The sequence below is a fragment of the Bradyrhizobium sp. CCBAU 53415 genome, assembly GCF_028128735.1.
Classification (GTDB): domain Bacteria; phylum Pseudomonadota; class Alphaproteobacteria; order Rhizobiales; family Xanthobacteraceae; genus Bradyrhizobium.
The window spans coordinates 395,862-562,846 of the sequence record NZ_LBJF01000024.1 but is presented as its reverse complement, the minus strand read 5'-3'; the positions used below and the strand labels follow the sequence as shown (position 1 = coordinate 562,846).

164 protein-coding genes, 2 tRNA genes and 2 pseudogenes (1 of these 168 only partly in view) are annotated in these 166,985 nt (G+C 65.2%); 108 read left to right on the top strand and 60 right to left on the bottom strand.

From position 1 onward, the window contains the following. Window positions 1-35: 35 nt before the first annotated feature. Both XH87_RS20950 and XH87_RS20945 read right to left on the bottom strand, forming a co-directional pair. Window positions 36-1,649: a DHA2 family efflux MFS transporter permease subunit gene (locus tag XH87_RS20950; RefSeq protein ID WP_271588696.1), complete on the bottom strand. Its 1,614-nt coding sequence runs from the start codon at window positions 1,647-1,649 to the stop codon at window positions 36-38. After that, complete coding sequence (locus tag XH87_RS20945; RefSeq protein WP_271588695.1) at window positions 1,597-2,844, bottom strand: HlyD family secretion protein; 1,248 nt, start codon at window positions 2,842-2,844, stop codon at window positions 1,597-1,599. Before XH87_RS20945 ends, XH87_RS20950 begins: the two co-directional genes overlap by 53 nt. A 91-nt stretch (window positions 2,845-2,935) precedes the next feature. On the opposite strand from XH87_RS20945, the gene XH87_RS20940 reads away from it, so the two are divergent. From XH87_RS20940 to XH87_RS20910, 7 genes are all read left to right on the top strand, one after another. Further along, on the top strand, window positions 2,936-3,595 hold the full coding sequence (locus tag XH87_RS20940; protein ID WP_271588694.1) for a TetR/AcrR family transcriptional regulator: 660 nt from the start codon (window positions 2,936-2,938) through the stop codon (window positions 3,593-3,595). Between the two features lie 44 nt (window positions 3,596-3,639). Then, entirely contained in the window at window positions 3,640-4,089 is a 450-nt protein-coding gene (locus XH87_RS20935) for a MarR family winged helix-turn-helix transcriptional regulator (RefSeq protein WP_158669277.1), read from the top strand. Continuing rightward, window positions 4,086-4,856, top strand: coding sequence for an enoyl-CoA hydratase (locus XH87_RS20930; protein ID WP_271588693.1), 771 nt, complete (start codon window positions 4,086-4,088; stop codon window positions 4,854-4,856). The genes XH87_RS20935 and XH87_RS20930 overlap by 4 nt, the downstream gene beginning before the upstream one ends. 122 nt (window positions 4,857-4,978) lie before the next feature. Beyond that, window positions 4,979-7,060 carry a methyl-accepting chemotaxis protein gene (locus XH87_RS20925; protein ID WP_271588692.1) on the top strand — a complete coding sequence of 694 codons (2,082 nt, stop codon included), beginning with the start codon at window positions 4,979-4,981 and terminating at the stop codon, window positions 7,058-7,060. Between the two features lie 127 nt (window positions 7,061-7,187). Then, a complete protein-coding gene (locus XH87_RS20920; protein WP_271588691.1) occupies window positions 7,188-8,129 on the top strand; it encodes a dihydrodipicolinate synthase family protein in 942 nt (313 codons plus the stop codon). Between the two features lie 283 nt (window positions 8,130-8,412). Further along, window positions 8,413-9,813, top strand: coding sequence for a selenium-binding protein SBP56-related protein (locus tag XH87_RS20915; RefSeq protein WP_271588690.1), 1,401 nt, complete (start codon window positions 8,413-8,415; stop codon window positions 9,811-9,813). 83 nt (window positions 9,814-9,896) lie between these two features. Then, complete coding sequence (locus tag XH87_RS20910; RefSeq protein WP_271588711.1) at window positions 9,897-10,490, top strand: hypothetical protein; 594 nt, start codon at window positions 9,897-9,899, stop codon at window positions 10,488-10,490. A gap of 3 nt (window positions 10,491-10,493) precedes the next feature. Here the strand turns inward: XH87_RS20910 and XH87_RS20905 are convergent, their stop codons facing one another. The 3 genes from XH87_RS20905 to XH87_RS20895 are packed head-to-tail and all read right to left on the bottom strand — an operon-like array spanning window position 10,494 to window position 13,072. After that, on the bottom strand, window positions 10,494-11,192 hold the full coding sequence (locus tag XH87_RS20905) for a DUF1045 domain-containing protein (protein WP_271588689.1): 699 nt from the start codon (window positions 11,190-11,192) through the stop codon (window positions 10,494-10,496). A gap of 18 nt (window positions 11,193-11,210) precedes the next feature. Next, entirely contained in the window at window positions 11,211-12,404 is a 1,194-nt protein-coding gene (locus XH87_RS20900) for an alpha-D-ribose 1-methylphosphonate 5-triphosphate diphosphatase (protein WP_271588688.1), read from the bottom strand. Further along, window positions 12,401-13,072 carry a transferase hexapeptide repeat family protein gene (locus tag XH87_RS20895; RefSeq protein ID WP_199763323.1) on the bottom strand — a complete coding sequence of 224 codons (672 nt, stop codon included), beginning with the start codon at window positions 13,070-13,072 and terminating at the stop codon, window positions 12,401-12,403. Before XH87_RS20895 ends, XH87_RS20900 begins: the two co-directional genes overlap by 4 nt. Window positions 13,073-13,245: 173 nt before the next feature. Between XH87_RS20895 and phnC the strand changes: the two genes are divergently transcribed. The 4 genes from phnC (at window position 13,246) to phnE (XH87_RS20875) (ending at window position 16,844) form a co-directional block, all read left to right on the top strand. After that, a complete protein-coding gene (gene phnC, locus XH87_RS20890) occupies window positions 13,246-14,055 on the top strand; it encodes a phosphonate ABC transporter ATP-binding protein (protein WP_271588687.1) in 810 nt (269 codons plus the stop codon). A gap of 56 nt (window positions 14,056-14,111) precedes the next feature. After that, the gene (gene phnD / locus XH87_RS20885) at window positions 14,112-15,041 is read left to right on the top strand and encodes a phosphonate ABC transporter substrate-binding protein (protein WP_271588686.1); all 930 of its coding nucleotides are present in this window, start codon (window positions 14,112-14,114) and stop codon (window positions 15,039-15,041) included. 73 nt (window positions 15,042-15,114) lie between these two features. Then, entirely contained in the window at window positions 15,115-15,999 is an 885-nt protein-coding gene (phnE, locus tag XH87_RS20880) for a phosphonate ABC transporter, permease protein PhnE (protein WP_271588685.1), read from the top strand. Then, complete coding sequence (gene phnE, locus XH87_RS20875; RefSeq protein ID WP_158671729.1) at window positions 15,996-16,844, top strand: phosphonate ABC transporter, permease protein PhnE; 849 nt, start codon at window positions 15,996-15,998, stop codon at window positions 16,842-16,844. The genes phnE (XH87_RS20880) and phnE (XH87_RS20875) overlap by 4 nt, the downstream gene beginning before the upstream one ends. A 159-nt stretch (window positions 16,845-17,003) precedes the next feature. Here the strand turns inward: phnE (XH87_RS20875) and phnF are convergent, their stop codons facing one another. Further along, window positions 17,004-17,735, bottom strand: coding sequence for a phosphonate metabolism transcriptional regulator PhnF (gene phnF / locus XH87_RS20870; protein ID WP_271588684.1), 732 nt, complete (start codon window positions 17,733-17,735; stop codon window positions 17,004-17,006). 157 nt (window positions 17,736-17,892) lie between these two features. On the opposite strand from phnF, the gene phnG reads away from it, so the two are divergent. The 9 genes from phnG to XH87_RS20825 are packed head-to-tail and all read left to right on the top strand — an operon-like array spanning window position 17,893 to window position 24,816. Further along, window positions 17,893-18,306 carry a phosphonate C-P lyase system protein PhnG gene (gene phnG, locus XH87_RS20865; protein ID WP_333909188.1) on the top strand — a complete coding sequence of 138 codons (414 nt, stop codon included), beginning with the start codon at window positions 17,893-17,895 and terminating at the stop codon, window positions 18,304-18,306. A gap of 4 nt (window positions 18,307-18,310) precedes the next feature. Continuing rightward, window positions 18,311-18,919, top strand: a complete 609-nt coding sequence (gene phnH, locus XH87_RS20860) for a phosphonate C-P lyase system protein PhnH (protein ID WP_271588683.1) — start codon at window positions 18,311-18,313, stop codon at window positions 18,917-18,919. A 4-nt stretch (window positions 18,920-18,923) separates the two neighbouring features. Continuing rightward, window positions 18,924-20,027 carry a carbon-phosphorus lyase complex subunit PhnI gene (locus XH87_RS20855; protein WP_271588682.1) on the top strand — a complete coding sequence of 368 codons (1,104 nt, stop codon included), beginning with the start codon at window positions 18,924-18,926 and terminating at the stop codon, window positions 20,025-20,027. Beyond that, a complete protein-coding gene (locus XH87_RS20850; RefSeq protein ID WP_158671725.1) occupies window positions 20,024-20,920 on the top strand; it encodes an alpha-D-ribose 1-methylphosphonate 5-phosphate C-P-lyase PhnJ in 897 nt (298 codons plus the stop codon). The genes XH87_RS20855 and XH87_RS20850 overlap by 4 nt, the downstream gene beginning before the upstream one ends. Next, window positions 20,913-21,710 carry a phosphonate C-P lyase system protein PhnK gene (gene phnK / locus XH87_RS20845; RefSeq protein ID WP_271588681.1) on the top strand — a complete coding sequence of 266 codons (798 nt, stop codon included), beginning with the start codon at window positions 20,913-20,915 and terminating at the stop codon, window positions 21,708-21,710. Before XH87_RS20850 ends, phnK begins: the two co-directional genes overlap by 8 nt. 8 nt (window positions 21,711-21,718) lie before the next feature. After that, on the top strand, window positions 21,719-22,417 hold the full coding sequence (gene phnL, locus XH87_RS20840; protein ID WP_035706539.1) for a phosphonate C-P lyase system protein PhnL: 699 nt from the start codon (window positions 21,719-21,721) through the stop codon (window positions 22,415-22,417). Between the two features lie 11 nt (window positions 22,418-22,428). After that, window positions 22,429-23,586, top strand: coding sequence for an alpha-D-ribose 1-methylphosphonate 5-triphosphate diphosphatase (locus XH87_RS20835; protein WP_271588680.1), 1,158 nt, complete (start codon window positions 22,429-22,431; stop codon window positions 23,584-23,586). Continuing rightward, on the top strand, window positions 23,583-24,194 hold the full coding sequence (phnN, locus tag XH87_RS20830) for a phosphonate metabolism protein/1,5-bisphosphokinase (PRPP-forming) PhnN (protein WP_271588679.1): 612 nt from the start codon (window positions 23,583-23,585) through the stop codon (window positions 24,192-24,194). Before XH87_RS20835 ends, phnN begins: the two co-directional genes overlap by 4 nt. Window positions 24,195-24,204: 10 nt before the next feature. Continuing rightward, window positions 24,205-24,816, top strand: a complete 612-nt coding sequence (locus XH87_RS20825) for a pyridoxamine 5'-phosphate oxidase family protein (RefSeq protein WP_271588678.1) — start codon at window positions 24,205-24,207, stop codon at window positions 24,814-24,816. 120 nt (window positions 24,817-24,936) lie between these two features. Here XH87_RS20825 and XH87_RS20820 read toward each other — a convergent pair whose 3' ends face one another. The 4 genes from XH87_RS20820 to XH87_RS20805 all read right to left on the bottom strand — a co-directional run bounded on the left by XH87_RS20820 (window position 24,937) and on the right by XH87_RS20805 (window position 28,836). Further along, window positions 24,937-25,668: an SDR family NAD(P)-dependent oxidoreductase gene (locus XH87_RS20820; RefSeq protein WP_271588677.1), complete on the bottom strand. Its 732-nt coding sequence runs from the start codon at window positions 25,666-25,668 to the stop codon at window positions 24,937-24,939. A 151-nt stretch (window positions 25,669-25,819) separates the two neighbouring features. Next, on the bottom strand, window positions 25,820-26,602 hold the full coding sequence (locus XH87_RS20815; protein WP_271588676.1) for an alpha/beta fold hydrolase: 783 nt from the start codon (window positions 26,600-26,602) through the stop codon (window positions 25,820-25,822). A gap of 4 nt (window positions 26,603-26,606) precedes the next feature. After that, window positions 26,607-27,902, bottom strand: a complete 1,296-nt coding sequence (locus tag XH87_RS20810; protein ID WP_271588675.1) for an O-acetylhomoserine aminocarboxypropyltransferase — start codon at window positions 27,900-27,902, stop codon at window positions 26,607-26,609. A gap of 151 nt (window positions 27,903-28,053) precedes the next feature. After that, window positions 28,054-28,836, bottom strand: coding sequence for an IclR family transcriptional regulator (locus XH87_RS20805; protein WP_245334136.1), 783 nt, complete (start codon window positions 28,834-28,836; stop codon window positions 28,054-28,056). Window positions 28,837-28,994: 158 nt separating this feature from the next. Between XH87_RS20805 and XH87_RS20800 the strand changes: the two genes are divergently transcribed. From XH87_RS20800 to XH87_RS20775, 6 genes are read left to right on the top strand one after another with little or no spacing between them, the layout of a single operon-like run. Then, window positions 28,995-29,960, top strand: coding sequence for a Bug family tripartite tricarboxylate transporter substrate binding protein (locus XH87_RS20800; protein ID WP_271588674.1), 966 nt, complete (start codon window positions 28,995-28,997; stop codon window positions 29,958-29,960). Window positions 29,961-29,963: 3 nt separating this feature from the next. Then, window positions 29,964-30,581, top strand: coding sequence for a flavin reductase family protein (locus XH87_RS20795; protein WP_271588673.1), 618 nt, complete (start codon window positions 29,964-29,966; stop codon window positions 30,579-30,581). A 54-nt stretch (window positions 30,582-30,635) separates the two neighbouring features. Then, window positions 30,636-31,496 carry a fumarylacetoacetate hydrolase family protein gene (locus XH87_RS20790; protein ID WP_271588672.1) on the top strand — a complete coding sequence of 287 codons (861 nt, stop codon included), beginning with the start codon at window positions 30,636-30,638 and terminating at the stop codon, window positions 31,494-31,496. Between the two features lie 3 nt (window positions 31,497-31,499). Continuing rightward, complete coding sequence (gene hpaH / locus XH87_RS20785; RefSeq protein ID WP_271588671.1) at window positions 31,500-32,303, top strand: 2-oxo-hept-4-ene-1,7-dioate hydratase; 804 nt, start codon at window positions 31,500-31,502, stop codon at window positions 32,301-32,303. 25 nt (window positions 32,304-32,328) lie between these two features. Continuing rightward, window positions 32,329-32,715, top strand: coding sequence for a RidA family protein (locus tag XH87_RS20780; protein ID WP_035706477.1), 387 nt, complete (start codon window positions 32,329-32,331; stop codon window positions 32,713-32,715). Window positions 32,716-32,727: 12 nt separating this feature from the next. Beyond that, entirely contained in the window at window positions 32,728-33,603 is an 876-nt protein-coding gene (locus XH87_RS20775; protein WP_271588670.1) for an amidohydrolase family protein, read from the top strand. Between the two features lie 64 nt (window positions 33,604-33,667). Here XH87_RS20775 and XH87_RS20770 read toward each other — a convergent pair whose 3' ends face one another. Then, window positions 33,668-34,672 (bottom strand): LLM class flavin-dependent oxidoreductase, encoded by a 1,005-nt coding sequence (locus tag XH87_RS20770; RefSeq protein WP_271588669.1) that lies wholly within the window; start codon window positions 34,670-34,672, stop codon window positions 33,668-33,670. Between the two features lie 272 nt (window positions 34,673-34,944). On the opposite strand from XH87_RS20770, the gene XH87_RS20765 reads away from it, so the two are divergent. The 3 genes from XH87_RS20765 to XH87_RS20755 all read left to right on the top strand — a co-directional run bounded on the left by XH87_RS20765 (window position 34,945) and on the right by XH87_RS20755 (window position 36,695). Then, complete coding sequence (locus tag XH87_RS20765) at window positions 34,945-35,448, top strand: twin-arginine translocation pathway signal (protein ID WP_035706487.1); 504 nt, start codon at window positions 34,945-34,947, stop codon at window positions 35,446-35,448. Between the two features lie 12 nt (window positions 35,449-35,460). After that, the gene (locus XH87_RS20760; RefSeq protein ID WP_271588668.1) at window positions 35,461-36,090 is read left to right on the top strand and encodes a ferric reductase-like transmembrane domain-containing protein; all 630 of its coding nucleotides are present in this window, start codon (window positions 35,461-35,463) and stop codon (window positions 36,088-36,090) included. Between the two features lie 128 nt (window positions 36,091-36,218). Then, the gene (locus XH87_RS20755) at window positions 36,219-36,695 is read left to right on the top strand and encodes a cyclic nucleotide-binding domain-containing protein (protein WP_271588667.1); all 477 of its coding nucleotides are present in this window, start codon (window positions 36,219-36,221) and stop codon (window positions 36,693-36,695) included. 1,096 nt (window positions 36,696-37,791) lie between these two features. On the opposite strand, the gene XH87_RS20750 is transcribed toward XH87_RS20755, so the two are convergent. Both XH87_RS20750 and XH87_RS20745 read right to left on the bottom strand, forming a co-directional pair. After that, complete coding sequence (locus tag XH87_RS20750; RefSeq protein WP_271588666.1) at window positions 37,792-38,142, bottom strand: RidA family protein; 351 nt, start codon at window positions 38,140-38,142, stop codon at window positions 37,792-37,794. A 93-nt stretch (window positions 38,143-38,235) separates the two neighbouring features. Then, window positions 38,236-38,310 (bottom strand) — tRNA-Thr (locus XH87_RS20745). Between the two features lie 317 nt (window positions 38,311-38,627). On the opposite strand from XH87_RS20745, the gene XH87_RS20740 reads away from it, so the two are divergent. From XH87_RS20740 to XH87_RS20680, 13 genes are all read left to right on the top strand, one after another. Continuing rightward, the gene (locus XH87_RS20740; RefSeq protein ID WP_271588665.1) at window positions 38,628-38,816 is read left to right on the top strand and encodes a hypothetical protein; all 189 of its coding nucleotides are present in this window, start codon (window positions 38,628-38,630) and stop codon (window positions 38,814-38,816) included. A gap of 38 nt (window positions 38,817-38,854) precedes the next feature. Beyond that, entirely contained in the window at window positions 38,855-40,561 is a 1,707-nt protein-coding gene (locus XH87_RS20735; RefSeq protein WP_271588709.1) for an FAD-dependent oxidoreductase, read from the top strand. 217 nt (window positions 40,562-40,778) lie between these two features. Beyond that, on the top strand, window positions 40,779-41,087 hold the full coding sequence (locus XH87_RS20730; protein ID WP_035706504.1) for an EthD family reductase: 309 nt from the start codon (window positions 40,779-40,781) through the stop codon (window positions 41,085-41,087). Window positions 41,088-41,277: 190 nt separating this feature from the next. Next, a complete protein-coding gene (locus XH87_RS20725) occupies window positions 41,278-41,787 on the top strand; it encodes a hypothetical protein (RefSeq protein ID WP_035706507.1) in 510 nt (169 codons plus the stop codon). Window positions 41,788-41,912: 125 nt separating this feature from the next. After that, on the top strand, window positions 41,913-42,737 hold the full coding sequence (locus XH87_RS20720; RefSeq protein ID WP_035706543.1) for an alpha/beta fold hydrolase: 825 nt from the start codon (window positions 41,913-41,915) through the stop codon (window positions 42,735-42,737). 57 nt (window positions 42,738-42,794) lie between these two features. After that, window positions 42,795-43,454 (top strand): NAD-dependent epimerase/dehydratase family protein, encoded by a 660-nt coding sequence (locus XH87_RS20715; RefSeq protein ID WP_271588664.1) that lies wholly within the window; start codon window positions 42,795-42,797, stop codon window positions 43,452-43,454. An 82-nt stretch (window positions 43,455-43,536) separates the two neighbouring features. Continuing rightward, window positions 43,537-43,980: a DUF2948 family protein gene (locus XH87_RS20710; RefSeq protein ID WP_158668841.1), complete on the top strand. Its 444-nt coding sequence runs from the start codon at window positions 43,537-43,539 to the stop codon at window positions 43,978-43,980. Window positions 43,981-44,133: 153 nt separating this feature from the next. After that, on the top strand, window positions 44,134-45,429 hold the full coding sequence (gene hisD, locus XH87_RS20705) for a histidinol dehydrogenase (RefSeq protein WP_158668840.1): 1,296 nt from the start codon (window positions 44,134-44,136) through the stop codon (window positions 45,427-45,429). Then, window positions 45,426-45,923, top strand: a complete 498-nt coding sequence (locus tag XH87_RS20700; protein WP_035706518.1) for a UPF0262 family protein — start codon at window positions 45,426-45,428, stop codon at window positions 45,921-45,923. Before hisD ends, XH87_RS20700 begins: the two co-directional genes overlap by 4 nt. Before the next feature lie 72 nt (window positions 45,924-45,995). After that, a complete protein-coding gene (locus XH87_RS20695) occupies window positions 45,996-46,463 on the top strand; it encodes an arsenate-mycothiol transferase ArsC (RefSeq protein WP_158668839.1) in 468 nt (155 codons plus the stop codon). 323 nt (window positions 46,464-46,786) lie between these two features. Continuing rightward, window positions 46,787-47,416 (top strand): Maf-like protein, encoded by a 630-nt coding sequence (locus XH87_RS20690; RefSeq protein ID WP_035706521.1) that lies wholly within the window; start codon window positions 46,787-46,789, stop codon window positions 47,414-47,416. Window positions 47,417-47,570: 154 nt separating this feature from the next. Further along, window positions 47,571-47,753: a DNA gyrase inhibitor YacG gene (yacG, locus tag XH87_RS20685; RefSeq protein ID WP_035706524.1), complete on the top strand. Its 183-nt coding sequence runs from the start codon at window positions 47,571-47,573 to the stop codon at window positions 47,751-47,753. A gap of 185 nt (window positions 47,754-47,938) precedes the next feature. Further along, window positions 47,939-48,014: transfer RNA gene (locus XH87_RS20680), tRNA-Phe, on the top strand. A 143-nt stretch (window positions 48,015-48,157) separates the two neighbouring features. Here the strand turns inward: XH87_RS20680 and XH87_RS20675 are convergent. Beyond that, window positions 48,158-48,577, bottom strand: a complete 420-nt coding sequence (locus XH87_RS20675) for a CBS domain-containing protein (RefSeq protein WP_035706527.1) — start codon at window positions 48,575-48,577, stop codon at window positions 48,158-48,160. Between the two features lie 110 nt (window positions 48,578-48,687). Beyond that, on the bottom strand, window positions 48,688-49,158 hold the full coding sequence (locus XH87_RS20670; protein WP_271588663.1) for an aminoacyl-tRNA deacylase: 471 nt from the start codon (window positions 49,156-49,158) through the stop codon (window positions 48,688-48,690). Window positions 49,159-49,217: 59 nt separating this feature from the next. Here XH87_RS20670 and XH87_RS36625 point away from each other — a divergent pair, with 59 nt between their 5' ends. Next, window positions 49,218-50,177, top strand: coding sequence for a DUF1326 domain-containing protein (locus XH87_RS36625; RefSeq protein WP_333909186.1), 960 nt, complete (start codon window positions 49,218-49,220; stop codon window positions 50,175-50,177). Window positions 50,178-50,220: 43 nt separating this feature from the next. Here XH87_RS36625 and XH87_RS36620 read toward each other — a convergent pair whose 3' ends face one another. After that, complete coding sequence (locus XH87_RS36620; RefSeq protein WP_333909185.1) at window positions 50,221-50,373, bottom strand: hypothetical protein; 153 nt, start codon at window positions 50,371-50,373, stop codon at window positions 50,221-50,223. Between XH87_RS36620 and XH87_RS36615 the strand changes: the two are divergent. Continuing rightward, a pseudogene (locus tag XH87_RS36615) lies at window positions 50,324-51,033 on the top strand (DUF2182 domain-containing protein). The gene XH87_RS36620 and the pseudogene XH87_RS36615 overlap by 50 nt on opposite strands. A gap of 43 nt (window positions 51,034-51,076) precedes the next feature. Here XH87_RS36615 and XH87_RS20655 read toward each other — a convergent pair. The 3 genes from XH87_RS20655 to XH87_RS20645 are packed head-to-tail and all read right to left on the bottom strand — an operon-like array spanning window position 51,077 to window position 54,404. Beyond that, the gene (locus tag XH87_RS20655) at window positions 51,077-52,294 is read right to left on the bottom strand and encodes an SAM-dependent methyltransferase (protein WP_271588661.1); all 1,218 of its coding nucleotides are present in this window, start codon (window positions 52,292-52,294) and stop codon (window positions 51,077-51,079) included. 3 nt (window positions 52,295-52,297) lie between these two features. Continuing rightward, window positions 52,298-53,086: a DUF1365 domain-containing protein gene (locus tag XH87_RS20650; protein ID WP_271588660.1), complete on the bottom strand. Its 789-nt coding sequence runs from the start codon at window positions 53,084-53,086 to the stop codon at window positions 52,298-52,300. A 4-nt stretch (window positions 53,087-53,090) separates the two neighbouring features. Beyond that, window positions 53,091-54,404, bottom strand: coding sequence for an NAD(P)/FAD-dependent oxidoreductase (locus XH87_RS20645; RefSeq protein ID WP_271588708.1), 1,314 nt, complete (start codon window positions 54,402-54,404; stop codon window positions 53,091-53,093). Between the two features lie 174 nt (window positions 54,405-54,578). On the opposite strand from XH87_RS20645, the gene XH87_RS20640 reads away from it, so the two are divergent. Next, on the top strand, window positions 54,579-55,382 hold the full coding sequence (locus XH87_RS20640) for a DUF1295 domain-containing protein (protein ID WP_271588659.1): 804 nt from the start codon (window positions 54,579-54,581) through the stop codon (window positions 55,380-55,382). A 129-nt stretch (window positions 55,383-55,511) separates the two neighbouring features. Beyond that, a complete protein-coding gene (locus XH87_RS20635) occupies window positions 55,512-55,919 on the top strand; it encodes a DUF2177 family protein (protein WP_271588658.1) in 408 nt (135 codons plus the stop codon). Between the two features lie 19 nt (window positions 55,920-55,938). Here XH87_RS20635 and XH87_RS20630 read toward each other — a convergent pair whose 3' ends face one another. From XH87_RS20630 to XH87_RS20615, 4 genes are all read right to left on the bottom strand, one after another. Continuing rightward, window positions 55,939-56,241 carry a hypothetical protein gene (locus XH87_RS20630; protein ID WP_271588657.1) on the bottom strand — a complete coding sequence of 101 codons (303 nt, stop codon included), beginning with the start codon at window positions 56,239-56,241 and terminating at the stop codon, window positions 55,939-55,941. Between the two features lie 15 nt (window positions 56,242-56,256). After that, entirely contained in the window at window positions 56,257-56,835 is a 579-nt protein-coding gene (locus tag XH87_RS20625) for an RNA polymerase sigma factor (RefSeq protein ID WP_271588656.1), read from the bottom strand. A gap of 77 nt (window positions 56,836-56,912) precedes the next feature. Next, window positions 56,913-57,554, bottom strand: coding sequence for a ChrR family anti-sigma-E factor (locus XH87_RS20620; RefSeq protein ID WP_271588655.1), 642 nt, complete (start codon window positions 57,552-57,554; stop codon window positions 56,913-56,915). Continuing rightward, window positions 57,551-58,096, bottom strand: a complete 546-nt coding sequence (locus tag XH87_RS20615) for a sigma-70 family RNA polymerase sigma factor (protein ID WP_035706568.1) — start codon at window positions 58,094-58,096, stop codon at window positions 57,551-57,553. The genes XH87_RS20620 and XH87_RS20615 overlap by 4 nt, the downstream gene beginning before the upstream one ends. Window positions 58,097-58,391: 295 nt before the next feature. Here XH87_RS20615 and XH87_RS20610 point away from each other — a divergent pair, with 295 nt between their 5' ends. From XH87_RS20610 to XH87_RS20595, 4 genes are all read left to right on the top strand, one after another. Further along, window positions 58,392-58,640, top strand: a complete 249-nt coding sequence (locus XH87_RS20610) for a hypothetical protein (protein WP_271588654.1) — start codon at window positions 58,392-58,394, stop codon at window positions 58,638-58,640. Window positions 58,641-58,800: 160 nt separating this feature from the next. Next, a complete protein-coding gene (locus XH87_RS20605) occupies window positions 58,801-59,460 on the top strand; it encodes an FABP family protein (RefSeq protein WP_158668834.1) in 660 nt (219 codons plus the stop codon). 19 nt (window positions 59,461-59,479) lie between these two features. Next, on the top strand, window positions 59,480-60,187 hold the full coding sequence (locus tag XH87_RS20600; RefSeq protein WP_271588653.1) for a RibD family protein: 708 nt from the start codon (window positions 59,480-59,482) through the stop codon (window positions 60,185-60,187). A gap of 9 nt (window positions 60,188-60,196) precedes the next feature. Beyond that, on the top strand, window positions 60,197-61,468 hold the full coding sequence (locus tag XH87_RS20595; protein ID WP_271588652.1) for a flavin monoamine oxidase family protein: 1,272 nt from the start codon (window positions 60,197-60,199) through the stop codon (window positions 61,466-61,468). A gap of 41 nt (window positions 61,469-61,509) precedes the next feature. On the opposite strand, the gene XH87_RS20590 is transcribed toward XH87_RS20595, so the two are convergent. From XH87_RS20590 to XH87_RS20580, 3 genes are all read right to left on the bottom strand, one after another. After that, entirely contained in the window at window positions 61,510-61,830 is a 321-nt protein-coding gene (locus XH87_RS20590) for a hypothetical protein (RefSeq protein ID WP_199762963.1), read from the bottom strand. 164 nt (window positions 61,831-61,994) lie between these two features. Then, window positions 61,995-62,564: a cysteine hydrolase family protein gene (locus XH87_RS20585; RefSeq protein ID WP_271588651.1), complete on the bottom strand. Its 570-nt coding sequence runs from the start codon at window positions 62,562-62,564 to the stop codon at window positions 61,995-61,997. A 325-nt stretch (window positions 62,565-62,889) separates the two neighbouring features. Further along, window positions 62,890-63,237 (bottom strand): DUF3088 domain-containing protein, encoded by a 348-nt coding sequence (locus XH87_RS20580; protein ID WP_271588650.1) that lies wholly within the window; start codon window positions 63,235-63,237, stop codon window positions 62,890-62,892. Between the two features lie 110 nt (window positions 63,238-63,347). Between XH87_RS20580 and XH87_RS20575 the strand changes: the two genes are divergently transcribed. Together XH87_RS20575 and XH87_RS20570 are read left to right on the top strand one after the other, a co-directional pair. Further along, entirely contained in the window at window positions 63,348-65,174 is a 1,827-nt protein-coding gene (locus XH87_RS20575; protein ID WP_271588649.1) for an AMP-dependent synthetase/ligase, read from the top strand. A gap of 76 nt (window positions 65,175-65,250) precedes the next feature. Continuing rightward, window positions 65,251-66,828 carry an oleate hydratase gene (locus XH87_RS20570; RefSeq protein ID WP_271588707.1) on the top strand — a complete coding sequence of 526 codons (1,578 nt, stop codon included), beginning with the start codon at window positions 65,251-65,253 and terminating at the stop codon, window positions 66,826-66,828. A gap of 9 nt (window positions 66,829-66,837) precedes the next feature. Here XH87_RS20570 and XH87_RS20565 read toward each other — a convergent pair whose 3' ends face one another. From XH87_RS20565 to XH87_RS20550, 4 genes are all read right to left on the bottom strand, one after another. Next, window positions 66,838-67,413 carry a hypothetical protein gene (locus XH87_RS20565; protein WP_158668828.1) on the bottom strand — a complete coding sequence of 192 codons (576 nt, stop codon included), beginning with the start codon at window positions 67,411-67,413 and terminating at the stop codon, window positions 66,838-66,840. 200 nt (window positions 67,414-67,613) lie between these two features. Then, window positions 67,614-68,927 (bottom strand): tetratricopeptide repeat protein, encoded by a 1,314-nt coding sequence (locus XH87_RS20560; protein WP_271588648.1) that lies wholly within the window; start codon window positions 68,925-68,927, stop codon window positions 67,614-67,616. A gap of 15 nt (window positions 68,928-68,942) precedes the next feature. Next, window positions 68,943-69,953 (bottom strand): aldo/keto reductase, encoded by a 1,011-nt coding sequence (locus XH87_RS20555; protein WP_271588647.1) that lies wholly within the window; start codon window positions 69,951-69,953, stop codon window positions 68,943-68,945. A gap of 152 nt (window positions 69,954-70,105) precedes the next feature. Beyond that, window positions 70,106-70,531, bottom strand: coding sequence for a PaaI family thioesterase (locus XH87_RS20550; protein ID WP_271588646.1), 426 nt, complete (start codon window positions 70,529-70,531; stop codon window positions 70,106-70,108). A 71-nt stretch (window positions 70,532-70,602) separates the two neighbouring features. Here XH87_RS20550 and XH87_RS20545 point away from each other — a divergent pair, with 71 nt between their 5' ends. After that, window positions 70,603-71,226: an NUDIX hydrolase gene (locus XH87_RS20545; protein WP_035706605.1), complete on the top strand. Its 624-nt coding sequence runs from the start codon at window positions 70,603-70,605 to the stop codon at window positions 71,224-71,226. 71 nt (window positions 71,227-71,297) lie between these two features. Next, entirely contained in the window at window positions 71,298-72,509 is a 1,212-nt protein-coding gene (locus XH87_RS20540; RefSeq protein ID WP_271588645.1) for a hypothetical protein, read from the top strand. A 190-nt stretch (window positions 72,510-72,699) separates the two neighbouring features. On the opposite strand, the gene XH87_RS20535 is transcribed toward XH87_RS20540, so the two are convergent. Continuing rightward, window positions 72,700-73,005: a hypothetical protein gene (locus XH87_RS20535; RefSeq protein WP_035706610.1), complete on the bottom strand. Its 306-nt coding sequence runs from the start codon at window positions 73,003-73,005 to the stop codon at window positions 72,700-72,702. Window positions 73,006-73,197: 192 nt separating this feature from the next. On the opposite strand from XH87_RS20535, the gene XH87_RS20530 reads away from it, so the two are divergent. The 5 genes from XH87_RS20530 (at window position 73,198) to XH87_RS20510 (ending at window position 78,360) form a co-directional block, all read left to right on the top strand. Continuing rightward, the gene (locus XH87_RS20530; protein WP_035706629.1) at window positions 73,198-73,677 is read left to right on the top strand and encodes a hypothetical protein; all 480 of its coding nucleotides are present in this window, start codon (window positions 73,198-73,200) and stop codon (window positions 73,675-73,677) included. Window positions 73,678-73,945: 268 nt separating this feature from the next. Continuing rightward, entirely contained in the window at window positions 73,946-74,893 is a 948-nt protein-coding gene (locus XH87_RS20525) for a TAXI family TRAP transporter solute-binding subunit (protein ID WP_158671817.1), read from the top strand. Between the two features lie 157 nt (window positions 74,894-75,050). Next, window positions 75,051-77,162 (top strand): TRAP transporter permease, encoded by a 2,112-nt coding sequence (locus tag XH87_RS20520; protein WP_271588644.1) that lies wholly within the window; start codon window positions 75,051-75,053, stop codon window positions 77,160-77,162. Continuing rightward, window positions 77,123-77,542 carry a DUF1850 domain-containing protein gene (locus XH87_RS20515; protein WP_271588643.1) on the top strand — a complete coding sequence of 140 codons (420 nt, stop codon included), beginning with the start codon at window positions 77,123-77,125 and terminating at the stop codon, window positions 77,540-77,542. The genes XH87_RS20520 and XH87_RS20515 overlap by 40 nt, the downstream gene beginning before the upstream one ends. A gap of 11 nt (window positions 77,543-77,553) precedes the next feature. Further along, a complete protein-coding gene (locus XH87_RS20510) occupies window positions 77,554-78,360 on the top strand; it encodes an SDR family NAD(P)-dependent oxidoreductase (RefSeq protein ID WP_271588642.1) in 807 nt (268 codons plus the stop codon). 84 nt (window positions 78,361-78,444) lie between these two features. On the opposite strand, the gene XH87_RS20505 is transcribed toward XH87_RS20510, so the two are convergent. Beyond that, the gene (locus XH87_RS20505; RefSeq protein ID WP_271588641.1) at window positions 78,445-79,215 is read right to left on the bottom strand and encodes a hypothetical protein; all 771 of its coding nucleotides are present in this window, start codon (window positions 79,213-79,215) and stop codon (window positions 78,445-78,447) included. Window positions 79,216-79,322: 107 nt separating this feature from the next. Beyond that, complete coding sequence (locus XH87_RS20500; protein ID WP_271588640.1) at window positions 79,323-80,900, bottom strand: cation:proton antiporter; 1,578 nt, start codon at window positions 80,898-80,900, stop codon at window positions 79,323-79,325. 83 nt (window positions 80,901-80,983) lie between these two features. Between XH87_RS20500 and XH87_RS20495 the strand changes: the two genes are divergently transcribed. The 4 genes from XH87_RS20495 to XH87_RS20480 all read left to right on the top strand — a co-directional run bounded on the left by XH87_RS20495 (window position 80,984) and on the right by XH87_RS20480 (window position 85,393). Then, window positions 80,984-81,748, top strand: a complete 765-nt coding sequence (locus XH87_RS20495) for a tetratricopeptide repeat protein (RefSeq protein WP_035706655.1) — start codon at window positions 80,984-80,986, stop codon at window positions 81,746-81,748. A 291-nt stretch (window positions 81,749-82,039) separates the two neighbouring features. After that, window positions 82,040-83,962, top strand: a complete 1,923-nt coding sequence (locus XH87_RS20490; protein ID WP_271588639.1) for a propionyl-CoA synthetase — start codon at window positions 82,040-82,042, stop codon at window positions 83,960-83,962. Window positions 83,963-84,184: 222 nt separating this feature from the next. Beyond that, window positions 84,185-84,454 (top strand): hypothetical protein, encoded by a 270-nt coding sequence (locus XH87_RS20485; protein ID WP_271588638.1) that lies wholly within the window; start codon window positions 84,185-84,187, stop codon window positions 84,452-84,454. 192 nt (window positions 84,455-84,646) lie between these two features. Then, window positions 84,647-85,393 carry an OmpW/AlkL family protein gene (locus XH87_RS20480; RefSeq protein WP_271588637.1) on the top strand — a complete coding sequence of 249 codons (747 nt, stop codon included), beginning with the start codon at window positions 84,647-84,649 and terminating at the stop codon, window positions 85,391-85,393. A gap of 271 nt (window positions 85,394-85,664) precedes the next feature. On the opposite strand, the gene XH87_RS20475 is transcribed toward XH87_RS20480, so the two are convergent. Then, entirely contained in the window at window positions 85,665-86,360 is a 696-nt protein-coding gene (locus XH87_RS20475) for a DUF1013 domain-containing protein (RefSeq protein ID WP_035706675.1), read from the bottom strand. A 265-nt stretch (window positions 86,361-86,625) separates the two neighbouring features. Here XH87_RS20475 and ispH point away from each other — a divergent pair, with 265 nt between their 5' ends. Genes ispH through rnhA form a run of 3 tightly spaced genes read left to right on the top strand, consistent with a single transcriptional unit; the run spans window position 86,626 to window position 89,045 of the window. Then, window positions 86,626-87,594 (top strand): 4-hydroxy-3-methylbut-2-enyl diphosphate reductase, encoded by a 969-nt coding sequence (gene ispH, locus XH87_RS20470; RefSeq protein ID WP_271588636.1) that lies wholly within the window; start codon window positions 86,626-86,628, stop codon window positions 87,592-87,594. Between the two features lie 6 nt (window positions 87,595-87,600). After that, entirely contained in the window at window positions 87,601-88,584 is a 984-nt protein-coding gene (locus tag XH87_RS20465; RefSeq protein WP_271588635.1) for a homoserine kinase, read from the top strand. After that, entirely contained in the window at window positions 88,581-89,045 is a 465-nt protein-coding gene (gene rnhA / locus XH87_RS20460) for a ribonuclease HI (protein WP_100232231.1), read from the top strand. Before XH87_RS20465 ends, rnhA begins: the two co-directional genes overlap by 4 nt. A gap of 119 nt (window positions 89,046-89,164) precedes the next feature. Here the strand turns inward: rnhA and XH87_RS20455 are convergent, their stop codons facing one another. The 6 genes from XH87_RS20455 to XH87_RS20430 form a co-directional block, all read right to left on the bottom strand. Continuing rightward, window positions 89,165-89,650 carry a peroxiredoxin gene (locus tag XH87_RS20455; RefSeq protein WP_035706686.1) on the bottom strand — a complete coding sequence of 162 codons (486 nt, stop codon included), beginning with the start codon at window positions 89,648-89,650 and terminating at the stop codon, window positions 89,165-89,167. 108 nt (window positions 89,651-89,758) lie between these two features. After that, a complete protein-coding gene (locus XH87_RS20450; RefSeq protein ID WP_271588634.1) occupies window positions 89,759-90,331 on the bottom strand; it encodes a DUF924 family protein in 573 nt (190 codons plus the stop codon). Window positions 90,332-90,346: 15 nt separating this feature from the next. Beyond that, window positions 90,347-92,032, bottom strand: coding sequence for a long-chain fatty acid--CoA ligase (locus tag XH87_RS20445; RefSeq protein ID WP_271588633.1), 1,686 nt, complete (start codon window positions 92,030-92,032; stop codon window positions 90,347-90,349). A gap of 191 nt (window positions 92,033-92,223) precedes the next feature. Then, window positions 92,224-93,768, bottom strand: a complete 1,545-nt coding sequence (locus XH87_RS20440) for a serine hydrolase (RefSeq protein WP_271588632.1) — start codon at window positions 93,766-93,768, stop codon at window positions 92,224-92,226. Between the two features lie 188 nt (window positions 93,769-93,956). Beyond that, window positions 93,957-95,753, bottom strand: a complete 1,797-nt coding sequence (locus XH87_RS20435) for a glucan ABC transporter ATP-binding protein/ permease (RefSeq protein WP_271588631.1) — start codon at window positions 95,751-95,753, stop codon at window positions 93,957-93,959. 85 nt (window positions 95,754-95,838) lie between these two features. After that, window positions 95,839-96,888: an ABC transporter substrate-binding protein gene (locus XH87_RS20430; RefSeq protein WP_271588630.1), complete on the bottom strand. Its 1,050-nt coding sequence runs from the start codon at window positions 96,886-96,888 to the stop codon at window positions 95,839-95,841. Window positions 96,889-97,117: 229 nt separating this feature from the next. On the opposite strand from XH87_RS20430, the gene XH87_RS20425 reads away from it, so the two are divergent. From XH87_RS20425 to XH87_RS20395, 7 genes are all read left to right on the top strand, one after another. Next, a complete protein-coding gene (locus XH87_RS20425) occupies window positions 97,118-97,486 on the top strand; it encodes a hypothetical protein (protein WP_271524064.1) in 369 nt (122 codons plus the stop codon). A 117-nt stretch (window positions 97,487-97,603) separates the two neighbouring features. After that, on the top strand, window positions 97,604-98,008 hold the full coding sequence (hisE, locus tag XH87_RS20420) for a phosphoribosyl-ATP diphosphatase (RefSeq protein WP_035706709.1): 405 nt from the start codon (window positions 97,604-97,606) through the stop codon (window positions 98,006-98,008). A 145-nt stretch (window positions 98,009-98,153) separates the two neighbouring features. Continuing rightward, window positions 98,154-98,756 carry a YqaA family protein gene (locus tag XH87_RS20415; RefSeq protein WP_199763213.1) on the top strand — a complete coding sequence of 201 codons (603 nt, stop codon included), beginning with the start codon at window positions 98,154-98,156 and terminating at the stop codon, window positions 98,754-98,756. A 101-nt stretch (window positions 98,757-98,857) separates the two neighbouring features. Further along, window positions 98,858-99,406 carry a hypothetical protein gene (locus XH87_RS20410; protein WP_271588629.1) on the top strand — a complete coding sequence of 183 codons (549 nt, stop codon included), beginning with the start codon at window positions 98,858-98,860 and terminating at the stop codon, window positions 99,404-99,406. A gap of 36 nt (window positions 99,407-99,442) precedes the next feature. After that, complete coding sequence (locus XH87_RS20405) at window positions 99,443-100,843, top strand: aspartate ammonia-lyase (RefSeq protein ID WP_035706714.1); 1,401 nt, start codon at window positions 99,443-99,445, stop codon at window positions 100,841-100,843. 292 nt (window positions 100,844-101,135) lie between these two features. Next, complete coding sequence (locus XH87_RS20400; RefSeq protein ID WP_271588628.1) at window positions 101,136-102,107, top strand: NAD(P)H-dependent flavin oxidoreductase; 972 nt, start codon at window positions 101,136-101,138, stop codon at window positions 102,105-102,107. A 141-nt stretch (window positions 102,108-102,248) separates the two neighbouring features. Next, a complete protein-coding gene (locus tag XH87_RS20395) occupies window positions 102,249-103,022 on the top strand; it encodes a thioesterase family protein (protein WP_035706719.1) in 774 nt (257 codons plus the stop codon). Window positions 103,023-103,387: 365 nt separating this feature from the next. Here XH87_RS20395 and XH87_RS20390 read toward each other — a convergent pair whose 3' ends face one another. Then, the gene (locus XH87_RS20390) at window positions 103,388-104,950 is read right to left on the bottom strand and encodes an AMP-binding protein (RefSeq protein WP_271588627.1); all 1,563 of its coding nucleotides are present in this window, start codon (window positions 104,948-104,950) and stop codon (window positions 103,388-103,390) included. Window positions 104,951-105,057: 107 nt separating this feature from the next. On the opposite strand from XH87_RS20390, the gene XH87_RS20385 reads away from it, so the two are divergent. From XH87_RS20385 to XH87_RS20370, 4 genes are all read left to right on the top strand, one after another. Continuing rightward, window positions 105,058-106,023 carry an NAD(P)H-dependent flavin oxidoreductase gene (locus XH87_RS20385; protein WP_271588626.1) on the top strand — a complete coding sequence of 322 codons (966 nt, stop codon included), beginning with the start codon at window positions 105,058-105,060 and terminating at the stop codon, window positions 106,021-106,023. A gap of 148 nt (window positions 106,024-106,171) precedes the next feature. After that, entirely contained in the window at window positions 106,172-106,420 is a 249-nt protein-coding gene (locus XH87_RS20380) for a hypothetical protein (protein WP_035706727.1), read from the top strand. A gap of 132 nt (window positions 106,421-106,552) precedes the next feature. Further along, window positions 106,553-107,266: a hypothetical protein gene (locus XH87_RS20375; protein WP_035706730.1), complete on the top strand. Its 714-nt coding sequence runs from the start codon at window positions 106,553-106,555 to the stop codon at window positions 107,264-107,266. Window positions 107,267-107,357: 91 nt separating this feature from the next. Beyond that, complete coding sequence (locus XH87_RS20370; protein WP_271588625.1) at window positions 107,358-108,038, top strand: hypothetical protein; 681 nt, start codon at window positions 107,358-107,360, stop codon at window positions 108,036-108,038. 187 nt (window positions 108,039-108,225) lie between these two features. On the opposite strand, the gene XH87_RS20365 is transcribed toward XH87_RS20370, so the two are convergent. Then, window positions 108,226-109,797 (bottom strand): winged helix-turn-helix domain-containing tetratricopeptide repeat protein, encoded by a 1,572-nt coding sequence (locus XH87_RS20365; protein ID WP_035706735.1) that lies wholly within the window; start codon window positions 109,795-109,797, stop codon window positions 108,226-108,228. A gap of 291 nt (window positions 109,798-110,088) precedes the next feature. Here XH87_RS20365 and pcaB point away from each other — a divergent pair, with 291 nt between their 5' ends. The 3 genes from pcaB to XH87_RS20350 all read left to right on the top strand — a co-directional run bounded on the left by pcaB (window position 110,089) and on the right by XH87_RS20350 (window position 113,623). Continuing rightward, the gene (gene pcaB / locus XH87_RS20360; protein ID WP_271588624.1) at window positions 110,089-111,450 is read left to right on the top strand and encodes a 3-carboxy-cis,cis-muconate cycloisomerase; all 1,362 of its coding nucleotides are present in this window, start codon (window positions 110,089-110,091) and stop codon (window positions 111,448-111,450) included. A gap of 113 nt (window positions 111,451-111,563) precedes the next feature. After that, entirely contained in the window at window positions 111,564-112,820 is a 1,257-nt protein-coding gene (locus tag XH87_RS20355) for an aminopeptidase (RefSeq protein ID WP_271588623.1), read from the top strand. Window positions 112,821-113,167: 347 nt separating this feature from the next. After that, window positions 113,168-113,623: a cupin domain-containing protein gene (locus XH87_RS20350; protein ID WP_271588622.1), complete on the top strand. Its 456-nt coding sequence runs from the start codon at window positions 113,168-113,170 to the stop codon at window positions 113,621-113,623. Between the two features lie 107 nt (window positions 113,624-113,730). On the opposite strand, the gene XH87_RS20345 is transcribed toward XH87_RS20350, so the two are convergent. From XH87_RS20345 to XH87_RS20330, 4 genes are all read right to left on the bottom strand, one after another. Continuing rightward, window positions 113,731-114,252, bottom strand: a complete 522-nt coding sequence (locus XH87_RS20345; protein WP_199763287.1) for a hypothetical protein — start codon at window positions 114,250-114,252, stop codon at window positions 113,731-113,733. A 249-nt stretch (window positions 114,253-114,501) separates the two neighbouring features. Then, on the bottom strand, window positions 114,502-115,317 hold the full coding sequence (locus XH87_RS20340) for an MBL fold metallo-hydrolase (protein WP_271588621.1): 816 nt from the start codon (window positions 115,315-115,317) through the stop codon (window positions 114,502-114,504). A gap of 93 nt (window positions 115,318-115,410) precedes the next feature. After that, entirely contained in the window at window positions 115,411-116,949 is a 1,539-nt protein-coding gene (locus tag XH87_RS20335; protein WP_271588620.1) for a permease, read from the bottom strand. Then, on the bottom strand, window positions 116,946-117,695 hold the full coding sequence (locus XH87_RS20330) for an ABC transporter ATP-binding protein (RefSeq protein WP_271588619.1): 750 nt from the start codon (window positions 117,693-117,695) through the stop codon (window positions 116,946-116,948). Before XH87_RS20330 ends, XH87_RS20335 begins: the two co-directional genes overlap by 4 nt. Window positions 117,696-117,957: 262 nt before the next feature. Between XH87_RS20330 and XH87_RS20325 the strand changes: the two genes are divergently transcribed. From XH87_RS20325 to XH87_RS20300, 6 genes are all read left to right on the top strand, one after another. Further along, entirely contained in the window at window positions 117,958-118,833 is an 876-nt protein-coding gene (locus tag XH87_RS20325) for a branched-chain amino acid ABC transporter permease (RefSeq protein WP_035706754.1), read from the top strand. A gap of 5 nt (window positions 118,834-118,838) precedes the next feature. Continuing rightward, window positions 118,839-119,990 carry a branched-chain amino acid ABC transporter permease gene (locus XH87_RS20320; protein ID WP_271588618.1) on the top strand — a complete coding sequence of 384 codons (1,152 nt, stop codon included), beginning with the start codon at window positions 118,839-118,841 and terminating at the stop codon, window positions 119,988-119,990. Next, on the top strand, window positions 119,987-120,745 hold the full coding sequence (locus XH87_RS20315; protein ID WP_271588617.1) for an ABC transporter ATP-binding protein: 759 nt from the start codon (window positions 119,987-119,989) through the stop codon (window positions 120,743-120,745). The genes XH87_RS20320 and XH87_RS20315 overlap by 4 nt, the downstream gene beginning before the upstream one ends. A gap of 3 nt (window positions 120,746-120,748) precedes the next feature. Then, window positions 120,749-121,537, top strand: a complete 789-nt coding sequence (locus XH87_RS20310; protein WP_035706763.1) for an ABC transporter ATP-binding protein — start codon at window positions 120,749-120,751, stop codon at window positions 121,535-121,537. A 77-nt stretch (window positions 121,538-121,614) separates the two neighbouring features. Then, window positions 121,615-123,453: an AMP-dependent synthetase/ligase gene (locus XH87_RS20305; RefSeq protein ID WP_271588616.1), complete on the top strand. Its 1,839-nt coding sequence runs from the start codon at window positions 121,615-121,617 to the stop codon at window positions 123,451-123,453. Between the two features lie 81 nt (window positions 123,454-123,534). Next, complete coding sequence (locus XH87_RS20300; protein ID WP_271588615.1) at window positions 123,535-124,734, top strand: ABC transporter substrate-binding protein; 1,200 nt, start codon at window positions 123,535-123,537, stop codon at window positions 124,732-124,734. A gap of 173 nt (window positions 124,735-124,907) precedes the next feature. Here the strand turns inward: XH87_RS20300 and XH87_RS20295 are convergent, their stop codons facing one another. Both XH87_RS20295 and XH87_RS20290 read right to left on the bottom strand, forming a co-directional pair. Continuing rightward, on the bottom strand, window positions 124,908-126,023 hold the full coding sequence (locus tag XH87_RS20295) for a lysozyme inhibitor LprI family protein (RefSeq protein WP_271588614.1): 1,116 nt from the start codon (window positions 126,021-126,023) through the stop codon (window positions 124,908-124,910). Between the two features lie 97 nt (window positions 126,024-126,120). After that, window positions 126,121-126,852 (bottom strand): transglutaminase-like cysteine peptidase, encoded by a 732-nt coding sequence (locus tag XH87_RS20290; RefSeq protein WP_271588613.1) that lies wholly within the window; start codon window positions 126,850-126,852, stop codon window positions 126,121-126,123. Window positions 126,853-127,472: 620 nt separating this feature from the next. On the opposite strand from XH87_RS20290, the pseudogene XH87_RS36830 reads away from it, so the two are divergent. The 3 genes and pseudogenes from XH87_RS36830 to XH87_RS20280 all read left to right on the top strand — a co-directional run. Then, a pseudogene (locus XH87_RS36830) lies at window positions 127,473-129,114 on the top strand (FecR family protein); the annotation flags it as partial. Continuing rightward, window positions 129,102-131,741, top strand: a complete 2,640-nt coding sequence (locus XH87_RS36825) for a VCBS domain-containing protein (RefSeq protein WP_442868288.1) — start codon at window positions 129,102-129,104, stop codon at window positions 131,739-131,741. The pseudogene XH87_RS36830 and the gene XH87_RS36825, both read left to right, overlap by 13 nt. 78 nt (window positions 131,742-131,819) lie before the next feature. Next, window positions 131,820-134,057: a CHASE2 domain-containing protein gene (locus XH87_RS20280; protein WP_271588611.1), complete on the top strand. Its 2,238-nt coding sequence runs from the start codon at window positions 131,820-131,822 to the stop codon at window positions 134,055-134,057. Between the two features lie 218 nt (window positions 134,058-134,275). Here the strand turns inward: XH87_RS20280 and XH87_RS20275 are convergent, their stop codons facing one another. Continuing rightward, complete coding sequence (locus XH87_RS20275) at window positions 134,276-135,871, bottom strand: ABC transporter substrate-binding protein (protein ID WP_271588610.1); 1,596 nt, start codon at window positions 135,869-135,871, stop codon at window positions 134,276-134,278. 199 nt (window positions 135,872-136,070) lie between these two features. Between XH87_RS20275 and XH87_RS20270 the strand changes: the two genes are divergently transcribed. From XH87_RS20270 to XH87_RS20215, 12 genes are all read left to right on the top strand, one after another. Further along, window positions 136,071-137,732: an ABC transporter substrate-binding protein gene (locus XH87_RS20270; protein ID WP_271588609.1), complete on the top strand. Its 1,662-nt coding sequence runs from the start codon at window positions 136,071-136,073 to the stop codon at window positions 137,730-137,732. A gap of 253 nt (window positions 137,733-137,985) precedes the next feature. Continuing rightward, window positions 137,986-138,939: an ABC transporter permease gene (locus XH87_RS20265; protein ID WP_239627528.1), complete on the top strand. Its 954-nt coding sequence runs from the start codon at window positions 137,986-137,988 to the stop codon at window positions 138,937-138,939. Between the two features lie 3 nt (window positions 138,940-138,942). Continuing rightward, complete coding sequence (locus XH87_RS20260) at window positions 138,943-139,845, top strand: ABC transporter permease (protein WP_035706803.1); 903 nt, start codon at window positions 138,943-138,945, stop codon at window positions 139,843-139,845. Window positions 139,846-139,848: 3 nt separating this feature from the next. After that, window positions 139,849-140,910: an ABC transporter ATP-binding protein gene (locus tag XH87_RS20255; RefSeq protein WP_199762903.1), complete on the top strand. Its 1,062-nt coding sequence runs from the start codon at window positions 139,849-139,851 to the stop codon at window positions 140,908-140,910. Beyond that, window positions 140,907-141,104 carry a hypothetical protein gene (locus XH87_RS20250; RefSeq protein WP_158668370.1) on the top strand — a complete coding sequence of 66 codons (198 nt, stop codon included), beginning with the start codon at window positions 140,907-140,909 and terminating at the stop codon, window positions 141,102-141,104. Before XH87_RS20255 ends, XH87_RS20250 begins: the two co-directional genes overlap by 4 nt. Continuing rightward, entirely contained in the window at window positions 141,101-142,516 is a 1,416-nt protein-coding gene (locus XH87_RS20245) for an amidase (RefSeq protein WP_271588608.1), read from the top strand. Before XH87_RS20250 ends, XH87_RS20245 begins: the two co-directional genes overlap by 4 nt. After that, window positions 142,513-143,490, top strand: coding sequence for an ABC transporter ATP-binding protein (locus XH87_RS20240; RefSeq protein WP_158671196.1), 978 nt, complete (start codon window positions 142,513-142,515; stop codon window positions 143,488-143,490). The genes XH87_RS20245 and XH87_RS20240 overlap by 4 nt, the downstream gene beginning before the upstream one ends. A 105-nt stretch (window positions 143,491-143,595) precedes the next feature. Continuing rightward, window positions 143,596-143,865, top strand: coding sequence for a GlsB/YeaQ/YmgE family stress response membrane protein (locus tag XH87_RS20235; RefSeq protein WP_035706818.1), 270 nt, complete (start codon window positions 143,596-143,598; stop codon window positions 143,863-143,865). Window positions 143,866-144,250: 385 nt separating this feature from the next. After that, window positions 144,251-145,999: a type I secretion system permease/ATPase gene (locus tag XH87_RS20230; protein WP_271588607.1), complete on the top strand. Its 1,749-nt coding sequence runs from the start codon at window positions 144,251-144,253 to the stop codon at window positions 145,997-145,999. After that, complete coding sequence (locus XH87_RS20225) at window positions 145,996-147,330, top strand: HlyD family type I secretion periplasmic adaptor subunit (RefSeq protein WP_271588606.1); 1,335 nt, start codon at window positions 145,996-145,998, stop codon at window positions 147,328-147,330. The genes XH87_RS20230 and XH87_RS20225 overlap by 4 nt, the downstream gene beginning before the upstream one ends. Before the next feature lie 83 nt (window positions 147,331-147,413). After that, entirely contained in the window at window positions 147,414-148,883 is a 1,470-nt protein-coding gene (locus XH87_RS20220; RefSeq protein ID WP_158671192.1) for an AMP nucleosidase, read from the top strand. Between the two features lie 79 nt (window positions 148,884-148,962). Continuing rightward, complete coding sequence (locus XH87_RS20215) at window positions 148,963-149,238, top strand: DUF1488 family protein (RefSeq protein ID WP_271588605.1); 276 nt, start codon at window positions 148,963-148,965, stop codon at window positions 149,236-149,238. Between the two features lie 118 nt (window positions 149,239-149,356). Here the strand turns inward: XH87_RS20215 and XH87_RS20210 are convergent, their stop codons facing one another. Beyond that, window positions 149,357-149,839 carry a CinA family protein gene (locus tag XH87_RS20210; protein ID WP_271588604.1) on the bottom strand — a complete coding sequence of 161 codons (483 nt, stop codon included), beginning with the start codon at window positions 149,837-149,839 and terminating at the stop codon, window positions 149,357-149,359. Window positions 149,840-149,982: 143 nt separating this feature from the next. On the opposite strand from XH87_RS20210, the gene XH87_RS20205 reads away from it, so the two are divergent. The 3 genes from XH87_RS20205 to XH87_RS20195 all read left to right on the top strand — a co-directional run bounded on the left by XH87_RS20205 (window position 149,983) and on the right by XH87_RS20195 (window position 152,672). After that, entirely contained in the window at window positions 149,983-151,041 is a 1,059-nt protein-coding gene (locus XH87_RS20205) for an amidohydrolase family protein (RefSeq protein ID WP_271588603.1), read from the top strand. A 25-nt stretch (window positions 151,042-151,066) separates the two neighbouring features. Next, window positions 151,067-152,179 (top strand): amidohydrolase family protein, encoded by a 1,113-nt coding sequence (locus XH87_RS20200; RefSeq protein ID WP_271588602.1) that lies wholly within the window; start codon window positions 151,067-151,069, stop codon window positions 152,177-152,179. Window positions 152,180-152,258: 79 nt separating this feature from the next. Next, window positions 152,259-152,672 (top strand): Rieske (2Fe-2S) protein, encoded by a 414-nt coding sequence (locus XH87_RS20195; RefSeq protein WP_271588601.1) that lies wholly within the window; start codon window positions 152,259-152,261, stop codon window positions 152,670-152,672. A gap of 147 nt (window positions 152,673-152,819) precedes the next feature. On the opposite strand, the gene XH87_RS20190 is transcribed toward XH87_RS20195, so the two are convergent. Continuing rightward, complete coding sequence (locus tag XH87_RS20190; protein ID WP_158671188.1) at window positions 152,820-153,719, bottom strand: transcriptional regulator GcvA; 900 nt, start codon at window positions 153,717-153,719, stop codon at window positions 152,820-152,822. A gap of 110 nt (window positions 153,720-153,829) precedes the next feature. On the opposite strand from XH87_RS20190, the gene XH87_RS20185 reads away from it, so the two are divergent. Next, the gene (locus tag XH87_RS20185; protein ID WP_271588600.1) at window positions 153,830-154,033 is read left to right on the top strand and encodes a DUF1127 domain-containing protein; all 204 of its coding nucleotides are present in this window, start codon (window positions 153,830-153,832) and stop codon (window positions 154,031-154,033) included. A gap of 68 nt (window positions 154,034-154,101) precedes the next feature. Beyond that, on the top strand, window positions 154,102-154,725 hold the full coding sequence (locus tag XH87_RS20180; RefSeq protein ID WP_271588599.1) for a GNAT family N-acetyltransferase: 624 nt from the start codon (window positions 154,102-154,104) through the stop codon (window positions 154,723-154,725). A gap of 186 nt (window positions 154,726-154,911) precedes the next feature. Here the strand turns inward: XH87_RS20180 and XH87_RS20175 are convergent, their stop codons facing one another. Further along, on the bottom strand, window positions 154,912-155,742 hold the full coding sequence (locus XH87_RS20175; RefSeq protein ID WP_271588598.1) for an enoyl-CoA hydratase: 831 nt from the start codon (window positions 155,740-155,742) through the stop codon (window positions 154,912-154,914). 117 nt (window positions 155,743-155,859) lie between these two features. Continuing rightward, the gene (locus tag XH87_RS20170; protein ID WP_271588597.1) at window positions 155,860-156,561 is read right to left on the bottom strand and encodes an SDR family oxidoreductase; all 702 of its coding nucleotides are present in this window, start codon (window positions 156,559-156,561) and stop codon (window positions 155,860-155,862) included. A gap of 231 nt (window positions 156,562-156,792) precedes the next feature. Here XH87_RS20170 and XH87_RS20165 point away from each other — a divergent pair, with 231 nt between their 5' ends. Together XH87_RS20165 and XH87_RS20160 are read left to right on the top strand one after the other, a co-directional pair. Continuing rightward, window positions 156,793-158,577, top strand: a complete 1,785-nt coding sequence (locus XH87_RS20165; RefSeq protein ID WP_271588596.1) for an acyl-CoA dehydrogenase family protein — start codon at window positions 156,793-156,795, stop codon at window positions 158,575-158,577. 43 nt (window positions 158,578-158,620) lie between these two features. Next, window positions 158,621-159,709, top strand: a complete 1,089-nt coding sequence (locus XH87_RS20160) for a Zn-dependent alcohol dehydrogenase (RefSeq protein ID WP_271588595.1) — start codon at window positions 158,621-158,623, stop codon at window positions 159,707-159,709. A gap of 119 nt (window positions 159,710-159,828) precedes the next feature. Here the strand turns inward: XH87_RS20160 and XH87_RS20155 are convergent, their stop codons facing one another. The 7 genes from XH87_RS20155 to XH87_RS20125 all read right to left on the bottom strand — a co-directional run. Beyond that, entirely contained in the window at window positions 159,829-161,301 is a 1,473-nt protein-coding gene (locus XH87_RS20155) for an amidase (RefSeq protein ID WP_271588594.1), read from the bottom strand. A 228-nt stretch (window positions 161,302-161,529) separates the two neighbouring features. Continuing rightward, complete coding sequence (mbfA, locus tag XH87_RS20150) at window positions 161,530-162,501, bottom strand: iron exporter MbfA (RefSeq protein ID WP_158671181.1); 972 nt, start codon at window positions 162,499-162,501, stop codon at window positions 161,530-161,532. A 65-nt stretch (window positions 162,502-162,566) separates the two neighbouring features. Continuing rightward, entirely contained in the window at window positions 162,567-163,715 is a 1,149-nt protein-coding gene (locus tag XH87_RS20145; protein ID WP_271588593.1) for an alpha/beta hydrolase, read from the bottom strand. Between the two features lie 235 nt (window positions 163,716-163,950). Beyond that, window positions 163,951-164,820, bottom strand: coding sequence for an MBL fold metallo-hydrolase (locus XH87_RS20140; protein WP_271588592.1), 870 nt, complete (start codon window positions 164,818-164,820; stop codon window positions 163,951-163,953). 16 nt (window positions 164,821-164,836) lie between these two features. After that, window positions 164,837-165,448: a glutathione S-transferase family protein gene (locus tag XH87_RS20135; protein WP_158671593.1), complete on the bottom strand. Its 612-nt coding sequence runs from the start codon at window positions 165,446-165,448 to the stop codon at window positions 164,837-164,839. A 137-nt stretch (window positions 165,449-165,585) separates the two neighbouring features. Beyond that, window positions 165,586-166,428, bottom strand: coding sequence for a fumarylacetoacetate hydrolase family protein (locus tag XH87_RS20130; RefSeq protein ID WP_271588591.1), 843 nt, complete (start codon window positions 166,426-166,428; stop codon window positions 165,586-165,588). 85 nt (window positions 166,429-166,513) lie between these two features. Continuing rightward, window positions 166,514-166,985: the 3' portion of an MBL fold metallo-hydrolase gene (locus XH87_RS20125; protein ID WP_271588590.1), read on the bottom strand. It continues 377 nt past the right edge of the window; only the last 472 of its 849 coding nucleotides appear in the window; the start codon falls outside the window, past its right edge; it ends in the stop codon at window positions 166,514-166,516.

The window sequence follows — 166,985 nt, the reverse complement described above, 5'->3', positions numbered from 1 at the left end:
AGCGCGATGACGATTCATCCAAATCTCATCGCGCTTTAATGCGCGGGCCCGCCGGCTGCCTTCACGCGCCGCGTCAGCAGCACTGCGATCGCGGCCAGGACCAGCACGGCGCCGATCACCGCAAAGGTGTCGGAATAGCCCATCACCAGGGCCTGGCGTTTTACGGTCTTGCCGAGCGCGATGATGGCTTGCTCGCGTGCGGCGTTGGGACCGGGGACACCGTGGGCCATGAAATAGTCCGTCATCTGGGCGATGCGGCTGCGGACCTCCTCGCGGCCGAGCGTGACTGAATGCCCGATGATGTTGGAATGGAACTGCTCGCGTTTCGTGATGATCGTCGCGAGCGTGGCCGTTCCGATCGCGCCGCCGAGATTGCGGAACATGTTGCTGATGCCGGAGGCCGCGGCAGCATCCTGCGGCGCGATGCCGCCTGACAGCACCGAGGTCAGCGGCGTCAGCACCATGGCCTGGCCGACTGCGCGCACGATGTTCGGAATCCAGAGCTGGTCACCGGCGTAGTCCGGCGACATCGCCGTGTTCATGAAGCAGCTATAGGCGAAGATCAGAAGGCCGGTGATGGCGATGTAGCGCGTGTCGAAGCGCTGCATCAGCCTGGGAATCAGCGGGATCAGCACGAGTTGCGGCAGGCCGGTCCAGGCCAGCACGTTGCCGATCTGCTCGGAGTTGTAGCCCTGCGCCTGGCCGAGATAGGCGGGCAGGATGTAGACCGAACCGAACAGCGCAAAGCCGACCATGGTCATCGCGACGGTGCCGAAGCCGAAATTGCGCTGCGTCAGCAGGCGCAGCCGGATCAGCGGCTTTTCGATTCTGAGCTCGATCGCGATGAACAGCGTCAGGCTGACGGCCGCGACGATCGCCAGCTTGACGATGAAAGGGGAGGAGAACCAGTCGTCCTTGTTGCCTTCCTCGAGCACGGCCTGCAGCGCCGAGAGGCCGATCGCCATCGTGACGATGCCGGCCCAGTCGCCTTCCTTCAGGAGACCAAGCTGCATCTTCTGCCGCTCCAGCGTCAAATAGAGCGCGGCGACCATCACGGCGGTCGGGATCACGTTGACGAAGAAGATGGTGCGCCAGCCATAGGTCTCGGTGAGATAACCGCCGATGGTCGGGCCGATTGCCGGTGCAAAGGTGACTGACAGCGCGAAGATGGCGAGCCCGATCGGCTGCTGCGGTTTCGGCAGCTTGGTCAGGACCAGCGTGAAGGCCATCGGGATCAGCACGCCGCCGGCAAAGCCTTGCAGGCCGCGCATCGCGATCATCGACGGGAGATCATGGGTGAAGGCGCAGGCGACCGAGAACGCCGCGAACAGCGTTGCGCTCGCCAGCATGTAGCGGCGGAACGTGAACACGCGACTCAAATAATCGGTCAGCGGGATCACGATGATTTCGCCGATGAGATACGACGTCGAGATCCAGGAGCCGTTGTCGGCGCCGGTGCCGATGCCGCCCTCGATATTGGCCAGCGAGGCATTGGTGATCTGGATGTTCAGGATCGCCATGAACGAGCCGATCATGGCGGCGAGCACGGCGATCCAGGTTGCGAGGCTCGCGCGGTCGGGATCGCTCGCGGAGCGATCAGGCGTCGCGGCCGGTGTTGCTTGCGTCGAGATTGAGAGGCTGTTTGACATGGCATGACCCTCCGGAGACGAGCTTGGCTTTGGGCGTCACGGCCGCATTCGCGGCCGGCGCGGTCGAACGTGTTGCAATGGTGGGGATCACGGACATGCCGGGCCGCAGCGCGATCGCAGGCCCATACTTGTCGTCGAGCACAATCTTGACCGGGATGCGCTGCACCACCTTGGTGAAATTGCCCGTGGCGTTGTCGGGCGGCAGCAGCGCGAATTCCTGGCCGCTGGCCGGCGACATGGAATCGACGTGACCATGCAGGACCTGGCCCGGGAACATGTCGACCTCGATATCGACGGCCTGTCCCGCCTGCACATGGGTGAGCTGCGTTTCCTTGAAATTGGCAACGACATAGGCGGCATCAGTCGGCACGATCGACATCAACTGCGTACCCGCCTGCACGAACTGGCCGACGCGCAAGGACCGATTGCCGACGACGCCGTCGATCGGCGAGACGATCTTGGTGTAGCCGAGATTGAGCTCCGCCTGCTGCTGGATCGCGGCTGCGCGGGCGGCGGCGGCCTTGGCTTGCGCGATCTCGGCCTTGAGGAGATCGACCTGCTTCTGCGCGGAGATGAGGTTGGCGTTGTCGCGCGCGATCGCGGCGTCCGCGCCGGCGTCGCGCGCCTGAGCCTGCTGCGCGTTCTGCACGCTGCCATACCCGGTCCTGGCGAGATCCGTGTAGCGCTTGTTTTCCTGCTGCGCGAAGGTCTTTGCGGCCGTGTCGACATCGATGGTCGCCCTGGCGGCAGTGATCACCGCTTGCTGAACCTCGAGCTGTGCCTCCTTGCTGACGACCGCCGCGTTCGCTGCCTGGACGTCGGCGCGAGCCTGGTCGAGCGCGACCTTGAAGTCGCGGTCGTCGATCCGGGCCAGCATCTGGCCGGCTTTCACATGCTCGTTATCAGCGACCAGAACTTGGTTGAGATAGCCGCTGACCTTCGGCGCGATGGTGGTGTTGTCGGCCTTCACATAGGCGTCGTCGGTGGAGACGAGGTACTGGCCGACGGTCCAGTAATCGTGGCCGTACCAGCTGGCGCCGGCGAGCGCGACGGCCGCGGCCGCCATCAGCAACAGCTTGCGAAGGTTGGGTTTTTTGCGGCTGACATGGGCCAGCTCGGCGGGCAGGACGCCCTCCGGGGCGGTTGCTGTCACAGCAGCCTGGGCGGCAGCGGATGGGGTGGTGTGGACGGTCATGGCCGGCTCCCCTGAATTAGGAAACTTGATAATTTCCAAAATGAGACTAGCTTTGGAATCGTCAATGGAATGACAGTCGTCATTTAAAGGCATGGCTCAGGCAAGATCGGACAGCGAAGTTCGTCCGCGCGGGCGGCCACCGGTCCGCAGCGACGACGAGACCAGGCGGATCGTCTTCGACGCCGCACGGCACGCCTTTGCCCGCGACGGCTATGAGGCGACCAGCACCGAAGAGTTGGCGCGCCGCGCCGGCATCTCGACCAGGACGCTCTATCGGCTGTTTCCGGGCAAGGCTGCGCTGTTCGCGGCGATGTGCGCCGACCGGCTGGAGCGATTGCTCTCCGCCGTCGACCTGCAAGGAAGCGATGAGGTCGATATCGAAACGGGCCTCCGCGCCGCGCTGCTCGCCTGCGCCGATCTCGCGCTCGATCCGGAGGTCGTGGCGTTGCAGCGCATGGTGCTGCAGGAATCGGCCGCGTTTCCCGATCTCGCCGCGAACTTCTACAAGAACGGCATATCACGCACCGTGACGGCACTCGCCCGCTGGTTGCGCGTCCAGGTCAGGTGCAAGCGCATCGTGATCGAGGATGCCGAGGAAGCCGCCGGCATGCTGATCGGCATGGTCGCATCGGCGCCGCAGCGCGCGGCGATTTATGGCGGCCTGCCTCTGCCGTCACGCAGGCAGATTGAGCGCCGGGTGCAGACCTGTGCGGCCTTGTTCCTCGACGGCTGTCGCGCGGCGCCGGCCTAGCGGCGCCCTTTGACAATCCGGATCCGTCCGGCTATATACTTCGCATGCGAAATAATGAGGCCGCAACCAAGCATCACCGGCTGATCTATCTGCTGAGCGTCGCGCACCGCCGCCTGCAGCGCTGGATGGCGGCGCAGCCGCAGAGCACGGTGACGCCGGCGCAGGCGGGGCTGCTGTTCATCCTCGGCAGGCAGGACGGCGTCCTGATGGGCGAGGCGGGTGCGGCGCTCGATATGGGGCCGGCCGGCATTTCCGGCCTCGTCGATCGCACGGAGGCTGCGAAGCTGATCGAGCGGCGGGCCGATCGCGAGGACGGACGCGCCTGGCGCATCTGGCTGACGCCGAAGGGACGGAGCGCGCTGACGCAGGTGAAAGCCGGTGCGGCCGAGGTCAACGCGGCGCTGACGGACGGATTCACGATTGCGGAGATCGACGTCGTCGCGCGCTGGCTGACGAGCATTCAGAGCAAGTTTCCAAGAGGAGCAGACCAATGACCGAGCACGTCCGGATCGAGAGCAATGGCGGAATTCTCACGCTGACATTGGCCCGCCCCGACAAGAAGAACGCGCTGACGGATGCGATGTACGGCAGGCTCGCCGATGCGATCGAATCCGCCGGGTTCGATCCGTCCACCCGCGTGATCCTGATCCGCGGCGAGGGCGACATGTTCACCGCCGGCAACGATGTCGGCGAATTCGCCGCGGTCGCAGCCGGCAAGTCCGAAGGCAGCCGCAACGTCGTGCGCTTCATCCAGTCGCTCGCGCGCTGCACCCGGCCGCTGGTCGCGGCCGTGCAGGGCCGCGCCGTCGGCGTCGGCACCACGATGCTGCTGCATTGCGATCTCGTCGTGCTCGCCGACGACGCGCAACTGTCGACGCCCTTCGTCAGCCTCGCGCTGGTGCCGGAGGCTGCCTCCAGCCTCTTGATGCCGGCGCGCATCGGCTACGCGCGCGCCTATGAGATGTTCGCGCTGGGCGAGACCGTGCCTGCCAAGTCGGCGCTGGAATGGGGCCTTGCCAACCGTATGGTGCCGCTCGACAAGCTCGATGCCGAGGCGCTCGCCCTCGCGCAGCGTCTCGCCCGCCAGCCGGCCGGTGCCCTGATCGCGACCAAGCGGCTGATGCGCAATGGCGAGGCGCTGGTCGCGCAGATGCAGGCCGAAGGCGAGCAGTTCGCGCAGCGTCTGCGCACCGCCGAGGCGCGCGAGGCGTTTACGGCGTTCGCCGAGCGCCGCCCGCCGGATTTCACGAAAGTGGCCTGAAAAGGCCGCGGCCTGCCAGGAGGCGCAGCGGTCACAACCGCAGGTATTTGATTAAAGTCTTAACCAAACCTTGGCAGGTCACCATGCAAGATGACCGCTCGCGACGAGCAGGTCTTTTGGTCATGTCAGTTTTTAAGAAATCGGTAAGTACGCTCCTCCTGGTTCTGATGACACTGCTGGCGGCCGGCGCGCTCACCAGCACGGCAATCCAGATGGTCGGCGCCTTTGGCCGCTACAGCGACAGTCTGGAGACCGAACGGCTCGCGAACGCCGACAAGGCGATCTTCCATGGCGTGCTGGCCCTGCGCAACAATCGCGGCGATGCCCAGAGCGCGCTGCTCGGCGAGGACGATGCGCGCGCCAAGCTCGGCGACGCCGAGAAGGCGGAGCAGGCCGGCTTCGACGCCATCGTCGCCGCGCTCTCCACCGTCGAATTCGCCCGGCGCGACGAGCTCGCAAATGCGTTGAAGCAGCGCTGGAGCGAGGCCGCGCCGAAGTTCCAGCTGTTCCACGACGAGGCGAAGCTGCCGCGTGCGGAGCGCAGGGTGGAGCGTACCGCACCCTGGTACGATGCCGTCACCAAGGTCATCGAGACCGCGAATCTCGCGTCCACCGCGGTGTCGAACCGCGCCTGGATGAACGATCCCTTCATCGCCCGCATGATCCAGGCCCGCCGCCTCGCCTGGCAGGTGCGTGATCGCTACGGTATCCAGTGCTCGACGCTGCGGCCGAACGTCAACGCCAGCAAGCCGCTCGACGAGACCCAGAAGCAGACCGTGGCTGGCTGGAACGGCATCGTCGCGGCCGGCTGGACCGGCCTGGAGGAGCTGCTGGCTGCGCCCGACGTGACGGCGGACCTGGTCAACACGGCGAAGGAGGCGCGGACCAGGACCGACGGCGTTCTCAAGCGGATCGGCGAGCTCACCAGGAATTTCGACGGCAGCGGACGTCCGGCGATGCCCGCTTCGGAATGGAACGCGCTGTGCCAGTCGCCGTTCGCGTCCATCGTCGCGGTCGCGAACAAGGCTCTCGACCAGTCGATCGCGCGGGCGGCGATGGTTCAGGCGAAGGCCCTCACCAACCTCATCGTGCAGTCACTGGCGTTCCTGCTCGCTTTGGCCGTGACCCTGGCCGGCGTGTTCGTGGTGCGCAACCGCCTCATGCGTCCGGTGCGCGCCATCCTCGACGCCATCGCGCGCATCAGCGCGCGCGACTATGCGACGCCGGTTCCGCAATCCCGGCATCCCGACGAGTTCGGCACCATGGCCGCTGCGCTCGAAAGCTTGCGCGAGAGCGCGGCGACCGCGGAACGGCTGGGCCAGGAACGCGAATCGCAACAGGCGCTTCAGCTCGCTCGCTCCGGCACCGTCGATGCCGCCTGCCGCGGTTTCGACGATACGGTGCAGGCGGTCATCCAGAGTGTCGTTGCCTCGACGCGGGAGCTCGACGCCACCGCGACCGGCGTGCGCTCGCTGGTCTCGGAATCGAGCAGCCAGACTGCCGCGGTCTCCTCCGCCGCAGAGCAGGCCACCAACAATCTCGAAACCATCGCGGCCGCGACGGAAGAGCTCTCCGCATCCGTCGGCGAGATCTCCGCGCAGGTGCAGTCGAGCGCCCGCGAGGCCCGCGAGGCCGTGATGCAGGCCGAGCAGACCAACGCGACGGTCGAGATCCTCGACCAGACTGCGAGCCGCATCGGCGAGGTCGTGAAGATGATCAATGCGATCGCCGGCCAGACCAACCTTCTGGCGCTGAACGCCACCATTGAAGCTGCGCGCGCGGGCGAGGCCGGCCGCGGCTTCGCCGTGGTCGCGGGCGAGGTCAAGAGCCTCGCTTCCCAGACAGCGACAGCGACGGAAGAGATCTCGCGCCAGGTCGAGGAAATCCAGGGCGCCACCGGCCAGGCGGTTGCCGCGATCCGCTCGATCGGCGGCGCAATCAGTGGCATCGACGAGAAGATGACGGCGATTGCCGCCGCGGTCGAGCAGCAGCGCGCGGCGACCACCGAGATCTCGCGCAACTTCCAGCAGGCAGCCCAAGGCACCCGCGAGGTCACCGACACCATCGGCAGCGTCGCGAGGCTGAACCAGGAGACCGGCAACGCCGGCACGGTGCTGTCGGAGTCCGTCAAGAAGATGTCCGCCGACGCCGATCGTCTCCGCGTCGCGGTCGAGGGCTTCCTGGGAGCGGTGAAGACCGCATAGCTTCGCCTCATTCCTCCATCCTGACGTCGTGCGTTCGGCATTGCCGCCCGCGTGCGCGGCGGGTACATCTGTGGCGCCGCATCACATATGCGGCGACGGACGCAAGACATCAGGGATGGAGAGTTCGATGCCAGTCACGCCACAACACAAGGCCCAGCGCCCCTATCGCGGTGTGTTCCCGGTCGTGCCCACCATCTTCGACGAGCGCGGCGAGCTCGACCTCGAGGGCCAGCGCCGCTGCATCGATTTCATGATCGACGCCGGCTCGAATGGCCTCTGCATCCTCGCCAATTTCTCCGAGCAATTCGTGCTCACCGACGCCGAGCGCGAGACGGTGATGCATGTGGCGCTGGATCATGTGGCCGGCCGGGTTCCCGTGATCGTCACCACCACGCATTTCAGCTCGGCCGTGTGCGCGGCACGCAGCAAGCAGGCCGAGGCGGCCGGCGCCGCCATGGTGATGGTGATGCCGCCCTATCACGGCGCGACCTTCCGGGTCCCGGAGAAGGGCATCGTCGAATTCTTTCGCGTGCTCTCCGGCGCGATCGACATTCCCGTCATGATCCAGGATGCACCGGTGGCCGGCACGCCGCTCTCGGTCGAGTTGCTGGCGCGGCTGTCGCGCGAATTTTCCAACATCCGCTATTTCAAGATCGAGGTTCCCTTCGCCGCCGCGAAGCTGCGAAGCCTGATCGAGGCGGGCGGCAGCGACATCGAAGGCCCCTGGGACGGCGAGGAGGCGATCACGCTGCTGGCCGATCTCGACGCCGGCGCCACCGGCGCCATGACCGGCGGCGGCTATCCCGACGGCATCCGCCAGATCATCGATCCCTATTTCGCGGGCAAGCGCGAGGAGGCGAAGGCCGCCTACGAACGCTGGCTGCCGCTGATCAACTACGAGAACCGGCAATGCGGCTTGATCGCATGCAAGGTCATGATGCAGGCCGGCGGCGTGATCAAGTCGGAGGCCGTGCGGCATCCGCTCCAGCCGCTGCATCCGGCAACGCGAGCCGGCTTGCTCGAACTCGCAAAGGAGCGCGACGCGCTGGCGCTGCGGTGGGGTAAGTAGGTCTCCCCATCGTTGCGAGCAGCGCTCGCGACGACACAGTCCAGACCGGTTCCGCGGAGAAGGTCCGGACGGCATCGTTTCGCACGCAATGATGGGGCCGCCCATTTCGGTTGGAAGTGTCGAATTGGCGCAATTCCGCCAGTTTCCCCGGGCCCGGCGATCAAGTATCGTACGCTGACCAACCAGACTCTGCGGAGCAGTCAAGACATCGCGCAAGACCTCTTCACTATGCCGTTATCCCGAGTCAGGTTGGCGCAAACCGACAGAACAGGGAGGCAGTGCCATGACGATGAGGCCGGATCCCACCTTTCACGCATCGCCCAAGCTTGCGATGGAAGCACCTGCGGAGAACTTCGCCTACACATTGCTGCTCAGTCCGGACTTCTCAAAGCCGGATGCTCTCGCGGTCATCGACGTCAAGCCGGGATCGCCGACCTATGGCCGGATCGTCCACACCGTGACGATGCCGAACAAGGGCGATGAGTTTCATCATTTCGGCTGGAATGCGTGCTCCTCCGCCTTGTCGCCGCTCGCCGGACACGCCTTCATCGAGCGGCGCTATCTGATCATCCCAGGGCTCCGCTCGTCGCGCATCTACATCATCGATACCAAGCCCGATCCGACCAAAGCCAAGATCCACAAGATCATCGAACCGGAGGAAGTCTTCAAGAAGACCGGCTACTCGCGGCCGCACACGATCCATTGCGGGCCGGACGGCATCTACGTGAGCACGCTGGGTGGCGGCGGCAAGGACGGCACCAACGGACCTCCCGGCGTTTTCATCATGGATTGCGAGACCTTCGAGGTCCTGGGGCGATGGGAGATCGATCGCGGCCCGCAGACGCTGCATTATGATTTCTGGTGGAATCTGCCGCGAGACTACATGGTGACGAGCGAATGGGCATTGCCGCCACAGTTCGAGAACGGGATCGTCCCGGAGGATCTGCTTGCGAACAAATATGGCCATCGTCTCCACTTCTGGGATCTTCGCGCACGTCGCAACGTCCAGACCATCGACCTCGGCGCCAATCATCAAATGGCGCTGGAGGTACGACCGGCGCACGATCCGGTTCGCGAATACGGCTTCGTGGGTGTCGTGGTCGACACCACGAACCTCGAAGCATCGATCTGGACCTGGTGGCGAGAAGGCGGGAAATTCCATGCGGAGAAGACGGCGACGATCCCACCCGAGCCCGCGCCAAAGGAGAAGCTGCCGCCGCTGCTGCAGGGATTTGGCGCCGTGCCGCCGCTGGTGACCGACATCGACCTGTCGATGGATGACCGGTTCCTCTATGTCTCGTGCTGGGGCACGGGTGAAATGCGCCAGTACGACGTCAGTGATCCGCGCAAGCCGAAGCTCGCGGGCTCGGTCCACATCGGAGGTATCGCGCGCCGCACGCCGCATCCAAATGGCAAAGCCTTTGCGGCGGGTCCGCAGATGGTCGAGATCAGCCGCGACGGCAGGCGCGTGTACTGGACCAATTCGCTCTACTCCACCTGGGACGACCAGTTCTATCCCGATGGGGTTCCGGGCGTGGAGGTCATGGCCAATGTCGGTCGCGACGGCGGCATCGAGCTCGACAAGGACTATTTCGTGAGCTTCCCCGACGGATATCGTGCGCACCAGATCAGGCTCGAGGGCGGCGATTGTTCGACGGACTCGTTTTGCTACCCGTCGGTCTAGATTGGGAACACGCGAGCCCGGCACTCGGCTGGCTGTGGCTCGCCCTTGTTGCGAGCGGTCTCTACCACGGCGTCAATCCCGGGATGGGATGGCCGCTCGCCGTTTCGGCCGGGCTTATGGACAAGAGCCCGCGCGCGCTTCTCCGCGCCTTGTGGGCCCTGTCGGCCGGGCATCTCCTCGCGACGCTTCTCGTGCTGCTGCCCTTCGCGTTCCTGCTCGTGCTGGCGGAGTGGCAGCGTCCGATCCAGCTGGTCGCGAGCCTTCTCGTCATCGGTTTCGGCGTCTATCGGTTGATCGCTCGGCGCCATCCCCGCGCACTGGCACGAATCCCGCCAACGCAATTGGCGCTGTGGTCATTTGCCGTCGCCATTGCTCACGGCGCCGCCTTGATGCTCGTGCCGATCTATCTCGGGCTCTGCCAGGCGTTCGAGCTCGATGCCGGCCATGAGGCGGCGGGCGAGTTGATGAAGGCGAGTGTCGGAATGGCGGTGCTGGTGTCCCTGGTGCACGTTGCCGCCATGGTCGGCGCCGGCGGATGTCTGGCGTGGCTGGTCTACCGCTATCTGGGATTGAGGTTCGTTTCGCGAAGCTGGTTCAATCTGGATGCAGTCTGGGCGACCAGTCTTGTTCTGGTCGGCGCGGTGGCGTTCGCCTTCAATCTTGCGAGCTGGCGCTGAGGTCTACCGTGCCAAAGTCCATTCGCCGACGATGCGGAAGCGCGCCCTGGTCTCGTCCTGCCTGAACAGGGCGAGGCGGTCGATGACCAGCGTGTCGAGACCACGCGCCGCAAATCGTCCCCGCAGCATCTCCAGGATCGGCCCGCGCCGCTCCGCGTCCAGCCGTCCCGTCAGTGTCATGTGGAAACGGAATTCCTCCATCACATAGGGGTAGCCCCAGCGGTCAAGATAGTCGCGCTGCCGCTCATCGAGCTTTTCCGGTTTCCGCCGCGCGCGGTCTTGCGCCGTGAGGGAGGCGCGGAAGGAATCGAATTCACGAACGCAATCGGCGGCAAATTGCTGAAGCGCATCGACCGGCTCGGCCGGAATGACGGCAATGAAGCCGCCGATGGTGTCGACGACAGGGCGGATCACTGGAATTGTCCGCGGTTGGCCGGCGAATGTCGCGCAGGCCGCCACGAGCCCGGCTTCGGTTCTGCCTGATGCCAGCGCCATCGGCGCTTTCAACGTGGCGTGAAAGCCGTATTTGCGGGGATCAGCCGTGATGTCGCGCCAGTTCGGAGCAATTTGCAGCGCCTCGCGCGGGAACGGCACCTCGTCGCCCGTGTAGGCGTCATAGCCGAGCAGCTCGGCGCCGAAGCGGGAGAGGGCGCTGTCGGCGCCGGCGGCAAAATAGATCGCGTAGCGGGGAAAACCTGTCATTGGCTCAGCATAGCCGGTTTATGCCGCGACGACAGCCTCGCGCGGCGCCGCCACGGCGGCGAGCAGCCGTGTCGCATCGGTGAGATGCACGAGCTTGCCGCCTGAGATCACCCCGATCAGCCGCGGCCGCAGCTTCACGCTGTCGTCGACGAGGAGAATGTCGGCGCGGCGTCCCTCCGCGAGCATGCCGCGATCGGCAAGACCGGTCGCGCGCGCCGGGCCGGAGGAGACCAAATCCCAGGCCTGTGCCAGCGGCACCACGCCATCGGCGGCGAGGCGGAACGCGGCGAGCAGCTGGGCGGGATAATAGTAGTCCGACGCCAGCACCGAGCAGAGCCCCTTGGCGATCATGTCGGATGCCCTGGTCCAGCCGGTGTGGCTGCCGCCGCGCACGACGTTCGGCGCGCCATAGACGATGGCATCGCCGTGGCTCGCTGCCGCTTGCGCCGTCGCCTCGTTGACCGGAAACTCCGCGATGTCAGCGCCGAGCTCGCGAAACGCCTGGCGCATCGACGGCGTTGCGTCATCGTGCGAGAGCATCCGTACCTCGGCCGCGCGGGCAGAAGCGGCCAGGCGCGACACCGAAGCGGGCACCTCGTCGGCGCGCGAGATCACGCGCTCGACCAGCCGGTCGAATTCGTCGCTCGAAAGGCCGGTGCGCTCCACCATGCGGTTGCGCTTGCGCGGCTTGGCCATGTCGGCCACTGTGCCGTCCATGTGGTCGTTGAAGGCGAACAGGTCGACGCGGCCCTCGGCGAGCCACTGGGCGATCTCGGCCTCGGCGTCGAGATTGTAGGTCTCGTGGCGCAGATGGAAGCGGGTGTCGGCGGCGAATTGCGGGCGCTGCCGCTCGATCGCCTCCATCAGGCCACGCGCATTGTCGGCGCTGCGCAGGCCCGGCTCCCACGAGCAGGTCGTGGCGTGAAACACCGTCGTGATGCCGTTGCTGATCGCCTGGCGATCGCTGTCGGCGAGCGCGACGTCGATCGGAAAATCGACGCCGGCGCGCGGCATCATCTGCCGTTCGAAGGCATCGCCGTGCAGATCGACGATGCCGGGCAAGACCAGCAGGTCGCGCGCATCGATCGCCAGCCGCGCACGGCCGCGGGAAGCATCGACCTGCGCAATGTCCGTTCCGGACACCAGAAGCGAGGTTTCGACCAGCTCGGCGCCGATCAGGGCCCGGCCGCCTTCTAGGAATATGTCCGTCACGCGACCGCGCTTCGTTTGCTGGCAGGAGAATTGGTGAGAGAGCTCGCCCGTGCTTCGTATGTCGAAAGGAAATCTTCAATCCCGAGCTTGCGGAAATCGGGCAGCGCCTCGCGCAATTTGTCGTGATCCCAGTCCCACCATGCGAGCTTCGCGAGCCGGCCGGCGATCTCCTCCGAGAACCGCCGCCGCACGATACGGGCCGGATTGCCGGCGACGATGGTGTAGGCGGGCACGTCCTTGGTGACGATGGCGCCGGCGGCAATCACCGCGCCGGTGCCGATGTTGCGGCCCGGCAGCACGATCGCGCCATGGCCGATCCAGACGTCGTGGCCGATATGGACGTGATGCTGGCGCCGCCAGTCGAAGAACTCGGCATCATCGCTCTCACCCTCGAAATAGGCGCTGGAGCGGTAGGTGAAGTGCGCCTGTGTCGCGCGGTGCATCGGATGGTTGCCGGGATTGATGCGCGTCATCGCCGCGATCGAGCAGAATTTTCCGATGGTGGTGTAGGTGATCTGCGAATCGTTGACGACATAGGAGTAATCGCCCATCGCCACTTCATGCAGGATCGTGCGCGCGCCGACCTCGGTGTAGGCGCCGAGCCGGGTCTCGTGCAGTCTGGCCGAGGGGTCGATGGTCGGCTGAACCGAAAGAACTTTGGCGGCCATGATGCATCCGGGGTGTGAGGGCGGGCATTCCTCTTCGAGTGGCTTGATGACGATGTCATGACGCCGAGATGACAGGGGATGAGGCGTGCAGGATCGCCGCACCGCAACGGCGCCGTCACACAAGTGTTAAGCATGGACGTTAGCGGTTGGCTCCAGCTACTCTGGAGCCCTGCATGCTGGTGGTGGATGGTCTGACGTGTCGCTTCGGCGCAAAAGCCGCGGTGGACGACGCTTCGTTTCAAGTTTCCCCCGGCGGCTTCGTCGGTGTGATCGGGCGATCCGGCGCCGGCAAGTCGACATTGCTGCGGAGCATCAACCGCCTGGTGACGCCGACCGGGGGGCGCATCCTGTTCGACGGCGTCGACGTTACCGCGTTGCGCGGCAAGGATCTCCGCCAATGGCGCGCGCGCTCGGCGATGATCTTCCAGCAGTTCAACCTGGTCGGCCGGCTCGACGTGCTCACCAACGTCCTGATGGGGCGCCTTGCGACGATGCCTGCCTGGCGTTCGCTGACGCAGGCCTGGCCCGAGCAGGACAAGGCTCTGGCGATGTCGGCGCTCGAGCAGTTCGACATCGCTACGCTCGCCGCCCAGCGCGCCGACCAGCTCTCCGGCGGTCAGCAGCAGCGCGTGGCGATCGCCCGCGCATTGGTGCAACAGCCCGACATCATTTTGGCCGACGAGCCGATCGCCTCGCTCGATCCGCGCAATACCAAGGTCGTGATGGATGCGCTTCTGCGCATCAACAAGCATTTCGGCATCACCGTGCTCTGCAACCTGCATTCGCTCGATCTCGCCCGCAGCTATTGCGACCGCCTGATCGGCATGGCCGCGGGCCGCGTGGTCTTCCACGGTGCGCCGTCCGCGCTGACCGATCACGTCGCGCGCGAGCTCTACGATCTCGAAGCCGCCGATGTCATGGGGGCCGTGCCTGTTCCGGCGCCCGAGGGCGTCCCGGCACTCGGAACGGCCGCTGCGGCGTGAGGCCGCGCGCGTCTTTGATTGCGTACGAACCGACTTCAACCAGGAAGGGGCTATTCATGATCACCCGTAGACTGATTCTCGCCGGCGCCGCCGCGCTGACCCTCGCCGGGCCGGCTTCCGCCGAAGACTGGAAGGCGAAATATCCGGAGATCACCTTCGCGGTGATTCCGGCGGAGAATGGCAGCGGCGTCACGGAGCGCTTCGGGCCGTTCGTCAACTATCTGTCGAAAGAGCTCGGCGTGAAGGTGACGTTGCGGGTCGCCAACGACTACGCCGCCGTGATCGAGGGCCAGCGCGCCGGCAACATCCACATCGGCTATTACGGACCGGCCTCGTTTTCCCGCGCGCGTCTCACCGGCGTGAAGACCGACGCCTTCGTCATCGACGTCAACTCCGACGGCTCGAAGGGCTATTATTCGGTGTTCTACGTGCTGGCGAAATCGCCGTACCAGAAGCTCGAGGACCTCAAGGGCAAGAATCTCGGCCTGGTCGATCCGAACTCGACCTCGGGCAACAACATGCCGCGCTTCAAGATGAACCAGATGGGCATCGATCCCGACGCCTATTTCTCCAAGGTCGTCTTCACCGGCAGCCACGAAAACGCCGTCCTCGCGCTGGCCCAGGGCACCGTCGACGTCGCTGCCAACTGGTGGAACGCCGACGACGATTCCAACCTGACCCGCATGCTCAACAAGGGCATGGTCAAGGCCGCCGACGGCACCGTGATGAAGAAGGAGGATTTCCGCATCATCGTGAAGTCCGACCTCATCATCAACTCGCCCTATGCCTATCTCAGCAACCTGCCCGACGACATGAAGGCCGCGATCAAGAAGGCCTTCCTCGATGCGGCGCAGAAGGACCCCGAGGCGTTCAAGAAGCTCTCCGACGGCAAGAACAAGCCGTGGGCGCCGATCACGAACGAAGACTACAACAAGACGATCGAGCTGATTAAGTTCGTCGATCATCTCCGCAAGAAGGCGTCCTGACCGAATCGGGACGACGCCACTGGAGCGGGGTCGATGGACCCGGCTCTTTTCTTGATGGGGATGAGTGGCTTCGATGACAATTGCGGTTTCGATCCTTCCCGACCAGCAACTGGCTGCGCTGAATGCGGCTTACCGCAAGGCGGTCGCGCGCAAGCGGTTGCGGCTGCTGCTTGGCGCTGCGCTGTTCATCGCCGCGCTGCTCGTCGCCGCGATCGGCGCCGAAGTGAATTTGCGCACCTTCTTCGCCCATTTCGGCAATTTCGTCAGCTACTTCGATCGGATTCTCACGCTCGACACCGGTCAGCGCGTCTGGACCGACATCGGCGAATGGTTCTGGGGCTGGCACAAATGGCTGAAGCTCCTGGGCGAGACGCTGTTGATCAGTTATGTCGGCACGCTAATAGGCGCGGTCTTCGCGGTTGCGCTCAACTTCTTCGCCGCCGAAAACACCGCGCCGTCGCCCTGGCTGCGCTTCGTGGTGCGTCGCCTGCTCGAATTCGCCCGCACCGTGCCGGGCATCGTGTTCGCGTTGATCTTCGTCATTGCCTTCGGCCTGGGGCCGATGGCGGGCGTGCTGGCGATCGCCATCCATTCGACCGGCGCGCTCGGCAAGTTGTTCTCCGAAATCGTCGAGAATGCGGACATGAGGCCGGTCGAAGGCGTGCGCTCGACCGGGGCAAGCTGGCTGTCCTGCATGCGTTTTGCCGTGCTGCCGCAGGTGATCGCCGGCTATGCCAGCTATGGGCTGCTGCGCTTCGAGATCAATGTGCGAGAAGCCTCGGTGATGGGCTTTGTCGGGGCCGGCGGCATCGGGATGGAGCTGATTGTTGCGATCCGCAAGTTCTACTATTCGGACGTCAGCGCGATCCTCCTGACCATCATCGTCACGGTCTTCCTCATCGACATCGGCACCGGTTGGCTGCGCGGCCGCCTGTTCGGCAGGGAGGCGCGGACATGAGCCGCCATCCAGAGGTCGATACGGCACAGCTTCGCGCCCGCCATCCGGATGTCTTCAGCCGGCCGGCGTCAGCGCGTCTCGCGACGCCGGCGATGATCGCCGCCGCGCTCGCGCTTCTGGCGTTCGGGCTGGTCGACCTCGACTTTTCACCGTCGCGTCTCGCTGCCGGCGTCAGCCAGCTCGGCTGGATCACGATGATGATGATCCCGCCCGATCCCGGCTCATCGCTGCCGCTGTATCTCAAGGCGCTCGGCGAGACGCTGTCGATCGCGCTGCTCGGTACCACGCTCGCCGCACTGTTCGCGCTGCCCGTGAGCCTGCTTGCGGCGCGCAACATCGTGCCGTCGGGTTTCTTCCGCTTCCCGGTCCGGCGTTTCCTCGATTCGATACGCGGCGTCGACACGCTGATCTGGGCGCTGGTTTGGATCAATGTCGTGGGTCTCGGGCCGTTTGCCGGGGTGCTGGCGATCGCGGTGTCGGATTTCGGCGCGTTCGGCAAATTGTTCTCGGAGGCGATCGAAGGCGCCGACCAGAAGGAGGTCGAGGGCATCCGCGCTTCCGGCGGCAGTGCCCTGCACGAGATCCGCTTCGGCCTGATGCCGCAGGTGCTGCCCGTCATCGCCGGCCAGGTGCTGTACTACATCGAATCCAACACCCGCTCGGCCACCATCATCGGCATCGTCGGCGCCGGCGGCATCGGCCTGCAACTGGCCGAGCAGATCCGCGTGCTGGAATGGCAGAAGGTGTCGTTTTTGATCCTGATGATTCTGGTCGCAGTCGCCGCGATCGATTTCATCTCCGGCAAGCTGCGATTCGCGATCATTGGGCGAAGGGCGGTGGCCTGATCGCCGCCACCAGCTCCTCTTCCCTTCTCCCCTTGCGGGAGAAGGTGGCCTTGGGCCGCCGTTCTTGGGAACGCCAAAGCGACGCTTCGGCTACGGCGCCGGATGAGGGGTATCTGCCCGCGAACTCGACTGCCAGTTTCACGCGCGGAGACATACCCCTCACCCGTTCTCCACCAGAAACTCCACTCGCTCCGCCGCGAAGCGCGAATGCTTCGTCAGCAGCGGCTTGCACTCGAGATCGTGGTCGGTGGCATCGACCACCAGGATCGGGCGTCCGAGCGCGAGATCGAGCCGGGCGGCATCGGTCGCATCGACGATGCCGGCGGTGATTCGGGTCGCACCGCGGCGATAGTCGCGCACGCCGTAATGTTCGAGCAGTTTTGTCATCGAGCGTGTCGCCGCGAACACGGCCCCCGCCTCCGGAAACAGGTCTGCCGACAGCCACGTCGTGGACACGCAGATCGGCGTGCGGTCGGCGAGGCGGATGGCCTCGATCCGCACCAGCGGCGCGCCGGTCTTCAATCCCAGCTCCCGCGCAAGCTCGCGCGTCGCGACGTCATTGGTCGCCTCGATCAGCCGCCCATGCGGTTCGCGGCCGCCCGCACCGACGATCTCGGAAAAGCGCGTGCGCGAGCGAAGCGGATAGGCCAGCTTCGGCGCCTCGACATAGGTTCCGCTGCCGCGCTCGGCCCGCACCAGGCCGCGCTCGGCGAGGGCGGCCAGCGCGCGCCGCACGGTGTGGCGGTTGACGCGATAGGTTTCGGCGATCTCCATCTCGCCCGGCAGCTTGTCGCCGGCCGCAAAGCGGCCGTCGGCGATGCCGCGTTCGATGCCGTCGGCCACGAGGCGCCATAGCGCGACGCCCGAGGAGGCTGTGTCCTGCATGCTCATGTCGCGGGAAACCTACTCCAGAAATCACATCATTGTCACGAAACAGTCATGGCGCTTCCGTATGAAGTTGTCTATTATCATAGACAACTTCGACGCGGCAAGTTCGGTGGACCAGGTGACGCAGCACAACACCCAGCAAGCCCAGCGCAAGGCCGCGATGGCCGTGCTGGCGCACGCGGAGGCGGGCGAGATCGCCGCTCGCCTCCGCAACTTTTCCCTCCCGGCCCATCAGGATCTGCGCATGCCCGAAAGCGGCCTCGTCATGCTGCGCGGCCGGGTCGGCGGCGACGGCGCGCCGTTCAATCTCGGTGAAGCCACGGTCTCGCGCGCCGCGGTGCGGCTTGCGAGCGGTGAGGTCGGGTTCGGCTACACGCTCGGCCGGAACGGTGAGAAGGCGCGGCTGATCGCGCTGTGCGATGCTCTGGTGCAGTCCCGTGATCATGGCGGGCTCGTCGAGCGCAGCGTCATCGCGCCGTTGCGCGAGCAGATGATGGTCGAGCGCAGGCAGGCGGCGGCCGAGACCGCTGCGACGAAAGTTGATTTCTACACCATGGTGCGCGGTGAGGGGTGAGATCATGACCACGATTTCGGAACTGCCGCCGGGTTTCGCCGACAAGGTGCTGTCGGCGCAATCGACCTTTCGCTCGGTCATGGACGCGATGGCGCGGCCGGGCTCGGTCCGGCGCATCGTGCCGATGGCGGGGGCGCCGGGGCCGATGATGCGCGGCACGGCCGCAATCGCACTGACGCTGTTCGACCACGACACGCCGCTCTGGCTCGATGCGTGGATGGCGGAGAGCCCCGACGTGGTGAAGTGGCTGAAATTCCATACCGGCGCGCCGGTGGTGCAGGATTGCTCGATCGCGAGCTTCGCGCTGGTCAGCAGCGGCGCGGCGCTTCCGCCGCTCGACCGTTTTGCGCTCGGGACGAGCGAATACCCGGACCGTTCGACCACGGTGATCATTCAGCTCGAGAGCCTGGTCTCGGGGCGCAGCTTCGAGCTGCGCGGACCCGGCATCGACGGTGTCGCGACGCTGCAGGCGTCGATCGAGCCCTTCGATCTGTTGGAGCGCCTCCGGCTCAACGAGGTGCTGTTTCCGCGCGGCATCGATGTGGTGTTGGTCGCCGATGACGCCGTGGTTGCGATCCCGCGCACCACGCGCGCCGTGAGCAAAGGAAGCTGAAAGCATGTATGTCGCAGTCAAAGGCGGTGAACGCGCCATCGAGAACGCCCATCGCCTGCTGGCCAATGCGCGGCGCGGCGACCAAAGCGTTCCGGAGGTCACGCTCGACCAGATCTCGGAGCAGCTCGGCCTCGCCGTCGACCGCGTCATGGGCGAAGGCTCGCTCTATGATCGCGAGCTCGCGGCGCTGGCGATCAAGCAGGCGCGCGGCGATCTGATCGAGGCGATCTTCCTGGTTCGCGCCTTCCGCGCCACTCTGCCGCGCTTCGGCGCCAGCGAGCCGGTCGACACCGGTGCGATGCGCGTGCAGCGGCGGGTGTCCTCGACCTTCAAGGACATTCCCGGCGGCCAGATCCTCGGGCCGACCTTCGACTATACCCACCGCCTGCTCGATCCCTCGCTCGCCGAAGGCTTCGTTCCGGACGCGCCGGCGACGGCTGAGGCGGCCACCGCGCCAACGCCGCGCGTGACCGACATTCTCGGCCGTGACGGGCTGATCGAATCCTCGCCGCAGGCCGACGACGGCGCCAGCGTCGGCGATCTCACCCGCGAGCCGCTGAACTTTCCTGCGGATCGCGACCTGCGCTTGCAAAATCTGGCGCGCGGCGATGAAGGCTTCCTGCTGGCGATGGGCTATTCCACCCAGCGCGGCTATGGCCGCAACCATCCCTTCGCCGGCGAGATCCGCTTCGGCGAGGTAGAGGTGGAATTCTTCGCGGAAGACGCCGGCTTCGCCGTGCCGCTGGGCTCGATCGAGCTGACCGAGTGTCAGATGGTCAACCAGTTCAAGGGTTCTGCGACCGAGGCGCCGTGCTTCACCCGCGGCTACGGCCTCGCCTTCGGCCAGAGCGAGCGCAAGACCATGTCGATGGCGCTGGTCGATCGCGCGCTGCGCGCGCGTGAGCTCGGCGAGGAGGCGCTCGCACCGGCGCAGGACGAGGAGTTCGTGATGTCGCATTCGGACAATGTCCAGGCGACCGGCTTCGTCGAGCACCTGAAGCTGCCGCATTATGTCGACTTCCAGTCCGAGCTCGGCCTGCTGCGCAAGCTGCGGCAGGAGTTCGCGGACGCCCAAGCGGGCGATGCCATGAAGGAGGCCGCGGAATGAACGCGCCCGCCTACAACTTCGCCTATCTCGACGAGCAGACCAAGCGGATGATCCGCCGCGCGATCCTGAAAGCGATCGCCATTCCCGGCTATCAGGTGCCGTTCGCCAGCCGCGAAATGCCGATGCCCTATGGCTGGGGCACCGGTGGCGTGCAGGTCACCGCCGCGATCCTCGGTCCCCAGGACGTGCTCAAGGTGATCGACCAGGGCTCCGACGACACCACCAATGCGATCTCGATCCGGAAGTTCTTCGCCAAGACCGCCGGCGTTGCGACCACGACGGCGACGGACGAGGCAACGGTGATCCAGACCCGTCACCGTATCCCGGAGACGGCGCTGAACGAAAACCAGGTGCTGGTCTATCAGGTGCCGATCCCCGAGCCGTTGCGTTTCCTCGAGCCGCGCGAGACCGAGACGCGGCGCATGCACGCGCTCGCCGAGTACGGCCTGATGCACGTGAAGCTCTACGAGGACATCGCCCGCTTCGGCCACATCGCGACCGCCTACGCCTATCCGGTGAAGGTGAACGCGCGCTACGTGATGGATCCGTCCCCGACGCCGAAATTCGACAATCCCAAGATGGACAACTGCCCGGCGCTGCAATTGTTCGGCGCTGGCCGCGAAAAGCGCATCTACGCGATCCCGCCTTATACCCAAGTGGTCTCGCTCGATTTCGAGGACCACCCGTTCGAGCCGTACCGCTTCAACGCGCCCTGCGCGCTGTGCGGCGCGGAAAATTCCTATCTCGACGAGATCGTCACCGACGACAAGGGCGGGCGCATGTTCGTCTGCTCGGACACCGACTATTGCGAGGGCCGGCAGACCGCGGGCCATCACGGCAGCCTCAGTGCTGCGCCCTACAAGGAGAAGGCGCGGGAGGCGTCGAATGGCTGATCACGACATGCTCGACAACGACGAGCCGCTGCTGGTCGCGACATCTCTCAGCAAGTCCTTCGGCCGCATCGCTGCCTGCCGCGACGTCTCCTTCGCGCTCTATCCCGGCGAAGTGCTGGCGATCGTGGGCGAATCCGGCTCGGGCAAGTCGACGCTGCTGCAGACGTTGTCGGGTCAGCTGGCGCCGAGCGCGGGCCATGTGTCCTACCGAATGCGCGACGGCGTTACCCGTGATCTCACGACGCTCGGAGAGGCCGAGCGGCGCTTCCTGTTCCGCACTGATTGGGGTTTCGTGCACCAGGACCCCGCGCAGGGCCTGCGCATGGCGGTCTCGGCCGGCGCCAATGTCGGCGAGCGGCTGATGGCGGTGGGCTGGAATCACTACGGCCGCATCCGCGACACCGCATCGGACTGGCTCACCCGCGTCGAGATCGACGTCGCGCGCATCGACGATGCGCCGCGCACCTATTCCGGCGGTATGCGGCAGCGTCTCCAGATCGCCCGCAACCTCGTCACCGAGCCGCGGCTGGTATTCATGGACGAGCCGACCGGCGGCCTCGACGTGTCGGTGCAGGCGCGCCTGCTCGACCTGCTGCGCAGCCTCGTCGCCGAACTGCATCTCGCCGTCATCATCGTCACCCACGATCTCGCGGTCGCGCGCCTCCTGTCGCATCGCGTGATGGTGATGAAGGGCGGCCGCGTCATCGAGACCGGCCTCACCGACCAGGTGCTCGACGACCCCCGCGAGCCCTATACCCAACTCCTCGTCTCCTCGATTCTCCCGCCATGAGCTTTTCGATGACCGCCATGATCGATGTTGCCGATGCCCAGAAGACCTTTACGATGCACTTGCAAGGCGGCATCGAGCTGCCGGTCGTGCGCGGCGTGACCTTCCACGTCAATCCCGGCGAATGCGTCGTGCTGTCGGGGCCATCAGGTGCCGGCAAATCGTCGATCCTGAAGATGATTTTTGGCAACTATCGCTGCGATAGCGGCCGCATCGGCATCCGCCATCGCGGCACGGTGATCGACCTCGCCACCGCCGAGCCGCGGCAGGTCCTCAATATCCGCCGCTCCACGATCGGCTATGTCAGCCAGTTCCTGCGCGCGGTGCCGCGCGTGGCCACCATTGACGTCGTCGCCGAGCCGCTGATCGTGAACGGCGTGGCCAGATCCGAGGCGCAGCAGCTCGCCGGCGAGCTGCTGCATCGCCTCAACATCCCCGAGCGCCTCTGGCAGCTTCCGCCCGCGACCTTCTCCGGAGGCGAGCAGCAGCGCGTCAATATCGCGCGCGGCTTCATCTCGGACCTGCCGATCCTGCTGCTGGACGAGCCGACCGCCTCGCTCGATGCCGCCAACCGCACCGTCGTGGTCGAGCTGGTCGCCGAGAAGAAGCGCCAGGGCGTCGCCATGGTCGCCATTGTCCATGACGACGAAATCCGTCATCTGATTGCCGACCGCATCGTCGACGTCACCAGCTTTGCTGCCGCGGCCTGAAGGAAATGGAAATGAACGCCGAGCCGAAGGTAACCGTGATCGCCAACGCCAGGATCGTGCTGGCCGACCGGGTGATCGAGCAGGGCTGGCTCGCTCTTGCGGACGGACGCATCGCCGAGATCGGCGAGGGCAGGGCGCCCGCGGGCGCCGAGGATGCCGGCGGCGACCTCGTCATGCCCGGCCTGATCGAGCTCCACACCGACCATCTCGAAGCGCATTACGTGCCGCGGCCAAAAGTGTTCTGGAATCCGGTCGCCGCCGTGATCTCCTATGACGGCCAGCTCGCGACCTCGGGCATCACCACGGTTTTCGATTCACTCCGGGTCTGGCGCGAGGACGGCGCCGAGGAAGTCGATGGCCGCGCCGGCGTGCTCGCCGCCGCGATCACGACCGCGCGTGATGCCAGCCTGCTGCGCGCCGATCACTTCCTGCATCTGCGCTGCGAGATCCCGATGCCGAGCGTGGTCGAGGAGGCCAGGGAGCTGATCGACCGTCCCGACGTCAAGCTGATGTCGCTGATGGATCACACGCCGGGGCAGCGCCAGTTCCGCGACGAGGTCAAGCTGCGTGACTATTATCGCGGCAAGGGCGGCGGCAAGACCGATGCCGAGCTCGACGAGCTGTTCGCAAAGCGCTTCGAGTACCAAAAGCAATATGCGGCGACCAACATGCGCGAGATCGTGGCGCTGGCGCATCGGTACAAGATTCCTCTGGCGAGCCACGACGACACCACCGAGGAGAACGTCGCGGACGCCGTGCGCGATCGCGTTTCGGTGGCGGAGTTCCCGACCACGCTCGAGGCCGCACGCGGCCTGCATCAGGCCGGCATCGACATTCTGATGGGTGCGCCGAATGTGGTGCGCGGCGGCTCGCACTCCGGCAACATCGCCGCGGTCGATCTCGCCCGCGAAGGCCTGCTCGACATCCTGTCGTCGGACTACATCCCCTCCAGCCTGCTGATGGCCGCGCTCCAATTGCCGGAGCACGTGCCCGCGATCAGCCTTCCGGCGGCGGTTCGCACTGTGACGAAAGCCCCCGCCGAGGCGGTCGGCCTCACCGACCGCGGCGAGGTCGCGCCCGGCAAGCGCGCCGACCTCATCCGCGTGCATGTCGCAGGCCACGTTCCCGTCGTTCGCAGCGTCTGGCGCGAAGGATTCCGCGTCGCATGAGCGAGACCGTGACCGTGGTGCAGGACGAGGCGGGTGCGATCGGCCCCGGACGGTTCGTGCTCGTGGTCGGCCCCAGCGGCGCCGGCAAGGACACCTTGCTGCGGCTGGCCCAGGCGGCCTGCGCCGACGACCGCGACATCGTCTTTCCGCGCCGGGTCGTGACGCGGGAGTCCTCCACTGACGAGGACAACGTTGCGGTGAGCCGGGATGAATTCCGCCGCGTGCGTGAGCACGGCGATTTTGCCGTGCACTGGGAGGCGCACGGGCATTCCTATGCGCTGCCGCTCGAGATCAACGACGACATCCGTGCCGGCCGGGCCGTTGTTGCCAACGTCTCGCGCACGGTGATCGGCGCGCTGCGTCGAGCCTATGTCAACGTCGTGGTGGTGGCGATCACTGCGCCGCCGGACGTGCTGGCGCAGCGGCTTGCCGCGCGGGCGCGGCACAGCGACGGCAACATCGCCGAGCGGCTGTCGCGCAGTGTCGACGATGCGTCGGTGCAGGCCGACGTCACCATCCTCAACGCCGGCAGCGCCGACTACCACGGCCGCCAGCTCGTGCGCGTGATCAGGAATGAATGCTGGCAGGATGAGTTGCCGGCACAATGAGGAGGCTGGAATGTCGGTGATCGAAACGGTCGAACAGCTGGAAGCCATCTACGGCGCAACCAATGATGCCTCGACCGTGAAAGTCGCCGACCACGTCACGCCGCTCTATCGCGTCTTCATCGAGAAGGCGCCGTTCGCAGCGCTCGCCACCATCGGGCCCGAGGGCATCGATTGCTCGCCCCGCGGCGATCTGCCCGGCTTCGTCCGCATCCACGATCCCAGGACGCTGATGCTGCCGGACCGCCGCGGCAACAACCGGGTCGATTCCCTGCGCAACATCGTGCGCGATCCCAGGGTGTCCCTGATGTTCCTGATCCCCGGCTCGGGCAACGCGGTCCGCGCCAACGGTCGCGCTCATCTCTCGATCGATCCGGAGCTGCTGGCCTCGTTCAAGGTCGAGGGCAAGGCGCCGCGCAGCGTCATGGTGATGAATGTGGAGGAGATCTACTTCCAGTGCGCCCGCGCCATCGTGCGTTCCGACCTCTGGAATCCCGACAAGCGTATCGATCCCAGGAGTTTGCCGACACCGGGCCAGATCCTCGCGGAAATGAGCGAGAACAAGGTCGGTGGCGCGGAGTACGACCGCATCTGGCCGGAACGGGCGGCCGCGACGATGTGGTGAGTCGCTGCGCCTCGATCGGCAGCTGATCGTCATGTCCGGGCTTGTCCCGGGCATCCACGTTCTTCGCGCTACCGGTAAGGCGTGGATGGCCGGGACAAGCCCGGGCGTGACGGCGTGCGCTCAGTTAAACGCCATGCCCCCGCTCAGCGCCACGGTCTGCCCGGTCATGTAGGCATTGTCGACGAGCAGCATCACGGCTTTCGCCACTTCCTTCGCCGTGCCGAAGCGGCCGAGCGGGATGCGGCTGACGAGCTGGGGCTGGCCGCTCATCATGTCGGTCTCGATCAGCGACGGCGCCACTGCGTTGACGGTGATTCCCTCCTTCACGAGCCGCGCGGCATAGCCTCGCGTGAGGCCTTCCATCCCGGCCTTGGATGCATTGTAGTGCGGGCCGATCGAGCCGGCGCCGCGCGCCGCGCCCGAGGAGATGTTGACGATGCGGCCCCACGTTCTCGCGCGCATCGACGGCAGAACGGCCTGCGTGCACAGGAAGGCGGATTTCAGGTTGACCAGGATGGTGCGGTCGAAATCATCCTCGGTGAGATCGTCGATGCCGCGCGTGATGGCGATGCCGGCATTGTTGACGAGGATGTCGATCGGCCCGAGCCCGGCCGTGACGCGCTCGACCATTCCAGCCACGGCCTCGCGCTGCGAGACGTCGGCGGCGACGACGATGGCGCGGCCGCCTTGCCTGCCGATCTCGCCGGCCAGCTGCTCGGCCTGCCCGATCTGCTGGCGGCAATTGATCGCCACGGCAGCGCCCGCATCGGCCAGCGCGCGACAGACGGCAGCACCGATTCCGCGCGAGCCGCCGGTGACGAGCGCCGTGCGCCCCTTGAGAGTCTCTGACATGAAAGCTCCGATCGATGCAATGGAGGGCCGGATCGTCGTGCGACAGCCGCTGGCATTCAACTCACAAGGTCAACTCCTGGCATGGTCGAGTTCCCCTTCTTGATTGGCGGGGATATCTGACCGCAACGCGCAAGGCGGAAGATTGATCCGCCTAGTTCCTCAGCGCCGCCAGCAGCTCGTCCGGGCGCTCGGCCATGATCATGTGGCCGGCGCCGGGCACCACGACGGTCTTCGCATGCGGGATCGCGGCGGCGAGCGCCTTGCCGGCCTTCGCCGGGGTCATCATGTCGCGCTCGCCGAGGATCAATGTCGTCGGCACCTTCACGCTTGCGGCGGCCGCAAGCGCATTTGTGTAGGCATTGCAGGCCGACAGATCCTTGAACAGCACGCCCGGCTCGCAAACCTTCAGCACGGCCTGCGCGCCGCCATGCATCCACAAGCCCGGCGCGAGGCTGCCGCCGAGCTCGGCCTTGAAGCCGAGACCCCAGATCGAGACCATGTCGTTTGCATCCTGCGAATTGGCTTCGGCCGCCTTCAGGAGATCCGGGCCGACCGTCATGGTCGCGGCGGTGCCGATCAGGCTCAGCGCGGAGACCTTGTCGGGATGCCGCGCCGCCGTCTCCAGCGAGATCAGCGAGCCCATGGAATGGCCGATCAGATGCGCCCTGGTGGCGCCGGCCGCATTCAGCAGCGCCGCCGTCCAATCCGCCATCTCCGCGATGCTGCCGAGGGAAGGCCCGGCGGAGCGGCCGTGGCCGGGCAGGTCGGGTGCAAGCACGGCAAAACCGTGATGGGCGAACCAGCGCGTATGCAGCGCCCAGGTGGAATGATCGAAGCCGGCGCCGTGGATGAACACCACCGTGGGCAGCGACTTGTCGAAGTCGCGGCCGCCGGTTGCGACGAACACATCGGTGCCGTTGACGGAGAGCTTCATGGCGTCAGACCTTTTGCGAGATGCGCAGCGCTTGGGCGAGATCGTCGATGATGTCGCTCGCCGTCTCGATGCCGACCGACAGCCGCACCAGCTCCTCGCCGATCCCGGCCGCCTCGAGCTGCTCGGCGTCCATCTGCTGATGCGTGGTCGAGGCCGGGTGGATCACCAGCGTCTTGGCGTCGCCGACATTGGCGAGATGGCTGATCATGCGTAAGCTTTCGATGAACTTGCGGCCCGCGGGGCGTCCGCCCTTGATGCCGAAGGAGACGATCGAGCCGGCGCCGCGCGGCAAGAGCTGCTTTGCCAGCTGATGGTCAGGATGATTTTCGAGCGCGGGATGCAGCACCCAGTCGACGGCCTTGTTCGACTTCAGCGCCTCCAGCACGAGATGCGTGTTCTGCATGTGGCGGTCCATGCGCACGGGAAGCGTCTCCACGCCTTGCAACAGCTGGAACGCGTTGGTCGGCGACAGGCAGGCGCCGAAATCGCGCAGACCTTCGGTGCGCGCGCGCATGATGAAGGCCGCCGTCCCGAACTGCTCGTCGAAGACGATGCCGTGATAGCCGCCATAGGGCTCGGTCAGCACGCCGAACTTGCCGGAAGAGCGCCAGTCGAAGCGGCCGCCGTCGACGATGGCGCCGCCGATCGCGATGCCGTGGCCGCCGATCCATTTGGTCGCCGAATGCATGACGATGTCGGCGCCCAGCTCGATCGGGCGGCTGAGATAGGGCGTGGCAAAGGTGTTGTCGATCAGCAGCGGGATCCTGGCCTCATGCGCGATCGCCGCGACCTTGGGAGTGTCGAGCACCTCCAGCCCGGGATTGCCGATGGTCTCGCCGATCACGAGCCTGGTGTTCGGCTGGATCGCCGCGCGGAACGCGTCGAGATCGCGCGGCTTGACAAAGGTGGTGGTGATGCCGAAGCGCGGCAGCGTGTGCGCGAGCAGGTTGATGGTGCCGCCATAGAGCGAGCTCGACGCCACGATGTGGTTGCCGGCATTGAGCAGCGTCGCGATGGCGAGATGCAGCGCGGCCATGCCGCTCGCGGTGCAGATCGCGCCGACGCCGCCCTCGAGCGCGGCGAGCCGCTCCTCCAGCACGCCCGTGGTCGGATTGGAGATGCGGGTATAGATGTGGCCGGCGCGCTCCAGGTTGAACAGCGCCGCGGCGTGGTCCGAATCCTGGAACACGTAGGACGTGGTCTGGTAGATCGGCACCGCCCGGGCGCCGGTCACGGGATCCGGATGCTGGCCCGCATGCAGGCTCAGGGTCTCGAAAGCAGGCGGCTTTGGCGCGGGCATGCGTGGCCTCGTTGATCAGTCGGCGATGGCGGCTCTTGTGCCACAAAAACGTCTGCGAAGTCAGCCATTGACAGCGCCGCGTTCGCGGTGGGCTCCCTCGCCCCGCTTGCGGGGAGAGGCGAAGAGGTCCCGTCCGCGTCAGCCTCAACGCTTATCCCCCGATCGCCTGTTCGATCAGCCGCGCCTCGCGCAGCAAAATCTCCGCGACCTCCTGCTCGCGCCTTGGTCCGAGCCTCGTGCGAACGGCGGAGACGGTCATCGCCGCGGCGGGTTGCCCGTCCGGCGTCTTGATCCAGGTCGAGAGCGATTTCGTCCCCTGTACCAGGCCGATCTCCCGCAGGCCATAGCCCAGCCGTCTGGCGGCGGTCACCTCGCCCAGCACCGTCGCCACATCGGTCCGGTAGGCCTCGAACCGCTTCTCGTTGGCTGCGACGATCTTTCGCGCGTCCGGCGCCGGCATCGCGGCGAGGATGGCGACGCCGGCGCTGGAGACGCCGAGCGGCCGGCGCGCGCCGACCTCGATCGACAGCACCTGGATCGGATAGACGCCGATCCTGCGATCGACGCACAGCGTGTCGTTGCCGGTGCGCACCGTCAGGAACAGCGTGTCGCCGATCTCCGCGGAGGCGCGCTGCAGCGACGGATTTGCGGCGACCAGCAGCCGCGAGGGTCGCGGCCGTGCGAGTGCCAGCTCCGGCACTTGGTTGCCGATCGCGTAGCGGAGGGTCCGCTCGTGCCGCTCGACGATGCCTTCCTCGATCAGCACGTGGACGATGCGATGCACGGTCGGGCGGGTGAGGCCGGTCGCCCGCACGACCTCGGCCAATGGCACACCGTGTTCGCGGCCTGCGGCCAGGATGCGCAGCACCGCGAGCGCGCGCCGGATCGCCTGCGCGCCCTGCCGCGGCACCACGGCGCTGCGGGCGGATCTCATCGCGCGTCCCTTGTCCATAATATGGACAAGAACGCCACAAATCCCTCGACAGGGCAAGCGCGCATCTGGAGATTGCGCTCCGATCGGAGTGTCTTTGAGCTGTCTTGCGCGACGTCAGGGCATTCGAAATGAGTCGGAAACGCCGCCGGGAGGTTAACATGAGATTAATCTGGATTGCCATAGCTGCCGTCACCGCGATGCTGGCTGGGCCTGCATCGGGCCAGCAATGGCCGGCGCGCAACGTCAAGCTGATCGTGCCCTATCCCGCCGGCGGCAATGTCGACAGCGCCGCGCGCATCGTCGCCGACAAGCTCCAGGAGAAGCTCGGCCAGCCCTTCATCATCGAGAACAAGGCCGGTGCCGGTGGCATGATCGCGGGCGAAGCCTTCGCGAAATCCGCGCCCGACGGCTACACGCTGTTCGTCGGCGCCAACGGCCCGGTGCTGTTCGCGACCGAGATCAACAAGCGCGACGCCTACAACTGGAAGAAGGACTTCCTGCCGATCTCGACGATCTCGATGACGCCGCTGGTGCTCGAGGTTCATCCGTCGGTGCAGGCCAACACTTTCAAGGAATTCATCGACCTCGCCAAGCGCGAGCCCGGCAAGCTGACCATGGCCTCGCCCGGTCCCGGCACCACCAACCATCTGCTCAGCGAGCTGATGCAGTCGAACCTCGGCCTGCAATGGGTCACCGCGCACTACCGCGGCAATGCGCCGGCCATCAACGATCTGCTCGGCGGCCAGGTTCAGTTCGCGTTCGACCAGCTCACGGTCAGTCTCCAGCACATCAAGGCCGGCCTGTTCCGCGCGCTCGCGGTCACCAGCCCGCACCGCCTGAAGTCGCTGCCCGACGTGCCGACCTTCGCCGAGCTCGGCTACAAGGATTTCGACGGCCAGACTTTCACCGGCCTGTTCGCGCCCGCCGGCACGCCGGCGCCGATCGTGGACAAGCTGCACGAGACGCTGGTTGCGATCCTGAAAGATCCCGCCGTGATCGACAAGTTCGAGAAGCTCGGCGGCGAAGCCACGCCGATGACGCCGGACGAGTTCAAGGCCTATCTCGAGCGCGAGGACGCCAAGTGGATTCCGGTGGTGCGCAAGGCCAACATCGCGGCCAACTGAGCCATGCGGATCGATCCCACCGAGCTCGGCGCCGAGCGCATCTACCGCCTGATGACCGGCATCGTGGTGCCGCGCCCGATCGCGTGGGTCACGAGCCTGTCACGTGGCGGCGTGCTCAACCTCGCTCCGTTCAGCGCCTTCACCTTCGTCTCTCAGAAGCCGCCGATGCTCGCCATCAGCGTCGGCCGCAAGGGCGCCGATTACAAGGACACGGCACACAACATCCTCGATACCGAGGAATACGTGATCCATATCGCCGACGCACCTCTGATGTCCGCGGTGCACGACTCATCCGTCGAGCATCCGCCTGAAATCAGCGAGGTCGAGCATCTCGGGCTGGAGACGCTGCCCTGCGACCTCATCAAGGTGCGACGGCTCGCGGCCGCGCCGGTCGCGATGGAATGCCGCTTTCGGCAATGCCTCGAATTCGGCGAGGCGCGCAGCCGGCTCATCGTCGGCGAGGTCGTGATGTTTCATCTGCGCGACGGCCTCGTGAACGACGGCAAGGTCGAGACCACGGCGCTCGACCCGATCGCCCGCATCGGCGGGCCGCGCTACGCCCGCCTCGGCGAGATCGTGACGCTGAAGACCGTGTTTCAGACTCTCAAATCGACCGACTGAGCGAGTGGCCGCTCGCGCGGGCGAGGCCTCTCAACATCATTGGAGAAAACGACAATGCGACTCCTGAGCTATCTCGTGGACGGAGAGCCGCGCTATGGTGCTGCCGTCGAAGGCGGTGTGGTCGATCTGACCAGGCGGATCGGCCGCGACTTCTCGGATGTGAAGGCGCTGATCGCAGCCAATGCGCTCGCCGATGCCCAGGAAGCGGCGGCCGGGCAGAAGCCCGACTACGCGCTGGAAAAGCTCGTCCTGCTGCCGCCGGTGCTGGCGCCGGAGAAGCTCTGGTGCATCGGCGTCAACTACGCCGAGCGCAATGCCGAATACAAGGACAATTCGGATCTGCCCAAATATCCGAGCCTGTTCGTGCGCAGCATATCGTCGATGACGGGCTCCGGCCAGCCCATCGAGAAGCCTGGCGTATCGGACCAGCTCGACTACGAGGGCGAGCTCGTCATCGTGATCGGGCAAGGCGGCCGCCACATTCCGCGCGAGAAAGCGTGGTCGCATATCTTCGGCATGACGCTGTGCAACGAGGGCACGGTTCGCGACTGGCTGCGCCACGGCAAGTTCAACGTCACGCAAGGCAAGAATTTCGATCGCTCCGGCAGCATCGGTCCGTGGATCGTCACGGCGGACGAGCTCGATCCGCGCGGGCCGCACGACATCGTCACGCGCGTCAACGGCGAGGTGCGGCAGCAGGATACGACCGAGCGGCTGATGTTCCCGTTCGACTTCCTGATCTCCTATCTCTCCACTTTCGCCACGCTGAAGCCCGGCGACATGATCGTGACGGGCACGCCGACCGGGGCGGGCGCGCGCTTCGACCCGCCGCGCTGGCTGAAAGTCGGCGACGTCGTCGAGGTCGAGTCGAGCCGCATCGGCGTGCTGTGCAACTCCGTCGCCGCGGAGCAATAGATCATGCTGGATAGTGCGACGATCGAACGGCTTGCCGCGCGGCTCGACGAGGCCGAGCGCACGAAATCGCTGATTCCGATGTTCACAAAGGAGTATCCGGATATCAGCATCGAGGACGCCTACGCCGTTCAGCGCGCCTGGACGAAACTCCAGCTCGGCCGCGGCCGCGTCATCAGGGGGCACAAGATCGGCCTGACCTCGAAGGCGATGCAGAACGCGGTCGGCATCTCCGAGCCGGATTACGGCGTGCTGTTCGCCGACATGTTCTATGCCGACGCCACGCCTGTTCCGTTCGACCGCTTCCACGCGCCGCGGATCGAGGTCGAACTCGCCTTCGTGCTGAAGGCGCCGGTGCGCGGGCCCGATTGCACCATCTTCGACGTGCTCAACGCCACCGACTACGTCACGCCCGCGCTGGAGATTCTGGAGACGCGCATGCACCGCGTCGATCCGGAGACGGGAAAGACGCGCAAGGTGATGGATACGATCTCCGACAACGCCGCCAACGCCGCGCTGGTGCTCGGCGGCCGGCCGTTCCGTCCGATGGATGCCGATCTGCGCTGGATCGGCGCGCTGCTGTTCCGCAACGGCGAGGTCGAGGAGACCGGGCTTGCCGCCGGCGTGCTCAATCATCCCGCCAACGGCATCGCCTGGCTCGCCAACCGCCTTGCGCCGCACGACGAATATCTCGCCGCCGGCGAGGTGGTGCTGGCGGGATCGTTCACGCGTCCCGTCGACATCCGCCGCGGCGACACCTTTCATGCCGACTATGGCACGTTCGGCTCGGTGTCGTGCCAGTTCGTCTGAACCAACAAGCATCAGGGAGCGCACCATGACACGGCGCAAGAGCATCCACATCGGCGGCTTCAAGCACGTCAATCCGATTCCGAACGCCTGCCGCATCGGCAACCTCGTGATGTCGGGCGTCATCCTCGGCCGCGATCCCGCGACCAACGCGATGCCCGAGAGCCTCGACGCCCAGTGCGCCAACATGTTCGCGCACATGAAGGCGACGGTGGAGGCCGCCGGCGGCACCACCGACGACATCATCAAGATGACGGTGTGGCTGAAGGACCGCGGCAACCGCGGCCCCGTCAATGTCGAATGGCTCAAGATGTTTCCGGACGAGCATTCGCGCCCGGCGCGCCATGCGCTGCCGATGGACAACATGGATGGCGGCGCGCTGGTGCAGTGCGACTTCACCGCCGTGATCGACTGAGGAGCTTTGCGCATGCCGACCTATCTGCCGTTCGATCCCAACCCGCGCCGCCCGATCAAGGCGCCGCCGCCGAAGACCGTCGACAGCCAGTTTCACGTGCTGGGGCCCATCGACAAATATCCGGAGCGCCCCGGCGCCGCCTATCGGATGCCGACCGCGACCTGGGAAGCGGCGCTGCGCATGCACAAGGCGCTCGGCATCGAGCGCGGCATCATCGTGCAGACCACGACCTATGGCGCCGATCATGCCGTCGTGCTCGACGGGCTCAAAGAGATGGGGCCGAACTATCGCGGCTGCGCCAACGCGCTGGTGTTCGCCGAGGCGAGCGACTCTTACCTCGCCAGGCTGCATGATGCCGGCGTGCGCGGCGCGCGCTTCAGCTTCCGCCAGGAGCTCGGCGCCGTGCTGTCGGACGCCGACTTCGCCCGCGCCATCGCCCGCATCCGCGAGCTCGGCTGGTACGCCAAGATCCAGCCCGAGAAGGACGGCATCATGTCGAGCGTCGCCAAATACGAAGATCTCGACGTCCCCGTGCTGATCGATCACATGGCGCGCCCCGATCCCGAGGCCGGCAGGGCCGATCCGAACCTGCGCAAGATGCTGGAGCTGCTCGAGAAGGGCAATTTTTGGGTGATGCTGTCGCTCGGCGAGAAGACCTCCAAGATCGGGGCTCCCTACGACGACGTGATCCCGATCGCGCGCGCCTATATCGAGGCGGCGCCCGACCGCTGCGTCTGGGCCAGCGACTGGCCGCACCCGGTCTCGGTGAAGCAGCCGCCGAACGATGCCGACCTGCTCGAGCTGATGTACCGCTATGCGCCTGACGAGGCGGAGCTGGAGAAGATCCTGGTGCACAATCCGGCCAAGCTGTTCGGCTTTGCGGATTAGAAGGTTCTAAGCCCACCTTCGTTGTTGCGGCAGCCAGGCTTGATCGGATCGTCGCGCACCGCGTTCAGATCGGCTGCTCCGCCAGCCGATCGCGCACCTCGGCGGCGATCTCGAACGATCGCAGCCGCGCGGCGTGGTCGTAGATCTGCCCCGTCGTCATCAATTCGTCCGCGCCGGTCTCGGCGATCAGCGCCTTCAGCTTCGCTTCGACCACGTCGGGCGAGCCGACCGCGGAGCATGACAGCGACTGGCCGACCATGGCCTTCTCCGCCGGCGACCACAGCGCGTCCATGTCGCCAGTCGGCGGCGGCAGCGGCCCCGGCGTGCCGCGGCGCAGATTGATGAACTGCTGCTGCAGCGATGAGAACATGCGCTGCGCCTCGCTTTCGCTGTCGGCCGCGAACACGTTGACGCCGACCATCGCATAGGGCTTGTCGAGCTGCGCCGAGGGCTCGAAGCGCGCGCGATATTCGCGCAGCGCCGGCATCATCATCTGCGGCGCGAAATGCGAGGCGAACGCAAAGGGCAGGCCGAGCATCGCCGCAAGCTGCGCGCCAAAGGTGCTCGATCCCAGGATCCAGAGCGGCACCTTGGTCCCGATGCCGGGCACGGCGCGGATCGCCTGGTTCGGCTGCAAATCGCCGAGCAGCGCCTGCAATTCCAGCACATCATGCGGAAAATTCTCGGAACTGGTGGCGAGATCGCGCCGCAGCGCCCGCGCCGTGAACTGGTCGGTGCCCGGCGCGCGGCCGAGCCCGAGATCGATGCGTCCGGGATAGAGCGACTCCAGCGTGCCGAACTGCTCGGCGATGACCAGCGGCGAATGGTTCGGCAGCATGATCCCGCCGGAGCCGACGCGGATCGTCCTGGTCCCGCCCGCGATGTGGCCGATCACCACCGACGTCGCCGCGCTCGCGATCCCCGTCATGTTGTGATGCTCGGCGAGCCAGAACCGCTTGTAGCCCCAACGTTCGGCATGCTGGGCGAGGTCGAGCGAGTTGCGGAATGCCTGCGACGCGTCGCCGCCCTGGCGGATGGGTGCGAGGTCGAGGATGGAGAAGGGGATCATGTGAGGGTACCCGTGAGGGGCGCAAAGGGCGCGAGGCCTCACATATAGGAGGACAAAGGCGGGAATAGGAGGACAAAGGCGGGAATGCTGCACGGACCTGCCACGCGATTTGGATATCGATGGCGCACGTGTCCTTTGAGCTAATCGAGCGGCCCGCGCCCCGGTTCACAACACTGTTATTGCGACCTATGGCGCCCTTCGTCTGAACTGGGCGTTTTGCGCTTGGTGTTGTAGCTTGCCGGGCAACTGCACGGTTGTCAGGAGGAACTGACATGACCAGGGTCGTACTCAACCGCCGTAGCCTGCTCGCCGCTGGCGGGTCCGTCCTCGCAACCGGCGTTTTGACATCAGGCGTTTCCGGTTTGCTGTTGCCCGCCCGCGCGGCAGGCCTCGCGCCGACCGAAACGATGTCCGGCGGGGCGAACAATTACCGCAAGGGCGCGGCGATCGTGGAGCGGATCGGCAAGGGCGGCTTCTGGATGAGCGGCACGGTGCGCCGCGCCGGCGACGGCGCGCCGCTCGCCGGGCAGCGCATCCAGATCTGGGCGCACACGGTCGAAGGGCAGGAGCACGAACCGCAGAGCCATGGCGCCACGCTCACCGACAAGGACGGCAAGTTCCGGCTCGAGATGCCGCAGATCATTCCGATCTTCGGCCAGCCGCATGGCCATCTCGCCTATGACAGTGGCGAGTTCAAGACCGTCTTCCTGCGGCCGGTGATGCGGAGCGCCAAGGAAACCAGCCTCGAGGCGCACTTCGTGCTGCAGCCGGTCTGAGCCGACCTGCAAATGAAGGGATGGAGATCGGCCCGGGCGATACTGATCTGGGCCGCCCTTGCCCTGGCCATTGGCGTCCCGATCGCCGCCGCTGCGGCAAGCGAGCAACTCGCATGGCGCGGCCCGGTCTATATCCTCGCCGGCTTCGCCGGGATCATCGCGCTCGGTCTCGTGCTGGTGCAGCCCCTGCTGATCGGCGGATATCTGCCGGGCCTGTCGGCCTATCGCGGACGGCGCGCCCATCACTGGATCGGCGGCGCGCTGGCGGTGGCGGTGGTGATCCACGTCGCCGGCCTCTGGTTCACCAGCCCGCCAGACATGATCGATGCCCTGACCTACGCATCGCCGACGCCGTTCTCGCCCTTCGGCGTGACCGCGATGTGGGCGATCTTCATCGTCGCGCTTCTGGCGGCCCTGCGCCGGCGGTTGGGATTGCGGCTGCGAACCTGGCGCATCGTCCATATCCCCCTCGCGATCGTCATCGTCGCAGGCAGCGTAGTGCATTGCCTGCTGATCGAGGGGACGATGGAGACGATCTCGAAGGCGGCGCTTTGCGCAGCTGTCCTCGCGGCGGCTGCGAGGATCATGGTTGACCTCTGGAGACGGCGGACGTCGCGCGGCGAGAGTGTTGCGCGGCAGTAGACCGCGCGCGGAACCGACCGCGCGTCGCAGACCTCCTTGTTCGAACGCACCGAGCCTCATTCATTGGGCGGCGCCAGCGCCGGTGCGCTCTGCTTGCCGCGAAATGCGAGGGGGCGTATCTTTGTGCGATGGCCGCCAGCGCTCCCGATCTGAAAGCGTTCCTGCTCGCCACACCGTTCTTCGGCGGTCTCCCGGGGCCGAGCCTCGACCTCCTGATGTCGATGCTGGGCGAGCGCCGCTTCGATGCCGGAGCAGCCGTGGTGACGGAGGGAGAGCCGGGACGCTCGATGTTCATCGTCAAATCCGGCCGGCTCGCGGTGAACAAACGGACGAGTTCGGGCAGCGTCATCGCCATTTCTCGTCTCGAGCCCGGTGATTTCTTCGGCGAGATGACGCTGATCGAAATGCAGAACCGCTCCGCCACGGTGGTCGCGGAAAGCCCGACCGAACTGTACGAGCTGACAGCCCAGAAGCTCTACGCCTGCTACAAGGCCGATATCCACGCCTATGTGATCGTCCTGCAGAATATCAATCGCGAGCTCTGCCGGCGGCTGCGCCGGGCGGACGAGCGGTTTGCAACGCGGCGGGCAGGTGGCGACGATTGATGATGTGCAGGACGTGTAGAGCCGTTGCGAAACCGGCACCATCATGTTTCGCCACCGAGGAAGGCTCGATAGGTCTTGGAAATCACGACTTATCGTGCGCGTACTTCTCCAAGACGAGCCGGTTATATTCGTCTCGCACGGCTCTTCGCGAAATATGCCCTTTTCGGTCCTTGGCGATTTTCAGAAGGTCGGAATCAGTCGGTGCCCTCGACGCCCGCCTGAATCTCGCAAAGAGCCGGGTCGGAGGCGACGACGTCCTTCCAAACAGCCGGTCAAACCATTCCATGGCGTTCTCCCGGACGGACCGCAGGTTACGACATTATCACCATCAATTTGAGGGTCAAAAGGACAGCGTGACTGCATCTTTGCGAAGAGCACCACCGTAGGCGGATATCGGTCGCAGCGATTTTTGATCCGTCGGGCAAAACACCTCATCCCCCGCAAAACCGTCAACCCCCTGTCGCGAAAATATTCCACTTTACCGAAATTCGGAAATACGGCATTCTCTCTCCATCCCGGCCCCCGGAGAGGGGCGATCGTACGTCGTAACGAAACGTGGGCAGGGGGGCGGTGGACGTGGCGGCGTCGGGCACGCGAAGATGGGACCAGGGCGAGATGAACCTCGTGAGGTCCCGACCGCGTGCGGACGAACGGCGCTCAAGTCCGGTGAAGCCCTCGGGCGGAGCCGGGCCAGCTGCGTACGGCAAAACCGTGTGGTCCTGACCGTCGTTGCTACGGTCAGGCCTTGCGGAGATGTCTTGAGGCCCGACCGGGTCGCGAGGCATCGCCAATTCGCGAGGCGACGGAGGCCAGAGGGAACTCGGCTCCGGGGAGAGCAGGCATAAGCCGTCAAACCATCGCGCAGGGAAGGCCGGTTGTTCGGCCTCACCTGTATGCCGCTGTGCAGCTTCTTGTAGCGCAACCTTCGCACAGTGGACCGCGGGTGCCCGGCCGGCATCCGGCCTTCCCTGCGCCCTCTTCACAGAAGAGGGTCAAGGAAACGAGCAAAACTCGGACGCTTCGCGCCGCGAGAACGCTGCTTCATGTGTGAACACGGGAATGACCAGGTGGTCTCGCCTCGCCGGTGTCGCCTGAATCAGCGGCGGGCGGCGATCGCCGTCAGCTCCAGCCTGACGCCCGGGCCGAGATCCGCGACGCCGATGGCGGCACGCGCCGGCAGATGGTCTGCGGTGAAATAGCGCTTCCACACCTGGTTGAACGCCGCCTTGTCGGCGAGATCGGTCATGAAGATGGTCACCTGCAGGACGCAGGAGAGATCGGAGCCGGCCCCATCGAGCAGGGTCTTCAACTGTCGAAGCACATCGTCGGCCTGGCCTGCCATGTCGAGCCCCGCATCCTCGGGAACGATGCCGCCGAGATAGAGCACGCCGTTATGCTCGACGATCTCGTGGAGCAGTCCTTCATAGGGCAGGGAACGTTTGATCACGATGGCATCCGTGGAAGTTGCGGGCTCGCTGGCCAGGCGCAAGGCTCGTTTCAAAAGGCTTGTTTCAACAAGGCTCGCTTCGATGGGGGAAGCTGGTGCTGCCAGACAGGATTGAACTGTCGACCTCTCCATTACCAATGGAGTGCTCTACCACTGAGCTACGGCAGCATGTGCTGGTGAAGAATCGGCTCGCCCGGAGGGGCCTACCAAGCGGGCCGATATCTGCCACAAGCCCCCCTCCTGTGCAAGCTTGCAGGCTCCGTCGAAACGAGAAAATCGGGCCGATATTGGGGTCAAAACCCGCATTTTGGCTTGAAACGACCGACTTTCAGCCAATTCGTGCTCCGATATCCCCGGCCAACTGGCCAGTTGCTCCGGGCGCCGGATTCGATCCATTTCGCGTTTCGCACGATCGGATCGCGCCGGCCTCTTGAGCTGCCACAGTTCGGTGGCATCCTGCTGCCGGTTGCTGTGATGGATCCAGGATGGCTGACGAGACCGACAAGAGCGCGAGCCAGGCGAGGGCGTCCCGCGACGACCGCCTGAAATCGGCGCTGCGCGAGAACCTGAAGCGGCGGAAGCTGCAAGCCCGCGAACGCGCCGCAACGGCCGGCCCCTCGCAGAACGAAGATGGTTCCCTAGATGAGGGGACCGCCGGCAAGACCGGCAGTTGAAGACTGGCGGCCAGAATTTTTGGAGTCATGCAGTGGCAATGGGGCAGGACGAAACGCAACGAACCGACCGTGACGAGCAGATGTCGCGGTTCACGCGCCCCGAGCAGACCTTTCCGGCGCTGACACCCGCCGAGATCGAACACATCCGGCACTTCGGCGAAATCCGCACCTACGCGGATGGCGAGTTGCTGTTCGAGACCGGCAAGCCCGGGCCCGGCATGTTCGTCGTGCTGGAGGGCCATGTCGCCATCACCCAGCGCGACGGGCTCGGTCACGTCACCCCGGTGATCGACCAGGGGCCGGGCCAGTTTCTGGCCGAGCTCAGCCAGCTCTCCGGCCAGCCGGCGCTGGTCGACGGCCGCGCCGTGGGCGATGTCGAGACGCTGCTGCTGCCCCCGGACCGGCTGCGCGCGCTGCTGGTCGCCGAGGCCGAACTCGGCGAGCGCATCATGCGGGCGCTGATCCTGCGCCGGGTCAATCTGATCCAGGGCGGCGTCGGCGGTCCCGTGCTGATCGGGCCGTCGAACTCCGCCGGCGTGGTGCGGTTGCAGGGCTTTCTCACCCGCAACGGCCAGCCGCATCATCTGCTCGATCCCGACCGCGATCGTGACGCCGCCGAATTGATCGCGCGTTATTCGCCGAAGCCCGACGACTGGCCGCTGGTCGTCGCCGCAAGCGGCGCGGTGTTGCGCAACCCCGATGAGACCGAGCTCGCGCGCGCCATCGGCATGATCGGCGGCGCGAAGGGCGACCGCATCTACGACGTCGCGGTGGTCGGCTGCGGACCGGCGGGGCTTGCCACCGCGGTGTACGCCGCGTCCGAAGGATTGTCCGTCGCTGTGCTCGACATCCGCGCCTTCGGCGGCCAGGCCGGCGCCAGCGCGCGCATCGAGAACTATCTGGGCTTTCCGACCGGCATCTCGGGCCAGGCTTTGACCGCGCGCGCCTTCACCCAGGCGCAGAAATTCGGCGCCGACATCATGATTCCGGTGACCGTGAAGTCGCTCGACTGCACGCGCAAGGACGGTGCATTTTCGGTGACGCTCGAGGGCGGCGATCCCTTGCGCTCGCGTTCGGTCGTGGTCGCCAGCGGCGCGCGCTATCGCCGCCCGCAGATCGAGAACCTCGACAAGTTCGAGGGACGCGGCGTCTGGTACTGGGCCTCGCCGGTCGAGGCGCGGCTCTGCGCCGGCGAGGAGGTGGCCCTGGTCGGCGCCGGCAATTCGGCGGGGCAGGCCGCCGTGTTCCTGTCGGGCCACGCCAGACGCGTGCTGATGATCATCCGCGGCGGCGGCTTGGGCGCCAGCATGTCGCGCTATCTCATCGAGCGCATCGAAGCGACGCCGAACATCGAATTGATGTTCAACACCGAGATCACCGCGCTCGAGGGCGACGAGGCCTCGCTGCTGCGGCGCATCCGCTGGAAGAGCCGGCTGTCGGACGACGAGGATTTCGCCGACATCCGCAATCTCTTCCTGTTCGTCGGCGCCGATCCCGCCACCTCCTGGCTCGACGGCTGCGGCGTGACGCTCGACCGCGGCGGCTTCGTCGTGACGGGTGCGCAGTCCGAGCAGAACCAGGGCAAGCTCGTGGCGCCGCTGGAAACCTCCGTGCCCGGCGTCTACGCCGTCGGCGACGTCCGCTCCGGCTCGGTCAAGCGCGTCGGCGGCGCCATCGGCGAGGGCGCCCAGGTCGTGGCCTCCCTGCACGGCTATCTCGGCGACGCCGCAAAACCGGCGCTTTAGGCAAGGAGAAGACAAGGGAATGGCAAGCCGAAAGTGGCTTGCCATCATGCTGCTTGATGCAGACTATCTCCTCATCCTGAGGAGCGCGCCCGAGCGCGCGTCTCGAAGGATGAAGGCCCGGAACGACGACCCGGGCCTTTCATGGTTCGAGACGCGTGCTTCGCACGCTCCTCACCATGAGGATCCAAACACAACAAATTTTTCACGGGAGGACTAGATGGCTGAAATCGTCGTGCTGTACAAAACACCCAAGGATGCCGCCGCCTTTGACAAGTACTATGCCGAGACGCACATCCCGCTCGCCAAGAAACTTCCCGGCCTGAAGAAATACGCAGTCAGCAAGGGGCCGGTCGCATCTCCCGCAGGTCCTTCCGGAATCCATCTCGTCGCCATCCTCACCTTCGACAGCGTGGCCGACATTCAGGCGGCATTCGCCAGTCCGGAAGGCAAGGCGACCGGCGCCGACGTGCCGAAATTCGCCAGCGGCGGTGCCGACCTCTTGATCTTCGACACCAAGGACGTGTGAAGGATCGATTCAACTTTCGTCGAAACTGCCGTCCTTCGCGACAGCGGCGCAAAAAAATCAGCCATGCGTTTTTCGATTCGCACGATGACGCATGGCCGTGCACTTGCATGCGACGCCAACACGGGTGGCAATCCCATGAGGACCGTAATACTACTCTCATCATCTCAATGCGGAGAGTAGGAGAGATGTCATGGTCCTTGGGTTGAGTCTGCCCGCCTTTACGCTGATCCATGTCATCATCAGCCTGATCGCCATCGTCGCCGGCCTCGTCGTGATGTTCGGCCTGCTCGGCTCGAAGCCGATGCCCGCCCTCACCGCGATCTTCCTGCTGACCACGATCCTCACCAGCGCCACCGGTTTCCTGTTTCCGTTCAAGGAGTTGCTGCCCTCGCACATCATCGGCATCATCTCGCTGGTGCTGCTCGCCATCGCCTGCATCGCGCTGTACGGCATGAAGCTCTCCGGCGTATGGCGTCCGGTCTATATCGTGACCGCGATGATCTCGCTGTATTTCAACGTCTTCGTGCTGGTGATCCAGTCGTTCCTGAAGGTGCCGGCGCTTGCCGCGCTCGCACCGGCCGTGCCCCCGGCGCCGCCGTCCGGGCCTGTGTTCGCCGTGGTGCAGGGCATCGTGCTGGTGTTCTTCGTCGTGCTGACGATCGGCGCCTGGCGCCGCTTCAGGCCGATGGCGTTTGCTTGATCACACGATTCTCATCGCCACAGGTTGGCGCGAGAGCATCGACTTCAGACCATCGCGCAACCATCTCCGCATCGCCGGCTCGCGTTTTGCGAGCCCCGGATTGATTCCCGCTGAAGGAGCTGTTCATGCCCACCATCACCACCAAAGACGGCGTCGAGATCTTCTACAAGGATTGGGGCGCGGGCCAGCCGATCGTGTTCAGCCATGGCTGGCCGCTGTCGTCCGACGACTGGGACGCGCAGATGCTGTACTTCGTCACGCGCGGCTACCGTGTCGTCGCCCATGATCGCCGCGGCCACGGCCGCTCGGCGCAGGTCGCCGACGGCCACGACATGGATCATTATGCCGACGATCTCGCCGCGCTCACCGCGCATCTCGACCTCAAGAACGCCATCCATGTCGGCCATTCCACCGGCGGCGGCGAAGTCGTGCACTACATCGCGCGCCATGGCGAGAGCCGGGTGGCGAAAGCCGCGATCCTCTCGGCGGTGCCGCCGCTGATGGTGCAGACGCCGGCCAATCCCGGCGGGCTGCCGAAGAGCGTGTTCGACGATCTCCAGAAGCAACTCGCCGCCAGCCGCACGCAATTCTATCGCGACCTCCCCGCCGGGCCGTTCTATGGCTACAACCGCCCCGGCGCAAAGCCGTCGGAAGCGGTGATCCAGAACTGGTGGCGCCAGGGCATGATGGGCGGCGCGAAGGCGCATTACGACGGCATCGTCGCATTCTCGCAAACCGATTTCACCGAGGACCTCAAGAAGATCAACGTGCCGGTGCTGGTGATGCACGGCGACGACGACCAGATCGTGCCTTACGCCGATTCCGCGCCGCTGTCGGCCAAGCTTCTGAAGAAGGGCACCCTGAAGACCTACAAGGGGTTTCCGCACGGCATGCCGACCACGCATGCCGAGACCATCAACGCCGACCTCCTGGCGTTTTTCAGGGAGTGAGGCTTCGGGGAGATCGGGCTCGCGGCTAGCGCTGCGAGCCCGTTGGGGGACGTCCCGATGCAGGTCATCATCTTCGGCGCGACCGGCATGGTGGGCCAGGGCGTCTTGCGCGAATGCCTGATCGACCCCGCCATCGATCGTGTGCTCGTGGTCGGCCGCAGCCCGACCGGCGTGGGCAACGCCAGGCTCGTCGAGATCATTCACACCGATTTCACGGATTATTTCGCGATCGAAGCCCAACTCACCGGCTACGATGCCTGCTTTTTCTGCCTCGGCGTCTCCTCGATCGGCATGAGCGAGGAACGCTACCGCCACCTCACCTATGATCTCACGCTCGCGGCCGCGACGACGCTGGCGCGGCTCAATCCGCAGATGGTTTTCATCTATGTCACCGGCGCCGGGACCGATTCGACCGAGCAGGGATCGCGGATGTGGGCGCGGATCAAGGGCAAGACCGAGAACGATCTCTTCAAGCTGCCGTTCAGGGCCGCCTACATGTTCCGGCCCGGCGCGATCCAGCCCCTGCACGGCGCCCGGTCCAAGACCGCCTGGGTGCAGGCCATCTATGCCGTGAGCGGACCGCTGTGGTCGGTGCTGCGCAGGATTTCGCCGCGGCTCGTGACCTCGACCGAGCAGATCGGCCGCGCCATGATCCGCGTCGCCCGGGAGGGATATCCGCGCCAGGTGCTGGAGATCGAGGATATCAATGGCCTCTAACCTGCCGGCCCGTTAATTTGTGCGGAAATTTCGGGGCCCGCGCGCGTTGAGCCCTGTCCGCTCCGAAGGAGAAGCGTCGGCGATGTCGCCCCAGCTCAAACTGATCGCGCTCGATGCCGACGACCTCGCCGTGATCTCGACCCATGTCCAGGACGCCCGGGTCCAGACCTCCGACATCATCTGGCGGCAGGGCGAGAAGCGGCTTGTGGTTGGCATGAGCCGGCTGGACTGGGAGCAGACGCTGGAGGGCGAGGCCGCGCCACGCCGGCTGGTCGCCGCGCTCCGTTTCGACCGTGTGCTCGCCTGCAAGTCGCGCAACATCGACCTCGCCGCGCCCGACAAGGTGCTGGACCTCGTCGGCATTGAATTTCACCCCCAGGACGGCCGCCATGAGGAGCCCGGCGGCAGCGCCCTGCTTTTGTTCGCCCAGGGCGGCGCCATCCGCCTCGACGTCGAGTGCCTGGAATGCGAGCTGACCGATCTCGGGGCCGACGCGCTGGGAATGGGGCCGGGTATCGAGGAATGAGGCGGTATACCAGCGCCCAGCAAACCTGTGTCGTCCAGGCGTCCGCCGGGACGACACCTGGCAAGGGTTGACGGCGGGTGGCCGCCGCGCCATTGAGCAGGGGACCTGGTGCGCCGATCCGCCCCTCCAGACCAGCCAGAAGCCAAGCGAAACATGCCCGTTCGCCTCGACCGCAGCAGCGCCGATTTTGACCAGCGATTCGCCGCCTTCCTCGCCGCCAAGCGCGAGGTGTCGGCCGATGTCGAAGCCGCCGCGCGCGCGATCGTCGACGATGTGGCCAGGCGTGGCGATGCCGCCCTGCTCGAGGCCACGGCGAAGTTCGACCGCTTGAGTCTGGATGCATCGGGCCTGCGCGTCTCCGCCGCCGAGATCGAGGCCGCCGTGAAAGCCTGCGATGCCGCGACGCTGGATGCGCTTGAGCTCGCGCGGGACCGCATCGAGACCTATCACCGCCGTCAGCTTCCCAGGGACGAGCGCTTCACCGACCCGCTCGGCGTCGAGCTCGGCTGGCGCTATACCGCGATCGAATCCGCCGGCCTCTACGTGCCCGGCGGCACCGCCGCCTATCCGTCATCGGTGCTGATGAACGCCGTGCCCGCGAGGGTCGCCGGCGTTTCGCGCCTCGTGATGGTGGTGCCTTCGCCGGACGGCAAGCTCAATCCGCTGGTGCTGGCCGCCGCGCATCTCGGTGGCGTCACCGAGATCTACCGTGTCGGCGGCGCGCAGGCCGTCGCCGCGCTCGCGCACGGCACCGCGACGATCGCGCCGGTGGCAAAGATCGTCGGCCCCGGCAACGCCTATGTCGCCGCCGCGAAGCGGCTGGTGTTCGGCAAGGTCGGTATCGACATGATCGCCGGCCCCTCGGAGGTGCTCGTCATTGCCGACGATACCGGCAACGCCGACTGGATCGCCGCCGACCTGCTGGCGCAGGCCGAGCACGACGCGAGCGCGCAGTCGATCCTGATCACGGACTCGGCACGCCTTGCCGCCGACGTCGAAAAGGCGGTCGAAGCGCAGTTGAAGACGCTGCCGCGCGCCGCGATCGCAGGCAGCTCCTGGGCCGACTTCGGCGCCATCATCATGGTGAGGACTCTTGCCGACGCGATCCCGCTTGCGGACGCCATCGCCGCCGAGCATCTCGAGATCATGACGAGCGATCCCGACGCGCTCGCCGCAAAGATCCGCAACGCCGGCGCGGTGTTCCTCGGACCCCATACGCCCGAGGCGATCGGCGATTACGTCGGCGGCTCCAATCACGTGCTGCCGACGGCGCGTTCGGCGCGATTTTCCTCGGGGCTGTCGGTGCATGACTTCATGAAGCGCACCTCGATCCTGAAATGCGGACCCGATCAATTGCGTGCGCTGGGTCCGGCCGCGATGACGCTCGGCAAGGCGGAGGGGCTGGACGCCCATTCGCGTTCGATTGGATTGCGCCTCAATCTGTCATGACAAAGCCGCCCGAACAGGACGACTCGACCAACCGCATCGTCGGTGTCTCGCTCGACGAGGACTCGATCGGCCGTTCCGGGCCGGACATCGAGCATGAGCGGGCGATCGCGATCTACGATCTGATCGAGCAGAATTTGTTCGCGCCCGAGGGTGCGGAGGGGAAGGGCCCGTTCACGCTGCATATCGGCATCACCGGCAACCGGTTGATGTTCGACATCCGCCGCGAGGATGGCACGCCTGTCGTCGCGCATCTGTTGTCGCTGACGCCGTTCCGGCGGATCGTGAAGGACTATTTCATGATCTGCGACAGCTACTACCAGGCGATCCGCACCGCGACCCCCGACAAGATCGAGGCCATCGACATGGGTCGCCGCGGCATCCATGACGAGGGATCGCGCACGCTTCAAGAGCGGCTGAAGGGCAAGGTGCGGGTCGACTTCGAGACCTCGCGCCGCCTGTTCACGCTCATCACCGTCCTGCACTGGAAGGGTTAGGCGCATGATCCCGAAAAGTGTGCAGCGGTTTTCCGACGAGGCCATGCCCCCTATCAGAAGGGCCTGACCGCGATGGCGGGTCCGCCACGCGCACGCGATCCGCAATCGGTGCTGTTCGCCTGTGCGATGAACAGCGTGCGCTCGCCGATGGCCGAGAGCCTGCTGCTGCACATGTTTCCGCAGGGCCTCTACGTGAAGTCGGCCGGCACCAGGAAGGGCGAGCTCGATCCATTCGCAGTGTCCGTGATGGCCGAGCTCGGCCAGGACATCTCGGCCCACAAGCCGCAGACCTTCGAGGAGCTGGAGGACTGGGAGGGGCTGAATTTCGACCTCATCATCACGCTCTCGCCCGAGGCGCATCACAAGGCGCTGGAGCTGACGCGGACACTCGCGGCCGAGGTCGAATACTGGCCGACGCAGGATCCCACCACCATCGAAGGCAGCCGCGACCAGAAGCTCTCCGCCTATCGCGAGGTCTGCGATCAGCTCTTGATGCGCATCCGCCGGCGCTTCGCCAAGGCGGGCGCGGCATCGGGATGATCTCGTGCCCCGGACGGCTCTTTATCCCTCGCCCCGCTTGCGGGGAGAGAGGGTCGGTGTGAGGGGGAGTCTCGGCAACGACGGTGATAGCGAGAATCGCGGAGAGTCCCCCTCACCCGGAATTCAAGCACGCTTGAATTTCGGCCTCTCCCCGCAAGCGGGGAGAGGCGAAGACCTCCCGTAACACCGACGTCACAGAGCGCAGGCACAGGCATGTCGGAAAGCTCGAATCACCAGACCTCCGGTTCCCGGTTGTGAAATCAGCCCCCTTCCGATAGGTTCCGCGCGCAATTCACCCCCTGCTTCATCCCGCAAATCACCTGATGCTCGGCCGCCCCAAATTCGTACTTGCCTCCGGTTCGCCGCGCCGCCTGTCGCTGCTCAACCAGGCCGGCATCGAGCCGGATGCGCTCCGGCCGGCCGATGTCGACGAGACGCCGAAGCGGGGTGAGCTGCCGCGCGCCTGCGCCAATCGCCTCGCCCGCGCCAAAGCCGATGCGGCGCTGAAATCGGTGCAGCTCGACGACGAGCTGCGCGGCGCCTTCATCCTCTCCGCCGACACCGTGGTGGCGGTCGGTCGCCGCATCCTGCCCAAGGCCAATCTGGTCGATGAAGCCGCGCAATGCCTGCGGCTGCTGTCGGGCCGCAACCATCGCGTCTACACCGCGATCTGCCTCGTCACGCCGCGCGAAGCCTTCCGTCAGCGCCTGGTCGAGACCCGGGTGCGCTTCAAGCGCCTCTCGGAGGACGACATCCAGGCCTATATCGGCTCCGGCGAATGGCGCGGCAAAGCCGGCGGCTATGCCGTGCAAGGCATCGCCGGCTCCTTCGTGGTCAAGATGGTCGGGTCCTACACCAACGTCGTCGGCCTGCCGCTCTATGAGACCACGACCCTGCTCGGCGGCGAGGGTTTTCCGATCCGCTTCGGCTGGCTCAACACCACCGCGGTGTGAGCGCGACGGCTGGCTGACAAGAATCTCGAAAATAACCCCATGCGCAGTAGAATGGCCCGGCCGGATCCGGGCCGCGGCCCATGTACCGTTGCTTCGGGAACCCGTTTGCCGACAGGCGCTTGAACTTCCTCACCCCACTTGAGCTGCGCACCTCATGGACGACCAGGTCAAAAAGCCCGCCGGCCCGCTCAAAACCTGCCCGATCTGCGGCAAGCCGCAATCGGAAGCCACCCGTCCGTTCTGCTCTTCGCGCTGCCGCGACGTCGATCTGAACCGCTGGCTGAAAGGCTCCTACGTCATCCCCGGTCGCGACGACGAAGTCGATGACGTCGAATAATCAAGTAATTCCAATTGGATGGTTGGATGCAGGCTTCATCCCGCGGCAGTCTTGGCAGGGCCGGTCCGCCTTGTGCACAGCCGGGCCCTGGCCGGCGAGCATCCTGGCGAAGCCGGGTGGACAGGCAGCCCGGAGCCCACTATAAACCGCCCGCTCGATGGGCTTTGGCCCCTCTCTTGGAGCACGCCCAGGTAGCTCAGTTGGTAGAGCATGCGACTGAAAATCGCAGTGTCGGTGGTTCGATTCCGCCCCTGGGCACCATCTCGCCTCAGCACCCAGGTTTGACTTGAGCCGACTGCCGCTTGCCCCGAGCGGAGATGGCCGCCGCGTGCGGCGAAGCGAGCGACGGCACGCCCGAGAGGACTCCGCGGGCCGCGGGGGTCTGCGAACGATCCGACATCGCCTCAATGATGGGCCGACACGCCCTTGACGCACTGGGTCAGCAGATCGGCGGTGGCGGATCGACCGACATCGCCCAGGCTGATCATGCCGACCATCCGCTTGCTCCTGTTGATGACAGGCAGCCTGCGGATCTTCAGCATCTCCATGTGATGCACGGCTTTCGCCAGATCGTCATCTTCCCGGCAGCAATGGATGCCTTCGGTCATCACGTCCCGCGCTGTCATGCCCGTCGCGTTGAAGTCCTTGCGCGCGAGCCCTTTGCAGACGATGTCGCGATCAGTCACCATCCCGATCAAATGGTCGTCTTCGCCGATCGGAATGCAGCCGATGTCGCGCCCTTGCATCAACTTCGCGAGTTCGGTGATCGGGGTGTTGGGGCTGACCCAATCGACGCCCTTGTGCATCACGTCCTTGACCTTCATGGAGGATCTCCGTTGCGAACGCAGCCCCCGTGTCGTGACTATACAACGAACCGGGCGCGATCGCACGCGCGCCGGAGGCGTGCCCGGGAACATCTCGCCTTCATGCCGCGTCAGTCGTGCGCACTGAAGCGTCCATGCGGTGCACTGGCCGTCAGGCGCGCGAACTGCGCATGGGTGAGCTGAAGCAGCGTCTCGTGATCGCCGGCTTCGATATAGACCTGAGGCTGGGCGCGGATGCTGTCGTCGACGACGAGATCGAGCCCGTAGCACCGGCCGACCGCCGGAACGGCTCCGTGCGCGCAGTCCGCGAACAGCCGGTTGATCTCGGTCTCGTTGGCCATCACGAGATCCCCGCCGAGCCTCTCCTTCAAGTCCGGCAGGTTGAGATGGTGCGATGCCGGCACGACCGCGAGCATATAGCCGCCGTCATGCCGCAGCACGACGGCCTTGGCGAGGTGATCGCCCGAGACGTGGCAGGCTTGCGCCGTCCGCGCGGACGACATGGTGAGAGCGTGCGGGATCTCGGCGTACTCGATATTCTCCGCAGCCAGATATCGGTGCAATGTGGGGGCAATGGTCATGGCGTAGCCTTTCGGATGGGTGTGCGAGCCATCCACCGTGAGGCTGCCCCCGCCGCACGATGGGCGGCCGCGTGATTGCCGGGCCGCAGCATAGGCCTCGCCCTCGGATGCCGCAATCAGAGCGTTTTCCAGCTAAGTGGAGCACCGGTTCGCGTGAAGAAAACGCGTCAAGACAAGGATCGGGAGCCCGGTTCCTGGCGCCTCTGCACTGGCGCTACGGCAGCGCCATCCATGCACGTCGCCCGCTGCGCGGACTTTTCGGGCAGGGGTGCGATGACGATCGACAAGGCCAATCCCCCCTTTTGGAAAGCGTTCGACGGTTGCTGCGGCGATGGCTGGGCGGCAGTTCGTCGGTGGCTGAATTATGTATATATCTCAATCATATAGGAGATCGCAATTTGATCCCGGCCGGCGCGCAATTTCCACGACGTCGGACATCCCCGAGATGCAGCTGCCGCCGGGCCACTACCCTCGTTCGTTATACGAGCCCGGCTGCGGCTGATATGATCCTGCGACGGCAAACGGCAGCTCGCCACCATACTTGCTTGCGATGCCGGCCCTCTGATCGGATCTCGAGAGGGCCTTTTGAAGGCGTTAAGCTCGATGGCCTTTGTTTTGCGGTCGTGGTGGATTTCCCCGGCGCGCTGCATCAAGGCAACGGCAAGATGCAGCCCATCGGTGCCCCACATCGAATTCAAGTGGTCATGCCCGAGGGCTTCGAGCACAGGGCTGCCGAGGTCGCGTCCGCCAACCTCCGCTCGACCGGTGCCATCCCATTCGAGACTCAGGGCACGCACAGCTCGCTCGCCAATGTCGTGCAGACTCCCGAGGGCGTTGCGGCGCGATGCGGCGCTGCCGCCGGGGCCGCACCTTCGGTGTCGGCTCGTGATCCTCCGGCGGGCGCGATGCGCGCGTCGCGAAGGATGAAGGTCCGGCTCCCGGATTCGTCACGGCGCTTGCGGATGAACCTATGTACGGGCGTGCGATACTGGAACACCTGCTCTACCGCGATCGCTTGATCGTCGCGATCGGGACCGCCGTCGTCGCGGCGCTCGCCTGGACCTATCTCGCGGGCGGCGCCGGCATGGACACCGACATGATGGCCGAGATGCCGGACATGGCCCCGATGCCGTGGACGCTGCGCTCCGCCGCGCTGCTGTTCGCGATGTGGTGGGTGATGATGATCGCGATGATGGTGCCGAGCGCGGGGCCCACCGTCCTCCTTTATACGACGATCAGGCACAAGCATGAGGATGCATCCCGTGCGGCAATCGATGCCTGGATTTTTCTCGCCGGGTACCTCGTGACGTGGGCCGGCTTCAGTCTCGCTGCAGTCCTGGCCCAATGGGGCTCGAACGCCTCGGCCTCTTGTCGATGGCGATGGCAAGCACCAGCGCGGTTCTGGGCGGCGTCATCTTGCTTGCCGCGGGGCTCTACCAGTTCACGCCGCTCAAGCACGACTGCCTGCGTTACTGCGAGAGCCCGCTGCTGTTTCTCAGCCGGCATTGGCGGCCCGGCACGCGCGGGGCATTCCGCATGGGGCTGCGCCACGGCAGCTACTGCGTCGGCTGCTGCTGGTTTCTGATGGTCGTGCTGTTTGTCGGCGGCGTGATGAACCTGGTCTCGATTGTCGGGCTCGTGCTCTATGTCCCCGCCGAGAAGCTGCTGCCGTTCGGCCGGAGATTGAGCTATGCAGCAGGCGGGATCCTCATCCTGTCCGGCGCGATCGTTCTTGCGCGCGCGGTGTCAGGCCCGACACCGCCAGCGCTGCCGAAGCGCGATGAGACTGGGATAATTCGTCATCGCGCTTTGGATGCTTGTTTGAGGATATCCTTTCGGAAAACCGCTGCGCACTTTCTCCGGATCGTGCGTTGATATACTGCGCGCTGCTGGCGGGGGCCGCGGTCCCTGAACCGCGTCAGCTCCGGCGTGCAAAAACCAGCTGCCGGACGTCGATCTTTCCGGCCCTGAATCCTGCCTCGCAGTAGCACAAATAGTATTCCCACAGCCGGCGGAAGGGCTCGTCGAACCCGAGCGAGGTCAGGTCGCTCCAGGCCCGGCCGAAGTTCTCTCGCCAGAGCGCTATCGTCCTTGCGTAGTCCTGCCCGAACACGCGCTCGCGAATGACAGGCACCTCGAAGCGTTCGCCGAGCGAGCGCAGGATGTTTGTCGAGGGGAGCATCCCTCCCGGAAAGATGTATCTCTGGATGAAGTCCACACGCTGCCGATAGCTGTCAAAGAGCTCGTCGCGGACCGTGATGGCCTGGATGCCTGCCAGACCGCCGGGCTTGAGCCGCCGGTTCAACTGGTCGAAGTAGGCTGGCCAGAATTGCTCGCCGACGGCCTCGATCATCTCGATGGAGGCGATGCGATCGAAATGACCTTCCTGGTCGCGATAATCCTGCAACCGGACCTCGACCTTCTCGGCGAGCCCGGCTTCGTGGATTCGTCGACGGGCAAATTCGTGCTGTTCCTTGCTGATGGTGAGTGCCACCACGCTGGCGCCGTAAGTCTTGGCGGCGAACTCGGCGAAGCCGCCCCAACCGCATCCGATCTCGAGCACGCTCTGACCGGGCCGCAATTCGATGACTTTCGCCAGTTGTTCGTATTTGTGCTGTTGGGCGGAGGGCAGGTCGGCTGTCTCGACCGGAAACAGAGCCGACGAGTAGGTCATGCTTGAATCGAGCCACGCAGCGAAGAACTCGTTTCCGAGATCGTAATGCGAATGGATGTTGTGCCTCGACCCCTGTCTCGTGTTACGGCGCAATCGATGAAGCACCCGCCGGCAGAATCGGACCAGCATGTTCCCGGCAAAGGCACTGTCGACCAGCTCTTCGTTGAGACAGAACACGTAGAGAAGCTGGGTGAGATCGGGCGTGCTCCAATCGCCTCGAATGTAAGCCTCGGCCATGCCGATGTCGCCGCCCACGACGAGGCTGCGCGCGAACCTGTAGTTGTTGAGCTCGATGGTGGCCGACGGACCCGGAAGCCGCCCGCGCAACGTGACGGTTCTCTGGTCGGGAAGGCGTACGTGAACCGAGCCGTAACTGAGCTGCGATGCAAGGCGCAGAGCCAGTCGGGCAAGGAATGGGACACCATCGAATTGAACGGCTTGATGCGTGGCTGCGAGGTCCATGGTTCAAATCTCGCGTTGTTTCAAACGGGGCACGTACGGAGCACCCTTCAGCCAAAGCCGCATCGCTTCCCAGTGGATGGCTGCGATCACCTTGAACGTCAGGAAGGGCAGACCGAACATCGCCGCCAATAGCGAGTGGCTGGTCAGAGGGTGGCGGCGTCCGCGGAACGCCGCCGCAAACATCGCGCCCTGCTCGCTCGTCTGCACGATCCTGACCATCACGTCTCGCTCCGGTGGAGAAATGCTGAAGCGGTAGTGCGTCTCCATCGCCATGAAAGGCGAAACGTAAAATTCCTTCGCCTGGCTCTGCCGTATTGTGCAGCCCGGCCGCGCATCCTGCACGGGCAGGATGTAGGAATGCATGTCCCCGAAGGTGTTGCGGACCTCGTAGATCAACAGTGCGAGATCGCCGGACGCGTCGTAACAGAAATAGACCGAAAGCGGGTTGAACACGTAGCCCAGGACTCTGGGATAGCAGAGAAGGAGAATGCGACCGCCCGAGAGCTCGACGCCGCGCTCCGCCGCCAGTCGTCGGGCGTACTGGCTCAGGCGCCCGCCTTTGCCGTCGCCGTGATCGCACTCGTGGAAGCTGAAGGGGGCTGCTCGGTTGATACCGAATAGCCAGGACTGGCGATCCGCTTCGTTCAAACGATCCAGGTCGATCAACAGGCTCATCACGCGATAGGTGAACCGGTGTCGCACGGGCCGCCACCTCGCGTGCATCACTTTTCCCCAGTAGAGCGCGGCCGGCGCTGTCGCATTCTCCGCTTCGGCGGTTTTCGTGCGGGCCATCGTGCTACTCGGCTGCCTGGACCAGGAACGAGTCCGGCTGCCGCCACGGAACCTCGCAGCCAAGCGCGTCGGCAACGGAGATGCCGGCCTGCAAGCCATCCTCGTGAAAGCCGTAGCCGGTCCAGGCACCGCAGAACCAGGTTCGGCGGCGCCCTTGAATTGCGGGGAGCCGACGCTGCGCCGCGAACGCTGCCAGGTCGTATTGCGGATGGGCGAAGCTGAATTTTCCAAACGTCAGATGGGCCGCCGGCTCGAAAGGAGGGTTGAGACTGACGAACAATGGCTTGCGGTCGTCTATGCCCTGCAGCCGATTCATCCAATAGGTCACCGCGACGTCGTTCTGGACGGGCGTTTGTCGCGGCCATTGCAGGAAGTTCCAGGATGCCCATGCCTGGCGGCGCCTGGGCATGAGATTGCGATCGCGGTGCAGATAGACGGTGTTGGGGGCATATCTGATCGCGCCGAGAACGGAGCGCTCCTGGGCGTCGGCATCCGACAGCGCCGCCAAGGCCTGATCGCTGTGACAGGCCATCACGACGGCATCGTAAGTCTCCGCACCACCATGACTGTCGCGGATCGTCACGCCATGCTCCGCTCGATGGATCGACGTCACTGCACAGCCTAGCCGAATGTTGTCCTTGAACATAGCGGTGAGCTTGTCGACATAGCGCCGGCTGCCACCCTCCACGGTCCGCCAGCGCGGCCGGTCCAGGTGCAGGAGCCGGTGGTTGTCGAAGAAGGCGACGAAGTTTTCCGCTGGGAAAGACAGAATGTCGGCCGACGAGGACGACCAGATGGCCGCGCCCATCGGTCCAAGATAATCGGAGAACAGGCGCGGCCCGAACGATTCCTTGCGCAGATACTCGCCGAGCGTCAGGTTTTGCAGCCGGCCGGCGCGCAAGTCAGCCGCGCTCTGCCTGTTGAATCGCAGGACCTCGGTCAGCATGCGAAAATAGGATGGCGATGAGAGGTTGCGCGGTTGTGCAAACAGGCCGCAAACAGTCTGCAGAAAGGTCTCGCCGCCACCCCGCCATTCGAACCGGCCATGATCGGCGGACATGGCGAAGCTCATGCAAGTCTCGACGGTCCTCACGCCCAGCTGCGCGAACAGCGCGGTCAATTGCGGATAATTCGCCTCGTTGAACACGATGAAGCCGACATCGACGTCAACGGCCTCGCCATCATAGTCGACGCGAACGGTATGGCTATGTCCGCCCGGGCGCAGTTCGCGCTCGTACACCGTCACGGCATGGCGTTTCGACAGGAGCCACGCGGCAGCATTGCCGGCAATTCCGGTCCCGATCACGGCCAAACGCATTCTCTGTCGCCCCCACTGGATACCGTCAATACGGTGCTCGATACGGTCGCTGCGCAAGGAAACGTTCGGCGAGATGGCGCGGATCACCTTGCGGACCATCGGCCGACCCGTCGCCGAGCGCGAAACCGGCCCCTGCAGTCGACGTATCGAGGAGAGGGCAATTCTGGTGAGGGCATGGTTTTGGTGCATGTTCAGGCAATAGGCGGTATTGCGCTGGCCCTTTGTCTCCTGATGGGACTGGCCTGGGTCGTTCAGCAGCGTACGGGAAACTCCGGATGGGTTGATGCAATCTGGTCCTACGCGACCGGCCTCGCTGGCGCGGTCGCCGCTCTGTGGCCTCTCGACGCTGGCACGCCGGCACGCCGAGTGCTCGTCGCAGGGCTCGCGTTGCTTTGGTCGGTGCGACTTGGAACGCACATTGCGCGCCGCGCCGCGGCGGGCATCGACGATCCGCGCTACGCGAACTATGCGCGGCAGTGGGGGACGGCGGCCCCTCGCCGGATGTTCCTGTTCCTGCAATCGCAGGCGCTGGTCTCGGTGCCGCTGCCGTTCGCCATCTTCCTCGCAGCCCACGCCCCTGAGCCTGGATTGCGGCTGCAGGACTATGCCGGAGTTGTCATCATTCTGGGGACTGTCGCTGCCGAAGCATTGGCGGACCAGCAATTGCGCCGGTTCAAGCTCTGCCCATCCAACGCCGGGCTCGTCTGCAATGCCGGCCTTTGGCGATGGTCGCGTCATCCGAACTATTTCTTCGAATGGCTGGGGTGGTGGGCTTACCCGGTCATCGCGCTGTCGCCCGGATATGCGTGGGGGTGGGCCAGCCTGGCGGCGCCGGCGATCATGTACTGGATACTCGTGCATGTGACGGGGATACCCCCGCTCGAGGAGCAGATGCTGCAATCGCGCGGCGACCGCTATCGGGAGTATCAGGCACGAACCAATGCATTCTTTCCGTGGCCGCCGAAACACGCGCATTGATGGCCGGTGGCCGTTGACTGGACGCAAGCGGGCGCGAGTGCGTGGATATGATCCGGCGTGGCTCGCCGTTCGTTAATCCGGTGCCGGGTTCGACAAGCCGGCCAGATGCCATCGGACGGGAACGCGGACATGAATCTTCTCTTCACCTATCTTTCGGTGGCTTTGACCTTTGTTGCAATCGATATGGTCTGGCTCAAGATCATGGTTGAAAGGCTGTACCGGCCGGCGCTGGGCGACATGTTGCGCGGCGAGCCCAATCTGGCGGCCGCTGCGGCATTTTACTTGTTGTATCCCATCGGTTTGATCTGGTTCGCGGTGCTGCCCGCGCAGCAAGACGGGAGTGCGCTGCGCGCCTTCACGTCCGGCCTGATGCTCGGCTGCTTCAGCTATGCGACCTATGATCTCACCAATCAGGCGACCCTTCGGAATTGGTCGACCGGGCTGACACTTGCGGACGTTTGCTGGGGATCGTTTCTCGCCGGCGTCAGTGCCTGGATCGGATTTCTCGTCGCTCGAAAGCTGGCACACCAAGCGTGAGCAAGCGTGGCAGGCCGAGCTAGGTATAACTTCGCCCTCCGAGCTGGTCGAACGTGTCTCTGGTTTCCGCGATCTTGTCGGACAAGGACCTGAATGTGCTTTGAGCCTGCAGCTTCGCATCTTCGTCGAGCAGGAGGCAGGCGAGATCGACCAGTTGATCGCTTATGCGCTCGATGGCAGCAAGCAGCCGATCGAGGCTTATTCCAGGATCGTCGGCTCCGACACGTTCGACATCTCTCAGAACCGCTTCGAGCCGTGCGATCGAAGAGACGAGCCGGTTCCCGCGATCGGGTTCCGGAAACGCGATGATCTCTGCAGCCATGCGCGCTCTCCGGCGTCAGGCCGCAGCCGCAAGGCAATCCTTGCGCACCGCCAGGATGGTTCGATGCAGCCAGGTCTTGATGGTGCCGACCGGCACACCGAAGCGTCGTGACAGGCTGGCGCGGCTCTCGCCTTCGATATAAGCGAGAGCCACCAGCCTGCGGCGATCTTCCGGCAAACGAGCCAATGCTCTGCGCGCGATCGGCTCGGCACTGGCGTAGTCGAAATCCTCGATCGATGACGCGCCGGCTCCCGCCGGAACCAAGAGCGCTTCGTTCAATTCGCAAGTTGGCTGCCTTCTGGTCCGCCGATGATCAATAGCGGCATTCCGGACGATCGCGGACATCCAGGCTATCGCCGGGGCGCGTCCGGGATCGAACCGACCAGCCTTGCGCCAGATCTTCAGAAAGGTCTCCTGGAGGATGTCGTCGACGTCGTGAGGTGAGGCTCCAACGGCCAGCGCTATCCTGCGTAGCCGGCCTCGTGTCAGCGTGTGGAGCTCTGCGAAGGCACGTGTCTCGCCTGCGGAAACGCGTGCCAGGAGTTCAGGCAGCCTCTCGCTCGGCACCTGACTCGCCAGGCTTGAACCGGCCATGTCCTGTCTCCCTTGCGTTTGTTTCGAAACGCTCCGGGCGCATGTCTGGATCACTCCGGGAGAAGGATTTGAGAAAATCAAAGTCGCACGAACGGCCCGATCAGTCGGCCGAGAAAACCGTTCATGCGCAGATCGCCGGTCATTGCGACCAGGCAGACGCATGGGCCTTCGTCCCCGACGATGGGACGATGCTCGATCTCGTCATCACCGTAATCGAAATCACCAGGGCCAAAGCGTCCGCCCTCGTGGCTGAAGCTGCCCTCGAGGACGAGGGTCAGTTCGGTGCCGGTGTGCGTGTGTTCAAGCATGCGCGAGCCTGGCGCGGACCGAAGCAGAAAAGCGCGCGCCTTGCCCGAACCGGAAAGCTCAATCGGCCGCATGCTCAGACCCGGCGCGATGCGCCGGCGCTTGCCGATGCGATACTTTTGCAGTGCCGGCGGAAGATCATGATTGGCGTCGGACGTGAGGGGCGGCGCCGCTTGGCCTTCCGGAGAGCTGTCAATTCGCGACATGACGCGGTCGAACGCATCTGGTGCGATCGGCACCGGCTCGACATCCTCCAGCGCTGCTCCCGCAAGCTGCTCGATGGCCCGCACAAAACGGGCGCACCGGGCGCATCCTGCCACATGAACTCCTACGACCAGCTGATGGGCCTCTTCCAGCTTGCCGGCCGCGAAATCGGCCAGAAGATCTTCAGGGGGGTGGTGGCTGATCGTCATGCTTCTTCGTCCAATATGTCTCTCAACCGGTTCATCGCCAGCCTGATCCGCGACTTGACCGTTCCGAGCGGAATACCGAGCAGGCTCGCGATTTCAGGATGCGCCCTCTCCTCGATGAACGACAGCCTCACCACCATGGATTGCTCTGTCGAGAGTTGCTCGATGGCCGACTCGATCCGTGCGGCATCCTGCACCCGCGAAATGATGGCATCTGCCGATTCGGCTGGGTCCGGTGCATCTGGCAGCTCGGAATCGGTATGCAGACGGTTTGCCCGCGCTCTGCGACGGAATAAATCGATCCGCAGGTTGCGCGCGATCGTGAATATCCAGGCCGCCGCGCCCGCCGTCGCAGGATCGAAAAGGCTCGCCTTCCGCCACACGGCGATCATCGCATTTTGGGCGATCTCCTCCGCCTCGTCGGAGCTGCACCCGGCTTTCTGCATCAGTCCCTTGATGCGAGGCGCGAAATGCTCGAATAGCCGCTTGAAAGCGGCCCGGTCACCGTGAGAGGCGACGCGTCCGATCAAATCAGCCCAGTCCACCTTTGCCTTCGGCCCTTTGCTCGCACCAATCGACAGCCGCGCCTCACCCCGCCGGGGCACGCGAGCTTCAGCCCGGATTGGCACATCTATAGCCCGGATAGCAGCGATCATAGCGCCTCGACAAGCGATCTCCGAGGCTGAGAACGAGCGGGAACAGGCCCCGGATCACTGTGCAGTGCCCAATTGTTGGTTCCAACCGGCATGCCTGCACCCGGCCATTCCTGGCACTCCGCTTGCTCAGTCAGGACCCAAGCCAAGGTCTCGGCGAAGAGGCCGTATCAGGTTGAGGCAAGCGATGCAGAAAGTGTCCCGTTCTGGTGCTGCCGGTGAACTCCGGCTCGATGCGTTGATCGCCGATTTGTGGTGGCGCGTTCGACTCCTAAACACCGACATCCTCGAGGAGGAGACGCGGGCCGGGGTGTTCGACGTGCAGCAGCCGACATATCCGCTGCTCGCGCTCAACCTTCGCGCGCGACGCGACAACCTGGTGTCGACGATCGGCGTGCTCGAGCAGCGGGCGAGATCAACGTCGGAAGCGGCTTGAGAGCGGTCTCCGGGCCGGCGGCCGTGCCACGCCGCACGGCGGGGTGCGCAACGAGCATCGTCGCATGGCTCGAATGCCTCCAGCGCTTGTCGGGGCATGAGTTGAATTCCCGCCACGCTGCCTGTGATATTGCTGGTCTCGGCAACCCCGCGAGGCCTCCATGCTCCCGATTCCCGCCGACATCTTCACCGAGCCCGAGGACGTCTCGTCCGACGGCCTCGCCAATCTCGGCCCGCTCCGCGCCCTCGCCGGCACGTGGCAGGCGGACAAGGGCATCGACATCAATCCGAAGGCGGAAGGGCCCGAGCGGCGGACCTTCATCGAGCGCATCCGCATGGACCCGATCGACCCGCAGGCCAATGGGCCGCAGCTGCTGTACGGGCTGCGCTACCACATCCATATCAACACGCCCGAGGAAGACATCACGTTCCACGACCAGGTCGGTTACTGGCTGTGGGAGCCCGCGACCGGGCTGATCATGCAGACGCTGGCGATCCCCCGCGGACAGGTGCTGCTGGCCTCGGGCAAGGGCGGGCCGGATGACAGGACGATCACGGTCACCGCGAAGCGCGGCGACACTGCTTACGGGATCTGCTCGACTGATTTCCTGGAACGAGCCTTCCGCACCGATGCTTACCGCTGCGACATCACCTTCAACGACGACGGCAGCTGGACCTATCTGATCCAGACCGCGTTATTCGTGCGCGGCGCGCCGTTCAATCATCGCGATACCAACACGCTCCAGCTGGTTGCGCCGCCAAGGCTCAATCCGTTGGCGGTGATCGTCAACGGTCGCGCCGGGCGCGGATCCGCGGCCTGAGTGCTACCCGGAGGATTGCATGAAACCGTATGTCATCTGTCTGATGCACTCCAGCCTCGACGGTCGCACGCATCCCAGCCGCTGGCGCCCGAAGGGCGCAGGGACGGATTGGTTCGAGAAGATCCATGACGAGCTCGGCGGCGATGCCTGGGTGATCGGCCGCGTCACCGGTTCGGAGTTCGCCAAGGGCAAGCCCTATCCCGCAACGGACGCAACGTTCCCGCGCGAAAACTGGTTTGCGCGGCGCGATGCGAAAACCTTTGGCGTCGTGCTCGATGCACAGGGCAAGATTGGCTGGGGGCGCGCGGACATCGGCGGCGACCCCATCGTCGTCGTGCTGACCGAGCGCGTACCTGATTCGCATCTCGCCGGCCTGCGCGGCGAAGGCGTGTCCTACATCTTTGCCGGCAAATCCGAGATCGACCTCGCGCTGGCGCTGGACATTCTCGCCCGCGAGCTGGGTGTAAAGCGTCTGCTGGTGGAGGGCGGCGGCATCGCCAACGGCGCGTTCCTGCGCGCCGGTCTCATCGACGAATTCAACCTGATCCTCAGCCCCGCAGTCGACGGCGCAAAAGGCGCACCCTTCGTGTTCGACTCGACAGAGGCGGACAGCGAGCGGCGCGCGTCGATCACCGCGATGACGCTGGAGAGCACGCGCGAGCTCGGCGGCGGCGTCCTGCTGCTGCGATACCTGATCAAGAACGATCCGCAAGCCGCGAGCCGGTAAAGCGCGGCCATGTCCGACACCTCCGAGCACATCGTCATTGTCGGCGCCGGCGCGGCCGGCCTGATGGCGGCGCGCGAGCTGGCGCGTGCCGGCCGGAAGGTGACGATCCTGGAGGCGCGCGAGCGCTGTGGCGGCCGCATTCATCCGCTGCCGGCCTCGGAGTTCGGCTATCCCGCCGATGGCGGCGCCGAATTCGTTCATGGCGAGGCGCCGGTCACGCGCGGCCTGCTGCGCGAGGCCGGGCTGTCGCTTCAGGAGATCGAAGGCGAGCAGTGGAGCTTCGACGGGACGAAGCTCGCGCGTGAGGAGCGCCACGATCCCCATGAAGCGGAGCTTCAAGCCATCCTGCGCGACTTGAAGAATGACCTCACCGTCGCCGACTTCCTGCGCCGGCATTTTGCCGGGAGTGACTATGCGCCGATGCGCCGTTCGATCGAGCGAATGGTCGAGGGGTATGACGCGGCCGATCCTGAGCGCGCGTCCACGCTGGCGTTGCGCGCGGAATGGATGGATGGCGGGCACGCCCCGCAGGCGCGCATCGATGGCGGATACGGCGCGATGATCGACGTGCTGGCCGCCGACTGCCGCAGGCACGGCGCCACCATCCGCCTCGGCAGCGTCGTGTCGGCCATTGCGGAGGAGGGCGGCGCGGTGACCGTTCGCTGCGCCGGCGGCGATGTTCACGCCTGCGATCGCGTGATCCTCACGGTGCCGCTTCCGCTGCTGCGCGAGATCGCGTTGCCGGCGGCGGCGCGCGCGAGGCTTGCTGCTGCCGACGACATCGGCTTCGGCAACGTCATCAAGATCCTGCTGCGCTTCGCGCGGCCATGGTGGCGCGCGCGCAAGGAAAATCTCGCGGACATGACTTTCCTCTTGTCCGACCAGGCGATCCCGGTGTGGTGGACGCGCTATCCTGGCCAGCATCCCGTGCTCACGGGCTGGTTCGGCGGCCCGCGCACGACCGAGCTGGAAAGCCTCGATCCGCAAGGATTGATCGATGCCGGGCTCGACTCGCTCGCCGCCGTCTTCGGCCTGCCGCGCGACGACATCGCGCGCGAATTGGTGGCGGCGGCCGCGACCAACTGGGCGCATGATCGTTTCGCCCGCGGCGCCTATTCGTGGGCGACGCCGCGGACGCGCGAGGCGCAAGCGATCCTCGCACGTGCCGACGGCCGGGTGCTATTTTCCGGGGAAGCTCTCTATCGCGGACGTGACATGGGCACGGTCGAGGCCGCGCTCGCGAGCGGCCTGGAGACGGCGGGGACGATCTTGCGCGAATGACAAAAGAGGCCCGCATCTCTGCGGGCCTCTCGTCTTTTGTCCTACCAGCGTCCGCCGCCGAAGCTGAACGTCACGCCGGGACCGCCGCCGTAATAGCCGTACGGTCCGCCGCCGTAATAGCCGTGGTGCCTGGGGTAGTAGCCGTAGCTCCGGTAGTGCGGACGATAATAGCCGTGGTGATGATGGCGCCAGCGATGGTGATGGCGTTGGCCATGATGATGATGCCGGTGCTGCGCGCTGATGTCGGTCGAATGGCCGGCTGGCGTGTTCGGCTTCGCGCTTGAATTGCCGGCCGCGTTGGCTGCCGATCCGCCGGCAAACGCCGCAGCACCGAGGGCGATCGCGGCAATCAGATACTTCATGTCGTCACTCCAGTTGAATGTCGTGCGACAACACATGGGAGCCGGCTGGGTTCCGGCCAGTGCGGGCGTCGAAACGACGCAGCGTGCGACGTGCGATCTCGCGCAAATGATCGTATGTCGTGAGGTGTATCGTCGCATCGCCGGCGCCCATCGCGCCGCCGCCATCACTTCGCCGCGAATGATGCGATGACCTCGTCCGCAATGACGATTCGCGCGAATTCGCCATTGAGATTCGACAGCGTCATGGCGTGGATCTCCTCGGCGGAATGCGCCTCGCCGTCGGGCCCGACGCGGTCGAACGTCCAGGTCGCATCGCGCACCAGGCGCGCATCGAAGCCGAGATTGCCGGCCATCCGCGTCGTCGTCTCGACGCAATGATTCGTGGTGGCGCCGCAGATGACGAGCGTGGCGATGTTGCCTGCGCGCAGGCGCGTCTCGAGATCGGTGCCGATGAACGCGCTGTTGACGCGCTTGACGATCACCGCCTCGCCGTCCTGCTCGCGCGCCTCGTCCTTGACCGCGTAGCCGGAACGCGATGGCAGAAACGATGAATTCGGCCTGGTGCCTTCGTGGCGGATGTGGAAGATCGGCGCGCGGTTCGTTCTGAAGGCCTTCAGCAGATCGACGATGCGCGCCACCGCATCCGGATTGTTGCGCCGCTTGCCCGCCGCCTCCCATTCGTCGAACGCGCGCTGGACGTCGACGACGATGAGGGCGGGGAGGGAGTGGGGCATCGTAGACGCTTCCGGAGTCTTGTCGGCGCGACTATGGGAGGCGAGCAGGAAAGTGCAATGCCAATCTTCCCTCGTTTCGGGACGGGGACTTGCAGCCCGGATGCGCGGAGCGATATCCGGAAAGACTGTTCCCGCATTTCGCTCCGCTCATGCCGGCTACGCGCCGCTCGTGCCCCGGACGCAGCGCAGCGTCTCTTCGACGGTGCGCTGCAGAGCCGGGGCACCTCTTTCAAGGGGAGCCCTTCGCGGCATGGGTCCCGGCTCGGCGGAGCAGCGCTCCGCGCTGCACCGCGTCCGGGACACGAACGTTGCGCGAGCTATGCTCTCACGGATGCGGATCGGGAAAGCCGTGACGTTCGGAGAGTGCGGCGAGGATCGCGTCCTTGTCGGCAATGAAGGCGCGACCCGCATGGCTGCCGGTCTGGCGCGGCGATGTCGCTCCGTCTGCCAGCACCAGCAGCGGCAGCGACTGATTCTGCTCGCCAACCAGTGCGATGACCGGCTGCCGCGGGCGCGGCCACGGGACGCGCTCGACGTCGAGCTTTGCGGCCAGCTGCGGAAACGAGGCCAGCACGCCCTCGATCAGCGCGCAATGCCAGCAATAGAACAGGCGCCCCGGAAAGGCCGGGTCCTCGAAGCCGGGGCGCAGCAGCAGCAGGCGGTCGCGCGTCATGGGTCGCTCCGAAGCATGGCCGCCTTGCTGAGGATCAAAGCGGCGGGAACTGGCCGGCCTAGTGTCGAGCCACCAAATGATTGGGAATCGATGGGATGCGAGAGAACGCCATGCCGGAGCCGACGAGTCAACCGGATGGGCTTGCCGAGATCAGGACGCTACCGGAGCTCCTGCGCTGGCGCGTCAAGGCGACGCCGGCGGCGGAGGCCTATCGCCATTTCGACGGCGCGGCCGCGCGCTGGGTCAGTCGGTCCTGGCAGGAAATCGATGCGGAATTCGATCGCTGGCGGCGGGCGCTGGCTGCGGAGGGTTTTTCGCCAGGCGAGCGCGTCGCCATCCTGATGCCGAACGGCATTGCGCATGTCGCGATGGACCAGGCGGCGCTGTCGCGCGGCCTCGTTCCGGTACCGATGCATGCCGTCGACAACCCCGATAGCATCGCCTACATCCTCGCCGATTCCGGTGCGCTGCTGCTGTTCGTGGATACGCTGTCGCGCTGGCAGGCGATCACCGCCACGGGCCAGTCGCTCGACCGTCTCAAGCGCGTCGTCTGCGCGGACGCGGCGGGGCCTAATGCCGCCGATGCCCGTATCGTCCCGCTCGACCGTTGGCTCGCAGAATCCCACGGCGCAAGCGCGCCGCTGGCTGACGTCCCGGTCGAGCCGGGCGATCTTGCCGCCATCGTCTACACCTCGGGCACGACCGGCCGGCCCAAGGGCGTGATGCTGTCGCATGACAACGTCGTTGCCAACGTGAAGGCCGTTGCGCGGCGCATCGCCGCCGTGCCCAACGACGTCTTCCTGTCCTTCCTGCCGCTCTCGCACACCTTCGAGCGTACCGGCGGCTACTATTATCCGATCGCGGTGGGCGCCTGCGTCGCCTATGCGCGCTCGGTGTCGCAGCTGGGGGAAGACCTGAAAATGGTACGGCCGACGGTGCTGGTCTCCGTGCCCCGGATCTATGAGCGCATCCACGCTCTGATCATGCAACATCGCGCGGCGGCCGGTGGCGCAGAACGCGCGCTGCTCGATCTTGCGCTTGCCGTCGGGGGCCGGCGCTTCGACGCGCGGCAGGGGCGAGGCTCGCCGGCGCTGTTCGACCGGCTCGCCTGGCCGCTCCTAAAGCGTTTCGTCGCCGACAAGGTGCTGGCCCAGTTCGGCGGACGCCTGCGCGTTGCGGTCTCCGGCGGCGCTCCGATCGCCGAGCCGGTCATCCGCCTGTTTCTCGCGCTCGGGCTCGACATTCTTCAGGGTTACGGCATGACCGAGACCTCGCCGGTCGTTTCCGTCAATACGCCCGACGACAACGATCCGTCCTCCGTCGGCCGCGTTCTCGACGGCATCGAGGTCAAGCTCGGAGAGAACAACGAGTTGCTGGTGCGCGGCCCCAGCGTGATGCTCGGCTACTGGCACAAGCCGGAGGAGACGCGCAGGGTCAAGGAGGCCGACGGTTGGCTGCACACCGGCGATCAGGCCCGCATCGAGAGCGGGCGGATCACCATCACCGGTCGCATCAAGGACATCCTGGTCACTTCAACCGGCGAGAAGATCGCGCCGGTGGATCTGGAGACCGCGATTCTCGCCGATCCCTTGTTCGAGCAGGCCTTGGTGATCGGCGAACAGCGGCCGTTCCTCGCCGCGTTGGTCGTGCTGAATGCAAGAGCCTGGGCCCAGGAGAAGGAAAGGCTCGCGGCGAGCGGCAAGCAAGGCGCCGCGGCGGAACGGGCCGCTCTGCTGGCCAGAATAGCGGCCGCCGTGAAGGCCTATCCGTCCTACGCGACACCGCGCGCGGTATGGTGGACGCTGGAGCCGTGGACTATTGCCAGTGGCCTGCTCACGCCGACGTTGAAGAACAAGCGTCCCGCGCTCGAGCGCCGTTTCGCCGCCGAGATCGAGCAGATCTACGCCAGGAAGCCGGTCGGGATAACGTCGACGTGATTTCGCCTCGCGTCGCCCTTGATCCAGCGCAACTTCGGCCGCTGCCGCCCGATGCAATGTGGCTGCCACATTCGAAATGCAATCGAGGCAGGTCATGAAGGCGTATTTCATCGGCGGTGGCATTGGTTCGCTCGCGGGCGCGGCGTTCCTGGTTCGCGATGCGCAGCTGCCGGGGCGCGACATCGTGATCTACGAAGCGCAGCCGCTGGTCGGCGGCAGCCTCGACGGCGCGCAGCTCGCGAACGGCGCGTATTCGCTGCGCGGCGGGCGCATGCTCACTACCGACCATTACGAATGCATCTGGGATCTGCTCTCGAGCATTCCCTCGCTCGAACGTCCCGGCCTCAGCGTGCGCGACGAGACGGTCGCCTTCAATGAAGAGAACCCGGCGCATTCCCGTGCGCGTCTGGTCGACCGCAACCGCTTCAAGGTCGACGTCTCGCACATGGGCTTCTCCGCGCGCGATCGGCTCGAACTGCTGCGGCTCACCGAGGCCTCGGAGGAGACGCTCGGCAATAGCCGCATAACCGACTGGCTGTCGCCCGGATTTTTCGAGTCCAATTTCTGGTACATGTGGCAGACCACCTTCGCCTTCCAGCCCTGGCACAGCGCGGTCGAGCTGAAGCGCTATCTGCACCGCTTCATGAGCGAATTCCCGCGCATCGAGACGCTCGGCGGCGTCAAGCGCACCGTCTACAATCAGTATGACGCGATCGTGCGGCCGCTCACCGACTGGCTGAAGCGCCAGGGCGTGCAGTTCGTGCGCGACACGCGCGTCATCGACATGGCGTTCGAGGCCGAGGGCGCGCGCTTGCGCGTGCGCCAGCTCACGCTCGACCGCGACAGCCGCACGGCCAACGTCCGGCTCGAGGACGACGATATCGTCTTCTTCCAGAACGGCTCGATGACGGACGCCTCCAGCCTGGGCTCGATGACCGAGCCGCCGCCGCGTCTGACCAAGGCCGATAGTCAGGGCTGGTCGCTATGGGAGACGATCGCGAAAGGGCGTCCCGAATTCGGCAACCCGTCGACCTTCAACAATTCGATTCCCGAATCCTATTGGTTGTCGTTCACCGTCACCTGCCGCGATCCACGGTTCTTCGACCAAATGGAGGCGTTCTCCGGCAACAGGGCCGGCACCGGCGGGCTCGTCACGTTCAAGGATTCCAACTGGCTGATGTCGGTCGTGCTCTATCACCAGCCGCATTTCACGGGGCAGCCGAAGAACGTGCAGGTGTTCTGGGGCTATGCGCTGCATCCCGACCGCGTCGGCAATTTCGTCGGCAAGCCGATGTCCGATTGCGGCGGCGCGGAGATCCTGAAGGAGCTCTGCGGTCACCTGAACTTCGATCCCGTCGTGTTCGAGGATGCGATCTGCATTCCCTGCCGCATGCCCTACATCACCAGCATGTTCATGCCGCGCAATCTGGCCGACCGGCCGCTGCCGGTGCCCGAAAATTCCGTCAATCTCGCCTTCGTCAGCCAGTTCGTCGAAATTCCTGAAGACGTCGTGTTCACCGTCGAATATTCGGTGCGCGCGGCGCAGATGGCGGTCTATCGGCTCATGAAGATCGATCGCCCGGTGCCGCCGGTGACGCGGCACGACAAGTCGCTCGCGGTCATCTTCGCGACGCTGGAGAAGGCGTTCGCGTGATGGATGGAGCTATTTGAACGGGTCCTGGATCGACGGCGCCGACTGGCGGATGCGGCGCACGCTGACCGGCGTGCCGTCGGAGACGAACAGGAGCTCGTATTTCCGGCCCTGATTGTCGGTCGCCGAGCAGGTGACGTCGTTCACCTTCCTGGCGGCGAAATTGCCGGTCTGGCGGCAGACACCGGTGGAGGTCTGCTCGGCCGGCACCGGTAGGCCGTCGACCTTGGGGCGGTCCTTGGAATTGAGCAGCATGCGGTCGATCGGCAGTTCGTAGGAATTGTCGTCGGCGCGCTTGCCGTTCTCGCCGGAGAACGACACGACGTGGCTGTCATCGGACGGATTGTCGACCGCGACCGCGAAATTGACCCGGCCCCTGTCACCATGGGCGTAGGCCACCGTCTTGCACGCGAAGGTGCGCCCGGCGACCTTGAGTGTCTTGCAGTGGCCGGACATCAGCGCCAGGAGGTCGATAAAGGCGTTCTGCGCCGGTGGATTGTTGACCGGGATGGGCTTGGAAGTCTCGGCAAAACAAGGACTTGCTAGCGCCATGATCGAGACGGCGAGGGCTGGGCGGCAGAAGCGCATCGTCAGGCTCCCATGCCGGAGTGCTGGAGCAGAAAAGTTCCGACCAACAACCATCGAACCATCAATTGGTTGCGATCCCGTTTGTTCTGCAAGACCCGACTGGAATACCACCCGCCACCCCAACGACGATTCGTCCAACTCGCGCCCAACCTGTCGCGGCCGGCATTTGCCGCCAGGCCGGTGTTTTTTTCGTGGCAGAGCTAGCCTGTCGCCGCCTGCCAGCGCGTATCGCGCAGCGAGGGCCGGCGGTGCAGGCGGGCGTCCAGCAGGGCGCGGGCGCGGGGGAACTCGCCGCTGCGCATGAGCGCGACGATACAGGTGTCCTCGATCAATTCGCGCTGCGCGTGGCTGCCGCCGATCCGCACGACCTCGCTGAGGACCGGCGCGAGCATTTGCACGCAGGCAGCGTAATCCTCATCGGCGAAAGCCGCGAGCGCCCGGAAGATCGCCGGCACCACGGGGCCGGCCGGGAGCTTGCCGTCGGCGAGCCGGTGCTCGATCGCTGCAAGGCGCGTGGCGAGGGCCTCGCGGTTTTGCGTCGCGGCTGCGAACAGCGCCATGTGAACGTCGGCAAAGGACAGGCTCGATTTCGGAAACAGCTTTTGCGCGGCGGCGTCGGCCTCGAGCCACAGCGCCTTCGGCACGGCATGGCCGTAAGCCGACAGGCGCCAGAGCAGCGAGGCGGCGTCGGTGATGACGTTGAGCGGCGGCGCCTGCGTCGCGTCGGGCTGAAGCACGTCGGCATAGATCGCCAGCGCCCGTGCGGCATCGCCGTGCTCGAGCGCGCCGAGCGCCTGATGCCAGCGGATGTGGCCGTGCAGGATTCCGGCGCGGTCGTAAGTCGGGATCCAGTCGTCGACGAGACGATCGGCCGCGTCGATCGATCCATCCTCGAACATCGCATGCAGCACCGCGTGCGCGGCGTGGGCGTTCGCCCGGCGCAGATTGAAGCCGCGCTCGGTGACGGCGCGGCCGCGCGCGACGTCGCCATTCTCGGTCATCGCCCAGCCGGACATGGTGAGGAACCACCAGTCCTCGCCGTAGTGCGGCGCGACGCGCTGGCAGAGCTCGTGTCGGGCGCGATCGTGGTCGGCCATGCCGGAGAATGCGAACAGGCCGAACGCGCCGAGCGGCAGCGACAGCACGACGGCGTCGCGCGGCCAGCTCTCGATGTGCTTCAGCGTCGATGCGATCGCTTCTAGCAGCCGACCCTCGATCGCGAGCGCCAGCGTCTCGACATGCGAGCGTTCGCGCTCGGTGCCGCGCTTTGCGGCGAGCTCGCGCGCGAGCGCTGCCTTGCCTCGGGCGAGATCGCCCTGCTGGTAGAAGGCGTGCACGCGGGCGCGGGCGATGTGAGCCAGCGCGAAATCCGGGTCGGCCGCAATCGCGCGCTCCAGCGTCTCCGCCGTGCCGGTCCATCCCGCGAGCATGAGGTCAATGCCCTCGCGATAGGCGGATGCCGCCTCGTGCGACGTGGTGGAGAGCGGCAGCCCGTAGCGGTCTTCGAGGGGCATCGTCGTTTCTCGTTCTCACGCCGTCCGCGCGCGGCGGCCCTCGATCGGATAGGCGGGATCGTTGTAGCCCGGCGTCGAGGGATGGCCCGGCGTCACCAGCCGGTCGATCAGCGCCTCGTCCTCCGCGGTGAAGCGATAGTCGAGCGCGCCGATGTAGCCGTCCCATTGCTCCTCGGTGCGGGGGCCGGCGATCACCGACGAGACGAAGGCGGAATTGAGCACCCAGGCGACCGCGAACTGGCCGGCGGTGATGCCCTTCCTCTCTGCGTGCGCCTTGATCTCCTGCGCGAGGCGAAGCGATTCCGGCCGCCACTCGGTCTGCATCATGCGGGTGTCGTTGCGGCCGGCGCGGGTCTCCTTGTCGGGGGCTGCATCGGGCTTGTACTTGCCGGTGAGCACGCCGCGCGCCAAGGGACTATAGGGCACGATGCCGAGGCCGTAATAGGAACAGGCCGGGAAGTGCTCGACCTCCGGCATGCGGTTCATGGCGTTGTAGTAGGGCTGGCTCACTGCGGGTCGGTCGATGCCGAGCCGGTCGCAGATGTTGCAGATCTCGGCGACGCGCCAGGCGCGGTAGTTCGAGACGCCGAAATAGCGCACCTTGCCCGCGCGGATCAGGTCGCCCATCGCGCGCACCGTCTCTTCCAGAGGTGTGGCGTGATCTTCCTTGTGCAGATAGTAGATGTCGATGTGGTCGGTGCCGAGCCGCTTCAAGCTCTCGTCCGCCGCCTGCAGCACCCAGCGCCGCGACAGCCCGCCGCGATTGGGATCGTCGCCCATGGGGTTGGCGAGCTTCGTCGCAAGCACCCAGGCGCTACGGTTGCTGGCAATGGCACGGCCGACCACCTCTTCGGAGGCCCCCTTCGAATAGGCATCCGCCGTGTCGATGAAGTTGATCCCGGCATCGCGTGCCTTGGCGATGATCCGCTTCGATGCGGCTTCATCCGTGGGACCGCCGAACATCATGGTGCCGAGACAGATCGGCGACACTTTCAGGCCGCTGCGGCCGAGCTGACGATATTGCATGGGCGGGTCCTCGAGATCTCGTTGGATGGCAGCATAGCCATCCCATCCCGTCATTGCGAGCGCAGCGAAGCAGTCCATAGATGCGCCGGCGGAAAGATACTGGATTGGTTCGCTGCGCTCGCAACGACGCGGAGGCGACCTGACCGTTTCGCTTACGCCGGCCCCTTCAGGATCTTGAACACGCCATTCGCCATCACGATGCAGCGGCCATCCACAGTCACCTCCGTGCTCATGAAGATCAGGCTGCGCGTCGAGCGCACCACGCGGGGACGGGAGATCAGGATGTCGCCGATCTGGCCGGCCTCCACGAAATGAGTGTCGAGCTGCACCGTCGCCATGTATTCCTTGCCGGAGACGTAGCGGGCGGTCATGCCGCAGGTGCGGTCGGCAAAGGTCATCATCACGCCGCCCTGGACCATACCGCGACGATTGTGATGCTTGTCCTCGGTGGCGAGGGCGAACTCGTAATGGCCGTCGACCTTGCGTTCCCACAAGGGGCCGATCAGGTGCAGGAAGCCCGTGGTCTCCAGGATGCTCCAGCCGTCTGATTTCAGCCTTGCGGCGGCCTTGGTGGTCATGTCGTCGTCCATTCCTGCGCGGGCCTTGCGAGCTCATTTCTTCGAGGCCGGACGTGGTGTAGTCAAGCATCATGAGACGGTTCGACGATGCCACACGACGGAATATCGCGGATGCCTGCGCAGCCTTCACGCGCCTGCCGGAGGATGATGCGCGGGCGGGGCTGAAGCGCGCCGCGGTCGCGGTTGCGTTGACCGCGAGCGAGGGCGACGACACCGCGCTGCTGCTCACGCTGCGCGCATCACATCTGCGCGCCCATCGCGGTCAATGGGCGCTGCCGGGCGGCCGCTGCGATGCCGGCGAGACGCCGGTCGAAGCCGCGTTGCGCGAGCTCGACGAGGAGCTCGGCCTTCGCCTCACGAATGCGGATGTGCTCGGCACGCTCGACGACTATCCGACGCGTTCCGGCTATCTGATCACGCCGGTCGTGGTCTGGGCCGCGGGCAGCGCTGCGATCCGGCCGAACCCGGAGGAGGTCGCTTCCGTCCATCATATCGCGCTGGCGACGATCGAGCGCGAGGACGCCTTCGACTTCGTTGCGATTCCCGAAAGCGCGCGGCGCGTGATCCGCTTCCATCACCGGATGAGCCTGATCCACGCCCCGACGGCGGCGCTGATCTACCAGTTCCGCGAGGTGCTGGCGGGGCGGCACACCCGCGTCACCGACCTGGAACAACCGGTGTTCGCCTGGAAGTGACGCAAGAGCTAAAAAAAGAGGTAAACGGCGCGTTAACGTGACGGTTACCGGATGCCTGCTAAGAGGGCAGCATGCATCGATCGATTCGAAACAACCTTGCGCTGGTTCCAATCGCGCTTGTCCTGATCTCACCCGCTGCGCGCGGCGGCGAGGCCGACACGCTGCCGCCGGCCGTTCGCAATGCCAACGCCCAGCTGCTGTCGCAGTTTTTTGCGCAAGGTGCCTCGCCGGCCGTGCTCGAATATCGCCGCAAGCTCGCGGAATATCAGGCCGCGCGCGCGGCCTTCGATGCCGAGGCCGGCGCCTATTGGAGCCAGATCTACGAGAAGCGGAAGACGCGCAATGCCAAGCGGCGTAATGGGCAGCAGGTCACGCTCGACGATTACGTGCTGGAGCATCCGCCGCTCTATACCGGACCGAAGCGCCCGGTGAACCCGGAGCCGGAGGAAACGCCGGAGCGCCCGTCCCGAAAGCCCATTCCGGTGGTCGCCGATCTGCTGCGTGCGGCGCAGGAGCTCTATCAGTTCACGCCGCAGCGCCCGACCAGCGAGGTCGAGTTCAAGCGCGCCTATGCGCGCTACGCGCTCGCCTCGGGGCTGACGCGCGAGCAGGCGGTGCGGGTCTATTCGTTCGAGACCGGCGGCACCGGCAGCTACGACGTGCAGGCGGGCATCGAGCATGGCGGCAAGCGCGCGATCTCGACCGCGATGGGCTACAACCAACTGCTGACCACCAACAGCGTCGAGCTGCTGGCCGAGCAGGGCCACGAATTCATTCGCGCGCTCTCCGACAAGGTGGCGCGGACCTCAGGGCCGGCGCGCCGGGCGCTCGAACACAAGCTCGCCGTGCTCAGGAAGATGGTGGCGCATGCGAAGTCGGTGCCGGACACCTGGTCGGAGCACGAGAAGATCGGCAACACTCCGCAGGGCTGGGCCATGCATGCGATGGTGCTCGACGTCGACATCGGGCCGATGCTGCAGACCCACAAGCTGCTGACCTCGGTGCTGTTCGCCCGCGCCAAGGGCTACAGCCGTCCGCTCACCGCCGCCGAGCTCGAGATGATGAACCTCACCGGCGACGGCACCGGCCTCGACATGGTGACGATGCCGCAGGCGATGCGCGAGCAGGTGCCGACCTCCAATTTCTTCCAGCGCGGCGGCTACGAGCGCAACCCGGTCGCGATCCGCCACAACACGGTGGCGAAGCTGCTCGCCGTGACGGACGAGCGCATGAACTCGAACAGTGGTAAAGCCGGCGCAAGGGAGCTGGCGGGGGCGTTTTAGACGATGTCGTCCCGCCCCATCCTCCGCTGTCATGCCTCGGCTTGACCGGGGCATCCAGTACGCCGCGGCCTCTCCATTCAATCACCACGGCCTCTGGAATACTGAATCGTCCGCCCCAGTGCGCAATTGCGCACAAGGCGGACGATGACACCGGGTGCGATGCGGCGCTGTCGGCCGCCAGCCCGCGCCCCTACTGATCCGGCCCGAACTTGAACTTGCCGTCGCTCTCCAGATACGAGCCGCTGCGCATGTAGAGCTGGCCGTTGTGGCCGATGAAGAACAGTGTGCCCTTCGGCACCTTCTTGGCGCCCTTCAGCAGCTCGCCGGCATTGCTGGTGCCCATCTTGTAGGAAAAGGTCTTGCCGTCCTTGTCATAGGCGTAGCCCATGTCGGATTTGAGCTCCCACGGAGTTGCCGCGGTCTGCGCCGATGCGGGCGCGGCAAAGGCGCCGAGCGCCATTGCGATCGCAAATGTCTTGATTGAAAATGCCGTCATCCCATCCTCCCACGGTCGGGACAGTGCAAACTTGAACAAATCACGAACGATATGTCCGGGTCAATTTGCGAAAGCGCCGCAGCGCATCACGTCTTGCCCAGCAGCTTGTGATTTTCCCTTCGTCCCCTCGCGACTATGTTCCGCTTTCCGTCTAGAACGCAATTCGACAAATGATTGGCAGGGATGATTCGGATGCGCCATGTGATCAAGCTTTGCTGGGCTGCTGTAGTGTCGCTGACGGCGCTGGCGCCGGCCGCCCGGGCCGATGAGTACCAGCTCAGCCACAACCAGCGCATTTCGTGCAGCCGCGGCCTCGCCCCGGGCAAGCTGAACACGGCGACCTGCAAGTCCTACACCTATCTCTTCAACACCAAGACCTCGGAATATTTCCGCTGCCAGGTCTCCCTGGCGCTGACTCGCGACAACAAGGAAGTCATCAACGTCCAGACCGACGGCGGCTGCACCAAGAAACCGCGCGTCTTCGAGACCGACGGACATTACGACTTCGACGCCACCGAGACCGAGCCGCCGAACACCAACTCGTTCTTCGGTCCCGGCGGCTATTCGGTCTGGGCCGCCGACGTCACCGCGCAGAAGGTGCGTGGCTGCATCATCATCTCCTCCGGCCTCGGCTCCGACATCTCCAAGTGCCTGGACATGTCGTTCCAGTGAGGGCTCTCACCCGGCGCGCGGGACGATGCTGCGCATCGCCCGGACGCGCCGACCTCTCCGCGAGCGGGAGAGGTGACCGAGCAGGCCGCCCCAACCATCGCACCTGACGCAGCTCGGTCCACGCTGCGCCACGTCGCCGCAGCCGCCAAGTTCCCCGACAATCGACCCGGATCGGCCGTTTGCCGCAGTCCTGTTTTGCCTTTTGGATGGGTTGACCCGCACCGCTCATCCGGCCAATTTCGCCGCCGGTTTGGGGAGTACAACAACCATGAAACGGACGATTTTTGGCGTGGCCGCGGCTCTTGCTCTGGCTGCGTCGGCACCTTGCGCGCAGGCGCAATCCTTCATCAACGTGCTGACCGGCGGCACCTCGGGCGTCTACTATCCGCTCGGGGTCGCAATCGGGAAGATCTACGGCGACAAGATTCCGAACGTGAAGACGCAGGTGCAGGCCACCAAGGCGTCGGTCGAGAATTTGATCCTGCTGCAGCAGGGCCGCGGCGAGCTGGCGTTCACGTTGGGCGATTCGCTCAAGGCCGCCTGGAATGGCGAGGAGGAGGCGGGCTTCAAGACCAAGCTCGACAAGCTCAGGACCATCGGCGCGATCTATCCAAACTACATCCAGATCGTCGCCACCGCCGACAGCGGCATCAAGACGCTTGCGGACCTCAAGGGCAAGAGCCTGTCCGTCGGCGCCCCGAAGTCGGGCACCGAGCTGAATTCGCGCGCGATCCTCAGCGCCGCCGGCATGAGCTACAAGGATCTCGGCAAGGTCGAGTATCTGCCGTTCGCCGAATCCGTCGATCTCATGAAGAATCGGCAGCTCAACGCCACGCTGCAATCGGCCGGGCTTGGCGTAGCCTCGCTGAAGGACCTGTCGACCTCGAGCCCGATCACGGTGGTGTCGGTGCCGAAGGAGACGGTCGACAAGATCGGCCCGCCCTTCGTCTCCGCAATCATCCCGGCCAACACCTATACCGGCCAGGACAAGGACGTGCCGACGGCGGCCGTGATCAACTATCTCGTCACGAGCTCCGCCGTGTCGGACGATCTCGCCTATCAGATGACCAAGCTGGTCTACGAGTCGCTGCCGGAACTCGCCAACGCGCACGCGGCCGGCAAGGAGATCAAGCTGGAGACCGCGGCCGCCGGCAGCCCGGTTCCGCTGCACCCCGGCGCGATCCGCTATTACAAGGAAAAAGGGCTGATCAAGTAGTCAGCCCCATCCACCGACGTCATGCCCGGGCTTGTCCCGGGCATCCACGTTCTTGGGGGCACCGTAAGCCGTGGATGGCCGGGACAAGCCCGGCCATGACGTATGCGGCGGCAGTGCCGTGCTATTATCGCCCCCCACGGGGCTAAGGACGAATGAGATGCTGGAAAAGGCAGAGGCCACCGAGGCCCCGATCAAGGTCGAGTTCGACAATTTCGAGCACGGCTTCCCGGAAGGGTTCGGCCCGGGCTGGTGGGGCGCGCTCGCCTACTGGATCGGCATCGCTTTTGCCACCTTCCAGCTCTATGTCGCCGCCTTCAACTACCTGCCGAGCCAGGTGGTGCGCGGCGTCCATGTCGGGTTCCTCGTTCTGCTCACCTTCGGCCTGATCGCCAACTTCACCGCAAAGAGCAATTTCGGCCGCGCGCTCGGCTGGGCGATCGGCGCCGCCGGTTTCTTCTGCGGCCTCTATCAGTGGATCTTTTACGCGGACCTGATCGCGCGCGACGGCGATCCGACCCGGCTTGATCTCGTGGTCGGCACGCTGCTCGCGGTGCTGATTTTCGACGGCACACGGCGTCTCATGGGCGCGGCGCTGCCGCTGATGTGCGGCGCGTGTCTCGTCTACTGGTTCTTCGGCCAGTACCTGCCGTCGCCGCTCAACCATCGCGGCTATGATTTCGACCAGATCGTCACGCATCTGTCGTTCGGCACCGAAGGCTTCTACGGCGTGCCGATCTACGTCTCGGCGACCTACATCTTCCTGTTCATCCTGTTCGGCTCGTTCCTGGAGCGCGCCGGCATGATCCAGCTGTTCACCGACGTCTCGCTCGGCCTGTTCGGCCGCACCCGTGGCGGACCTGCCAAGGTCGCGGTGTTCGCCTCGGGCATGATGGGCACGATCTCCGGCTCGGGCGTCGCCAATGTCGTCACCGTCGGCCAGTTCACGATTCCCTTGATGATCAGGTTCGGCTACCGCCGCGCCTTCGCCGCCGGCGTCGAGGCCACGGCCTCGATGGGCGGGCAGATCATGCCGCCGGTGATGGGCGCGGTCGCCTTCATCATGGCGGAGACGCTCGGCGTGCAATATTCCGAGATCGTGAAGGCGGCTGCGATTCCTGCGGTCCTCTATTTCGCCTCAGCGTTCTGGATGGTGCATCTGGAAGCCGGCAAGCATGGTCTCACCGGCATGAAGCCTTCGGAAACCCCGAGCGCCTGGAAGGCGCTGGTGAATGGCTGGTATCTGGTGCTGCCGCTCGCGGCCCTTGTCTACATGCTGTTCGAAGGCTTCACGCCGCTCTACGCCGGCAGCATGGGTCTTGCGCTGACCGTGGCCCTGATTCTGGGCACCAGCATCACGGCGGGCGTCTCGGCAACGGTCATCCGCTACATCTTCTGGATCGGGCTCGCGCTCGTCGTCGCCGCGCTATCGCGTGACGGCCTCAAGATCGTGCCGGTCGGTTGCGTGGTCGTCGGACTGATCGTGATCACCGCCTTCGTGCGCGGCGGCTTTGCCGCCTTGCGTGCCTGCCGCGATGCGCTGGCCGAGAGCGCCAAATCCGCCATCACCGTCGGCATGGCCTGTGCCATCGTCGGCGTCATCATCGGCATGATGTCGCAGACCGGCGTCGGCACCATCTTCGGCGGCTGGGTGATCGGTCTCGGCGAGAAGAGCCTGTTCCTGGCGCTGGTCATGACCATGCTGCTGTCGATCCTGCTCGGCACCGGTATTCCGACCATCCCGACCTACATCATCACCGCTGCCCTCGCCGCGCCTGCGCTCGCCAAGCTGGGGGTGCCCTTGATTGCGAGCCATATGTTCGCGTTCTACTACGGCATCATGGCCGACCTTTCGCCGCCCGTGGCGCTGGCCGCGCTTGCGGCGGCACCGATCGCCAAGGAGAACCCTGACAAGATCGGCTGGGAGGCGATGCGCATCGCGCTGGCGGGCTACGTCATCCCCTTCATCTTCGTCTATTCGCCGGCTCTGATGCTCCAGGCCGGCGATCCCATGGCGGCCAGGCTCGGCTTCTACGGCGCGGTGGCGCTGGCCGCCACCAAGGCGCTGGTGGCGATCGCCCTGTTCGGCATGGTCGCGATCGGCTTCCTGTTCACGCGGCTGACGCTCCTCGAACGTCTGGTCGGGCTCGGCGCGGCGTTCTGCCTGCTCGGCGACTTTCCGTTCAGCGACACCGCGGGCTTCGTGCTCGCCGCCGCCCTCGTGCTGTGGCAGTGGCGGCAGCGCCCGCCGGCGACGGTCGAGGCGGCGTGAGTCTCTGCTTCGCAACAGCAGGTGGCGTGAAGGTGCTGGCGCTCACCGCCTTCACGCTGGTGTGGACGCATTCGATCGCGAAGGTCGACTGGCAGGAAGACTGGCGCGTCACGCCCGCCGGCCTCGAACTGGTGCGGGCCCGCGTCAAGGGCACCGGCCCGGGTATGGAGCCGCCGCCCGAGGCGCGGCTGGTCGACGGCTGGTTTCAATGGCGGCCGCAGCGTCCACCGATGCAGGAGGTCGTGCTCGGCAATTCGGGCGCGGCGGGGGAATGGCGGTTGTGCCATGACGGAACGTGCCGGACATTGTCGGAGATTGTTGGCCATCCGATCGGTGCTAACGTCACCAAAATGAGCATCTGCGAACAACAAGAGAAATAAGGGAGATCACGATGGATCGGCTCAAGGGCAAGGTTGCGATGGTGGTGGGAGCCGGCTCGATTGGCCCCGGTTGGGGCAACGGCAAGGCAACCGCGGTGACGTTCGCGCGCGAGGGCGCGCAGGTGTTCTGCGTCGACCGCAATGGTGTTGCGGCCGAGGAGACCGCAAAGATCATCGCCGGGGAAGGCGGCAAGGCGACGGCTTTCACGGCCGACGTCTCGCGGTCGGCCGAAATCGAGGCGATGGTCGCGGCGTGCCTGAAGGCCTACGGCTGCATCGACGTGCTCGACAACAATGTCGGCATCGCCGAGATGGGCAGCGTGGTCGAGGTGAGCGAGGAAAGCTGGGACCGCGTCTTCAGCGTCAACCTCAAGAGCGCCTATCTCGCCATGAAGCACGTCATCCCCGTCATGGTGAAGCAGGGCGGCGGCTCGATCATCAACATCTCCTCGATCGCCTCGATCCGCCACATGGGCATCTCCTACGTCACCTATGGCACCTCGAAGGCGGCGATGAACCAGATGACGCGCACCACTGCGATCGAGTTCGCGCGCCATCATGTCCGCGTCAACGCGATCCTGCCCGGCTTGATGAAGACGCCGATGGTCGAACACTCGGCCGGCCTTGCCGCCAGCTACGCCAAGGGCGACGTGGAAGCGATGTGGCGCGCGCGCGATGCGCAGGTGCCGATGGGCCACATGGGCGACGCCTTCGACGTCGCCAACGCCGCGCTGTTCCTGGCCTCGGACGAGTCGAAATACGTGACCGGAATCGAGCTCGTGGTCGACGGCGGGATCACGTGCAAGGCGGGGGCTTAGTTGCAATCTCCACCGTCGTCCCGGACCAGCGCCCTTGAGCGCGCCGATCACGATTCATCCTCATCGCATCGCGCTTTAGTCTGGCTACTGCGCCAGCGCCAGGATGCCGCCGGCAAACGCGTGCCACGCTGCCGTCTCGCTGACTGGCCAGTTCAGCACCTTCACCGCCAATAGCGCGAGCGTGCCGTAGATGTAGACCGGATGCACGCGGCCCTCGGTGCGCCAGTCGCGCACCATGGCGACGACGAGCAGAAGAGAGGCGACGACGGCGGGTGCAATCGTCACGGGCACTGGCGGCGGGCCGGGCGGTCCCGGCGGCGCGAGGAAGGTCAGGAACCAGCGCGCAATCGCGGCATCGAGGATCGAGACCGCCGCCAGCAGCATCAGGCGCTTGTGAAGCTCGGCTGTGCGCGTGTTCACGATCGCCAGCACGAACACCACGGCGAAGAACGCGATTCCGCTCATCGGCACGATCGAGAAGCCGATGCCGGCCTCCTTCTGTCCGAGCGCGGCGGAATGCTGCATCACGTGCACGGAGGCGAGGAAGCCGAAGATCGTCATCGCAGTCGCGAGCGACACGCCGGCGATGCCGAGCGAGCGGTGATTGACCACGCGGCCCGACGCCGCGAGCCAGGTTTGCAGCACGAAGTAGAGCGACCAGGTGAAGAACAGCAGCCCGTGAAAGTGAATCACGGGGCTGGCGGAGAATGTCCGGTTGGCGAGCGGCACCCAATAGGTCGGTGCGAAGCCGAGAAAGGCGGTCGCCGCGCAGGCCAGGGCCATGTGGAAATAAAAATATCGTGCAGGCGACGCATCACGCGCGCGTACACGACGGTCGTCGATCAGGGTCGTCATCAGGAGTGAGTCTGGGGAGGCGGGGTTTGGTTCAATGCCCCGGCTGTCACCCTTCGCTGTCGTCCCGGACAAGCGCAAGCGCAGATCCGGGACGACGGCTGACAGAATCATCCCCCCGCGCTCAATTCGGCGCGATCGAGCTCTTCCTCGAGCCGATGAAACGCGTCGTCGCCGATCACCTCGGTGGCGCGGAGGTCGAAGATCGATTTGCGTGCGGCGTCGATGGCGCGGCGGCGCAGGGGATCGGCGGGCAATTCGCCGTTGGCGATACCCCCGTTCGGATCAGTCTCGGTCTGCATCAGGATGGCGCGATATTCGAGCCGCAGGATTTCCGCTTCCTCAGACGGATCGCTTTCGATCGCGTCGAGCGCCGCGCGATAGGCGATCGCGCGACCGCGCGCGACCTCGACGCCGACGGGATCATCGTCCTTGAGGTCGAAGGCGAGGATCAGCGGGCGCAGCGTCAGGCCCTGGATGATGAGCGATCCCAGCACCACCGCAAAGGCGATGAAGACGATGAAGTCGCGATGGGGGAAATTCTCCGGCAGGGCAAAGGCGGTGGCGAGCGTAACGAGGCCGCGCATGCCGCACCAGGAGATGATCAGGCCGCCCTTGGCCGAGGCGACCTGTTTTGGATCCTTCGGATGATAGATCCCGCGGGCGACCAGCACACGGAGCGTCCCGCGGTAGAACGTCACCCAGAACAGCCGGACCAGGACCACGGTGAGCAGGATGCAGGCGGCGGCCACGCAATATTCCCAACGCACGTCCGCGTCCAGCCGCGTCCAGATCGGCCGCATCTGCATGCCGATCAGCATGAAGGCGAGCACGTTGAGCACGAAGACCATCGTCTCCCAGACCGCATAGGACGGCACCCGCAGCCGCGCCGGCATGCGCGCCGGCGCCGTCCGCGCGACCGTGATGGCATAGACCACGATGGTGAGGATGCCGGAGAGGCCGAGATGCTCGGCAGCGATCCAGACCAGGAAGGTGGTGGCGAACTGCACGATGATGGCGCTCGGCGCCTCCGTCACCCGCTCCATGAACAGCGGAATGATGCGGCCCGCGGCAAGGCCGGCGACGACGCTGCCGATCAGCGCCAGCGCCATGGTCGGCGCGACCTGGCTCCAGGTCAGATGCTCGGTGGCGACCGCGCCGACCGCGATCCGATAAATCAGAAGCGCACTGGCGTCATTGAGCAGGCTCTCGCCCTCGAGGACCTTGACCATGCGATAGGGAAGCTTGACCTGGCTCAGGATCGCAACGGCGGCGGCCGCATCCGGCGGCGCAACGATCGCGCCGAGCGCAACCGCGGCGGCCCAGGGCATGTCGGGCATCAGCCGGTGCGCGACATAGGCCACGGCGGCCGTGGTCAGGCCGACCGCGACGACCACCAGGGTCGAGACCGGAACCCAGTTGTTGCGCAGATCGCGCAGCGAGGTATCGAAAGCGGCATCGAGCAGGACCGGTGCGACAAAAAGCGCCAAGGCCAGGTCCGGCTCCAGCGTCCAGGAGGGACTGGACGGCACGAAGGCGATCAGTGCGCCGCCGATGGCGAGAAAGGTCGGATAGGGGACCTTGATCCGCCGCGCCAGCGCCGATAAGGCAACAGCGCCGAGCAGAAGTGCAATGATCCATTCGAATGTCGACACGATGATCCCCGAAGCCGATTTGAGCGGCGCCACAAGCTAGCACCGATCCGGCCGTATGATGGATAGTACGGCCCAGAAGCAAGACCTCAAGGCAAGACCTTCCGACTACAACGAGCATGCGTTTTCGAAAAATCATTCAATCGTCAGGTGCCGTATTGCTCAGCGCGCTCTCGCTCGCCGCCTCCCATGCTGCGACCGGTGGCGAGCCGGCTGCCGTGATACAGATCGATGTCGAGTCATGCCTCGCGGCGGCTGCGGCCGATGACATCGACAAGGCCGTGACGGACTGCGCCGGCGTGATCGACAACGAGAAGACGGTGAAGGGGGATCTGATCAAGGCGCTGATCGCGCGTGCGGCGCTCTATGCGCGGCACGACCAGGTCGACCGCGCCATCGCCGACGACAGCCGCGCTCTTATGCTCGATCCGGGCCTTGCGGACATCTTCAATGCGCGCGGCGAACTCTGGCTCAGGAAAGGCGACAAGCCCAAGGCGGTGCAGGATTTCGGCGCGGCGCTGAAGATCGATCCGAATCACGAGAAGGCCAGGGCCAATCACAAGGCGATGGCGCGCGAGATCGAGCGGATCGGCGCGCAGATGGCAGTCGCCGGCAAGCCCAGCTTCAATTGCGCCCGAGCGCGCCGTGCGGTGGAAAGGGCGATCTGCGGCAATCGCGAGCTTGCCGATCTCGATCGCGAGATTTTTGGGTCGAACGCGCGTGCGATCCGGGAAGCGCGCAGTCCGGCGGAAGCGAAGAACCTCCAGCGTGAGCAGGACGAGTTCATTGCCCGCCGCAATGCGGGGTACGGCCGGCCGGGGTACGATCTGAAGAAGGCTATGCAGGAGCGCTTGCGGCGGCTGAACGGGGCGGACGGATATTGACGGGCCTTTCCTGCTCCAACCGCGGCGCGGCCTGGAAGAAGCTCGGCCAGAACGACAAATCGCTCGCTGATGACACCGAGGCCATCAAGCGCGATCCGGGAGAGGGAGCGCAGCGCCGGTGCCGCAGCGGCTGTGTCTTCCCCGAAAGGCCCATCCTTTTCGGCTTGAACCGTGGCCCGTTCCCGCGAAAATAGGCCCACAACACGGCCGGCAATTGATCCTGGTCATGGCGGGGCGCCTGTCCTGCCACAAGGGTCAAAGACAGGCGAATAAAGGCACGGGAGCGCGGGAATGAACGTCCAGGGAAACGTCGACGGCAGAGGTCGTTATCACGAGGTCCATGCGCGCTCGCTGGCCGATCCCGAAGGCTTCTGGGCCGAGGCGGCAAAGGAGATCGACTGGATCGAGCCTCCGACGAAGATATTCGATCCCTCGCAAGGAACTTACGGCCGCTGGTTTGCCGGCGGCGTCGTCAACACCTGCTACAACGCGCTCGACCGCCATGTCGAACGCGGCCGCGCCGACCAGGTCGCGCTGATCCACGATTCGCCGCTGACGGGCAGCATCACCAGGCTCACCTATGCGCAGATGCTGAGGGAAGTGCAGGCGCTCGCCGCCATCATGCAGGATTTCGGCGTGACCAAAGGCGACCGCGTCATCCTCTATATGCCGATGGTGCCGGAGGCCGTCGTTGCGATGCTCGCCTGTGCGCGCATCGGCGCGGTGCACAGCGTGGTGTTCGGCGGCTTCGCCGCAAAGGAGCTCGCCACCCGCATCGACGACGCGCAGCCGAAGCTGATCCTCTCCGCAAGCTGCGGCATCGAGCCCGGCCGTATCGTGCATTACAAGCCGCTGCTCGACGAGGCGATCAGGCTCGCCGGCAGCAAGCCGAAAGCCTGCATCGTGCTGCAGCGTCCGCAACTCACCTGCGAGATGACGCCAAGCCGCGACTACGACTGGGCCAGCCTGCGCCGCAAGGCGCTGAACGACGGCAAGAACGCGGCTTGCGTGCCTGTCGCCGCGACCGATCCGCTCTACATCCTCTACACTTCGGGCACGACCGGCGTGCCGAAGGGCGTCGTGCGCGACAATGGCGGCCATCTGGTTGCGGTGAAATGGTCGATGTTCAACCTCTATGGCGTCAAGCCGGGCGAGGTCTGGTGGTGCGGCTCCGACATCGGCTGGGTGGTCGGCCACAGCTACATCGTCTACGGACCGCTGTTTCATGGCGCGACCACGATCATGTACGAGGGCAAGCCGGTCGGCACGCCCGATGCCGGCGCGTTCTGGCGCGTGATCTCCGAGCACAAGGCGGTGGCCTTCTTCACCGCTCCGACCGCATTCCGCGCCATCCGCAAGGATGATCCGGAGGGAAAATTCATCCGGCAGTACGACCTCTCCAAATTCCGCACGCTGTTCCTCGCCGGGGAGCGCGCCGATCCGCCGACGGTGGAATGGGCGGAGCAGCAGTTGAAGGTGCCGGTGATCGACCATTGGTGGCAGACCGAGACCGGCTGGTGCATCGCCGGCAATCCGGTCGGCCTCGGCATGCTGCCCGTGAAGCACGGCTCGCCGACGGTGCCGATGCCGGGCTACCAGGTCGACGTCGTCGATGAAGCGGCAAAGCCGGTCGGCCCCAACACCATGGGCTCGATCGTCATAAAGCTGCCGATGCCGCCGGGATGCCTGCCGACCCTGTGGAATCAGGACGCGCGCTTCAAGGAGGCATATCTCAGCGAATTCCCCGGCTATTACAAAACCTCCGATGCCGGCTACAAGGACGAGGACGGCTATGTCTTCGTCATGGGCCGCACCGACGACATCATCAACGTCGCCGGCCATCGGCTCTCCACCGGCGGCATGGAGGAGATCTTGGCCTCGCATCCGGACGTCGCCGAATGCGCCGTGCTCGGCGTCAAGGACGCGATCAAGGGCGAGGTGCCCTGCGGCTTCCTGGTGCTCAAGGCCGGCGTGAAGCGCCCGCCGGCCGAGATCGAGAAGGAGATCATCGCACTGGTGCGCGACAAGCTCGGCCCGGTCGCCGCCTTCAAGCTCGCCATCACCGTCGGCCGCCTGCCCAAGACGCGCTCCGGGAAGATCCTGCGCGGCACCATCAAGAAGATCGCCGACGGCGAATCCTGGACCATGCCGGCGACCATCGAGGACCCCAAGGCGCTCGACGAGATCGGAGAGGCGCTGAAGGGGAGGGTGTGACGCGGAGCGTCAGAAGGGCGTTGCTTCGCCACCCTCCACTGTCATCGCCCGCGCAGGCGGGCGATCCAGTACTCCGCGCTGCCAATTGTGTAACCCAATGGCCGCCGCGGCGTACTGGATTCCCCGCCTTCGCGGGGAACGACAGCGAGTGCGGAACAGCCTCCAGCGACTTACAATCTCCGCATTCCGCGCTAAACAGGGCCGGCCAACAGGGGACCTCGTATGCCACTCGCCGCCGCGCCGCGCCTGCTTGCAGCCGTCTCTCTCGCCATCGCCCTCTCCGCCTGCTCCGCGCGCTACCAGACGCCGGTGGCGGTGGGCGGCGACGACGACGACGCGGTCTGCCAGGGCCGGGGCTATGCGCAAGGCTCGCCGGAATATGTGGCCTGCCGAAAGGACCGTGACGTCCAGCGCAATGCCGCCACCGCCCGCGCCGATCGCCGCCAGCGCGACCTCGGCGAGTACATGCTGAACCATCCCGAGCGGCCGTGACGTGAGGCGCGGCATTATGGTGCCGCGCCACGCGCCTTGCATTCGCGCCTTTCGTGACACATCTGCAACGCCGCGCCCAAATCGCGGGCCGCTTGTCCTGATTTGATCGGCATCAAATCCTTCACCATCCCCTTTCTGCTCTGACGCTGATGTCGCGCAACGATGCGCGAGAGATGGCTGAAGGGGATTGAAATGCACAGAACGACGAGAAACCTGGCGCGGCTCGCCACGATTGGCGCGATGCTGGTAGGCACCTTTGCCTCGGCGCAGGCTGCCGATTTGCCGGTCTACAAGAAGGCGCCGCCGCCGGTAGAGGCGTTCAATCCATGGATGATCCGCCTGCGCGCGCTCGGCGTGCTGCCTGATGGCGGCGGGAGCAGCGTGAACGTGGCAGGCGTGCCCTCGCTCTCGTCGCCGAATTCCGGCCTCTCGATCAGCGATCAGGTCGTCCCCGAGCTCGACATCAGCTATTTCTTCACCAGGAACATCGCGGCCGAGCTGATCCTCGGCGTCACCAGGCACTCGCTCAGCGGCACCGGCTCGCTGGCGAACCTGCCGATCGGCAAGACCACGTTGCTGCCGCCGACGCTGACGCTGCAATATCACTTCGACAATTTCGGCGCGTTCAAGCCCTATATCGGCGCGGGCGTGAACTACACCGTGTTCTTCAACAACTCCGCCGCCAATGTGCCGGCCGCCATCGTCGGACCGCCCGCGATCGTCGCCACCACCACGAACCTTCACGTCAGCAACGCCTGGGGCGGCGCCGTCCAGTTCGGCTTCGACTACATGATCGACCGGCACTGGGGTCTCAACGTCGACGTCAAGAAGCTCTGGCTGCGTCCGAACTACTCGGCGACCGTCAGCGGCCTGCCAGTCACCGGCACGGCGCATATCGATCCGTGGCTGGTCGGCGCGGGTGTGACGTACAAGTTCTGAGGGCGTTGCTGGCGATAGATTCCGCTGTCGTCCCCGCGAAGGCGGGGACCCATACCGTGGAATCTATCGATCGTCGTTGATAGGAGTACCGAACAACGGCTCTTCGCCAAACTGCTTCCTGTGGTAATGGATCCCCCCTTCGCGGGGACGACACTGAGGGCGCGGTAGCGGCCCGCCCTTATCAACGGCAGAGAGCACGCACAAACAAGAACGCGGCAGGTTTTCCCGCCGCGTTCTGATTCACGACTGATGGCGAACGAAGCGCGGAGCCTTACTCCTCCTCGTCTTCGTGCTTCTTGCCGCCGAGCGTCTTCAGCTTGGCGAACACGGCGTCGACATTGAGATCGTCGCTGGACTTCTCCGCGGGCTCGTACTCGTCCTTGCGGGTGGTCTCGGAGGCCGGCAGCAGGGTCGCGCCGCCATAGGTTGCGTCGATCGGCTTTTCCTTGGCGGCGCGCTGCACCTCGAAATCGAGCTCGATCTGCGAGCAGAGGCCGAGGGTGACAGGGTCGATCGGGGTCAGCGACGACGTGTTCCAGTGGGTACGGTCGCGCACGCTCGCGATCGTGCTCTTGGTGGTGCCGACCAGGCGCATGATCTGGGCGTCCTTGAGCTCGGGATGGTTGCGCAGCAGCCAGAGGATGGCGCTCGGGCGCTCGTGGCGACGCGAGACCGGGGTGTAACGCGGTCCCTTGCGCTTGGGCTGGGGCGGCAGCACCACCTTGCTCTCCTGGAGGCGGAGCCGGTAATCCGGGTTCTTCTCGCCCTTCTCGATCTCCTCGCGGGTCAGCTGGCCGTTGGAGAGGGGATCCATGCCCTTGATGCCCTGGGCGGCGTCGCCGTCGGCGATCGCGCGCACCTCGAGGGGATGCATCTTGGTGAAATCGGCGACCTGGTCGAAGGTCAGCGCAGTGTTGTCGAGCAGCCAGACGGCGGTCGCCTTGGGCATCAGAGGTGCGTTGCTCATGGCAAATCTCCTTTGTGCTTCGCCCACCCCTCTGGAGGCGAAACCGGTGGTCATCAGCGATGACAGGGAATTCGCGCTATATAAGCCCGGAGGGGGTAGCCACGCAATGGTTCTGCTATAGATAGTGCCTTGACACCGCCCGAAAGGGGGCCCAATTCCCTTTGAACCGCTGTAGGGCTCAAGCCGACTGTTCTAAGCCCCTATTCCATCCATCGACCGCCCCCGCCTGAAGGCGAAACGGGCGATTCGGTCCCGAGATCGCTCAATGTCAGCCAAACCAGACCTCAAGATCGTGCTTTGTTCTCCCCGCGGCTTCTGTGCCGGGGTGGTCCGGGCGATCGACACCGTGGAACGGGCGCTCGATAAGTACGGCGCCCCGGTCTATGTTCGCCACGAGATTGTGCATAACAAATACGTCGTCGATGGGTTGAAGAAGAAGGGCGCCATCTTCGTCGAGGAACTCGCTGAGATCCCGGAAAACACCACCGCCCCGGTGGTGTTTTCGGCCCACGGCGTGCCGAAGTCGGTTCCGGCAGACGCCCAGTCCCGCAATCTGTTCTCGCTGGATGCGACCTGCCCGCTGGTGACGAAGGTGCACCGCGAGGCTGCGATCCACTTCAAGCGTGGCCGGGAGATCTTCCTGATCGGTCATTCCCACCATCCCGAGGTGGTCGGCACGCTTGGCCAGCTTCCGCCCGGCGCCGTGACCCTGATCGAGACCGCCGAGGACGCCAAGACGATCACACCGAAGGACCCCAACAACCTCGCCTTCGTGACCCAGACCACGCTGTCGATCGACGACACCGCGGAGATCGTGGCGCTTCTGAAGGAGCGCTTCCCGAACATCAACGGCCCGCACAAGGAAGACATCTGCTACGCCACCACCAACCGCCAGCTCGCGGTGAAGAAGGTGGCGCCGGTGGTGGACGCGCTCATCGTTGTCGGGGCCCCCAATTCGTCGAACTCGCAGCGCCTGCGCGAGGTTGCCGAGCGCGAGGGCTGCAAGATCGCGGTGCTGGCGCAGCGCGCCGCCGACATCGACTGGGGCAAGTTCGGCAACATCACCAGCCTTGGCATCACCGCAGGCGCGTCCGCGCCTGAGGTGATCGTAGAGGAGATCATGGACGCCTTCGCCGAGCGCTACACGCTGCACGTGGAGACGGTCTCGGCCGCGGAGGAGAACGAGTTCTTCCCGCTGCCGCGTCAGGTGCGCCCCGAAGCTGCCGCTGAGTAGATCTTTATGGCGGTCTACACCGACGTCGCCGCCGACGAGCTTGCGGATTTCCTGAAGCAGTACGATCTCGGCGAATTGCTCTCCTACAAGGGCATCGCGGAGGGCGTCGAGAATTCCAACTTCCTGCTGCATACCAGCAAGGGATCGTTCATCCTCACGCTCTACGAGAAGCGCGTGGCGAAGAACGATCTGCCGTTTTTTCTCGCGCTGATGACGCATCTGGCCGAGCACGGCGTCAACTGCCCGCTGCCTGTGAAGGGACGCGACGGCGAGGCGCTGCGCGAGCTGGCAGGCCGGCCCGCGGCGATCATCACCTTTCTCGAAGGCGTCTGGCCGCGCAAGCCGAACGCGACCCATTGCGCCGGCGTCGGCGAGGGGCTGGCCAGGATGCATCTGGCCGGCGCCAATTTTGCGGTTCGGCGCGCCAATGCGCTCTCGGTCGCGGGCTGGCGTCCGCTGTTCGATTCGGCTTCAAGCCGCGCCGACGAGGTGCAGCCGGGCCTGCGCAGCTTTCTTGCCGCCGAGCTCGACTATCTCTCGAGCGGCGTCTGGCCGACCGATCTGCCGCAGGGCGTGATCCACGCCGACCTCTTCAACGACAACGTCTTCTTTCTCGGCGACAAGCTCTCGGGGATCATCGACTTCACCTTCGCCTGCAACGACATGCTGGCCTATGACGTCGCGATCTGCCTCAACGCCTGGTGTTTCGAGCCAGATCACTCTTTCAACGTCACCAAGGCGCGCGCCTTCCTCAACGCCTATGGCCGCGTGCGAAAGCTCAGCACAGCGGAGGAGGCCGCGCTGCCGCTGCTGGCGCGCGGCGCCGCGATCCGCTTCCTGCTGACGCGGCTGGTCGACTGGCTCAACGTGCCGCCGGGCGCGCTGGTCAAGCCGAAGGACCCCTTGGAATATGTCCGCAAGCTGCGCTTCCACCAGAGCGTGACGAGCGTGCGCGATTATGGGCTGACGCCGTCGGGGCTGGTGGCGTGAGCGAGCTTCCCAATGTCACGATCTATACCGACGGCGCCTGCTCGGGAAATCCCGGGCCGGGCGGCTGGGGCGCGATCCTGAAGTTCGGCGACAAGGAAAAGGAGCTGAACGGCGGCCAGCCGCACACCACCAACAACCAGATGGAGCTGATGGCGGCAATCTCCGCGCTGGAAGCGCTGAAGAAGCCGTGCACGGTCGATCTCTACACCGACAGCCAGTATGTCCGCCAGGGCATCACGGGCTGGATATTCGGCTGGAAGCGCAACGGCTGGCGCACCGCCGACAAGAAGCCGGTCAAGAATGTCGAGCTATGGCAGCGCCTCGACGCCGCGCTGAAGCAGCACGAGGTCCGCTGGCACTGGGTCAAGGGCCACGCCGGCCATCCCGAGAACGAACGCGCCGATCAGCTGGCGCGGGACGGGATCGTGAAGGCGCGGTTGCAGCAGCGGGTGAGGGAGTAGGCATTTCGCTCGTCATTCCGGGGCGGTGCGAAGCACCGAACCCGGAATCTCGAGATTCTCAGGTGCGCAATTGCGCACCACAGTTCGGTGCTGCGCACCGCCCCGGAATGACGTTGTGGTTACAGCTGCCCCAGCAGCGTATCGCCGCCGGAGACTTCGACCTTGCCGGGCATCGCCTCGAGGTTCAGCTTCTTGACCACGCCGTCCTCGACCAGCATCGAATAGCGCTTGGAGCGGATGCCGAGGCCGTTGGCGGAAGCGTCGAGCTCCATGCCGATCGCCTTGGCGAAGTCGGCGTTGCCGTCGGCGAGGAAGATCGCCTCGTCGCGCTGGTCGGTGTCGCGCTTCCAGGCGTTCATGACGAAAGCGTCGTTGACGGAGACGATGGCGATGGTGTCGACGCCCTTGTCCTTCATGGCGTAGGCGTTGAGGAAGATGCTCGGCAGATGCATCTTGTGGCAGGTGCCGGTGTAGGCGCCCGGCACGGCGAACAGCGCCACCTTCTTGCCCTTGAAGATGTCGTCGGTGGTCTTCACCTGCGGGCCTTCCGCCGTCATCACGCGGAATTTCGCCTCGGGCAGCTTGTCGCCAGTCTGGATCGCCATCGTTGGTCTCCCTGAAAATCGGTCCCGCTTTTTAGACCGTGCGGCTGGTCTGCACAATATTGCCGGCGGGGAAAGCAACGGCGGTGGCCGCCCATCACCTCGATGTCATCAGCCGGAAAAGCCGCCGTCGTCGAGGAAGGCCTGCTCTTCCTTCGTGGTCGGACGTCCGAGGACACGGTTGCGGTGGGGAAAGCGGCCGAACCGGCGGATGATGTCGGCATGCACCCGGGCGTATTCCAGGTTCTCGGCATTGTCCGCCTTGTCGGCATTGCCGGCATTTTGGAACAGCGCGACGCAATGCTCCTGGTCGGACAGATGCTCGGAATGCATGAAAGGCAGATAGAGGAATTCGCGCAGCACGGGATCGACCCTGCGATCGACGCCGCGATCAATGGCCCGGCGCGCGACGTCTCGCGCCAGCGCATCGCTGGAAAACGTCCTGGGATCGTCGCGGAACATGTTGCGGGGAAACTGGTCGAGTACGATCACCAGCGCGAGCGCGCCGTCGTCGCTGTCTTCCCATGATGCCAGTTCGCCGGCGGCCGCCTTGTGCCAGACTGGAAGAAAGCGGCGCCTGACCTCCGTGTCGAATGCGTCGTCGTGCGCGTACCAGCGCTCGCGGCCGGCCTCGCGCCAGAAGGCGAGAACGCCTGACGGCGCGAATTGGCTGGCGGCGATCATGAAGTGGAGACGCGCTTACGCCGCCTCCGCCTTCTTCTCGTCGCGGAGCTGCCGGCGCAGGATCTTGCCGACATTGGTCTTGGGCAGGTCGGTGCGGAATTCGATGTGCTTGGGCACCTTGTAGCCGGTGAGCTGCTCGTGACAGAACGCGATCACCGCCTCGGCGGTGAGGTTCGGGTCCTTCTTGACCACGAACGCCTTTACCGCCTCACCCGACTTGGAATCGGGGATGCCGATCACGGCGCATTCGAGCACACCCGGATGGCTCGCAATCACTTCCTCGACCTCGTTGGGATAGACGTTGAAGCCGGAGACCAGGATCATGTCCTTCTTGCGGTCGACGATCTTGGTGTAGCCCTTCTCGTCCATGATGCCGATGTCGCCGGTGCGGAAATAGCCGTCAGCGGTCATCACCTTCGCGGTCTCTTCCGGCCTGTTCCAGTAGCCCGACATCACCTGCGGGCCCTTGGCGCAGATCTCGCCCGTCTGGCCGAGCGGGACTTCGTTGCCGTCGTCGTCGCGGATGGAGATGTAAGTCGAGGGCACGGGAATGCCGATCGATCCCGAGAACTCGGTCGTGGTCGCCGGGTTGCAGGTCAGCGTCGGCGAGGTCTCCGACAGCCCGTAGCCTTCGGCGATGAAGCAGCCTGTCACCGCCTTCCACTGCTCGGCGACCGGGCGCTGCACCGCCATGCCGCCGCCGTTGGAGATCTTCAGCTTGGAGAAGTCGAGCTTCTTGAAATCGGGATGGTGCATCAAGCCGTTGTAGAGCGTGTTCACGGCCGGGAAGCTGTTGACCTGGTATTTCGCCAGCTCCTTGATGAAGCCGGGAATGTCGCGCGGGTTGGGGATCAGGAGATTGCAGCCGCCGGCGCGCACCGCGAGCAGATAGCAGGCCGTCAGCGCGAAGATGTGATAGAGCGGCAGCGCGCACACGATCATCAGCTGGTCGACATGCGGCGGCGCGGCGAGCGCCGGCTGGAGCCAGGCGTCGTTCTGCAGGACGTTGGCGACGATGTTGCGATGGAGCAGCGTGGCGCCCTTGGAGACGCCGGTGGTGCCGCCGGTATATTGCAGGAATGCGACGTCGCCCGGCGAGAGTTTCGGCTTGTTGAAAGTCATGCCACGGCCGGCGGAGACTGCGTCGTTGAAGGCCACTGCTCCCGGCAGTGACCAGGCCGGTACCATCTTCTTGACCCGGCGCACGACGAGATTGACGATGATCCCCTTGAAGCCGAGCAGGTCGCCCATGCTGGCGACGATGACGTGCTTCACCTGCGTCTTCGCGATCACCTGCTCGACGGTATGGGCAAAGTTCTCCAGTACGATGATGGCTTCGGCGCCGGAATCCTTGAGCTGGTGCTCGAGCTCACGCGGAGTGTAGAGCGGGTTGACGTTCACGACCGCATATCCGGCGCGCAGCACGGCGGCGATCGCGACCGGGTATTGCAGCACGTTCGGCATCATGATCGCAACGCGGGCGCCGCGCTGCAGCCCGCGGCCCTGCAGGTAGGCGGCGAACGCGACCGACATCTGGTCGAGGTCGCGATAGCTGATCGACTTGTCCATGCAGATGAACGCCTTGCGGTCGGCGAACTTCGTGAAGCTCTCCTCGAGAAGGTCGACCAGCGATGCGTATTGCGTCGGCTCGATATCGGCGGGTACGCCGGGCGGATATTGCTTGAGCCAGATACGCTCCATGGAAAACTCCCCTCATTGACCAGAGCCCGTTGTGCCTCGGGCTTGCCTCGTTGCCGCCAGTATCCAGCCTGCCGGAATGGGTGGCAAGCCGTCGTGGCTTAGGGCAAAGGTCGGGACGTAGCTACTGGAATCGTCGCAAACCGCGCTGCCGCAGGTGCGAAGCGCGGGCTGCGTTCTGATCCCGGGCGGCGTTAGCTGTTGTTCGCCGGCTTGGCGGCAGCCGCAGGTTTGGTCGCAGGCTTGGTCGCGGCCCCGGTCGTAGCCTTGGGCTTGGCCGGCTTCGCCGCCTGATCGCCGCTTGCCGCCGGCTTCCCGGCGGGCTTCGCCGCCGCATCGTGCCTGGTTGCGGCATGCCTGGTCCCAGCCGGCTTGGCTGCGGTCTTGGCGTCACCCTTGGCGTCACCCTTGGCCTCATTCTTGGCGGCGGACTTGGCACCAGATCTGGCTTCGGACTTGGCATCCGGCCTCACCGCCGCCGTCTTGGTGTCCTTGCCCGCGTCTTTCGGCTTGTCGGCGGCGTCAGGCTTCTTGGCGACGCGCGACTTCTTGCCACGCGGCTTGGACGCGGTCTGCTGGTCGGCGTCGGCCGCGACCGCCGCGATCAGGGCGGTGCCGGTGCGGGTCGGGCCGGTATAGACCAGCACGGGTTCGACCGCCGCGGGGGCCGAGGCCATCAGCTCGGACGCCTTCATCAGCGGCGGCTGCAGGCCGGCCGTGAAGAAGGTGACCTGAGCCTCGCCGCCGGTGGCCGAGGCCGATCCTGACGTGCCGCCATTGGTCGCAATCAGCGCATCGTCGTCGTCGCTGGCCGGCCGCTTGCGGTGGGGCCCGCACATCTCGTCGCGCAGGTTCGGGGGCGAGGCGTCGACCGGCACGAGGTTGTCGACGGTGCCGAGCGAGGGGCGCAGCCAATTGAGATTGTCTTGAGCGAAGCCGCGCTCCAGCAGCTGCGCGGCCTTCACCGCGCGCGCGGTGCCGGAACTGGCGCCGAGCACCACCGCGATCAGCCGGCGGCCGTTGCGCGTGGCCGAGGCCACCAGGTTGTACCCGGAGGCGCAGATGAAGCCGGTCTTGAACCCGTCGGCGCCGGGATAGCGGCCGATCAGCTTGTTGAAATTGCCGGTGACGCGCTTGCCGAAGCGGATCGCCGGGATGTGCACGAAGTATTCGTATTCCGGCAGGTCGCGCAGGAATGAGCGGGCCAAAATGCCGAGATCGCGCGCCGACGTGATCTGACCGTCGGCGGGCAGGCCGTTCGGATTGACGTAGCTCGTCTGCGTCATGCCGAGCTTCCTCGCGGTGTCGTTCATCATCGCGGAGAAGCCGTCGATCGAACCGCCGACGCCTTCGGCGAGCACCACGGCCATGTCGTTCGCCGACTTGACCATCATCATCTTCAGCGCGTTGTCGACGGTGAGCTGCGTTCCCGGACGGAACCCCATCTTCGAGGGCGATTGCGAGGCCGCTGTCGGCGACACCGTGAGCAGCGTGTCGAGCGTGAGCCTGCCGTCCTTGACCGCCTTCAGCGTGACATAGGCGGTCATGATCTTGGTGACGGAGGCCGGGTACCAGGGAATGGTCGCGTTGTCGGCCTGCAGCACCTTGCCACTGTCGGCTTCGATCAGCAGCAGCGCCTCGGCGCTCGCCGCGCGCGGCGCGAGCAGCGCGGCACATGCAAGCGTCGCAGCGAACAGGTTGAACAGGGATTTGCGAAGCAGCGGACGAAGGGCGTGCACTATCCGATTCCGGTCCTTGGAGACCCGCCGGTTCCGGTCGGCTCTCGTGATCTGATTGTCGGGTCTGAAATCCAGCGCCGCCGCTTGCGGCGTCGCAAACCTATACCGGCTCGTGCGTCGAGAATAGGGGATCGGCGCGGTATTCCTCGATGAAATAGGCCGAATTTCGACGGCGCTGCGGGGACTTGCTAGGGGGATTTCACCGCCGTCGCGGCGGTCTCGGCCGCTGTCGCGCCGGCCCGTGCATTCTCCTGAACCATGAACTGAGCCCTGGCGAGCCCGGCGAAATGGCCGCCTTTGGCCACGAGTTCATCGAAAGTTCCGCTTTCGATCACGCGCCCGTTCTCGAACACCAGGATCTGCGTGGCGTTGCGGATGGTCGAAAGGCGGTGGGCGATCACGAACGTGGTGCGGCCCTTCATCACTTCGTCGAGAGCGGCATTCACCTTGGCCTCGGTGACGGCGTCGAGCGCGGAGGTGGCTTCGTCCAGGATCAGGATCGGCGGGTCCTTCAGCAGCGCACGGGCGATGGACAGGCGCTGGCGCTCGCCACCGGAGAGCATGCGGCCGCGTTCGCCGGCATTGGTCTCGAAGCCGCCGCTGCGCTCGATGAATTCGAGCGCCTGCGCGCGCTCCGCCGCCTTGCGCATCTCGGCCTCGGTCGCGTCCGGCTTGCCGACCCGCAAATTCTCCGCGATCGAGCGGTTGAACAGCAGCGCTTCCTGGAACACCACGCCGATGTTCCGCCGCAGCGAGGTCAGCGTGACGCCGCGCACGTCCATGCCGTCGATCTTGATGACGCCGGATTGCGGATCGAAGGCGCGATGCAGCAGCGCAATCGCGGTCGACTTGCCCGCGCCGGTCGGGCCGACCAGCGCAATGGTCTGGCCGGGCAGTGCGGTGAAGGTGAGGTCCTCGATCGCCGGCCGCTTGCCGTCATAGGAGAACGTGACGTCGTAGAACTCGACGAGACCCGACAGCCTGCCGGCATCGATTGCGTCGGGCCGGTCGTGCACCGCGGGCACGGCGTCGAGCACATTGAAGAACTCGCGCAGGCGCGGGGCTTCCATGAACACGTTGTTGATGAAGCTGACGACCTGCTCGAGCTTCTGGATCAGGAGCGTCGCGAAGCTCACGAACATCACGATCTCGCCGACCGAGGTGAGCCCCTGGTCGTGCAGGGCGATGCCGAAGGTGAAGATCGCGAGCACCGTGATAGTCGTGGAGGCGCGTGTGATCACCGTGACCAGCGCCCACCACGACAGCACCGGCATCTGCGCGGCCAGCAGCTCGTCGGCGACCGAGCGCAGCCCTTTCACCTCGGATTCGACGCGCACGAAACTCTGCACCAGCGCGACGTTGCCGAGCGCGTCCGAAGCGCGCGCGGAAAGCTCGCTGTAATGTTCCTCGACCGCCATCTGCATGCCGAAGGTCTTGCGCACCACGAAGGTGGTCAGCGCCGTGAAGACGATGCAGAGCACGAACAGCAGAATCGCGAGCCGCCAGTTCAGGTAGAGCGAGAGCGGCAGCAGCACCACGATCGAGAGGATCGCGGCAAAATGCTCGCGGAAGAACCCGAGCCAGAGCCGCCACAGCGCGTCCGTGCCGTTGAGCATCACCTTCATCAGCCGGCCGGAATGGGTGCCGGAGTGGAAGGTCAACGGCAGTTGCAGGATATGCTCGAAATAGCTCGTCAGCACCGCCTGACGCTGGCGGTGCGAGAGCCGGTCGGCTTGCAAGGCCACGAGCGCGCTGCAGGCGATGGTGAAGAGCCCGAACGCGACCCACGCGGCCAGGAACGGCCAGGCCGAGTTCGACCCGGCCACCGTCTTGCCCGAGAGCACGTCGACGATACGGCCGAACAGCACAGGCTCGGCGAATTGAGAGGCCGCGAGCAGGAGATTGGCGACCGCGAGCAGCCAGCCCAGCCGCGCCTCCTTGCCGAGCAGCTCGAGAACGCGGGTGTAGAGACGGAGGATCGACATGCGGGCGACGAATTCGAGTGGCTAACGGAGCCCGTATCTTAATCAGGGATCGCGCGGGAGATATAGCGGAAGCTCTCAGTTTTGCTCAATTGATCAGCCGCCCGGCGACCGGTGGCAGAAACCGGTCGTCGAAGACGTCACCCGCGGTGAGCCGCTTGCGGAATTTGAAGTCCTGCGCGATCTGGCCGATCGAACGATCGAAGCGTGCCGGGTCGACGCTGCCGAGGCCGTTGCGCCTGACCTCGTCGGTCAGGATGTTGTCGGCGAGGATGGTGCGAAGGCGCTCCAGCTCCAGGTTGCGGTCGCCGTCGCCGATGCGGCTCGCCGCCTCCTCCGCCGCTCGTCCCGGCTCCCTGACGGTCGCCGTGATGCCCGCCATCAAGGCGCGGACGAAGCCCTTCACCGCGTCCGGCTTTGCTGCGGCGAAGCCGGGATTGACCACCACGGCAAAGCCGTAGGCTTCGCAGCCGTAGTCCGCATAGCGCAGCACGACGAGATCGGCTCCGGGCACACCGCGGTCGCGCAGGTTCACCGCAGAGAGATAGCTGAAGCCGGCGACGGCATCGACCTGTCCCGCGGACAGGATCGGCTCGCGCACCGCCGCGCTGATCTTGTGGAATTTGACGCGCGTCGCCTTGACGCCGTTCTGCTGCGCCAGTGCCGGCCACAGCCGCATCGCCAGATCGTGGTCGGCAACGCCGACGGTCTTGCCGTCGAGATCGGGCAGGAGGTGGATGCCGCGGCTCCTGCGGGCGATGATCGCGTAGGGCGCGCGGTTGAACAGCATGAACACCGCCTTGACCGGAGCCGCGTCGTCCCTGTCACGAAAGCGGATCAGCTCGTTGATGTCGACGAGCGCAAGCTCGCTGTCGCCCTTGGCGAGGCGTGCGAGCGCTTCCGGCGATCCGCCTGCGCTGTTGAAGGACACGTTGAGACGCTCGGCACCGAACCTGCCGTCCTTCGCCGCAAGGAAGAACGGCGCCATGCTCGCGTCCGGCGGGCGGTCGAAGGTGAAGTTGATCGCAACGGATGGCGCGGTGGTCTCGGCCGCGCCGGCATCGCGTGCAATCAGCGTCGCAAGCAAGATCGAGAGAGCCAGCAGGCCGTGAAGGGCGGTCGATTTCAATCCTGACATCAGTTGCGCCGGTCCCGCATTGTTGTGGTTTCGTGACGCTTGCAGCGCCGGCCGGCGACGAGCGTGCGCGCGCCAACATGAACGGCGGATGAGCGGCGTTGCGGCATCGTTACGCAACCCCGTTCAGCTTGCGTTGGGGTTGGGGAACCTAACTTGGGCTATGCGGGTTTTGACAGGCATGAGCCTGTCCGCAGGCGTCCGTTCCAGGTCCCAAAGGAGGGCCCAAGACATGTTTGAGCGAGTCTCCAAATTTGCGGGCCGAAAGGCCGTTCTTGCCACCGCCGCGGTGCTGGCGCTGACCACGATTGCCCCGACCGCCTCATATGCGGGCGGCCGCCACTGGCATGGCGGTGGAGGCGGCGCGGCCGCAGCTGCGGCTTTCGCCGCCATCGGCACGGGTCTCGCCATCGCGGCCAGCCGCAATGCCTACGCCTATGACTACGGTCCGGGTTACGGCTACTACGGCGGTCCGGTCTATTACAGCGCTCCGGCCTACGGTCCCTATTATGGTCCGGGTCCGAACTACCAGTATCAGCGCTATGGCGGCACGGCTCCGTCCGAGCTCTGCGGCCAGGGCTACTATCAGAACTGCTACTAGCTCGGTATCCATGGGTTGACCATGATGGGCCGGCGCGCTTGCCGCGCCGGCCTGTTTTCTGCTTTTATTGTCGTGCGTTAACACGCTCGCCATTTGTTTAGAGTAGTTTTGAGTACCATGAGTGATTCGCTTGAGCGGCTATATCTGGCTGTGCTCGCGGCCAGGGATCTTGATCCGGCAATATCGCGTACGGCCCGGCTGTTTCAGCGCGGCCCCTCGAAAATGGCAAAGAAGCTGGCCGAAGAGGCCATCGAAGTCGTGATCGATGCGGTCAACGGCGATAGCGAGGCCGTGATCCGGGAAAGCGCCGACCTGCTGTACAATCTCACCGTGCTCTGGGCCTCTGCCGGCGTGCGTCCCGAGGACGTCTGGCGCGAAATGACGCGGCGGGAAGACATGCTCGGCATCGCCGAGAAGCTGCCGAAGTCGTCGATGAAGCTGCCCAAGGTCGCCTCGCCGCGCGTGGCCGCCGGGCGGCCAATTGTCGCGCTCGAGGGCCGTGCCGCACGCAAGCGCCACTAAAAGCGCGATGCGATCAGGGTGAATGGTCATCGCGCTTTAGCCTCTTGTTTGAGCATGATCTTTTCGGAAAACCGCTGCACACTTTTCCGAATCACGCTCGAAACGTCACAATTCGCCTCAATCTCGGCATGGACAAATCCGTCCCATGGTGCTTGATCGCGGCGCCATGCTGAAACGTATCTACGACTGGTGCATCGACGCCGCCCACAAGCCCTACGCGCTCTGGATCATGGGAGCCGTGGCTTTCGCAGAGAGCTCCTTCTTTCCGGTGCCGCCGGATGTGATGCTGGTCCCGATGTCATTGGCGCGCCCGCAGCGCGCCTGGCTCTATGCGGCGGTCTGCACCGCGACCTCGGTGGTCGGCGGCATCCTTGGCTATGCCATCGGCGCGCTGTTGTTCGATTCGGTCGGCCATTGGCTGATCCAGGTCTACGGCCTCGGCGACAAGGTCGACGCCTTCCGCGCCTCCTACGCGGAATGGGGTGCCGTCATCATCCTGCTCAAGGGGCTGACGCCGATCCCCTACAAGCTCGTCACCATCACCTCGGGCTTTGCCGGCTATAACATCATCCTGTTCATCCTGTGCTCGATCGTTGCGCGCGGCGGACGCTTCTTCGTCGTGGCGATCCTGCTCAACCGCTATGGCGACTGGATCCGGGTCCGGATCGAGAAGCATCTCGGTCTGTGGGTCGCGATTGGCGCCGTGGTGCTGGTGCTCGGCTTCGTCGTCGCGATCAAGCTGATCTAGGGCATGATCCGGAAAAGTGTGAAGCGGTTTTCCGAAAAGATCATGCTCACGTAGTAACCCGCGGCTTTGCCGCCGGGCCGGCTTCGGCTACGTTTGCCATCATGATGGTTCGATCCGGCAATCCGGTTCTGCGGCTCGGGACGCTGACCTCGGCAGCGTTGCTGCTCCTGCTCGGTGCCGGCGGGACCGGGTGGCCGCAATCCGCCCCGCCTGCGCTCCGCCTCCAGGAGCAGGCAGCGCAGGGAGCGCAGACCGCGCCGCCGCCCTCGACGCCGGCTGCTTCCGCCCCGCCGGCGCGCGAGGAAAATCCCGGGCTGATCAATGAAATGGGCAAGCTGTTCGACAAGCTGCCCTCGATCCTGCCGGCGATCAAAAGCCCCAGCGAGACCATGAATGACCTGTCGCGGCTGGCCAAGCCCTCGACCATGGTGTCGGGGCGCGTGGTCTGCCCGGTCTCGTCGAACGGCGCGCCCGACTGCAGGCAGGCCGCCGACCAGCTCTGCCAGAGCAGGGGTTACAAGGAAGGCAAAAGCCTGAACGCCGATTCCGCGGAAAAATGCTCGGCCAAGGTCCTGATCCCCGGCAGGCAACGCAAACCGGACGACTGCCGCACCGATACTTTCGTGACCAGCGCGCTGTGCCAGAACTGACGTGGCGGCCCGGCGCGCGAGCAGCAAGGAGTGCCCATGAGCCGGACGGAGCAGGACTTCCTCGGACAGCGTGAGATCGCCGACGACATCTACTACGGCGTCCAGACCATCCGCGGGAAGGAGAACTTCCACATCACCGGCATTCCGATGAACCAGGAGCCTTACTTCGTGAAGGCGCTTGGTTACGTCAAGAAGGCCGCTGCCATGGCCAATCGCGATCTCGGCGCGATCGACGCCAAGGTCGCGGACGCCATCATCCTCGGCTGCGACCGTGTCATCGCCGGCGACATGATGGATCAGTTCGTCACCGATTTCATCCAGGGCGGCGCCGGCACCTCGACCAACATGAACGCCAACGAGGTGATCGCGAACCTCGCGCTGGAAGCGCTCGGCTTCACCAAGGGCGACTACCAGCACGTCAGTCCCAACGATCACGTCAATTACGGCCAGTCGACCAACGACACCTATCCGACCGCCTTTCGGCTGGCGCTGATCCTGCGGCTCGAGAGCTACATGACGGCGCTGCGCCAGCTCCAGGAGGCCTTCTTCGCCAAGGGCCGCGAGTTCGACCGCGTGCTGAAGATGGGCCGCACACATCTGCAGGACGCGGTGCCGATGTCGCTGGGGGCCGAGTTCCGCGGCTGGGGCACCACCATCGGCGAGGAGGTCGACCGCATCTCGGAAGCACGTGCGCTGCTCCGCGAGATCAATCTCGGCGCAACCGCGATCGGCACCTCCGTCACGGCCGCGGTCGGTTATCCCAAGCTCGCGGTCCGGCACCTCAGCGCGCTCACCGGCGTCGACTTCGTGCTTGCCGGCGATCTCGTCGAGGCGACCTCCGACACCGGCGCCTATGTGCAGCTTTCCGGCGTCCTGAAGCGCACGGCGAGCAAGCTGACGAAAATCTGCAACGACATCCGCCTGCTCGCATCCGGCCCGCGCGCCGGCTTCAACGAGATCAACCTGCCGCAGTTGCAGCCGGGCTCCTCGATCATGCCCGGCAAGGTCAATCCTGTGATCCCCGAGGTCGTCAACCAGACCAGCTTCCTCGTCATCGGGCTCGACACCACGGTGACGCTCGCGGCCTCAGCGGGCCAGCTCCAGCTCAACGTGATGGAGCCGGTGATTTCGTTCGCGCTGTTCTTCTCGATCCGGACCATGGAGCGCGCGGTCAACAGCCTGCGCGAGAATTGCGTCGTCGGCATCACCGCCAACGAGGAGCACACCCGCAACATGGTGTTGAATTCGCTCGGCATCGTCACGGTGCTGAAGCCGCTGCTCGGCTACAAGCGGTGCGCCGAGATCGCGCGCGAAGGTTACAAAAGCGGCAAGTCGCTGCACCAGATCGTCGTGGTCGAACGCAAATTGCTCACGCAGCAGAAGTGGGACGAGATGTTCTCGTTCGAGCGGCTGATCAATCCGGATCTGGTCGGGTAGGCGGTCGTCGCATCGACCGCCGGCGTTCATGGGCGATCGATGCTTTCTCCGCGCGTCATTGCGAGGAGCCCTTGCGACGAAGCAATCCAGATTGTCTCCATGGAAAGAGACCGGATTGCTTCGCTGCGCTCGCAATGACGGAGGAGGCAGATGGGCTAAGAATTCCGCTGCTTGGAATTGCACCAGCCCCTCCGCCACGGCGCCAAAACGCAATACTTGACAGTGGAAAGATTGCCTTGTTGGTATCATTCCAATCGTCGATTTTTGACCGTCAACAAAGGATCGCTTCGCAATGTCCATGCCCGCCTTGTTCAAGGGGCGCCTGTCGATCCCGGTGATCGGTTCGCCGCTCTTCATCATCTCGGTGCCAGATCTCGTGATCGCGCAGTGCAAGGCGGGGGTGGTCGGCTCGTTTCCGGCGCTGAACGCGCGGCCGCCGGAGCTGCTCGACGAATGGCTGGCGCGGATCACCGAGGAGCTGGCGGCGTATGACCGCGCCCATCCCGACAAGCCGTCGGCGCCGTTCGCGGTCAACCAGATCGTGCACAAGTCGAACAACCGACTCGACCACGACATGCAGCTCTGTGCCAAGTACAAGGTACCTATGATCATCTCCTCGCTCGGCGCGCGCGAGGAGCTGAACCAGGCCGTGCACGGCTGGGGCGGCATCGTCTTTCACGATGTGATCAATCAGAAATTCGCGCACAAGGCGATCGAGAAGGGCGCCGACGGCCTGATCCTGGTCGCGGCCGGAGCCGGCGGCCATGCCGGCACCATCTCGCCGCTGGCTTTCGTCGCCGAAACGCGAACATGGTTCGACGGTCCGATCGCGCTGTCAGGGGCGATCGGCAACGGCAAGGCCATCCGCGCCGCACGCATCCTCGGGGCCGACTTTGCCTATGTCGGCTCGGCCTTCATCGCCACCAAGGAGGCCAACGCGGTCGAGAAGTACAAGGAGATGATCGCCGGCTCGAGCGCCGACGACATCGTCTATTCCAACCTCTTCACCGGGGTGCACGGCAATTATCTGAAGCCCTCGATCCTCGCTGCCGGCATGGATCCGGACAACCTGCCGACGTCCGATCCTTCGAAGATGAATTTCGGCACGGACGCCTCCGGCGAGCGCGCCAAGCCAAAGGCCTGGAAGGAGATCTGGGGAAGCGGCCAGGGCATCGGCAGCATCGACAAGGTCGTGCCGGCGGCCGAGTTGATCGCGCGTTTCAAGAAGGAATACGACGAAGCGATCGATCCGCCATTGCCATAGTCGTGTCCCGGACGCTGTGCGGCATGAAATGCCGCTCCGCAGAGCCGGGGCCCATCGTTCAACGAATGGACCCCGGATCAGCAGCGCACCGCTTGCGCGCTGTGCGGCGTCCGGGGAACGCGCCGCGAGAATGAGCACCACATGACCCCCATCTATCGCGTAGACGGCAATAGCGTCCTCACCAGTCCGGATGCGGCCGGCCCCTGGGACCGGCGCATGCAGCACGGCTCGGCACCGGCTTCGCTGGTGACATGGGCGGCCGAACGCATTCCGACGCCTGTTGCGATGGACATCGCGCGCGTCACCATAGATCTGATGCGTCCGGTGCCGGTCGCGCCGCTCACGATCGTGACCGAGGTCCTGCGCGAGGGCCGCAAGATCCAGCTCTGCGGCATCAAGCTGCTCGCGGACGGCGTACAGGTCGTCGGAGCCACCGTGCTGAAGGTCAGGCGCCAGGTGCTGAACCTGCCCGATGACGTCGAGGAGCTGCCGGTCACGCTGCCGTCGCCGGAGGACTCGCTGGTCGAGGACGGACACGCCGCCACCAGCCCGTTCGTGCGATCGGTCTCGATGCGCGCCGCGCGGGGCCGCTTCGGCCAGGCCGGCGCCGGCGCGATCTGGTTTCGCGTCGACCATCCGCTGATCGCCGGTGAAGCGGTCTCGCAGGCGATGCGCGCCGTGGTCGCCGCCGACTTCTCCAACGGCACCGCCTCGACGCTCGACTTCCGCGCCTGGACCTACATCAACGCCGATCTCACCGTGAGCTTTTCGCGCCAGCCAGTCGGCGAGTGGATTTTGCTCGACGGCGACTCCTGGATCGGTCCTGACGGCGCGGGCCTCGCGATGTCGCGCCTGGCGGACAGGCAGGGATATTTCGGCCGGGCGGTGCAGAGTCTGGTGATCGAGAAGCGGTGAACGTGACGACGAATGCCGTGTTCGCTCCCTGAGCCGATTGAACGGCAGGCTTCCGCCGCCGCGGAAGGGATGCTTGGTCGCGAGCCCCTGTCCGGAGGTCTCTGGGGCGACGCAGGCATCCTGCCAGTTCACATTCCGTAGAAGATCTTGATCTCCCACAACACCACGATGATAGCCGTGATCAACGTGATCGCGGCGACGGCACTTTCCAGGGAAGCGACTCTCATATCCTACTCCGCTTCCCAGCCCCGTCAGCGGTCTAGTTGATTCCCTGATTCGCCGGCAATCGCGCGGCCATCGCGAACGCGCACTCGGTCCCGCATTGTGGTGCCGGGGCCACAATGACACCGTAAAATCCCGGGGATTTACCCCACCATCCGGTCCCTCCCGCTCCAGAACCCCGCACGCAATACCTTCTTGTCGACCTTGCCGACGCCGGTCATCGGCAGCTGCTTGACGAACCGGATCTGCTTCGGGGCATGCGCCGAGCCCTTTCGCGTCTTGACCAGGTTGATCAGCTCGTCCGGATCGGGCTTTGTCCCCTCGCGCGGCACGACGATGGCGGTGACGGCTTCGCCCCATTTCTCGTCGGGGATGCCGACGACCGCGACCATGGCGACGTCCGCGTGCTGCGACAGCACGTCCTCGACCTCGCGCGGGAAGATGTTGAAGCCGCCGGTGACGATCATGTCCTTCTTGCGGTCGAGAATGAACATGTAGCCGCGCTCGTCCCTGCGCGCGATGTCGCCGGTGTGGACCCAGCCGTTCTTCAGCGTCTCGGCGGTGATGTCGGGGCGCTTCCAGTACTCCGCCATCACGTGCGGGGCGCGCACGCAGATCTCGCCGGCGTCGCCCGTCTTCACTTCCTGGTCGTTGTCGTCGAGGATCCTGACCTCGCAGGCCGCGATCGGGAAGCCGCAGGACAGGAACAGCTCCGGGTGCTTCGGGTCGTGATCCGCCTTGCGCAGCACCGAGACGGGATAGCATTCGGTCTGACCGTAGAGCTGCGAGAACACCGGGCCGATGCGCTCGATGCCCTCGAGCAGGCGGCTCGGCGACATCGCGGAGGCGCCATAGAGCACGAGCTCGAGCGAGGAGAGGTCGGTCTTGCCGAGCGCGGGCTGATCGAGCAGCACATAGATCATGGTCGGAACGAACAGCGTGAAATTGATCCGCTCGCGTGCGATCGTCGTCAGCACCGCCTCGGGATCGAACCCCCTCAGCATGTGCACGGTGCCACCGCGCATCAGGGTTGGCAGCACCTTTGTGCCCGCGACGTGACTGATCGGCGCGACCGTGAGATAGCGCGCAGCCTCCGGAATCTCGAAGCCGGCGAGGATCGCGCCAGCGGCCCCGCTGTTCTCGCGATGGTAGCGCAGCGCACCCTTCGATTTTCCGGTGGTGCCGCCGGTGTAGTTCAGCGTGGCGAGATCGTCGGCGCCGGCGAGGCACAGCGGGCTCGCATGTCCCGCAGTTTCGATTGCGGCCAGCAGATCGACGCCATAGTCGGCGGGGCCCGCGGTGAAGACCGCCTTGAGCCGGGTCGCCCGCGCGGAGAGCTCGCCGCCGCGGTCGCGGAAGGCGGCGGCATCGACCACCAGCATCTCGGCCTCGGAATCCTCGAGCTGGAACAACTGGTCCTCCAGCGATCCCAGCGGATGCAGCCAGGTGATGCAGAGCCGGGCCAACTGCGCGGCAACGCCGGCGCACCAGGTATCGGCACGGTTCGCGGTGAGGAAAGCGATGCGCGCGCCGGGCTGTAATCCAAGCCGCATGAACACGCCCTGGATGCGTCCGATCAGGTCGATGGTGCCATGATAGCTCAGCGATCCCTCAGGCCATGCGAAAGCGGTGCGCTCGGGAAAGCGCGACAGCGCCCGTAGCGTCTGCGCACAAGCCGGGGACGATGCGTGGAGCGGATCAGACATATGTTTCCTCGTTGCTTTGTCACCGGCTTCTGGCGTGCCAATGTTGCTGACGACGCTAGCACAGAGACTGCGGGAGGGAACGACAAAGCCCGCGCAGGGAGGCATGCATGCCATCAGATCGACTGCAACGCTTCCGCGACCGTCTCGCCCTGCCGCTGATCGCGGCGCCGATGTTTCTGGTGTCGGGCGTCGAGCTCATGGTCGCGTCCTGCCGCAGTGGGGTGATCGGCAGCTTTCCCACCGTGAATTGCCGCGGCACGGAACAACTCGATGAATGGCTCACCGAGATCGAGACGCGGCTGCGGCGGCACGAAGATCAAGTCGGCCGCAAGGTCGCGCCGCTCTGTCCGAACCTGATCGTGCACCGCTCCAATGCGCGGCTGGAAGAGGATCTCGCCATGTTGCTGCGGCACAAGGTGGAGATCGTCATCACCTCGGTCGGCTCGCCCGCGTCCGTGTTGAAGCCGCTCCATGATGCCGGCGCGCTGGTGCTGGCGGATGTTGCCTCCATCCGCCATGCCGAGCGCGCGGCAGAGGCAGGTGCCGACGGATTGGTACTGCTCACTGCGGGCGCCGGCGGCCAGACCGGCTGGCTCAATCCATTTGCCTTCGTCCGCGCGGTGCGAGCGTTCTATGACGGCGTCATCGTGCTCGCGGGCGGGATCAGCGACGGCCATGCGCTGCATGCGGCCGAAGTGCTCGGCTGCGACCTCGCCTATATGGGCACGAAGTTCATCGCGACGCGGGAGAGCATGGCGGACGACCGTCACAAGCAGATGCTGGTCGACAGCAGCGCCGACGACATCCTCCTCACCACGGCGTTCACGGGCCTGCAGACCAGCATGCTCAGGCCCTCGATCGTCGCGGCCGGCCTCGATCCCGACGATCTGCCGGTGCGTGGCGCGATCGACATCGGCAAGGATATCAACGTCGCCGCGCGCGAGAGCCGTCCGAAGCGCTGGCGCGACATCTGGAGCGGCGGACACACGACGTCGGGGGTGACCGATGTGCCTGCCGTCGACGATCTCGTTGCGCGGACAATCGCCGAATACCACGCGGCGAACGGCCGGTAGGTCGCAGCCCGGCCATGCCGATGTGAGGCGTCGGCGGCCCGATCACGGTTAATCCCGCATGGCTCCGCGCCCCTCGCTTAACGGCAGATTAACCATCGCCCGCCAAGAATTCCCTCACGGCCGCCAATCAGGACGAGAGGGACAGGCGATGGACTTCGATTTTCTCGACAGCAAAACAGCCGCGACGCTGGACGAAATCCGCGTCCGCGTCGCCCATGCCCTGGCCCGCCACCCGCTGTGCCGCAACGTGCGTTTCGACATCGTCAGCGTCCCCCGGACCCGCCGCGGCGGCAACTGGACGGTGACGCTGCAATCGGTCGAGCCGCGTGCGGTCTGGGAGGCCTCGGAGATCGTGGCCGACATCCAGGACGCCTATGATCTCGCAGCAGCGGCCTGACTACCTTGAACTTTCCGGCCGATGTCGCCGCAGTCCGCGCGATTTGCCGCCGCGATGGCACCGTTAAGCCTTATTTATCGCCCAGTTTGCGGGCAGTGATCACGTGGACTTGAAGTGGACGCGGAGAGACGTTTGTCCAAAGCCATCACCATCGTCGCGCTGACCTGTTTCCTCGTCCTCGGCGCCGCAACCACTGCCATTCTCGGCCGCGACAGCGTGCCCAGCGTCAGCGCCGAGATGATCGCCCAGACGCCCCCGCCCAAGCCGCTGGCAACCAACCGCGCCGCCAAGGCCGATCGCCTCGTCCCGACGCTCGCGCTCGCCTCGGCCGCGATCGAGCCGGTCCAGGTGGCTGCCGACAAGCTTTCGCAGACGCCTGTCCTGACCGAGCCGCTGCGCCAGGCCTTCGCCGCCGCCACGCCCTCCGATTTCCCGATGCCGAAGCCGAGCGCGCATGAGGCACCCGCCGCGGCGGAGGTTCCGGCCGTCGAAGTTCCGGCCAAGCCGAAGGTGGTCGCCAAGCCGCAGCCGCAGAAGGCCTATTCGCTGCTGTCCGACGTGCAGATCGAGGGCATCAGGGGGCGCCTGAAACTGTCGTCGTCGCAGGAATATTACTGGCCCTCGGTCGCGACCGCGCTTCGCAACGTCGCCCGCAAGATCCAGGCGAACAGGCTGTCGAATCCGAACGCGCCGCCCGGTTCGCAGATCGATCCGAATTGCGACGAGGTGCAGCAGTTGAAGTCGGCCGCGATGCCGCTGTTGTTCCAGCTCCGTGACGATCAGAAGGAAGAAGTGCGCAAGCTCGCTCGCCTCATCGGGCTCGAGAAGGTCGCCCAGCAGATCTGATACGCGCGGCTTCCTCCTGGAGGAGCCGCGGCCATCAGGAACATCTGGTAATCCCCACGCGTTGCCCGCTCCAAAAGAGGGAGTGGATGAAATGCGCGCCTCGACAGCCTATTTTGTCGGTGCCGGAACCATCATCGCAGCCATCGCCATTGGTCTCGGCGGCGGCATCGTTGCCGGCAACATCATGAATCCGGTCGCGTCCAAGCAGGGCCCGGACACCAGCAAGGTGACGCAGCGCACGGAGGCGCCGGCGACCACGAACGCGCCGTCCGAGCGTGTGAATTATCTCACCGGCTCGCAAGCCTTTGGCGCGATGATCACTGCGCCGGCGCGGGCCGAAGCAAAGCCTGAAGCCGCAACGCCTGACACGCAAGCCTCGCAGGCGAATGCTGAACCGCCGGCGCCGCAGCCTTCGCAGGCCGCTGCGGTCGAGCAGCCCAGGGAACAATCCAAGCCCGCGCCGTCCCCGCAGGCAGCAGAACCTGCCGAGCAGCAGGCCGCGACCGAGCCGTCATCCTCGTCGAACAACGCCTATGCCAAGGCGAGGGATTCCGACGTGAAGCGTGCCGCGACCGAACGGCGCCGAGCCGAGCGCCGCGAGCGCTGGGCCGAGCGGCATCGCCATTCTCGCGAGCCGCGCGGCTTGCGCGACCGCACCGATTGGGACGACGTCGCGCGCAATGTCCGCGAGGATTCCGATGCGCGCGACTACGCCAGCCGGCCGCGCGGCGGCTTCCCCCAGATCAGGCTGTTCGGGCCTGACGACGATTAGCGCCCAAAGCGCGACGAGATCTGGATGAATCGTCATCGCGCTTTAGGTTGTCGTTTGCGCATGATTTCCGCGCAAACGCGTTCCGCGTTTGTCGCGAGGGAAACCGCTTCGCACTTTTCCGGATCATGCTTTGGTCCGCGATCGCGGCTGCAATGGGAGAAGGTGCGCCGTCGTCGTGGCGCCGCGGTCACGTCATTCCCGCGCGCCGCAAGCCTTCGAGATAATGCGCACGATCCTCCTCCCGCAGCATCGGCAGCTCGCGCGTGATCCAGGCAAGCGAGACCTCGGGCTGGGCGCGGCGCAGGCCTTCCAGCGCGGAAGCCGCGAGCGCCGGATCGCCCAACATGCCGGCGGCGGCGGTCAGTACGCGGTGCGCGCCGACGAAATCTCCGCGCTGGCGCATCGATTCCCGTGCCATCTGCACGGCCCCCTCGTAGTCGCGGCCGACGAACCTGGCATAGGCCGCAACTCCGCAATAGATCGCCGCGAGCGGGTCGCGCGGGCTCAGGCGCAGCGCGCGGCGGGCGGCGGCGTCGCCGTCCTGCCATCGTCCGGCATAGCACAGCGTCACGCCGTGGAAGGCATGCGCCATCGCGAAATTCGGATTGAGCGTCAAGGCCAGTTCGAATTCCGCCAGCGCGTCGTCGAAGCGGCGGCGGAACAGATAGGTGTAAGCGAGGCCGTGATGGGCCCAGGCATCCTCGCGATCGGCCTCCACCGCCGCGAGCGCCGCACGTTCGGCGACCGGCACGGTCGCGGCCATGTCGGCCCAGCCCATATGCGCGCCAAAGATATGGCTGGTCGCGAGCAGGCCCAGCGCCTTGCCATAGGCGGGATCGATTGCGACGGCCTGTTCCAGCAGCCCTTGCGCGGCGGCATTGTCCTCGCGGCTGATGCGCCAGTAATGCGACAGCGCGCGCATCACGAGGTCCCAGGCATCCAGGCTGCCCGGCGGCTTCTGCTGGGCTCGGAAGCTTTCGGCGGCGTAGAGCTGCGGCTCGATCGCGGCGACGATCGCCTCGGTGATCTCGTCCTGCACGGCGAAGATGTCGGCAAGCTCTCGGTCGTAACGTTCGGCCCAGAGATGGCTGCCGGTCGAGACGTCGTTGAGCTGGGCCGAGATCCGCACCCGCTCGCCGCTCCGCCGCACGCTGCCTTCGACCACGTAGCGCACCCCGAGTTCCCGCGCGACCTCGTGGATGTGTACGGCGCGGCCCTTGTAGACGAAGGAGGAATTGCGCGCGACGACGAAGAACCATCGCAGCTTCGACAGCGCGGTGATGATGTCCTCGCTGATGCCGTCGGAGAAATAGTCCTGCTCGGCCTCGCCGCTCATGTTGGTGAAGGGCAGCACGGCGATCGCGGGGCGCTCCGGCAGCGCGAGGGGGACCCGAGGGGGCTGCGCCGCCCCGCGGCCGGGCTCCGGCGCGATTGCCCCGGACCTGGCCTCCTTGGCCTCGACGTCGCCGACGAAGCGAAAGCCCTTGCGGGTGATGGTGCGGATCAGCGCCTGGCTCGCGCCATTGTCGCCGATCGCCTTGCGCGCCGCGTTGATCCGGCTGGTCAGGGTGGATTCGGAGACGCTGCGCCCGTGCCAGATCTTGTCGATCAACTCGTCCTTGCTGACCACCCGGTCGCGGTTCTGCATGAGGTGGACGACGAGATCGAAAACCTGCGGCTCCACGGCAATGGGAACCTGCTCGCGGCTCAGCTCGCGCCGGTCGGTATCGAGAAGGTGGTCCCGGAACAGAAACTGCACGTCGAAAACTCAGGCCTCATTGCGCAATCGGGAAAGCAATATGACAAAATGAAATTTGGGTCGAAAATCGTATGTCTGCCGAAGGGGGCCCCTGGTTCATCGCGATCGCGTGATGGCAGCCATGCCGGACGATTGGGGCCAGATCGCTGCGGGCGACGTGTTGACCGGGTATCTCCGTCCGCAATCGGTCCTCATCCCGAGGTGCGTGGCGAAGCTGCGAATGTCCATTGCCGAGCAGCACGGCCTGCGTAATCTGTCTTCACACAATACACGAACCGCAAAGAAACGCCCATGCCCGCTTTCACCGCCGCCACCACCGTGCTCGACTCCATGCTGTTTCGCGACGCCTTCGGCACGCCTGAGATGCGCGAGGTGTTCTCCGACGTCGCGACGGTCGCGCGCTATGCCGAGGTCGAAGTGGCGCTGGCGAAGGCGGAAGCGAAGTGCGGTGTGATCCCACGAGAGGCGGCCGCAGCGATCGCGGCGCGGACCGACGTCGCCGCGCTCGATTTCGATCTGCTCAGGCAGGAGACCGATGTCGTCGGCTATCCGATCCTCCCTCTGGTGCATCAGATGGTGAAGCAATGCGGCGAGGCCGGCCGCTACGTGCATTGGGGCGCGACCACGCAGGACATCATGGACACCGCCGTGGTACTGCAACTGCGCGCCGCGCTCGAGATCGTCGAACGTGACGTCGCCGAGCTGCGCAAGATCCTCGCTGATCTGTCGAAGCGCCATCGCGACACGGCGATGGCGGGGCGAACCCATCTCCAGCAGGCGCTGCCGGTGACTTTCGGCTACAAGACCGCGATCTGGCTCGCGATGTTCGATCGCCACGCCGAGCGTCTGGTTCAATTGAAGCCGCGCGTGCTGGTCGGTCAGTTCGCCGGCGCTGCCGGCACGCTGGCCTCGCTCGGCGACGAGGGGTTCAAGGTGCAGGAGGCACTTTGCGCCGAGCTGAAGCTGGGCATTCCGGCCTCGACCTGGCATGTCGCGCGCGACGGATTCGCCGAAGTCGTGAACTTCCTCGCCCTCGTCACCGGGTCGCTCGGCAAGATCGCGCTCGACATCATGATCATGGCTTCGACCGAGTTCGCCGAGGTCTACGAGCCCTTCGTCAAGGGGCGCGGGGCCTCCTCGACCATGCCGCAGAAGCGCAACCCGATCTCGTCGGAACTGATGCTCGCGGCGTCCAAGGCGGTGCGCCAGCACGCCGGCCTGATGCTCGACGCCATGGTGCAGGATTTCGAGCGCGCCACCGGTCCCTGGCACGCCGAATGGATGGCGATCCCCGAAAGCTTCGTGCTGAGCGCCGGCGCGCTGCACCAGGCGAAGTTTGCGCTCGCGGGCCTCATCGTGGACGAGGCGAAGATGAACGACAACCTCGCCATCAGCCGCGGCCTGATTGTGGCCGAAGCGGTCATGATGGGGCTCGCGCCGCAGATCGGGCGGCAGGAGGCGCATGACGTGGTCTATGACGCCTGCCGTCAGGCCAGCGAGAAGGGAATGAGCCTTGCCGATGCGCTGTCCGCAGATTCACGGATATCGAGCCGCATCGACCGTGCCACGATCGAGGCACTTACCTCACCGAAAAATTACCTCGGACTCGCACCCGCCATGGTCGACCGGGTGCTGAAATCGGCAACACGTTGAAAACCAAAATGCGTGAAACCACGTATCTTTCATGCGTCGCAGGCCGCTCGCACACTTGTGTCTTGCGATGCTAGACTTAGATTGAACGAGAGACTTTCGGCAGAGGGCCCGGCATGACTGATCAACGCAATACCTCCACTCCCATCGATCCCGCGAAGCTCGACCGGCTGGCCGAGGTCGCGGTGAAGGTGGGCCTGGGCTTGCGGCCGGGACAGGATCTGCTCCTGACGGCGCCCGCGATCGCGCTGCCGCTGGTGCGGCGGATCGCCGTGCATGCCTACAAGACCGGCGCCGGCATCGTGACGCCGATCCTGTCGGACGAGGAGATGACGCTGGCGCGCTACCGCCACGGCCGCGACGACAGTTTCGATCGTGCCGCCGGCTGGCTCTACGAGGGCATGGCGAAGGCGTTCTCGGACAACACGGCACGGCTCGCCATCGTCGGCGACAACCCGATGCTGCTGTCGGGCGAGGATCCTTCCAAGGTGGCGCGCGCCAGCAAGGCTAATTCGATGGCCTATCAGCCCGCGCTGGAAAAGATCGTCAACTTCGACACCAACTGGAACATCATCGCCTATCCGAGCCCGTCCTGGGCCAAATTGGTGTTTCCTGATGATCCCGAGGACGTCGCCGTCGGCAAGCTCGCGGACGCGATCTTCGCCGCGTCCCGCGTCGACCGCGAGGATGCGATGAGCAATTGGGCGAGCCACAATGCGGTGCTGCGCGAGCGCACCAACTGGCTCAACGGCCAGCGCTTTCGCGCGCTGCAATATTCGGGTCCCGGCACCGACCTGACCATCGGGCTCGCCGACGGCCACGAATGGGAGGGCGGCGCCTCGCTCTCCAAGAACGGCATCAGCTGCAACGCCAATATCCCGACCGAAGAGGTCTTCACCACGCCGCATTGCCGCCGCGTCTACGGCCATGTCGTGAGTTCGAAACCGCTGTCCTATCAGGGCACGCTGATCGACAACATCGCGGTGCGCTTCGAGGACGGCAAGATCGTCGACGCAAAAGCCTCGCGCGGCGCCGAAGTGCTGAACAAGGTGCTCGACACCGACGAGGGCGCGCGGCGCCTCGGCGAAGTGGCGCTGGTGCCGCATTCCTCGCCGATCTCGCAGAGCGGACTGTTGTTCTACAACACGCTGTTCGACGAGAACGCGGCGTCTCACATCGCGCTCGGTCAGTGCTACTCGAAATGCTTCGTCAACGGCGCCCAGCTCACGCCGCAGCAGATCGCGGCGCAAGGCGGCAACCAGAGCCTGATCCATATCGACTGGATGATCGGCTCGGCCGAGACCGACATCGACGGCATTTTGGCCGACGGCACCAAGGTGCCCGTGTTCCGCAAGGGCGAATGGGCCAAGTAGCCTGCGCGACTCTCTTCGCGGTTCGCTCGAAAGGACCCGATGCGCATGCTGCGGAGGAAGCAACGCGAGCGCGCCGCCGGAGCCCGGCGACCAGAGCCTCGGGCGTAAAGACATTGGTGAGCTCGGTTCCAGGGCCTTCGCGCATTTTGTCGCACCCTGGGAAGGACCGGAGGCATGTGGGCGGATTTGCAAGGGGAATCGGGACGTTAACCGGTTTGCACTTGCCGCTTCCGGCTGATTCTCGAAGCCGGCGTAAGAAAGAATTAAAAACGGACTACTAGCGTCCGGGCATCTTTCGAAACAATCCGGGCCGGGATTCGGCCGCAATATCATTTCCGAGGAAGCAGATGTCGCGCGCATTGATTGAAGTCGGTAGTTGCAATGTGGAGCTCGAGCTGCGGCCGATCGAGCCCTCCTGGATCATCGAGGGCAATCCCGTATCCCGCTCGCACGTCCTCTCGACCAGCGCCGACGGGACCGCCCAGACAATCATCTGGTCCTGCACCGAAGGCCGCTTCAACTGGTACTACGACATCGACGAGACGATCATGATCATGGAAGGATCAATCGTGCTCGAAAGCGACGGCATGCCGCCCAAGCGCTATGGCCCCGGCGACGTCATTTTCTTCCGCGACGGCGCACACGCCAAATGGCATGTCGAAGGGCACGTCAAGAAGATCGCCTTCTGCCGCAAGACCAATCCGGTGATGATCGGCTTCCTGATCCGCGTCGTCAACAAGTTGAAGAAGATGTTCGCCTCCACCGGCGAGCGCCGTCCGGCCTCGCTCATGGGTGCCGGCTAAAGCGGACAATAGCGTTCCAGGGACGCTTCCCAGCGGCCACGACGAAGAGGGGGCGGGATCGACATTCCGGCCCCTCTTCTCGTTTCGAGATCATGGCCTGCCGATGCTCATGGCCTGCGCCGTCGAGCTTTGACCTCCACCATCAGCCGCCAATCCTGCGCTGCCGCGGACCTGGCTTCGCCAAGCCAATGGAAGGAGTCGTTGGTGATCCCTGTAAAGCTCCAGCGCGTCAGCTCGCCGGATTCGGTCGTGCCTTCCTGCACGATGTCGTTTCCACGCGGACGGCCGATCTGCTGGCGGAACACGCGGCGGCCGGGATCGAACCAGGAAATCCGCCACGCATCGATGGCCGGATCGTAGACGCGCAGCGTCGTGCCATACCAATTGCCGGCGATCGGAAAGGCCCGGCTGTCCGCGGGCCGGGGGATGATCCAGACGTCCTGCACCGCGCGGCCTTCCAGCACCCAGCCGAAATGGATTTCGCCAAGTGCGGTGTGCCTGGCGCCGTCCGGCGCATGTGCCGTGATCTCGCTGTTCCAGTCGCCGACGAAGCGGCCGTAAAGCCGAAGGGCCGCCTCGTTGTCGGGATGCGGCCCGCTCGCGTGCAGAAGTCTCGCAAAGTCGCTCATGTTGCTCTCCTGTCGCGGAGATTTCAGCACGAACGGGCCGCGGGCGACTTGGAGAAAATTGCCGTCAGTCCTCGGGTCCTGCGCCGTGACAGATGCCTCATGGTTCGATCGGCCTCGGCGTGCGTCCGCCGGCTGCTCGCGCGTTCAGCGCGCCAGACCATGGTAACGGAGACATTGACATGGCTCTCGGAGCAGCCAAGTCGTTGACGGTTCAAGTCGTTGACGGTTGATGCGTTCCGGTTGTGGCGCTCAGACCCCGTCGAGGATGATCACAGTCGGCTTCGGCGGCAGCGCATCCCGCGACATCCGGAATGACCGCTCGGTGCGCCGGTCGATTTCGAACTGCTGGCCGATCCGGCGCATGAAGTCGTCGAGCGGGGTGGCGAAGCGGTGCATCGGCAGCACCACCGAGGCGCGTAGCCGCTTGGTGATCTCGGAGATGCCGTCCAGCGACATGGTGTAGGTACCGTCGATCGGCACCATCACGATGTCGAGCCGTACGATCTGGGCGAAATGGCTGTCGTCGAGCTTGTGGTGAAGGTGGCCGAGATGGCCGATGCAGAGGCCGGCGACCTCGAAGATGAAGATGGAATTGCCGTCGCGGATCATGTCGGTGCCGGCATCGTCGCCGAAATAGCGGCGGATGTCCGTCGTGACGTTGCGGATGAAGGTGTCGCTGATGCGCTCCGATACGATCGCCGGCTTGCCGTCCTCGCCCCAGCCATGCAGCACATGGGGAATTCGTTTGTCGGGATACAGAGAATAGTGCGTGCTGTGCGCCCGGTTCATGGTGACGACGTCGGGCAGCCGCCCCACCTGGTATGCGCCGCTATAGTCGGTCGCGATGCGCAAGCCGGCGGGCGTGTCGATGAAGTAGGTGGAGTGGCCGGCATAGGTGATTTGGACCTCGGCCGCGGCTGCCGCCAGCCGGAACGCAACCGGCATCACGCGGGGCGCCGCGTTCGCCATCGCCAGGCATTCGCTGCGTTGAGGTGGCTGCTGGGCGAGGGCAGGTGTGAGGAATGCACCGAACAGCGCCAGAGCCGCCGAAACCAGTCGCCACATGATCCGTCCCCAATGACGCCGGGGGGAAGTCTAGCGTGCAATGCAGCGCGCCGCCAACAGCCGGCGATCAACAGCGCGTCAGTGTCGCACCTGTCATTCCGCCATCCAGTCGCGCCTTGGGCTGAACTTCCAGGTGAGGGCGACGAGGCTCGCGGTGATCAGGCCGCTGATGAGGCCGGCCAGCGGCAGGGCGAGCAGCAGTGCAGCGGTCGCGGCCCAGCCGATCGAGGAGAAGGCTTCGGCGAAGGTCGCAAGCCGCGAAGATGTCTGGCGACGGCGGAATTGGCTGCGACGGGCCTGCACCCGGAACCAGAGCTGGATCGCCGTCGCCGAGGCCGCACCGACCATGATCGCGCCGGCGCTGATCACCGCCTGGAATGGCGAGGCGAAGGCCAGCGCCGCGATCAGCGGACTGAAGATCACGGCGATTGCGATCAGCACCACCTCGATCTTGGCGCGGATGACGCTGGACGACGTCAGCGGCGCGGTGGCGACGAGATCGGGAGCGTCCTCGCCGGAGATCGTCAGCCAGGCGAGCCCGCCGGCAAGCTGTCCGGCCGCCATGACGATGACAGGTGTGATCAGCGTCAGCGCTGCGGAGCTGTCGGCAAAGTTGCGCCAGAGCAGGAGCGCCGGCGGCACCAGATAGAGCAGCTGCATCAACGTCTGCGAGATCAGCCAGGGATCGCGCCACAGCAGCATGAATTCCTTGCGCCGCAACGCCTGCTGGCGCGATCCGGCGCGGAACGGACGCTCCGTCGCGCGGACGCGGCCGGACGCGCCGTACCCCGCCGCATCGATGGCGGTGTCGGCGAAGCGGTGCGAGAAGATCGCCATGACGCTGCCGAGCAGCACCAGGGCGAGCGCGAGAAGCAGCAGCAGCGCCTCGCTGTCGCCCATGGTCGCCCGCGCCGGCCACCAACAGATGCTGTCGGCGTCGGGCGCGTAAGCGGCAAGGCTGCCCGAGGTCAGGATGGTGAAGCGCGACAGCGTGCCGTAGGACATGATCGCGGCGACCTGCAGCGCGATCACGAAGCCCGCGCCGATGATCGCGGCGAGGATCTGGGCGATCAGGCGCGTTCGCGCCGGGCCGATCAGCCGGAACAACAGGATGGTGATGGCGATAGCGATCGCTGCGGCGGACAGACCCATGGCGACGACCACGCCAAATGCCGCGAGCCAGCGCCCGCCGCCACCGATCACCAGCACGTCGATGAACGGCGCCGAGAACAGCAGCGCAAGCACGGTGACGGTCAGCGCGATGGCGGCGATGCGGACCGAGAACAGATTGGCAAGCGTCGACGGCGAGGACATGATCAGGTCGAAATCGGCGCGCGCATAGAACACCCTCGTCGTCGATTCGATCGCCTGCGACAGCATCAAGGTCCAGGCGAGAAAGATCGTCGCCGAAATCACGATCAGCGAGGATTGGTCAAGCGGCAGCTGCAGGTCGGCGAAACGGCCGATCACCGCCCAGGCCGGCAGGTGCAGCAGCGCGGCGAAGCAGAGCAGGCCGATCACTGCGGCGCGCGTACGTTTGCGCCGGCCGCCCGTCATCATGGCGAACCATTCGCGCCGGGCGAGCCGCAGCTCGTGGCGGGCAAACCAGGACAGCGCGGTCGCCGAGTTCATGCCGCGGCCTGAAGCGTCACCAACGCGATGAAGAGGTCCTCCAGGCTGGTGTCGGCATGGCCGTTCTGTTGACGCAGCTCAGCCAGCGTGCCTTCGGCGACGAGCTGGCCCGACGCGATCACGCCGATGCGGTCGGCCATGCGCTCGGCGACCTCGAGAATATGCGTGGTCATGATGACGGTGCAGCCGGCGCGGACTCGTTCGCCGAGCAGGCCCTTCACGTGGCGGGCGGAGACGGCATCGAGCCCCGTCAGCGGCTCGTCGAGGATGATGAGGCGGGGATCGTGCACCAGCGCGCCGGCCAGTGCCACCTTCTGGCGCATGCCCTTGGAAAAGCCCTCGCAGCGCTCGTGCCGCTGCGCCTCGAGCCCGAGCGAGCCGAGCAGCTCCTGCGCGACCGGTTCCGATGTCGACGGGGCGATGCCCCAGAGCCCGGCGACGAATTCGAGATATTCGAGCGGAGTCAGCTTGTCGTAGATCATGGGCTCGTCGGAGACCCACGCCATCACCTGCTTGGCGGCAACCGGGTTTTGCAGCGCATCGATGCCGAAGATCGAGACCGCGCCGGCATCGGGGCGCAGCAGGCCCGCAACCATGCGCAAGCTGGTGGTCTTGCCGGCGCCGTTGGGGCCAACCAGCGCATAGAATTCGCCTGCGTGAATGGTGAGGTCGAGGCCGTCGACCGCCAGACGGTCAAAACGCTTCGTTAACCCTCGGACTTCCAGCGCCGAGCTGCCCGGCTTCATGACGGCCATACCATCCGGTTTTGCATCGCAAGCGACCATGACTTGAAGATGTTTCGGCACCGTGAATCGACGGCCGACAAATTCCGTCATCCGGTTTGGACTAAAGGCAAGTCACCGTTTGTTGACAGCGCCTGACGGTTCAGGCTGAATTGGCGTCAGGACAAATGCGCTAACGCGGCGAAACGACTGCGTAGCGACTGGACACAAGATGCGGCAAGGCGGTCACAAAGAACCGCCGGTTGCATCGGGAGGATGCGCGGCGATGCTGGATTTCGTTCAGCAGCTGGTCAGCGGTGTTGCGCTCGGCTGCGTTTATGGCCTGATCGCGCTCGGCTTCGTGCTCGTCTACAAGGCTACCGAGGTCGTCAATTTCGCCCAGGGCGATCTGATGATGCTGGGCGGCTTCTTCGCCTTCACCTTCATCGGCATGATGGGCCTGAACTACTGGATCGGCTTTGCCGGTGCAGTGGCCGCGATGGCGCTATTCGGTATGCTGGCGGAGCGGGTGGTGGTGCGGCCGATCCTCGGCTATCCGCAGTTCTCGATCATCATGGCGACGATCGGGCTGGGCTATTTCCTGCGTTCGGTCGCCGGCATGATCTGGGGCACCGACGACCTGAAGATCGAGACGCCGTTCAGCCAGGGCGTGCTGCGCATGGGCTCGCTGGTGCTCGCCTACGACAAGCTGTCGGTGATCGCGGCGACGATGATCCTGTGCACGCTGCTGTGGCTGTTCTTCAACAAGACCACGCTCGGCACCGCAATGCGCGCCAGCTCCGAGAACATGCTCGCGGCCTACTACATGGGCATTCCGGTCAAGCGCGTGGTGTCGGTGGTCTGGGCGATCAGTGCGGCGGTCGCGACCTGCGCCGGCGTGCTTCTGGCGCCGATCACCTTCATCCACTCCAATGTCGGCCTCGTGCTCGGCCTGAAAGCGTTTCCCGCCGCCGTGCTCGGCGGCTTCGGCTCGATCCCGGGTGCGGTGGTCGGCGGCGTCCTGATCGGCGTGATCGAGAGCATGGCCGGCTTCTACCTGCCCGAGGGCTGGAAGGACGTCGCGCCCTATGTCGTGCTGCTGACGGTACTGCTCTTGAAGCCTGAAGGCCTGTTCGGCCTCCACGTCCGCAAGAAGGTCTGAACGCCATGCGCTTCCTGTTCAAGACCGACTACGAAGACGACATCAAGCTGTTCCCGCATTCGGGCTACGTCGTTTCCTACGGCATCCTGCTCGCGCTGCTGCTGATCGCGCCCTACGCGCTCTCCAGCTATCTGATGAGCCAGCTCGTCTTCGTCTGCATCTATGCGATCGTCGGCGTGGCGCTCCTGATCCTGACCGGGTTCACCGGCCAGGCTTCGCTCGGGCACGCTGCGTTCCTCGCGATCGGGGCCTACACGGCGGCCTATCTGCAGACATACAACGTGCCGTTCCCGGTCTACTTCCTCGCCGCCGGCCTTCTGACCGGCATCATCGGCGCGATGGTCGGCTTTCCCGCCCTGCGTCTCACCGGCATCTACCTCGTCATCGCCACCATCTCCTTTGCCTTGATCGTCGAGGAGATCCTGGCGCGCTGGGAGAGCGTCACCAACGGCAATGAGGGGATGCGGGTCAAGACCCTGTCGCTGCTCGGCGTCGCCGTGCCGCGCGACAGCCCGACCTTCTACTACCTCTGCCTTGCCGTGCTGGTGCTGACCATCGTCGGCACGCTCAATCTGCTGCGCTCGCCGACCGGCCGCGCCTTCGTCGCGATCCGCGACTCCGAGACGGCGGCGCGCAGCATGGGCGTCAACGTCGCGCTCTACAAGGTGAAGTCGTTTGCGATCTCGGCCGCGATCACCGGCTTTGCCGGCGTATTGTTCGCGCACAAGCTCTCCTTCATCTCGCCGGAGATGTTCACGCTCCAGCTCTCGATCGAGTTCATCATCGTGATTCTGATCGGCGGCACCTTCAGCCTGCACGGCGCGGTGCTCGGTGCGATCTTCATCGTGATGATCGACCCGTTCCTCACCTATCTGAAGGACGACATGCCCGGCATCATCGCCGGGACCGCCGCGACCTTCGGGGCTGGCCCGGCCACCGCGGGCAATATTCAGTCGAACGTCGCGGCCTTCGCCTCGCTCAACGGCCTGAAGGGCGCGATCTACGGCATCATCATCGTGCTGTTCGTGCTGTTCGAGCCGCTCGGGCTCTACGGCCGCTGGCTGAAGATCAAGCTCTTCTTCCAGCTATTCCCGCTCTACAAGCGCGCCACCTTCAAGCGGCAGAAGATCTACGTGAAGTCGGAGCGCAACCGATGAGCTATTTCCGCGCCGAGAACCTGTCGCTGCATTTCGGTGGCCTCAAGGCGGTCGATGCGGTTTCGTTCGCGGTCGAGCGGGGCGAGATCCTCTCGATCATCGGGCCGAACGGTGCCGGCAAGAGCTCGATCTTCAACCTGATCTCGCGGATCTACCGGCCGACCTCCGGTCGCATCTTCTTCGAAGACCAGGACATTACGGAGGAGCCGCCCTACGACATCGCCAGGTTCGGGATCGCCCGCACCTTCCAGAACATCGAGCTGTTCGAGAACGCGACCGTGCTCTCCAACCTTCTGGTCGGCCGCCACCGGCACTCGACGACGCAGCTCTGGCAGGAGCTGCTCTTCCTGCCGAGCGTGCGGGCCAACGAGAAGGTGCATCGCCGCAGGGTCGAGCAGGTCATCGAGTTCCTCGATCTCGAACCCTATCGCGACAAGCTGATCTCGGGCCTGCCCTACGGCGTGCGCAAGGTGATCGAGCTGGCGCGTGCCCTGTGCTCGGAGCCGAAACTGATCCTGCTGGACGAGCCGTCATCCGGACTCAATGTCGAGGAGACCGGCGACATGTCGTTCTGGATCCGCGACCTGAAGAACGAGCTCGGCATCACCGTGCTGATGGTCGAGCACGACATGTCGCTGGTCAACCGGGTCTCCGACCGCGTCATCGCGCTGAACTACGGGAGGGTGCTCGCGATGGGTTCGCCCGCCGAGGTGCAGCAGCACCCTGACGTCGTTGCCGCGTATCTGGGAGCCTGACCGATGGATGCCGCCGTGACGCCGGATATCATCCTGAAGCTCTCCAACGTCGAGAGCTATTACGGGCCGATCATGGCGATCCGGGGCATTTCGCTGGAAGTGCCGCGCGGCCGCATCGTCACGCTGCTCGGGGCGAATGGAGCCGGCAAGACCACGGTGCTGAAGACCATCTCGGGCATCCTCGATCCGCAGAAGGGGGCGATCGAATTTCTGGGCAGGCCGATCCAGCGCATGGAGGCCGACCGGATCGTGCGGCTTGGTCTCAGTCATGTGCCGGAGGGGCGCGAGGTGTTCCCGTTCCTCTCCGTGCGCGAGAACCTGATGATGGGCGCCTATCCGCGCCGGGATCGCGACGGCGTCGCGGAGGATCTGGAGCGTGTCTACGGCTATTTCCCGCGGCTGAAGGAGCGGATCAACCAGCCGGCCGGACAGCTCTCCGGCGGCGAGCAGCAGATGCTGGCGATCGGGCGCGCCCTGATGAACCGGCCCACGCTGCTACTGCTCGACGAGCCCTCGCTCGGCCTGTCGCCGCTGCTGGTGAAGGAGATCTTCACCATCATCCGCCGCGTCAACGAGGAGCAGGGCATGTCGATCCTCCTGGTCGAGCAGAACGCCAAGGTGGCGCTGGAGACGGCGCATTACGGCTATGTGCTGGAGATCGGCCGCATCGTGATGAACGACAGCTGCGACCGCTTGATGCATTCCCAGGACATCCAGGAGTTCTACCTTGGCGCCAAGGAAGCGGGCGCGCGAGGCGAGCGGCGCTGGAAAAAGAAGAAAACGTGGCGTTAAATGGGGCGCCTCTCCGCAAGACATAGACCGCCGGCAAGGCAGGCAGCGGAGGGGAAGGCGACAAGGAGGAGACGCGCATGGCCCGACCGGCGGTGCTGACGGTCGCTGATACGATCGCGAAGAGCTTCTTGCGCGCCGCCGAGACGCGGGGCGACAGGCCGGCGATCCGCGAGAAGAAATTCGGCATCTGGCAGCCGACGAGCTGGCGCGAATGGCTGGAAATCTCGAAGGAGATCGCCTACGCGCTCCGGGCGATCGGCTTCATGCCGGGCGACGTCGCCTCCATCGTCGCCAACGCCGTCCCGGAATGGGTGCATGCCGACATGGGTATCCTGTGCGCCGGCGGCGTCTCCTCCGGAATCTATCCGACCGATTCCTCGTCCCAGGTCGAGTATCTCGTCAACGATTCCCGCACCAAGGTGATCTTCGCCGAGGACGAGGAGCAGCTCGACAAGATTCTCACCTGCCGTGCACGCTGCCCGTCCTTGCAGAAGATCATCGTGTTCGACATGGAAGGCCTCAGCGGCTTCTCCGACGACATGGTGATGTCGCTCGACGAGTTTCGCGCGCTCGGCCGCAACCACATGGTCGGGCGCGAAGCGCTGTGGCAGGAGATGATCGACAGCCGCAGCGCCGGCGATCTCGCGATCCTCGTCTATACGTCCGGCACGACCGGTCCGCCCAAGGGCGCGATGCACGCCAACCGCAGCGTGACGCACCAGATGCGGCACGCCAGCGACTTCATCCCGGCGCGAGAGGACGAGGACCGGCTGATCTTCCTGCCGCTCTGCCACGTCGCCGAGCGCATCGGCGGCTACTACATCTCGATCGCGCTCGGTTCGGTGATGAATTTCGCCGAGAGCCCGGAAACCGTGCCGGACAACTTACGCGAAGTGCAGCCGACCGTCTTTCTGGCGGTGCCGCGCATCTGGGAAAAGTTCTATTCCGCCATCACCATCGCGCTCAAGGATGCGACGCCGCTGCAGCAATGGGTCTATCGCCGCGCTATCGGCATCGGCTACCGCATGGTCGAGTGCCGGCTCGAGGGCAGGGTGCCGCCGCCGTCGCTGCGCATCGCCAACCACATCGCCTACCGGGTCGCGTTCCGCAACATCCGCCGCATGATCGGTCTCGATCGTTGCCGCATCGCGTTCACCGGCGCGGCGCCGATCGCACCGGAGCTGATCCGCTGGTATCTGGCGCTCGGCATCGACATGCACGAGGTTTACGGCCAGACCGAGAATTGCGGGGTCGCCACAATGATGCCGGCGGAAAGGATCAAGCTCGGCTCGGTCGGCACGGCGGTGCCCTGGGGCGAGGTCGCGCTGTCGCCCGACGGCGAGATCCTGATCAAGGGCGACTTCCTGTTCATGGGCTATCTCAACCAGCCGGAGAAGACCGCCGAGACCATCGATCAACGCGGCTGGCTGCACACCGGCGACGTCGGCACCATCGACAATGAAGGCTTCGTCCAGATCACAGACCGGATGAAGGACATCATCATCACCTCCGGCGGCAAGAACGTGACGCCGTCCGAGATCGAGAACCAGCTCAAGTTCTCGCCTTACATTTCCGACGCCGTGGTGATCGGCGACAAGCGGCCTTATCTCACCTGTCTCGTGATGATCGACCAGGAGAACGTCGAGAAGTTCGCCCAGGATCACGACATCCCGTTCACCAACTATGCCAGCCTGTGCCGGGCGAGGGAGATTCAGGATCTGATCGGGCGCGAGATCGAACAGGTCAACGGCAACTTTGCCCGCGTCGAGACCATCAAGAGGTTCTATCTGATCGAGCGCCAGCTCACCCCGGAGGACGAGGAGCTGACGCCGACCATGAAGCTGAAGCGCGGCTTCGTGAACAAGCGCTACGCCGCCGAGATCGAGGCGATGTATCGCGAGCGTGCGGTGGCGTGACGAGCCAGCCGATTCGAGAAAGCGAAGGAGCCGTGGCCCTCGCCCTTCGTCCAACACGGGCCTTTAGGAGAGGAGACGTCAATGTCGAAATCGTTCAGCGCATTCGGCCTTGCTGTGAGCGCCGTGGTGCTCACCTGTCTGCCGGCCGCAGCGCAAACCAAGGTCACCAACGAGGGCATCTCGGCAACCGAGATCGTCATCGGCACTCACCAGGACCTGTCGGGCCCGATCAAGGGCTGGGGCGTCCCGGTCGCAAATGGCATGAAGATGGCCACCGAGGAGATCAATGCATCCGGCGGGATCAACGGCCGCAAGATTCGACTGGTCGTCGAGGACAGCGGCTATGATCCGAAAAAGGCCGTGCTGGCTTCGCAAAAACTGATCGAGCGCGACAAGATCTTCGCGATGGTGGGACCGATGGGATCACCGACAGTGCTCGCCGCGCAGGATATCCTCTTCGACGCCGGCGTCTTGCAGCTCTTCCCGCTGACGGCGGCCGAATTCACCTTCAAGTTCGATCCGGCCAAGCCGCAGGAGCGATTGAAGTTCAACAATCTGCTGCCGTACGTCGAGAGCACACGGGCCGCGCTGAAATACATGATGGAGTGGAAGGGCTTCAAGAAGCCCTGCATCATGCATCAGGACGACGAGTACGGGAAGAACGTGCTCGACGGCTTCAATCAGCAGCTTACCGCCATGAAGGCGCAGCCGGCGTCGATCACGAGCTACAAGCGCGGCGCCTCGGATTTCAGCGCGCAGATCGCCAAGATGAAGTCCGATGGCTGCGACCTCGTCGTGCTCGGCACCGTGCTGCGCGAGACCATCGGGGCGATGTCCGAAGCCAGGAAGCTCGGCTGGGACGTCACCTTCCTCGGTGCCACCCCCACCAACGTGATGGAGGTTCCCGCGCTGGGCAAGGAAGCCGTCGAGGGCCTCTATGCCGCCAGCGGCTTCGAGATTCCCTATGAGGACACCGCCAAGGGCAAGGTGAAGGATTGGCTCGTCAACTACAAGAAGATGTTCAACGCAGACGCCAACACGCAGGCGATCATCGGCTACAACGCGATGATGACGTTCGCCTTCTACGCGAACAAGGCGGGCAAGGATCTGACGGGCCAGAAGATGTTGGACTCGCTCGAGTCAGGCGAGAAGTTCCTCGACATCTTCAACTCGCCGCCGACCAAGTTCTCCAAGACCGACCATCTCGCCAACACCGTCACCCAGGTGCAGCAGGTCAAGGGCGGCCGCTGGGTGCTGGTGAAGGACAATCTGATGTTTTGATGTTTGCTTTCACCCTCCCCTGGAGGGGGAGGGTCGATCGCGCGAAGCGCGAGCGGGGGGGGTGATCCCTCAACACGGGCACAGTTCGTTGGAGAGACCTTCGCCCCACCCCGTCTCACATCTCGCTGCGCTCAATGTGAGCCGACCCTCCCCCTCCAGGGGAGGGTAAGGGTTCATGATCCCCCGCTCGCGTTGCCCGAGTTCACCGGCGCCAGCTCGTCCTCCTGGCAGCGCCAGCCGTCGGCGGCTTTCACGAACGCAAAGGTCCGCTGGATTCTCAGCCGGCGCGTGACGTTGAAGGCTTCTGCAGAACGCTCCTTGTTGCGGGCTTCCGGTTCCGGACGACCCGTCCTCGCGTCCCAGCAGGTGCCGGTGCAGGTGGAGGCGACCTTGCTGCACATGGTGAAGGGCGCCAGCACCGCCATCTCGATTTCGCCCGTGACCTGCGCCTCGTGCTCGGTCACCTGGCTTTCGATGGCGTAGACACGGTTGATGCGCAGGAAGTTGCCGCAGGAATTGGCCGCATGGATGCGCGCGGCGCAGAAATCGACGGCGTCGGTATCGGGCGAGCGGGCCGCGACCTGTCGGCCGAACACCTTTTTTGGATCGCCCTTCGCCGCGCGGATTTCATCGGTCTTGCGCTTCAAATGATCGGCGAGACAATCCTCGGCGGAGTCGAGCTCCTGCAGCGGCACGTTCTCCTTGCCGACCAGGTTGCATTTGCGGTCGCGCTCTCGAGTCCACCTTCCATATTCGGCGAACGCAAAGCGGGCTGCGGTCGGGTCGAGCTTGCCGATCAGGCCGAGCGCCTGGCCGTTGAGCTCGGTTTCGGCAAGCGCCAGCGACGGGTCGGCGCAGATCAGCGCGCCCGCCGCGGTGTTGGCCGCGAGGCAGTCGAAATCGGGATCGCGCACGATCGCGGCGCGCTCCTCGGTGACCTTGAGCAGGCACGTCTTCACCCGGTCGAAATCGTCGGGGCGGATCGCGGTCTGGCCGACGATGCCGCAGCCGAGGTTGCGCTGACGGATCCAGATTGCATTCTCCTCGATTGCAGGCAGGCGATCGGGCAGGCGGGCGAGCCGCGCCTCGATCGCCGTGCTCAGCCTCTCGGCTGCGGCGGCAAGCTCGGCATCACCGCAGAACAATTGGTTGCCGGGATCGCGTATCTGCTGGCAGTTGTTCCTGGCAAACAGCGGCAGCCTGTCGGCGATCGAGCGTTCGGATTGCGCGGAGGCGGGCGCCGCCGGCAATGCCAGCAGCACAAGCACTGGCAGCACGATGAATCGCATTCCAGTCGCCCCCGGATGGAAGCCGCCATGCTAGCGCCTGGGATCGCGCGGCGAAATGGGTTTGTGGTGGGGGCTGGATCCGTCCGGGCTGCAACGATCAACGCGCTTCGGCGACTTCCATCGAGATCCGCACCGATTCGTCGACATATTTCATCACGGCCGACCGGTAGAGCACGAACAGCGGCTGATAACTCCGCGCAGCGTCGTCCTCGACCATCGCCATGCGGCGGTTGTCGAGCATCAGCCAGTGGCCGTCGAGCCGTGCAGCGGCAATCGCGTGCTCCTCGGCGGCGCGGGTGTCACGCACCACGAGGATGCGGAGGTCTTCGGGGGGAACGCCAGCCAGCCGCAGCGCGGCGAGCTTGGCGATCGCATAATCTTCGCAATCGCCGGCGCCGCGCGCGAAGGTCGCAAGCGGCGAGCTCCAGACGTCGTCGCTGCCGTCATTGGCGGCGCGGATGGCGAGGTTGATGGCGCGGTTGGTCTCGCCGAGGCGTGCGCGGCCGTCGCGGGCGCGGGCCTGGTCGACGATGGCGAGCAGCTTCAGGGCAGCAGGGGATGCGCAATTGTCCCGGTCACCGTCGCACAGCGCGAGCTGCACCATCTCGTCGTCGAGCTTGTCCTTCAGCGCGGACCATTTCTGCTGGAGGCCGCCGGACGAGATGGCGAAGGCGAACACGCCGAACGGTTCGGCGGATTTGCGCACGAGGACGCCGGCGCCCGGTGACAGCAGCGTGCCGGCGCGAAGCTCGGCGGCCGATCCGAGCAGGATCAAGCCGCACAAGACGAGAATTGCGCGCCAGGTGCGCGAGCGGGCAGCGGTCTCCATCTGACATCCCCTTCCCGAGCTTCGCGAGATCCCCCTCGATCTCGACGTGCCGGGCTTTGTTGCTTTCGCGGAGATAGTGCGAGGCGGGCCGTTTTGTTCTGCTTAACGCGCCCGGCAGGGTTTCCCAAAACCAAGGGACAGGCTGAAACAGGCCTGCCCAAATTGCGTAAAATTTTATGATTCGGAGGTTAGGAGGGCCGCGCTGCCGCGAAATGGAATCAGATGCAGGCACAAGTTGCGAGGCCGCCGATTCTGCGTCCTATGGCTAACAGCCCGCTATTTCACGGTTTCTGTTAGTTAGGTCACAGATTTTGCTCCGTATTTGCCGCAGGATCTGACAGGGCATCATGCAAGGAAGATGACGCAAGTATCCCTTCGACCAATTTTACATTAAACGACTTGCAATGATGGGAAATCCGTGCATCTAAGCTCATTTCGACTTCAGAATGCTTGGAATGTTACTTCAGCTACTCTGGAAGGCGCCGGCCTGCGGGGGCTCCTATGGCCAAGTGATGCGGAATCACACAAGCAATAGACGGTTTCGCTAAGGACTTGGTAATGCTAAGCAAGCTTAGGCAGTCGATACTTACTTAAATTTTAACCCTTTTTACGGTGCCCGGTTGAACTACGCTGGCAAACTTGACGCCGCGACCTCCTTGGACGGCCAGGATTCCAGCTCGCCTGCCCATGTCCATGCCGGTTCGTTTGCGGCCAAGCCCTTCATCGCAAAGGCGCATGGCCATGTGCCCGGTGGCGCGTTCGTTGTTCCCGACCCGAACCTGATCTTCAACGGCGAGTTCAAGCGCGCCGGCCTCGATCTCGTGCTGTCCCACGAAGGTCACGAGTTCGTGGTTCACGATTATTTCAGGGGCGACAAGCGCGCCGCGATCGCCTCGCCTGACGGCGCCCACCTCACCGGCGACATCGTCAACGCCCTTACCGGCCACGTCCAGGTTGCCCAGGCCGCGCCCGGCGCGGCTGCGGCCCAGGTCATCGGCCACGTCACAAAACTCTCGGGCAGCGCGACTGCGATCCGCAACGGCGTTTCGGTCATCCTGAACAACGGCGACAATGTCGAGAAGGGCGACGTGGTCTCGACCGGCGCCGATTCCACGCTCGGCATCACCTTCATCGACGGCACCGTGTTCGGCCTGTCCTCCAATGCGCGGATGGTGCTGAACGAGATGGTGTACGACCCCAACGGGTCGAGCAACTCCTCGCTGCTCAGCCTGGTCGCAGGCACCATCACCTTCGTCGCCGGCGAGACCGCCAAGCACGGCGACATGAAGGTCGACACGCCGGTCGCGACCATGGGCATCCGCGGCACCGCGGTGCTGACCCAGATCAACTTCGTCGTTCCCGCCGGCGGCGGCGATCCGCAGCCGCAGGCGAGCTTCCAGGTGCTGGTCGAGCCGAACGGCACGACCGGCTCCTACATCCTGTTCGACAAGATCACGCTGCTGCCGATCGCGACGGTCAACCAGGCCGGCCAGATGATCCAGATCAGCGGCGGCAACGTGTCGATCGGCAATGCGCTGATGTCGCCGGAAATTCAGAAGCTGATCACGGACGTGTTCACGCTGAAGTTCACCGACAACAACACCAACACCAAGCTGACCACGAACTTCACCGACACGATCACGCCGATCAGCCTGGACTTCGTGTTCAAGTCGGGGTCCGGCCCCGCCGCGATCGCGACATTCGTCAGTCTCACTCCGCAGGGACGCGACGGCCCCAGCAATCCCACGCCGCCCGTCACCCGTATTCCCGGCCAGCCGATAGCGCAAAGCTTCGATGCCGGCGGCATTGTGAAGACGGCGTTCACGCTGACCGAGCGTACCGACACCACCGGCGACACGCAGGCCGATACTGTCACCGGCTTGATCAGGTTCGTCGATCAAAACCTCGGCGATCGGCCCACGGTGAGCGTGAGCCTCGCCGAGGCGCCGAACTTCGTCTACAAGAGCGCCGGCCAGCAGGACGTCACCGGCTCGCTCACCGAGCTTCAGAAGAACAACATCGCGGCGACCCAGATCCAGATCGGTGTCGTCGCCGACCCCGCCAACGAGAACAACGGTTCGGCGGTCTGGACCTACACGATCCCCGACAACGTCTTCGACTTCCTCGCGGCCGGCGAAACCCTGACGCTGACCTACATGGTTCGCGTCGACACCAATTTCGTGGTGAACCCCGAGTCCAGGTTCATCCCGATCACCATCACGATCACGGGGACCAACGACAAGCCTACCGTGGCGACGTCGGGCGGAAACGTCATCGAGAAGGTCGGGACCGGCAACGAGGCCCTGGACACCATCACGGGCACGGTTACCTTCACCGACGTCGATCTGACGGACCGGCCGATCGTGAGCGCTGAGCTCTCGTCCACCCAGCCGTTCAAATATCTCGATGCGGAAGGCAACGACATCACCGCCACGCTGACGCCCGCGCAGCTCGCGGCGATCGCCGCCGTCAAGGTGCCGCTGTCCGTGGTTCAGGGCGCTGGAAACGGCAACAACGGCTCGGCCACCTGGACCTACAGTGTCCCCGACCACTTGTTCGACTTCCTTGCCGAGGACGAGAAGCTGATCCTCAACTACGTGGTGCAGGTCGATGACGGGCACGGCGGCATCGTCAGCACGCCACTCACGGTGTCCATCAATGGCGCGGACGTCAATGTCGAAGGCACCAACGACGTGCCGACGATCATCGAGGACGACACGACCTCGACCGGCGCGGTGACCGAGGATGCGGCGGCGCCGCTCGTGGCCAACGGCACCATCACATTCAACGATCCCGATCTCACGGACACCCACACCGCAAGCTTCGAGCTGAAGTCGACGAATTCGAGCGCGCATCTGCCTGGATTCAGCGATGGCACCTCGCATATCGGCACGTTCGCGCTGACGGCGGTGAGCGAGAGCCCGGGCGTCAGCTCGCGAGGGTCGGTCGGCTGGACCTTTACGATCGACAACAACGATCCGGTGCTCCAGTCGCTGGCCGAAGGCCAGACTGTCACGCAGGTCTATACCGTTACGGTCGACGACCATCACGGTGGGACGGTTACCCGGGACGTCACGGTCACCATTACCGGGACCAACGATGCACCGACCATCACGAGCGATTTAGACGCCGCAACGGGGGGCGTCACCGAGGACGCCGGCGCGACGCTGTCGATCGGCGGCACGCTGGCGATCCAGGATCTCGACCTGATCGACACCCACACCGCGCAGGCCATGTTCAAGTCGTCGACGTCGAGCGCGCATCTGCCGGGCTTCGACGACGACACGCCGCTCGGCACTTTCACGATCGATTCGTCGGTGCTCGAATCGATTGCGGACATCAACAACGGCGCGATGCTGGGCTGGCACTTCACGCTCGGCAACAGCAACGCGATGCTGCAGTCGCTGGCCGAAGGGCAGACCATCACCCAGGTCTATACCGTCACGTTCGACGATCATCATGGTGGCATCGTTAGCCAGGACGTGACCGTCACGATCACGGGTGTCAACGACGCGCCGACGATCACGAGCGACGTCGACGCGGCAAAGGGCGCGGTCACCGAGGACGAGGGCTCGCCGCTTTTGACATGCGGCACGCTGGCGATCCAGGACGTCGACCTGATCGACACCCATACGGCGGAGTGGTCGTTCAAGTCGTCGTGCGTCAGCACGGATCTGCCGGGCTTCGGGGACGGTTCGCATATCGGCACCTTCTCGATCGGCTCGGTGTCCGAATCCAACGCCGACACCAGCAACGGTGCGACGCTGGACTGGCACTTCTGCCTCGACAACAGCAATGCGGTGCTGCAGTCGCTGGCGGAGGGGCAGACCATCACGCAGGTCTACACCGTCACGTTCGACGATCATCACGGCGGCAAGGTGAGCCAGGACGTCACCGTCACGATTACCGGCACGAACGACGCGCCGACGCTCGCCGATCTCGACATCGGCCCGCTCACGGACACTGTCGCGGCCGACACTTTCGCCAATCTCACCGGCCAATTGTCCGGAACGGATGTCGACAGCGGCGAGACGGCGACACTGAGCTATGCCGTTCTGGACGCGGATCATCATGCGGTGACGACGGTTGCAGGACTGTACGGCTCGCTGACGGTCAACCCCGACGGCAGCTACAGCTACATTCCCGACGCGACGGCGATCGACGCGCTGCCGGAAGGATGCTATACGGATACGTTCGCCGTCCAGACCAAGGACGCGCATGGCGCGACCGGCACGGCAACGCTCACGGTGGACGTGACTGGCGCGAACGACACGACCTCTGCGCCCGTGATCAACCTCGACCAGATCAGCGTCTCGCAGGAAGGCGACCAGGTCTTCGTCCATGGCATCACGGTCAGCGATGCCGACGCTGCCGTCGATGAAACCTTCACGCTCGCCGCGACCGCGGATTCGGGCACCTATGTGGACCCCGCATCGACCTCCGACACGTTGGCCAACCTCAATTCGGCGCTCCAGACGCTGACATACACCGATCCGAGCCAGAGCACGGCTGAGACGGACAAGGTCGTGATCACCGTGACCGACGGCCACGGTGCGAGCGATACGGTCAATTTGATCTTCAACCTGAACGAACAAGGTCCGGTGAGCCTCGCCAGCACCAACGGCAAGGACGTGCTGTTCGGGACCGGCTATCAGGATCAGTTCGTGTTCGCGGCCAATTCGAACCACGACACGATCCTCGATTTTGAGCACGGTCAGGACCACATCAACCTGACGGCGGTCGTGGCGACCGATATCGACGCGGCATGGATAGCCCAGCATGTGGCGGCCTCAGGAGCTGATACCCTGATCACGATCAATGCGACGGACACCATCCTCCTGAAGGGTGTCGCCCAGGTCCAGGCGAGCGACTTCATCGTCCACGCCTGATCGCTGCGCGATGGGCCGCGATCGTCTGCAAGCCGATCCGCGCTGCCGTTCGCCATCAAAGCGTGATATTCCACCAGCATGAAACGTCTCTCTGCCAAGATCCTGCGGCGGTGGTTTGCGCGGAAGTTCGGCCTTGCCCGGCTGATGTGCCTTGCGCTGCTGGTTCTGTTTGCCGGCGTTCGCCTCTGGGATCCGCCGCCGATCCAGGAATTGCGGCTGCGCACTTTCGACATGTTCCAGCTGATCGATCCGCGCCACAAGACGGCACGGCCGGTCACTATCGTCGACATCGACGACAAGAGCCTCGCCAGGCTCGGTCAGTGGCCGTGGCCGCGCACGCGGATCGCCGATATGATCCAGAACCTCAGCCAGAGCGGCGCGGTGGCGATCGGCTTCGACGTGGTGTTTTCCGAGCCCGACCGGCTCAATCCGGATCTGGTCGCGGGCCAGATGCGCTCTCTCGACGATGCCACCCGCGCCAGGCTGCGCGAGCTTCCGACCAACGACCAGATCCTCGCCGATGCGATCAAGCGCTCGCGCGTGGTGCTGGGCGAGACCGGGCTGCCGGAGGTGCTGTCCGAACTCGACAAGTCGCTTCCGTTCACGGGCATCGCGACGCTCGGCGAGGAGGGATCGGAGCGTTTCCTTTTCGATTTCCCCGGCTTGCTGCGCAACGTGCCTGCGATCGAGAAGGTCGCCGCCGGTCGCGGCTTGTTCTCAATCAAACCCGAGCGCGACGGCCTGATCCGCCGCGTGCCGATGGTGATGCGCGCGCAGGGCAACATCATGCCCTCGCTCAGCCTCGAGATCCTGCGGGTCGTCACGGGTACGCCGACGCTGCTGATCCGCACCGACAAGACCGGCATCAAGGCCGTGCGCCTCAAGGGCCTCGAGATCCCGACCGACAAGAACGGCCAGCTCTGGGTGCATTACGCGCGGCAGGACCCGTCGATCTACGTCTCCGCCGCCGACGTGCTCGACAACACCGTGCCGCCGAGCAGGATTGCCGGTAAGTTGGTGCTGATCGGCACCTCGGCGGGCGGCTTGAACGACATTAAGACTACGCCGGTCGAGAAGGCGATGCCGGGCGTCGAGATTCATGCTCAGGTGCTGGAGAGCGTGCTCAGCAAGGCTGCGATCTCGCAGCCGAGCTACGCGCTCGGCGTCGAATTGATCGCCGCGCTCGTCATCGGCCTGCTCGTCATCATCTTCACCCCGAATCTCGGACCGGTGCGCCTCGTGCTCGCCGGTGCGATGTTCGCCGCGATCCTGGTCGGCACGTCCTGGTTCTTCTACGCGCAGCGCCGCTATCTCATCGACTTCACCTATCCGCTGCTCTCGACCACCGCGATCTACCTGACGCTGATCTTCGCCAGCTTCGTGCGCGAGCAGCGCCAGCGCGTGCAGATCCGCGGCATGTTCGCACAATACATGTCGCCGGTGCTGGTCGAGCAGCTGGCGCAGTCGCCGGAAAAGCTCGTGCTCGGCGGCGAGGAGCGCGAGATGACGATCATGTTCTCCGACGTGCGCGGCTTCACCACGATCTCGGAGAGCTACAAGCACGATCCGCAAGGGCTGATCGCGCTGATGAACCGCTTCCTGACCCCGCTGACCGACGTCATCATCGAGCGCAAGGGTTACATCGACAAATACATGGGCGACGCCATCATGGCGTTCTGGAACGCGCCGCTCGACGATGCCGAGCACGAGGTCAACGCCTGCGAGGCGGCGATCCAGATGCTGGAGCAGATCGATCTGGTCAACAAGGAGCGCGAACAGGAGGCCGCCGACGGCGGCCACGTCTACATCCCGCTCAACGTCGGCATCGGCCTCAACACCGGCATCGGCGTCGTCGGCAACATGGGGTCCGACCTGAAGAAGAACTATTCCGTGCTCGGCGACAGCGTGAATCTGGCCTCGCGTCTCGAGGGGCAGACCAAGGAATACGGCTTCCCGATCATCGTGGGCTCGCGGACTGCGCTCGCCGCCAAGGAGAAGTTCGCGATCCTCGAGCTCGACTTCATCATGGTCAAGGGCAAGACCGAGCCGGAAGTCATCTACGCGATCGCGGGCCGCGAAGACGTGATGCATTCGGGCGCATTCCAGCGCCTGCGCAACATCACCATCGAGATGCTCGGCTGCTACCGCAGCCGCAACTGGCAGGGCGCACTGGACGCGATCGAGCGCGGCCGCCGCAGCGAAGACGCCGACACGCTGGAAAAGCTGTTCCGGCTCTACGAGGCAAGGATCAGGGATTTCCAGCTCAATCCACCACCGGAGGGCTGGATCGGTGCATATGCGCTGCTGACGAAGTAGGCTGCAAGTGAGCGGGTTCTGCAGTCGCCCACACTCCGTCATTGCGAGGAGTTCTTGCGACGAAGCAATCCAGGATCCCTCCGCGGAAAGATTCTGGATTGCTTCGCTCCGCTCGCAATGACGAGTATCGAGGCGATTGCGCGCGATCATTCCGGGCGATCGTCCCGGCGAAACCCGCGACGACCGCGTTCATTGAGCCTGGCGCTCAGCCCGCCGCCTCACTCCACCCCGATCGTCGTCAGATCCTGGAACCAGTGCTGGGCCTGCACGAATTGCTTGATCTTCGGCGACAGCGCGTGCGGGTTGGTGTCGTGGACGACCCAGACCAGCGCCGCGTCGTCGACGATCAGTGCATGGGCCTGCGCTAGCAGCGCGTCCTGCTTGGCGGTGTCGAAGGTCTGCTTGGCCTCGTCGATCAGCGCGTCGACCTTCGGGTTCTTGTAGCCGCCCCAGTTGACGCCGACCGGTGCGACCTGGCCCGAATGGAAGAACCTCACGATGGCATAAAGCGGGTCCGAGGTGACATAAGCGATGTTGTTGGCGGTGATGCCGGCGTTCATCTCGTCGGCCGCGCCCTTGCGCCAATGCGTATAGAGCGTCTCGAGCTCGACCACCTTGAAGTCGATGTCGATGCCAATCTCCTTGAAACTCTGCTGCAGGAACTCGTTCATCGGCAGCGACAACATCTGGCCGGTGCCGCCCTGTGCAATGATGAAGGTGGTCTTGAGCGGCTTGGCCTTGGAGTAGCCGGCCTCCTCGACCAGCTTCTTGGCTGCTGCGAGATCATATTTCAGATCGAAAGTGGGTTTGCCGAACCACGGGCTCGACGGGTCGACCTGGCCCTTGGCCGGCTTGGCGAGGCCGTTCATCAGGCCGACCACCGCCTCGCGATCGATCGCGAGGTTCAGCGCCTTGCGCAGGCGGATGTCGGTCCAGGGCGAGCCCGGCAGCACGCTCAGATGATAGTTCCAGACGTGCGGCGTGATGTTGTCGACGATCTTCATGCCGGCGGCCTTGAGCTGCGGCACCGCGTCAGGCGCCGGGGTCTCGATCAGATCGACCTGGCCCGCGAGCAGCGCATTGGTCCGCGTCAGCGCCTCCGGCATCGGCACCAGCACGAGCTTGTCGACCTTGGGAATGCGCTTCTTGTTCCAGTAGTCCGGATTCTTGCTGAGTTCGGCGAGCTCACGCGGCACCAGTTTGGTCAATTTGAAAGGGCCGGTGCCCGAGGGCTGGCTGGCGAATTTGTCCCAATCCTTGCCGAGCTTCTCATACTGCGCCGGGCTCGACACCAGGAACCACAGCATCTGATACGGGAAGAAGGAATCGACCGTCTTGGTGGTGATCTCCACGGTAAAGTCGTCGATCTTGGCGTAGCTGGCGACGGAGGGCAGGCGGGTCTTCACCTGCGCGCTCTGCCGCTTGTCGAATTGCGGCGCCTTGTCGTTGAGCACCTTGTCCAGATTCCAGATCACCGCATCGGCGTTGAACTCGCTGCCGTCGTGAAACTTCACGCCCTTGCGAAGCGTAAAGCGCCACTTGGTCTTGTCGGCATCGTCCACTTTCCATTCGGTGGCGAGCCCCGGCACCAGCTTGCCGGGGCGATCGGCGACGTCCATCTCCCAGGCGACCAGGGGATCGTAGATCGTGTAGGCCGTGAACTGGTAAGCGCCGGCGCCGCGATCGGGCTGGCCTGTCGTCAGCGGGATGTCCGCCATCGAGATGCCGTAACGCACCACCGTTTCGGCGCGCGCCGAGATTGCGGAAACTGCCAGCGCAAGCACGGCGAGACAGGTCGATAGACGAATACGCATGAGTCGAAGCTCCAGGGAGGATCCGGGGCCAAACGTGCAATCTTGGTGCCAGAATAGGCAGCGCGCCGAACTCGACCGTGCGTCATCACAAGGACTTGTCGTTGCGGGGGCAATTTGCAGAATAAGTTTCTCCTTGGCATGGCCATTGCATACGATTGCATCAAAATTAATCATCGAAAGCCGGAAAAGGACTGGGGCGATGCTTATCAAGAAGAACAAGACCCGCGCGGCGCTGATCGCGCTGTTGGCGCTCGGCAGTGTGGCCGGATGGCCGCGTGCGGCCAGCGCCGAAACCGTGTTGCGCATCGGCATGACCGCTGCCGATATTCCGCGCACCCTGGGTCAGCCCGATCAGGGTTTTGAGGGCAACCGCTTCACCGGCCTCACCATGTACGACGCGCTGACCGGCTGGGACCTGTCCTCCGCCGACAAGGCGAGCGTGGTGATCCCCGGCCTTGCCACCGAGTGGAAGGTCGACGATGCCGACAAGACCAAGTGGGTCTTCAAGCTGCGCCCCGGCGTCACCTTCCACGACGGCTCGCCGTTCAACGCCGATGCCGTCGTGTGGAACGTCGAGAAGGTGCTGAAGCAGGATGCGCCGCAATTCGACGCCAGCCAGGTTGGCGTCACGGCCTCGCGCATGCCGACACTGGCCTCCGCCAGGAAGATCGACGACATGACGGTCGAGCTCACCACCAAGGAGCCCGACAGCTTCCTGCCGATCAACCTCACCAACCTGTTCATGGCGAGCCCGGCGAAGTGGCAAGCCTTCTACGACAAGGCCGAAGGCGCGGATGCCAAGGCCAAGTCGCAGGCTGCCTGGACCGCGTTCGCCAAGGACGCTTCGGGCACCGGCCCGTGGAAGATGTCGAGCTTCACGCCGCGCGAGCGGCTCGAGCTGGTCAGGAACGCGAACTATTGGGACAAGGCGCGCGTGCCCAAGATCGACAAGATGGTGCTCCTGCCGATGCCGGAAGCGAATGCGCGCACCGCAGCGCTGCTTTCGGGCCAGGTCGACTGGGTCGAAGCACCGGCACCGGACGCGCTGCCGGAACTCAAGCAGCGCGGCTTCAAGCTCTACGCCAACGAGCAGCCGCACGTCTGGCCATGGCAATTCTCGCGCGTCGAGGGCTCGCCCTGGAACGACATCCGCGTGCGCAAGGCGGCGAACCTCTGCGTCGATCGCGAAGGCCTCAGGGACGGCCTGCTCGCCGGCCTGATGGTGCCCGCGACCGGCACCTTCGAGCCCGGCCATCCCTGGCGCGGCAAGCCGAGCTTCGAGATCAAATACGACAAGGCAGCCGGTCAGAAGCTGATGCAGGAAGCAGGCTTCGGTCCGAACAAGAAGCTGGCGGTCAAGGTCCAGACGTCAGCGTCCGGCTCGGGTCAGATGCAGCCGCTGGCGATGAACGAATATCTCCAGCAGGCGCTGGCCGAATGCTATTTCGACGTGAAGCTCGACGTCATCGAATGGAATACGCTGTTCACCAACTGGCGCCGCGGTGCCAAGGACCCGTCAGCCAACGGCTCGAACGCGACCAACGTGACCTATGCGGCGATGGATCCGTTCTTCGCCCTGGTGCGCTTCCTGCAATCGGGCATGGCGCCGCCGGTCTCGAACAATTGGGGCTTCATCAACAACCCCAAATTCGACGAGCTGGTGAAGAAGGCGCGCCAGACCTTCGATCCCGCCGCACGTGACGCCGCGCTCGCCGAATTGCACGCGGCCTCCGTCGACGACGCGGCGTTCCTCTACGTCGCCCACGACGTCGGCCCGCGCGCGATGAGCCCGAAGGTCACGGGCGTCGTGCAGCCGAAGAGCTGGTTCATCGACTTCTCGCCGGTGTCGATCGCGCAGTAAGGTGAGCACGCTCTATCAATGCGTCATGCCCGGGCTTGACCCGGGCATCCACGTGTCTCCTCCAGCTCCGTCATTCCGGAATAATCCGAAGGACCGGACCTCAGGTGCGCAATTGCGCACCGGGCAATCTCGAGATTCCGGGTTCGATGCTTCGCATCGCCCCGGAATGACGGACCAAGAAGAACGTGGATGGCCGGGACAAGCCCGGCCATGACGACCTGCGATATCTACGCATTCAACTGAGTAACCAAACGTGCTCGCCTATATCGCCCGACGCATCGTCTATGTCGTTCCGATCGTCATCAGCGTCGCGCTGGTGTGTTTCCTGCTCGTGCACATCACGCCGGGCGATCCGCTGGTCGCGGTGCTGCCCGCCGATGCCTCGCAGGAGCTCGCTGCGCAGCTCCGCGCCGCCTATGGCTTCGACCGGCCGCTGCCGGTGCAGTTCGGCCTGTGGCTGCTGCGCGCGCTGCATGGTGACCTCGGCAATTCCATCGCGACGGGACGCCCCGTGCTGGCCGAGGTCATGCGCGCGGTCGGCAACACCGTCACGCTCGCGATTGCCGCGGCCATCATCGGCTTTACCATGGGCATCCTGCTCGGCTTGATCGCCGGCTATTTTCGCGAGACCTGGATCGACAAGGTCGCAACGTCCTTTGCCATCGCCGGCGTCTCCGTGCCGCATTACTGGCTCGGCATGCTCCTCGTCATCATCTTCTCGGTCCAGCTGAACTGGCTGCCCGCGGTCGGCGCCGGGCCCAGCGGCTCCAATTCCTGGGCGTGGGACTGGGCGCACCTGAAATATCTCGTGCTGCCGGCGATCACGACCTCGGTGATTCCCATGGGCATCGTCACGCGCACGGTGCGTGCTCTCACCGGTGACATACTCTCGCAGGACTTCGTCGAAGCCTTGCGGGCCAAGGGTCTGCACGAGCGCGGTGTGTTCCGCCACGTCGTCAAGAACGCCGCGCCGACCGCGCTCGCCGTGATGGGCCTTCAGCTCGGCTACATGCTCGGCGGCTCGATCCTGATCGAGACCGTATTCTCCTGGCCGGGCTCGGGCTTCCTGCTCAACTCCGCGATCTTCCAGCGCGATCTGCCCTTGCTGCAAGGCACGATCCTGATCCTGGCCCTGTTCTTCGTCTTTCTCAATCTCCTGGTCGACATCGCGCAAGCCGCGATCGACCCGCGCATCAAGCGGGGCTAGCCGATGAGCGAGCTTCCGCTACACGCCACCAGCGACGCCGCGCTCCAGGCCGCGCCCGCGACCAGGGCGCGCGGCTATTGGGCGACCGTCGGACGCCGAATCATGCGCGACAAGGTCAGCGTGGCCTGTGCGCTCGTGCTGATCCTGATCTTTCTTTCCGCGATCCTCGCGCCGTGGCTGGGTCTCGAAGATCCCTACAGGGGCTCGATGATCCGCCGCCTGCGCCACATCGGCACGGCGGGCTATCCGCTCGGCACCGACGAGCTCGGCCGCGATATGCTGGCGCGGCTGATCTACGGCGGCCGGCTGTCGCTGGTCATCGGTATCCTGCCCGTGATCCTCGCCTTCTGCATCGGCACCTCGCTCGGCATCATTGCCGGCTATGTCGGCGGCAAGCTCAACACCGCGATCATGCGCACGGTCGACGTGTTCTATGCCTTTCCGTCCGTGCTGCTGGCGATCGCGATCTCCGGCGCGCTCGGCGCCGGCATCCTCAATTCCATCGTATCGCTCACGGTCGTGTTCGTGCCGCAGATCACCCGCGTTGCCGAAAGCGTCACCACGGGCGTGCGCAACATGGACTTCGTCGAGGCCGCGCGCGCCTCGGGCGCCGGGCCCTTCACCATCATGCGGGTTCACATCCTCGGCAACGTGCTCGGCGCGATCTTCGTCTATGCCACCAGTCTCATTTCGGTCTCGATGATCCTGGCCGCAGGTCTCTCCTTCCTCGGCCTCGGCACCAAGCCGCCGGAGCCGGAATGGGGGCTGATGCTCAATACCCTCCGCACCGCGATCTACGTCAATCCCTGGGTCGCCGCGCTTCCGGGCGCGATGATCTTCGCGGTCTCGATCTGCTTCAACCTGCTCTCGGACGGCCTGCGCAGCGCCATGGACATCAGGAACTAGACCATGAGCGAGAGCAGCACATCCGTCGAAATGCTGGAACAGGTCGAAGACCGCGGCGGCGTTGCGCAGCCGCTGCTCCAGGTCAACGGCCTGACAAAGCACTTCCCCGTGCGTGGCGGCCTGTTCGCCGCCAAGCGCACCGTCCGTGCCGTCGACAATGTCTCGTTCACTGTGGCCAAGGGCGAGACGGTCGGCATCGTCGGCGAGTCCGGTTGCGGCAAGTCGACCACCGCGCGCCTCCTGATGCATCTGATGCCGCGCGATACCGGCGACATCATTTACGACGGAATGACGGTCGGCCAGTCGCTGAGCTTGCGCGAATTGCGCCGCGGCATGCAGATGGTGTTCCAGGACTCCTACGCCTCGCTCAATCCGCGCCTCACCATCGAGGAATCGATCGCCTTCGGCCCCAAGGTGCACGGCATGGCCGACGCCACGGCACGTGCGCTCGCGCGCGAGCTGCTCGGCAAGGTCGGCCTGCGTCCGGAAACCTTCGCCAACCGCTATCCGCACGAGATCTCCGGCGGCCAGCGCCAGCGCGTCAACATCGCGCGGGCGCTGGCGCTGTCGCCGCGGCTGGTGATCCTGGACGAAGCCGTCTCCGCGCTCGACAAATCCGTCGAGGCGCAGGTGCTCAACCTGCTCGCCGATCTCAAGCGCGAGTTCGGCCTGACCTATCTCTTCATCAGCCACGACCTCAACGTCGTCCGTTACATCTCGGACCGCGTGCTGGTGATGTATCTCGGCGAGGTCGTCGAGCTCGGCCCCGTCGACCAGGTCTGGGATGCGCCCGCCCACCCCTACACGCGCGCCCTTCTCGCGGCGATGCCGTCCTCGGACCCGGACAAGCGCACCGAGACGCCGCCGATATCAGGCGATCCACCCAATCCGATCGACCCGCCCTCGGGCTGCCGTTTCCACACCCGTTGTCCGTTTGCGGAGCCGCTCTGCGCAAATGCGACACCAAAGCTCACCGCGCTCGATAATATGGGCCACGAGGCCGCGTGCTACATGGCCATTCCGGGGTCAGGCCACAGCCGCGCGCCGAGGGAGAAGACCACATGACGAGACCGACACCGAAAGACATCAAGCCGATCGCGCTGGTTGCTGGCGTGGCCGTCGACGACGAGATCGCAACCCGCATCTCCAATGCCATCGGGCCTGCCTTCGAGGGCTTCGCGGCCATTGCCGGCACGCTGCCGTTCGACCTCGAGCCCGCCGGCTATGTGCTCGCGCAGACGCAGAAGGTGTCGAAATGAGCGCCGAACCCGCATTGATGACGCTCGCCGAGGTCGCGCGTGCGATCGCGATGAAGCATCTGTCCTCGCACGAGGTGACGCGCGCGCTTTTGCACCGTATCGCGCAGTGGCAGCCGCACCTCAATGCCTTCATGTCGATCGAGGCAGAGGCTGCGTTGAAGGCGGCCGATGCAGCCGATGCCGAGCTTGCCAAGGGCAACGTCCGAGGTCCCCTGCACGGTGTGCCGCTCGCGCACAAGGATATGTACTATGACGCGGGCCACGTGGCGACCTGTGGCTCGCTGATCCGCCGCGACTTCGTGCCGACCGTGACCTCCACGGCCTTGCAGCGGTTGAAGGATGCCGGCCAGGTCCGCCTCGGCACGCTGCATCTGGCCGAATTCGCCTATGGGCCGACCGGGCACAACGCCCACTACGGCCCGGTACGCAATCCCTGGAACGTCGCCCACATCACCGGCGGCTCCTCGTCGGGGTCCGGCTCCGCGGTCGCCGCGCGCCTGACCTATGCGGCGCTCGGCTCCGATACCGGCGGCTCGATCCGCATGCCCGCGCATTTCTGCGGCATCACCGGCCTCAAGACCACGGTCGGCCGCGTCAGCCGCGCCGGTGCGATGCCGCTGTCGCAATCGCTAGACACCGTCGGTCCGCTCGCCCGCACCGCCGAGGATTGCGCGCTGCTGCTGGCCTTGATGGCCGGTCCCGACCCCGCCGATTCGACCTGCAGCCACGAGCCGCTGTCGGACTATGTTGCGGCGACCAAGGGTTCGCTCGGGGGCCTCAGGATCGGCGTGCCCACCTCGTTCTATGTCGACGATCTCGACAGCGAGGTCGCGCGCGTGCTGGACGAGACCATCGCGGTGCTCGAGCGCGAGGGCGCCGACATCGTCAAGGTCGAACTGCCGGATCAGCGGCAATTGTCTTCGGCGAGCCAGCTCGTGCTCGCCGCGGAAGCCGCCGCCTTCCACAAGCGCTGGATGATCGAGCGTCCGCAGGACTATGGCCCGCAGGTCCTGATGCGGCTCCAGAACGGCCTCGCCGTTCCCGCCATCACCTATCTCGAGGCGATGCGCTGGCGCGGGCCGGCGCTCGCCGCGCACAACGCCGCGACAGCAGGCGTCGATGCGGTGATCGCACCGGCCTCGCCAGTGCCGGCGCCGACCATCGAGGAGAGCGATGTCGGCGGCGGGCCGAGCGCGCCGGCGCTGTTGCAACGGCTCACGCTGTTCACCCGCCCGGTGAATTACCTCGGCCTGCCGTCGCTCACCGTGCCGTCGGGCTTCACCCGAAGCGGCCTGCCGATCGGCATGCAGCTGATCGGCCGCTCCTTCGACGAAGCGACCCTGCTCACCATCGGCGCGGCCTTCCAGCGCGCCACCGACTATCACGATCGATTGCCCAAACTGCCGTCATGACAAAGCTCGTCGAGATCTCAGGCCTCAACATCCGTTTCACCGGGGAGCGCACGGTCTATGCCGTGAACGATCTCAGCCTCTCGCTGGGCGATGGCGAGATCCTGGGCCTGCTCGGCGAGTCCGGTTCGGGCAAGAGCGTGACGCTGCGTGCGCTGATGCGGCTGTTGCCACGGAAGCGCACGCAGATCTCAGGCACGGTCAACGTGCTGGGTCGCGACGTGCTCGCCATGAACGACGAGGAGCTCTCGTCGTTCCGCGGTCAGACCGTGTCGATGATCTTCCAGGAGCCCGCGCTCGCACTCGACCCGGTCTACACCATCGGCGCGCAGATCGCCGAAAGCGTGGTGCGGCACGAAGGCAAGAGCTTTGCGGAAGGGCGGGCGAGGGCGCTCGAAATGCTCGAGGTCGTGCGCATCCCTTCGGCGAAGCGCCGGCTTGACGCCTATCCGCACGAGATGTCCGGCGGCATGCGCCAGCGCGCGATGATCGCGCTCGCGCTCGCCTGCCGTCCCAGGATTTTGCTGGCGGACGAGCCGACCACCGCGCTCGACGCCACCGTGCAGATCCAGATCCTGCTGCTGCTGCGCGAGCTGCAGCGCGAGTTCGGCATGTCCGTCATCTTCGTCACGCACGACATCGGCGTCGCGATCGAGATCTGCGACCGCGTCGCGGTGATGTATGCCGGCCAGATCGTGGAGCAGGGCACGCTTCGCGACATCGTCCGCTCGCCGGTGCATCCCTACGCCAAGGGCCTGCTCGCCTCGACCATCCACGGCGCCAAGCGCGGCGCCCGCCTGGAGACCATTCCCGGCACCCCGCCCTCGCTGGCGGAGAAGCCGCGCAACTGCTCCTTCGCTCCCCGCTGCAAGCTCGCGGAGCCGCGCTGCCTGGAGCAATTGCCTGGGAATGTCGAGGTCGGACCGGGTAGGGCGGCGAGATGCGTGCTGGCGGAGCCGGTCACCGGGGTGTCATAGTCCCGGATGAGTTGAACTCGGCTGCGCGGCCTCGCCGCCAGTATTCACACCTCATTCATCCCGGTTCCCGTTCCATGGCTCCGTTCGCGGAGAGGGACCTCACTTATGTACATTTCCAATGAAGGCCTGCTCGTCATCCTGTTCGTCGGACTGGTCGCCGGCTGGCTTGCCGGCAAGGTGGTGCGCGGGACCGGGTTCGGCATCGTCGGCGATATCGTGGTCGGCATCGCCGGCGCGCTGGTGGCGAGCTTCCTTTTTCCCAGGCTCGGCATTCGTCTCGGGACAGGGCTCGTCTCCGAAATCGTCTACTCCGCCATAGGCGCCGTGATTCTGCTGGTCGTCGTGCGGCTCGTGCGCGGCGGGGGCAGGTTCTGAAGCATGATCCGGAAAAGTGCGCAGCGGTTTTCCCTCGCGACAAATGCGGAACGCGTTTGCGCGGAGATCATGCTTAAACAACAACCTAAAGCGCGATGACGATTCATCCAAATCTCATCGCGCTTTAGCCCCTGCATTCGGCCGGCCGGAACCTTCAGCCTCTCCGTTTCCCGGAAGAGGCTGAAAGCCTGCAAGAAAAAGCCGCAAGCCTGTGAAATTCCGGACTTGCGCGGGAGGCCATCAGGGGTAGATGTGGCGCCATCGGGGCTCTGGATGAGTTCGACTGCGTTGGACGCCGGGCGAACAGGATGTTAATCCGGGACGAGTACCCTGTATTGCCCGTGAAATCAGGGGCTTTGCCCCCCAGCCGAAAGAGATCAGACTGATGGCAGCCATCCCTGGCGTCCGCCGTTCAGAGCTCGGTGACGCCTTGCGCGCCTGTCGCACGGCATTCATCGGCGTCGGCTTGATGAGCTGCATGATCAACCTGCTCTATCTGACCGGGTCGATCTTCATGCTGGAGGTCTACGACCGGGTGCTGCCGAGCCGCAGCATCCCGACCCTGGTCGGCCTCATCATCCTCGCCAGCTTCCTCTACATGGCGCAGGGCGTGCTCGACATGATTCGCAACCGCATTCTGGGGCGGATCGGCACCTCGCTCGACGAGGCCCTCAACAAGCGCGTGTTCGACACCATCGTGCGCCTGCCGCTTCTGGTCGGCAGCCGCAACGAGGGCCTGCAGCCGCTGCGCGATCTCGACAATGTCCGTTCCTTCCTCGGCGGCATGGGCCCGAGCGCGTTCTTCGATCTGCCCTGGCTGCCGCTCTATCTCGCCATCTGCTTCGCCTTCCATGTCCTGATCGGCGTCACCGCACTGGTCGGCGCCATCATCCTGGTCGGGCTGACGCTGGTCACCGAGTTCATGTCCCGCCAGCCGGCGAAGGAGGCGATGGGCCTTGCCGCCCAGCGCAACGATCTCGCCCAGGCCAGCCGCCGCAACGCCGAAGTCATGGTGTCGATGGGCATGGCCGGACGGATGAACCAGCGCTGGAGTGAGGTTAACGAAAAGTATCTCGCCGGCAACCAGCGTGCGAGCGACGTCGCCGGCGGTCTTGGCGCGGTCGCAAAGGTGCTGCGCATGATGCTGCAATCTGCCGTGCTCGCGGTCGGCGCCTACCTCGTCATCCACCAGGAGGCGACCGCCGGCATCATCATCGCCGGCTCGATCCTGTCCGCCCGCGCGCTCGCGCCGGTTGATCTCGCCATCGCGCACTGGAAATCCTTCGTCGCCGCACGCCAGAGCTGGCAGCGTCTCACGCGGCTGTTGGAGCAGATGCCGGCTCAGACGATGCCGACCCAGTTGCAGCCGCCCACCAGCCGGCTCTCGGTCGAAGGTGTCGCCATGGTGCCGCCTGGCGATCAGCGCCTCGTCGTGCAGGACGTGACTTTCGCGCTCGCCGCCGGCAACGGCCTCGGCGTGATCGGCCCGAGCGGCTCCGGCAAGTCGTCATTGGTCCGTGCGCTGGTCGGGGTCTGGCAGCCCGTGCGCGGCAAGGTGCGGCTCGACGGCGCGGCGCTCGATCAATGGTCGTCCGACATGCTCGGTCGCCACATCGGCTATCTGCCGCAGGACGTCGAATTGTTCGGGGGCACCATCGCGCAGAACATCAGCCGGTTCGATCCCGAGGCGACCTCCGACGCGATCATCGCCGCGGCCAAGGAGGCCGGCGTGCACGAGATGATCATCAAGATGCGCGAGGGCTACAACACGCAGGTCGGCGAGCAGGGCGCAGCGCTCTCCGCCGGCCAGGCGCAGCGCGTGGCGCTGGCGCGCGCGCTCTACGGCAACCCTTTCCTGATCGTGCTCGACGAGCCCAACTCCAATCTCGATACCGAGGGCGACGAGGCGCTGACCCGCGCCATTCGCTCATCGCGCGAGCGCGGTGCCATCGTCGTCGTGGTGGCGCACCGCCCGATCGGCGTCGAGGCGGTCGACCAGATCCTGGTGCTGCGCGACGGCCGCATGCAGACCTTCGGCCCCAAGGAGCAGGTGCTCGCCCAGGTGCTGCAGCCGCGGGCCGCGCCGCCGGCGCCGATCAAGATCGTCAGCGAGGGTGGAGTGGCCAAGTCATGAGCACGATGGCCATCGGCGGCACGAAGCCCGCCACGAAGAAGACTGTACGTGATTCCATCAAGTTTCACCTGATCCTCGGTCTCGCGATCGTGCTGGTCCTGGTCGTCGGCCTCGGCGGCTGGGCGTCGACTGTCTTGATCTCGGGCGCGCTGATCGCGCCGGGGCAGATCGTGGTCGAGTCCAACGTCAAGAAGGTGCAGCATCCGACCGGCGGCGTGGTCGGCGAGGTGCGCGCCCGCGACGGCGACCTGGTCAGGGCCGGCGACATCGTGGTGCGGCTCGACGACACCGTCACCAGGGCCAACCTTGCGATCGTCACCAAGAATCTCGACGCTGCGCAGGCGCGTGCGGCGCGATTGCAGGCCGAGCAGCGCGGTCTCGATAGAATTGAATTTCCGCAGGCCCTGCTCGATCGCGCCGGCGATCCCGACGTCAAGGTGCTGCTCTCGGCCGAAGCCAAGCTGTTCGATGTCCGCGTCAACGGCCGCACCGGACAGAAGGCGCAGCTGCGCGAGCGCATCACGCAGCTCAACGAGGAGATCGCCGGTCTCAGCGCCCAGGAGAAGGCCAAGGACCAGGAGATCGCGCTGGTGCAGAACGAGCTCACCGGCGTGCGCGAGCTCTACGACAAGCGCCTGGTGCAGATCTCGCGCCTGACCCAGCTCGAACGCGACTCGGCGCGTCTCAATGGCGAGCGCGCGCAGTACATCGCCTCGCGCGCCCAGGCCAAGGGCAAGATCACCGAGACCGAGCTCCAGATCATCCAGATCGACAAGGATGTGGTCAGCGAAGTCTCCAAGGACCTGCGGGAGACCAACGACAAGATCGGCGAGCTGATCGAGCGCAAGGTTGCCGCCGAAGACCAGCTCCGCCGCGTCGACATCCGCGCGCCGCAGGACGGCATGGTGCTGCAATCGACCGTGCACACCGTCGGCGGCGTCGTCACCGCCGGCGATACCTTGATGCTGATCGTGCCGCAGGCCGACGATCTCCAGGTCGAGGCCAAGGTCAATCCGGTCGATATCGACAAGCTCCAGATCGGCCAGAAGACGCTGCTGCGCCTCTCCGCGTTCAACCAGCGCACCACGCCGGAGCTCAACGGCCTCGTCAGCCGCGTGTCGCCCGACGTGACCACCGACCAGCGCACCGGTCAAAGCTACTACACCATCCGCGTCTCGATGCCGGCCGAGGAGGTCGCCCGGCTCGGCGACGTCAAGCTGATCCCCGGCATGCCCGTGGAAGCCTTCGTCCAGACCGGCGACCGCACCATGCTGTCCTATCTCATGAAGCCGCTGCGCGACCAGCTGATGCGGGCGTTCCGGGAGAAGTGACGCGCGAAAGCGCATCGTTTTTTCCTCGTCGTTGCTGTCAGTTGCTATACTGCGATCGCAAACAGCAACCCGGCGGTCGAACCATGCAATCCCCACCCTCCATCGCCACCGAATCCTTCGCCGACGCGAGCCTCGCGGTTGCCCGCCTCGAGGAAATCTACGAGCGCAACACGAAATTCCTGCGTGACCGGTTCGAGGCCTATGTTGGCGGCGAAGCGATCACGACGCGGGTCCGGGCCCATTATCCCTTCGTCCGTCTCACCACCGCGACGCATGCGCGACTGGATTCGCGTCTCGCTTATGGCTTCGTCGCCGGCCCCGGCGTGCACGAGACCAGCGTGACGCGGCCGGATCTGTTCCGCAGCTATCTCACCGAGCAGATCGGATTGCTGATTCAGAACCACCGCGTGCCCGTCGAGATCGGCGAGTCCGCCGAGCCGATCCCGATCCACTTCGCCTATCGCCGCGACATCAACATCGAAGCCGCCATTACCACCAGCGAGAACTCCGCCGTCACGCGCTCGCTGCGCGATGCGTTCGACGTGCCCGATCTTGCCACGATGGACGATTCGATCGCCGACGGCACCTTCGAGCTCCAGCCGGGGGCGCCGGAGCCGCTGTCCCTGTTCCGCGCCGCCCGCGTCGACTACTCGCTGCGCCGGCTCTATCACTACACCGGCACCGATCCCGAATATTTCCAGAACTTCGTGATCTTCACCAACTACCAGTTCTATGTCGATGCCTTTGCGCAACTCTGCCAGCAGCGGCTGCAATCCGGCGAGGCCGGCCTCGACGCTTTCGTTGCGCCCGGCAACGTCGTCACGCGCAGCGGCGGCGCGATCACGGGCGTCGCCCCCGCGCGCATACCGCAGATGCCGGCCTTCCACCTGGTCACGCCGGGCTACCGCGGCATTACGCTGATCAACATCGGCACCGGTCCGTCCAATGCGCGCAACGTCACGGACCACGTCGCCGTGCTGCGGCCCCACGCCTGGCTCATGCTCGGTCACTGCGCCGGCCTGCGCAACACGCAACGGCTCGGCGATTACGTGCTCGCCCACGGCTATGTCCGCGAGGATCACGTGCTCGACCGCGAATTGCCGCTGTGGGTGCCGATCCCCGCGCTGGCCGAGATGCAGGTCGCGCTCGAGGAGGCGGTCGAGGACGTCACCGGGCTCGAAGGTTTCGAGCTCAAGCGCCTGATGCGCACCGGCACCGTCGCCAGCGTCGACAACCGCAATTGGGAGATCTCAGGCCCCGAAGTGATCCGCCGCCTGTCGCAGTCGCGCGCGGTCGCGCTCGACATGGAATCGGCTGCCATCGCCGCAAACGGCTACCGCTTCCGCGTCCCCTACGGCACGCTGCTGTGCGTCTCCGACAAGCCGCTGCACGGCGAGATCAAGCTCGCCGGCATGGCCAGCGAATTCTACCGCCGTCGCGTCGGCCAGCATCTCGAGATCGGCCTGAAGGCGCTCGAGCGGCTCAAGCAGCAGGAATCGGAACGGCTGCATTCGCGAAAGCTCCGCAGTTTCGCCGAAGTCGCGTTCCAGTAGGGAGAAAGCCCTCCTTTGCCGCTGACAAGCGGTACGATTTTCAGCATTGTTTGGCGGGGGGCCCGACCGGGACGACTCGATGCCGCTCACGCGCGACAAGATCATTGGCCATGATCTCGAACGTCTGGCCTTTCGTTTCACGATGCTGGACGATGGCGAGATCGTGCAGTGCCAGATCAGCGACGCCGCGATGGACGAACTCGCGGGCATGCAGGGCACCGAGAGCAGTGCGCGCCAGGCACAATTTTTGTCGCTGCGCGAAACCATCGAGCGGATCGCGTCGGACCTCTACGACGAAGCGCCGCGCTTCCACGGCTATGTCGTGCGGATTTTCATGCGGCATTTGGGGCGGTGAGATCGAACGTCACGACGAGCACCCCATCCCTCACCGTCATCCTTCGAGGCTCCCCTTGCGATGCAAGGGGAGCACCTCAGGAGGACCGTATTGGAAGTGTCCCTGTTGCGGCAGCCGCTCACCCCTCCAGCTTCCTCAGCAGCAACTTCAGCGCTGTTGCCGCAAACACCTGCATGTTGTCGAACCGGTCGTTGCTGCCCGTCTCCAGCGTCATCACCTCCGCGGCGGGTCCTGCGACTGCCATGCAGCTATGGCCCGCTGCGTCGCCGTAGCGATTGCCGGTGGGGCCGGCGGCACCGGTCTCGGACAGGCCCCAATCGCAACTGAAGCGGCTGCGCATCTGCTCGGCCAGCAATTGCGCATACGGCTCGGACGACGACCGAAAGCCCTTCATTCCTTCGTCCGAAATATCCATCAGCACGCGCCTGGCATCGCGGGTATAAACCACGGCGCCGCCCAGGAAATAGGCCGAGGCGCCGGGCACCGCGAGCAGGCTGGCAGCGATCAGGCCGCCGGAGGAGGATTCCGCGACTGCGATGGTCTGTTTGCGCGCGATCAGTTTGGCGGCGACCTGTTCCGCAATGCCGACGAGCTCTTTCATTCCCTGGACCCCTCATTTCGCTGCAACCTAGCGGCGCCTTCCTAGCATATGCCGGCTGCAAAGGCCGAGTTGCGGGCGGCGGGCAGGCCTGCTTGAATGCGGGCACGAGACAAGAACTGACGAGGAAACGTGAAGGAGATGTCATGGCGTCGCTGATCGCCGGCGGCATCGATTGCGACGTGCATCCGGCCGTGCCGCATCTGACCAGCCTGCTGCCGTACCTGAACGACTATTGGCGCGATCAGGTCACGACGCGTGGCATGGTCGACCTCGTCTCGCAATCCTATCCGCAGAACTCGCCGATCACGGCGCGGCCGGACTGGCGTCCCGAAAAGGGAAAACCCGGCGAGAGCCTCGAGGCCATGCAGCGCCATGTGCTCGATCCCTTCCAGCTCAAGTTCGCGATCTGCAATCCGCTCTATGGCGTGCAGATGGTGTTTTCCGAGGACATGCAGGCCGCCTTCTGCCGCGCGCTGAACGACTGGCTCGCCAGGGAATGGCTCGATCGCGATTCACGACTGCGTGGCTCGATCGTGATCCCCACGCAAAGCGTCGAGAAGGCCGTCGCCGAGATCGAGCGCTGTGCGGAGGACCGGCGCTTCGTGCAGGTGCTGATGCTTGTCATGGGAGACACGCCGCTCGGCAAGCGCGCGCTATGGCCGATCTATGAAGCCGCGGAACGGCTGGACCTGCCGATCGGCATCCACGCCGGTTCCGCCTATCACAATCCGCCGACTGCGGTGGGGTGGGGGTCCTACCACATCGAGGACTATGCCGGGCAGGCTCAGGCGTTCCAGACCCAGCTCACCAGCCTGATCGTCGAGGGCGTGTTCGCGAAATATCCGCGCCTGAAGATGGTGATGCTGGAATCCGGCGTCTCCTGGATCGCGCCCTATCTCTGGCGGCTGCACAAGTTCTGGCGCGGGGTACGGATGGAGACGCCTTGGGTCGATCGCGCGCCGCTGGAACTTGTGCGCAGCAACATCCGCTTCTCGTTACAGCCATTTGATGCGCCGCCGGAGCCTGAGACATTAATTCGCCTGTTTGACCATATGCAGTCGGACGAATTGGTCCTATTCTCCACCGACTATCCGCACTGGCAGTTCGAAGGCCAGGATGCGCTGCCCGAAGGTCTTTCCCCCGATCTCGTGCGCAAGATCATGATCAACAATCCGCATGCAACCTATCCCCGCCTGACGTGAGCCCGCTGCCAAAGGAGGCAAGGCGATGAATATCCAGTTCCGCGAGAGCCAAGAAGCCGCTTCCCCACTGACCGTCAAAACCGCCATCGCGGACTGTGACATCCACCCGGCACGCGCCACCCGCACCGAGCTCTATCCTTATCTCGCCAAACGCTGGCAGCATCACCTCGAAGTCTATGGCGTGCATGCCTATCAGGGCATGATGGAGGGTCCGCCTTACCCAAAGGCCCAGCCCAACGCATCGCGCCGCGATGCCTGGCCACCGGAAGGCGGGCCGCAGGGCTCCTCGCTCTCCTTCATGCAGAAGCAGCTGCTCGATCCCAACAATGTGCAGCTGGGCGTACTCAATCCGCTCAACACCGGGCAGGGCATCCGCAATCACGAGCTCTCGGCGGCGTTATGCTCGGCGATCAACGACTGGCAGATCGACAAATGGACCTCCAGGGACAAGCGTCTGAAGGCGTCCATCGTCGTCGGCAACGAGGACGGGCTGTCCGCCGCGGCCGAGATTCGCGAGCGCGCCGGCGACAGGAACTTCGTGCAGGTGCTGCTGCTCAGCCGCAATGTCGAGCCGCTCGGCCAACGCCGCTATTGGCCGATCTACCAGGCCGCGGAAGAGGCCGGCCTTCCCGTCGGCGTCCACGCCTTCGGCTTTGGCGGCAACCCGATCACGCCGTCGGGCTGGCCGAGCTACTATATCGAGGAGATGGTCGGGCATTCGCAGTGCCAGCAATCGGCGCTGGCGAGCCTCGTGCTGGAGGGCGTGTTCGAGCGCTTCCCGAAACTGAAGATGGTGATGATCGAGGCCGGCTTCGGCTGGGCGCCGTCGCTGGCGTGGCGGCTCGACAAGGCCTGGCAGCGGCTCAGGAGCGAGGTGCCGCATGTGAAGCGGCCGCCGTCGGAATATATCCGCGAGCAGGTATGGTGGACGACGCAGCCGATGGAGGATCCGGAGCGGCGCGAGGACCTGTTCGACGTCATCAAATGGATCGGCTGGGACCGGCTGTTGTTCGCGACCGATTATCCGCATTGGGACTATGATGAGCCCTCGCGCGTCTTGCCTGCGGGCGTCAGCGAGGCCAATCGCGAGGCGTTCTATCTCGGCAATGCCCGCAAGCTGTACGGGATCACCGCATGATCCGGAAAAGTGTGAAGCGGTTTTCCCCCGCGACAAACGCGGAACGCGTTTGCGCGGAGATCATGCGGAAGACATAGGCATGGCACGCCACGTGATCGCGCCGGTCGACGAGTTGCCGCCGGGCACGCGAAAATTCCTGGAGATCGACGGGCGGCCGATCGCGATCTTCAACATCAAGGGCGAGTATTTCGGCCTGATGAACCGCTGCCCGCATCAGGGCGCGGCGCTGTGCGAGGGCCCGCTGATCGGTCTTGCGCAGGCGAAGGACCCCGGCGAGATCGAATACACCAAGTTGGGGGAGATCATCCGCTGCCCCTGGCACGGCTGGGAGTTCGACATCCGCACCGGCCAATCCTACTGCGACCCCCGTCGCTTCCGCGTGAAGGCCTATCCGGCCCATGTCGAGCCGGGCGCCAGCGTGGTGAAGGGGCCGTATGTCGCGGAGACCATCCCGGTCAGGATCGAGAGCGACTACGTGGTGGTGGAGTTGTAGGCCAACCGCGCCGTCATTCCGGGCGCGCGTAGCGCGAGCCCGGAATCCATCGTGCGACAGAAATGCCGCGAGAGAGATGGATTCCGGGCTCACCTCTTCGAGGCGCCCCGGAATGACACCCAGGCGGGGGGGAAGCCGCTGTTTTTTTCAGGCCTTGCTTTGCGTTGCAGCGACGATCCATTGCCGGAATGCGGCAAGTTTTGGCGCCTCTCGGCGGCCCTCCGGCGCGACCAGGTAGAACCCGGCATCGGCCGGTAGCGCGATCTTGAAGGGGACCACGAGCCGCCCCTTGGCGATGTCGTCCTGGACGTAGGAGGTTCGCCCCATCGCCACGCCGATGCCATCGATCGCGGCCTGGATGGTCATGAAGATCATGTCGAAGGTGATGCCGGGTTGCCTCGCGATGTCGGCCGGCAGGCCCGCCGCAGTCAGCCACAGCCGCCAGTCGTCGCTGTTGGCGTTCGAGGTGTGCAGCAGCGGATGGTTGCGCAGATCCTCCGGCCTGCGCAGCGGCTTGTCGCCGCGCAGCAGTGACGGGCTGCACACCGGAAACAACTCGTCCGCCATCAACCAGTCGGCGCGCACGCCCGGCCACTGGCCGCGGCCATAACGGATCGCGGCATCGACGTTGTCGCGCTGGAAGTCGACGAGGCCGGTCGAGGTGGTGATACGCACGTCGATGCCGGGATGCTGCTCCTGGAAATCGGTCAGCCGCGGCAGCAGCCATTTCGCCGCGAGCGAGGCCAGCGTCGACACGGTCAGTACCTTGTCGTCCTCTTTGCGCAGCAGTCGATCGGTGGCGAGCCGGAGATCGTTGAAGGCGGCGCGGACGCCCGGGAGGTAGTCGCGCGCCTCCGGCGTCAGCGCCAGCGCGCGGTTCTGCCGGATGAACAGGCGGATGCCGAGCTCCTCCTCCAGCCTGCGGATCTGATGGCTGATCGCGGTTTGGGTCACGTTCAACTCGCTGGCCGCCAGCGTGAAGCTGAGATGGCGCGCGGCGGCCTCGAACGCCCGCAATCCGTTCAGGGACGGCAATCTGGCAGTCATCTGGCAGCAGGATACATGACGTTATTTCATGCGAAAAGGTACAAATTGTCGTTTGTCGCAGCGCACCAGGAAGCAGATATTAGCGGTCAACTTAGCTCCAGGAGCTGAAAATGTCTACTTTGACTGACAATTCGATGACAAATCATCATGCACCCGGGCTGGTCCACCAGATCGGCGAGACGCTTCACGTATGGCACGAGCGCTACCGGACCAGGCGTGAGCTGACCAACTGGACCGCCCGCGACCTCCATGATGTCGGGTTGTCCTGGTCCGACATTGCCTATGAGGCCGACAAACCCTTCTGGCGGGCCTGATTGGCCGCCAGGCCGGCGCCGCCTGACTGTGGGGGCGCCGGCGGTCCCTTTTCCGCACGGCATGTGTCATGAGCACCCTTCGCCTCGAAGACCTGAAGCAATATTCGGATACGCTGCGCACCCGTGACGGCACGGCGCTCAACGTTCGCTTCGTCGAGCCGCGCGACACCGACGAGCTTCAGCACTATGTCCGATCGCTCTCGACCCGCTCTCGCTACAACCGCTTCTTCGGTGCAATCAGCGAATTGCCGAAGGGCCTGCTCGACGACTTCCTTCAGGTCGGCGAGCGCGAGCGCTTCACGATCGTCGCGACCATGATGGTCGACGGCTTCGAGACCATCGTCGCCGAAGCGCGCTACGCGTTCCATGCCGAGACCGCGACTCTCGAGTTCGGCCTGTCGGTCGACGACCGCTGGCATGGCCACGGCATCGCCACCGCGCTGCTGAAGAACCTCGAATGCCGCGCCGCCGCACTCGGCGCGGAGCACATGTTCGGCGACACATTGCGCTCCAACGAGGCCATGGTCTCGCTCGCGCGCAAAGCCGGCTTCGCCTTCGTCAACCATCCCGATGACTGGAAGCTGGTGCGCTTCGACAGGGAGATCACGGTTGCACCGAAAGACATCCCTTGTGCGAGCTGGCGCCTCGCCGCCCTTTCCCGTCAGGCCGACAGCCCCTCAGCCTCGGCCTGACATCACTGCAAGCCCGGCCTGGTCATCCAGCGCCGGGCGTTTTTTGCCGGTCTCTCTCCATCGTCATTCCGGCGCGCGTAGCGCGAACTATGATGCGCAATTGCGCATCGGAGAATCCATTTCACGACGTGTCTTGCGACCCAATGGGTTCCGGGCTCGATGCTTCGCATCGCCCCGGAATGACCGCTACTTCCCCGTGAACACCGCCTTGCGCTTCTCGATGAAGGCCTGCACCGCCTCCTTGTGATCGGCAGTCATGGTCAGGCGGACCAGGCGCTCGGCTTCGTGATCCCTGGCGGTCTCGAAATCGAACAGCACGGCCTCGTCGAGATTGTCCTTCATGTAGCGCAGCGCAAGGCGCGGGCCTTCGGCGAGCGACTTTGCCAGCGCGAAGGCCTCGGCCTGCAATTTGTCGTCGGGCACGACGCGGTTGACGAGGCCGATGGCTTCGGCTCGCGCGGCATTGACCCGATCGCCGGTGAACATCAATTCGCGCGCCCGCGCGGTGCCGACGAGCCGGGTGAGCAGCCAGGCGATGCCGTAATCGCCTGACAGCGCGATGCGGGCATAGCCGGTCGCGACGAAGGCGGACTGCGCGGCGATGCGGATGTCGCAGGCCATGGCGATCGCGAGCCCGGCGCCGACCGCCGGGCCCGGCATGGCGGCGATCGTCGGCTTGCGCACCGAGACCAGCGCGCCGGTCAGCAGGCGCTGGCGCTCCTGGAGATCGGCGACCTTCTCGTCAAAGGACATGTCGAGCTTCTTCGGGTCGCGATGCGCGCCCATGCCTTTGACGTTGCCGCCGGCGCAGAACGCCTCACCCGCGCCGGTGAGCAGCAGCGCGCCAACACCGGGATCCTCGCCGCAGGCGCGGATCATCGTGCGCAGCGCCGGCGTCAGCGCGTCCGACAGCGAATTGCGCGCCTCGGGCCGGTTCAGCGTGATGACGGCGACGCGATCGCGGATGACGCAGAGCAGCTCATTGGTGCCGGTGTCGATGGTGGTTTCGGTGGACATGTCGCCTCTCTCCCTTCGTCATTGCGAGCGAAGCGAAGCGATCCAGTCTGCATCCGTGGAGACATCTCTGGATTGCTTCGCTTCGCTCGCAATGACTGTTGTTGTGATGTTATCGCCTCAGAACTTCTCCACCCAGGGCCGCAGCTCGAGCTCCCAGCTCCAGGCGCTGCGCGGCTGCTGCAGCACGTTCCAATAGCTCTCCGCGATCGCATCGGGATCGAGCATCGAGTCCGGCTTGTCCGCGGGTTCCGTGTATGCGGCGCCACGAATGCCGCCATCGATCACGAAATGCGCGACGTGAATGCCTTGCGGCGACAATTCGCGCGCCAGGCTCTGCGCGAGCCCGCGCAGCGCGAACTTGCCCATCGCGAAGGAGGCGGATTGCGCATAGCCCTTGACGCTGGCCGAGGCACCGGTGAACAGGATCGCGCCGTGCTTGTTCGGCAGCATGCGCCTGGCCGCCTGCTGCGCCACCAGAAAGCCGCCATAGGCGCTGACCGCGATCGCATTGGCGACGTCGGTCGGAACGAGATCGACGAAGGGTCCGCGCGTGCGGCCGCTGGCATTGTAGACGACGAGGTCGGGCGTTCCGATCTCGCGCTCGACGAGGCCGAACAACCGTTCCACTTCGTCGGGCTCGGTGGCGTTGCAGGCATAGGCCTTGGCCCCGGTCTCGCTGCAGAGCGCGCCGAGCTTCTCGATCTTGCGCGCGGCGAGCGCGACGCGGATGCCCTGGGCGGAGAGCAGCCGCGCCAGCGAGGCGCTCAGGCCTTCGCCGGCACCGACGATGAGGGCGATCTTGTACTTTGGATGTTCCATGGCGTGGTCTCTCGCAGACAGGGAGCCGTTGATCTATGCATGGGCTGTGCGAACTACCACCCGGCGCGGTCACAATTCCGCAGCGCGAATTGCTCCCTCGCGGCGATCATGCCGCCCTGACAATTTGCGGCTTTATCGCTGTCCGCGACTGGAGCATGATCGACATCATGCCAAGCGGCAAGCGCCAAAACAGCGCAAAATGTCCGCAGGACGGAAACGAAGAGGACGGTCATGCATAAGCCGGTCACAGCGCAGCCACAAAATGTCGCGGCCGCACCCGCCGGCCTGCTGGCACCCGATACGTCAGGCATGAATTTCTATCGCGCCGATCCGGCGCTGGCCGATCTCCTGCGCATCCATCTGCCGGACACGCTGTTCCGTCATATCGAGCCGCATCTCGACCGTCTCGGCGAGCTCGCCGGCGGCCCCCTCGACGAGTGCGCGCGGCTCGCCGACCGGCACACGCCCGTTCTGCACCAGCGCGACAAGTTCGGGCGCGACGTGCAATGGATCGAATATCACCCGGCCTATCGCGAGCTGGAGAATGCCGCGTTCGGCGAGTTCGGCATCCACGCGCTCTCGATCCGCAAGGGCATCATGGGCTGGCCGGACAAATATCCCGTCGTCGCCAAGCACGCCTTCACCTTCCTGTTCAACCAGACCGAATTCGGCATGGGCTGCCCGATCAACGTCACCGATGGCTGCGCCAAGCTGCTGGCGAATTTCGGCAGCGAGGCGCTGAAGGCGAAATATCTCGACGGCCTGACCTCGACCGATATGAGCAAGCTGACCCAGGGCGGTCAGTTCATGACCGAGAAGGAAGGCGGCTCCGACGTCGGCACGCTGACCACGCGCGCGGTGCAGGAGGGCGACCATTGGCGTCTCTACGGCGAAAAATGGTTCTGCTCGAACGCGGACGCGAAGGTCGTGATGCTGCTGGCCCGTCCTGAAGGCGCGGGCCCCGGCACGCGCGGCGTCGGCCTGTTCCTGATGCCGCGTTTTCTCGACGACGGCTCGCAAAACCACTACCGGATCGTGCGCCTCAAGGACAAGCTCGGCACGCGTTCGATGGCCTCGGGCGAGATCAAGCTCGAAGGCGCGATCGCCTACGCCATCGGCAAGCTTGACCGCGGCTTCGTGCAGATGGCCGAGATGGTCAACTCGTCGCGACTCTCCAACGGCGTCAAGTCCGCCGCGCTGATGCGCCGCGCCTATCATGACGCGATGACGGTCGCGACGAACCGCGTCGTGTTCGGCAGCCGCATTCTCGACCTGCCGCTCGGTCGGCGGCAGATGCTGAAAATCATGCTGCCGGTCGAGCAGGCGCTGTCGATGAGCTTTCTCACTGCCGATGCGCTCGATCGCGCCGACGCGGGCAGTCAGGATGCGGCAGCGCTGTTGCGCATCCTGACCCCGACGCTGAAATTCCGCGCCACGCGCGATGCGCGAAAGGTCTGCGGCGATGCGCTCGAGATGCGCGGCGGCATCGGCTATATCGAGGAATTCGCCACCGCCCGCCTGCTGCGCGACGCCCATCTCGGCTCGGTCTGGGAGGGCACCGGCAACATCGTGGCGATCGATGCGCTCAGGCGCGCCGTTGGCCGCCACGGTGCCGAATCCGCGCTATCGGCCGATCTGCACGCGCGGCTCGACGACAGCGCTTCCGTGCCGCAGGCCTGGCGCGACCATCTGCGCGGCCTCGCCGATCGCGCCGTCGGCTTCGCGCGCGAGGTCGCGGGCAAGTCCGAGAACGAGGCGGATGCGCGCCGCGCCACCAGCCTGCTCTATCATGTCGCAAGCGCGGTCGCGTTCGCCTGGGAAGCACACCGCATCCACGAAATGCGCGGCGATGCGCGCCGCTTGCTGCTGTCGCGCCTCGTCATCGATCATCGGGTGTTGCCGAGCGATCCGTTCCGGCTGACGGAAAATGCCGCGCAAGCGAACGTCGCCGCGCTGCTGCTCGGCGATCGCGCAGGCAGCATGCGCGAGGTTGGCGAACTGCTTCTGGCAGCGTAGGCTGTACTCCGCGATCAAACAAAAATGCGCCAGGGAGTGCTCGATGAAGGCCGCCGTGCTCTATGAAGTCAACCAGCCGCTCGTCATCGAGGACATCAGCCTGCCGAAGCCGGGCCCGCGCGAGGTCCTGATCCGCACCGCGGTCGCCGGCCTCTGCCACTCCGATCTGCATTTCATGGAAGGGCTCTATCCGCATCCGCTGCCCGCGGTGCTCGGGCACGAATCCGCCGGCGTGGTCGAACAGGTCGGCTCCGACGTCACCTACGTCAAGCCGGGCGACCACGTCGTCACTTGCCTGTCCGTGTTCTGCGGCACCTGCGACAACTGCACCACGGGCCGCACTGTGCTCTGCACCGACACCACGGTGAAGATGATACCGGGCGTCTCAAACCGCATGCAATGGTCGAAGCCGGAAAAGCTGCACCAGTTCCTGAACCTCTCCTCCTTTGCGGAGCAGATGCTGGTGCACGAGAACGCCATCGTCAAAATCAGGAAGGAGATGCCGCTCGACCTCGCCGCCCTGATCGGCTGCGGCGTCATCACCGGCTACGGCGCGGTGGTGAACACGGCGAAGGTGACGGCCGGCGAGACCGTGGCGGTGATCGGCTGCGGCGGCGTCGGCATGGCCGCGATCAACGGCGCGCAGATCGCCGGCGCCGGCCGCATCATCGCCATCGACACCAATCCGGCCAAGCTCCAGCTCGCGACCAAGCTCGGCGCGACCGACATCATCAACCCAGCCGACGGCGATGTCGTGAAGCAGGTCCGCGACCTCACCAATGGCGGCGTGCACCACTCCTTCGAGGTGCTCGGCCGCAAGGAGACCGCCGAGCAGGCGTTCGGCATGCTCGCCTCGGGCGGCACCGCGACCATCGTCGGCATGATTCCGTTCGGCCAGAAGATCGAGCTGCACGGCTTCGACTTCCTGCGCGAGCGCAAGATCCAGGGCTCGTCGATGGGCTCGAACCATTTTCGCGTCGACATGCCGCGCCTGGTGGATTTCTACCTGCGCGGCCGGCTGCATCTGGAGGACTGGATCTCGGCCAAGCTGAAGCTGAGCGAGATCAACGAGGGTTTTGCCAACATGAAAGCCGGCAAGACGCTGCGCAGCGTGATCGTGTTCGATAGCTGATTTCAGTATCGCCGTTTTTCGCTCCGTCATTGCGAGGAGCCCCTTGCGACGAAGCAATCCAGGATTCTCCGCGGAGGTAGTCTGGATTGCTTCGCTTCGCTCGCAATGACGTGGAGGCATCAATCATCGAACATCTTCGGCGGCACGAACCCGCCGAACTCGCGCTCGATCAGCTCGGCTAGCTTCAGCGGCGTGCGATCCTCCAGCCACGGGCCGACGATCTGGACGCCGACCGGCAGGCCGTCTTTCGACAGGCCGAGTGGAACGGCCGTTGCCGGCAGGCCCGGAAGGGTGGCAATGCCCGGCCAGGCGAGCTGATCGGAATAGGGGTAGTTCCTGCCGTCGATGCCGATCGTTCGCAGCCGCTGCTCCGGCGAATGGTCATGCGGAAAGGCAGGCGTCGGCATGATCGGGCAGATCACCGCGTCGAAGCTCTTGAACAGCGCGCGCCATTGTGCCCGCAGGCCGGCGCGGCTGCCTGCGTCGAGCACCCAGGCGCGGTGGCTTGCGGTGATGCCGCGCAGTCGCTCCGCGCCGAGGCTGCGATCGTCCGGCGAAAGCTGGCTCGCCCGTGCCTGCGAATCCGCGAGCTCGTCGGGAGGCAGGAACGCGCCGAGAAAGCCCAGCAGCATGCGCATGTAAAGCTGCGATGTCTCCGCGAAATCCGGCAGCAGCGTGCTCTCACGCGCGATGGTGACGCCGGCCTTCGACAGATCCGTTGCGAGCTTGTCGATCGCGCCGCGGACGTCCCGGTCGGTCGGCAGCAGCGGGTGGCTGTCGATCACCAGGACACGGAAATCCCGCAACGATTGGTGCCGCGCGACAGGCAAGTCGAGCTTGTAGGCGACGCCGGCGTCCAGTGGATCCGGTCCGGCCATGACGTCGAGCAGCAGGGAGAGATCTGCTGCCGTGCGCGCCATCGGCCCGATGACGGCGAGGTCGCCCTCGCGCGGGATGGCCGGAAACGGCGGCGGGGTCTCGCCGCGCGCCGGGCAGAGATTGAGAGTCGGCTTGTGCGCGAAGACGCCGCAATGAAAGGCCGGCACGCGCAGGGAGCCGCCGATGTCGGAGCCGGTGGCGAGCGCGCAACAGCCTGCGGCGAGCGCTGCCGACGATCCGCCGGACGAACCGCCCGGTGTACGGCCGAGATCATAGGGGTTGTTGGTGGTGCCGTAGATGTCGTTGTAGCTCTGCCAGTCGCCGAGGCCTACCGGCACGTTGGTCTTGCCGAGTATCACGCCGCCGGCGTGCTTGATGCGGGCCACCGCCAGCGCGTCTTCCGCAGGCTTGAAATCCTTCTGTGGCAGGAATCCCCAGGTCGTCGGCAGGCCGGCGATGTTGAAGGATTCCTTGATCGTCAAGGGCAGGCCGAGCAGCGGCTTGCGCTCGCCGCGGGCCAATGCGGCGTCCGCCTCGCGCGCGGCAATCAGGGCCCGGTCAAAATCCCGGACACAGATCGCGTTGATCTTGCCGTCGTGACGCTCGATACGGGCGATCGCATCCTGCGTGAGCTCGACCACGGAGACCTTCTTCGCGCTCAATGCGGCCGACAGCTCGACCGCGCTCTTGAAGCTCCATTCCGATTTCGCCACACCGATTCTCCCGCTCTGGTTGTTGGAGGATGATGCGCAGTTTGGCGGAACGCTGCAATGGCTGTTTGATCGCGATTGCCATGCCTCAAACTGTTATCGCCCGCCTTGTGCGCACTTGCGCACTGGGGCGGGCGATCCAGTACGCCGCGGCTTCCCGGTCGAATCACAGGGGACTCTGGAATACTGGAGTCCCCGCCTTCGCGGGGAATGACACCGGGGTGAAAGTCGCTACGCCGCCCCGATCACGATCCCCACCGCCAGCACGATGGCGCCGCCGAGCACGATCTGGAACACGGCCTGGAGGAACGGCGTGTCCATGTAGCGCGAGCGGATGAAGGCGATCGCCCATAATTCGAAGAACACGACGACGCAGGCGATTCCCGTCGCGATCCAGAACGCGTTGGCCCAACTGTCGGGAACGAGATAGGGCGCGGTGTGACCAAGCCCGCCGAGCGTCGTCATCGCGCCGCAGGTAATGCCGCGCAGCCAGGGCGAGCCGCGCCCCGTGAGTGAGCCGTCGTCGGACAGCGCTTCGGCAAAACCCATGCTGATGCCGGCGCCGATCGAGGCGGCGAGGCCCACCAGAAACGTCTGCCAATTCTGGTGCGTGGCAAAGGCGGCCGCAAACAGCGGCGCCAGCGTCGAGACCGATCCGTCCATCAGGCCTGCGAGGCCAGGCTGCACATATTGCAGCACGAACATGCGCCGCCGCGTGCGGTCTTCCTCGGCACGCACGTCCGGCTTGAGGATCTCGTCGGTAAGTTTCGCGGCGGTGTGCTCGTGGCCCTTCTCGGCCTCGGCAAGGTCGCCGAGCAGCCGGCGCACGTTGACGTCCTCGGCCTGCTCGGCGGCCTTGGCGTAGAAGCGCTCGGCCTCGAGCTCCATGGTCTCGACTTCCCGGCGGATGGTGTCGAGCGGCAAATTCTTGGTCAGCCAGATCGGGCGGCGGCGCAGGAAGCCCTTGACGTCCTCGCGGCGGATCGGCGGCAGATGCTGGCCGAAACGCTGCTCGTACGTTTCCAGCAGCATGTGACGATGGCCGCGCTCCTCTTCGGCCATCTGCTCGAACAGCTTCGCGGAGTCGGGATAGCGTTCCTTCAGATCCTCGGCGAAGGTCATGTAGATGCGGCTGTCCTCCTCCTCGGAGGAGATCGCAACCGCCAGCACCTCGCGCTCGGTCAGATCGGCAAAATTCTTCACGGCAGCCCTGTCGAAAGTTTAGAATTATTCTAAACTATATAGGGTGCGATGGTTCCCCGGTCAAATCAGGCGGTGCGGGTCCTGGAGAGGAAGTTCAGCAGCAATCGGGTGACTTCGGCCGGCTGCTCCTGCTGGACCCAATGGCCGGCGCCGTCGACGAGATGGCAATCGAGCATCTTCGTGCATGCGCGCGCCTGCATCGTCTCGAACACGCCCGGACGTTGATACGTGCCCCAATCCTGCTTCCCCGAGATGAAGCAGGAGGGCACGTCGATGCTGCGGCCGGCAAACAATTGCAGCTCATTGTTGAAAGCGCCCGAGGTGCCGCAGCGATACCATTGCAGGCCGCCCTGGAATCCGGTGCGGCCATATTCGGCGCTGTAGTAAGCGAGCTCGCGCTCCGGCAGCCATTGATTGGCGGCGATTGCGGCCGGCGACGGCATCTCCTTCGCGACCGTCTCGGCCATGGTCTCGTTCAGGTCCATCACGTAGTAGGTCGGCAGCTTCGCCAACTCGTTCGCCGACCACGATGTCAGCGGATAGGGCTTGTTGTCGGCCCAGTCCGCGCTCTTGTGATGATAATAGGCGCGCAGGAAATCGTGCACGCCCTGCGGCGCGCGGTGCATCTCGGCGTTCGCCTCGCGCGTCGCGTAGTACCATTGATAGTGTTTTCGCGGCCGCGGCAGCGCGGCAAGCTCGCGATGAACAGGGTCTTCGGCCGCAGGCTTTGCCGGCATGTCGACCGTGTCGAAAGGTAGTGGCGGCGGTCCGCCGAACGGCGCGCTCATCATCGTCGCTGAACAAAACACGTCAGGCCGGATCAAGGCACACCAGGCCGCGACCGGGCTGCCGAAATCATGCCCGACCACATCGACCTGCCTGTAGCCGAACGCCGACACCAGGGCGAGCGCATCACGCACGAGATTGAAGAGCGAGAAGGGTGCGAGATCGCCGTCGTACTCCGCGCTCCATCCCGTCGTGCGGCCATAGCCGCGCTGGTCCGGCGCGATCACGTGGTAACCTGCATCCGCCAGCGGCGGCATTACCTTGCGCCAGGAGAAGGCGAGCTCCGGAAAGCCGTGCAGCAGCAGGATGCATGGCCGGCCCTTGGTCTCGAAGCCGGCCTCGAGCACATGCATGCGCAAGCCGTTGATGCCGTCGACATAGCGCGAGCGGATGCCGGCGGGGAGGGGAATGTCGGGGAGTGCGGTCATCAATTCCTCCGTAGTGGGCGCTTCTTACCCTCCCCTGGAGGGGGAGGGTCGATCGCGCGAAGCGCGAGCGGGGTGGGGTGATCTCTCGACACGAACAGTGCTCGTTGCGGAGAGACCGTCACCCCACCTCGGTTCGCATTCCGCTTCGCTGCATGCGAACCGATCCACGGGCGGGCTACGCTCGTCCCGGACCCTCCAGGGGAGGATAGGAGTTCGCGGCCCGAGCCGCGCTGCATCACACCGTCGTGCAAACGAATCCGCCGCCCTTGCGCCTGATCTTTCCGGCCGACGGCGAGGGGAAATGCGCGGTGCAGCACAGCGTGTCGGTGTCGCAATAGCGCTCCAGGAAACTGCGGCGCGTCGTGGCTGCCTTGGCCGGGTCGACGTCGAACTTGATCGACAGCTCCGGATAGAGCGTCTGCAATGGCGAGTGCATGAGGTCGCCGGAGAACACCGCATCGTCCTTGCCGCGGCCCATCGTGAACGCGACGTGGCCTGGCGTATGGCCCGGCGTCGGCAGGATGCGGACGTGATCGCCGATCTGATGATCGTTGCCGACGAGCTCGTGGCGTCCCGCCTCGACCACGGGCAGCACACTGTCCGCAAACGGCGGCACCTCCGACTTCGCGTTCTGCTTCGACCAGTAATCGTACTCCTGCCTGGCGAAGACATAACGCGCCTTGGGGAAGGTCGGCACCCAGCGGCCGTTCTCGATCCGCGTGTTCCAGCCGACATGATCGACATGCAGATGCGTGCACATCACGAAGTCGATGTCTTCGACGGAGAATCCGGCGGCGTTGAGCGTGCGCAGATAGGTGTCGTCGGTCTTCATATTCCATTTCGGCCGCAGCGGCCGCGGCTTGTCGTTGCCGATGCAGCTGTCGATCAGGATCGTGTGGTGCGGCGTCCTCACCACGTAGGACTGGAAGCACAGCAGCAGCACGTCCTGCTCGTCCAGCGCCTTTGCTTCGCGCATCCACGCCCGGTTCTCCGCCAGCACCTCAGATGTCAGTCCCGGCAGCATCTCCAGCGCCGGGACGAACGAGGTCTCCTGCTCGATGACGCGGTGGATGGTGAGATCGCCAACCGAGAACTTCAGGCTCATGGACACTCCTTGCGCTTTACGCGGCCGGCGGCACCGAGATCTTGACCGAGGGCCGCTCCAGCATCCGCTGGTGGAAGGCGTCGAGCTTGGGATAGGCCTTGCGCCAGCCGCAATCGGCGAAGCGGAAGTCGGCATAGCCGAGCACGCAAGCGAGGCCGATCTGCGAGATGTCGAACGGGCCGTTCAGGACGTCGGGCATGTTCTCGAAGCGCGCCATGCCGGCCCAGGCCCTGTTCCAATGGTCGTCCGACCAGGCCTGCCATTGCAGGCCCTGCGGCCGCACCATCTTCTCGTAGCGGCACAGCAGCATGGAATCGAGCATGCCGTTGATCAGGGAGTGATTGGTCTTGGCCTTCCAGCGCCGCGGGCCGTAGTCCGGGATCAGGCTGCCGCCGGCCATCTCGTTGAGATATTCGACGATGACGTAGGAATCCAGGATCACGTCGCCGTCATTGGTGATCAGCACCGGCAGCTTCTTCAGCGGCGTGATCTTCGAATAGTCCTCGTTGGCCGTGCCCGGCGTCACGGCCGCTGGCACGAACTCGATCTTGTCGATCAGCCCGAGCTCGATCGCGGCGATGCGCACCTTGCGGGCAAAGGGCGAGGCGGGGGAGAAGGTGAGCTTCATGGGAAATGTCCTAGGCAGTATTTCGGCGGTTGTTTTCGTCATTGCGAGCGAAGCGAAGCAATCCAGTCTGTCTCTGCGGAAATAGTCTGGATTGCTTCGTCGCTTCGCTCCTCGCAATGACGACGGGAGGGCACGGCTTACGCCGCTACGATCTCCTGGCGCTGCTCGCCGAGGCCTTCGATGCCGAGCGTGACGACGTCGCCGACATTGAGGAAGGTCGGCGGCTTCATGCCGAGGCCGACGCCGGGCGGGGTGCCTGTCGTGATGACGTCGCCGGGCAGCAGCGTCATGAACTGCGAGACATAGGAGATGCACTTGGCCATGGAGAAGATCATGGTCCTGGTCGAGCCGGCCTGGCGGCGCTGGCCGTTGACGTCGAGCCACATCGACAGGTTCTGCACGTCCTTGATCTCGTCCTTGGTCGCGAGCCACGGACCGAGCGGGCCGAACGTGTCATGCGACTTGCCCTTGGTCCACTGGCCGAGGCGCTCGATCTGGAATGCGCGCTCGGAGACGTCGTTGCAGACGCAATAACCGGCGACATGGTTCAGCGCGTCGGCTTCCGAGACGTATTTCGCGCGGGTGCCGATGATGGCGGCGATTTCGACCTCCCAGTCGAGCTTGGTCGAGCCGCGCGGCTTCTCGACTGGATCGTTCGGACCGGACAGCGAGGTGTTGGCCTTCATGAAGATGATCGGCTCGCTCGGGATCTCGGCGCCCGTCTCCTTGGCATGGTCGCTGTAGTTGAGGCCGATCGCCACGAATTTCGAGATGCCGGTGACGGGCGCGCCGAACCGCGGCTTGCCGGAAACGGCGGGCAGCGAGGCGGGATCGAGGCCCGCCAGCTTCTTCAGGGACTCGGGCGAATAGGCCTCGCCGGTGAGATCCTTCACGTGCGCCGACAGGTCGCGCAATTGGCCGGATTTGTCGATCAGGCCGGGCTTTTCCGCACCCTTCTCGCCGTAACGAACAAGCTTCATTCTCGTTTCTCCCTGGAGATTGGACCGGTCGGTTAACAGCTTCATGGAACAGGGCGGCAGGAAATTCAACCGCCCAAAACAGGGATCACCCCAGCGCTGCAAACCTGAACGCGTCGCCCTCCCGCCTGATTTGCCCGGCCGAAAAGTGCCCGCCGATCACCAGCGTCGGCGTGTCGGCAAAGCGGCCGAACAGCGCCGCCCGCGTCGCGGCCGATTGCGTCTGGTCGGAATCGGCGGTCGAGGACCAGCCGAGATGCGCCATCTGGCAGGGATGATGAGCGACGTCACCGGTGAGCAAGGCCTGTTCGCCGTCAGACCGGATGAGGATGCTCATATGGCCGGGACTGTGACCCGGGGTCGGGATCATGCTGATCTCCTCGCAGAGCCGGTGGTCGCTCGGGATCAGATCGGCCCTGTCGGCATCGACGATCGGTTGCACGGAATCGCCAAACACGGCTTGCTTGTCAGGTTCCGTCGAATGGTCGCGCCAGTATTCATATTCGGTCCTGCCGAAAACGTAGCGCGCCTTCGGAAAGGTCGGCACCCATTTGCCGCCG

Coding starts and splice junctions, on each gene's coding strand:
- XH87_RS20505 (WP_271588641.1), bottom strand. CDS start 79,215: ATGACGACCCTGATCGACGACCGTCGTGTACGCGCGCGTGATGCGTCG.
- phnK (WP_271588681.1), top strand. CDS start 20,913: ATGGCTGATCACGACATGCTCGACAACGACGAGCCGCTGCTGGTCGCG.
- XH87_RS20945 (WP_271588695.1), bottom strand. CDS start 2,844: ATGACCGTCCACACCACCCCATCCGCTGCCGCCCAGGCTGCTGTGACA.
- XH87_RS20810 (WP_271588675.1), bottom strand. CDS start 27,902: ATGCCCGCGCCAAAGCCGCCTGCTTTCGAGACCCTGAGCCTGCATGCG.
- hisD (WP_158668840.1), top strand. CDS start 44,134: ATGCCCGTTCGCCTCGACCGCAGCAGCGCCGATTTTGACCAGCGATTC.
- yacG (WP_035706524.1), top strand. CDS start 47,571: ATGGACGACCAGGTCAAAAAGCCCGCCGGCCCGCTCAAAACCTGCCCG.
- phnE (WP_158671729.1), top strand. CDS start 15,996: ATGAGCCGCCATCCAGAGGTCGATACGGCACAGCTTCGCGCCCGCCAT.
- XH87_RS20225 (WP_271588606.1), top strand. CDS start 145,996: ATGAGCACGATGGCCATCGGCGGCACGAAGCCCGCCACGAAGAAGACT.
- XH87_RS20595 (WP_271588652.1), top strand. CDS start 60,197: ATGTCCGACACCTCCGAGCACATCGTCATTGTCGGCGCCGGCGCGGCC.
- XH87_RS20560 (WP_271588648.1), bottom strand. CDS start 68,927: ATGCCCCTCGAAGACCGCTACGGGCTGCCGCTCTCCACCACGTCGCAC.
- XH87_RS20275 (WP_271588610.1), bottom strand. CDS start 135,871: ATGCGTATTCGTCTATCGACCTGTCTCGCCGTGCTTGCGCTGGCAGTT.
- phnN (WP_271588679.1), top strand. CDS start 23,583: ATGAGCGAGACCGTGACCGTGGTGCAGGACGAGGCGGGTGCGATCGGC.
- XH87_RS20245 (WP_271588608.1), top strand. CDS start 141,101: ATGAGCGCCGAACCCGCATTGATGACGCTCGCCGAGGTCGCGCGTGCG.
- XH87_RS20575 (WP_271588649.1), top strand. CDS start 63,348: ATGCCGGAGCCGACGAGTCAACCGGATGGGCTTGCCGAGATCAGGACG.
- XH87_RS20790 (WP_271588672.1), top strand. CDS start 30,636: ATGCGACTCCTGAGCTATCTCGTGGACGGAGAGCCGCGCTATGGTGCT.
- XH87_RS20605 (WP_158668834.1), top strand. CDS start 58,801: ATGCTCCCGATTCCCGCCGACATCTTCACCGAGCCCGAGGACGTCTCG.
- XH87_RS20820 (WP_271588677.1), bottom strand. CDS start 25,668: ATGTCAGAGACTCTCAAGGGGCGCACGGCGCTCGTCACCGGCGGCTCG.
- XH87_RS20425 (WP_271524064.1), top strand. CDS start 97,118: ATGTTTGAGCGAGTCTCCAAATTTGCGGGCCGAAAGGCCGTTCTTGCC.
- XH87_RS20130 (WP_271588591.1), bottom strand. CDS start 166,428: ATGAAGCTTGTTCGTTACGGCGAGAAGGGTGCGGAAAAGCCCGGCCTG.
- XH87_RS20850 (WP_158671725.1), top strand. CDS start 20,024: ATGAACGCGCCCGCCTACAACTTCGCCTATCTCGACGAGCAGACCAAG.
- XH87_RS20385 (WP_271588626.1), top strand. CDS start 105,058: ATGCCATCAGATCGACTGCAACGCTTCCGCGACCGTCTCGCCCTGCCG.
- XH87_RS20195 (WP_271588601.1), top strand. CDS start 152,259: ATGGCACGCCACGTGATCGCGCCGGTCGACGAGTTGCCGCCGGGCACG.
- XH87_RS20475 (WP_035706675.1), bottom strand. CDS start 86,360: ATGAGCAACGCACCTCTGATGCCCAAGGCGACCGCCGTCTGGCTGCTC.
- XH87_RS20350 (WP_271588622.1), top strand. CDS start 113,168: ATGTCGCGCGCATTGATTGAAGTCGGTAGTTGCAATGTGGAGCTCGAG.
- XH87_RS20170 (WP_271588597.1), bottom strand. CDS start 156,561: ATGGAACATCCAAAGTACAAGATCGCCCTCATCGTCGGTGCCGGCGAA.
- XH87_RS20550 (WP_271588646.1), bottom strand. CDS start 70,531: ATGACCACCAAGGCCGCCGCAAGGCTGAAATCAGACGGCTGGAGCATC.
- XH87_RS20695 (WP_158668839.1), top strand. CDS start 45,996: ATGGCGGGTCCGCCACGCGCACGCGATCCGCAATCGGTGCTGTTCGCC.
- pcaB (WP_271588624.1), top strand. CDS start 110,089: ATGCCCGCTTTCACCGCCGCCACCACCGTGCTCGACTCCATGCTGTTT.
- XH87_RS20380 (WP_035706727.1), top strand. CDS start 106,172: ATGGACTTCGATTTTCTCGACAGCAAAACAGCCGCGACGCTGGACGAA.
- XH87_RS20510 (WP_271588642.1), top strand. CDS start 77,554: ATGGATCGGCTCAAGGGCAAGGTTGCGATGGTGGTGGGAGCCGGCTCG.
- XH87_RS20185 (WP_271588600.1), top strand. CDS start 153,830: ATGTCTACTTTGACTGACAATTCGATGACAAATCATCATGCACCCGGG.
- phnE (WP_271588685.1), top strand. CDS start 15,115: ATGACAATTGCGGTTTCGATCCTTCCCGACCAGCAACTGGCTGCGCTG.
- XH87_RS20330 (WP_271588619.1), bottom strand. CDS start 117,695: ATGAAGCCGGGCAGCTCGGCGCTGGAAGTCCGAGGGTTAACGAAGCGT.
- XH87_RS20650 (WP_271588660.1), bottom strand. CDS start 53,086: ATGGCCCGCACGAAAACCGCCGAAGCGGAGAATGCGACAGCGCCGGCC.
- XH87_RS20675 (WP_035706527.1), bottom strand. CDS start 48,577: ATGAAGGTCAAGGACGTGATGCACAAGGGCGTCGATTGGGTCAGCCCC.
- XH87_RS20205 (WP_271588603.1), top strand. CDS start 149,983: ATGGCGTCGCTGATCGCCGGCGGCATCGATTGCGACGTGCATCCGGCC.
- XH87_RS20795 (WP_271588673.1), top strand. CDS start 29,964: ATGCGGATCGATCCCACCGAGCTCGGCGCCGAGCGCATCTACCGCCTG.
- XH87_RS20765 (WP_035706487.1), top strand. CDS start 34,945: ATGACCAGGGTCGTACTCAACCGCCGTAGCCTGCTCGCCGCTGGCGGG.
- XH87_RS20915 (WP_271588690.1), top strand. CDS start 8,413: ATGACGATGAGGCCGGATCCCACCTTTCACGCATCGCCCAAGCTTGCG.
- XH87_RS20320 (WP_271588618.1), top strand. CDS start 118,839: ATGCGCTTCCTGTTCAAGACCGACTACGAAGACGACATCAAGCTGTTC.
- XH87_RS20200 (WP_271588602.1), top strand. CDS start 151,067: ATGAATATCCAGTTCCGCGAGAGCCAAGAAGCCGCTTCCCCACTGACC.
- XH87_RS20280 (WP_271588611.1), top strand. CDS start 131,820: ATGAAACGTCTCTCTGCCAAGATCCTGCGGCGGTGGTTTGCGCGGAAG.
- ispH (WP_271588636.1), top strand. CDS start 86,626: ATGTCAGCCAAACCAGACCTCAAGATCGTGCTTTGTTCTCCCCGCGGC.
- XH87_RS20780 (WP_035706477.1), top strand. CDS start 32,329: ATGACACGGCGCAAGAGCATCCACATCGGCGGCTTCAAGCACGTCAAT.
- XH87_RS20410 (WP_271588629.1), top strand. CDS start 98,858: ATGATGGTTCGATCCGGCAATCCGGTTCTGCGGCTCGGGACGCTGACC.
- XH87_RS20740 (WP_271588665.1), top strand. CDS start 38,628: ATGGCTGACGAGACCGACAAGAGCGCGAGCCAGGCGAGGGCGTCCCGC.
- XH87_RS20710 (WP_158668841.1), top strand. CDS start 43,537: ATGTCGCCCCAGCTCAAACTGATCGCGCTCGATGCCGACGACCTCGCC.
- XH87_RS20255 (WP_199762903.1), top strand. CDS start 139,849: ATGAGCGAGAGCAGCACATCCGTCGAAATGCTGGAACAGGTCGAAGAC.
- XH87_RS20415 (WP_199763213.1), top strand. CDS start 98,154: ATGGTGCTTGATCGCGGCGCCATGCTGAAACGTATCTACGACTGGTGC.
- XH87_RS20635 (WP_271588658.1), top strand. CDS start 55,512: ATGAATCTTCTCTTCACCTATCTTTCGGTGGCTTTGACCTTTGTTGCA.
- XH87_RS20230 (WP_271588607.1), top strand. CDS start 144,251: ATGGCAGCCATCCCTGGCGTCCGCCGTTCAGAGCTCGGTGACGCCTTG.
- XH87_RS20760 (WP_271588668.1), top strand. CDS start 35,461: ATGAAGGGATGGAGATCGGCCCGGGCGATACTGATCTGGGCCGCCCTT.
- XH87_RS20310 (WP_035706763.1), top strand. CDS start 120,749: ATGGATGCCGCCGTGACGCCGGATATCATCCTGAAGCTCTCCAACGTC.
- XH87_RS20435 (WP_271588631.1), bottom strand. CDS start 95,753: ATGTCGATCCTCCGTCTCTACACCCGCGTTCTCGAGCTGCTCGGCAAG.
- XH87_RS20455 (WP_035706686.1), bottom strand. CDS start 89,650: ATGGCGATCCAGACTGGCGACAAGCTGCCCGAGGCGAAATTCCGCGTG.
- XH87_RS36625 (WP_333909186.1), top strand. CDS start 49,218: ATGGGCGGCCGCGTGATTGCCGGGCCGCAGCATAGGCCTCGCCCTCGG.
- hpaH (WP_271588671.1), top strand. CDS start 31,500: ATGCTGGATAGTGCGACGATCGAACGGCTTGCCGCGCGGCTCGACGAG.
- XH87_RS20135 (WP_158671593.1), bottom strand. CDS start 165,448: ATGAAGCTCACCTTCTCCCCCGCCTCGCCCTTTGCCCGCAAGGTGCGC.
- XH87_RS20490 (WP_271588639.1), top strand. CDS start 82,040: ATGAACGTCCAGGGAAACGTCGACGGCAGAGGTCGTTATCACGAGGTC.
- XH87_RS20140 (WP_271588592.1), bottom strand. CDS start 164,820: ATGAGCCTGAAGTTCTCGGTTGGCGATCTCACCATCCACCGCGTCATC.
- XH87_RS20260 (WP_035706803.1), top strand. CDS start 138,943: ATGAGCGAGCTTCCGCTACACGCCACCAGCGACGCCGCGCTCCAGGCC.
- XH87_RS20640 (WP_271588659.1), top strand. CDS start 54,579: ATGGTTTTGGTGCATGTTCAGGCAATAGGCGGTATTGCGCTGGCCCTT.
- XH87_RS20390 (WP_271588627.1), bottom strand. CDS start 104,950: ATGTCTGATCCGCTCCACGCATCGTCCCCGGCTTGTGCGCAGACGCTA.
- XH87_RS20590 (WP_199762963.1), bottom strand. CDS start 61,830: ATGAAGTATCTGATTGCCGCGATCGCCCTCGGTGCTGCGGCGTTTGCC.
- XH87_RS20395 (WP_035706719.1), top strand. CDS start 102,249: ATGACCCCCATCTATCGCGTAGACGGCAATAGCGTCCTCACCAGTCCG.
- XH87_RS20620 (WP_271588655.1), bottom strand. CDS start 57,554: ATGACGATCAGCCACCACCCCCCTGAAGATCTTCTGGCCGATTTCGCG.
- XH87_RS20910 (WP_271588711.1), top strand. CDS start 9,897: ATGGGATGGCCGCTCGCCGTTTCGGCCGGGCTTATGGACAAGAGCCCG.
- XH87_RS20645 (WP_271588708.1), bottom strand. CDS start 54,404: ATGCGTTTGGCCGTGATCGGGACCGGAATTGCCGGCAATGCTGCCGCG.
- XH87_RS20930 (WP_271588693.1), top strand. CDS start 4,086: ATGACCGAGCACGTCCGGATCGAGAGCAATGGCGGAATTCTCACGCTG.
- XH87_RS20835 (WP_271588680.1), top strand. CDS start 22,429: ATGAACGCCGAGCCGAAGGTAACCGTGATCGCCAACGCCAGGATCGTG.
- XH87_RS20465 (WP_271588635.1), top strand. CDS start 87,601: ATGGCGGTCTACACCGACGTCGCCGCCGACGAGCTTGCGGATTTCCTG.
- XH87_RS20530 (WP_035706629.1), top strand. CDS start 73,198: ATGCGCCATGTGATCAAGCTTTGCTGGGCTGCTGTAGTGTCGCTGACG.
- XH87_RS20655 (WP_271588661.1), bottom strand. CDS start 52,294: ATGGACCTCGCAGCCACGCATCAAGCCGTTCAATTCGATGGTGTCCCA.
- XH87_RS20480 (WP_271588637.1), top strand. CDS start 84,647: ATGCACAGAACGACGAGAAACCTGGCGCGGCTCGCCACGATTGGCGCG.
- XH87_RS20600 (WP_271588653.1), top strand. CDS start 59,480: ATGAAACCGTATGTCATCTGTCTGATGCACTCCAGCCTCGACGGTCGC.
- XH87_RS20220 (WP_158671192.1), top strand. CDS start 147,414: ATGCAATCCCCACCCTCCATCGCCACCGAATCCTTCGCCGACGCGAGC.
- XH87_RS20405 (WP_035706714.1), top strand. CDS start 99,443: ATGAGCCGGACGGAGCAGGACTTCCTCGGACAGCGTGAGATCGCCGAC.
- XH87_RS20175 (WP_271588598.1), bottom strand. CDS start 155,742: ATGTCCACCGAAACCACCATCGACACCGGCACCAATGAGCTGCTCTGC.
- XH87_RS20555 (WP_271588647.1), bottom strand. CDS start 69,953: ATGCAATATCGTCAGCTCGGCCGCAGCGGCCTGAAAGTGTCGCCGATC.
- phnL (WP_035706539.1), top strand. CDS start 21,719: ATGACCGCCATGATCGATGTTGCCGATGCCCAGAAGACCTTTACGATG.
- XH87_RS20315 (WP_271588617.1), top strand. CDS start 119,987: ATGAGCTATTTCCGCGCCGAGAACCTGTCGCTGCATTTCGGTGGCCTC.
- XH87_RS20580 (WP_271588650.1), bottom strand. CDS start 63,237: ATGACGCGCGACCGCCTGCTGCTGCTGCGCCCCGGCTTCGAGGACCCG.
- XH87_RS20290 (WP_271588613.1), bottom strand. CDS start 126,852: ATGGAGACCGCTGCCCGCTCGCGCACCTGGCGCGCAATTCTCGTCTTG.
- XH87_RS20730 (WP_035706504.1), top strand. CDS start 40,779: ATGGCTGAAATCGTCGTGCTGTACAAAACACCCAAGGATGCCGCCGCC.
- XH87_RS20905 (WP_271588689.1), bottom strand. CDS start 11,192: ATGACAGGTTTTCCCCGCTACGCGATCTATTTTGCCGCCGGCGCCGAC.
- XH87_RS20770 (WP_271588669.1), bottom strand. CDS start 34,672: ATGATCCCCTTCTCCATCCTCGACCTCGCACCCATCCGCCAGGGCGGC.
- XH87_RS20585 (WP_271588651.1), bottom strand. CDS start 62,564: ATGCCCCACTCCCTCCCCGCCCTCATCGTCGTCGACGTCCAGCGCGCG.
- XH87_RS20180 (WP_271588599.1), top strand. CDS start 154,102: ATGAGCACCCTTCGCCTCGAAGACCTGAAGCAATATTCGGATACGCTG.
- XH87_RS20210 (WP_271588604.1), bottom strand. CDS start 149,839: ATGAAAGAGCTCGTCGGCATTGCGGAACAGGTCGCCGCCAAACTGATC.
- phnG (WP_333909188.1), top strand. CDS start 17,893: ATGGCCGTGCTGGCGCACGCGGAGGCGGGCGAGATCGCCGCTCGCCTC.
- XH87_RS20305 (WP_271588616.1), top strand. CDS start 121,615: ATGGCCCGACCGGCGGTGCTGACGGTCGCTGATACGATCGCGAAGAGC.
- XH87_RS20950 (WP_271588696.1), bottom strand. CDS start 1,649: ATGTCAAACAGCCTCTCAATCTCGACGCAAGCAACACCGGCCGCGACG.
- phnH (WP_271588683.1), top strand. CDS start 18,311: ATGACCACGATTTCGGAACTGCCGCCGGGTTTCGCCGACAAGGTGCTG.
- XH87_RS20215 (WP_271588605.1), top strand. CDS start 148,963: ATGCCGCTCACGCGCGACAAGATCATTGGCCATGATCTCGAACGTCTG.
- XH87_RS20625 (WP_271588656.1), bottom strand. CDS start 56,835: ATGGCCGGTTCAAGCCTGGCGAGTCAGGTGCCGAGCGAGAGGCTGCCT.
- XH87_RS20485 (WP_271588638.1), top strand. CDS start 84,185: ATGCCACTCGCCGCCGCGCCGCGCCTGCTTGCAGCCGTCTCTCTCGCC.
- XH87_RS20775 (WP_271588670.1), top strand. CDS start 32,728: ATGCCGACCTATCTGCCGTTCGATCCCAACCCGCGCCGCCCGATCAAG.
- XH87_RS20165 (WP_271588596.1), top strand. CDS start 156,793: ATGCATAAGCCGGTCACAGCGCAGCCACAAAATGTCGCGGCCGCACCC.
- XH87_RS20145 (WP_271588593.1), bottom strand. CDS start 163,715: ATGACCGCACTCCCCGACATTCCCCTCCCCGCCGGCATCCGCTCGCGC.
- XH87_RS20570 (WP_271588707.1), top strand. CDS start 65,251: ATGCAATCGAGGCAGGTCATGAAGGCGTATTTCATCGGCGGTGGCATT.
- XH87_RS20540 (WP_271588645.1), top strand. CDS start 71,298: ATGCATCGATCGATTCGAAACAACCTTGCGCTGGTTCCAATCGCGCTT.
- XH87_RS20235 (WP_035706818.1), top strand. CDS start 143,596: ATGTACATTTCCAATGAAGGCCTGCTCGTCATCCTGTTCGTCGGACTG.
- XH87_RS20735 (WP_271588709.1), top strand. CDS start 38,855: ATGGGGCAGGACGAAACGCAACGAACCGACCGTGACGAGCAGATGTCG.
- XH87_RS20805 (WP_245334136.1), bottom strand. CDS start 28,836: ATGAGATCCGCCCGCAGCGCCGTGGTGCCGCGGCAGGGCGCGCAGGCG.
- XH87_RS20725 (WP_035706507.1), top strand. CDS start 41,278: ATGGTCCTTGGGTTGAGTCTGCCCGCCTTTACGCTGATCCATGTCATC.
- XH87_RS20525 (WP_158671817.1), top strand. CDS start 73,946: ATGAAACGGACGATTTTTGGCGTGGCCGCGGCTCTTGCTCTGGCTGCG.
- phnD (WP_271588686.1), top strand. CDS start 14,112: ATGATCACCCGTAGACTGATTCTCGCCGGCGCCGCCGCGCTGACCCTC.
- hisE (WP_035706709.1), top strand. CDS start 97,604: ATGAGTGATTCGCTTGAGCGGCTATATCTGGCTGTGCTCGCGGCCAGG.
- XH87_RS20670 (WP_271588663.1), bottom strand. CDS start 49,158: ATGACCATTGCCCCCACATTGCACCGATATCTGGCTGCGGAGAATATC.
- phnC (WP_271588687.1), top strand. CDS start 13,246: ATGCTGGTGGTGGATGGTCTGACGTGTCGCTTCGGCGCAAAAGCCGCG.
- XH87_RS20715 (WP_271588664.1), top strand. CDS start 42,795: ATGCAGGTCATCATCTTCGGCGCGACCGGCATGGTGGGCCAGGGCGTC.
- XH87_RS20755 (WP_271588667.1), top strand. CDS start 36,219: ATGGCCGCCAGCGCTCCCGATCTGAAAGCGTTCCTGCTCGCCACACCG.
- XH87_RS20700 (WP_035706518.1), top strand. CDS start 45,426: ATGACAAAGCCGCCCGAACAGGACGACTCGACCAACCGCATCGTCGGT.
- XH87_RS20545 (WP_035706605.1), top strand. CDS start 70,603: ATGAGACGGTTCGACGATGCCACACGACGGAATATCGCGGATGCCTGC.
- XH87_RS20855 (WP_271588682.1), top strand. CDS start 18,924: ATGTATGTCGCAGTCAAAGGCGGTGAACGCGCCATCGAGAACGCCCAT.
- XH87_RS20190 (WP_158671188.1), bottom strand. CDS start 153,719: ATGACTGCCAGATTGCCGTCCCTGAACGGATTGCGGGCGTTCGAGGCC.
- XH87_RS20925 (WP_271588692.1), top strand. CDS start 4,979: ATGTCAGTTTTTAAGAAATCGGTAAGTACGCTCCTCCTGGTTCTGATG.
- XH87_RS20565 (WP_158668828.1), bottom strand. CDS start 67,413: ATGCGCTTCTGCCGCCCAGCCCTCGCCGTCTCGATCATGGCGCTAGCA.
- XH87_RS20895 (WP_199763323.1), bottom strand. CDS start 13,072: ATGGCCGCCAAAGTTCTTTCGGTTCAGCCGACCATCGACCCCTCGGCC.
- XH87_RS20610 (WP_271588654.1), top strand. CDS start 58,392: ATGCAGAAAGTGTCCCGTTCTGGTGCTGCCGGTGAACTCCGGCTCGAT.
- XH87_RS20430 (WP_271588630.1), bottom strand. CDS start 96,888: ATGTCAGGATTGAAATCGACCGCCCTTCACGGCCTGCTGGCTCTCTCG.
- XH87_RS20940 (WP_271588694.1), top strand. CDS start 2,936: ATGGCTCAGGCAAGATCGGACAGCGAAGTTCGTCCGCGCGGGCGGCCA.
- XH87_RS20335 (WP_271588620.1), bottom strand. CDS start 116,949: ATGAACTCGGCGACCGCGCTGTCCTGGTTTGCCCGCCACGAGCTGCGG.
- XH87_RS20400 (WP_271588628.1), top strand. CDS start 101,136: ATGTCCATGCCCGCCTTGTTCAAGGGGCGCCTGTCGATCCCGGTGATC.
- XH87_RS20370 (WP_271588625.1), top strand. CDS start 107,358: ATGCGCGCCTCGACAGCCTATTTTGTCGGTGCCGGAACCATCATCGCA.
- XH87_RS20445 (WP_271588633.1), bottom strand. CDS start 92,032: ATGGAGCGTATCTGGCTCAAGCAATATCCGCCCGGCGTACCCGCCGAT.
- XH87_RS20325 (WP_035706754.1), top strand. CDS start 117,958: ATGCTGGATTTCGTTCAGCAGCTGGTCAGCGGTGTTGCGCTCGGCTGC.
- XH87_RS20520 (WP_271588644.1), top strand. CDS start 75,051: ATGCTGGAAAAGGCAGAGGCCACCGAGGCCCCGATCAAGGTCGAGTTC.
- XH87_RS20935 (WP_158669277.1), top strand. CDS start 3,640: ATGCGAAATAATGAGGCCGCAACCAAGCATCACCGGCTGATCTATCTG.
- XH87_RS20800 (WP_271588674.1), top strand. CDS start 28,995: ATGAGATTAATCTGGATTGCCATAGCTGCCGTCACCGCGATGCTGGCT.
- XH87_RS20495 (WP_035706655.1), top strand. CDS start 80,984: ATGCGTTTTCGAAAAATCATTCAATCGTCAGGTGCCGTATTGCTCAGC.
- XH87_RS20295 (WP_271588614.1), bottom strand. CDS start 126,023: ATGCGATTCATCGTGCTGCCAGTGCTTGTGCTGCTGGCATTGCCGGCG.
- XH87_RS20355 (WP_271588623.1), top strand. CDS start 111,564: ATGACTGATCAACGCAATACCTCCACTCCCATCGATCCCGCGAAGCTC.
- phnF (WP_271588684.1), bottom strand. CDS start 17,735: ATGAGCATGCAGGACACAGCCTCCTCGGGCGTCGCGCTATGGCGCCTC.
- XH87_RS20630 (WP_271588657.1), bottom strand. CDS start 56,241: ATGGCTGCAGAGATCATCGCGTTTCCGGAACCCGATCGCGGGAACCGG.
- XH87_RS20270 (WP_271588609.1), top strand. CDS start 136,071: ATGCTTATCAAGAAGAACAAGACCCGCGCGGCGCTGATCGCGCTGTTG.
- XH87_RS20690 (WP_035706521.1), top strand. CDS start 46,787: ATGCTCGGCCGCCCCAAATTCGTACTTGCCTCCGGTTCGCCGCGCCGC.
- XH87_RS20300 (WP_271588615.1), top strand. CDS start 123,535: ATGTCGAAATCGTTCAGCGCATTCGGCCTTGCTGTGAGCGCCGTGGTG.
- XH87_RS20535 (WP_035706610.1), bottom strand. CDS start 73,005: ATGACGGCATTTTCAATCAAGACATTTGCGATCGCAATGGCGCTCGGC.
- XH87_RS20825 (WP_271588678.1), top strand. CDS start 24,205: ATGTCGGTGATCGAAACGGTCGAACAGCTGGAAGCCATCTACGGCGCA.
- XH87_RS20345 (WP_199763287.1), bottom strand. CDS start 114,252: ATGAGCGACTTTGCGAGACTTCTGCACGCGAGCGGGCCGCATCCCGAC.
- XH87_RS20250 (WP_158668370.1), top strand. CDS start 140,907: ATGACGAGACCGACACCGAAAGACATCAAGCCGATCGCGCTGGTTGCT.
- XH87_RS20340 (WP_271588621.1), bottom strand. CDS start 115,317: ATGTGGCGACTGGTTTCGGCGGCTCTGGCGCTGTTCGGTGCATTCCTC.
- XH87_RS20920 (WP_271588691.1), top strand. CDS start 7,188: ATGCCAGTCACGCCACAACACAAGGCCCAGCGCCCCTATCGCGGTGTG.
- XH87_RS20815 (WP_271588676.1), bottom strand. CDS start 26,602: ATGAAGCTCTCCGTCAACGGCACCGATGTGTTCGTCGCAACCGGCGGC.
- XH87_RS20160 (WP_271588595.1), top strand. CDS start 158,621: ATGAAGGCCGCCGTGCTCTATGAAGTCAACCAGCCGCTCGTCATCGAG.
- XH87_RS20450 (WP_271588634.1), bottom strand. CDS start 90,331: ATGATCGCCGCCAGCCAATTCGCGCCGTCAGGCGTTCTCGCCTTCTGG.
- XH87_RS20240 (WP_158671196.1), top strand. CDS start 142,513: ATGACAAAGCTCGTCGAGATCTCAGGCCTCAACATCCGTTTCACCGGG.
- XH87_RS20720 (WP_035706543.1), top strand. CDS start 41,913: ATGCCCACCATCACCACCAAAGACGGCGTCGAGATCTTCTACAAGGAT.